The organism is Pseudonocardia autotrophica, from assembly GCF_003945385.1.
Classification (GTDB): domain Bacteria; phylum Actinomycetota; class Actinomycetes; order Mycobacteriales; family Pseudonocardiaceae; genus Pseudonocardia; species Pseudonocardia autotrophica.
Genome location: NZ_AP018921.1, coordinates 57,672 through 286,575 on the forward strand (window position 1 = coordinate 57,672; position 228,904 = coordinate 286,575).

At 70.7% G+C, this 228,904-nt stretch carries 223 protein-coding genes, 1 other RNA gene, 9 pseudogenes and 1 other annotated feature (2 of these 234 only partly in view); of the genes and pseudogenes, 115 read left to right on the plus strand and 118 right to left on the minus strand.

Features of this window, described 5'->3' with window-relative positions:
* Positions 1-140, minus strand: the 5' end (the start) of a protein-coding gene (locus Pdca_RS37340) for a hypothetical protein (RefSeq protein ID WP_232021795.1). 289 nt of this gene lie to the left of the window's left edge; 140 of the gene's 429 nt are visible here — the first part of the coding sequence; it begins with the start codon at positions 138-140; the stop codon falls past the left edge of the window.
* A gap of 42 nt (positions 141-182) precedes the next feature.
* Between Pdca_RS37340 and Pdca_RS37345 the strand changes: the two genes are divergently transcribed.
* The 11 genes from Pdca_RS37345 to Pdca_RS34090 all read left to right on the plus strand — a co-directional run bounded on the left by Pdca_RS37345 (position 183) and on the right by Pdca_RS34090 (position 10,510).
* Positions 183-821: a hypothetical protein gene (locus Pdca_RS37345; protein WP_174824418.1), complete on the plus strand. Its 639-nt coding sequence runs from the start codon at positions 183-185 to the stop codon at positions 819-821.
* Complete coding sequence (locus tag Pdca_RS34045) at positions 818-1,744, plus strand: complex I subunit 1 family protein (protein ID WP_085916728.1); 927 nt, start codon at positions 818-820, stop codon at positions 1,742-1,744. The genes Pdca_RS37345 and Pdca_RS34045 overlap by 4 nt, the downstream gene beginning before the upstream one ends.
* Positions 1,745-2,305 (plus strand): NADH-quinone oxidoreductase subunit J, encoded by a 561-nt coding sequence (locus tag Pdca_RS34050; protein ID WP_085916727.1) that lies wholly within the window; start codon positions 1,745-1,747, stop codon positions 2,303-2,305.
* On the plus strand, positions 2,302-2,607 hold the full coding sequence (gene nuoK, locus Pdca_RS34055) for an NADH-quinone oxidoreductase subunit NuoK (RefSeq protein ID WP_085916726.1): 306 nt from the start codon (positions 2,302-2,304) through the stop codon (positions 2,605-2,607). The genes Pdca_RS34050 and nuoK overlap by 4 nt, the downstream gene beginning before the upstream one ends.
* Positions 2,608-2,610: 3 nt before the next feature.
* The gene (locus Pdca_RS34060) at positions 2,611-4,413 is read left to right on the plus strand and encodes a proton-conducting transporter transmembrane domain-containing protein (protein WP_085916725.1); all 1,803 of its coding nucleotides are present in this window, start codon (positions 2,611-2,613) and stop codon (positions 4,411-4,413) included.
* A gap of 7 nt (positions 4,414-4,420) precedes the next feature.
* On the plus strand, positions 4,421-5,926 hold the full coding sequence (locus tag Pdca_RS34065; RefSeq protein WP_085916724.1) for a complex I subunit 4 family protein: 1,506 nt from the start codon (positions 4,421-4,423) through the stop codon (positions 5,924-5,926).
* Between the two features lie 4 nt (positions 5,927-5,930).
* A complete protein-coding gene (locus Pdca_RS34070) occupies positions 5,931-7,340 on the plus strand; it encodes an NADH-quinone oxidoreductase subunit N (RefSeq protein WP_085916723.1) in 1,410 nt (469 codons plus the stop codon).
* Positions 7,341-7,374: 34 nt separating this feature from the next.
* Positions 7,375-7,809 (plus strand): DUF6153 family protein, encoded by a 435-nt coding sequence (locus Pdca_RS34075; RefSeq protein ID WP_085916722.1) that lies wholly within the window; start codon positions 7,375-7,377, stop codon positions 7,807-7,809.
* 69 nt (positions 7,810-7,878) lie between these two features.
* The gene (locus tag Pdca_RS34080) at positions 7,879-8,517 is read left to right on the plus strand and encodes a DUF305 domain-containing protein (RefSeq protein WP_085916721.1); all 639 of its coding nucleotides are present in this window, start codon (positions 7,879-7,881) and stop codon (positions 8,515-8,517) included.
* A gap of 342 nt (positions 8,518-8,859) precedes the next feature.
* Positions 8,860-9,387 (plus strand): hypothetical protein, encoded by a 528-nt coding sequence (locus Pdca_RS34085; RefSeq protein WP_125911711.1) that lies wholly within the window; start codon positions 8,860-8,862, stop codon positions 9,385-9,387.
* Positions 9,388-9,838: 451 nt separating this feature from the next.
* Entirely contained in the window at positions 9,839-10,510 is a 672-nt protein-coding gene (locus Pdca_RS34090) for a hypothetical protein (protein WP_125911712.1), read from the plus strand.
* A gap of 1,107 nt (positions 10,511-11,617) precedes the next feature.
* Here Pdca_RS34090 and Pdca_RS34095 read toward each other — a convergent pair.
* Positions 11,618-12,391 carry a M23 family metallopeptidase gene (locus Pdca_RS34095; protein WP_085916729.1) on the minus strand — a complete coding sequence of 258 codons (774 nt, stop codon included), beginning with the start codon at positions 12,389-12,391 and terminating at the stop codon, positions 11,618-11,620.
* A gap of 1,860 nt (positions 12,392-14,251) precedes the next feature.
* Between Pdca_RS34095 and Pdca_RS34105 the strand changes: the two genes are divergently transcribed.
* The gene (locus Pdca_RS34105) at positions 14,252-15,223 is read left to right on the plus strand and encodes a metal ABC transporter solute-binding protein, Zn/Mn family (protein WP_166666060.1); all 972 of its coding nucleotides are present in this window, start codon (positions 14,252-14,254) and stop codon (positions 15,221-15,223) included.
* A 317-nt stretch (positions 15,224-15,540) separates the two neighbouring features.
* Positions 15,541-15,831, plus strand: a complete 291-nt coding sequence (locus Pdca_RS34110) for a DUF1490 family protein (protein WP_166666061.1) — start codon at positions 15,541-15,543, stop codon at positions 15,829-15,831.
* Here the strand turns inward: Pdca_RS34110 and Pdca_RS38135 are convergent.
* Entirely contained in the window at positions 15,813-15,995 is a 183-nt protein-coding gene (locus tag Pdca_RS38135) for a hypothetical protein (RefSeq protein WP_243734802.1), read from the minus strand. The two genes, Pdca_RS34110 and Pdca_RS38135, sit on opposite strands and share 19 nt — an antisense overlap.
* On the opposite strand from Pdca_RS38135, the gene Pdca_RS34115 reads away from it, so the two are divergent.
* A complete protein-coding gene (locus tag Pdca_RS34115; protein ID WP_279561777.1) occupies positions 15,990-18,077 on the plus strand; it encodes a heavy metal translocating P-type ATPase in 2,088 nt (695 codons plus the stop codon). The two genes, Pdca_RS38135 and Pdca_RS34115, sit on opposite strands and share 6 nt — an antisense overlap.
* Before the next feature lie 207 nt (positions 18,078-18,284).
* Here the strand turns inward: Pdca_RS34115 and ykgO are convergent, their stop codons facing one another.
* The gene (ykgO, locus tag Pdca_RS34120; RefSeq protein WP_085916765.1) at positions 18,285-18,407 is read right to left on the minus strand and encodes a type B 50S ribosomal protein L36; all 123 of its coding nucleotides are present in this window, start codon (positions 18,405-18,407) and stop codon (positions 18,285-18,287) included.
* On the minus strand, positions 18,404-18,898 hold the full coding sequence (locus Pdca_RS34125; protein WP_085916764.1) for a DUF305 domain-containing protein: 495 nt from the start codon (positions 18,896-18,898) through the stop codon (positions 18,404-18,406). The genes ykgO and Pdca_RS34125 overlap by 4 nt, the downstream gene beginning before the upstream one ends.
* Positions 18,899-19,059: 161 nt before the next feature.
* On the opposite strand from Pdca_RS34125, the gene Pdca_RS34130 reads away from it, so the two are divergent.
* From Pdca_RS34130 to Pdca_RS34140, 3 genes are all read left to right on the plus strand, one after another.
* On the plus strand, positions 19,060-19,302 hold the full coding sequence (locus Pdca_RS34130; protein WP_085916763.1) for a hypothetical protein: 243 nt from the start codon (positions 19,060-19,062) through the stop codon (positions 19,300-19,302).
* Between the two features lie 710 nt (positions 19,303-20,012).
* Entirely contained in the window at positions 20,013-20,255 is a 243-nt protein-coding gene (locus Pdca_RS34135; RefSeq protein WP_085916761.1) for a type II toxin-antitoxin system CcdA family antitoxin, read from the plus strand.
* Positions 20,256-20,275: 20 nt separating this feature from the next.
* Positions 20,276-20,740 (plus strand): type II toxin-antitoxin system VapC family toxin, encoded by a 465-nt coding sequence (locus Pdca_RS34140; RefSeq protein WP_408635079.1) that lies wholly within the window; start codon positions 20,276-20,278, stop codon positions 20,738-20,740.
* Between the two features lie 704 nt (positions 20,741-21,444).
* Here the strand turns inward: Pdca_RS34140 and Pdca_RS34145 are convergent.
* From Pdca_RS34145 to Pdca_RS34155, 3 genes are all read right to left on the minus strand, one after another.
* Complete coding sequence (locus Pdca_RS34145) at positions 21,445-22,110, minus strand: zf-HC2 domain-containing protein (RefSeq protein ID WP_232021796.1); 666 nt, start codon at positions 22,108-22,110, stop codon at positions 21,445-21,447.
* On the minus strand, positions 22,067-22,561 hold the full coding sequence (locus Pdca_RS37885) for a sigma factor-like helix-turn-helix DNA-binding protein (RefSeq protein ID WP_331852691.1): 495 nt from the start codon (positions 22,559-22,561) through the stop codon (positions 22,067-22,069). Before Pdca_RS37885 ends, Pdca_RS34145 begins: the two co-directional genes overlap by 44 nt.
* A 373-nt stretch (positions 22,562-22,934) precedes the next feature.
* Positions 22,935-23,453: a class I SAM-dependent methyltransferase gene (locus Pdca_RS34155; protein ID WP_158092381.1), complete on the minus strand. Its 519-nt coding sequence runs from the start codon at positions 23,451-23,453 to the stop codon at positions 22,935-22,937.
* Between the two features lie 1,371 nt (positions 23,454-24,824).
* On the opposite strand from Pdca_RS34155, the gene Pdca_RS34160 reads away from it, so the two are divergent.
* The 3 genes and pseudogenes from Pdca_RS34160 to Pdca_RS34170 form a co-directional block, all read left to right on the plus strand.
* A complete protein-coding gene (locus Pdca_RS34160; RefSeq protein ID WP_085916758.1) occupies positions 24,825-26,084 on the plus strand; it encodes an FAD-dependent monooxygenase in 1,260 nt (419 codons plus the stop codon).
* 198 nt (positions 26,085-26,282) lie between these two features.
* A protein-coding gene (locus Pdca_RS34165) for an IS3 family transposase (RefSeq protein ID WP_125911393.1) occupies positions 26,283-27,571 on the plus strand; the annotation gives its coding sequence in 2 pieces (ribosomal slippage) (positions 26,283-26,637 and positions 26,637-27,571; 1,290 coding nt in all).
* A gap of 101 nt (positions 27,572-27,672) precedes the next feature.
* Positions 27,673-27,824 (plus strand): annotated as a pseudogene (locus Pdca_RS34170) (transposase); the annotation flags it as partial.
* Between the two features lie 337 nt (positions 27,825-28,161).
* Here the strand turns inward: Pdca_RS34170 and Pdca_RS34175 are convergent.
* Positions 28,162-28,385, minus strand: a pseudogene (locus Pdca_RS34175) (IS1380 family transposase); the annotation flags it as partial.
* A gap of 422 nt (positions 28,386-28,807) precedes the next feature.
* Here Pdca_RS34175 and Pdca_RS34180 point away from each other — a divergent pair.
* Positions 28,808-30,181 carry an IS4 family transposase gene (locus Pdca_RS34180; RefSeq protein WP_085916751.1) on the plus strand — a complete coding sequence of 458 codons (1,374 nt, stop codon included), beginning with the start codon at positions 28,808-28,810 and terminating at the stop codon, positions 30,179-30,181.
* 321 nt (positions 30,182-30,502) lie between these two features.
* On the opposite strand, the gene Pdca_RS37890 is transcribed toward Pdca_RS34180, so the two are convergent.
* The 3 genes from Pdca_RS37890 to Pdca_RS34195 form a co-directional block, all read right to left on the minus strand.
* Positions 30,503-31,165: a histone-like nucleoid-structuring protein Lsr2 gene (locus Pdca_RS37890; protein ID WP_085916752.1), complete on the minus strand. Its 663-nt coding sequence runs from the start codon at positions 31,163-31,165 to the stop codon at positions 30,503-30,505.
* 481 nt (positions 31,166-31,646) lie between these two features.
* Complete coding sequence (locus Pdca_RS34190) at positions 31,647-32,600, minus strand: hypothetical protein (RefSeq protein WP_085916753.1); 954 nt, start codon at positions 32,598-32,600, stop codon at positions 31,647-31,649.
* A gap of 92 nt (positions 32,601-32,692) precedes the next feature.
* On the minus strand, positions 32,693-33,931 hold the full coding sequence (locus Pdca_RS34195) for a site-specific integrase (RefSeq protein WP_085916754.1): 1,239 nt from the start codon (positions 33,929-33,931) through the stop codon (positions 32,693-32,695).
* Between the two features lie 1,861 nt (positions 33,932-35,792).
* Between Pdca_RS34195 and Pdca_RS34200 the strand changes: the two genes are divergently transcribed.
* The 3 genes from Pdca_RS34200 to Pdca_RS34210 all read left to right on the plus strand — a co-directional run bounded on the left by Pdca_RS34200 (position 35,793) and on the right by Pdca_RS34210 (position 38,423).
* Positions 35,793-36,743, plus strand: a complete 951-nt coding sequence (locus tag Pdca_RS34200) for a ParA family protein (RefSeq protein ID WP_208115288.1) — start codon at positions 35,793-35,795, stop codon at positions 36,741-36,743.
* A 167-nt stretch (positions 36,744-36,910) separates the two neighbouring features.
* Entirely contained in the window at positions 36,911-37,369 is a 459-nt protein-coding gene (locus tag Pdca_RS34205) for a hypothetical protein (RefSeq protein ID WP_085916755.1), read from the plus strand.
* A gap of 586 nt (positions 37,370-37,955) precedes the next feature.
* Positions 37,956-38,423 (plus strand): site-specific integrase, encoded by a 468-nt coding sequence (locus tag Pdca_RS34210; RefSeq protein ID WP_085916756.1) that lies wholly within the window; start codon positions 37,956-37,958, stop codon positions 38,421-38,423.
* A gap of 389 nt (positions 38,424-38,812) precedes the next feature.
* Here the strand turns inward: Pdca_RS34210 and Pdca_RS34215 are convergent, their stop codons facing one another.
* From Pdca_RS34215 to Pdca_RS34240, 5 genes are all read right to left on the minus strand, one after another.
* Positions 38,813-40,000 (minus strand): IS701 family transposase, encoded by a 1,188-nt coding sequence (locus tag Pdca_RS34215; RefSeq protein ID WP_408635078.1) that lies wholly within the window; start codon positions 39,998-40,000, stop codon positions 38,813-38,815.
* A gap of 35 nt (positions 40,001-40,035) precedes the next feature.
* Complete coding sequence (locus Pdca_RS34220) at positions 40,036-41,142, minus strand: amidohydrolase family protein (protein WP_166666062.1); 1,107 nt, start codon at positions 41,140-41,142, stop codon at positions 40,036-40,038.
* Between the two features lie 18 nt (positions 41,143-41,160).
* Positions 41,161-42,294 carry a hypothetical protein gene (locus tag Pdca_RS34225; protein ID WP_085916418.1) on the minus strand — a complete coding sequence of 378 codons (1,134 nt, stop codon included), beginning with the start codon at positions 42,292-42,294 and terminating at the stop codon, positions 41,161-41,163.
* Between the two features lie 549 nt (positions 42,295-42,843).
* Positions 42,844-43,155 carry a hypothetical protein gene (locus Pdca_RS34235; RefSeq protein ID WP_125911717.1) on the minus strand — a complete coding sequence of 104 codons (312 nt, stop codon included), beginning with the start codon at positions 43,153-43,155 and terminating at the stop codon, positions 42,844-42,846.
* A gap of 496 nt (positions 43,156-43,651) precedes the next feature.
* Positions 43,652-44,089, minus strand: a complete 438-nt coding sequence (locus tag Pdca_RS34240) for a hypothetical protein (protein ID WP_085916416.1) — start codon at positions 44,087-44,089, stop codon at positions 43,652-43,654.
* A gap of 193 nt (positions 44,090-44,282) precedes the next feature.
* Here Pdca_RS34240 and Pdca_RS34245 point away from each other — a divergent pair, with 193 nt between their 5' ends.
* Positions 44,283-44,873 (plus strand): hypothetical protein, encoded by a 591-nt coding sequence (locus tag Pdca_RS34245; protein ID WP_125911718.1) that lies wholly within the window; start codon positions 44,283-44,285, stop codon positions 44,871-44,873.
* Here the strand turns inward: Pdca_RS34245 and Pdca_RS34250 are convergent.
* Complete coding sequence (locus Pdca_RS34250) at positions 44,870-45,415, minus strand: helix-turn-helix domain-containing protein (RefSeq protein ID WP_125911719.1); 546 nt, start codon at positions 45,413-45,415, stop codon at positions 44,870-44,872. The genes Pdca_RS34245 and Pdca_RS34250 overlap by 4 nt on opposite strands.
* A 780-nt stretch (positions 45,416-46,195) precedes the next feature.
* Between Pdca_RS34250 and Pdca_RS34255 the strand changes: the two genes are divergently transcribed.
* The 19 genes from Pdca_RS34255 to Pdca_RS34350 all read left to right on the plus strand — a co-directional run bounded on the left by Pdca_RS34255 (position 46,196) and on the right by Pdca_RS34350 (position 69,619).
* On the plus strand, positions 46,196-46,666 hold the full coding sequence (locus Pdca_RS34255; RefSeq protein ID WP_085916413.1) for a hypothetical protein: 471 nt from the start codon (positions 46,196-46,198) through the stop codon (positions 46,664-46,666).
* Between the two features lie 253 nt (positions 46,667-46,919).
* Positions 46,920-47,969, plus strand: coding sequence for a MinD/ParA family ATP-binding protein (locus Pdca_RS34260; protein ID WP_085916412.1), 1,050 nt, complete (start codon positions 46,920-46,922; stop codon positions 47,967-47,969).
* Positions 47,969-49,240 carry a glycoside hydrolase family 16 protein gene (locus Pdca_RS34265; RefSeq protein ID WP_125911720.1) on the plus strand — a complete coding sequence of 424 codons (1,272 nt, stop codon included), beginning with the start codon at positions 47,969-47,971 and terminating at the stop codon, positions 49,238-49,240. The genes Pdca_RS34260 and Pdca_RS34265 overlap by 1 nt, the downstream gene beginning before the upstream one ends.
* Positions 49,241-49,330: 90 nt before the next feature.
* On the plus strand, positions 49,331-51,715 hold the full coding sequence (locus tag Pdca_RS37700; RefSeq protein WP_269462877.1) for a transglycosylase family protein: 2,385 nt from the start codon (positions 49,331-49,333) through the stop codon (positions 51,713-51,715).
* A gap of 176 nt (positions 51,716-51,891) precedes the next feature.
* Positions 51,892-52,674 carry a trypsin-like serine peptidase gene (locus tag Pdca_RS34280; RefSeq protein ID WP_125911721.1) on the plus strand — a complete coding sequence of 261 codons (783 nt, stop codon included), beginning with the start codon at positions 51,892-51,894 and terminating at the stop codon, positions 52,672-52,674.
* Positions 52,674-53,702 carry a hypothetical protein gene (locus tag Pdca_RS34285; protein WP_085916408.1) on the plus strand — a complete coding sequence of 343 codons (1,029 nt, stop codon included), beginning with the start codon at positions 52,674-52,676 and terminating at the stop codon, positions 53,700-53,702. The genes Pdca_RS34280 and Pdca_RS34285 overlap by 1 nt, the downstream gene beginning before the upstream one ends.
* Positions 53,703-53,749: 47 nt before the next feature.
* Positions 53,750-54,073, plus strand: coding sequence for a hypothetical protein (locus Pdca_RS34290; RefSeq protein ID WP_085916407.1), 324 nt, complete (start codon positions 53,750-53,752; stop codon positions 54,071-54,073).
* Positions 54,073-54,921, plus strand: coding sequence for a hypothetical protein (locus tag Pdca_RS34295; protein ID WP_085916406.1), 849 nt, complete (start codon positions 54,073-54,075; stop codon positions 54,919-54,921). The genes Pdca_RS34290 and Pdca_RS34295 overlap by 1 nt, the downstream gene beginning before the upstream one ends.
* A complete protein-coding gene (locus tag Pdca_RS34300; protein ID WP_085916405.1) occupies positions 54,918-56,753 on the plus strand; it encodes a TrbL/VirB6 family protein in 1,836 nt (611 codons plus the stop codon). The genes Pdca_RS34295 and Pdca_RS34300 overlap by 4 nt, the downstream gene beginning before the upstream one ends.
* A 49-nt stretch (positions 56,754-56,802) precedes the next feature.
* A complete protein-coding gene (locus tag Pdca_RS34305) occupies positions 56,803-58,332 on the plus strand; it encodes an SCO6880 family protein (protein WP_085916404.1) in 1,530 nt (509 codons plus the stop codon).
* Positions 58,329-60,017, plus strand: coding sequence for an ATP-binding protein (locus Pdca_RS34310; protein WP_232021800.1), 1,689 nt, complete (start codon positions 58,329-58,331; stop codon positions 60,015-60,017). Before Pdca_RS34305 ends, Pdca_RS34310 begins: the two co-directional genes overlap by 4 nt.
* An 8-nt stretch (positions 60,018-60,025) precedes the next feature.
* Positions 60,026-61,162 carry a C40 family peptidase gene (locus Pdca_RS34315; protein WP_085916403.1) on the plus strand — a complete coding sequence of 379 codons (1,137 nt, stop codon included), beginning with the start codon at positions 60,026-60,028 and terminating at the stop codon, positions 61,160-61,162.
* Between the two features lie 58 nt (positions 61,163-61,220).
* Positions 61,221-61,970 carry a J domain-containing protein gene (locus tag Pdca_RS34320; protein WP_085916420.1) on the plus strand — a complete coding sequence of 250 codons (750 nt, stop codon included), beginning with the start codon at positions 61,221-61,223 and terminating at the stop codon, positions 61,968-61,970.
* Complete coding sequence (locus Pdca_RS34325) at positions 61,970-62,734, plus strand: hypothetical protein (protein ID WP_125911722.1); 765 nt, start codon at positions 61,970-61,972, stop codon at positions 62,732-62,734. Before Pdca_RS34320 ends, Pdca_RS34325 begins: the two co-directional genes overlap by 1 nt.
* Positions 62,735-62,785: 51 nt before the next feature.
* Positions 62,786-64,300 (plus strand): alkaline phosphatase PhoX, encoded by a 1,515-nt coding sequence (locus Pdca_RS34330; protein WP_456300195.1) that lies wholly within the window; start codon positions 62,786-62,788, stop codon positions 64,298-64,300.
* Positions 64,297-66,171, plus strand: a complete 1,875-nt coding sequence (locus Pdca_RS34335) for a type IV secretory system conjugative DNA transfer family protein (protein WP_085916400.1) — start codon at positions 64,297-64,299, stop codon at positions 66,169-66,171. The genes Pdca_RS34330 and Pdca_RS34335 overlap by 4 nt, the downstream gene beginning before the upstream one ends.
* Complete coding sequence (locus Pdca_RS34340) at positions 66,168-66,950, plus strand: apiosidase-like domain-containing protein (RefSeq protein WP_085916399.1); 783 nt, start codon at positions 66,168-66,170, stop codon at positions 66,948-66,950. Before Pdca_RS34335 ends, Pdca_RS34340 begins: the two co-directional genes overlap by 4 nt.
* A gap of 316 nt (positions 66,951-67,266) precedes the next feature.
* Positions 67,267-67,476, plus strand: coding sequence for a hypothetical protein (locus Pdca_RS34345; RefSeq protein ID WP_125911723.1), 210 nt, complete (start codon positions 67,267-67,269; stop codon positions 67,474-67,476).
* Between the two features lie 757 nt (positions 67,477-68,233).
* Positions 68,234-69,619 (plus strand): acyltransferase family protein, encoded by a 1,386-nt coding sequence (locus Pdca_RS34350; protein ID WP_085916397.1) that lies wholly within the window; start codon positions 68,234-68,236, stop codon positions 69,617-69,619.
* A gap of 405 nt (positions 69,620-70,024) precedes the next feature.
* On the opposite strand, the gene Pdca_RS34355 is transcribed toward Pdca_RS34350, so the two are convergent.
* Positions 70,025-71,128 (minus strand): methyltransferase C-terminal domain-containing protein, encoded by a 1,104-nt coding sequence (locus tag Pdca_RS34355; RefSeq protein WP_085916396.1) that lies wholly within the window; start codon positions 71,126-71,128, stop codon positions 70,025-70,027.
* A gap of 328 nt (positions 71,129-71,456) precedes the next feature.
* Here Pdca_RS34355 and Pdca_RS34360 point away from each other — a divergent pair, with 328 nt between their 5' ends.
* Positions 71,457-71,864 carry a hypothetical protein gene (locus Pdca_RS34360; protein ID WP_085916395.1) on the plus strand — a complete coding sequence of 136 codons (408 nt, stop codon included), beginning with the start codon at positions 71,457-71,459 and terminating at the stop codon, positions 71,862-71,864.
* 4 nt (positions 71,865-71,868) lie between these two features.
* Here Pdca_RS34360 and Pdca_RS34365 read toward each other — a convergent pair whose 3' ends face one another.
* Together Pdca_RS34365 and Pdca_RS34370 are read right to left on the minus strand one after the other, a co-directional pair.
* Complete coding sequence (locus Pdca_RS34365; protein WP_179956601.1) at positions 71,869-72,114, minus strand: hypothetical protein; 246 nt, start codon at positions 72,112-72,114, stop codon at positions 71,869-71,871.
* A 28-nt stretch (positions 72,115-72,142) separates the two neighbouring features.
* The gene (locus Pdca_RS34370) at positions 72,143-72,565 is read right to left on the minus strand and encodes a MerR family transcriptional regulator (protein WP_085916419.1); all 423 of its coding nucleotides are present in this window, start codon (positions 72,563-72,565) and stop codon (positions 72,143-72,145) included.
* Between the two features lie 271 nt (positions 72,566-72,836).
* Between Pdca_RS34370 and Pdca_RS34375 the strand changes: the two genes are divergently transcribed.
* Positions 72,837-73,412, plus strand: a complete 576-nt coding sequence (locus Pdca_RS34375) for a dTDP-4-dehydrorhamnose 3,5-epimerase family protein (RefSeq protein ID WP_085916394.1) — start codon at positions 72,837-72,839, stop codon at positions 73,410-73,412.
* 121 nt (positions 73,413-73,533) lie between these two features.
* Here the strand turns inward: Pdca_RS34375 and Pdca_RS34380 are convergent, their stop codons facing one another.
* On the minus strand, positions 73,534-75,021 hold the full coding sequence (locus Pdca_RS34380) for a SulP family inorganic anion transporter (RefSeq protein WP_085916393.1): 1,488 nt from the start codon (positions 75,019-75,021) through the stop codon (positions 73,534-73,536).
* A 236-nt stretch (positions 75,022-75,257) separates the two neighbouring features.
* The gene (locus Pdca_RS34385) at positions 75,258-76,514 is read right to left on the minus strand and encodes an IS256 family transposase (protein ID WP_125911373.1); all 1,257 of its coding nucleotides are present in this window, start codon (positions 76,512-76,514) and stop codon (positions 75,258-75,260) included.
* A 627-nt stretch (positions 76,515-77,141) separates the two neighbouring features.
* Between Pdca_RS34385 and Pdca_RS34390 the strand changes: the two genes are divergently transcribed.
* Entirely contained in the window at positions 77,142-78,116 is a 975-nt protein-coding gene (locus Pdca_RS34390; RefSeq protein ID WP_085915769.1) for an ADP-ribosylglycohydrolase family protein, read from the plus strand.
* A gap of 89 nt (positions 78,117-78,205) precedes the next feature.
* Here Pdca_RS34390 and Pdca_RS37380 read toward each other — a convergent pair whose 3' ends face one another.
* From Pdca_RS37380 to Pdca_RS34405, 3 genes are read right to left on the minus strand one after another with little or no spacing between them, the layout of a single operon-like run.
* On the minus strand, positions 78,206-78,604 hold the full coding sequence (locus Pdca_RS37380; RefSeq protein ID WP_085915770.1) for a DUF6262 family protein: 399 nt from the start codon (positions 78,602-78,604) through the stop codon (positions 78,206-78,208).
* A complete protein-coding gene (locus tag Pdca_RS34400; protein ID WP_208115289.1) occupies positions 78,591-80,900 on the minus strand; it encodes a tyrosine-type recombinase/integrase in 2,310 nt (769 codons plus the stop codon). The genes Pdca_RS37380 and Pdca_RS34400 overlap by 14 nt, the downstream gene beginning before the upstream one ends.
* A complete protein-coding gene (locus Pdca_RS34405) occupies positions 80,897-82,051 on the minus strand; it encodes a tyrosine-type recombinase/integrase (protein ID WP_085915772.1) in 1,155 nt (384 codons plus the stop codon). Before Pdca_RS34405 ends, Pdca_RS34400 begins: the two co-directional genes overlap by 4 nt.
* 88 nt (positions 82,052-82,139) lie before the next feature.
* Between Pdca_RS34405 and Pdca_RS34410 the strand changes: the two genes are divergently transcribed.
* The 5 genes from Pdca_RS34410 (at position 82,140) to Pdca_RS34430 (ending at position 86,731) form a co-directional block, all read left to right on the plus strand.
* On the plus strand, positions 82,140-82,835 hold the full coding sequence (locus Pdca_RS34410) for an apiosidase-like domain-containing protein (RefSeq protein ID WP_125911724.1): 696 nt from the start codon (positions 82,140-82,142) through the stop codon (positions 82,833-82,835).
* Positions 82,832-83,197 (plus strand): hypothetical protein, encoded by a 366-nt coding sequence (locus tag Pdca_RS34415; RefSeq protein WP_085915774.1) that lies wholly within the window; start codon positions 82,832-82,834, stop codon positions 83,195-83,197. Before Pdca_RS34410 ends, Pdca_RS34415 begins: the two co-directional genes overlap by 4 nt.
* Positions 83,198-83,255: 58 nt before the next feature.
* On the plus strand, positions 83,256-84,479 hold the full coding sequence (locus Pdca_RS34420; protein WP_232021801.1) for an alpha/beta hydrolase family protein: 1,224 nt from the start codon (positions 83,256-83,258) through the stop codon (positions 84,477-84,479).
* Positions 84,480-85,046: 567 nt separating this feature from the next.
* Positions 85,047-86,036 carry a ParA family protein gene (locus Pdca_RS34425; RefSeq protein WP_208115290.1) on the plus strand — a complete coding sequence of 330 codons (990 nt, stop codon included), beginning with the start codon at positions 85,047-85,049 and terminating at the stop codon, positions 86,034-86,036.
* A gap of 422 nt (positions 86,037-86,458) precedes the next feature.
* Positions 86,459-86,731: a hypothetical protein gene (locus Pdca_RS34430; RefSeq protein WP_125911725.1), complete on the plus strand. Its 273-nt coding sequence runs from the start codon at positions 86,459-86,461 to the stop codon at positions 86,729-86,731.
* A 233-nt stretch (positions 86,732-86,964) separates the two neighbouring features.
* Here Pdca_RS34430 and Pdca_RS34435 read toward each other — a convergent pair whose 3' ends face one another.
* Genes Pdca_RS34435 through Pdca_RS34445 form a run of 3 tightly spaced genes read right to left on the minus strand, consistent with a single transcriptional unit; the run spans position 86,965 to position 88,745 of the window.
* Positions 86,965-87,834: a helix-turn-helix domain-containing protein gene (locus tag Pdca_RS34435; RefSeq protein ID WP_085915776.1), complete on the minus strand. Its 870-nt coding sequence runs from the start codon at positions 87,832-87,834 to the stop codon at positions 86,965-86,967.
* 6 nt (positions 87,835-87,840) lie between these two features.
* Positions 87,841-88,425, minus strand: a complete 585-nt coding sequence (locus tag Pdca_RS34440) for a DUF6879 family protein (protein ID WP_125911726.1) — start codon at positions 88,423-88,425, stop codon at positions 87,841-87,843.
* A gap of 2 nt (positions 88,426-88,427) precedes the next feature.
* The gene (locus Pdca_RS34445) at positions 88,428-88,745 is read right to left on the minus strand and encodes a hypothetical protein (RefSeq protein WP_125911727.1); all 318 of its coding nucleotides are present in this window, start codon (positions 88,743-88,745) and stop codon (positions 88,428-88,430) included.
* Between the two features lie 488 nt (positions 88,746-89,233).
* Between Pdca_RS34445 and Pdca_RS34450 the strand changes: the two genes are divergently transcribed.
* The 10 genes from Pdca_RS34450 (at position 89,234) to Pdca_RS34490 (ending at position 99,399) form a co-directional block, all read left to right on the plus strand.
* A complete protein-coding gene (locus tag Pdca_RS34450; RefSeq protein ID WP_085915779.1) occupies positions 89,234-89,521 on the plus strand; it encodes a hypothetical protein in 288 nt (95 codons plus the stop codon).
* Positions 89,522-89,637: 116 nt separating this feature from the next.
* Positions 89,638-90,816 (plus strand): DUF2637 domain-containing protein, encoded by a 1,179-nt coding sequence (locus tag Pdca_RS34455; protein WP_158092307.1) that lies wholly within the window; start codon positions 89,638-89,640, stop codon positions 90,814-90,816.
* Entirely contained in the window at positions 90,813-92,780 is a 1,968-nt protein-coding gene (locus tag Pdca_RS34460) for a type IV secretory system conjugative DNA transfer family protein (RefSeq protein ID WP_085915781.1), read from the plus strand. Before Pdca_RS34455 ends, Pdca_RS34460 begins: the two co-directional genes overlap by 4 nt.
* Positions 92,781-92,943: 163 nt before the next feature.
* Positions 92,944-93,837, plus strand: a complete 894-nt coding sequence (locus Pdca_RS34465; RefSeq protein ID WP_125911728.1) for a hypothetical protein — start codon at positions 92,944-92,946, stop codon at positions 93,835-93,837.
* A gap of 152 nt (positions 93,838-93,989) precedes the next feature.
* A complete protein-coding gene (locus Pdca_RS35920; protein WP_143515961.1) occupies positions 93,990-94,268 on the plus strand; it encodes a hypothetical protein in 279 nt (92 codons plus the stop codon).
* Positions 94,252-94,524, plus strand: a complete 273-nt coding sequence (locus Pdca_RS38185) for an FDXHR family putative zinc-binding protein (protein ID WP_425048639.1) — start codon at positions 94,252-94,254, stop codon at positions 94,522-94,524. The genes Pdca_RS35920 and Pdca_RS38185 overlap by 17 nt, the downstream gene beginning before the upstream one ends.
* A gap of 44 nt (positions 94,525-94,568) precedes the next feature.
* On the plus strand, positions 94,569-94,763 hold the full coding sequence (locus Pdca_RS34475) for a hypothetical protein (RefSeq protein WP_085915784.1): 195 nt from the start codon (positions 94,569-94,571) through the stop codon (positions 94,761-94,763).
* Between the two features lie 448 nt (positions 94,764-95,211).
* Positions 95,212-96,132: an ATP-dependent DNA ligase gene (locus Pdca_RS34480; protein WP_085915786.1), complete on the plus strand. Its 921-nt coding sequence runs from the start codon at positions 95,212-95,214 to the stop codon at positions 96,130-96,132.
* A 40-nt stretch (positions 96,133-96,172) separates the two neighbouring features.
* Positions 96,173-97,789, plus strand: coding sequence for an ISL3 family transposase (locus Pdca_RS34485; protein WP_166666063.1), 1,617 nt, complete (start codon positions 96,173-96,175; stop codon positions 97,787-97,789).
* A gap of 818 nt (positions 97,790-98,607) precedes the next feature.
* Positions 98,608-99,399, plus strand: a complete 792-nt coding sequence (locus Pdca_RS34490; RefSeq protein ID WP_125911729.1) for a hypothetical protein — start codon at positions 98,608-98,610, stop codon at positions 99,397-99,399.
* A 52-nt stretch (positions 99,400-99,451) separates the two neighbouring features.
* On the opposite strand, the gene mobF is transcribed toward Pdca_RS34490, so the two are convergent.
* The gene (gene mobF / locus Pdca_RS34495) at positions 99,452-104,362 is read right to left on the minus strand and encodes a MobF family relaxase (RefSeq protein ID WP_125911730.1); all 4,911 of its coding nucleotides are present in this window, start codon (positions 104,360-104,362) and stop codon (positions 99,452-99,454) included.
* A 401-nt stretch (positions 104,363-104,763) separates the two neighbouring features.
* Here mobF and Pdca_RS34500 point away from each other — a divergent pair, with 401 nt between their 5' ends.
* Positions 104,764-105,282 (plus strand): translation initiation factor IF-2, encoded by a 519-nt coding sequence (locus tag Pdca_RS34500; RefSeq protein ID WP_085915789.1) that lies wholly within the window; start codon positions 104,764-104,766, stop codon positions 105,280-105,282.
* A 274-nt stretch (positions 105,283-105,556) separates the two neighbouring features.
* Here the strand turns inward: Pdca_RS34500 and Pdca_RS34505 are convergent, their stop codons facing one another.
* The 4 genes from Pdca_RS34505 to Pdca_RS34520 form a co-directional block, all read right to left on the minus strand.
* The gene (locus Pdca_RS34505) at positions 105,557-106,450 is read right to left on the minus strand and encodes a hypothetical protein (protein ID WP_085915790.1); all 894 of its coding nucleotides are present in this window, start codon (positions 106,448-106,450) and stop codon (positions 105,557-105,559) included.
* A gap of 512 nt (positions 106,451-106,962) precedes the next feature.
* Positions 106,963-107,283, minus strand: coding sequence for a hypothetical protein (locus Pdca_RS34510; protein WP_085915791.1), 321 nt, complete (start codon positions 107,281-107,283; stop codon positions 106,963-106,965).
* 142 nt (positions 107,284-107,425) lie between these two features.
* A complete protein-coding gene (locus Pdca_RS34515; protein WP_085915792.1) occupies positions 107,426-107,617 on the minus strand; it encodes a hypothetical protein in 192 nt (63 codons plus the stop codon).
* A gap of 608 nt (positions 107,618-108,225) precedes the next feature.
* The gene (locus Pdca_RS34520; protein ID WP_232021774.1) at positions 108,226-108,801 is read right to left on the minus strand and encodes a DNA-processing protein DprA; all 576 of its coding nucleotides are present in this window, start codon (positions 108,799-108,801) and stop codon (positions 108,226-108,228) included.
* A 130-nt stretch (positions 108,802-108,931) separates the two neighbouring features.
* Here Pdca_RS34520 and Pdca_RS34525 point away from each other — a divergent pair, with 130 nt between their 5' ends.
* The 7 genes from Pdca_RS34525 (at position 108,932) to Pdca_RS34555 (ending at position 117,305) form a co-directional block, all read left to right on the plus strand.
* Positions 108,932-110,077 (plus strand): tyrosine-type recombinase/integrase, encoded by a 1,146-nt coding sequence (locus Pdca_RS34525; protein WP_208115291.1) that lies wholly within the window; start codon positions 108,932-108,934, stop codon positions 110,075-110,077.
* Between the two features lie 149 nt (positions 110,078-110,226).
* Positions 110,227-111,270 (plus strand): tyrosine-type recombinase/integrase, encoded by a 1,044-nt coding sequence (locus Pdca_RS34530; RefSeq protein ID WP_085915821.1) that lies wholly within the window; start codon positions 110,227-110,229, stop codon positions 111,268-111,270.
* Positions 111,267-111,614, plus strand: a complete 348-nt coding sequence (locus tag Pdca_RS34535) for a helix-turn-helix domain-containing protein (RefSeq protein ID WP_085915794.1) — start codon at positions 111,267-111,269, stop codon at positions 111,612-111,614. The genes Pdca_RS34530 and Pdca_RS34535 overlap by 4 nt, the downstream gene beginning before the upstream one ends.
* Complete coding sequence (locus Pdca_RS34540; RefSeq protein ID WP_085915795.1) at positions 111,611-114,067, plus strand: hypothetical protein; 2,457 nt, start codon at positions 111,611-111,613, stop codon at positions 114,065-114,067. Before Pdca_RS34535 ends, Pdca_RS34540 begins: the two co-directional genes overlap by 4 nt.
* Before the next feature lie 91 nt (positions 114,068-114,158).
* The gene (locus Pdca_RS34545; RefSeq protein ID WP_243734809.1) at positions 114,159-114,512 is read left to right on the plus strand and encodes a helix-turn-helix domain-containing protein; all 354 of its coding nucleotides are present in this window, start codon (positions 114,159-114,161) and stop codon (positions 114,510-114,512) included.
* The gene (locus Pdca_RS34550; RefSeq protein WP_085915797.1) at positions 114,505-117,048 is read left to right on the plus strand and encodes a hypothetical protein; all 2,544 of its coding nucleotides are present in this window, start codon (positions 114,505-114,507) and stop codon (positions 117,046-117,048) included. The genes Pdca_RS34545 and Pdca_RS34550 overlap by 8 nt, the downstream gene beginning before the upstream one ends.
* 8 nt (positions 117,049-117,056) lie before the next feature.
* Positions 117,057-117,305, plus strand: a complete 249-nt coding sequence (locus Pdca_RS34555) for a hypothetical protein (protein ID WP_085915798.1) — start codon at positions 117,057-117,059, stop codon at positions 117,303-117,305.
* A 25-nt stretch (positions 117,306-117,330) separates the two neighbouring features.
* Here Pdca_RS34555 and Pdca_RS34560 read toward each other — a convergent pair whose 3' ends face one another.
* Entirely contained in the window at positions 117,331-117,750 is a 420-nt protein-coding gene (locus Pdca_RS34560; protein ID WP_085915799.1) for a DUF1761 domain-containing protein, read from the minus strand.
* Positions 117,751-117,798: 48 nt separating this feature from the next.
* On the opposite strand from Pdca_RS34560, the gene Pdca_RS34565 reads away from it, so the two are divergent.
* Complete coding sequence (locus tag Pdca_RS34565) at positions 117,799-118,473, plus strand: winged helix-turn-helix transcriptional regulator (protein WP_085915800.1); 675 nt, start codon at positions 117,799-117,801, stop codon at positions 118,471-118,473.
* Positions 118,474-118,572: 99 nt separating this feature from the next.
* Here the strand turns inward: Pdca_RS34565 and Pdca_RS34570 are convergent, their stop codons facing one another.
* The 19 genes and pseudogenes from Pdca_RS34570 to Pdca_RS34655 form a co-directional block, all read right to left on the minus strand.
* The gene (locus Pdca_RS34570; RefSeq protein ID WP_174824354.1) at positions 118,573-118,974 is read right to left on the minus strand and encodes a hypothetical protein; all 402 of its coding nucleotides are present in this window, start codon (positions 118,972-118,974) and stop codon (positions 118,573-118,575) included.
* A gap of 66 nt (positions 118,975-119,040) precedes the next feature.
* The gene (locus tag Pdca_RS34575) at positions 119,041-119,559 is read right to left on the minus strand and encodes a hypothetical protein (RefSeq protein WP_085915801.1); all 519 of its coding nucleotides are present in this window, start codon (positions 119,557-119,559) and stop codon (positions 119,041-119,043) included.
* A 122-nt stretch (positions 119,560-119,681) separates the two neighbouring features.
* Positions 119,682-120,038: a hypothetical protein gene (locus Pdca_RS34580; protein ID WP_085915802.1), complete on the minus strand. Its 357-nt coding sequence runs from the start codon at positions 120,036-120,038 to the stop codon at positions 119,682-119,684.
* 95 nt (positions 120,039-120,133) lie between these two features.
* On the minus strand, positions 120,134-120,376 hold the full coding sequence (locus Pdca_RS34585; protein ID WP_232021775.1) for a hypothetical protein: 243 nt from the start codon (positions 120,374-120,376) through the stop codon (positions 120,134-120,136).
* Between the two features lie 427 nt (positions 120,377-120,803).
* Complete coding sequence (locus Pdca_RS34590; protein ID WP_232021776.1) at positions 120,804-121,571, minus strand: hypothetical protein; 768 nt, start codon at positions 121,569-121,571, stop codon at positions 120,804-120,806.
* A gap of 249 nt (positions 121,572-121,820) precedes the next feature.
* Positions 121,821-122,036, minus strand: a complete 216-nt coding sequence (locus Pdca_RS34595) for a hypothetical protein (RefSeq protein ID WP_085915804.1) — start codon at positions 122,034-122,036, stop codon at positions 121,821-121,823.
* Positions 122,033-123,070, minus strand: coding sequence for a bifunctional DNA primase/polymerase (locus Pdca_RS34600; protein ID WP_232021777.1), 1,038 nt, complete (start codon positions 123,068-123,070; stop codon positions 122,033-122,035). The genes Pdca_RS34595 and Pdca_RS34600 overlap by 4 nt, the downstream gene beginning before the upstream one ends.
* 370 nt (positions 123,071-123,440) lie before the next feature.
* Positions 123,441-124,223: a hypothetical protein gene (locus Pdca_RS34605; RefSeq protein WP_085915806.1), complete on the minus strand. Its 783-nt coding sequence runs from the start codon at positions 124,221-124,223 to the stop codon at positions 123,441-123,443.
* A complete protein-coding gene (locus Pdca_RS34610; RefSeq protein ID WP_085915807.1) occupies positions 124,220-124,705 on the minus strand; it encodes a hypothetical protein in 486 nt (161 codons plus the stop codon). The genes Pdca_RS34605 and Pdca_RS34610 overlap by 4 nt, the downstream gene beginning before the upstream one ends.
* Positions 124,706-125,095: 390 nt before the next feature.
* On the minus strand, positions 125,096-125,707 hold the full coding sequence (locus Pdca_RS34615) for a hypothetical protein (RefSeq protein ID WP_085915808.1): 612 nt from the start codon (positions 125,705-125,707) through the stop codon (positions 125,096-125,098).
* 18 nt (positions 125,708-125,725) lie between these two features.
* Positions 125,726-125,793, minus strand: an RNA gene (locus Pdca_RS34620) — hammerhead ribozyme type II.
* A gap of 76 nt (positions 125,794-125,869) precedes the next feature.
* A pseudogene (locus Pdca_RS37385) lies at positions 125,870-125,986 on the minus strand (helix-turn-helix domain-containing protein); the annotation flags it as partial.
* A 42-nt stretch (positions 125,987-126,028) separates the two neighbouring features.
* Positions 126,029-126,250: pseudogene (locus tag Pdca_RS37390) on the minus strand (WhiB family transcriptional regulator); the annotation flags it as partial.
* Between the two features lie 118 nt (positions 126,251-126,368).
* Positions 126,369-126,782 carry a single-stranded DNA-binding protein gene (locus Pdca_RS34630; RefSeq protein ID WP_085915810.1) on the minus strand — a complete coding sequence of 138 codons (414 nt, stop codon included), beginning with the start codon at positions 126,780-126,782 and terminating at the stop codon, positions 126,369-126,371.
* Positions 126,783-127,137: 355 nt separating this feature from the next.
* Positions 127,138-127,752, minus strand: a complete 615-nt coding sequence (locus tag Pdca_RS34635) for a hypothetical protein (RefSeq protein WP_085915811.1) — start codon at positions 127,750-127,752, stop codon at positions 127,138-127,140.
* Positions 127,753-127,834: 82 nt separating this feature from the next.
* Positions 127,835-128,413 carry a hypothetical protein gene (locus tag Pdca_RS34640; protein ID WP_085915812.1) on the minus strand — a complete coding sequence of 193 codons (579 nt, stop codon included), beginning with the start codon at positions 128,411-128,413 and terminating at the stop codon, positions 127,835-127,837.
* Positions 128,414-128,437: 24 nt separating this feature from the next.
* On the minus strand, positions 128,438-128,872 hold the full coding sequence (locus Pdca_RS34645; protein ID WP_085915813.1) for a hypothetical protein: 435 nt from the start codon (positions 128,870-128,872) through the stop codon (positions 128,438-128,440).
* 251 nt (positions 128,873-129,123) lie between these two features.
* Positions 129,124-129,624, minus strand: coding sequence for a hypothetical protein (locus Pdca_RS34650; protein ID WP_085915814.1), 501 nt, complete (start codon positions 129,622-129,624; stop codon positions 129,124-129,126).
* 85 nt (positions 129,625-129,709) lie between these two features.
* Positions 129,710-131,398 (minus strand): ParB/RepB/Spo0J family partition protein, encoded by a 1,689-nt coding sequence (locus Pdca_RS34655; protein WP_085915815.1) that lies wholly within the window; start codon positions 131,396-131,398, stop codon positions 129,710-129,712.
* Between the two features lie 407 nt (positions 131,399-131,805).
* Here Pdca_RS34655 and Pdca_RS34660 point away from each other — a divergent pair, with 407 nt between their 5' ends.
* Complete coding sequence (locus Pdca_RS34660) at positions 131,806-133,146, plus strand: IS256 family transposase (RefSeq protein ID WP_373865525.1); 1,341 nt, start codon at positions 131,806-131,808, stop codon at positions 133,144-133,146.
* Positions 133,147-133,174: 28 nt separating this feature from the next.
* Here the strand turns inward: Pdca_RS34660 and Pdca_RS34665 are convergent.
* A protein-coding gene (locus Pdca_RS34665) for an IS3 family transposase (protein WP_232021778.1) occupies positions 133,175-134,409 on the minus strand; the annotation gives its coding sequence in 2 pieces (ribosomal slippage) (positions 133,175-134,130 and positions 134,130-134,409; 1,236 coding nt in all).
* Positions 134,018-134,131: a sequence feature (AL1L pseudoknot), on the minus strand. (Overlaps the previous gene by 114 nt.)
* 502 nt (positions 134,410-134,911) lie before the next feature.
* On the opposite strand from Pdca_RS34665, the gene Pdca_RS34670 reads away from it, so the two are divergent.
* The gene (locus tag Pdca_RS34670) at positions 134,912-135,550 is read left to right on the plus strand and encodes an SDR family NAD(P)-dependent oxidoreductase (RefSeq protein WP_125911732.1); all 639 of its coding nucleotides are present in this window, start codon (positions 134,912-134,914) and stop codon (positions 135,548-135,550) included.
* A gap of 62 nt (positions 135,551-135,612) precedes the next feature.
* Here the strand turns inward: Pdca_RS34670 and Pdca_RS34675 are convergent, their stop codons facing one another.
* The gene (locus Pdca_RS34675; protein WP_085916930.1) at positions 135,613-137,379 is read right to left on the minus strand and encodes an IS1634 family transposase; all 1,767 of its coding nucleotides are present in this window, start codon (positions 137,377-137,379) and stop codon (positions 135,613-135,615) included.
* Positions 137,380-137,535: 156 nt separating this feature from the next.
* Between Pdca_RS34675 and Pdca_RS34680 the strand changes: the two are divergent.
* A pseudogene (locus Pdca_RS34680) lies at positions 137,536-137,733 on the plus strand (SDR family oxidoreductase); the annotation flags it as partial.
* A gap of 401 nt (positions 137,734-138,134) precedes the next feature.
* On the opposite strand, the gene Pdca_RS34685 reads toward Pdca_RS34680, so the two are convergent.
* From Pdca_RS34685 to Pdca_RS34710, 6 genes are all read right to left on the minus strand, one after another.
* Entirely contained in the window at positions 138,135-138,869 is a 735-nt protein-coding gene (locus Pdca_RS34685; protein WP_208115292.1) for a GntR family transcriptional regulator, read from the minus strand.
* A 17-nt stretch (positions 138,870-138,886) separates the two neighbouring features.
* On the minus strand, positions 138,887-139,918 hold the full coding sequence (locus tag Pdca_RS34690) for a phosphonate dehydrogenase (RefSeq protein ID WP_165884059.1): 1,032 nt from the start codon (positions 139,916-139,918) through the stop codon (positions 138,887-138,889).
* A 26-nt stretch (positions 139,919-139,944) separates the two neighbouring features.
* Entirely contained in the window at positions 139,945-140,757 is an 813-nt protein-coding gene (gene phnE, locus Pdca_RS34695) for a phosphonate ABC transporter, permease protein PhnE (RefSeq protein ID WP_373865558.1), read from the minus strand.
* A 32-nt stretch (positions 140,758-140,789) separates the two neighbouring features.
* A complete protein-coding gene (gene phnD / locus Pdca_RS34700) occupies positions 140,790-141,686 on the minus strand; it encodes a phosphate/phosphite/phosphonate ABC transporter substrate-binding protein (RefSeq protein ID WP_085916887.1) in 897 nt (298 codons plus the stop codon).
* Positions 141,687-141,767: 81 nt separating this feature from the next.
* The gene (phnC, locus tag Pdca_RS34705; RefSeq protein ID WP_085916886.1) at positions 141,768-142,565 is read right to left on the minus strand and encodes a phosphonate ABC transporter ATP-binding protein; all 798 of its coding nucleotides are present in this window, start codon (positions 142,563-142,565) and stop codon (positions 141,768-141,770) included.
* 149 nt (positions 142,566-142,714) lie between these two features.
* Positions 142,715-143,923, minus strand: a complete 1,209-nt coding sequence (locus tag Pdca_RS34710) for an ISAs1 family transposase (protein ID WP_197719823.1) — start codon at positions 143,921-143,923, stop codon at positions 142,715-142,717.
* 183 nt (positions 143,924-144,106) lie between these two features.
* Between Pdca_RS34710 and Pdca_RS34715 the strand changes: the two genes are divergently transcribed.
* Positions 144,107-145,369, plus strand: coding sequence for an alpha-D-ribose 1-methylphosphonate 5-triphosphate diphosphatase (locus tag Pdca_RS34715; RefSeq protein ID WP_050992891.1), 1,263 nt, complete (start codon positions 144,107-144,109; stop codon positions 145,367-145,369).
* A gap of 134 nt (positions 145,370-145,503) precedes the next feature.
* Here the strand turns inward: Pdca_RS34715 and Pdca_RS34720 are convergent, their stop codons facing one another.
* The 6 genes and pseudogenes from Pdca_RS34720 to Pdca_RS34745 all read right to left on the minus strand — a co-directional run bounded on the left by Pdca_RS34720 (position 145,504) and on the right by Pdca_RS34745 (position 150,741).
* Positions 145,504-146,667: an MFS transporter gene (locus tag Pdca_RS34720; RefSeq protein WP_085916798.1), complete on the minus strand. Its 1,164-nt coding sequence runs from the start codon at positions 146,665-146,667 to the stop codon at positions 145,504-145,506.
* Between the two features lie 6 nt (positions 146,668-146,673).
* Positions 146,674-147,240 (minus strand): annotated as a pseudogene (locus Pdca_RS34725) (flavoprotein); the annotation flags it as partial.
* 291 nt (positions 147,241-147,531) lie between these two features.
* On the minus strand, positions 147,532-147,993 hold the full coding sequence (locus Pdca_RS34730) for a hypothetical protein (RefSeq protein WP_085916799.1): 462 nt from the start codon (positions 147,991-147,993) through the stop codon (positions 147,532-147,534).
* A complete protein-coding gene (locus Pdca_RS34735) occupies positions 147,990-148,757 on the minus strand; it encodes a hypothetical protein (protein ID WP_085916800.1) in 768 nt (255 codons plus the stop codon). The genes Pdca_RS34730 and Pdca_RS34735 overlap by 4 nt, the downstream gene beginning before the upstream one ends.
* 92 nt (positions 148,758-148,849) lie before the next feature.
* Positions 148,850-149,617 (minus strand): hypothetical protein, encoded by a 768-nt coding sequence (locus Pdca_RS34740; protein ID WP_085916801.1) that lies wholly within the window; start codon positions 149,615-149,617, stop codon positions 148,850-148,852.
* Positions 149,614-150,741 carry a hypothetical protein gene (locus tag Pdca_RS34745; RefSeq protein ID WP_085916802.1) on the minus strand — a complete coding sequence of 376 codons (1,128 nt, stop codon included), beginning with the start codon at positions 150,739-150,741 and terminating at the stop codon, positions 149,614-149,616. The genes Pdca_RS34740 and Pdca_RS34745 overlap by 4 nt, the downstream gene beginning before the upstream one ends.
* A gap of 486 nt (positions 150,742-151,227) precedes the next feature.
* On the opposite strand from Pdca_RS34745, the gene Pdca_RS34750 reads away from it, so the two are divergent.
* From Pdca_RS34750 to Pdca_RS34770, 6 genes are all read left to right on the plus strand, one after another.
* The gene (locus tag Pdca_RS34750) at positions 151,228-151,500 is read left to right on the plus strand and encodes a hypothetical protein (RefSeq protein WP_085916803.1); all 273 of its coding nucleotides are present in this window, start codon (positions 151,228-151,230) and stop codon (positions 151,498-151,500) included.
* A gap of 12 nt (positions 151,501-151,512) precedes the next feature.
* Entirely contained in the window at positions 151,513-151,806 is a 294-nt protein-coding gene (locus Pdca_RS34755; RefSeq protein WP_085916804.1) for a hypothetical protein, read from the plus strand.
* A 140-nt stretch (positions 151,807-151,946) separates the two neighbouring features.
* Positions 151,947-152,387 carry a hypothetical protein gene (locus Pdca_RS34760; protein ID WP_125911733.1) on the plus strand — a complete coding sequence of 147 codons (441 nt, stop codon included), beginning with the start codon at positions 151,947-151,949 and terminating at the stop codon, positions 152,385-152,387.
* A 41-nt stretch (positions 152,388-152,428) separates the two neighbouring features.
* The gene (locus Pdca_RS34765) at positions 152,429-153,685 is read left to right on the plus strand and encodes an IS256 family transposase (RefSeq protein WP_125911373.1); all 1,257 of its coding nucleotides are present in this window, start codon (positions 152,429-152,431) and stop codon (positions 153,683-153,685) included.
* 101 nt (positions 153,686-153,786) lie between these two features.
* Entirely contained in the window at positions 153,787-153,957 is a 171-nt protein-coding gene (locus Pdca_RS35925; RefSeq protein ID WP_166666058.1) for a hypothetical protein, read from the plus strand.
* Between the two features lie 148 nt (positions 153,958-154,105).
* A complete protein-coding gene (locus Pdca_RS34770; protein WP_125911734.1) occupies positions 154,106-154,357 on the plus strand; it encodes a hypothetical protein in 252 nt (83 codons plus the stop codon).
* Between the two features lie 77 nt (positions 154,358-154,434).
* On the opposite strand, the gene Pdca_RS34775 is transcribed toward Pdca_RS34770, so the two are convergent.
* Positions 154,435-155,723 (minus strand): IS3 family transposase gene (locus tag Pdca_RS34775; RefSeq protein WP_125911393.1). Its coding sequence is split into 2 segments (ribosomal slippage): positions 154,435-155,369 and positions 155,369-155,723, totalling 1,290 coding nucleotides; the frame shifts between segments, so codons are not numbered across the junction.
* Positions 155,724-156,008: 285 nt separating this feature from the next.
* Here Pdca_RS34775 and Pdca_RS34780 point away from each other — a divergent pair.
* The gene (locus Pdca_RS34780) at positions 156,009-157,370 is read left to right on the plus strand and encodes a TrkH family potassium uptake protein (RefSeq protein ID WP_232021779.1); all 1,362 of its coding nucleotides are present in this window, start codon (positions 156,009-156,011) and stop codon (positions 157,368-157,370) included.
* Positions 157,371-157,456: 86 nt separating this feature from the next.
* Positions 157,457-157,597 (plus strand): hypothetical protein, encoded by a 141-nt coding sequence (locus Pdca_RS35930; RefSeq protein WP_158092369.1) that lies wholly within the window; start codon positions 157,457-157,459, stop codon positions 157,595-157,597.
* Positions 157,598-158,014: 417 nt separating this feature from the next.
* Here the strand turns inward: Pdca_RS35930 and Pdca_RS34785 are convergent, their stop codons facing one another.
* The 3 genes from Pdca_RS34785 to Pdca_RS34795 form a co-directional block, all read right to left on the minus strand.
* Positions 158,015-158,359, minus strand: a complete 345-nt coding sequence (locus Pdca_RS34785; RefSeq protein ID WP_085916625.1) for a hypothetical protein — start codon at positions 158,357-158,359, stop codon at positions 158,015-158,017.
* A gap of 106 nt (positions 158,360-158,465) precedes the next feature.
* A complete protein-coding gene (locus Pdca_RS34790) occupies positions 158,466-158,870 on the minus strand; it encodes a hypothetical protein (RefSeq protein WP_232021780.1) in 405 nt (134 codons plus the stop codon).
* 4 nt (positions 158,871-158,874) lie between these two features.
* The gene (locus tag Pdca_RS34795; RefSeq protein WP_125911735.1) at positions 158,875-160,209 is read right to left on the minus strand and encodes a coiled-coil domain-containing protein; all 1,335 of its coding nucleotides are present in this window, start codon (positions 160,207-160,209) and stop codon (positions 158,875-158,877) included.
* Between the two features lie 203 nt (positions 160,210-160,412).
* On the opposite strand from Pdca_RS34795, the gene Pdca_RS34800 reads away from it, so the two are divergent.
* From Pdca_RS34800 to Pdca_RS34810, 4 genes are all read left to right on the plus strand, one after another.
* Positions 160,413-160,634, plus strand: a complete 222-nt coding sequence (locus Pdca_RS34800; protein WP_125911736.1) for a hypothetical protein — start codon at positions 160,413-160,415, stop codon at positions 160,632-160,634.
* Positions 160,635-160,768: 134 nt separating this feature from the next.
* Positions 160,769-160,918: a hypothetical protein gene (locus Pdca_RS35935; RefSeq protein WP_158092368.1), complete on the plus strand. Its 150-nt coding sequence runs from the start codon at positions 160,769-160,771 to the stop codon at positions 160,916-160,918.
* Positions 160,919-161,022: 104 nt separating this feature from the next.
* The gene (locus Pdca_RS34805) at positions 161,023-161,658 is read left to right on the plus strand and encodes a hypothetical protein (protein ID WP_125911737.1); all 636 of its coding nucleotides are present in this window, start codon (positions 161,023-161,025) and stop codon (positions 161,656-161,658) included.
* The gene (locus Pdca_RS34810; RefSeq protein WP_232021781.1) at positions 161,655-162,668 is read left to right on the plus strand and encodes a tyrosine-type recombinase/integrase; all 1,014 of its coding nucleotides are present in this window, start codon (positions 161,655-161,657) and stop codon (positions 162,666-162,668) included. The genes Pdca_RS34805 and Pdca_RS34810 overlap by 4 nt, the downstream gene beginning before the upstream one ends.
* Before the next feature lie 46 nt (positions 162,669-162,714).
* Here the strand turns inward: Pdca_RS34810 and Pdca_RS34815 are convergent, their stop codons facing one another.
* From Pdca_RS34815 to Pdca_RS34850, 8 genes and pseudogenes are all read right to left on the minus strand, one after another.
* Positions 162,715-162,915: a hypothetical protein gene (locus Pdca_RS34815; RefSeq protein ID WP_075315372.1), complete on the minus strand. Its 201-nt coding sequence runs from the start codon at positions 162,913-162,915 to the stop codon at positions 162,715-162,717.
* Between the two features lie 532 nt (positions 162,916-163,447).
* Positions 163,448-164,620: pseudogene (locus tag Pdca_RS34820) on the minus strand (MFS transporter); the annotation flags it as partial.
* A gap of 81 nt (positions 164,621-164,701) precedes the next feature.
* Positions 164,702-165,001 carry a hypothetical protein gene (locus Pdca_RS34825; protein WP_085916619.1) on the minus strand — a complete coding sequence of 100 codons (300 nt, stop codon included), beginning with the start codon at positions 164,999-165,001 and terminating at the stop codon, positions 164,702-164,704.
* Between the two features lie 26 nt (positions 165,002-165,027).
* Entirely contained in the window at positions 165,028-165,492 is a 465-nt protein-coding gene (locus Pdca_RS34830; protein ID WP_085916618.1) for a CBS domain-containing protein, read from the minus strand.
* A gap of 3 nt (positions 165,493-165,495) precedes the next feature.
* Positions 165,496-165,696 (minus strand): rhodanese-like domain-containing protein, encoded by a 201-nt coding sequence (locus Pdca_RS35940; RefSeq protein ID WP_158092367.1) that lies wholly within the window; start codon positions 165,694-165,696, stop codon positions 165,496-165,498.
* A 64-nt stretch (positions 165,697-165,760) separates the two neighbouring features.
* A complete protein-coding gene (locus tag Pdca_RS34840) occupies positions 165,761-166,111 on the minus strand; it encodes a DF family (seleno)protein (RefSeq protein ID WP_125911738.1) in 351 nt (116 codons plus the stop codon).
* Positions 166,108-166,806, minus strand: a complete 699-nt coding sequence (merB, locus tag Pdca_RS34845) for an alkylmercury lyase family protein (RefSeq protein ID WP_125911739.1) — start codon at positions 166,804-166,806, stop codon at positions 166,108-166,110. The genes Pdca_RS34840 and merB overlap by 4 nt, the downstream gene beginning before the upstream one ends.
* Positions 166,803-167,210, minus strand: coding sequence for a MerR family DNA-binding protein (locus Pdca_RS34850; RefSeq protein ID WP_085916615.1), 408 nt, complete (start codon positions 167,208-167,210; stop codon positions 166,803-166,805). The genes merB and Pdca_RS34850 overlap by 4 nt, the downstream gene beginning before the upstream one ends.
* A 438-nt stretch (positions 167,211-167,648) precedes the next feature.
* On the opposite strand from Pdca_RS34850, the gene Pdca_RS34855 reads away from it, so the two are divergent.
* The gene (locus Pdca_RS34855; RefSeq protein WP_085916614.1) at positions 167,649-168,506 is read left to right on the plus strand and encodes an IS5 family transposase; all 858 of its coding nucleotides are present in this window, start codon (positions 167,649-167,651) and stop codon (positions 168,504-168,506) included.
* Between the two features lie 35 nt (positions 168,507-168,541).
* On the opposite strand, the pseudogene Pdca_RS34860 reads toward Pdca_RS34855, so the two are convergent.
* A pseudogene (locus Pdca_RS34860) lies at positions 168,542-169,528 on the minus strand (IS3 family transposase); the annotation flags it as partial.
* Positions 169,529-169,574: 46 nt separating this feature from the next.
* Between Pdca_RS34860 and Pdca_RS34865 the strand changes: the two are divergent.
* Positions 169,575-170,741 (plus strand): IS30 family transposase, encoded by a 1,167-nt coding sequence (locus tag Pdca_RS34865; protein ID WP_408635076.1) that lies wholly within the window; start codon positions 169,575-169,577, stop codon positions 170,739-170,741.
* Here Pdca_RS34865 and Pdca_RS34870 read toward each other — a convergent pair.
* Positions 170,726-171,040, minus strand: a pseudogene (locus Pdca_RS34870) (transposase); the annotation flags it as partial. The gene Pdca_RS34865 and the pseudogene Pdca_RS34870 sit on opposite strands and share 16 nt — an antisense overlap.
* A 111-nt stretch (positions 171,041-171,151) precedes the next feature.
* On the opposite strand from Pdca_RS34870, the gene Pdca_RS34875 reads away from it, so the two are divergent.
* The 3 genes from Pdca_RS34875 to fdxA are packed head-to-tail and all read left to right on the plus strand — an operon-like array spanning position 171,152 to position 173,396.
* Positions 171,152-172,039, plus strand: coding sequence for a MerR family transcriptional regulator (locus Pdca_RS34875; RefSeq protein ID WP_085916611.1), 888 nt, complete (start codon positions 171,152-171,154; stop codon positions 172,037-172,039).
* Positions 172,036-173,079, plus strand: coding sequence for an arsenic resistance protein (locus Pdca_RS34880; protein ID WP_085916610.1), 1,044 nt, complete (start codon positions 172,036-172,038; stop codon positions 173,077-173,079). The genes Pdca_RS34875 and Pdca_RS34880 overlap by 4 nt, the downstream gene beginning before the upstream one ends.
* Positions 173,076-173,396 carry a ferredoxin gene (gene fdxA / locus Pdca_RS34885; RefSeq protein WP_085916609.1) on the plus strand — a complete coding sequence of 107 codons (321 nt, stop codon included), beginning with the start codon at positions 173,076-173,078 and terminating at the stop codon, positions 173,394-173,396. The genes Pdca_RS34880 and fdxA overlap by 4 nt, the downstream gene beginning before the upstream one ends.
* 18 nt (positions 173,397-173,414) lie before the next feature.
* Here the strand turns inward: fdxA and Pdca_RS34890 are convergent, their stop codons facing one another.
* From Pdca_RS34890 to Pdca_RS34910, 5 genes are all read right to left on the minus strand, one after another.
* On the minus strand, positions 173,415-174,524 hold the full coding sequence (locus tag Pdca_RS34890; RefSeq protein WP_085916608.1) for an ArsO family NAD(P)H-dependent flavin-containing monooxygenase: 1,110 nt from the start codon (positions 174,522-174,524) through the stop codon (positions 173,415-173,417).
* Positions 174,521-174,943, minus strand: coding sequence for an arsenate-mycothiol transferase ArsC (locus Pdca_RS34895; protein WP_085916607.1), 423 nt, complete (start codon positions 174,941-174,943; stop codon positions 174,521-174,523). The genes Pdca_RS34890 and Pdca_RS34895 overlap by 4 nt, the downstream gene beginning before the upstream one ends.
* Entirely contained in the window at positions 174,940-175,677 is a 738-nt protein-coding gene (locus tag Pdca_RS34900; protein ID WP_085916606.1) for an arsenate reductase/protein-tyrosine-phosphatase family protein, read from the minus strand. Before Pdca_RS34900 ends, Pdca_RS34895 begins: the two co-directional genes overlap by 4 nt.
* A 649-nt stretch (positions 175,678-176,326) precedes the next feature.
* Positions 176,327-177,487 (minus strand): ACR3 family arsenite efflux transporter, encoded by a 1,161-nt coding sequence (gene arsB / locus Pdca_RS34905; protein ID WP_125911740.1) that lies wholly within the window; start codon positions 177,485-177,487, stop codon positions 176,327-176,329.
* The gene (locus tag Pdca_RS34910) at positions 177,484-177,849 is read right to left on the minus strand and encodes an ArsR/SmtB family transcription factor (RefSeq protein ID WP_085915366.1); all 366 of its coding nucleotides are present in this window, start codon (positions 177,847-177,849) and stop codon (positions 177,484-177,486) included. The genes arsB and Pdca_RS34910 overlap by 4 nt, the downstream gene beginning before the upstream one ends.
* 95 nt (positions 177,850-177,944) lie before the next feature.
* Here Pdca_RS34910 and Pdca_RS34915 point away from each other — a divergent pair, with 95 nt between their 5' ends.
* From Pdca_RS34915 to Pdca_RS34945, 7 genes are all read left to right on the plus strand, one after another.
* Positions 177,945-178,196 (plus strand): hypothetical protein, encoded by a 252-nt coding sequence (locus tag Pdca_RS34915; RefSeq protein ID WP_085915367.1) that lies wholly within the window; start codon positions 177,945-177,947, stop codon positions 178,194-178,196.
* 178 nt (positions 178,197-178,374) lie between these two features.
* Entirely contained in the window at positions 178,375-179,331 is a 957-nt protein-coding gene (locus Pdca_RS34920; protein WP_085915368.1) for a PstS family phosphate ABC transporter substrate-binding protein, read from the plus strand.
* A gap of 4 nt (positions 179,332-179,335) precedes the next feature.
* The gene (pstC, locus tag Pdca_RS34925) at positions 179,336-180,295 is read left to right on the plus strand and encodes a phosphate ABC transporter permease subunit PstC (RefSeq protein WP_085915369.1); all 960 of its coding nucleotides are present in this window, start codon (positions 179,336-179,338) and stop codon (positions 180,293-180,295) included.
* Entirely contained in the window at positions 180,292-181,200 is a 909-nt protein-coding gene (gene pstA / locus Pdca_RS34930) for a phosphate ABC transporter permease PstA (RefSeq protein WP_408635077.1), read from the plus strand. Before pstC ends, pstA begins: the two co-directional genes overlap by 4 nt.
* Positions 181,201-181,220: 20 nt before the next feature.
* Positions 181,221-182,087, plus strand: a complete 867-nt coding sequence (pstB, locus tag Pdca_RS34935; protein WP_085915371.1) for a phosphate ABC transporter ATP-binding protein PstB — start codon at positions 181,221-181,223, stop codon at positions 182,085-182,087.
* Between the two features lie 10 nt (positions 182,088-182,097).
* On the plus strand, positions 182,098-182,871 hold the full coding sequence (locus Pdca_RS37705) for a winged helix-turn-helix transcriptional regulator (protein WP_085915372.1): 774 nt from the start codon (positions 182,098-182,100) through the stop codon (positions 182,869-182,871).
* A gap of 25 nt (positions 182,872-182,896) precedes the next feature.
* A complete protein-coding gene (locus Pdca_RS34945) occupies positions 182,897-183,358 on the plus strand; it encodes an ArsR/SmtB family transcription factor (protein WP_085915373.1) in 462 nt (153 codons plus the stop codon).
* A 131-nt stretch (positions 183,359-183,489) separates the two neighbouring features.
* On the opposite strand, the gene Pdca_RS34950 is transcribed toward Pdca_RS34945, so the two are convergent.
* A complete protein-coding gene (locus tag Pdca_RS34950) occupies positions 183,490-184,590 on the minus strand; it encodes a hypothetical protein (protein WP_085915374.1) in 1,101 nt (366 codons plus the stop codon).
* 450 nt (positions 184,591-185,040) lie between these two features.
* Positions 185,041-185,400: a hypothetical protein gene (locus tag Pdca_RS34955; protein ID WP_085915375.1), complete on the minus strand. Its 360-nt coding sequence runs from the start codon at positions 185,398-185,400 to the stop codon at positions 185,041-185,043.
* Positions 185,401-185,520: 120 nt separating this feature from the next.
* Between Pdca_RS34955 and Pdca_RS34960 the strand changes: the two genes are divergently transcribed.
* The gene (locus Pdca_RS34960) at positions 185,521-186,021 is read left to right on the plus strand and encodes a hypothetical protein (RefSeq protein WP_125911741.1); all 501 of its coding nucleotides are present in this window, start codon (positions 185,521-185,523) and stop codon (positions 186,019-186,021) included.
* Between the two features lie 492 nt (positions 186,022-186,513).
* Here the strand turns inward: Pdca_RS34960 and Pdca_RS34965 are convergent, their stop codons facing one another.
* Both Pdca_RS34965 and Pdca_RS37895 read right to left on the minus strand, forming a co-directional pair.
* Positions 186,514-187,764, minus strand: coding sequence for a hypothetical protein (locus Pdca_RS34965; RefSeq protein WP_085915377.1), 1,251 nt, complete (start codon positions 187,762-187,764; stop codon positions 186,514-186,516).
* 875 nt (positions 187,765-188,639) lie between these two features.
* Positions 188,640-189,329: a histone-like nucleoid-structuring protein Lsr2 gene (locus tag Pdca_RS37895; protein ID WP_331852690.1), complete on the minus strand. Its 690-nt coding sequence runs from the start codon at positions 189,327-189,329 to the stop codon at positions 188,640-188,642.
* Between the two features lie 861 nt (positions 189,330-190,190).
* Between Pdca_RS37895 and Pdca_RS34975 the strand changes: the two genes are divergently transcribed.
* On the plus strand, positions 190,191-190,430 hold the full coding sequence (locus Pdca_RS34975; RefSeq protein WP_085915378.1) for a hypothetical protein: 240 nt from the start codon (positions 190,191-190,193) through the stop codon (positions 190,428-190,430).
* A gap of 497 nt (positions 190,431-190,927) precedes the next feature.
* Here the strand turns inward: Pdca_RS34975 and Pdca_RS38140 are convergent, their stop codons facing one another.
* Positions 190,928-191,218: an IclR family transcriptional regulator gene (locus Pdca_RS38140; protein ID WP_174824348.1), complete on the minus strand. Its 291-nt coding sequence runs from the start codon at positions 191,216-191,218 to the stop codon at positions 190,928-190,930.
* 144 nt (positions 191,219-191,362) lie between these two features.
* A complete protein-coding gene (locus Pdca_RS34985) occupies positions 191,363-191,917 on the minus strand; it encodes a bifunctional nuclease family protein (RefSeq protein WP_085915379.1) in 555 nt (184 codons plus the stop codon).
* A gap of 363 nt (positions 191,918-192,280) precedes the next feature.
* On the opposite strand from Pdca_RS34985, the gene Pdca_RS34990 reads away from it, so the two are divergent.
* On the plus strand, positions 192,281-192,490 hold the full coding sequence (locus Pdca_RS34990; protein WP_125911742.1) for an SPW repeat protein: 210 nt from the start codon (positions 192,281-192,283) through the stop codon (positions 192,488-192,490).
* On the opposite strand, the gene Pdca_RS34995 is transcribed toward Pdca_RS34990, so the two are convergent.
* Positions 192,469-193,260, minus strand: coding sequence for a hypothetical protein (locus Pdca_RS34995; RefSeq protein WP_085915380.1), 792 nt, complete (start codon positions 193,258-193,260; stop codon positions 192,469-192,471). The two genes, Pdca_RS34990 and Pdca_RS34995, sit on opposite strands and share 22 nt — an antisense overlap.
* 612 nt (positions 193,261-193,872) lie before the next feature.
* Between Pdca_RS34995 and Pdca_RS35000 the strand changes: the two genes are divergently transcribed.
* Entirely contained in the window at positions 193,873-194,373 is a 501-nt protein-coding gene (locus Pdca_RS35000) for a hypothetical protein (RefSeq protein ID WP_174824349.1), read from the plus strand.
* On the opposite strand, the gene Pdca_RS35005 is transcribed toward Pdca_RS35000, so the two are convergent.
* The 9 genes from Pdca_RS35005 to Pdca_RS35045 all read right to left on the minus strand — a co-directional run bounded on the left by Pdca_RS35005 (position 194,357) and on the right by Pdca_RS35045 (position 201,928).
* Positions 194,357-194,893, minus strand: a complete 537-nt coding sequence (locus Pdca_RS35005; RefSeq protein WP_208115275.1) for a hypothetical protein — start codon at positions 194,891-194,893, stop codon at positions 194,357-194,359. The genes Pdca_RS35000 and Pdca_RS35005 overlap by 17 nt on opposite strands.
* A complete protein-coding gene (locus Pdca_RS35010) occupies positions 194,890-195,750 on the minus strand; it encodes a cytochrome c biogenesis CcdA family protein (RefSeq protein ID WP_085915381.1) in 861 nt (286 codons plus the stop codon). Before Pdca_RS35010 ends, Pdca_RS35005 begins: the two co-directional genes overlap by 4 nt.
* Positions 195,747-196,490, minus strand: coding sequence for a DsbA family protein (locus Pdca_RS35015; protein WP_232021782.1), 744 nt, complete (start codon positions 196,488-196,490; stop codon positions 195,747-195,749). Before Pdca_RS35015 ends, Pdca_RS35010 begins: the two co-directional genes overlap by 4 nt.
* Positions 196,491-196,595: 105 nt before the next feature.
* Positions 196,596-197,534 carry a M56 family metallopeptidase gene (locus tag Pdca_RS35020; protein WP_085915383.1) on the minus strand — a complete coding sequence of 313 codons (939 nt, stop codon included), beginning with the start codon at positions 197,532-197,534 and terminating at the stop codon, positions 196,596-196,598.
* Positions 197,531-197,887 (minus strand): BlaI/MecI/CopY family transcriptional regulator, encoded by a 357-nt coding sequence (locus tag Pdca_RS35025; RefSeq protein ID WP_085915384.1) that lies wholly within the window; start codon positions 197,885-197,887, stop codon positions 197,531-197,533. Before Pdca_RS35025 ends, Pdca_RS35020 begins: the two co-directional genes overlap by 4 nt.
* A 408-nt stretch (positions 197,888-198,295) precedes the next feature.
* Positions 198,296-198,721, minus strand: coding sequence for a methyltransferase family protein (locus Pdca_RS35030; protein WP_085915385.1), 426 nt, complete (start codon positions 198,719-198,721; stop codon positions 198,296-198,298).
* Positions 198,722-198,781: 60 nt separating this feature from the next.
* Entirely contained in the window at positions 198,782-199,333 is a 552-nt protein-coding gene (locus Pdca_RS35035; RefSeq protein WP_158092278.1) for a methyltransferase family protein, read from the minus strand.
* Positions 199,334-199,410: 77 nt separating this feature from the next.
* Entirely contained in the window at positions 199,411-201,525 is a 2,115-nt protein-coding gene (locus Pdca_RS35040; RefSeq protein ID WP_085915387.1) for a heavy metal translocating P-type ATPase, read from the minus strand.
* Positions 201,518-201,928 (minus strand): ArsR/SmtB family transcription factor, encoded by a 411-nt coding sequence (locus Pdca_RS35045; protein WP_085915388.1) that lies wholly within the window; start codon positions 201,926-201,928, stop codon positions 201,518-201,520. The genes Pdca_RS35040 and Pdca_RS35045 overlap by 8 nt, the downstream gene beginning before the upstream one ends.
* Before the next feature lie 796 nt (positions 201,929-202,724).
* Between Pdca_RS35045 and Pdca_RS35050 the strand changes: the two genes are divergently transcribed.
* Positions 202,725-203,426, plus strand: a complete 702-nt coding sequence (locus Pdca_RS35050; RefSeq protein ID WP_174824350.1) for a DsbA family protein — start codon at positions 202,725-202,727, stop codon at positions 203,424-203,426.
* A gap of 344 nt (positions 203,427-203,770) precedes the next feature.
* On the plus strand, positions 203,771-204,139 hold the full coding sequence (locus Pdca_RS35055) for a DUF6790 family protein (RefSeq protein WP_085915390.1): 369 nt from the start codon (positions 203,771-203,773) through the stop codon (positions 204,137-204,139).
* Here the strand turns inward: Pdca_RS35055 and nicT are convergent.
* Together nicT and Pdca_RS35065 are read right to left on the minus strand one after the other, a co-directional pair.
* Positions 204,095-205,309: a Nickel transporter NicT gene (gene nicT / locus Pdca_RS35060; protein ID WP_197720156.1), complete on the minus strand. Its 1,215-nt coding sequence runs from the start codon at positions 205,307-205,309 to the stop codon at positions 204,095-204,097. The genes Pdca_RS35055 and nicT overlap by 45 nt on opposite strands.
* A gap of 157 nt (positions 205,310-205,466) precedes the next feature.
* A complete protein-coding gene (locus Pdca_RS35065; RefSeq protein ID WP_232021784.1) occupies positions 205,467-205,769 on the minus strand; it encodes a DUF302 domain-containing protein in 303 nt (100 codons plus the stop codon).
* Positions 205,770-205,996: 227 nt separating this feature from the next.
* On the opposite strand from Pdca_RS35065, the gene Pdca_RS35070 reads away from it, so the two are divergent.
* The 7 genes from Pdca_RS35070 to Pdca_RS35105 all read left to right on the plus strand — a co-directional run bounded on the left by Pdca_RS35070 (position 205,997) and on the right by Pdca_RS35105 (position 211,532).
* Positions 205,997-206,263, plus strand: coding sequence for a metal-sensitive transcriptional regulator (locus tag Pdca_RS35070; protein WP_085915392.1), 267 nt, complete (start codon positions 205,997-205,999; stop codon positions 206,261-206,263).
* 128 nt (positions 206,264-206,391) lie between these two features.
* Positions 206,392-207,789: an MBL fold metallo-hydrolase gene (locus Pdca_RS35075; protein WP_085915414.1), complete on the plus strand. Its 1,398-nt coding sequence runs from the start codon at positions 206,392-206,394 to the stop codon at positions 207,787-207,789.
* 114 nt (positions 207,790-207,903) lie between these two features.
* Positions 207,904-208,551, plus strand: a complete 648-nt coding sequence (locus Pdca_RS35085) for a rhodanese-like domain-containing protein (protein ID WP_085915415.1) — start codon at positions 207,904-207,906, stop codon at positions 208,549-208,551.
* Positions 208,548-209,345, plus strand: a complete 798-nt coding sequence (locus Pdca_RS35090; protein ID WP_307724065.1) for a sulfite exporter TauE/SafE family protein — start codon at positions 208,548-208,550, stop codon at positions 209,343-209,345. The genes Pdca_RS35085 and Pdca_RS35090 overlap by 4 nt, the downstream gene beginning before the upstream one ends.
* Positions 209,346-209,378: 33 nt before the next feature.
* Complete coding sequence (locus Pdca_RS35095) at positions 209,379-209,693, plus strand: rhodanese-like domain-containing protein (RefSeq protein ID WP_085915393.1); 315 nt, start codon at positions 209,379-209,381, stop codon at positions 209,691-209,693.
* Between the two features lie 97 nt (positions 209,694-209,790).
* Positions 209,791-210,051, plus strand: coding sequence for an SHOCT domain-containing protein (locus Pdca_RS35100; RefSeq protein ID WP_307724066.1), 261 nt, complete (start codon positions 209,791-209,793; stop codon positions 210,049-210,051).
* Positions 210,052-210,239: 188 nt separating this feature from the next.
* Complete coding sequence (locus tag Pdca_RS35105) at positions 210,240-211,532, plus strand: multicopper oxidase family protein (protein ID WP_243734798.1); 1,293 nt, start codon at positions 210,240-210,242, stop codon at positions 211,530-211,532.
* Between the two features lie 484 nt (positions 211,533-212,016).
* On the opposite strand, the gene Pdca_RS37710 is transcribed toward Pdca_RS35105, so the two are convergent.
* From Pdca_RS37710 to Pdca_RS35160, 13 genes are all read right to left on the minus strand, one after another.
* Positions 212,017-212,142, minus strand: a complete 126-nt coding sequence (locus tag Pdca_RS37710; protein ID WP_269462876.1) for a hypothetical protein — start codon at positions 212,140-212,142, stop codon at positions 212,017-212,019.
* Positions 212,139-212,726: an SAM-dependent methyltransferase gene (locus Pdca_RS38145; RefSeq protein ID WP_373865524.1), complete on the minus strand. Its 588-nt coding sequence runs from the start codon at positions 212,724-212,726 to the stop codon at positions 212,139-212,141. The genes Pdca_RS37710 and Pdca_RS38145 overlap by 4 nt, the downstream gene beginning before the upstream one ends.
* Positions 212,612-213,922: a lipopolysaccharide biosynthesis protein gene (locus tag Pdca_RS35950; protein ID WP_158092280.1), complete on the minus strand. Its 1,311-nt coding sequence runs from the start codon at positions 213,920-213,922 to the stop codon at positions 212,612-212,614. Before Pdca_RS35950 ends, Pdca_RS38145 begins: the two co-directional genes overlap by 115 nt.
* Positions 213,923-214,371: 449 nt before the next feature.
* On the minus strand, positions 214,372-215,046 hold the full coding sequence (locus Pdca_RS35115) for a TlpA family protein disulfide reductase (protein WP_085915395.1): 675 nt from the start codon (positions 215,044-215,046) through the stop codon (positions 214,372-214,374).
* Between the two features lies 1 nt (position 215,047).
* Positions 215,048-215,524 (minus strand): TlpA family protein disulfide reductase, encoded by a 477-nt coding sequence (locus tag Pdca_RS35120; protein ID WP_158092281.1) that lies wholly within the window; start codon positions 215,522-215,524, stop codon positions 215,048-215,050.
* Positions 215,521-215,916 carry a hypothetical protein gene (locus tag Pdca_RS35125; RefSeq protein ID WP_125911743.1) on the minus strand — a complete coding sequence of 132 codons (396 nt, stop codon included), beginning with the start codon at positions 215,914-215,916 and terminating at the stop codon, positions 215,521-215,523. Before Pdca_RS35125 ends, Pdca_RS35120 begins: the two co-directional genes overlap by 4 nt.
* Before the next feature lie 261 nt (positions 215,917-216,177).
* A complete protein-coding gene (locus Pdca_RS35130) occupies positions 216,178-217,515 on the minus strand; it encodes a sensor histidine kinase (RefSeq protein WP_166666059.1) in 1,338 nt (445 codons plus the stop codon).
* On the minus strand, positions 217,512-218,258 hold the full coding sequence (locus Pdca_RS35135) for a response regulator transcription factor (RefSeq protein WP_232021785.1): 747 nt from the start codon (positions 218,256-218,258) through the stop codon (positions 217,512-217,514). The genes Pdca_RS35130 and Pdca_RS35135 overlap by 4 nt, the downstream gene beginning before the upstream one ends.
* Positions 218,243-219,838, minus strand: a complete 1,596-nt coding sequence (murJ, locus tag Pdca_RS35140; RefSeq protein WP_158092282.1) for a murein biosynthesis integral membrane protein MurJ — start codon at positions 219,836-219,838, stop codon at positions 218,243-218,245. The genes Pdca_RS35135 and murJ overlap by 16 nt, the downstream gene beginning before the upstream one ends.
* 29 nt (positions 219,839-219,867) lie before the next feature.
* The gene (locus tag Pdca_RS35145) at positions 219,868-220,881 is read right to left on the minus strand and encodes a hypothetical protein (protein ID WP_085915399.1); all 1,014 of its coding nucleotides are present in this window, start codon (positions 220,879-220,881) and stop codon (positions 219,868-219,870) included.
* On the minus strand, positions 220,878-221,645 hold the full coding sequence (locus Pdca_RS35150) for a GNAT family N-acetyltransferase (RefSeq protein WP_125911744.1): 768 nt from the start codon (positions 221,643-221,645) through the stop codon (positions 220,878-220,880). Before Pdca_RS35150 ends, Pdca_RS35145 begins: the two co-directional genes overlap by 4 nt.
* Before the next feature lie 94 nt (positions 221,646-221,739).
* Complete coding sequence (locus tag Pdca_RS35155) at positions 221,740-222,273, minus strand: hypothetical protein (RefSeq protein WP_085915401.1); 534 nt, start codon at positions 222,271-222,273, stop codon at positions 221,740-221,742.
* 662 nt (positions 222,274-222,935) lie between these two features.
* Positions 222,936-224,186 (minus strand): glycosyltransferase family 2 protein, encoded by a 1,251-nt coding sequence (locus Pdca_RS35160; RefSeq protein ID WP_232021786.1) that lies wholly within the window; start codon positions 224,184-224,186, stop codon positions 222,936-222,938.
* 87 nt (positions 224,187-224,273) lie between these two features.
* On the opposite strand from Pdca_RS35160, the gene Pdca_RS35165 reads away from it, so the two are divergent.
* From Pdca_RS35165 to Pdca_RS35175, 3 genes are all read left to right on the plus strand, one after another.
* Complete coding sequence (locus tag Pdca_RS35165; RefSeq protein WP_085915422.1) at positions 224,274-225,422, plus strand: NAD-dependent epimerase/dehydratase family protein; 1,149 nt, start codon at positions 224,274-224,276, stop codon at positions 225,420-225,422.
* A gap of 1,223 nt (positions 225,423-226,645) precedes the next feature.
* Complete coding sequence (locus tag Pdca_RS35170) at positions 226,646-227,749, plus strand: PLP-dependent cysteine synthase family protein (protein WP_232021787.1); 1,104 nt, start codon at positions 226,646-226,648, stop codon at positions 227,747-227,749.
* Positions 227,749-228,904 carry the 5' portion of an MDR family MFS transporter gene (locus Pdca_RS35175; protein WP_085915403.1) on the plus strand. Its footprint extends 308 nt past the window's final position, so only the first 1,156 of its 1,464 coding nucleotides appear in the window; the start codon lies at positions 227,749-227,751; its stop codon lies beyond the right edge, outside the window. The genes Pdca_RS35170 and Pdca_RS35175 overlap by 1 nt, the downstream gene beginning before the upstream one ends.

The following is a 228,904-nucleotide window of genomic DNA, read 5'->3' on the forward strand; positions in this document are numbered from 1 at the left end:
GTCACGAAGCCCACCTCGACGAGCACGCAGGCCATGCCGGCGACGGTGAGCCGCCCGACCAGGGCGGGGATACCGCTCATGGCCGGCACGAGCACCACGAACACGATCACGCCGAGCACGCGGACAGCGGCTCCGGCCACGAGCCCGCCTCGGGCCACGCCGGCGACCACCAGCATCACCACATGGACATGCCGCTGCCCGGGGGCCTGGCCATGGCCGACGTCGCGGAGGATCGTGACGGTCTGGCACTCGACGTGCTCCATCTGCCGCTCGGTCCGGTGCTCCCGGACTGGCCGGCCGGCCTGGTCGTCGACGTCGAGTTGCAGGGCGACGTGATCTCCTCGGCCGAGGCCCGCGTCCTCGACGCCGCCGAGCTGCGCCCCTCGGGGCCGGTCGCTGCGGCGGTACGTGACCTCGATGTGGTCGCCCGCGTCCTCGCCGTCGCCGGTTGGCCGGGCCCGGCCGCCCGGGCACGCGACCTCCGTGACCGTGCCCGGGCCGGTGAACCGGCCGACGGCCTCTCTGGGCTGCTGCGCCTGGTCCGGCGGTCTCGCGTACTGCGGCTGATGCTGCGCAGGGTGGAATCCGGTGACGGCGTGGACGTGGCCGAGCTGCTCGAGCGTCGGCTCGCCCGGATCGAGGCGCACGCCGCGGGACGGACGATCGGGGAGCCGGAGCGTCCGGTCCTCGCCGAGCTCAGCGGGCGTCTCGCGGGAGCGGAGTTCACCGCCGCCCGGCTGCTGGTCGCGGCACTCGATCCCGACGTCGACGGCGCAGCGACCCCCGCCGGCCTCCGCGACCGGGAGCCGGGCGAACGATGAGTGCCACGACCCTGCTGCTCCCGGCCCTGATGATCGCCGCCGTCTGGTTCCTCGCCGCACTCGACGGCGCCCTGGCGGGCCGGGCCGCCGGGCGACCCGTCGGGCCCGCCGCGGCCGCCGTCGAACCGGTCCGCGCCACGGCGCGGCTGCTGGTCGGCCAGCGCCGCAGCACGCTCGCCGCCGACGGGTTGCTGCGGTGGGCGGGGATCGCCTCGTTGAGCGTCGCCGCGGTGCTGGCGGCTGCGGTCGTCCCGCTCGGTGAGCGTCCGCTGGTCGACCTGTCGGTCGGTGTCGTCTGGTTCAACGCGATGGAGGTCGTCGCGTGGGCGGCGGTGTGGCTGGTCGGGTGGGGTCCCAACGGGGCGTTGTCGCTGGTCGGCGGGTACCGGTTCGTCGCCCAGGGGTTGTCCTACGAGCTCCCGCACATGTTCGCGATCATCACCGCGGCCCTGGCCGCGGGCAGCCTGCGGATCACCGACATCGTCGACGCCCAAGCCGGCCTGTGGTTCGTCGTCCTGATGCCGGCGGCGTTCGTCGCCTATCTGCTCAGTGCTGCGGCGATGGCGTTCTGGGGGCCGTTCGATGCCCCGGTCGCCCGCGACACCGCGGGGGGCGCGGGCTCGGAGCTCTCGGGTGTGGACCGGTTGCTGTTCGCCGGGGGGCGCCGGCTGCTGCTCGTGGCCGCGGCGTCGATGGCGGTCCCGCTGTTCCTCGGCGGCGGTCACGGGCCGTGGCTACCTGCGTGGGCGTGGGTGCTACTCAAGACCGCCGCGGTGCTGGTCGTACTGGTCTGGCTGCGCCACCAGCTCCCGACGATTCGGATGGACCGCTGGGCGGAGATCTCCTGGGTCGTGCTGGTGCCGCTGACGATCGTGCAGGCGCTGGTGGTCGCACTCGTCGTGCTGGCCCGGGGAGGGATGTAGATGGTTCTCGCCGTGTTCTGCGTGCTGAGCCTGCTGGCGCTCTCCTCCGGCGTGCTGGTGTTCGTCGTCGACTCGATGGCGCGCGCGACGTTCTGCCTGCTGGTGTCGTTCCTCGCGGTCGCCGCGATGGTGTTGATGACCGGGCTGGCCTACCTCGGCGTCGTCATCATCCTGATGATGATCATCGAGATGGTGATCATGGCGGTGTTCATGGTCATGTTCATGATGAACCCGGCCGGGTTGATGCCGATGTCGATGTTCCACAACACCCGCGGCGCGGCCGTCATCTCGGGCCTGGTGTTCACCGGGCTGGCCGCGGGGATCCTCGTCGTGGACTGGCCGCAGCGCCGAGGTGCGCCTGCGCCGGATCCGACCGTCGCGCTGGGCGAGGCCCTGATGGGCGGCCACATGCTGACGATGATGACCCTCGGCGTGACGCTGTTCGCCACCATCGTGGCCACCGTGGTCCTGTCCACCGGGCGTGGCCGCTACGACCGGCTCGGCGACGACCTCGACGCCGAGCGGGCCGACGACCCGACCGGTGGAGGTGTCGGCCGGTGATCCTCGAGGCGTTCCTGCTCGTGGCCGCCGCACTGTTCTGTATCGGGCTGTTCGGCGCGCTCACCCAGCAGTCGGTCGTGATGCTGATGATGGGCCTGGAGCTGATGATCAACGGGATCATCCTGGCCGCGGCCGCGTTCTGGTATTTCCTCGCCCCGGCCGCCTCTGATGGTCAGGTGATCGTGGTGGCGGTGGTGACCGCGATGGCGATCGAGATGGCGATGGGGTTCGCCGTGGTCACCGCCATCTACCGTGCCCAGCGGATCGACATGACCGACTCGGCCACCGAGCTGGAGGGCTGAGCGGTGCTGCTCGCGGTGCTCATCGGCCTCCCGGCCGTCGCCGGCGCGGTGCTGCTGCTGGGCCGCCCGGCCCGCGGCGCGACCGCGGCCGGTGTCGCCACGGCGGCCGCCACCCTGGCGCTCGCCGTGGCCGCCGCGGCGACGCGGCCCGCGTCCGAGGTGTCGTTGCTGGTCGGTATTCGGGCCGGGTTCGCTGTCGACGGGCTCTCGGCGGTACTGGTCGTCCTGGTCGCCGCGGTGCTGCTGGCCGCGCTGGTCGTCGCTGCTGCCGAGCCGGGCCTGCGGACCGGCCGGTTCCACGGCCTGATGCTGGTCTTCGCGGCCGCGATGCTGGTTACCGTCACCGCCACGACGCTGCCAGCGCTGCTGATGGCCTGGGAGGTGATGGGCGCGACGAGCTGGGCGCTGATTGGCTACCGGCTCGACGACCGGGTGGCCGCCCGCGCCGGCACGGTCGCGTTCCTGACCACACGGGCCGCCGACCTGGGCCTCTACGTCGCGGCCGGGGCGATGCTCGCCGGCGGCGCGGGCGCAATGGCGCTGACGGATCTGGCCGGGCTCGACGGCGTCTGGGGCGACGTCGCGGTCGCCGGTGTCGTCGTCGCCGCGCTGGGGAAATCCGCGCAGCTGCCGTTCAGTTTCTGGCTGTCCGGGGCGATGCACGGACCCAGCCCGACCTCCGCGCTGCTGCACTCCGCGACGATGGTCGCCGCCGGTGGCTACCTGCTGCTGCGGATCGCCCCATCCCTGGAAGCGGCCGGCTGGGCGGCCCCGCTCGTGGCGTGGATCGGGGTGGCGACCGCGCTGCTGCTCGGCCTGGTCGCCGCGGTCCAGGACGATCTCAAGCAGCTGCTCGCCGCGTCCACCTGCTCGCAGATCGGGTTCATCGTGCTGGCCGCCGGGACCGCCGCGACGCAGGCCGGGGCGCTGCAGACCGTGGCGCACGCCGCGGCGAAGAGCCTGCTGTTCCTGGTCGCCGGCCTGTGGCTGGCCACACTCGGCAGCCGTAGCCTGACCGGCGGGCTGCGCGGGGCCGCGCGGCGGCACCCGGTGGTCGGGGCCGCATTCACGGTCGGTGCGCTCGCGCTGGCCGGGCTGCCGCCGTTCGGGCTCTGGGTCGGCAAGGACGCCGTGCTGGCCGCCGCCCTGGGCTCCTCACCCGCGCTGTACCTGGTCGGACTGGTCGCCGGGTGGACCGCGGCGTTCTACAGCGGACGCGCGCTGTGGTTCGCCTGGCAACCCGCCGACCTCCCGGCCACCGGTGCTGCTCCGGTCCGGATACCGCTCCCGGCGGTGACCACGACGGTCGTGCTCGCCCTCGCCGCCGCGGGGGCCGGAATCCTGGCACTGGGCCCGGTGCGGCCGGACCCGGCTCCGCAGGTCTGGGAGCTCGTGCTGTCCGGCGTCCTGGCCGGTGCCGGCGTGCTGCTGGTGTGGCGGTTCGGCGAGCGCGTCCCGACGCCAGGCCTGCTGGACCGGTGGCTCGGCCTCGAGGCGTTCGCGCTCCGCTACGTCGTCGGCCCGGTCGTGACCTTGGGAGCAGCTCTGGCCGTGGTCGACGACCGCGTGCTCGCCCGTGTCCCGGCGGGCGCGGCGAGTGCCACCTCGCGGCTGGCCGCGGTCGTGGCCGGGCACGGTGAGCGCGGCGTCGACCGGGCCGTAGCCGGGCTCGCCGACGGCGCCCGCGCGCTCGGCCGGGCCGCCCGTCGTCCGCAGACCGGGCAGATCCACCAGTACTACGCGCAGGCCTCGGTCGGGTTCGCCCTGCTCGCGGCGCTGGCCGTCCTCGTGATCGTCGTGAGGTGACCCCGGAATGCTCTCGCTGATCGTCTTCCTGCCCGCGCTGGTCGCGGTCGCGCTGTGCGCGGTTCCGGCGCGGGCGGGCACGACGGTGTTCGCCAGTGCGTGGCTCGGGACCGGGCTGGTACAGCTCGGGCTGATCGCCGGGGTCTGGTCGGGCCTGCCCGCGTCGGGGTACGGCTTCGTCGAGCGCTACGCGTGGATCCCCAGCGCCGGGGTCTCGTATCACCTCGGCGTGGACGGGCTGTCGCTGCCGCTGCTCGCGCTGACCGCGATCGTGTTCACCGCGACCGCGGTCTACACGCTGCGCGGCACCGACCGGCCGAAGGGCTTCGTGCTCCTGTTCCTGGCGTTGCAGGCGGTCAGCGCGGGCCTGTTTGTCGCGCTCGACCTGATCCTGTTCTTCCTGTTCTTCGACCTGTCGATTGTGTTCATGTACTTCGTGATCGCCGGGTGGGGGACCGGCGCCCCGGCGCGGCGGGCGGCGCTGACGTTCTTCCTCTACACCTTCCTGGGCTCGCTCGCGCTGCTGCTCGGGTTCATCCTGCTCGCCCTGGCCGGGGCCCCGCCCACGTTCGACATCCCCGCGCTGGTCGAGCAGAACCCGCTCGCCGGCGGGGGCGGGTACGGGGCGCTGACCCTGCTGGCGATCGGGATCGGGCTGGCGGTCAAGACCCCGCTGTTCCCGTTCCACACCTGGCTGCCGCCTGCGCACACCGAGGCGCCCGCGGCCGGGTCGGCGATCCTGGCCGCGATCCTGCTCAAGATGGGCACCTACGGCTTCGTGCGCATCGCGATGCCGCTGCTGCCCGCGAGCTGGCGCCAGTTCGCCCTGGTCGCGGTGATCCTCGGTGTGATCTCGGTGCTCTGGGGCGCCCTGGTCGCACTCGCCCAGACCGACCTCAAGCGGATGATCGCCTACACCTCGATCAACCACATGGGCTACGTCCTGCTCGGCCTCGGCGCCGCCGGCCTGATCACCGCCGACGACGAGCAGGCCCGCCAGCTCGCCACCGCGGGAGCGACCTACCAGATGGTCAGCCACGGCCTGATCACCGCGGCGCTGTTCCTGCTGGCCGGGTCGCTGCACGAGCGCGGCCACACCTACGACATGACCGCCTACGGCGGGCTCGCGACCCGCACACCGCGCTTCGCCGGGCTGTTCGCCGTCGCCGCGTTCGCCTCACTCGGCCTGCCTGGATTCTCCGGGTTCATCGCCGAGTTCCAGATCTTCGCCGGAGCACTCGGCGCCGTCCCGGTCGCGACCGTCGTCGCGGTGACCGGCGTCCTGCTCACCGCCGCGTTGTTCCTGCTCGCCATGGGCCGGATGCTCTCCGGCGAGGTCCGTGTCCCGGACACCCCCGGCACACCGCGCCCGTTCCCCGACCTCGACGTCCGGGAGCTGCTGGCCATCGGCGCGCTACTGGTCCTGGCGACCGTGCTCGGGCTGCTGCCGCGGGTCCTGCTCGACGTGATCGAACCCGCCGCCCGCACCCTGGGCGAGCTGGTGACGCGGTGATCGCATGGACATGACGATCAATAGTGACCCGTCCGCCCTGATCCCGGAGATTGCGCTGCTGCTCGGCGCGGTCACCGGGCTGCTGCTCGGCGCCTGGACCCCACGCCGACGCCAGTGGACGATCCGGGTACTGGCCGCACTGGCCTGCACCGTCGGCCTGGCCGCGACCGCCGTCGCCGCGACCCGACCGGTGGACGTGGTGTTCGGGACCTACGTCCTCGACACCGCGACCCACGCCACCCGGGCGATCGTGCTCGTCGCGACGCTGCTGCTGCTCGCCCTGTGCGGCGACACCGTCGCCGGGCACCGCCGCGAGACCGAGTTCGTCGTCCTCGTCCAGCTCGGGGCGCTGGGCTCGATGCTGCTCGGCGGGGCAGCCGACCTGATCCTGCTGTTCGCGGCGTTCCTGCTCGCCAGCGTCCCGCTGTATGCCCTGGCCGGCTGGGCCAAGCAGGGCACCGCACCCGAAGCGGCGCTCAAGTACTACCTCGCCGGCGCGCTCGCCGGAGTCACCACCGTGGCCGGGGTGACCCTGCTGTTCGGCACGGCGGGAGCAACCGGCTACGACGCGGTTGCCGACGGGATCGCCTCCGGACCGGGCGGCGCCGCGGCGGTCGGACTGATCGCTGTGCTCGTGGGGCTGGCGTTCAAGGCCGGAGCGGTTCCCGCCCACTTCTGGGTGCCCGACGTCGCCGACGGCACACCGCCGGCGGTCGCCGCGGTGATCACCACGCTGCCGAAGATCGGCGCCCTGGTCGCCACCTACCGGCTGCTCGACACCGCGGTCCCGGCCGACGTCGTCGACTGGCCGTTGATCGTCGCGATCCTGGCTGCGGTGAGCATGACACTCGGCAACCTCGCCGCGTTCGCCCAGACCTCGGTGCTGCGGCTGCTCGGCTACTCGACCATCTCGCAGGTCGGCTACCTGCTCATGGCCCTCGCCGTCGCCGGGCGGGCCCCGCTGGCGCAGCCGGCGCTGCTGTTCTACCTCGCCGCTTACGCCATCACCAACATCGCCGCGTTCGCCGTCGTCGCCGCCACCGGACAGCGCACCCTCGCCGGCCACCGGGGACTGTTCCACCGGGATCCGCCACTCGCGATCGCGCTGGTGGTCGCCTTGCTGGGGTTGGTCGGGACTCCGCCGACCGCGGTGTTCCTCGGCAAGCTCGTCGTGTTCACCGCGACCGTGGACGGGGGCCTGGTCTGGCTGGTCGCGCTCGCCGTGGTCAACACCGTCGCGTCGCTGTTCTACTATCTGCGCTGGATCGCGCCCGCCTTCGGCGAACCGGGCCCCGACCACGAGCGGCCGGTGACCCGGGCTCGTGGCTGGGCGCGTGGAACCGCGCTCGGTGCCGCCGCGCTGTCGCTGCTGCTCGGCCTCGGTGGTGGGGTGGTGTTGAACACCGTTGGGTGAGCCCCCGAAGTCGACATGCTTCACCGTCGGTACCGTGGCCGGGGTGAGTAATCAACGGGTTGAGCTGCGGTTGCTGCTCATCGTGCCCGTGTTGCTCGCGCTGCTGGGCATGCACGCGTTCGTGGCCGCCCCGCCGGGCGAGACCGGGCACGCCGCGACCACGGCCGCCGTCCCGTCGGATGGTGCTGCCGGGATCCCTGCGATCTCCGACCTGACGTTACCCGGCAACGACCCGGCTGACGTGCCCGGCGACCATGGCGCCCGGTCGGATCCGGAGCACGCCTTGCACTTGTGCCTGGCCATCCTGACCTCCCTCGGTGTGTTCCTTCTCGCTGCCGGGCTCCGCCTCGGTGGCCCCTTGCTCGGTTCGCTGGTCGTGCCCGTCCGGAGCTCACTTCGACGGCGGTCTGTTGCCAGACCGCCACCTCTGTCTCGTCGTCTTGCCCAGCTGTGCGTGATGCGGAGCTGATCGACCCCCAGCGCGGAAGAGCGCTGGATTCCACCAGCTCACGACCGGTCACATGCAACGGAGTCCACCATGACGATCAAGAAGATGGCGCTCGCCACGACGGCGGTCACTGCGGCCCTCGCCCTGTCCGCGTGCGGCGGTGGGGAGGCCACCGGCTCGGCCGGCCAGGCACCGCCCGCGCCGACCTCGTCTGCGGCGGGCCAGCAGGTTTCGGCCGATCACAATGATGCCGACATCGCTTTCGCCCAGGGCATGATCCCTCATCACCGGCAGGCGGTCGACATGGCCAATCTGGCGGCCGACCGTGCCGAGAGCGACCAGGTCAAGCAGCTCGCTACCGCGATCCAGCAGGCGCAGGGTCCCGAGATCCAGCAGCTGCAGGGCTTCCTCGCCGCATGGGGCGCGCCCGAGTCCGGTGACATGCCGGGCATGGGCCAGGAGCACAACATGCCCGGGATGGAGCAGAACGGCATGTCCGGGATGTCGGGCATGATGAGTGATCAGCAGATGCAGCAGCTCGAGCAGGCATCCGGTGTCGAGTTCGACCGGATGTGGCTGCAGATGATGATCGCCCACCACGAGGGTGCCGTGCAGATGGCGCAGACGGAACTGCGCGACGGCCGCAACCCGGAGGCGAAGGCGCTCGCCCAGAAGATCATCGATGCCCAGCAGACCGAGATCACTCAGATGCAGGAGATGCTCGGCTAAAGGCATGACTCGGCGGTGGCGCGTCCGTCATTAGCGACGGCCGCCCACCGCCCGGAACAATGCGCACGTGTTGGGGTCGGCGTGGCTCGGTGCGTCGCCGTACGTTCTGTGGTTGCCCACTGGGGCCACTCAGCGGCGCGGGTCCTCGTCACCGCGCCGTAGCCGGAACGGCGCAGCCGGAACGCCACCTCAGGTTGTTCGCGTCGACTCCCAGCATGGTCTCTCAGCGCTGTCACAGGGCCCAGAGGGAGAGTGGTGGGCATGGCAGCGGTCGCGCAGTCCCGAACGAGGACCGCGTGCGTCGGCGGCGTACCGCAGTCACGAGGCGCCATGACCTGCGGTGTGATCGCCACGGTCGGGGCGGCACTGGTGGTTGATGTGCTCGCCGGCGAACACCCGATCCACACCCTTGCCCTCGTTGTACTGGTCGGGGCCGTCACCGGGCTGCGCCGGTGGATCGCGCCGCGATTCCGCGGTCTGTTGAGCCTTCTCAACGCGACCATCGTCGCCCAGCCCGCCCTGCATCTCACGGGCAAGTGGCTGGGGCGCTCGGCTGAAGGATCTGGGCTTGAGTGGCCGGCACCGGCTGGTGTCTGGCACGGCCTCGTTCCGGATGGGGTGACCGGCACCCAGCTCGCCGCCACTGTGCTGATCGTCGCGATGGTCCTGATCTGCGGCGCTGCCGCGGACCTCGTGGTCGGCTACTTGCGAGCGCGATTTCCCCGCCTGACCCAGCGCAGCCGATCGGTGCGACGCCCCGGCGTGCGCCTGCCCCGGGTGCGCCGACACGGATCGATGCTGCGTTGGTGCGGTTGGAGGTTGCAGTCAGCTCGTCGGGGCCCCCCGGGCGCTGGGGCTCCCGGCTGCTGAGTGCTCTCGCGACGCTCGGTCGCCACCCGGGGGCTCAGCGGCCGGACGGGCTCTGCACCGACTGCGCCTACGACACCGCCTCTGAGCAGCGACCACGTGGGAACCGGGTAGCGCCGCTCAGGACCTCGGCTCCCGGCAGGCATCATCCTTCGCCAGAGTCGAACGGGTCGCGGCCCACTCCCCGCAGAGGCACACCTCGACGCCATCGCTGACTGCCTCGCCCCTGCCCACCGCGCACACGTCGGTGTCGTCCGACCGACTCGCAATGGCTAGGCCGGACAGCCACGACCCCACCCGAGACCACGGGCCACGTCGCAACGGTCGCCGGTATCGGCAGCCACGAGGCCGTCGCCGGATCACCGTCTTCCCTCTCAACCTTCGCCCGCTGCTGGCCCCATCCTCCTCAGATCCGGCGGCCGCTCGCGGGTATCGACAACCAGGAGCAGCACTCATGCACGACGACTCTGGCCGCTTCCGCTGGATACGAGACACCGTGCTCTCGGCCCTGCGGAGCGATTCACTGCTGAACGGACAAGGTCGCCGGCAGGTTCTCAGCCGGGCAGGTCGCACATCGACGCCCCAGACGACGTCACTGCTGGTGACCTGGACCGGTGCTCCCGGCTTCAGTCCCGACATGCTTCTCGACCGGTTCCTCCTCAGCCTCCACGACACCGGCATGCCAACCGGCTCCCTCGGGTCCCGACATGTCCTCGACCACGCCACCGCCGTCCTCCGCGGCGCGCTCACCGCGGACAACGGCATCACCTTCTCCGTGGTTCGCACGGGCCGCTGGCTGGAGCAGTCCGCCGTCGTCGAGCACGGCCTCGAGCTCGTCGCGTTCGACGCTCGAGTGCCGCGCACGGAACTCGACGGCCGGCTGCCAGCCGAGAGAGGCGTCCCTGCCACGCCAGGCTCGACTGCCGGTACTGGACCCGAGCCGGCCCATCTCCGCTCGGCTGACCAGTCCGCACCGGTCAGGGACGAGGTCACGCCACGCGAGCCCGTTGCGCCGTCGGTGTCGAACAGCACAACTGGACGACCTGGGTCTGAGCATCGCGCGGCGCGGCTGCTGCGCCGGCGTACCGGCTCTACCAACGCACACCATCCGCGAGGTACATCGTGACCGAAACACCGCGCCTCCCGGCCCTGTGCGGAGACGCGCTCGGCCGATGGCGACGGGCTACGGCACGCACCCAGCAGCAACGATCGCGACTCCAGGTTCGCAGGCGCGCAGACGGCCGCATCGTGCGGCCCGTCCGATTCCGCGGCGACACGTACTACCAGGTTCTGCGCGGAGCCGATAAGTCTGGAGCCAACGGGTCTCGGCAGTACCCGTGATCGGACCACCGCACCGAGGAGGCAACGCAGGACAGCAACGCCCCTTAATCGTGCGAGCGCGGCACGACGGGGCTCGCATGCTCATAGGTGTCGCTGAATGCTCGCCGGGGACTCGTCGCGGCGGCACGTGTCGGCCGCCGTCGGCGCTGCACTCGCCCCCGGAAGTCGACCTGCTGCTTCGGACTGCGGGTCACACGCGCATCAGCGCGGGCGGGGGGTGGTCAGCTCGCCGGCGGAGCTGATCCCCCGGTGCGGACATTCGGTGAGCGCCACATCGACATACCGGCTGCCGCAGACTGGGCACGCAGACTACGGGCAGGCGCGGCAAGCACATGGTGATGCACGGTTGAGCTTGCCCGCTTTGCCGGAGTCTGGGGTTATCTGTGACCGTCGCGCGGGCCGCGATGATGACTACCCCGGTCACGAGCTTCACGTTCTGGGTTTCGACTTTCGTCGTGCTCCTGTCCGCAGGCGCGACAGGCGTGACAGGCGTGACGGGGTGCAGATGTGTGGGCTCGTCCCACTGGTCGGCAAGGCTGCACGCAAGTCGATGGCGCGAACGATCCGACAGCGGAATCGGGGTCGCAGGACCAATTTGGGCTTTCGGGGCCCGGCTACGGTGGTCGACCCCCGTCGTGCCAGGTTGGATCAACTACGACGGGCGCTTCTACAAGTCCGAGTTGATGAATTTCCTCGGACAGCAGATCAATCTATTCCTCGTGAAATAGATGGTGCCAAGAGTACAAACGGCTGCCGCGCCAAGTGGAAGCGCGTCGGAGGCTCGCCCAGGCTGCCTGCAGCCGACAGGCCGATCGCAAACACCTTCGAGTACGCCCACGCGAGCCATCTGTTTGCCATAGCTATTTAAGTTGAGAAGCTCCGGCGCGACACACTAGGTGAAGTCGATTCCCTGCCCGGCAAGCCATGGGGTCGGATTAATGTTGTCGCCACCCGGCTCGATGACCTCGAAATGTAGATGCGGACCGGTGGATTGACCGCGGTTGCCGACCTCGGCGATGACCTCGCCCGCCGATACTCGCTGCCCGACCTCAACCAACGTGCGGTCGATGTGTCCGTAGAGGGTGATGGTGCCGTCGGTGTGCCGCACCCGCACCCAGAGCCCGAATCCGCTCGCCGGCCCAGAGCTGATCACAGTCCCATCGAGCGGGACTCGGATCGGGGTGCCGATCGGTGCCGCGATGTCGAGGCCCTTATGCTGTGCATCCCAGCGCGGGCCGAAGCCGGAGCTGACACGTCCCACCATCATTTGCACGCTGCTGCCTGTGGCGGTGGCCGACCCCGTCGTCGTGTCAGCGTCCCCGCCCGTCCGGGCCGCCTCAAGTGCAGAACTCTCGGCGGCTCGTGCCTCCTGCGCGGCCCGGGCAGCCTGCTCGACGGCGCTGGTTGCCTGCACGGCGGCACGGGCGGCCTGCTCGGCAGGGGGCTGGTCGAGTCCGGCCGCCGCGACCAGATCGGCGGCGCTGACGACCTGCGGCTCGCGCAGCATCGGCGCCCTAGCTGGCACAGCCCCTGCGTCAATAAGGGCGGGATCCGGGACGGCCGCCTCCGGTGCGACCGCACCTCCGGTAGTGAACAGCTCGCCAACGCCGAGCAGGAGGACGTCGTCACCGTCGAGCACGGACGGCAGTGCCTCGGTCAGCACCATCTGAGCTGTGGCTGCGAGTGCGCTGCCGGCTACCGCGGCGGCCATGATTCGAACGGACAGAGCCGACACGCGCGGGGAGGAGTCGACCTGGGGGAGTGCGGCAAGCCGGTATGCGCCACCGGTTCCCGCAGCGGCCGACATGACCGATGGCGAGAACCCGAGGTGTGCGCGCCGGCTCACGGGGGAGCGGTGCCGTGCCACAACCTGTCCTTCCGATATTTCGAGCCCGGTGGACCACCCCCGTCGGACGGGGCGGGTCGCCGGAACGGGCCGTATCCGGCCCGTAACCGGGTCGTTATTGATCTCCCAGGACGCTAGTCTGGCTTCGCCTGCCTGCCCTCCCCATCACCAATGCCTGAGACCACCGGGCTCGAACGAGCGCCGAACGGTCAGCATCGGAGGCGACGCCCGATTACCGCTCATCGCGGGACCACGGCGCAAGTCCTTCCGTTGGCCGCCAACGTCACATTCCGCGAGAAGGGATCGAGATGGGGGCGAGCCACGGCGCAAGCACCCGGATCTGCCGCACCCGAGGACCGGGTGCCCAGCCTCGCCTAGAGCCACTATTCGCGTGATTCGCTGGTCCCTGGCAAGCTCATTTGAGGTTGACGCCTGAACTATTGGTCAAGCGCTCTGGCGGCGTCGCCTCCTTGTCGGGCTGGGGTTGATTGAGTCAGACGGCGCCGGGCTGGTCGCCGCGGGGTGCCACGAACGGATCGCTCGGGGCGGGCGGCGGCGTAGGCGTCGCTGAGGACGATGCCGCGGTGTACGGCGTGTCGGCCGGGCATGGGTGCGGCCGCCGCTTGATCCTCGGGTTCCCTCCACAGAGCTCAAAGGCGAAGCGATGGGCAGCGGTGATGAGCGTGTCGACTCGCGGCCGCTGGGTTGCGAGGTCGCACGAGTGCATCTTCACGTGCTGCACCGGAAGGGCAGCCCAAACCGGGCATATAGGGCGAAGGCCCGACGCGACGGGGTGCCGCTGGACGCGGTGACGGTGCAGGCGTTCGACACCTACGGTTTCGAGCGGATGCGGATCGGCGGCGACCGCGGACAGCGATCTCGTGTGCGTCAACCTGTTCCGCGGCCCGGTCGGCGCGCCCATGCGCCCGGCGGTCGGGGAGCTGCTGGCCGCGGCCTCGCGGCGGGCCGGGCTGGATCGGTTGGTTCGCCCGCGCCAGCTGCGGTACGCCTATGGCAGCGACCTCGTCGATGCCGGCAACGGCATCGATGTGGTCGCCGACCTGCTCGGGCACGCCTCGATCAGCTCGTCGCAGGCGCACGTGCATCCGCCCGTCCCGGCTGGGCGCCGCAGTGGACGCGGTGCCCAGCCCCCGCGAGCAGACGGCTCGAGCGCCCCGGTGAGCGCCTCGGCGACCGACGCACGCCGCCGACGGATCGTCGCCCCTGTCCGCAGGCGAGCGCGCCTCGCATGTGTCCGGCGACGTCGGGGTCCTCGACGGGCAGGCCGCTTGGCTGGCCACGCTGGTCGGCCCCGCGGTGAGTGCGGCTGGGATCCCGTCGGGCAGCTTCTGGCCCCACCCGCAGCTCGGGTGGACGCCGCTGGGCGGCTCAGCCCGGGCAGCGGCGAGCGCGGCGCGGTGCGTGGTGGCCGGCTGTTCGTGCTGCCTGCCCCGCGCAGCACCGACGTGGTCGGGATCTTCCGACTGACGACTCGATCATCTGCCTCGTCGGCGCGATGCTCGCTGAACAACACGACGTCTGGAGGGAGCGGGCACAGATCACATTGGCGACGGAATCTACACCTGTAGGATGAATCGACAATCGTTTTCGATAAATGTATGTCGATGTGTTGATGGGAGTTCATTCGTGTCCCGACACCGATTCCGTCCGGCCGCGCTCGTGGCCGGGGTAGCCGCGCTGCCCCTTGTGCTGTCTGCCTGTGGGGCCGGCCAGGGCGAGGCGCCCGCCGGCCCGGAGGCCGCTCAGGTTCGGATCGTCGTATCCACCGATGCCTGGGGCTCCGTAGCGCGAGCCGTCGGCGGCGACCACGTCCAGGTCGACTCGATCATCGAGGGGATGAACGCGGTTCCGCACGGCTACGAGGCGACCCCGCAGGACGCGACTACCGTCGGCGACGCCCAGCTGATTCTCATGAACGGTGGTGGGTACGACGGGTTCATGACCGGCCTGGTCGATGCCTCCGGCAGCCGGGCCCCGGTCGTCGACGCCGTCGAGGCCTCCGGGCTCGAGGGCGTGCCCGAAGCGGGCGACCGCGGCCACGAAGGCGAAAGCCCCGCAGAGCATGCGGCGCACGCCGGTGAGGAGGGCGCAGATCACGGCTCGTTCAACGAGCACGTCTGGTACGACCCGGCCACCGTGCAGAAGGTCGCGCAGCAGCTCGCTGACCGGCTCGCCGAGATCGACCCGCCCGCCGCCCAGACCTTCCGCGGCAACGCCCAGACCATCGGCAACGACATCGCGAATCTGACCAGTAAGGCCGCCGAGATCGGCCGGGCGCACCCGCGAGCCCGAGTGGCCGTCACCGAACCGGTGCCGAACTACCTGCTCGATGCAGCGGGAGTGCAGGATGTGACGCCGCCGGAGTTCTCGGCTGCGGTCGAGGAGGGCACCGATCCGCCGGCCGCTGTCGTCGCCCAGATGCTGGATCTGTTCCGCACCCAGCCCTCGGTCGACGCGCTGATCCTCAACACTCAGACGCAGTCCGCCACCACCGATCAGGTCCGCGCCGCCGCCGAGCAGGCAGGCGTCCCGGTGATCGAGATGTCGGAAACGCTGCCTGACGGCGCCGGCGACTATGTGCAGTGGATGAACGGCAACCTCGACGCGCTCGCCGAGGCACTCAACCGTTGACCGAGACCGGGGTGCGCCGCGACCGTAGATGTGGCAGGGCAGCCGATTCGCGCAGGGCGGGCCCTTCGAACGCAGCCACGCGGGAATGGAGGGGCAATCCGGCTCGGGCCAGAGCCAGCCGACCGGGTGTGGCGAAACGCGGGGGTTGCCGGAGACCGACTCCAAAAAGGGGCCGGACCCAGGTAGACCGGAACGTGCGCGCTGATGCTCAACCAGTTGCGGCAGTCGAGGTCAGCCGCGGCGTCCTCCGCGTAGCCTGGAACGGCTCGCGTACCTCAGGGCACGTCGACGCTGCAGGTGGGACTGAACGAGAGGCGGTGCTCGTGTTCGCAGCAGTGGCCGGGAAGGCCGCGAGCCTGGTGGCCAGCGGCTTGGCCGGGGCCGTGGCGTACGACGGCGTGAAGCGGGTGGTCCGCTCCGGTGCAGTTCGCGAGGCCGCGGTGACCGCGACGACGTGGGGCCTGCGCGGGGCTCGCGCCGCGGAGACCGGCGCCGAGAAGGCCCGTCTGACGACTGCGGACATCGTGAGCGAGGCCCGCGGCCGGATCGGCGAGCAGACCCCCGCACCGGGCGCCGGTGATGGGCACGGTCACGGCCACGAGCACTGAGGTCGAGCATCCTGAGTAGCGACATCGCGGGCCCGGATCTCACTGTCGTCAGCGACGCGGCCGGGCGTGTCCGTTTCGCCGTTCCCGCGCTCCGCGATCAGGTCGCGCTGGCCGTCGCCGTCGAGGACGTCGTCGACCACGTCGCCGGTGTCCGGCAGGTGCATGCCTACCCGCGCACCGGCAGCGTCGTCGTCTGGTACCGCGACGGATGCGACGGGATCGAGTTGCGCGAGGCGATCAGCAAGGGCCTCGGCGCCGATCCGGAGGCGACCGTGGCCCGCACCCCGCGTTCGGCCGATACCCAACACGGGGAGTTCGCCCGTCTCGTGGTGGGCGGGATCGCGCTGGCCGCGCTCGGGTTCCGCCGCTACGGCCTGCGCCGTCCGCCGGTGCTCGGGCCGACCAGCCGTACCGTCGCCGCCGGTGTCACGATCTTCACCGGGTACCCGTTCCTGCGTGGCGCGCTGCGCTCGCTGACCGGTGGACGCGGCGCCGGTACCGACGCGCTGGTCTCCGCCGCGACGGTGGCCAGCCTGGTGCTGCGGGAGAACGTCGTCGCACTCACCGTGTTGTGGTTGCTCAACATCGGCGAGTACCTGCAGGACCTGACGCTGCGCCGCTCCCGCCGGGCGATCTCCGATCTGCTGACCGGCGCCACGACTCGGACCTGGATTCGCCTGGCGGACGGCAGCGAGGTCGAGGTCGGCATCGACGACCTGGTGCTCGGCGACGAGGTCGTGGTGCACGAACGGATCGTGCTACCGGTCGACGGCGAGGTCGTCGGGGGCGAGGGCGTCGTCGACCAGGCGGCGATCACCGGTGAGCAGCTGCCGGTCTCGGTCGCGCCCGGCACGACCCTGCACGCCGGCTCGGTGCTGCTGCGCGGGCGGATCGTCGTCCGGGCGACCGCGGTCGGCCAGGACACCGCCATCGGTCGCATCCTCGAGCGGGTCGAGCAGGCCCAGGGCGACCGCGCGCCGATCCAGACCGTCGGGGAGAACTTCTCCCGCCGGTTCGTGCCGGCGTCGTTCCTCCTCGCCGGTCTCACCCTGCTGGCCACCCGGGACGTCCGCCGCGCGATGACGATGCTGCTCGTCGCCTGCCCGTGCGCTGTCGGCCTGTCGACACCGACCGCGATCAGCGCCGCGATCGGCAACGGCGCCCGCCGCGGCATTCTGATCAAGGGTGGCGCGCATCTGGAGGCCGCCGGACGGGTCGACGCGATCGTGTTCGACAAGACCGGCACACTGACCCAGGGGCGCCCGGTCGTCACGAACGTCATCGCGTTCCACGACGACTGGACACCCGAGCAGGTGCTGGCCTACTCGGCGTCGTCCGAGATCCACTCCCGACATCCGCTGGCGCAGGCGGTCATCCGCTCCACCGAGGAGCGGCGAATCGAGATCCCGCCGCACGAGCAGTGCGAGGTGCTGCTCGGCCAAGGCATGCGGGTGCAGGCCGATGGCCGCGTACTGCTCATCGGCTCCCGGGAGCTACTGCGCGCGCAAGGTGTGAAGGTCAGCCGCAGGGCCGCCGACTGGGTCCGCAAGCTGCAGCGAGCCAGCGAGACCCCGCTGCTGCTCGCGGTCGACGGCGAGCTCGTCGGTCTGGTGTCGCTGCGCGACACGATCCGCCCCGAGGTCGGCGACGTGCTGGTCAAGCTCCGTGCCGACGGTGTCCGGCGGATCGTCATGCTGACCGGCGACCACCCACGCACCGCACAGGCAGTGGCCGGACAGCTGGGCATCGACGAGTACCGCGCGCAGGTGATGCCCGAGGACAAGCAGGACGTCGTGCGGGCGCTGCAGGCCGAGGGCCACACGGTCGCCATGGTCGGCGACGGCACCAACGACGCCCCGGCACTCGCACTGGCCGACATCGGGATCGCCATGGGCGCCGCCGGGACCGACGTGGCGGTCGAGACCGCCGATGTCGCGCTGGCCGCCGACGACCTGAACGCCCTGCTCGACCTGCGTGACCTCGGCCGACGCTCGATCACCCTGATCCGGCAGAACTACGGCATGTCCATCGCCGTGAACGCCGCCGGGCTACTGGTCTCCGCCGTCGGAGCGATGTCGCCCGTGGTCGCGGCGATCCTGCACAACGCGTCCAGTGTCGCCGTGGTCGGGAACAGCTCACGACTGATCCGCTACCGGATCCCCACGAACATGTCGACATCACTCACCGAAGGACCCCTGCCCGGATCAGTGAGGGCCACCGTCAGGACGCCAGCGGATCGGGTGTGAGATGGACCCGCGCGAGCCTCTCGACCAGCTCCGGCAAGGCACCATCCGGCGCGCTACCTCGCCGCAGAGCCCGGTAGCTCTGCAGGACCGCGTCCGACACCGTCGCCCGCGTCACGCTGCAGCCGAACTCCGCGCACAGCCGTGTCGTGGCTTCATCACAGCAGGCCAAGCACTCGGTCGAGGTGGCTGCCGCGCGGCTCGACCTGGTCACCCCTGCCGGGCCTTGTTCCGCGGGTTCTTCTTGTTGATCACGTAGACCTTTCCGTGACGACGGATCACCTGTGCTCCCGGCTTGTTCTTCAGGGAACGAAGCGACGTGCGCACCTTCATGTGCATCTCCTCGAGGTGGCGGCCACACCGGACCGCGACAGCGTGTTCTCTCCACCGGTTCCCGGCCCCGAACTCGAGGTCCGGGGCGCGGGGGAGAGCAGTCCCTGCATGCCCTGTGCTTGCTCCAGCGACATCGCCGGGCCGGCGTTCCAGGCGGCCAGCCAGGATTGCATCTTCTCGATCTCCGGGCCCTGCTCGCGTTGGATCTTCTCGGTCATCCGGCGCACCTGCGGGTTGAGGTCCGGCTTGGCCAGCACGATCTCGGCCATGCGCAGCGCTTGCTGGTGGTGCGGAACCATCATCTTCACGAACTGCACATCAGCCTGGTTGTGCTCCGGACTCACCGCGGTGGCGGGCTGGGCGGGCGCACTGGCGGCCGACGGTGGTGGCGGGGTCTGCGGCGGTGCGGGCTGGCCCGGGGCGCAGGCCGTGATACCTGCTAACCCCAGGGCGAGGACGGACGCAGCCGCGGCACGACCAACGTGGATCATGGTTTCCCTCCTGCTCTCGATTGCTTTAAGCGAAAATGACCCCTACACCTATACCCCCTAAGGGTATTCTTGTCGAGTGGGGCAGTTCGCACCGGGCCGGGCGTGGGCGCTACGGCCATGTCCGCCAGCCCGATGCCGTCGCCGCCCGGCTGCTGGCTCGTGTGGTCACGGCGACCCCGACCTTGGACCGCGCCGGACAGCTCGCGTTCGGTGACCTCGACGGCACCGTCGGGCAGACCTTCGGTGGCGCCGAGCAGGGCGCCGGGCGTGACTACAGCGATGTGAAGGGCCTCAACGCGCTGATCGCGACCCGTGTCCGCGTCGGTGTCTCGTCGGTGATCGCCGCGATCGGGTTGCGGCAGCTGCTCGCCGACGCCCTGGCCACCGCGCATCACCTTCGTTGACCAGGACAGCTGCTGCTGCCTGTCCGGATCGCGCGGAGATGGCGCGCCAGCAGACCGCTGACCGGCCCAGGCAGCCCGGGGTACCGCGTGTGGGGCGGCGGGCGCGGTCGGAGGACGTTCGCCGGATCGAGGTGCGGCGAGGGGTCTCTCGTGCTGTGGTGGCCGGTTCAGGCCGGGTCCGGCGCGGTGGGGGGCGGGCGTGGTGGGGTCGCCGAGGCCGAGGGCGGTGATGGGACTATGGGCCCGGTGGCGGTCGGCTTCGGCGATGTAGGTGCGCATGACCGCGGCGGAGCGCCAGCGGCCGTGGCGCATGATGGCCAGTTCGTCGACTCCGGCGGCGTAGGCCTGGCGAAGCCGCGGCGCAGGCTATGCCCGGACCAGGTCCCGGGCAGGTCGGCGGCGGCGCGGGTTTTGATGACCTGAGCGTCATCAATGGAGCGGTCGGACAGTGCGGTGGCGCCGATCCGGTATCGGCGCACGCCGATCCTCGCCGACCAGCGCACGAGCAGCCGCAGCTACATCGGCGCCGCCACGATCAGGCCGCCACCGTGCCAATCACCACCGACCGAATTGTCTGATTTTGGCCTGCATGCTCGCTGACGCCGTCGTCGACACCGTCAGCGGCGGTCAACATCCATAGCGGGGCGGTCGTCAACCCGGAGCGCAGGGACGCCGGGTTCTCCTGCGCACCGGTTGTGTAGTGTGTGTGTATGGCTCGGTTGAATGTGTGGGTTCCGGACGAGTTGGCCGCTCGGGCACGGGCACAGTCGTTGAATGTGTCGGCGTTGACCCAGCAGGCCTTGGCCGCCGAGCTCGACCGGCAGGCCACCGACACGTGGCTGGCCGAGTTGCCGGCACCGCGGCGACCGGTCGCCCACGCGACGGTGGTGGCCGCGCTCGACGCCGCCCGCGCCGAGTTCGAGGCCGATCCCGAGCAGGGGGCTCGCGAGTGAGCGTGCCCGAGCAAGCGAGCCTGCCTGCGTCCGCGACAGGTCCGCCGGCGGGGTCGGCGGCGTCGCGGGGTCGGGCTGTCGCCGATCGGATGGTGGTGGTCGATGCTTCGGTGGTGGTGGATCTGCTGGCCGGTACCGAGCTGGCCGCCGCTGTCGCGCGGCGGCTGTCGGGCACCGTGCTACACGCCCCGGCGCACTGTGAGGCCGAAGTGCTCTCGGCGCTTGGCCGGCTCCAGCGCGCCGGTGAGCTGACCGTTGACGAGGTGGACGCGGCAGTGGCCGCGGTGGCCGCGATGCCGCTCACGCGCCACCCGTTGGCCGCCTTGCTGCCCGGGGCGTGGGCCCGGCGCGGGCGTCTGCGTCTGCTGGACGCACTCTATGTGGAGTTGGCCAGCCAACTCGACACAGTGGTCGTGACTACCGATCACCGCTTGGCCCGTGCCACCGACCGCGCTGAGGCCATCGTCGCCGCCGACGATCGCTGACACACACGGGATTAGAGCCGTGCATGAATCCTGGACTTCCGGTGGCTCAGATGGCGGTGGACCCGCAGCAATCACACCGCCGACCACAGGCAGGGGCCGGACGTGGCGAACGTTGTGAACAGGGATTACGTCGACCCGGTGGGTCCTGCAGGACGGGGTCGAGCCTCGGCGCTGGTGCCGTAGATGCGCACCCGGTGGCCGCTGCGGTGCACCGCAGACAGGCCGGGCGGCGCTTCGACGAGCACACGCACCCGAGTCCCGTCCCGCGAAATATCAGCTCGGCGGACCCAGGGCGGCTTCGCCGATGATCTGGATTGGGTGGCCGGTTGCCGCCCCGGGCCCGTACTACTCGCCGGCGACGCCCGCCCACGTGCACTCACCCTCAGCCGTGCTGAGCCAAGGGCTCAACACCAGGCGCGCCGCCGACCTCGCTGGCCGGCTGGCCATGGGCCTGCACCATGCCGACGACCAGATCCATCGACGGCTACCAGCATGCACGACATCCGGTCGGGCGCCGCGTGCTGCGCGTCGTCGCGCCGACAGTTGATGGTGCAGCTCCATGCCGCTGATTTCACGATCCTTCAGCCGGCCGCGATGGCCACGACTGCCACGGCGGCGAGCAGCAGGCCGACCGGTTGCCCGCGGGGTCCACGCTCGCGCGGCGTGACGGTCCTGTCCCCGGGTGGCTCTGCGGCCGACCCGGCTCAGGCCGGCGTGAGATCCCCGCGGAGCACGGTCGACCCGGCCGTGTCCAGCACCTTGAACCCGGAGGCGTCCGGCCGGAGCACCGAGGAGTTGAGGTTGCAGACCATCGGGGCCGCACCGGTCCCGATGAACGCGCCCGCGTCGACCTCCCGGCCGTCGGTGGCCTCGACGACGACGCGGTAGGTCGCCCCGGGCCGGAACCCGTCGGCGTCCAGCACGATCTCCATCCCCCAGGTGTGCGGGATCGCGACCGCGCTCGCCCGGATTTCCGGGGCGCTCGCCTGCACGGCGACCGGCTCGCGGGGGATCCCGTCGTAGTCGCCCACCGCGTAGCCGGCCACGCCGCCGACCACGATCGCGACGGCCGCCGCGGCCGCGGCGACGCTCGTCGGGAGCCGTCGGCGCGGAGCCGGCCGGCGCTCCGCGCGCGCCGCCGCCACGATCCGCTCGCCCAGGTCGGCCGGTGGTACGGGTGTGCGGTCCAGGTGCTTGGGATCCACCCCGCCCAGCGCGGGCAGCACCGACGAGACTTTGGCCAGCTCGGCGCGGCAGGCCGCACAGCCGTCCAGGTGCGCCCGCACGGCGGCGGCCTCGCCGTCCGGCAGGCGCCCGATCGCGTAGTCACCGAGCGACTCCCGCATGGTCCGGTGCTCGTCCGGCGTCACGGTTGCACCCCATCTCGTCCATCGTCAGGCGCAGCGCCTTCAGCCCGCAGAAGACCCGGCTGCGGATCGTCCCGAGTGGCACGCCCGCCTCGGCCGCGATCTCGGCACGCGGGCGCTGCCGCAGGTAGGCCTCCACGATCGCCTGCCGATGCTCGGGCGGAGCCGGCGCAGTGCCTCCTCGACCAGCCAGGTGTCGATCACAGCGTCGTCGGCCGGACCGACCGCGTCCGGAGTGGACTCGGGATCGTCGGTGAGGGCACGCTGCCAGGGCCGTGCGGTGATGCGGCGGATCTCGTCGATCACCACGCTCCGCGATTCCGCGGCGACACGTCCTACCAGGTTCTGCGCGGAGCCGATAAGTCTGGAGCCAACGGGTCTCGGCAGTACCCGTGATCGGACCACCGCACCCTTGGCCGGCGGAGGATCGGGCTTCGACCCGCGCCGCGGGCACAGCATCAGCGACACCACGCCTGTTCAATACCCTGAGGGGGTATTATACTTTGGGGGTGTCCTGCCGTACGTCTTTGGAGATGTGACTGTGTCTCGATCAGCTGCCGGTCGGCGCCAGCACCCCACCGCAGGCCCGTGGGCTGCGGTGGTGACCGCCGTGGGTTCCGAGCAGGGGCGTGCCGTCCTGCGTTGCCTCCTCGGATGCACGAGTCGAGCTCTGCAGAATCGTGCGAGCGCGACACGAGAGGGCTCGCACGGCAATAGCTGTCGCTGAATGCTCGCCGGGACTCGTGGAGACGACACGTGTCGACCGGGCTGTCGGCGCTCCACCCGTCCCCGGAGGTCGACCTGCTGCTCTGGACGGCAGTCACAGATCAGCGCGGGCGGTGAGCGGTCAGCTCGACGGCGGGGCTGGTCCCCCGGCGTGGACATTCGGTGAGCGCCACATCGACAAACCCGGCTTCCGCAGACCGGACACGCAGGCTATGGGCAGGTTCGGCCAGCACATGGCGATGCACGGTAAGCACCAGCAACCCGCCCGGACGCAACACACGGAACAGCTCAGCGAACCCGAGCGACTGGTCCCAGAGCATGACGTTGTTGACCGAGATCGCCACATCCATCGACTGGTCCGCACAGCCGGTGCGCTCGGCCGTCCCGTCACCGATCTCGAGCGCGCCCATAGCGATCGGCCCCGCGCAGCGGCGGGTGGCCATCGCCCGCATCGTGGCTGACGGATCCACCCCCCGCACGAAACCGCTGGGGACGATCAGCCCTGCAGCCAGCGCCAGCCCGACCCCGGGCCCGCAACCCACCACGATGACTTGGTGATCGGGCCGCAGCTTCGCCCGGTCGACGGCCCATCGTTCCTGCCGACGGTTCCCCCAGGCCATCACCGCTCCACCGAGCCGCCCAGCCAGGCCACGGGGATGCCCGAAGGCCGCGTCGAGGGCTCGCCTCAGCCCGGTCGGACCAACGTCAGCGTGCGGTCGGTCAGCGTCAGCATCCATCAATGCAGCTCACCATCCCCGGCCGCCGATGCCGTCAGGGATCACCCTGACCGGAAATTCTGTCGGACACGGGCGCGCGGGATGACCGGCGCGGCTGGGCGTGATCGCGGCGTCGGGGGACGGGTTGCCTGGGCCACTGGAAGGCGTTCACCCAGTGAGTACGCCCAGGGCTTGCGACCTGCCCTGCGAGGCTGACCGCATCGTCCGTCCGCCTCCGGGGCGGCGTGGCGATGCTGTGGTTAGAGTCAGCAAGTCCGGAACGGGCCCAGGTCGAGAGGGAGGGACGGCGACGGTGCGTACCGCGATGCATCGCCCCGCAGCCCCGTTCGTCCTCCTGCTGATCGCCGTGTTCGTGCACACCGCGTTCGGACCCGTTCTGGCCTGCCACACCATCACTCCGGAGCAACCGGTTGCGAGCGTCGCCGCCGTCACGGCGCTGGTCCAGGAGACCGGGGGATGTCCCGGATGCCTGCCCGACGCGCCTCTCGACGCTGAGGGCAACGCCAGTGTTCCGGCAAACGGGGATACGCCAGGTTCGCCGGCCGTGACTGGTCTGTGCACCCCCGACCGTCCCTGCCATCACGCCCCGGCAGGACGAGACACTGCTGTCGACCCCGCGGTCCGCGGGGTCGATGCCCCACGTGACAGCGGCCCCGCTCTCCTCTCCACGTGCTTCAGGCCGGACCAGGTCGAGCAGCCGGTCCTGCCCGCCCCGGCATCGAACCCGGTGCCTCCGGCGGCGGTGCTGGCACCAGTCGCCGTGCTCTGCGTCGATCGGAACTGACCCGGCCCGGGCTCCAGATTCGATCGATCCCCGTCCGTGACCGGCTGACGAGGCTGGTTCGCAGGACATCACGTCCGGACTCATCTGCACCGGAATCCCGATTCGATGCGGCACCAGGCCGCCCAACCCGAAGGGCATCGCATGCCACGCGCCACCCCAAGCCCTCGCCCGACACACACGGCGCATGTCCAACACGACGTCGTCCCTGATCATCGTCAGCCTCTCGACGAGATCCCTGCTCTACAGCATGGCGGCGAGCAACCGGGCGGACTTGTTCTCTCGCTGCTCGACGCGCACCTAGCTGTGTCGGGCTGCCCGGGGATCGGACACCTCTCGAGCCCGTGTCACCGGGAGCGTCGGCCGATCGATCTCCATCGCCTTGAAAACCTGCCGACAATCGGCAAAATGTCCGGTCCGCCCCCTACCCGCGCGCCGAACTGTGGTCGGGACCGGCATGGAAGGCGCGCTCCGTGAAGATCGTGTGCATCGGTGGCGGTCCGGCAGGTCTGTACCTGGCCATCCTGGCCCGGTTGCGCTCGGACGGCCGGGACGAAGTCGTCGTCGCCGAGCGCAACCCGCCAGGGGAGGCTTCCGGGTTCGCCGTGACCCTCGGCGAGGACATCCTTGACGAGCTGTACCGCACCGACCCGGTGGGCGCGGACGGCGTCCGAGCCGCCGCGCACGTCTGGGGCGACCAGGTCGTCGAGGTCGCCGGCGAGACCGTGCACCTCGGCGGCCGCTACGGCTACTCGATCGGGCGCGCCCGGCTACTCGAGGCGCTCACCGTCCGGGCCCGGCAGGTGGGAGTCGACCTGCGGTTCGACACCGAGACCGCCCCCGACGGCGATCTCGCGGCCGATCCGCTGACCGCGGACGCCGACGTCGTCGTCGCAGCGGACGGGATCAACAGCGCCGTTCGCGACGCCCGCACCGCGGAGTTCGGCACCCGGCTCACCCACGGCACCAACCGCTACGCCTGGTTCGGCACATCGAAGACGTTCGAGGCGTTCACCTTCGCCTTCGAGCGCACCGAGGCCGGCTGGATCTGGTTCCACGCCTACCCCGCCGCGGACTGCGTCAGCACCTGCATCGTGGAGTGCACCCCGCAGACCTGGGCCGGTCTCGGCCTGGACCGGTTGTCCGCCGACGAGGGAATGCGGCTGCTGGAGACGATCTTCGCCCGGTCGCTGGAGGGACACTCGCTGATCGCCCCGCCCGGGACGGGCGCCTCGCCGTGGCTGGAGTTCCGCGAGATCCGCAACACCTCGTGGCGGTCCGGGAACGTCGTGCTGGCCGGCGACGCCGCGCACACCACACACTTCGCGATCGGCTCCGGCACGGTGCTCGCGGTGGCCGACGCGATCGTGCTGGCCGAGGAGCTCTATCCGGACGGCACGACCGGGAGGACGGCGGACGTCGATGCGGCGCTCGCCGGGTACGACGCCCGCCGGCGGACCGCGATGGCACCGACCCAGGACATGGCGCGGCGCAGCATGCGGTGGTTCGAGGAGGTGCCGCAGCGACTCGAGGGCGCCGACGCGATCGACTTCTCCTGGTCGCTCCTCGATCGCCGCGGTGACCAGGGCCCGCTGCACCGGCGGCTGCACGAGGCCACCCAGATCGAACCGGTGCGCCGAGTACGGCGCCGGCTGACCTCCGCCCGGCGAGTACACCGAGCACTACGGCGCGGCGAGATCGACCCGATCGGCGTCCTCACCGGTCGCCGCTGATCACCTCGTTACGGCTCGGTGGCCACCTCCGCTGTACGAACTGCCCGCACACCCCAGGCCGCCGCCCACCTGCGCTTGAAGTGCGGTTTGCCCCGTCTCAGTGAAAGTGGACATGGCGTTTGCTTGCAGGGGCCCTGACCCCGTTCCGTGGACACGCTGATCCCCGCACGGTCGGGGGAAGCGAGATGATGTCTGACCATGGCCCGCAAGAACTACTCCGACGAGTTCCGTCGGCAGGCCGTCGAGCTGTACGAGTCCACGCCCGGGGCGACGGTGAAGGGCATCGCCGCCGACCTGGGCGTCGAGCGGGCCACGCTGGCGTTGTGGCTGGACAACCTCGGGACCGGGACCCGCACCGCCCCCGACGGCACCCGCACCCGCAGCGCACGTTCGGTGCGTGCGCCACGCCAGAACGCCGGTGTCGTGCCCGTCGCGGATGAGACGCCCGAGCAGCGTCTGGCCCGCCTCGAAGCCGAGAACAAGGCACTGCGGGCGGAGAAGACCAAACTCGAGACCGAGCGGGAGATCCTTCGCCAGGCGGCCAAGTATTTCGCCGGGGCGACGAACTGGTGACCCGCTTCCAGTTCGTCGCCGACCACTCCGACACGACCTCCAGCCCCCGCCGGGGCTGGACGGTGAAGCGGCTGTGCGCACTACTCGACGTGCGACGTTCCTCGTTCTACGCCTGGCTCGCCGCCGCGCCCGCCCGCGCGAAGCGCACTGCCGCGGACACCGCCTTGGCCGAGCGGATCCGCGCCGTGCACGACGGAGACCGCACCTGCGGGCGGCCGCGGATCACCGCCGAAATCAACGACGGCGTCGAGCCGGCGCAGCGGGTGAACCACAAGCGGATCGGCCGGGTCATGCGCGAGCACGGCATCGCGGGTTACCGCCGCCGTCGCCGGGTGCGCACCACCATCCCCGAGCCCGCCCAGAGCCCGGTGCCCGACCTGCTCGGGCGCGACTTCACCGCGCCCGCCCCGAACATCGTCTATGTCGGCGACATCACCTACCTACCCCTGGCCGATGGCGGGAACCTCTACCTGGCCACCGTGATCGACTGCCACTCCCGGCGCCTGACCGGGTGGGCGCTCGCCGACCACATGCGCACCGACCTCGTCGCAGACGCCCTCCGAGCGGCGGCCGCGGACCGCGGCTCCCTCGCCGGGTCGATCTTCCACTCCGACCACGGCTCGGTCTACACCAGCCGCGCCTACGCCAACCTCTGCGACCGACTCGACGTCCAGCAGTCGATGGGTGCGGTCGGGTCCAGCGCCGACAACGCCCTCGCCGAGTCGTTCAACGCCACCCTGAAGCGGGAAGTGTTGCAGGACAACGCGTTCTGGCCCGATCAGGCCACCTGCCGTCGGCAACTGTTCCGATGGTTGACCCGCTACAACACCCGACGCCGCCACTCCTACTGCCGCTACCAGACCCCGAACACCTACGAGGCAGACTTCGCAGCTACCGTTCCGGACGCCGCGTAATCCACCCCGTGTCCACTATCCGGGGTCAAGGCCCCAGCCCGTTTCAGGTCCGCATGACCGCGCGTAGGACGGCGAGACGCTCGTCAGGCCGCACGGTGGCGAGAGTCTTCCCCGACCGCGACTCGCTCATCCGGCTCGTCGGGATGTCCTCGCCGAGCAGCACGACGAGTGGACCGATGGCCGCCGCTGCCTCGGGCTCGACGTCCTGAGTCGAGCCCGCGCCGCCACCGACCCTCACCCCGGACACCGGTGAGGAGGCCGAACCCGCGCCGACGATCTCGGCGCTGAGCACCTGAACCAGCAAGATCACGCGTCAGCCGTCACACACCACGTCACGGGACTTGACCCCGACCGTCGCCGGCCGGCAGAAGCATCGGTTCACGCGATGCCTGTGCTCTGTTCGGCGACCTGATCAGTCTGAGCACTTCACCCCGCGGGTGATCACCCAGAACGTTTGCTCGCGGAGGACCGGACCGAGCGCTGCGGCCCCGGCGCGTCTGTCCCGCCGGAAAGCAGCGGAGGCGACGTGATCACATGAGGGCGTGGTCGGGGGGCACCCACAGCCTCGCGGGGAGCGGCCTCTCAAGTAGATCGGTGCGGCCCCGGCGCAGCCGGGCGTGCAGCACGTCCCGGTCCCGGCCATCACGGCGAGCAGGGGGTGGTAGCCGCGGCGTCCGGTGCGCATCACCTGCCGAGCCCCGGACTTGTCGAGGCCGTAGGTCCCGACCAGAGTCGCGTCGATGTCGACCACCACCGCAGCGTCGCCGGGCGGGGTCGTGTCGAGTGCGCCCAGCCCGGCGGCGCGGGCCAGGAGCACCGCGGCAGCACGCGCAGAGCCAGGTCTCGGACGCGGCGCTCCACTCGGCGCTGGCCGGTGAGCACCGACGAGATCTTGATGTGCAGACACGCACGCGTCGACCGGCCGGACCTGCACCTCGAATTATCACCAGCCAGACTGGCGTCATTTGGTCGGCGGGCCGGGAATTCGCACCTCGCCTGCGCGCCGCTGTCAGGGGGCCGAACCGGTAGCGCTGCGGCCGGCGTCGACCAGCGAACCAGGGTCTGTCAGTACATCTAGTCCCAAGACCGTTCAGTTAGCGGTAGCCGCGCTGGTGCAAGGACCGGGGCTGGCGGTGTGTCGTGAGGAAGTGGGAGCGGAGCTCTGTGAGGAGATAGGGGCGTCCGCCAAGACATCCCCGCCCCTCACGAGGAGCTCCGCTGAGCACGGATTCTGTCATCAATCGTGTCGTCACCGCCGCTGGTGACCGGTTTGCCGCCGGGCATGTCGGTGAGCTGACCCGGATCGTGCCGTTCGAGATGGTCGACGCCGCGCTGGCCGAGACCGGTACGACGCAACGCCGGGTCCGGGCCCTGCCCTCACGGGTGGTGGTGTATCTGCTGCTCGCGGCCGCGTTGTTCGCCGATCTGGGCTATCCGCAGGTGTGGACCCACATGATCGCTGGACTGGATCTGGACCCCGGCGATGCGGGTGCGGGCCGGGTCCGGGTTCCCTCGGCGTCGGCGTTGTGTCAGGCACGCCGGCGGATCGGTGCCGCGCCGCTGCGCGCGCTGTTCGACCTGCTCCGCGGCCCGGCCGGCGGACCGCGGACCCGCGGACTGTGGTGGCGGGGGCTGTTGATCTGCGCGATCGACGGTACCCAGATGTGCGTGCCCGACAGCCCGGCCAACCTCGCCGTGTACCGGCGCGGCGGCGGTCATCACGGCGGCACCGGGTATCCGATGCTGCGCCTGGTCGCGTTGGTGTGTTGCGGGACCCGGACCGTCATCGAGGCCGCGTTCGGTTCCGATCGGCGCAGCGAGACCGCCATGACCACCGGTCCGAGCGGGCTGACCGCGGCGATGCGGCCCGGGATGATCGTGCTCGCCGATCGCCACTACGGCTACGCCCCGACGATCACCGCGCTCGCCGCGACCGGCGCGGACCTGCTGATCCGGGTCCGCAACAACCACCGCTACCGGGTCGAGCAGTACCTGCCCGACGGATCGTTCCTCTCGCAGATCGGGTCGCTACCGGTCCGTGTCGTGCGGGTGAATGTCACGATCCGCACCACGGCCGGTCGGCGGTGCGAGACCTATCAGCTGGTGACCACGGTCCGTGATCCGAGCTGCTCGGTACTCGAGCTGGCCCGGCTCTACCACCAGCGGTGGGAGATCGAGACCAGCTATTTCGAGCTGAAGTCGACCATCCTGCGCGGGCGGGTCCTGCGCGCCCGCACCCCGCAAGGCATCGACCAAGAAGTCTACGCCCTGCTGGTCACCTACCAGGCCCTGCGGATCGCGATCGCCGACGCCCTGGCCGAGCGCCCCGACCTCGACCCGGACCGGGCCAGCTTCACGATCGCGTTGACCACCGCCCGCGCCCAGCTCACCGCCGCCGCGGGCGTACTGGCCAACCCGGTCGACCTCATCGGCGTGATCGGACGACGAGTCCTCGACGCCCTCTTACCCGCTCGACGAGCCCGAACCAGTCCACGCGTGGTCAAGCGAGCGATCTCCAACTACACCGTCAAGACCAGCCAGAACCGAGTCCGGGGACCCAGCCGCACATACACCGTCGAGATCAACACACTCGCGGCCGACGATGCTTGACCACCGCACACCGGCCCTAACTGAACGGTCTTGCATCTAGTCCACGTCACCGCGAACGCCACGATCGAACTGCTCGCAGCCTTTCTTCTTGCCTGACAACCACACCAGGAGCCGAGGGTCAACGATACGGGCGGTGCCCATTTCGGCTCCGCCTTCGCCGGTACCGCTGTGTCGCCCAGGCTGTCCCGCCGCGGCCAGCACGATCCGCAATCGTGCTGGCCAATGCATTCGCCATCGTCAACCGTCGAGTCCACCCCGTCAACCGGCGGCCGATCCCAATTCGTCGCTCCAGGGCAGCAGCACGGATGACGTAGATGTTGCTCAGGCTGTGGCGGTGCCGGAGCCGACGCGCTTCGCCCAGGCGCGATAGTTCGAGATGAGGTCGTGCTTCAGCTGACCGCGGGGCTTCACCTCGATTCCTTGCTCCTGCGCCCAGGAACGGATCTGTTCACGGTCGGTTTTGGTCAGCCCATCCCGGCCGACGGCCGGCACGGATGTGTCAGCTCCGGCCCCGACCGCGGCCGGTGTCGCCGCACCGTCGTCGGTTTCCGGCTGGCGCGCCACGCTCTGGCGCTGGTCAGCCGGTCCGGCTGTGGCAGGGTTCGCGGTGGCTGCTGGTGGTTCTGCCTCGCGGGCGGGCAGCGCATCGGGATTGTCGGCGTGGAAAGCGGCGCTGATGCGCGCGGGGATCCGGCCCCGGTGGGGCACCGCGTACCCGTGGGCACGCGCCCACGTGCGGATTGCTTGATTCTGGGCGCGGCGGGCACTGGCGGCTGCAGAGCTTGTGGCTGGCTGGGCACCGCGTGGCCCTGGCTGCGGCCGGGCCACATCACCGAAGGCAGCGAGCGCGTCCCGTAGTGCGGCTGCGTGAGGTGCACTGAGGTCGATCTCGTAGGCTTTCCGGTCCAGCGAGAACCGCACGGTCTCCGCAGCCGGCGAACCATCGAGATCATCTATGAGCTTCACCTGCGTGACGCGCGTCATGTGGCCGCCCCCATTCCTGAGTCATTTCCTGCCTCGGTGTCGCAGGACGGTGCTGAATGTGACACGTCGGCGAGTGCGACCTTGCCGACGATACCGGCTGGCTGGGTCCCCAGGTCGTGGCCGCTGACGTTTCGGGACGCGAGGCATCGACGGCTGGTGCACACCGCGGGGCGCTCGGTGAAACGTCCGTTTACGCATGCTTGCAGCTGCGAAAAGGGTCCGGTTGTTCCGGGTTCGAGCCGGAGACGACGACCTCGACCAGCTGAGCAGCGCGGCTCGGAAGGGGTGGCGGGGTCGGTGTGGTCTGGTCCGCGCCGCTGCCCCGCCACGGCACGCGGACACCATCATTCGCCGGACGCCCCGAGGCGTCCCTCAGGGTCCGCGACGTGCGTAGGGGCCGGTGGGGCTGGAGATTCCGTCGATGCCGATGTGGCATCTACCGCTCACCGTCTCGTGGGCGTCGCCCGCGTGGCGGGCGAGCTCAGATGTGTCCCTCGATGAGGGCGGTGATCCGGGCGTTGAGCGCATCGGCGTCGTCGGCGACTCCGTCGAGGAGGGTGAGGACCTCGTCGAGGCTCTGCGGCGCCGGGGGTGTTGTCGTCTCGGGGGTGGGCGAGGCGTTGGCTTCCCGGTCCCCGCGGGACGGGGTGCCCGGCGCGGTGACGCTGCTGGTGGCTCGGTGGGCGGCGAGGGCGAGTCGGGTGCGGATGGTGCGGGTGGTGATGGGGCGGTAGTCGTCGTGCCAGCCGTGCTGGTCGATGGCGGGCAGGAGGATCGCGGCGCGCTGCCAGCGCTGTGGGGTGCGGGGGTGGTGCTGGTGGTGGCTGTGGCGGGTGGGGGTGTGGGCTGCGGTGAGGTCCATGCGGGCCGAGCCGCGGCCCAGGCCGTCGAGGACGCCGAGGGTGTCGAGCCAGCGCACCACCGCGCAGGCCGGGCACGCGCGCGGGTCGGGATCTGTGGGCATGTCCTGGTCGGCGACCGAGACCTGATCGTCGGGGTTCTCGCCGCCGGAGCCGGCGACGGTGACCGCGTCCGGGAGCAGGGCTCGGGCGTCGCGGTGGGAGAGGTCGAGGCCGATGGTGGCCACGATGAGGAAGGCGTCGCGGCGGCCGTGCAGGCCGTGGGGCCAGCCGCGGGTGGGGCAGGCGGCGAGCAGCGGGCCCGCCGCGGTCCAGCGCTGCTGGGCCGGTCGCGGGGGCGGGGGTGCGGCGGGGCCGTGGTCCGGGCGGGACAGTAGGTAGCCGGCGCGGCGGTGGGCGGCGGCGATCGCCCGCACCCGGCGGGCCAGGGTGGCCGGTCGGGCCGGTAGTGCGGTGAAGAACCCGGTCAGGGTGTCCACGGTGGTCGGCAACACGGGCTGGCCGGTGGCGGTGGTGTAGTCGCAGAACAGCGCCCACTCCCGCGCATAGCTCGGCCCGGCCGCATCCCGCAGCATCGCCGCCCGATTCTCCGGCGTGGCGGGTTCGGAGGTGGCAGCAGTGGCCCGGCCGACTGTGGCACCGGATGCATCATTTCCTACTTGACTGGTCATAGGCCGAGTTGGGTGACGGCGTTACCGAGCAGGGGGGCGTGGTCGCGGTCGTAGGTCTCGACCATGGCGTCGCTGGAGTGGCGGGTCTGGCGGCGCACGGCGCGGTGATCGGCCCCGGCCCGCCGCGCGGTGGTGACGAACCCGGCCCGTAGCGAGTGGAACCCCACCGGGCCGGGCAGCCGGGCGGTGTGTGCGCGGCGGCGGATCATCGCGTGTAGGGCGTCGCCGGTGATCGCGGTGTCGGTCAGGGTGCCGCCGCGGCGGACCGCGCGCAGCAGTGGCGCCTCGTCCGTGAGTGTCGGTACCGGTGCCGGACCGGGTGCGCGCCCCGGGCCGGTGGGGGCGTCGTCGGGCCCGGTGGCCGGGTCGGGGTGCGGGTAGAGGTGATCCTGCTCGGCCCAGACCGGAGTGGACAGGACCGCCCGCATCAGCGCGGCCCGGCCCCGGGGTGCGGCCTCGAGGAGCCGCAGCCAGCGCAGCACCGCGCACGGCGGGCACGTCCCCGCACAGGTCCCGTAGGGCAGGACCACGGTGGCGCCGTGGGCGTCCTGGTCAGTCTTCGATGACCGGATCCGCACGTGCAGCCCGTCGGCGGGGTGAAAGTGCAGGTCCCCGACGGTCAGGGCGGCGAGCTCGCCGCGGCGCAGCGCCCCGGCGAACCCGGCCAGGAGCACGACGCTGTCGCGGGCGGCGGTGATCCCGCCCGGCCACGTCCCGTACTCCATTCCCGACAGCAGGGTGCGGAGGTCGTCGAGGAGCAGCGGGCGCATCTGGTGCGTGGCGTGTGCGCGGGCCCGCTTGATCCCAGTGAGCACCGCACCGACGGCCGGATCCCGGGTCGGGGACGGGTGGCCGGCGTCGCGGTGCACGGCGGCAATCGCGGCCAGGCGCCGCGCCATCGTCGCCGGGGAGAACACTGCCGCCCCGTCGGCGGTGCGGGTGGCCTCCAGGTCGGCGAGGTAGAGCCGCACCGTGTTCACCTCGGCCGGCAAGGCTTCGAGCGCGGCGGTGGTGCACCACCCGGTGAAGTGCGCCCAGTCGGCGGCGTAGGCGCGGTGCGTGCGTGGTGCGCGGGACGCGGTGGCGTGGGCGTCTGCCCGAGCGGCCAGAGCTTCCAAGGAGGCCGCCCGCTGCGCCGCGACACGCCGCTCCCCCGCCGGATCGCAGGGCCTGTCGATGGCCGCAGAGCCCGGTACCGGCTCCTTCTCGTCGTCCGCGGCGGCGCCAGAGCCCATCGGTGCCCCTTTCGTCGGCTGGGAGTGCGGGCGAGTGCCCGGTGACTCGTCAGCTAACCGGAGATTATCAGCGGTCTCAGCCGATAGGGCGGAAGTGACCATGTGTCGGCTCTGCAGCCCCAGATATGGCGCCCCTCGTGTGCTCGACGCCGAACCAAAAGAGTTCCTGACCTGCGATTATAGTCAGTTGACGCTGACCCGCGCCGCTGACATGCGGGCACTGTCAGGATCAGTGCGGTCGCCACCCCACCGATCCACTCAAAGGCTGAACTCGCGAGGACGCAGCCCTGGCCGACCCGTTCAGTACCGAGCAGGCGACGGTTGGCGCGCGGCAGTGCACCACCCGCGTCGAGGAGTTCGCGGCCATCGAGCAGGGGCCATCAGCGCGTACCCGTCACGGGCCCGGGAGTCGACCAACTCCTCACGGGCGCAGCGCTACCGGCGCATCGCCCGCCTCCGCAGCAAGAAGAAGGGCGATCGTCGCGGTCGGCCGCTCCGCCCTCGTTGCCGTGTGGCACCTGCTCTCCGACCCCGAGACCCGGTTCGTCGATCTCGGCCGGCCCGGTCGTCCCAGTCGATCTGGGGCTTACCGAGCGCGGCGTAGTCGTCCCCGCTGCACAGTGCCGCCCGCAACAGCTCACACAGATCGGCGTCGGCAAGCAGCCCGCGCACCGCCGAGCGGATCAACGTCACGGTGTCCATCATGCCCACCGCGTCATACAGCGGGATCGAGTCCAGCACCCGGCGCCGGCCCAGCCCCGCCTCGCCCGCCGCCTGCAGTCCGACCTCGAAGAGATCCGGTCCGAGCGAGGCGACCGCGCCAGCCGGGCACGCATGTCCACCAACACCGTGCGCGCGAAGCCGTCCCAGCTACCGCAGTAACCGCCATCCCCGGCCACGTAACGCCACCGCGCTCGAAGGCGTACCGCGACCGTGAGGCTCTCGGGCGTCCCGTCGAGCGTCGACCGCCTCCCCGGCCCGAGAGCCTGTCGAGGCGCTGCAGCACACCACATCACCGTGGCCACCACGGACGGCGGCACCGAGCACCGCCCCGATCGGGGTGAACCAGGAACTGGACGCAGCTGCCGCCCGTCGGGCGGTGTCGACGAGCCTTGGCCTCTGCATCTGCCGACTCCGAGGCCTCGGGTACCGAGGTCAAAATCCTGGGCCTATCGAGACACCCACCGAGCTCCACGCCTCGTCAGTAGTCCTCCAGACTAGACGAACGCTGCAGGTCAAAGCGCTATAAGCGATAGTGCAACCGATAGCAAGGATGCATGTTTTCAGAAACGCCTTTGTGATCCCGGGTATCAGCGTTTGCCTAATCGCTAAGGCTACAGCAACGATGCCTACTGCTCGGGTCGCAGGTTCATCAGTGCTCGTCGATGCACGCCTGGAAGCAAGTCCGCTACCCCGCCAGCGGGTGCGAGCCAGCAGGCGCCATCACGTCTGCGCGTCCACAAGCCCCACTACGCACACGATTGCAGGCATGGCGGCCCCACGGGGCGCCTGTCTGCCCTGCCGCCCGGACGTCTAGGTCTACGCAGGGCTGCGGCACGTCCCGTAAGTGCGTTGACCCGCTACCCCGCAGGTCTGGAGGAGTGCGTCTAGCCGTGTGTTCGAATCTCTACCGCAGGGCGCGCGTGTCGCTGCTTGCCACATCGCTACATTGCTCCCGAGAATGACCATCCGCGGCGGTGCTAGGTAGCCTCGGGCGGGTAAGCAACTCTCATCGCAACCCTGCTTGAAGGAAGCAAGGGGGCCACGTCCGGGAGAGGCGCCGCACGGGAGACCATCCCTGCGAGGGGGACAAGAGGCAGAAGAAGGATGGATGCGGTCAGTGGTTAGCTCGGGAGAGTCGATGGCAAAGCACGCTGAGGAAGTGGATCGGACAGTCGCGCTGGCCAGGACCATCGCCCTCGTCAACGACAAGGGAGGAGTCGGCAAGACGACCCTTGCCGTCAACCTCGCCGGGCAGTTGGCTGGTGCCGGTTTCGCCTGTCTCCTCGTTGACCTCAACCGACAGGCCAACGTCGCCCGCGACCTCGGCTACCGCGACACAGCCAGCGACGACCACGGCCGCAACCTCTTCGACGCGATCACCGGACGCGGCCAGCTCGAACCTGTGCCGGGTGTTCGGCCTGGTCTCGATGTTGCTCCAGGTGGCATCGAGCTCGATGATCTCGTCTCGCACATGGTGGGGCGGATGAGTCGAGAAGGCTTGGACGCCAACCTCGCCTTGGGCAATGCGTTGTCGCCGCTCGCCCCCAACTACGACTTCGTCGTCATCGACTCCCCACCCGAGGCCACGTTCCTTGTCGACCTGTGCCTGTACGCGGCGCGCTGGATCCTTATCCCGACCCGCAGTGACGGCGCCGGACTGGACGGCATGGCGAACGTGGCCAAGCGGTTTGCGGTAGCCAAGCAGTACAACCCCGGGCTAAGCCTGCTCGGGGCGGTGTTGTTCGGCACCGGTGTTCGGTCGACGAGCATCCATGACGAGGTCCGCGACGAGATCGCACAGGCCTTCGGCGGTCAGTCCCCGTTGTTCTCTGCCTTCATTAGATTCAGTGAGAAGACCGCGCAAGACGGCCGCCGTATGGGCCGGCTCGCACACGAGCTGGAGGAAGACCTGGCCGCGCAACCGGCATGGTGGAAGGCGCTTCGCGAGGGCAAGCGCCAAGGTCCTCGGATCTCAGCAACGGCGGCTTCGGTCGCAGGCGACTACCGTGACCTGGCCTTGGAGGTGCTGTCTGTTCTTCGCGAGGCCGAAGAACACCAGTCCGCCTCGCTGGAGGGGGCGCAGCAGTGAGTCAGAACAACTTGGCCGACGTCTTCGGCACGTCCGCACGGGACCTTGTCCGTCCGGGCGGCCAGCGGCCGGGGCGACAGGGCCAACGATCGGCGCCTGCCGGAGCTGCGGACGGGCAGCGCGACTCGGCCCCTCCGGCGCCATCGACGGAACCGGTCGACCCGCCGGTGGCGCCTACGGAGAAGCCGGTCACGAAGGCAGACCCCGTAGTTGAGCAGGACTGGAGCGAGCAGGAGCCAGCTCCCGCGACCTCGCAGTCGATCGTGTATCTGGCCCCGGGCCTGCGAGACACGCTCGATGCTGCACGCAAGCGGGACCGACGCACGAACTCCGATCTGGTCTTCGACGCGATCGACCGGGCCCAGCATCAGCTCCCGGAACTGGTGACTCGCCAGCAGCGCCAGGAGCGCCCTCCGAACAGCCTGTTCTCGGCGCGTCCGAGTCGTACACGTCAGCGAGCGACCTCGCCGTCGGAACGCACGGTGCCGTTCACTTTCCGGGCGACGGCGGACGAGTTGACCGTTATCGACCGGCTGGTCGAGGAAACCGGCGCCAGTTCGCGTAGTTCCCTGATCTCTGCCGCCCTCCATGCCACGTTCGCTCGAGGATCGCGCCGAAAGCGCTGATGGAGTGTCCCGGCACAGCTCGAATCCTCTGCCCAGAAGGGGTCACAGGTAGGTCCGCGGAATCCCGCCGTCGACAGCTGTCTCAACGCGCGAAGGGCTGCCGGAGGCGCATGGGTCAGGGCCGGTACGCGAGCAGTTCCTCCAGGCGGCCATCGTCGTCGATGGCCCATGTGGTGAGCCGGGGGTCGATCGAGTCGAACACAGCGCGTAAGTCGGTCAGCCGCGCGTCCAGGTCTTGGCCGAGTAGGGGTTCGTGGTGGGCGATGCGGTTGCGCAGTAGGTGCAGCCTGATGACCGGGCGTTCGATGCGTGATCGCGCTGCCCGCGGTGCCTATGCGCATGACCTTGCCGGGTGCGGTTCATAGCGGTCGGGCGGTGGTGAACAGGGCGTCGTAGAGGTTGGCGCCGCGCCGCGAACAGTCGGCCGAGCTCTCGTCGCGACAGTGACGGCTCAGTTGGCACGTCCGGCAGTCTCCACCTCGGCCAGATCCGACATGACCGCCTCCAGTGATCGCGCCGACCGCTGCGCAAGCGCTGCAGGCGTTCCAGCTCGGCGACACCGGTCCGGATGTGCCGCGCGAGTGAGGTGCTCGAACTCGCGGACCTCGGCGGTAGCCGGGTCGAAGTGCATGATCACGGCTTCGGCGTGAGCGGAGTTGGCGGCGACAAGCCCGAACTGGTCGGCCTCCCCCGTGCCGAGCGCCCCGAGCACTGCCCGCTCACCGCGCTGGACACCTGGCTCGAGCTGTCCGGGATCACCACCGGCCCGGTGCTACGCAAGGTCTCCACCGGCAACCGCGTCCTGGACAAGCCCTTGCACCCCGAGTCGATCAACAACCTCGTCCATGCGGCTGCCACCCGCGCCGGGCTGCCCGGCGGCCCCTACAGCGCCCACTCCCTGCGCGCCGGGTTCGTCACCTACGCCCACCTGCGTGGTGCAAGCGACCGTGCCATTGCCCACCAGACCCGCCACCGGTCCATCGACACCATCACCACCTATATCCGCGTCGACGACGTCTTTACGGATAACGCCGTTCTGCACCTTGGACGGTGACAACGTCACGGAGACACCACAGCTCTCCCCGCACATGAAGAGCTCACGCTGATGAAGCGGTGACGAGAGAGGTCCGCTGCGATACCCGCCCTATACGAGATCGTCCTGCGAATACGCGGCGCCTTTGACGATGACCTGATACGGGCGATGTAGCGCATCGAGGTCATCAAGCGGGTTCCCGGCCACCACGAGCAAGTCGGCTGCTAGTACTGCAACGGCGTTTTTTCAGGGTGGTGGGCGTTGGCCGCGGCGGCGGTAGTGGCAGGTCCGGGCCTGGTGCTGGCGTCGTCGGCGCCAGGTGGACCAGGCGAGTGTGCTGGCCAGGCAGGCGGCTGGGGTGAGGATGAGGGTAGCGAGCAGACGCCGTATCTCGTTGCCGCTCAGCGGGATCAGCCCGGTCCGCTCGGCTGGAGATCCCCCTTTTCGGCCTCCTGTGCGCGGGTGACGGACAGGTAGGCGGCAGCGAGCATCGACAGCGTGATGTGGGCGTACCAGGCCCGGTAGGAACGGACTTGGTAGTGGTCGAGGCCGGCTTCGTTCTTGGAGGTCTGGAAGCACTCCTCGATCGCCCAGCGTGCCCCGGCGACGCGGACCAGCTCGCGCAGCGGCGTGGCCGCGGGAGCGGCGCAGCGGTAGAACGCCAGCTCCCGGGTGGTCTTGCCCTGCCCGGGTTCGGTCTGGCGGCGCACGAGCAGCCAGTGCCCCCACCCGTGGGGCAGGCCGGCCGGGTCGAGGGCGACGGTGGTCCAGTCATAGATCCGCTCTCCGTGCGCACCCGCGCCGACCTGGCGCCGTTCCCACCCGCTGCGGCCGGTGTCGGGGTCGCGGGCGCCGGCGATCGTGGCGAGGACCTTGGCCTGGCGGCGATGCCCGTCCGGGCTGGTCAGGACGTCGTCGTTGCGAGTGGCCAGCACGAACGGAATCTCCCGGTCGGCCAGCCAGGTGCGGAAGGTCGGATTCTGTCCGTAGACCTCGTCGGCGGTCACCCACGAGCGGGGTGTGAGGGCCCCGCAGGCGTGGGCGCGGGCGAGCATCGCCAGCCCGAGCTGGGGCTTCGTGGCGAACCCGACCTCATCGGGCACGTCAGCTCTGGCGCAGCGGTCCCGGTCCTCGGTCCACGAGGTCGGCAGGTAGAGCTCGCGGTCGATCAACGCCCGCCCCTTCGAGCTGGCATAGGCCAGGAACACCCCGAGCTGACAGTTGTCGACCTTGCCGCCGGTACCGGTGTACTGGCGTTGCACTCCCGCCGAACGCAGGCCCTTCTTGATGAACCCGGTCTCGTCGACCACGAACACCCCACTCACGGGGTCGCCGAGGGCGTCGAGGACGTAGTCGCGCACATCGTCACGCACCCCGTCGACGTCCCAGTCAGCAGTGCGCAGCATCCGCTGCGTCCCGTCCGGCGAGACCGCCCCCGCATACTCGGCCAGAGTCCACCCGTTCTTGCGCTCCAACCCGGCCAGCAGGCCGCGCACATACGCCCCGGCCCGCGCGCGGGGCTCACGACGGAAGAACCGCGGCCCGATCGACGCGATGACCTGGTCCAACGCCGCTACCCATCCAGCAAGATCCACCACCCGGCGATCATCACCGCCGAACCCGGATCAGCCTCTCACGACACGCCGAAACGCCGTTGCAGTACTAGGCCTGCGCAGAGCTCTCCTGTCTCATGGCTGAGCCCCAGACTCCGCGCAGCCCCTCTCGTGGCCATGTCGATGACCTTACCGCGGGTAAAGCCCAGCTCCTCGTAGAGCTCCATACTCAGTTTGAGCTGATCGAACTCTGTGCCAGGGACACCGGAGTCCGTCCCAATAAGGATCTCCACGTCGCGCTCAGCCATCCAAGTTAGTTGACTGCCATACTTATAGTCGGGCGTCGTGACATATTTTGCGATGTCTCGCCAGACGGCCGGAGTGGTGTCGCCAGCAGCTGTGCCTTGCTGGGCCATCTGTCGGACCGCCTCCTCATTCTGATCTCGCTTGCCTGGCCCTGACCGCCATCCGCAGTGCTCGATCGTAGAAACACCCGTTTCGATACACCGCACGATCGGCTCGCTTCCGTGCGCATGCGCGGCAACCTGCAGTCCGTATTGAGCGGCGTGTTCGACCGCGACTCGGAGAAGCTCTGTCGAGTACTGCGCATCGAAGGGCGTCGGCCCCTCCGAGGTCACATACCCCCCACCCGCCATGATCTTGATCAGGTCAACGTCTTCGACGGCGCCATCGATTGCCGACCGAATCTCCGCGGCTGTGTCAGCAACTCCGCCGAGGTACCAGCAGTGTCCGCCCGTGATGGTGAGCGGAACACCCGCAGACAGCACACGCGGCCGCACGCTGTCCGGGGCGGTCGTCGAGTCGCGGAACCTCGCGACATAGCCACCGGAGTCACCGAGGTCCCGAACAGTCGTACAACCCGCTCTCAAACAGCTACGTGCGTTGGTCCGGATCAGAGCTAGCACCTCGTCTGGTGCGCCGGAGCACAGGGTGGCGAAGGAGGACTTGCTGCAGTCACCACCAAGATGCACATGGCTGTTGATCAGTCCCGGCATGATGCTGTATCCAGCGAAACGCGAGACCGAGGCTCCGGGGTCGGCCTCAACAAGCTCACTGCCCCTTCCTATGGCCTCGATTCGGCCGTGCGCGACACGCACTGCATCGTGCCCGGGGGGCAGCTCTTCTCCGGCCGAGATGAGCCGGTCCGCTACGTAGATTTCTGCCATCGCAGGGCTCATCTCCAATTAGCCAACATTACTGTTAGGTGCCTTCGACATCATCTGCGGGACCCGATGCTTGCGCAGCCATCCCGATATTTCCATGAGAGGCCGGGTCTGCCCGGTGCTGGCACGTTCCGGTAGATCTCCCGGCATTTGCCGAAGTCCATCGACGGCAACCGCCACAGCTGGTCGTTGGTCGCTGCTGTAGCCGGCGAAGACGTTGTACATCCGCGCGTACCCATCGCTGCAACGCTGCTCGCGCAGCTCGCAGGACAGTCGAGAGGGCCAGCTCGGCAGCCACGACGGTGCAGCTGGGCTGGTTCGACCGTCGCCGTCCGGCGAGGCCGGCCGAACCAGCTCGGGATAAACAGAGCGAATAACCGAGTCCAGCGAGCGGAGCCGGACGTAGGCGTGCGTCTGACTCGCTCGGTGCATGACTCGCCGGAGATCGGCGACAGCGGCCGGGTAGAAGACCGCCAGGAGCATCGACAGCACGGAGATGCGGATCAGAACCAAACCGCCGATCCACATGTTGATCGAGACCGGCGATGATCCGAACAGGACCTGCGCATAGTACGAGATTCGAGCACTGAACAGCATAAGATAGATGCCGCAGCCGATGGTGAGAGACACGGCCACGACCAAGAAGTCCCATGCCCGCTCTCGGTACAGCGGGACGCTATCGCGGCTGGACCAGACAATCTGCGTGATGCAGGCGTACACAAGATAGGCACTTGCAGTCAGAAAGAAAACCAGCACCGCGGGATGTTGGATGTCGCGACTGGTGAACTGCAGGTTGAACGGCGGGTCCACGAAGAGTGGCGCAACAAGAATTACAGCAACTGTGACCGCGAGCGCCGCCACTTCGCCGTATCGACGGTGACGCGGGCGATACCTCGCGATATTTCGAAGGTAGAATAGCTGCATCGACGCGAAGGCCCCTACGATGACGAGATTCCGCACGATGCCGGCAGAGTGGGACCCGAGCACGGCGTCGACCCAGCCGGAGACGTCTCGTCGGTTCAGCAGTACCATCAGCCCGAGGCCCGCGCTGAACAGAACCGAAGCCCACGGGTCCGCCGACGCGGGAGATCGGATCGCGTGAACTAGTCTCCACACGAATACGACGCCGCACGCGATACCCAGGAAGAATGACATTCTAAGTCACACACCCCGTCCGCCGAAGGCGCGGCCCAGCGCCTCGCCTGTACGGCCCAGATTGCCCCAGTTCGCTCGGATAGGCAGCCTGGACCAGCTAGATAGAATTGCGCCCAGTGTTTCGGCTTCCCACTCGGGTCGATCATCGTAGAGAGAGCCGCCCGGGCCCTCACCGCTACCGATCAGGAGAGAGCCGCACATCAAGGGGGCTCCGTCTTTCCCGGGCTGGAGATGGCCCAGCACAATATGGGCAATCTCGTGATAGATTGTGTAGTTTTGCCGCTCGACTGAAAGATCAGTCAGATATGTGATGTGGTACCTGTCGGGGTACGGGATGACGCAGCCGAATGAGCGAATCTCCGGCAGGCTTCGTCCTACTAACTCGATTGGGTGACCGAGCTGCTCTGACAACCGCCGGCATAGCTCAGCGGGGGGTGGGGTTCGACGGTATCCTAGGTCGCGGAGCAACCCTCTGGCCTGGCTACGGAGCTGGCGCTCGGTCATCGAGGTCCCCACCGTCCCTTCGCAGTCCCCGTCGCTTGCGTGACCTTACCGGTTCGGGTCGATTTCCTGAACACGAGGGGCGACGCCGCTCGTCACATCCACCAACAGTTCCAGGGCCTTAACTCGGTCGAATCCTCGCATGTAGGCCCGACACATACGAAACGCGGACACACCCATCTTGTCGAGTTGTGCCAGGAGCAGCTGTGTTTCAGTTTCATGGCGTGGCCGCGTCAGATCGACATACTCGTCAGATCCACCGACGTGTCGCAGCACCGTGCCGAGTTCACTGATGGATAGTGCGCTGGCGTCGACTGTGTACTCAAGCAGAGATGAGAGGATTCGCTCAGCGTCGTTCATTGCTACGCCGCTCTGCATTACAGTGCGGAGCTGGTCCCCGAGAGGCCACCAAAAGGGCGGCTGCTCAGTCCCGGACGGCACGCGAACCAGGGCGAAGAGCCGATGTAATCGGATCGCCATGCTGTCTGATTCGTCGCGCGACACTTGCGCTGATGGATTCATTCGTGACCCGCCCCCCGGCCAGAAGCGCCCGACGGCGCACCACCCTCACGATCGGCGAGACCTCCGCCACCGCCGCCCGTGGATCGACCCCCCAGAGCCCACCGCGCTGGATGTACCGGGGAGTCGCCCCGCTGAAGATCGGATGTGTCGGACATCACAATCACAGCAGCCCCTTCCTCAGTGTCACTGCGCAACCGCACCTGCAATTGCGCTGACGCTGCGTCACCCCGACGGTCCACCTCAGCGTAGTTGATACACCCGCAAACCCACCGCTGTTTGCGTCAGCGAATCTGGTAGTTCCGTCCGGCCGGAGCTGCTGGGCGGGCGGTCGACATCACTCGTCGCGCTCCGGAGCCGAGCGCTCCCGCAGCATGTCGGTCAGGAGGCGGTTCATGGCGATCCGCTGGGAGGGTGCGAGTCCGGCCACGCGCGTGGCTACGTCGTGGACCTCGGCGTCACGCATCGCCTGTCGGAGTTCCAGCTCGGCGATGACTTCCTCCTCGGCTCGCGGATCGCCGGTCAAGAAGCCCACGTTGACCTTGAAGAACCGGGCGAGGCCCTGGAAGACCCGCAGCGTCGGGTTGTCCTTGATCCCGCGGCGTAGCTCGGACAAGTGCGAGGCGGAGATGTCGGTGCCTTGCTCGCGCATGGTCGCCACGACGTGCTTGCCGGTGTACTCGTCACCGTCGTCGTCTACGACGGTCGCGAACAGGTAGTTGATTCGATCCGCCAGCGAATTGAACCGCTGCTCCGCCCCGTCGGATGCTGTCATCCCCCGACTCGCCCCCTTACTCAGATCAGCTAGTGCCGGCCTCGTCGCCGTACTCACAGTGTGTAGCCAGCACGACGGTACCTTCGTGGCTACCTCGATGTCAGAGGCAGTCTGGCGGATCACTTCACCGATGTGTACCTTCCGGCCCAGCGAGATTCGCTCAGATGGATCGCGGAGTGAGGTGGCAGTCAGCATGACGACCGATCACATGCTCGGCGCCGAGCCGTACTCGACCAGTCAGGAGCGGACGGTGGCACGGCTCGTCGGCCAGGGAGGCCAGCGGCGACAAGGCGAGATGACGGCGCTGATCGAGCAGCTCCCTGGTCTGCGCGCGCAGCCTGAGCGCGCCGACGTGCCCGAACCGGCCCAGGCGGGGCAGGGATCTGCCACAGGGGAGGTGGACATGGGTGAGCCCGTGCGACGGCCGGCCGGCCGGGACGCAACGGAGAAGGCGGCGGTCGATCCAGTGCGCCTGCTGATCCATCGCGAGCAGATCCGCCATAACGCCGAGCTCGCCCAGACCCACGAGCAGGTCACCGCCCTGCTCGCCTCCCCGACGGCGTCGCTGTTGACCGCGCTCGACTCTGATCTCGCCGCCGTCGCGACGGCGGCGATCGAGGCCATGGCCGTGCTCCGCCAGCACCAGGCCCCCGAGCGGATCCCGGATCAGGACGAGGTCAGTGGCGCGGTCGGCGACTACCTGGCGACCGTGGCTCGGCTGTGTCGCTCCACTCTGGCCATCCATCTGACCCTGGAGGCGCAGGTGCGCTCGGATACGTCCTAGCCCCGGCGAGGCCGATGTCCCGAGCTGTGCATCCTGTGCAGGTCCTCCACGATGCGCCCGACCGAGTCCTTGGTCTCCTCAGGCAGCTCACCGAGCAGCTCGACGAGGTCTTCGAGGTTCGCCCGTCGGACCACGGTCAGGATGTGGCGGTCGGCGTCGTCGGTCTCGCTGAACTCGTCGGCGAACAGGTAGCCGACCGGCACCCGGAAGAAACGCGCGATCCCCTCCAGCGCGGCTTTGGTCGGATTGTCCCGCCGTCCGTGCCGGAGGTGGTTGAAGTACTGCGCCGACAGGCTCGGCCCACCGACCGCGCGGATCCCGCCGACGACCTCCTCGTCGGTGTAGGGGCCTCGCTCCGGGGGATGCACGGTCGCGACGAGGCGATTGAGCCGATCCCCGAGCGTCCGCGTGACACCACTGGATCCCGGCACGCGCCTCCTCCTCCCAGACCGACGACGACCGCGACGGTCGCTCTCCTGCTGACGCAACGGGGCGACGGTAGCGGGGGCAACCAGTAGGAGAAAGTCGAGGTCGCGGTTCATACCGCCCTCCCCCTCCCGCCACCGCGCCAGCCCCGGACCGCGACACCGATGTGACGGCGCTCGACCTGGTCAGAGCTCATTGACACCAGAAAATCACGACAGGATAGTTGCGTTTGTTCACTCCTACTAGGAGTGCAGTTGCGGCGCTAGCACTACTACGAGAAGGGAGGATGCGGTGCGCAACCGGATGACGGCTGCACCGCAGACCGCCCTCGATCGAGGGGCGGGCCGGTAGCAATGCCCAAGGCCAAGACGAGACAGGCGCCCCGCTGGCGCACGGCCCCCGGGCTGGAGCAGGGCCCGACGTCGACGAGCACCGAGGTGCCCGCTGCCCCCCTGGACTCGGCGGTCCGGCCCCGAGCCACCCGTGCCGATGTCGACCGCGCTCCCTCGACCCCGGCAACCTGCCCTCCGCGTCGTGGCACCGCCTTCCCAACGACGACCGTCGTCGCCTCGATCGCAGCCGACGAGCCCCCCGCGGCGTCGAGCTCCCCGCGCAACATCGATGCCGGACCTGCGAGCTCGAGCGTCTCGACCCGCGACGAAGTCGGCGACCAGGCCGGGCGGCGTCGTTCCACCCCGCCGGCCACCCCCGCAGAGCCCCCGGCGTCGGAGGCCGCCCCTGTCCTAGCCGCTCCTCAGATCCGGCTGGACGCTGAGCTACCGCAGCAACCCCGAGCCGATCACCAGTCAGGTGCTGATCGCCGCTCCGGTCCCCCACGAACGGCGCTGGCCCGGTACGGGCCCCTTGAGCAGACCTTCACGCGCTCGGTCCGCTCGTTGGAGCCGATCTCCGACCACGAGGCAGCGGCGTTCGCCGGCCGCTTCGCCGCCGACTTCCAGTCTTTCGACGAGGACAACCCCACCCGTCGGGCAGAGGTACTGCGATCCCTGCTCGCCGATCCCCAGGCCTGCACCTGGGGATGGTCGGGCGCGGGCAGGCAGCGAGCCGACTCACCGTTGCCGGGCCGGATCTACCGGTCCAGCGAAACGGTCGTGTTCGTCGAGGTCGTCGTCCGCGCGACGACCTACGCGCGCGCCTGCCCGCCGCCCGAGCCGCCGGAACCCCGCGGGGCGGCCGAGAGCGAGCCGGCCGGGGCTGTCGGGCCGTCCTGTGCGCCGTCCGAGTCCGACCCCGGCTGGGTCGCCGTCGAGGCGAACTGGCTGCGCATGACCGTGCCGATCACCCGAGACCCCGACGACGGCCGCCTGGTCGTCGACCCGCACCTGGTCTCCGACCAGTCCTCCTGACCCCCACCAGAGGAAGCCGCTCATGTCGACCAATCACGTCAGGCCCGACGAGTCGAAGCCGTCCTGGCTCACCGACACCAGCACCGCCTGGGCCGCCGGCCCTATCCCCTCATCCGGCCATGGCGAATCCGTCGGCCCGAGCCGCGCGCCGGTCGAGCAGCACTCCACCGGACCCGCGCCGGCGGCAGCACCGGATCCGGCCCCCCGCGGGCCCTCGCCTACGCCGAGCACCACAGCTCCCCCGACTCCGGCCGTGCAGCCCACCACCGCGCCGGTCACCGAACCGGCGGCCGCGGCGCCGCAGGAGTCCAGGCCGCCGTGGGACGACGAGAGCAGCGCGGTGTTCTCCAACGCCGTGCGAGTCCGCAAGTCGCCGCCGAAGCAGGGCTGGCGGGCCGCGGTCTACGCCCTGTCCGGCGGCCGCTGGAACCCCGGGCTCTCCGATGCCGAGGAGCGGCTGCGCGAGCAGCTGGGCAAGATCCGCACCCCGCTGCCCGGCCCGCACAGCGTGGTCGTGTCCAGCATCAAGGGCGGCGTCGGCAAGACCACCGTCACCGCCCTGCTCGGTCTGGCGCTGGCCGAGTACCGCGGCGACCGCGTAATCGCTATGGATGCCAACCCCGATGCCGGGACCCTCGGCGACCGGCTGGTCGGCGAACAGCAGGCCTCGAAGACCACCGTGCGCGACCTGCTCGACAACCTCGACCAGATCCGCTCGTCGACCCAGCTCTCGGGCTACACCCACCTCGCCGGACGCCTGCAGGTCCTTACCAGCGAGCAGGAACCCGAGCTGTCGGAGATGTTCTCCGCAGACGACTACGAAGCCGTCCTGCGCACCCTGAGCCGCTACTACGAAGCATTGCTAACTGACAGCGGGACTGGTGTCGTGCATTCGGCGATGCAGGGCAGCCTGCGCCACGCCGACTCCCTGGTCATCGTCGGCGCCCCCACCCAGGACGGCGCCTCGCGCGCCTCGCGCACCCTGCAGTGGCTGGCCACCCACGAAGACGAGCACGGCCGATTTCCCTACCGCCAGCTCGCCCAGGACGCCGTCGTTGTGCTCTCGTGTGACCGGTCCTCGCCCTATGTCGACGAGTCGGTCATCCGCGAGCACTTCCGCGCCCGCTGCCGTGCGGTGGTCGAGCTGCCCGCCGACCCGCATCTGTCCACCGGCGGGATCGTCGATCTCGACGCGCTGTCCCCGGCGGCGCGTGATGCCGCGCTGAACCTGGCCGCGACCGTGGCCGACGGTTTTCAGGGTCGGCGGACCATGGGGTTGGCTGCGCACGGGTTCCGCGGCTGATGAGTTCGAACCTGCTGGTCGGTGCCGCGTTGGCGCTGACGACCTCGCTGGCCGCGTCCGGGCTGAGCCCTGCCGCCGCGCCGCAGGACGAGGTCGACTGCGGTTTCCGGATCACCGTGGTGCACGTGCTCGCCGAGCTGTCCGGTGACACGTCTCCTGAGGCGGAGAAGCTGCGCCAGGACCTGATCGACATCGGCGCCGACCAGCCCGGGTTCGTTCCCGACGAGTGCTACAGCGGCGGTGCGAGCACCGGTGACAGCGGATCCGGCAGCGACACCGGCTCGGGCTCGCGCTCAGGTAACGACTCCGGGTCCGGCACGGGCTCCGGACCCGGCAACGGCGGCGGGTCCGGATCCGGCAACGACTCCGGTGGCGGTGCTGGGACCGGTGCAGGTTCGGGCGCAGGCGGGTCCGGGAGCAAATGCACGACCACCGCGGCGGACAAGCTCGGTTGGGGATCGCCGAAGGTCGAGGACGACTTCGAGGGCACCGAGGTGTCCGGGGACTGGAACATGTACGACGGCCCCGGCCACGCCGGCAACGGCGTCCGCACCCCGGACGCGATCAGCGTCACCGACGGGATCCTGACCATCACCGGCTCGGAGAACGGCGACGCCGGCGGCATGGCCTGGTCGGCCAACTCCCAGCAGTTCGGCCGCTGGGAGGGCTGTGCCCAGTCCCCACCCGGCGCGGCGGACCTGCACACGTTGTTTCTGCTGTGGCCGACCGCTGAGGACTGGCCCGAGGGTGGCGAGGTCGACTTCATGGAGATCTCCGACCCCTCCCGTCAGGAGGTCGGCGGGTTCCTGCACTACGGCGCGGACAACTCCCAGACCGAGGGCACCACCCAGGTCGATGCCACCGAGTGGAACGCCTTCGCCGTGGAGTGGACCCCGGAGAAGGTCACCTACCTGGTCAACGGCGAGCCGTGGTTCGAAGACACCGATCCCTCGCACAACCCGCCCGGGCCGATGCACCTGACCATCCAGCTCGACAACTTCGGCGGTGACCTCGCCGGAGGCGCGGAGATGCACGTCGACTGGGTCCGCCAGTACGACGCCGAGGGCGGCGAGACCAGCGGTGGAGTGGGCGCCGGCGCGGACGTCTCGGCCGGGCAGGACGGCGTCGACGCCGGGGCCGACGTCTCGACCGGCGGCTCTGGGGAGTCCGGATCGGACTCCAGCAGCTCCGAATCCGGCGCTTCCGGTGGCGGCCAGGACGGCCGCAGTCAGAACAGCGGCGGCGATGACGGTGGCGGCTCGGATGAGTGAGCCGCGTTCACGCCCCCTTCCTCTCCCGGTGTCCGGTCGCTGCGACCGGCTCGTGCGACAGCCCCCGATCACACGACGAAGGACCTGACCATGCGATTCCCGCGCAAACCCCGCCCCGCCTGGGCCGACCACGTCCCGCAGTCCTCACGCGGCCCGGTCGCCCGCCGCTCCGCGGTCGCGGTCCTGACCGCGGGCGCCCTGCTCGGCGGAACGGCGTTCACCCTGTCCCCGCTCCCGGCGCAGCTCGGACTGGTCGCCGAATCCTGCAACCAGGGCAAGGCCGTCCGGCAGCTCGCCGCGGCCCGCGAGACCCGCACCCAGACCCGCGCCCTGCTCACCGACCTCACCGTCTCCACCGACCCCGGCGCACAAGCCCTGGCTCGCGAGATCGCCGGACTCGGATTCACCCCCGCCACTCAACCCGCCGGATGGCGGCAGAAGGCCGTCGACACCTCCGATCAGCTCAACCAGCTCGCCAGCACCGACCCGCAGATCCGGGCAGTCGCCGCGCGCCTGGCCAAGGCCGGGCTCGGCCCGACCCCGGCCGACCTGCTCCCCAAAGAACCCCCACCGGCCGATCCAGGCCCGCTCGGGGGGATCGGGCAGTCCCTCGGCGGCGCCGCGGACACGGCGGTGGGTGCGGTGGAGTCCGCGGGGGATGCGGTCGCCGACGCCGCCGCACCGCCACCCTCGGCGGACAGTTCGTCGTCCGGGCGTCCGGCCGCGTCGAACCCGAAACGTCAAGCCGAACCCGCCCTGCCGACGACGTGCATGGACCAGGCCGAGGCCACCGCAGCACCCGCTGCGCAGAGCCCGGCCGCGTCTCCGGCACCGCGCCGGCCTGCCCCGGCTCCGGCCGCAGCTCCCGCAGCGCCTGCGGCACCAGCGGCACCGGCGCAGGACAGCGACGAGCCCGACGAGCCCGAGGCTGCCGAGCAGCCGGAGGACTCGACCAGCGGCGAGCCGCCCTCGGATGAGACAGATGAGCCCACCGACTCCGGATCGAGCCCGTCCGAGGACAGCGACGGCACCGGGACAGGCAGCGGCGACACCACCGAATCGTCCGGTGGTACCAGCGGCGAAGAGCCAGGCTCGTCCGGCAGCCGCCCGTCCGAAGACAGTTCCGATAACAGCAGCTCCAGTTCGGGCTCGGCTGATGCCGGGACGGGCTCGGATGAGTCGTCGAGCTCGGGCGGCCCAGGCAGCGGGTCGGACGAGGATCTGGAGAAAGCGCAGGCAGCGATCGAGATGGTCGGCGAGCTGATGCAGGCCCTCGGCGCCAGCCCCGACGCCGGCGCGGGTGATCTGAAGAGCTCGGTGCTGCAGGTGCTCGACCGCGAGCAGCTGGAGAAACTCGGCGCCGACTCCGCCGACCTGACCAAGCTCGACGAACTCCGCTCCACCGACACCGGTAGCTCCAGCACCGACACATCTGACCGCAGCTCGTCGTCGAGCAGCGACAGCAGCTCCTCCGGCAGCGACACCTCGGAGTCGGGCTCCTCGGGCTCCGACGACTCGACCTCGGCCGAACAGCCCAGCTCCGGTGGTTCCTCCGACACCAGCACGTCGAGCACCGGCTCGGACTCGGCGGGTTTCGAGCCCGGTAGCCCGATCAGCCGCGGTGGTGGTGACACCAGCGGTGGCTCCGACAGATCGGGCACGGACAGATCGGGCACGGACAGATCGGGCACTGGTTCCAGTTCGGGCGGTACGGGCTCGGGCGCCGAGCAGGCCAGCGGCGGTGCAGGTTCCTCGTCGGATGCCGCGCAGCCCGCGGCCAACATCGACTCCACAGTCCAAAAGCTGACCGAACAGGCCGAAGAGGCCGCCGACACGGACCCGGTCGCAGAGCAGCTGCTCGAGAAACTCAACGACGCCGACCTCGGCAGCACCGGTGACCAGCAGGACTCCCCCAGTACCAGCAACTCCAGCACCACCGACAGCTCTGACACCACCGACAGCTCGGCCGATCCCGACAGCTCGGAGTCGACCGACAACTCCAGCACAGCCGGCGACTCGGACAGCACAGGTGGGCAGCCGGACTCGGGCAGCACCGACGCCGGCCAGGGCAGCTCCGGAACCGATGACGAGCAGTCGTCGGGCCAGGGCGGTGGTGGTGAGCAGCCCGAGGCTCAGGACTCACCGGCGCCCGCGGGAGGCGATGATGAGGGAGAGCAGCCGCGTGATCCCGAGGGCACCCAAGGCGGTCCGGCGGTCGCACCTACCGGCGGGACCGACACCGCCACGTGGGACAAGCTCGCCGAGTGCGAGTCCGGTGGCGACTGGACGACCAACACCGGCAACGGCTACCAGGGTGGGCTGCAGTTCTCGCCCGCCGCCTGGCAGGCCTTCGGCGGCCAGGGTGACGCCCACCAGGCCAGCCGCGAGGAGCAGATCGCGGTCGCGGAGAAGGTGCAGGCCGAGCAGGGATGGAACGCCTGGCCCTCGTGTTCCCGCAAGGTCGGGCTGCAGTAGCCGCCATGACTATCCGCAGGTGGAGCACGGTGTCAGTGGCCGCGGTCGTGTCCGTGGCCCTGGCTGCCGTGCTGTGGTCCTCCGGCGCCCCGCAAGGGGGTCGGGTGGTGGGGCTCGGGTCGGTCATGCCGTGGGGGTCGGCCGACCCGAGGTCCCCACTCCAGGAGTCGCCCCCGGTGCGCGGGCAGGCCGGACCGATCGTCGGCGGCCTCTCCGCATCCTCGGTCGGGGTCCTGGTCGTCGACGGCGGCCGCCACCAGTGCTCGGCCACCGTCGTCGCATCCAAGTCCCGACGTCTGCTCGCTACTGCGGCGCACTGTGTGTGGCTCGACGGCGGCTGGCGCATCGACGGTGCGACTTTCATCCCCGGATACGCCGCGGGCGAGGAGCCGCACGGCCGCTGGGCCGTGGACACCGCCTACGTGCCCCCGGCCTGGCAGGACGCCAACAGCCCGATCGAGGACGTCGCCGCCGCCACCGACTTCGCGTTCGTGTCCCTGCTGCCCCGGGACGGGGTGCTGCCCGAGCAGACCCTCGGCGCCCAGGGCATCCGCTGGTCGACGCCCGACACCGTGCAGGTCGCCACACTCGGCTACCCCTCGCTCGGCTCTTACGACGGGCAGTCGCTGCGCGGCTGCACCGGGCAGGCCGCGGTCGAGCCGTTCGCGCGCGCCACCGCCCCGGCCCCGGGCGAGGTCCTCGCTCTGGACTGCGACATGACCGAGGGCGCCTCCGGCGGGCCGTGGCTGGCCGGCCCGGATGCCGCTTCGGGCCGCGGTCAGGTCGTCGGGGTGGTCTCCGGTGGCGACGACACCGCCCTGGTCTCACCCCGGTTCGGGCCAATGGCGCGCGGTGTCTATGACGCCGCCGACTCGGCCTCGCAGATCTCCAGCCCACCCGCTCCGGCCCCGGCCGATCCGAAGTCTGCCCAGATCGCCCCACGAGGAGGCAGAAACTGATGACTACCGCCGAACAGCAGGACCGTGCCGGGCCGCTCCATAGGCCGCGCACGCCGTTCGAGCTCAACCACCGGCTCGGTTCCGCGGCGCGCCTGCGCGCTCCTCATCTGGGCCCGGTCGACAACGAGGCCATCGTCAATGCCACCTCCGCGGCCGCGGCCGCGGGCGGTCCCGGCCCGGAGCCGGCCGACACCGCCGCCGAGCTCGGTGCAGCCACCGAGGCCGCCCAGGGCCGGGCCCGCACCGAGTTTCCCGACACCCGCCCGGTGTCCTGGGCCGCGTTCGGGGCGCTGGTCCCGGTTCTGGCCGGATCCGCCGGCGCCGGGGCCTCGTGTGTCGCGGCGGCGATCACCGACGCCCTGCAGCTCGATCAGCGGTGCGCGCTGCTCGTCGACGCCGACGACCCCGCCCGCTCCGGCCTCGCGTGCGCGTCTTCGCAGGAAGGCCCCTGGCTCCGGCCAGTGAACGAGCACGTGTCGGTCCGCTACAGCTGGCGCGCCGACGCGCTGGTGGCGCGCCTGGAGACCCAGCTGCCGGCGATCACTCCGGGGATGGTGCCGATCCCGCCGGACTGGCTGCCGGATCCGGCACCGGACCCGCTGCACACCACTGTGGTCGATCTCGGGCACGGCGGCTGGCGCGCAGCCGCGACCCCCGTCTACGGGGCCGGGGGCTGGCTGCGCCGGGGGCTGCCGTCCCAGCGCCCGATCCTGGTCGTGCGCGCGACCCGGCCGTCGCTGCGTCAGGCCGAGCAGCTCCTGGCCCGCCTGGAGCCGTGGGTGCAGCGCGGGGTGGCGACCCCGGTCTATCAGCTGGTGATCAACGGAGCCCGCAAGTGGCCCGCCGGCGTCGCCGGCGCCGCCGGACCGCGGGTCGCCGCGCTGATCGATGAGGCGTTGTTCGTCCCCCACGAACGCAGCTGGGAGATCGCCGGAGTCACCGACGATCCCAGCCCCGACCGCGCCGTCGACGCGCTGCGGCCGCTGCTCGCCTCATGGGGCCTGGTCACGTCCCCACGACGTCGCTGACCACCCCGTCACCTGCCGAACCCCACTCGCCCGCGGAGGCACCGCTGATGTCCATCCCCCACCTGCTCGCCGACACGCTGCTCACCCAGATTCACCTGCTGCCCGCTCAGGACATCCCGAACCCGGGAGCCGAGGCCCCGCCCGGGGCGCCCGCGATCGAGCGTGTCGTCGGCTACCTGCGCTGGATCGCCGGGGTCTGCATCCTCGGGCTGTTCTTCGGCGGGATCGTCGCCGCGACCGCGGGCCGGCTGTGGGATCACCACGGCTCCGGACGTCTCGGTGCGCGGCTGATCGTCGGCAGCCTTGCCCTGGCCCTGTTGTTCGGCCTCGGCTACACCCTGGTCAGCCAGTTCGCGGCGACCGCGGCCTGATGGCGCGCTCGATGAACACCGACCGGGCTCCGGCAGGCGGCGGCCGCGACGGGCGACGTCGCGCACTGCTGATCATCACTGGGGCGGTAGTACTGGTGCTGGCGCTGCTGGTCGGTGTGGTCGTGTCACTGACCAGCATGTTCGGCGAGGACGAGCCCAGTTCCACCTATCAGAGCCCGCCGGCCCCGACCGGCCCTGGGGCCGGCGGCAGTACCGGCGGTGGGAGCGGCCCGGAGGCTGAGGCTGCCCTGGCGCGTGCGCCCATGCTCGATGTCCCTGACCAGGCCGCGTTGCCGCATACCTTGTCGATGCGCAGCGCGGGCCCTCCGATCACGCTGCCCGCCCCCCAACAGGTGAGCGGGGTGCTGGTGCCCACTGGGTTCCCGGACACCGAGCAGGGCGCGATCGCTCAGGTGGTCGAGCTGACCCGGGTCGGGTTCACCGGCGCCGATCCGCAGGTCTGGGCACAGGCCTACGACTCGATGGCCGAGCCGGGTGCCGCGCCCACCGCCCAGACCCCGGCCTCGCAGGACCTGGTTGCCTTCCGGCGGGCGGCGAACATGCCCAGGACCGGCGCGACCCGGGCGAGGATCACCTGGGATCCCACCTCGGCGCTGGTCAAGGGCAGCACCGACGACGGCAGCTACGTCGTGGCGTGTGTGCTCGGCGAGCTGGTCACCGACTACAAGGGCCGCGTGGCCACCGGCGGGTTGGGCAACTGCCTGCCGATGCGCCGCGTCGGCGATCAATGGCTGGTCGCGTCGGGGCCGCGCGCATGGGTCGCCCCGGCTACCTGGCCGGGCAGCGACGAAGCCGTCGCAGTCGGCTACCGGGACATCCTCCGATGACCGGCCTCATCACGACCATCTGGGACCTGCCTGCTCAGGACCCCGCCCCGCCTGGCGGGGATGGAGGCGGTGGAGATGGCGGTGGCGGTGGCGGCCTGGTCGGCGACGTCGCCGGATCCATCGCGGAGTCGGCGTTCAGCTCCGCGATGCAAGCGGTGTGGGATTCAGCGATCTGGCTGCTCAAGGGCGGCTTCGATCTCGCCGACAGGGTCTCGCAGGTCACGCCGGGCGACCTGACCGGCAACGACGCCGACAACCCGGACGCCATCCCCGGCGCCCCGGCGCCACCGGCACCGCCGGAGGGGGCGCAGAGCGCGGTGGATCTGGGTTCGTTGTGGTCGACGATGATCTGGCTGGCCGCGCTCATCGCGCTGGGCCTGTTCTTCTACCAGCTGGCCACCGTCGCGGTGCGCGGCGGAGGGGGCATGTTCCGCGCGGTCACCGGCCCGGCCCAGTTCGGCATCGCCCTGGCGGTGACCACCGGCGCGGTCGCGGCCCTGCTTACCGGCGCCGACGGGCTGACCACGCTGTTCTTGAGCAACCTGGGCGAGCAGGGCAGCTTCACCGCGATCCTGGACAACCCCGCGGTCGCCGACCGCTTCGGCGACAACCCGGACCTCGGCGAGGATGTCGAGGAGGGTGTCCGGTCGATGATCCTGGGGATCGCCGCCCTGTTCGGGGTCATCCCGGCCGCGCTCGGCTTCGCCCTGGCGATGATCTTCCGCGCCGCGGCGATCATGGTGCTGATCGCGACCATCCCGATCGCGGCAGCCTGCCTGATCTCCGACTCCACGGCGTCGATGTTCTGGCGGGTCGTGCGCTGGCTGCTGGCGGCGGTGCTGCTCAAGCCCGCGCTCGCGCTGGTTGTGGTGATCGGGGTGAACATCATGTCCCGCACCGACGGTGTGGCCGGGCTGCTGGCCGGCACGGCGGTGCTGCTGATCAGCCTGTTCTGCCCGATGGTGCTCTACCGGCTGTTGGCTTTCGTCGACCCGGGCACCGGTGCTGGGATGGCCGTGCGCTCCGGCGGCGGGTCTCGCAGTGGCGGTGAGCCGGGTGGGGACAACGGCACCAGCGAGATGATCAATAACGCGCGGGCGACGCAGAAGGCCTACGACATCGGCAGCGCCGGCTCCGGCGGCGGTAGCGCCGCTGGGGGCGAGCTCGGCGGCAGCACCGCCGCGACCGGCGCAGCCTCCGGCGGCGCGGGCGCTGGTGGTGCCGCGGCTGGCGGCTCCGCTGGTGGTGCCGCTGGTGGCGGTGCGGCAGGTGGCGGTGCGGCTGCGGGCGGTGCAGCGGCCGGCGCCGGGGTCGCTGGTGGCGCCGTCGCCGCGGCGGCGGTCGGGGGCTATCTGGCCACCAAGGCGGCCGGACAGGCCGCGGGCGGGTACGCCTCGTCGCAGATGGCCCAGACCGGTATCGGGCACCCCGGCCCGGCACCCGCGTCCGGGGCCGGCAGCGGGCAGATCAGCTCGGCCGCCGGCGGCGCCTACGGCGGGGCGACCGCGACCTCGGACTGGTCCGGGCAGCCCCCCACCAGCGACAGCGGGCCCGTCGAGCCAGGCGACACCGCGAGCGGCGGCGGGTCCGGGCCCGAACCACCACCGGACCCCGGACCTCCCGAGGCCGGCCATCCGGATCCCGGAGCGGGCACCGACCCCGGGCCGGAAACCCGCCCTCCTGAGCCCCCTCCGGCGAACGCCGGCACGGACGGGGCCTCCACCACGCCGGCCCCCGACACCCCGAATACGCCGTCACCTGGTCCGGCGCCCGAGCCCGAGCCCGAGCGTCCGGCCCATCCCGACACCGACCGAGAGGACGGCCGCCGATGACCAGCACCGTCGTCGTCGGCACGACGACTACCACGAGCGGTGACACCCGATGACCACCAGCCAGTCCCCCGGCCCGCGGGTGTATCGGGGGCTCAACCACACCGAAGGCATCGGCTGGATCGCCGGGATGACCCCGGTCCAGGCGTTCCTGCTGATCGGGGTCTGCGCCCCGGCGCTGATCGCGATGTCGCGCAACCAGTGGTCGGCGGCGCTGTCCTGGGCGGTGTTCGCCGCGATCGTCGCCGTGCTGATCCTCGTCCCGATCCACGGCCGCCCGGCGTTTAGGTGGCTGGCCGACCTGGTCATGTTCCAGACAGGAGTCCTCATGCGCTGGTCCCCCTGGCAGTCCCGCGCCGCCGCAGGCCTGGCCGGCGACCGCACCGAACCCGACCTGCCCGGCGTCCTGGCCCGCCTGGAGTTCCCCGACGGCCCGGAGTTCCACGGCTCCCGGATCTGCCTGATCCACGACACCACCGAAGGACGGTGGGGTGCCACGGCGAAGCTGACCCACTCCGGGGTCGGGATGCTCTCCGACGACGAGTGCGAGCGCCTCGCCTCCCGCCTCGGCTCGATGCTGGTCGGCCTCGGCCACCGCGAGGTCGTCGACCGAGTCTCGCTGCTGGTGCGCACCGTGCCCGACGACGGCACCGAGTACGCCGTCTGGCGCGACCGCCACCAACGCCCCGACGCACCCGCCCTGGCCCGCCAGGTCACCGCCGAGATCGACCGCGACGTCGCCTCGGTCAGCGTGCGCACGGAGCTGTTCGTGACCGTGTCCGGCACCGAGGAGGCGCTGCGGCGCCCGGCCAAGGCCGCCGGCGGTGGCATCGCCGGACGGGCCTACGCGCTGTACCGGCTCCTCGAGGGCGTCGCCGACGGCCTGCGGGGGCTCGGTGTCCAGTCGGTGACCTGGCTGTCCTCGACCGGGGTGGCCGAGGCGGTCAAGACCGGGTTCAACCCCGCCGCCGCGGCCGGGCTGTCGTTCCGGCACCTGACCAGCCCGGACCCCGACGGCGCCGTCGGGCTCCCGATCTCCCAGGCCGGGCCCGCGCTGGCCCCGACCCCGGCCGCGCGCGCGTATCACCACGACGGCTACTCCTCGGTCGCCTACGCCGTGCAGCCCCCCGAGTCGGGCACGATCTTCGGGTCGCTGGGCCCGCTGCTGGCCGTGCGGACCGCCGGCGAGCGACGCACCCTGCAGATCCACTACGAGATCCTCTCCGCCGCCGCCGGCGCCCGGGTGGTCAAGTCCGATCGGTTCCGCAACAACGTCCTGGTCGACGCGAAGGCCCAGCGCGGGTTCAACACCACCGCGGTGGACTCGCGCCGCCAGCGCGGCGCCCGCGACCAGGAGGCAGCCGTCGCCGCCGGTCACGCCGTCGTGCGGTTCACCGTCGCCTCGTCGATCACCGTCCCGGCCGACTGGAACGTCGAGGACCACGCCGCCCGGCTGGAGAACGACGCCTCGGGCCGGTTCCACCTGCTGCGCCTCGAGCTCGCGCAGGACTCCGCATTCGTCGCCGCCGCCCTGCCGGTCGGGATCGGGCTGCCCCGGGAGAAGAGGGCCTTCGACTCATGAGCATCTTCGGCAAGCGCCGCCGCCGCGTCGTACCGCGCAACACCGGCGAGCTACTCAGCCAGTTCACCGATCTCGACGGCATCCCCACCAGCACACCCGTCCCCGACCACGACGTCGACGACGTCGATCCGGAGACCGGTCGGCGCCGTCGCCGGCAGCGGGTCAACCAGGCCACCGCGCCCCGGCAGGGCCCGCGCGAGCCCGGACGTGGGTGGGCCGCGGTGGACGCGGCCCGCCGGGCCCCGGTCTACAAGGCCACCACCGCCGAGGTGGGCGGGCTGTTCCCGCTGCTCGCGGCCAACGGTGTCCCGGCGATCGGGGCCCGCCTCGGGTATGACACCCAGTCCGGAGGCGCCTTCTACGTCCACCCCACCGAGTGGGTCCTGCGCGGGATGGTCACCAACCCCAACCTCGTGGTGTTCGGCGAACCCGGCCGCGGCAAATCCTCCACGGTCGTGGCGCTGATGCTGCGGATGATGCTGTTTGGGGTCCGCTCCCTGATCTCCGGCGACGTGAAGGGCGAGTACACGCCGCTGCTGCGCTCGCTCGGGATCACCCCGATCGCGCTCGGGCGCGGGAGCCCACACCGCCTCAACGCCCTCGACCTCGGCCCGCTGCGGGGCCGCTGGCACACCTGGAACGCCGAGCGCCAGAACGAGGAGCTCACGGGGATCCTGGCCCGCTGGACCCGGCTGCTCACCGCCCTGGCCGAGGCCCAGGGCTACGAGCCCACTGTGACCGACGAGCTGGTCATCTCCACCGTCCTGCGGCGGCTGGTGGGCGCCGCCGACGGCTACTCCGAGCTGCGCCCGATCACGATCCCGCAAGTCGTGGGCCAGCTCGCCGACCCCCAGGACGACCTGTGGCAGGCCACTCGTTTCGCCTCGCACCGCCAGTTCGTCGATCACACCCGTCAGATCACCGACGCCCTGTCCAACCTGGTCGTCGGCCCACTGGCCGGGCTGTTCGACGAGCCGACCAACTTCGACCTCGACTGGGACGCGCCCGTGCAGTCGATGGACCTGTCAATGCTGCGCTCGCGTGGGGATCAGGCGATCGCGGTCGCCCTGACCTGCCTCGGCTCCTGGTCGTCGATGATCACCGACCTCCAGGATGACGGCGACGTGCGGATCGTCGTGCGCGACGAGGTCTGGCGCCAGATGCGCCTCGGGCTGCGTGCGGTCCAGGCCGTCGACTCCGACCTGCGGCTCTCGCGTGCCGAACGCAAGATCCAGCTCCTGGTCATGCACAAACCCTCCGACCTGCTCTCCGTCGGCGCGGCCGGCTCGCAAGAGGTCTCGATCGCCAAGGACCTCCTGGCCCTGTGCAGCTCCCGGATCCTGCTCGGCCAGTCCACCCGGGTCGGCGACGAGCTCGCCGAGGAACTCGGCCTGTCCGACCGCGAACAGGCCGTGATCACCGGGTGGGCGATGGAGGGCCCCGGCCGGGCGCTGTGGAAGATGGAGAACTCGCCCGGCATGAAGATCCAGACCGTGCTCTCGGCGACCGAGAAGTCGATCTTCGACACCAACGCCGGCCTCCGCGAGAAAGTTCTGGAGTTCAGTAATCCTGACGGTCCCGGCGCCGGCCGCAGGCTGCACGCGGTTCCGACCTCGGCCCTGCCCCCATCCGACGATGCCGCCCAGGACTCGGGGCGACGCAACGGCGTGGCTACGCACCGGTGACCTGAGTCGTGGACCAGAAGAAGGGCACCGTCGTGTTCGCCGTAGCGGCGGTGGTGATGACGTTCCTGGTCGCGGTGACCAGCATGGGCATCGCGATGTTCACCGCCGTCACCGGCGGGGTCCTGCCCGGCGGTGGCTGCGGCGGTGACGGCGGGATCGGCGGCGGATCGCAGTCGATCGGTGGAACCGACTGGAACGCCGAGCAGACCGAGAACGCCGCCACCATCGTCAACCGCGTCGTGCAGCGCAGCCTGCCCCGCCGGGCCGCGGTCATCGCCATCTCCACCACGATCGTCGAATCGCAGCTGGTCAACGTCGGTCACGGCGACCGCGACTCCCTCGGCCTCTACCAGCAGCGCCCCTCCCAGGGCTGGGGCTCACCAGCCCAGATTCTCAACCCCGTCGCGGCCACCGACACCTTCCTCGACCGGCTCGTTGAGCTGCCGGGTTGGGCCAGCATGGCACCCGGCCAGGCCGCCCAAGCCGTGCAGCGCTCCGCGTTTCCCGATCGCTACGCCCCCCAGGAAGAACCCGCCGCAGCGCTGGTCGACCAGTTCTGGGTCGGCCCGGACAACCCCGTTCCGGGCCCCACCGGCGCCCCGAACGTCCAGCTCGCCTCCTCGGTGTATGCCTGCCCCGATCAGGGCGGCGCCGGGGTCCCGCTGGCCCCGTCGAACATCGACCCCAAGCAGCTGCCGCCGGGATTCACTCCGCCCGCCGACCCGGCACAGCGGGCCGCGGTCACCTACGCCCTGGCCCAGCTCGGGAAGCCGTATGTCTGGGGTGCGAAGGGCCCGGACGGGTTCGACTGCTCCGGGCTCATGCTCGCCGCCTGGGCCTCAGCAGGTGTCCCGATCCCAGCCGGGACGGTGAATCAGAAGAACGCCGGCACCCCGGCCAGCCCGGCGAACATCGCCCCGGGCGATCTGGTGTTCATTCCGGGATCGCTCGGCTCCCCGAGCAACCCGCGCCACGTCGGCATGTACGTCGGCCAAGGCCTGGTCGTCAACGCCTACGACAGCAGCACCGGTGTGGTGCTGCAGCCGCTCTCGGACTGGGCCGACGAGATCACCCATGTCCGCCATATCGCCGGCCCCGCCGGCCAGCCCGCTCCGGACGCCGCCCTGGCCGAGGCCGCCCCATGACCGGCCACGACCACCGCACGCAACCGAGTTTGTCGGCGGGAGGTGCTCACCGGTGACCATGCCCGACTGCGGGCGTGACCTCTACGCCGACCTCGGTGTCGACGCCGACGCCACCCCCGAGCAGGTGCGTCGGGCCTACCGCGGGTTGGCCCGCCGGCTACACCCCGATCTCAACCCCGCACCCGACGCGAGCGCCCGGTTCACCCGGGTGGCGGCGGCGTATGCGGTGCTGGTCGACCCCGCGCGTCGCGCCGCCTACGACCACGCCCGCACCGCGCCCACCGACCCGGCCACCGCCACCGCGCCCGCCGCCGTGCGGGTCTACGACGATTACGCCCCGGCCGGGGCGCCGGGCGCCTTCGACGACTACGCCCCCGTCAGCGACTACACCGCTCCCGCCGCACCGGCCCCAGCACCCTCTTCTCCGCCGCGGCGGGCTACAGCGCCGCGGCCCGGCACGCCATCGCCGCCGTCGTGGGCGACCAGCCGATATGTCCCGCCCACGCGTGCGCCGTTCCCGCCCGGGTGGCCGACCGGGCGGATCGACCACGGCCGCCTCGGTGGGCGGCTGCTGCTGAAGGTGTGGCGTCTCGCGCCGCTGCCGGCCAACCGGGGCGGTCTCGTGGCGACGGTGCTGGCCACCGTCGCCGTCGCCTACATCGCCGCCGCCTCGCGGGCGGCGATGCCGCTGGAGGCCACCGTGATCGGCGCGCTGTCGACCATCGCGCTGGCCTGCTGGAGCGTGCGCGCCCTGGTCTGGACCGTACTGCGCGCCCGTGCCCGCCGTGCTGTGAAGGAGAAACACTGATGGGAATCCTCGCCCGCCGCACTCCCCACCCACCTGGCCCTGCTGCCGCCGCCGCACCGCCAGCCGCAGCGGCGGTCACTGCGCCGCGGCTCAACTGGCAACACGACCGGCCGTTCGGATGGAACGCGGTGCCCGAGCAGGCCCGCCACGCCCTTGCCGCGGCCGGGTGGGCCACCACCGACCCGCTGGCCGCGTCGTCGTACACGCCGACCACCCGGCGAGATGCGGGCGGGCGCTACTGGCGCGACACCGACGCCTGGTGGATCGACCAGGCCACGCTGCTCATCGTCCGCGCCCGCGAAGCGCTCACCCACCTCGGTACCGGATCCGGGGGCCGCCCCCGGCTGCGCCGGGCCCACGGAGGGGGCGGCACGGTGCAGGTCACCACGCACCAGCTCACCGGACCGGTCCCGACCGGGCAGCGCTGGAGCCGCCCCCCGCAGACCAGCGACCCCGCAGGCGACCGCACCGACGCGGTGCGCTTCACCGATACCTCGATCGAGCTCCTGCCCCGCGCGGTGCAGGACGAGCTCGGCCGCCCCACCGGCCAAGGCGCGCTGCGTCACTACCCGCCACACGGCGGCTATCGCGACCAGGTATCTGCCTACCGACGCATCTGCGCCACCGAACTGCTGGTGGTCTGCGCGGTGCGTGAGGGCGGGGCCTACCCGGATCCGGACAGCGCGATCGACGCCGCCGACTGGCACATCACCACCTACCGCCCGCAGGTCGGGACGCCGGCGGAGTCGGTGCTGACCATGTGATCCCGAGCCGCCACCGGTCACATACGCGAGCGTTCCCGGGAGGGGATATCTGTGGGCATGAACCGTCGGATGCTGTTGCGCCGGTCCGGCCAGCTCGGGCTGGGTGTGAGCCTGTTCGGGTCGGTGCAAGCACTGCTGTGCGCTCCGGCCGCCGCCGCACCGGCTGCGGTGGATGTCACCGGGTATGGGCCGCTGATCGACGACCCGGCCGGGAGGCTCGCCCTGCCCGAGGGTTTTTCCTACCGCGTGGTGACCGAAGCGGGGCAGACCCGTACCTACGAGGGCGAGCCGAGTCCCGGGGTCCACGACGGCGCCGCGGCGTTCGCCGCCGACGACGGCAACGTGCTGATCGTGCTCAACCACGAGGTACGCGGCGGACCGGACGACGACGGAGCGGTCCCGCACGAGAACGGACTCGTCTACCGCGACGACGCCGGTGGTGGCTGCACCATCATCAAGACCACTGCCGGGGGCGAGTTGCTGTGGGAGACCGTCGGGATCGCCGGGACGTCCACGAACTGCGCCGGCGGGGTCACGCCGTGGGATACCTGGCTGACCTGCGAAGAGACCGAGGACGACGGCCACGGGTGGGTGTTCGAGGTCGATCCGCACGACTTGGACGCCAACCGGGACCCGGAACCGATCACCACACTGGGCCGGTTCCGTCACGAAGCGCTCTGTGTGGATCCCGACAGCCTGGCCATCTATCTCACCGAGGACGCCGAAGGACCGAACGGCACCGTGTATCGCTGGCGGCCACCGTCGGGGTTCCGCGGCCGCAGCGGCGAGCTGAAGCAGCTCGGCACCGCCGACGGTGAGTTCGCGGCGCTGTCGTGCACCGACGGCGATGGGGCGGTGGTCGACGACCTCGCCCGGGCCGACGCGATCGACACCGTCTACACAGTCGAGTGGGTTTCGGTCGAGGACCGGGCCGCCGAGAACGGCTCTCTGCGCTCGGCTGAGGGCATCACCCGCGCGGCGAAACTCGAGGGTGCCTGGTGGGCCGACGACGGCGCCTACGTGGTCTCGAGCTACGCCGAGGACCACCGCGGGCAGGTCTGGTTCTACGATCCGGCCGAGTCCACGTTGCGGTTGACCACCGTCTTCGCGACCGAGGCCGACGGGGAGACCGTCGAGGCCCCGGACAACATCGTCGCGGCCGGCTACGGGGGCCTGATCGTGGCCACCGACGGGGATGGCGACAACCACCTGGCCGGCATCACCCCAGACGGCGACGTCTATCCGATCGCACGCAGCCAGATGGGCTCCGAGTTCACCGGCCCGGCCTTTTCTCCGGACGGGGCCGTGTTGTTCGCCGGCATCCAGAAACCCGGGGTGCTGTTCGCCATCACCGGCCCCTGGCAGCAGCGCAGCCCGCCATCGGGAACCGGCTCCAGCAGCCCCGGTAGCACCAACCGCTCAGGCACATCGGGCAGCTCCGAGGGCTCGGGCAGCAATACCGACAGCACCGGGCGCCGGGGGCCGTCGCGGGCCCGGGACCAGCGCCGCTGGCGGAGGGCCGAAACAACATCGACACCGCCGCGCACCTCGAGGAGCAGCCGATGACCCGCCCCCAAACCACCCGTCCCGGCGCCGAGGATCTGGCGCTACCGCTGACAGCCCTGGGCCTGGTAGTGGGCGTGGTCATAGTGCTCCAGGCCGCCGTGGTCCTCACCGGGCTGGTCACTACCGGCGCGGCCACGGTGCTCGGGATTGATGACGCCGTGGTGCTTGCCCGCTCGTGGTTCGGAGCGCCGCTCCCGCCGGGCTCGGTGGCCGCGCACCTGACCGACCACGCGAGGGTTTTCGTGGGTTGCCTGATCGCGGTCGTGATGGTGCTGCTCGCCGCCGCGGCGTTGGCCGGGCGGTGGTGGTGGCGCCGTCGGCGGCCGGCCCCGGCCGGGCACGCCACCCGGGCACAGTTGCAGCGGGAGTTGTCTCTGGAAGCGGTGCGGCGCAGCGCGGAGCGGACCCGCCCGGGTCTGAGTTCGGCCGAGCGGCGCAGCGCGGTCGGCACCGAAGTCGGGATCCCGTTCTACCGGTATCGCGACACGGCGTTGTACGCGTCGTTTTCGAACCTGACCGGCACCCTGGCCCCGACTCAGTCGGGGAAATCGCGCATGGATCTGGTGCACAAGGTCCTCGGCGCCCCCGGCGCACTGTTGTGTTCGACCACGAAACTCGACCTGGTCGAGTTCGCGGCATTGGCCCGCTCGCGGCGCGCCACAGCCGGGCCAGTGGTGGTCTATGACGCCACCGGCCGGTTGTCGTGGCCGTCACCGCTGCGCTGGTCACTGATCGAAGGCTGCGAGGACCAGCAGGAAGCCAACCGGCGCGCATTCACCCTGGTCGAGGCCGCCGCTGTACGGGTCGAGGCCGGCGGAGGTGGCGGCGCGGGAAACGACCGGGTGTTCCGCGAACGCGCCGTGGTGGTGCTGACCGCCTATCTCGTGGCCGCCGCGGTGTCCGGGTCGGGCATCGACGCCATCCGCGCCTGGTCCACCGAGCCCCCCGAACCGGGCACCGGACCGCGCCAGCCCGCCGACAGCCTGCCGGTGAAGCTGCTCACCGACGCCGGGCGAAGTGAGCTCGCCGCGAACCTGGCCGCGGAGATGGCCCTCGACCCGCGTACGGCCTCGGCGGTGTGGATGTCGGTGCGCCGCGTGGTCGGAGCCTGGACCGACCCACGGCTACGCGAGATGCTCGACCCGCCGCGCGGCCGCGGGCTGGACGTGCGCCGGTTCATCGGCCAGGGCGGGACGCTGTTCCTCATCGCCGACCAGCAGCAGGCCGCCGAAGCCGTCCCGGTACTCACCGCGCTGGCCGAGCACTGGATGCGCACCGCTCAGCAGATGGCGCTGGACTACCCGGCACGCCGGGTCGACCCGCCGGTGACCGTCGTGTTCGACGAGCTCGCCAACGGCACCCCCGTCCCCGGGTTGGCCCAGGTGGTCAGCGACGCTGCTGGCCGCGGCGTGGTCATCCACTGGGCCGCCCAGTCGCTGGCCCAGCTCGAGCGGATCTTCGGCCCCGTCGGATACCGCGAGGTCCTCGACAACACCACTAGCTTGAGCGTGTGGGGCGGGATCAAGGATGACCGCACCCTGCAGTGGATCTCCGAGCTGTGCGCGACCCACGAGCGGCTACGCCGCCAGGTCCAAACCGAGGGGCTGTTGTCCCGCGACCGCTACAGCATCGGCACCGAGACCAGCCCGGTGATGCGGGTCGGAGACATCCGCAAACTCGCCCCCGGCAAGGTTCTGGTCCTGCACCGCGGCCTGCCTTGCTTCATCGCCGACGTCCTCGACGTGTCCCGCCGACCGGACAACGCCGAGATCACCCACGACGTAGACGTTATCCGTGAACAGCAGGCGATCCCCATCGACGATCGCGGCTACCGGACCGGGACCCACGGCGGCCCGACCATGGGCCGATGAGCAACAACGACCCACCCACCGCCAGCCGGGCAGATGACCCTGGCCCGGCCCGGCCCCGGTCTGCGAACGCGCGCCGGTGGCCGCGCCGGGCCGCGGTGGCGGTCGGTGCGGTGGTGGCGCTCGGGATCAGCGTGTTCGCCCCTGCCAACGGGCGGGCGGTGCTGCGGACTGCCGACGAGGCCAGCTCCACCGCCGATCCACCGTATTTGCAGGTCGACGACCGGTTCCTGGCCGCCGGTGGGGAGCCGTTCTTCTGGATGGCCGATACCGCGTGGGCGATGCTGGGCAAGCTGGGCACCGACGAGATCACCGAGTACCTCGACATCCGCGCCGAGCAAGGGTTCAACGTCGTCCAGACGGTCGCGATGTTCCCGCAGGCCGGCGCCGAGTCGCCGGGCGACACGGTGGAAGCCGCGGCGGACAACGACGAGTTCTGGGACCGGGTCGAGTTCGCGATCGACGCGGCCGCCGCGCGCGGGATGTATCTGGCGATCCACCCGGTCTGGGGAGACAAGCAAACCGGCTCCGTCATCGACGAATCGAGCGCGCGGGGCTACGGCGAGTTCCTGGGCGAGCGCTTCGGCGCCTACGACAACGTCACCTGGACGCTCGGCGGGGACCACCCGGCCGACGGCGAAGAGCAGCTCTGGACCGAGCTGGCCGAAGGGCTCGACGCCACCGGCGGCACGCAGGTCAAGACCTACCACCCGCGTGGCGATCAATCGTCTGCGACCTGGTTCGCTCAGGCCGAGTTTATCTCAATCGTGAGGTTCAGGTAGCGCACTGACCTGCGCTTTTCCGCTATAGACATGTCCATTACGCGAAGCAGTGTGAGTCGTAAGGACGGCACGGGTTCAGCTGTTCATCCGTGGAGCGCCCACCGAGCCGCGCCTCGTCGACCGGGGCGACGATCGTCCCCGGACCTGGCGCGTCCTGCCGCTGCGGGACGACCACTGCGGCGTTGAGCGCATCCACCGTGTGTGTCCGGAGAGGTCGGCGTGGTCGGCGTGGTCGGCTCGCTGCCTGGAGATGGCTCGGGGCTGACCGAGCCCGCCTGGCACTGCTCACCGTTGCATGGGCGGTACGCTGATCCGCATGGCCGGTCCCGACCTATCTCGCCGCGTCGAGCGAGCCGAGGAAGACGTCACCGCGATCTCGGACACCGTGCTCGAGATCAAGGAGACCGTGGATCGACACACCGAGACCTTGGAAGCACACGGCCGCGAGCTCGCTGCTATCAGGGAGACCCAGTCGCAGCACGGCGAGGTGCTCGCCGAGATTCTGCGCCGCCTCGACGCTCGCTGACCAGATCTCCCTACAGCCGGGCCCGGTATGTCCAATCCCGGGGCGACATCAACGAGCACGCAAGCGGCAGCCCGTCCCGTACGTGACCTTTGCGACCTTGGAGCAGGGTGTCGCGTGTTCGTAGCAACCGTCAGCCGGTCGGCCGAGTTCGACGTCGACGTCGAACTCGATCGCGCAGGAGAAGGTGCTGCTCTCGCCTCGAGCGGGCCACGACTAGCCTTGCCCGGTCTGCTCCGGTTCCGCGCCTATCTCGATCGTGGCCGTCGCCTAATGCGCCCAGGACCTGCGTACTTTCGCTCGGGCTTGCTTGTGACGCGGCGCGCTCGGGCAGGATGCGTGGGACCACATCAAGTCGGTGACGTAGCCGGCGGGGCTTCTTCGACCGGCTACCCGCGGCGGCGGGGTCATTCCCAGCCGAGCGTGGTCGAGCTTTGTTCAGCTCGCGGTGGCCTTCCTGGCCGAGTGGAGTCCGTGTCCCGCTCCATGCGAACCTCCGCCAACTGAGCGGCTCTGCCGAGGACGTCGGTCTTCCACCGTTGACCCTGAGCCACCCCGGCGCTGAATCTGCAAGCGTGTGAGAGTTTGCTGAGAGACACGGGGCGTGCAGTGACGGCCTGTCCGTAGCCATACCGCGGTTGACCTGGTGTTATAGGTAAGCGTTACATCGTTCAGCCTACGCCATACTCTGCTCTGACGTAACGGTAGTGTTCATCCGCGGCGCGGCCTTGATCACGGGCCGCGTTCGGAGGGGGAGTTCGTGAGCACACTGGCAGGCGACTTCGACTCGCGGCGTAACGCGTTCGATGTCCTGCGCTTGATCTTCGCCGTGACCGTGGCGGTGATCCACGGCATGGATATTCACACCGGCAGTCAGCCCTTCTGGGGAAGCACCTCGGTAGGTGATCTTGCGCTGGACGGCTTCTTCATCCTCAGCGGCTTCCTGGTGACTCGCAGCTACCTGCGGCTCGATTCCCCGCTGCGGTACGCCTGGCACCGGTTCCTGAGGATCATGCCGGGCTTCTGGATCTGCCTGCTCGTGGTCGCGTTCGTCGCGGCTCCGACCGCGGCCGTGCTGCAGGGCATGCCGGCGGCAACGGCGTTCACCGAGGCCTCGTCGGCACTGCGGTTCGTGCTGGTCAACTCGGGACTGCTGATGCTGCAGTACGAGATCGGCGGCATCCTCGACCCGGGCGTGGCCGACGGCAGTTTCAACGGTGCGCTGTGGACCCTGTTCTTCGAGGCAGCGTGTTACGCGCTGGTACTCGGGCTGGGGGTTCTCGGCCTGCTCCGGCACCACCGGTGGACCGTCCTGGCCGTGGCCGGTGTCTTCGCGGTGGTGACGGTGCTGCAGGAGGCCGGCGTCGAGACGATGGTCAACGACCGCGTGCTGCGTCTCGGTTTCGTATTCGTACTGGGCATGGTGGCCTACCGATTCAGTGATCAGATCCCGACCCGGGGCGCTCTCGTGCTCGTGGCGGTCGCGGTGTTCGGCGTCAGCCTGTTCCTGTTCCAGGACTACCGCGTCCTCGGCGCGGCGCCGTTGACCTATGTCTTCTTCTGGCTGGGGACCCGGCGTCGGCTGTCCTGGTCGATGCGCCACGACGTGTCCTACGGGATGTACATCTACCACTGGCCGGTACAGCAGGTTCTGAACCTGACAGCGCTCTCCGCGGTTCCGACGGCGTTGTTCGTCGGAACCGGACTCCTCACGACGCTGCCGCTCGCGGTGGCGTCCTGGTTCCTGATCGAACGTCGGGCGATGCGGTGGAAGAACGTGACACCACGGCTCGGGCGACGGCCGGCACACGGACACGACGACGCCGCCGCCGACGGTCCGTCCGACGCCGCAACGGAGGTGATGTCGGTACCGCAGCCCGGCCAAGGACCTGGCCCGGTCGCCGCTACCGATCGATCGCCGGCCGAGGTCACCGACAGTCTCCCTACGGAGCGGCTGCACGTGTCCGGCAGCCCGGACGACACCGTGCCCATCCGGATCGCAGACGGCGGGGCCCGTGTCCCGCCACCGAGCGGGCAGCGATCGGCACGAGCTGGGAACGGTGAGCTGATCGACGCCGCCAGTGAGCTGGATGTGAGTAGTCGTCGCGACGGCGCAGCGACGCCGCCCCGCCTCAGGGCACGGTGACAGGCAGATTCCTCCTCGGCGGTCTGCGCCAGGGCGCCGGCTCCCGGATCGGCTGCACTGCCAGCAGTACGGCGACGCTGGCACAGGCGCACCGTGACGACGCTGCTGATCGCGAACGCGGTGGAAAGCTGGCGCCGAGCCCGCAGGGCCGTCGAACGGGCCGGCACGGTGTCCGCGCGATGCTGCGGGTGAGCACGAGCGGCCAGGGGCGATGCCCGCACCTTCACCCTCAGCCCCCGCCGCAACCCTGCCCACGCGACGCGAGTGGGCGGAGCACCGACGCCATGCCCCGACTCACGTCCGACCTCCAGCCGCTCCCACGTGCGCCCAGCCTGAACCACACCTGCCACTCCATAACCTCGAGCTCATGGTCAACCACCGCCGAAGTCCGGCCGGGGATGTAGGTCAGACAGGAAGCCACTGCCCACCGCAGCTCTCGATCTCGGGTAGTACGCGGCGGAGCTCGTCGAGCAGGTCCGGCACGAACAGCAGAACCGTGTCCGGGCGGCGACGTGTCAACTCCTCCGGCGTGACCACGGGGATGTCGGTGCCTGGCATCCGGCAGTTCTGTTTCGCGGGCGAGGCGTCGGCGACGACCGGGAGCAGGTCGGCGTCGATGCCGGCGAGCACGAGCAACGGCACGGCCCGCGACGCCGCCCCGTAGCCGAGGACGATCTCGCCGCGGGCGCGAGCCTGGCGCAGCGTGTCGACCAGTGCCTCGGCCCCGGAGTGCACGTCCTCCTGCAGGGCGTGCACCCGCGCGGGGTCGCGGACACCGATGAGTCGCTCGTAGCGACACAGCTTCTCCACGCTGCCGTGGTGGTCCGCACCGGCGCGTGAGGCGACCAGGGTGACCGTCCCGCCGTAGAGGGAGAAGTCGCGCGCGGCCACGGCCGAGAGCCCCACCCGGGCCAGCATCTCGACCATGGCGGGCGTCGAGTAGTAGGCGAGGTGGCCGAGCCGGACCGCGTTCCACTGGCGCAGTCGCAGGATCGCGGCCAGGGAGTGGAACTGCACCACCAGCCGCCCACCCGGTCGCAACCGTGCCGCACGCGCGCGCAGCGCGGCCTGCTGGTCGGCGGCGTGCATCATGCCGAAACAGCCGTCGACGACCAGATCGGCGGCCTCACCAGTGCCAGCGATTCGGCCGACGAGCCCGGCCTCACGTAGCTGCGGCAGCCAACTTCCCCCGTGAGGGCTGTCGTACTCGGCGACGATGCCCCCGGTCGGGATCAGGTTTGGTCCGGCGAGCCAGCCGGCCGATTCACGCCGCTGCGTGCGCAGCGCCTCGGGTTCGAGACCGGCGACCTCTTCCGGGACGTCGTCATGGTCGGTCAGCTGTGCGAGTCCACACGCCTGGCACAGCCACAACCGCACAGGGAAGGTCGGGTCCGGGCCGGGGTCGGTCCGGGCGGGGAAGAGTTCGCACGACGGCTGCTGGCCGAGATCGACGACGACATCACCCTGCTCCGCCCCGCAGAAGCAGCATCTGATTACCTCAGCCGTCACCCGCCGAACTCTACCGTCCGGTGAGAGTCGCCCGAGATAACCGAGTGAAGGTCGTCAGTGGGGCCAGCATCGACGACGGCGGGCACCGGCGCGTTCCGCCCCGCCGGGTGAACAGGGCGTGGCGTGCGGAGATCAAGCCGCGCCTCGGCGCTGGTCGTGGCCTCCGGTCTCGACTCGGTCGGGCGTCGACGTGCCTCCGGGCTACCAGACTGGTTCGGCGTATCAACTGATGCGGCATCCGGCGAGTCTCGCGTGGACCGTACCCAGAACTGTGGATCTCTCCCGGTCCGGCGCGGGCACGGGGGGTTGCGGACCGGATGCTGTGCCCGTGCCCCGCAACCGCTCCGTCGCCCCACGACCGCTCGCCACGACGCGTGGCGGTCTCGCGACGACCGCACTGGTGCTCGGCGCGCTGGGCGCCGTGTGCGTCGCGGCCGCGATCGGCCTCTCCGTCGTCACACCGCTCCCGCTGGGCGGCCTGGCGCTCGCCTCCGGCGGCGTGGTCCTCACACTGGCGGGGCTGCTGCTCGGCACGATCGACGCGACCCGGGGGCCGGTGCGCGGGAACCGCAGGGCGGTCCTCGCGGCCGGGGTGTCGGTCGCCGGTCTGGCCGGCGGACTGATCTGGCTGGCCGCGTTCGTGATCACCGCGGTGGCCGGGCCCGCCCCGACCACCACGGTCCAGCCGCAGACCGGCACCGAGACCTGCGCGCCGTCGAGCTGCGCGGCCGACTGACCGGTCAGGAGACCGACGACCCCGCGGGCATCGCCTCGAACCGCAGGTCCGGGAACTTCTTGCAGATGATGTCCATCCGCCACTTGTTGCTGAGCAGCGCCAGGTACTCGCCGTCGGAGTCGCGGCGAAGCACCTCGCACTCGGACTGCGACGACAGTGCCTCGACCGCGGCCTGTTCGGTCAGCCGGGCGGTCCGGTAGAGCAGGTCGGCGTTCGGTGCCGCCCGCGGCATACGCCGGACGATTTCCATGGGCCGGTACGGCCGCAGACGATGCAGCTCAGGGGGTCTGTGAGGCGTTGTACGACCGGGTGGATGTGTCGAGGTTCTTCAGGTCACGTGACAACGACTCGAGGCTGTCGACCTGGTGGCGCAGGGCATCGAGCCGACTGTCCGTGGCCGCCCGGAACATCGCCAGACGACCGAGCAGATCCTCGAGCCGCTCCGAGCTGAGCTCCTCCTGCTGCGCCAGCCCGTCCACGGTCGCCAACAGCTCCTTGATCTGGTCGAGGCTGAAGTCGAGCGGCTTGAGCCGCTTGATGAACGCCAGCCGTTCGACATCGGTTTCGGTGTAGAGCCGAAATCCGCCCGCTGAACGTGCCGACGGGGTCACCAACCCCACTTCGTCCCAGTGGCGGATGGTGCGCAGCGACAAACCGATGCGCGTCGATACCTGACCGATCTGCATCAGCTCCTCGCCCATCGACATGCCCCACCTTTCGTCACCGCCCGACACGGGCGCTGTCGGTCGAGGATAGTCAGCGACGCGAACGACAGGTGCACGACGCACCCATCGCTGCGCACCACCACCCAGCAACCCTGACGTGAGGGCAATTAGACACTCCGTTGGAAGCTCGGCTCAAGTGCACGTACGCCCCCAGTAGGCCAGCACGATGCGCATGAACTCGGCGCTAACACTCCTGTTACGTTAGGGTAGATTTCTGCGTGGTTGTCACCCTTCCCGATGAGGTCTGATGCACGTTCGTTCCACGCCGCTGCCGGGGGTGCTGCTGTTCGCGCCGTCGCCGCACCGTGACGAGCGCGGGTTCTTCAGCCGTACCGCCGAGGCGCGCACACTGACCGAGGCCGGGATCGATCCGGCCGGGTTCGTGCAGGACTCCCAGTCCCGCAGTCGACAGGGTGTGGTGCGCGGCCTGCACGGGCGTACCGGGGCCGGTGAGGCCAAGCTGGTGCGCTGCTCGCACGGGGCCCTGTTCGACGTCGTCGTGGATGCGCGTCCGGACTCACCGACCTTCGGGCAGTCGGCGACGTTCCGGCTCGACGACGACAACCTGGCCTCGCTGTATCTGCCGCGCGGGGTACTGCACGGGTTCCAGGCGCTGACCGAGACCGCTGACATCTGCTATCGCATCGACGCCGAGCACGACCCCGGTGAGGACATCGCGGTCCGCTACGACGACCCCGAGCTGGCGATTCCCTGGCCGGTCCCGGTGTCGTTGGTCAGCGACCGGGACGCGACGGCGGCCTCATGGCGGGAAGCTGTGCCGTACTTCCGTCGCCACGGCCGCGGCTTCAGCCGGGCGAGATGAGCCGGTCCGGGCGACGTCCCCGGGGCTCCAGCCCTCCGGGGGGTCGCCGGATCGCACGCGACGGCGCCCGCCTACCCCCCTTGCGGCGGGCGCCGTCGTCGTGACCGTGACCGATGGTCAGTCAGTGGCCGCCGGCGAGGTGGCCGGCGAGTCGCTGGTGTCGGGTGCTGCTGTCGTGGTTCATGCCGGTCACAGTCACCTCGATGCCGCGTGCGGCGTACTTGGTCGTGATCGCGTCCAGGGAGGCAACGGTGGAGGCGTCCCAGATGTGGGCGGCGGACAGGTCAATGACCACGTGTTGCGGGTCGTTCGCGTAGTCGAAGGAGAACACGAGGTCGTTGCTGCTGGCGAAGAACAGCTGACCGCTGACCCGGTAGACCTTGCTGGTGCCGTCCGGATCGAGCACCGAGCTGACCTCGACCAGATGCGCGACCCGGTGCGCGAACAGCACCATCGCCACCAGCACTCCGACCCCGACGCCGTAGGCCAGGTTGTGCGTGCCGACGGTGACGGCGACGGTCGAGACCATCACCGTCGTCTCGCTCTTGGGCATCCGGCGCAGGACCGAGGGCTGCACGCTGTGCCAGTCGAACGTCGAGACCGCCACCATGATCATCACGGCGACCAGGGCCGCCATCGGGATCAACGCGACGACCTCGCCCAGGGCCACCACCAGGATCAGCAGGAACACCCCGGCCAGGAACGTCGAGACCCGGGTGCGGGCACCGGACTTCACGTTGATCATCGTCTGGCCGATCATGGCGCAGCCGCCCATGCCGCCGAAGAACCCGGTGACGACGTTGGCGACGCCCTGGCCCCACGACTCGCGGGTCTTGTCGGAGTGGGTATCGGTGATCCCGTCGACGAGCTTGGCGGTCATCAGCGACTCGATGAGGCCCACGAGCGCGATCGCGAGCGCGGACGGGGCGATGATCAACAGCGTCTCGACGGTGAACGGCACCAGGGGTATGCCGAGCACGGGCAGGGTGTCGGGCAGCTCGCCCTGATCCCCCACGGTCGGGACCGTCACCGCGGCGAACACGGTGAAGCAGGTCAGCAGCACGATCGCGACCAGCGGCGCCGGAACGGCCTTCGTCAGCCGCGGCAGGCCGACCATCACGGCGAGCCCGACCGCGGTGAGGGCATAGACCGGCCACGGGACGTCGATCAGGTGCGGCAGCTGAGAGGTGAAGATCAGGATCGCCAGCGCGTTGACGAAACCGACCATGACGCTGCGCGGCAGGAACCGCATCAGCCGGGCGAAACCGGTCACCGCGAGCAGCACCTGGAGCACCCCGCCCAGGACGACGGCCGCGAGCAGGTACTCCACGCCGTACTCACGCGAGAGCGGGGCGACCACCAGTGCGATGGCACCGGTTGCTGCGGTGATCATTGCCGGCCGGCCGCCGCAGAAGGCGATCACGACCGCCATCGTGAACGACGCATAGAGCCCGACCTTCGGGTCGACCCCGGCGATGATCGAGAAGGCGATCGCCTCGGGGATCAGCGCCAGCGCGACCACGAGGCCGGCGAGCGCCTCGGTGCGCAGCACGCGCGGACCGGGGATGCGGATCTCGGACAGGAACCGGGGAAAGGCAGGACGCGACATCGCCACTTTCTGTGGGGAGCGAAGGGGAGCGGCCACGACGCTGGGGCCACGAGATCAGGCAAGACTCTACTGTCACGTGACAGGAGAGTCATGGCCGGTGTGACCATGCCGACTCCCTCGCTCTCCGGCGCGCCGGCCATAGCTGAAGAGCCACGTGACTCCAGCACTGCCCCGACCTGACCGGTCAAGTCCGCTGGCGTGGTGTGTGACGACTACCGCGTGATCTTCTAGTTCTGTCAGGCGCTGAGCGCCGGGATCGTGTCTGTTGAGGTCACCTCCTCGCTGCTGGAGCCGGTGCCGGGGACTGCGGTGACGCGGGAGCGGGCGAGGACCTCGAGGCCGAGGTAGCGGCGTCCCTCGGCCCATTCGTCGTGTTGCTCGGCCAGCACGGCGCCGACGAGACGGATCAGCGAGTTGCGGTCCGGGAAGATGCCGACGACGTCGGTGCGACGCCGGATCTCGCGGTTGAGTCGCTCGGAGGGGTTGTTCGACCAGATCTGTCGCCAGACCTCTTTCGGGAAGCTGGTGAAGGCCAGGACGTCGGCGCGGGCGGTGTCGAGGTGCTCGGACACCGTCGGGAGTTTCTCCGCCACGCCGTCGAGGACCCGGTCGAACTGGGCGTGAACGCTGGTGGCGTCGGGCTGGTCGTAGACCGAGTGCAGCAGCGCCCGCACCCACGGCCAGCTGGACTTGGGGGTAGCGGCCATCAGGTTCGCCGCGTAGTGCGTCCTGCAGCGCTGCCAGGCAGCGCCGGGCAGGGTGGCGCCGATCGCGTGGACGAGCCCGGCATGAGCGTCGCTGGTGACCAGCCGGACCCCGGACAGGCCGCGGGCGGTCAGGTCTCGGAAGAACCCGAGCCAGCCGGCTCCGTCCTCGGCGGAGGTGACCTGCAGGCCGAGGATCTCCCGGTGCCCGTCAGCGTTGACGCCGGTGGCCAGCAGAGCGTGCACGTTGACCACCCGCCCGCCCTCACGCACCTTCAAGACCAGGGCGTCGGCGGCGATGAAGGTGTACGGGCCCTGGTCGAGCGGGCGGGTCCGGAACTGCTCGACCTGGCCGTCGAGGTCTCGGGCCATCTCCGAGACTTGCGACTTCGACAGTCTGGTGATCCCGAGGGACTCGACGAGCTTCTCCATCCGCCGCGTCGACACCCCGAGCAGATAGCAGGTCGCGACCACCGTCGTGAGTGCCCGCTCCGCCCGGCGGCGACGTTCCAGCAACCAGTCGGGGAAGTAGGAACCGTTGCGCAGCTTCGGGATCGCTACGTCGATGGTGCCCGCGCGGGTGTCGAAGTCACGGTGTCGGTAGCCGTTGCGGATGTTCGTGCGGGCCTCGCTGCGCTCGCCCCACGCTGCCCCGCACACTGCGTCGGCATCGGCGGACATGAGTGTGTTGATGAACGTGGTGAGCATCTGGCGCAGCAGATCGGGACTCGCCTGGGACAGCTGCTCGTGCAGGAACTCGGAGGGGTCGATACTGGAGGGTGCGGTCATCGCGTGGAACTCCTGAAGCACTGTGGAAGGTCTCCAGAAGATCACGCGGTGGCCGCCCCACACCTCGACGCCACGGCCCTGACCAGGACCGGGTCGCACACCACCTTGGTGGACGCCACTACCTGACCGTTTTCTGCAGCGAGGTTGAGCCCGATCGCCGCCGCGTCGGCGCGTGGTCGCACCAGGCGGGCGAACGGCTGCTACGGGTACACGCTCCTCGTACGGCCAGCGCGGACGATGCCGATAACTCTCACGTCCGGATAAGGTTGGCTGTGCCAGTCCCCCGGCGATGCCGCCCCGGGCCCCGGAGCCGTCTCGCCGGACGCCTCGCCACGACACCGCCCAACGAAGGAGACGGATTGTGGACCACGCGCCTTCCGCGGCGTCCCGGACCCGAACGGGTCTCGGCCCGGATGATCTGCTGATCTTCGCCGAACCGTCGGTGCCGGGTGCGAGGTGCGCGCAGCCATCGATCGACTCGATCGTCCACTACGCCCCAGTTTCTCGCCGAGCCCTGCTTACCGCACGAGCGACCGCCGGCCCGGCCGCAGCGTTGCCGATCGCCGAGCGGCGCGCTCTTAGGTCGTAGCCGTCTGTTCACCATCGCCCCTCCCGCAGAGGAGCTCCATGACGAATGACGAGTTCCAGGCTCGAGTCGAACGGTTCTGGCAGGACAAGGCCCGCGGACTGTTGCTGGGCCAGGCATGCGCCGACGGCCTGGCCGTCTCGTTCGGACGCGCAGTCGCTCGCGCACCGGTCAACTTCGACGACCACATCGCCGGTGACCAACCTCTCCGCCACACCGCAGCGACCGAACTCGCCCTCGGCGTCGCGGAATGCCTGAGCAACCATCAGACCATCCGCCACGTCGACGGCGCGCTCCTCCAGACCTACCTGGCTCACACCTGGTGGGCCGACAAGCAGCGCTGCGGCTACGGGCTCGACGACACGCGACTGTTCACGGCAGTCCTGGATAAGCGCGACCGCCCTGAGGCCGCCGTACCACGCGAGGGAGCCCATCCAGCAGTCCCCGTCGCACCGCTCGCGCTCACCACTCTGAGCGGGCCGGATCTACTGTCGGCAGCGCGCATGTGCGCGGGGCAGCTGACCCAGGACCCCCTCGCCCATGCCGCCGCAGCGATGTTCGCTTCAGCTGTGGCGACCAGCCTCGCCGGTGGCCCAGCCCACACCGCTCCCCGGCTGCTGGTGAGCCGTTTGCGCGGCGCATCCGGTCCGCACGGAGTTCCTGCAGTCACGACGCTGCAGCAACTCGCCGCCGAGAATCCGAGCCCCTCGGAAGCAGGGCGAGAGCTGCTCGCCGAGACGCTGGGGGCCACGGGCCCAGTGGCCGCAGCGGTGTATGCGTTCCTGCGCCACCCCGACCACCCCCGCGAGGCCATCCGCTACGCCGTGCACCTCCACGGCTCGACTCCGACCATCGCAGCGATGACCGGAGCGCTCGCCGGTGCTCGGCACGGCGTGCGAGCACTACCCACGAACTGGCGAAAGCGCCTCGCGCGAGCAGACAGCATCGAGGCGCTCGCCGATCGCCTCGCCCAGCGGCACAGCGGTCTGCAGTCCACCCTGGTCCGCCAGCGCTGAAGTGGCCCGCATCCCAGCTTGCAGCTCCGTCTGCATCGATGAACCGTGTCCAGCCCGTTACTCCAACGAGACGGTCGACTGGCCGCGGCTCATCTCGGATCTTCTGGGTTGGCGATACGGAGGCGGCGGATCTCACCATGTGCAGCCTCGAGACGATGGGTGAGGTCGCGAACCTCGGCTCGGAGCTGGGTATTGCGGTGCGTGAGTGCCTCGACCCGGGTCTGAAGCGAGTCGATAGTGGCCGGCTGCGGCCCAGTTCGGACCGGGGAGGGACACCGTTGCTGCAGATGCCCGATGGCCGTAACGAGGTCGGTCTGGGTGTAGAGCCAGGAACGGGAGACCCCGGCAGTGCGGGCGATCTCCACCATGGTCGGGCGGGTGCCGGCGCGCGCGACCGCGGCGATGGCCTGTTCGGCCCGATCGCGAGCTTCGGCGGCGCGCCTACGGGAGGCCTCGACGAGGTAGCGGGTGTTGTTAGCCGGCGGCATTGTTCTCCCGTCGTCCCCCGACCACGATCTCGCTGTCAGTGGCGTGTTCGAGGACGGTGATGAGCTTGTCGAGCTTCGCGGTCGTGCGGCGGTTCTTCTCCGCGACCCGTGCCAGGCCGGCCTGCTCGGCGTCGGCGATCTGCTGTCGGGAGTCGTCACGCTGGCGGCGATGCTGGGCGAGGAACTCCGGGGTGGTGATGAAGAACCGACAGTCCAGACACGGATTGGCGTACTCGCAGTCGGTCTGTACCGGGGCGCCGCAATAGCCGTTCGGGAGGGTGACCTTGGCTCTGACCAGACTCAGCCGCATCCAATCGGCGTCCGCGAGCGGGTGCTCGGGGGCGACTGTGACCGGGTCGCCCTCGGCGTTGACCTTCATCGCCGTCTCCCAGTGCCGTCGGCGGGTCGCGTTGGTCAGGCGCGCGTAGCGGGCCGTCATCGCCGGGGACATGTGGTCGAGCAGGTCTTGAACCACCGACTGCGGGACATCCCGGTTGATCAACCGGGTCGCCACGGTATGGCGGAACTGGTGCGCGGTGACGTGCGCTGGGGCGCCGTGCTCGTCGACCAGCTCGATCGCGCGCAGCCAGGCGTCGAGGTGACGGCGCCAGGTGGAGGCGTGCAGCGGCTTGTTGCCGTCCAGATTGGTCTGATAGCGGGTGAACAGGTAGCGGCAGCCCTGCGGCCACCGCTGCTGCTGCGCGCGCTGCTGAACGGTGATGTGGTCGGCGAGCTCGGTACTGATCGGGAAGAACGCGACCCTTCCGTGGATCTTGTGGTTGATCCAGGCCAGGTAGGGGGCGTCGTGGTGGTCGCGGACCACACAGTCCAGCGGGAGCTTGCAGGCATCGCCCAGCCGCAGCCCGCACTGGATGAGGATCATCAACAGGAGCCGACCGTCGTCGGTGGGGAACCGTGCCAGGTTCACGGGATCCTCGAGCTGACGCATCAGGTGCTCGGACAACGCCCGCGGCCGCGGGGGCGGGAGCCGGGGCATATCGCCCTCGTAGACGGCGGCGCTGTGTGGAATCTGGGGGCACCAGTCGTGGCGGGCGACGTCACGCAGGAACACCCCGATCTGGTTGATCCGCTTGGCGCGGCTGGTCGGGTTCGAGAGGGCGATCGCCAACGCCGCGAACCAGGACTCCAACACGATGCGCGTCAGGTGCTCCGGACCGGCTCCTGCCCCCGCGGTGCGGCACAGATGCTCTCCCAGCAACGTGCAGGCCCGCAGAGTAGTCGCCACGCTCTGGCCTGTGTTACCGCGCGAGAGCCGCCAGCGGGCCCACTGTTTGGCGAGTTCACGCAGCCAGCCGGGTTCGATTCGGGAGAAGTCGAGGCGCCGCTGGGAGCCGGCGAGGTCGAGCGCGCGCAGGTCCCAGACTGCGCGCGGGTACTGCTGCTGCCATGGATCGACTCCGGCCAGGTTCCGCAGCGCAGCGCAGGTGTCGAGGATGAATGACTGGTAGGCGCTGCCGACCGAGTTCGGGCACAGTGTGTAGGCATGCCACCGCTCGTCCTCCCAGTCCAGCAAGCTGGCGACCCCGGCCTCGCGGATCAGTCTGACCGCGGTGGTCACACGGATCATCCGGGTGAGACGACTGGCGGCGTCGTGGCGGCACTGCAGCCCGTACTGGACCTCCAGTCGCAGCCGCGGCTCCAGGCCGCGTAGATCGACCCGTGGGTCCAAGCTGTGGGCCAGCTGGTCGAACCACGCGTGCGGCTCCGGGCGTCCGGCTGCGATCCAGCGCCGCCGATGCGCTGCGCAGAACCCCGTGGTCGGCTCGGACCAGCGGGGGCAGGCAGGAAACCGGCAACCGGATTCGTTGACCGGGGACGGTGCGGGCTGCTCGGTGCACCAATGGTCCCAGTCCGGGCGGCCCGCACGGTCCCATGCGCAGACGTGCCGCACACAGAGACGGCTGCGGCGGTGCGCGCGATTGCAGCCGCCCACCGCGCAGGCGGGCACCTCGGGCACCTCGGCACGCAGGCGTTGCTCGGCAAGTCCGAGCCACCCCGGCAGGTCGGGGCGGCCCGCCTGTTTCCACCAGGCGTGGTGTCGTTCGCACAGGCCGATCCGGGTCCGGCGGATCGCGGCCGGGCAGGACGGCAGTGCGCACGTGGCGGTGAAGAACACCGCGCTGTCCGGGTCTGGGATGAAGATGTCGTGGCGGAACTCGGGGCGCACCGCGCTCAGGAGCCGCTCCAGCAGGTGCCCGGCCCCAAACCGAGCTGCGTCGACCCCGCCGGCTCTGATGCCTCCGGCTGCAGTCCCGCCGGACAGGGTGTTGCTCACTCCTTGCTCCCCGGTCCTACCCATGCCTCGGCGGCGTCCTGTGGGGTGGTGACCGCGGCTGCGCTGGGCTCCAGCGCACCTGCCGCGACCAGGAGCGCGCGGTGGTCCTCGACGCGCAGGTGAGAGTAGATGGCGGTGGTGGTCTGGACGTCGGCGTGCCCGAGCAGATCAGTGACGACGTGTGCCTGGACCCCGCGGCGCAGCAGGGTGGTGGCGTAGGTGTGCCGGGCCACGTGCGGGGTGAAGAAGTCCACCCCGGTCCGGGCCCGCAACTGCCGCACCAGCCGGTAGACATTCGCCGCCGTCATCGGCGCGCCGACCACGGGCGCGAACAAGTTGACGAAGACGTAGTCGCAGTCCCGCGGCCCGTACTCCAACTCCATGTAGTCGGCGTAGAGGTCGAACAGCGAGATCGGCACCGGCACCCGACGCCGCTTGAGGCCCTTGACCCGGGCATGGTTGACGTTGTCCTCGCGCGGCACGACCTCGACGTCGCCGGTGCGCAGGTGCAGATCGGCGTGCCGCAGCCCGAGCGCTTCGCCCAGGCGCAGCCCCGAGTCCACCAGCAGCCGGATCAAGAACCGATCCCGGGCCCAGTCACACGCCTGCACCAGCGCGTTGACCTGCAGTTCGGTCAACGTCTTCGGGGGCTTGTGCGGCACGTGCACCCGCAGCGGGCTGTACCCCTGCTCACCGCGTCGACCGTGATGAAGGTGGGCCAGCATCGGGACCTGCGGCCCAAGCCCGCGCCCGCCGATCTGCTCGCCCAACAGCGGCGCGACCGCTTGATCCCGGCGGGCGTGGAACCGGTAGAACGCCGCGACGGAGGCACGTTTGCGCTGCAGCGTCGCCGGGGCCAATGCCGCCGGGACGCCCGGCAGCACGAACACATCCTCCTGACGGGCCTGGCGGGGCCGGCGCAGCCAGTCGAAGAACTGCGCCAGCTGCTCCAGGCTCACCCGCGCGAACTCCAGGCCGCGCTGATCGAGCCACTCGAAATAGTCCCGCAGGTCATGGGCATAGCCGGCGATCGTGTTCGGCGACAACCGCCGCACCAAGGTCGCGTGGGCCAGGAAGTCCTCGACCGGGCCCACCGGGAGCCCGTCGAGGTCGACGACGGTGTACGAGCGCGCGCACTCCCCCGACGCCATTCGCTGCACCCGCAACCCCACCACCCACTCCCCCACGACATGGACACGGCTGCCGTGGGGTGTCCGTGTAGCACGAGCTGCTCTCCCGTTGCTCGCGAGTTGGACGTCGTGGACAGGTTGCGAGTGGATCAAGATTGCCGACTGGCTGGACTTCCACATGATCCAGGGCGGGCACTGCCTGCGCTACGACGTGCGCGCCGAGCTGGTGGACACCACCTACGACACCGACCCGGCCAAGCCGTTCCTCGACGGCGAACCGATCTATGAGGAGCACCCGTACTGCTGGGAGCCCGAGCAAGGTTTCTCCACTGCGCAGGACGTGCGCCGGGATGCCTACTGGTCGGTGCTGGGCGGGGCGGCCGGGCACACCTACGGCCACCACAGCGTGTGGCAGTTCAACGACGGCGGCGACGGGGAGCTCGGCGCCCGCGGTAACTGGGTCGAGGCCCTGGAGTTCCCGGGTGCCGGGCAGATGCGGCACCTGCGCGAGCTGATGGAATCGCTGCCGTTCACCCGAGGCCAGCCCAACCCCTCGGTGCTGGGCTCCGCCGCCGGCTCGGGCGCCGAGCGCATCGTCGCCAACACCGCCTCGGACGGCTCCTACCTGCTCGTCTACACCCCCGCCGGGCAGGGCTTCTCGGTCGACACCAGCGTCGTGAGCGGCGACCCGACCGCGTACTGGTTCGACCCGCGCTCCGGTGCCTTCGACGAGGTCGACGTCACCGAGGACTACACCCCACCGACCGACGAAGACTGGCTACTACTTGTGGAGGACGCCTCATGACCGGACACGACCAGCACGACGACGCGACCCCGCCCTACGGCTACGGCGCCGGTGGGCGCCCGTTGGGCAACGACCGCGACCGCCACGCCGAGCTGCTGCGCGAGCTGCTGCGCGCCCAGGACTGTCCCGAGTTCGACGACGACCGCGACGGGTTCGTCGTCGAGGCCCCCGACGACGGGCCGATGCTGCTCGTCTACACCGGTGACACCGCTGCCGATCGCGCCGCCGCTGATGCGCGCTATCGCGAGTTGCTCGAGCGCGCCGGCTACCGGATCGAGCCCGACGCGACCGGCGAGGGCGACGGCTGGAAAGTCTGGCCGGGCACACAGCCCGACGCCGGTGACACCGCCGGCGCTGGCTGAGGAAGCCCGGTCGATGCCACGTCAGGGCCGCACGTGGGCACGCCGCGCCGTGACCCTTATGACGGTCGCAGCGCTGGTGGTTGTCACGGTCGTGTCGACCACCTCCGGCCCCGAGCTCCTCCAGCGGGCCGGGGCGGAGGGGGTTGCGCCGGCCGGATCCGTCACGGCGCTGGACACCGACGCGGACGACGACGCCACGGTGGCCCTCGACGGCACCGAGGTGCCCGATCCGCTGGTGCTCGACAACGGCGACGTCGTCGACAGCGTCGACACCTGGGAAAACGAGCGCCGCCCCGAGCTGCTGGCGGCCTTCGAGGACCACGTCTACGGCCAGACCCTGCCCACCCCGGACGACATCACCTTCGACGAGGGCGGCAGCGGCGCCGCCAAGACGATCACGATCACCGTGGCCGGCCCGGAAGGCGAGGCGAGCTTCGACCTGCGCCTGTTCGTGCCCGACACCGGCACGCCGAAGGGCACGTTCCTGCTGATCGACCACCGCGGCTCGGTCGGCGATGACCCTAGCTCGTCGGGCTACGCCCCGGTCGACCAGATCCTGCAGGAGGGCTATGCGTTCGCCGCGCTCGACGCGGGCCAGGTCGCCCCGGATGACCCGGGTAGCTACCGCTCCGGGGTCATCGACGCCTTTTACCCGGCCGAGCAAGAGCTGCCCGCCGCCGCCGGCCGCACGATCAGCGCCTGGGCCTGGGGCGCGAGCCGGGCGATGGACTACCTCGAGACCGACCCCGACATCGACCCCGACAGGGTCGCGGTCATCGGCCACTCCCGCGGCGGCAAGGCCGCGCTGTGGGCCGGAGCCCGAGACACCCGCTTCCCAGTAGTTATCTCCAACAACTCCGGGTCCACCGGCGCCAAGCTCGCCCGCCGCGACGAGGCCGGCGAGTCGATCGCCGCCGTCAACGATCAGTTCCCGCACTGGTTCCCCGAGACCTACCAGGACTACGCCGGCAACGCCGACTCCCTGCCCGTGGACCAGCACCAGCTGCTGGCGCTGGTCGCGCCCGGCCGGGTCGTTGTCGCCAGCGCAACCGACGACGCCAACGCCGACCCCCAGGGCGAGTTCCTGTCCTACCTCGGCGCCGCACCGGTCTACGAGCTGTACGACCTCGGCGACACCGGACTGCCGTCGCAGAGCTGGCCCCTGGGCGAGAACGAAGCCTTCCGAGGCTCCGGGATGAGTTACCACCTGCGCTCCGGCGAGCACGGCCTGACCGACGCAGACTGGCAAACCTACCTTCAAGGCGAGCTATTTTCGCGATGACGGCGCCCCCAGCAAGGTAGGGCAGCAGTCCGCTCCCCGTAGCTGCGGGCCTGGGTGTCACAGCGGACCGCCGTACGCGTCGAGGCCGGGAATTTCTTCATCTACCCTGTTCGCAGCCGCATACAGCTGCTCATATGAGGACACATACCCGGGGTCGCTACCGGATACAGGCACGCCGTCATGCCCGTCCCCGCCTGAACACGGCGACGATGAGCCACAAACTGCAGCATCAGCGCATCACCATGAGCAGCAGCATGATCCGAACGATGCTCGTACATCTGTAGCAACGCTTGAGCTATACGCTCCGTGCACGGCGGGTCCATCAGATGGGGACAGACAGGCTGGTTCATGGCGAGGCGAACAGCCGGCATCCGCGGATACGACAGACAGCTACACAGCTGTAGCTAGTGGCGATGCCATGCCTGTGGCCAGCGATACATCCAGCAGCGTGTCGTCAGACGGATGTGTGTCGTTATCCCACTGAGAGCCCGCGGCGAGAGACACTGCACGAGTCCACGACGGTCTCACCGACGCTGATCCGCCACGGAACAACTATGGAGGCCCCACATGAGCACGGCGGAACGCCCACAGATGAGCCAGTTGATGGCTGACCAACAGCCCTCTGAGAACGAGGACCTGCGCCGGACCGTGCTTGTGGCTAACCGCAAGGGTGGGGTGGGGAAGACCTCGATCGTGACCACTGTGGCTAGCATGATCGCCCGCCCGGACCGCAAAGTCCTCGTGATCGACTCGGACTCGCAGGGCAACGCGACGAAGTCAGACCTGGGCGTCTCAGGTGACGAGGGCCGTAGCTTTATGAACGCGCTGCAGTACGGCGACCGGATGGAGGTCTTGCCCGATGTTCGGCCCGGTCTGGACCTAGTGGCGGGCGGAGCGCACCTGGCCTCCGTCGGTGCCATCATCGCCTCCGCCGGGCAGTCTGGTGCCGACATCAACGGTAACCTGCGTCGAGCTCTCGCATCGGTGTGCCGCGAGGGGAACTACACCCTGGTTCTGATCGACACCGGGCCAGGTGACGTCCCGCTGCTCGACGCATTTCTGCAGTCGGTGCGCTACCTGCTGATACCTACCAAGGAAGACGACGCGGGGCTAGACGGTGTCGAGCAACTCGCCGCACGGTTCATGGTCGCCCGCCGCAATGGGGCCCTGGTCCGTCTGCTTGGCGTCGTGTTGTTCGATGCCAACCCCCGTGCCACAGCCCGCAACGGCGAGGTACTTAGCGACATCGATACCATGCTTGGCGGTTCAGGGACGTCCGCCTTTCAGTCGATGGTCCGCAACGACAAGGCTGCGGCGAAAGATCTGCGCGCTGCACACATGACGATCACCGAGCTGGTCTCCGCGAGCCAAGAGCAGCAGCGGACCCGACTGACTAAGCTGCGGAGCAACAAACGCCTCCGCCGCGACCCAGCCGAGGAGGCCGAGCTGCGGCTCTATAGTCGTGACCCGAGTGCTCTGGCGACCGACTACCAAGCGTTGACCCGTGAGATCCTCGAGCGAGTGGCGGCCGCCGAGCAGGTAGGAGTAGAGCGGTGAATGGGCCGGCGTCCCCCCGCCGGAAGGCTGTTTTCGACCCCATGGCACTCGACGACCTCGATGCAACGCTTGCTCCACCTGAGCCCGCGCCAACGCCAACTAACAGCCGATCAGAGGGTGACCAGGCTACTGAGGTCGACACCCCGGAGCCCGCGAGTACCGGCCCGGCGCCGGTGAATCCTCCCTCCGATGCGGGGCCGGCGGGTGCGGGAGCCTCGGCGGGCATCGGCTCGGTGCGCGGGACGCCCAGTAGGCGGTCACGCCCATCAGCGGCCAGCGGAGCCCGCGCCACTCCCACCCTGAGGCAACAGCGCTCGGCCCGCGGCCGGATTCCGACAGCCGTGCGCCTACCCGCGGATCTCTATCGTCAGGTGAACGACGTACTACTCTCGGGGTCCGAACGCCCGTCTTATGGCCAGCTCGTGATGTGGACCGTGGAAGATCACTACACCGCGGTTTCCACCCAGGTAGAGGCCACCCTGCCGAGCCCGACCGATCGCGTCCCTCGCGGCCGTAAGCTCGCGCAGGATCGGACTCCAGTCACCCTGCAGCTGCTCAACTCCGAGCGCGAGTACCTCGATGACCTGGCTGCCGGGGTAGCTCAGCGCTACGAAGACGCTCGTGTTACCCGAACTGATGTCGCTATCGCCGCATTGACCGTCGCGTTGCAGGTTCGTACTGGCTCCGCGCTCTGATCATGGTGAGGAGCGAAGTTTGAACCGTCGCGGCTGGCGTGACGGGCCCAACGTGCTCCTGTCACGCCCGCCCCGGGCGCGCAGCAGCCAGCACAGACATGCCTCTGCGCGAGCCGAAATTCGGCTGCGATGATCACTCTCCGCCGGCCGCCTCGACGGGGGGGCGCCCCGGGGGTCACGGCAGGGTCGACGTCGTCCTGATCGCGGTCGGGCCCGTCGCGCCGCGACTGCCATCAGGCGATCCCTCGGTAGTACTCGGCGAGTTCGGTCAGGATGACGAGCACATCGTCTCCGGTGAGGGCTACAGCCTGCAGTCTGTCGAACCGCTCGATGTACCGAGCTACCTGCTCCGGCTTGTCCAACTCGGCTGACCCGCCAACCTGGGCAAGCACGACCGGTCCGTCCTCGTCGTGGATGTGGAATCCGGGGCCGGGTTCCATCCCGACCGGAGTGCGCGCGGTGATGAGCCGAAGGTCGACGTTCGGGAGGGCCGCCACTGCGGCGAGGTGCTCGACCTGGGCGGCCATCACCTCGGCGGACCCCATCACCCACCGCAGCCCGCCCTCGGTCATCACGCCCTCGTACTGGCGGTCCGCGTTCGCCGGGAGTTGGGCCGCTCGGCGCATCCGGTCACGCACCTTGGGATGGTCGACATCAACGCCGAATATGGCGGCCATCACCTCGGGGGTCTGGGCCCAGCCAAAGGGGAGGCCGTTCGTGAACGACCGCAGCCGCTTCGTCTTTTCCTCGCGCCTGCGGATGCGTCGCTGCACGGACAGGACGTTGGTCGCTCGGGTGACGACGATCCGCTCGTCCTTCCGGGCCTCCCAGAAGTCGGTGACGACCTCGGTGAGCTCCGTCGCGACATCCGCGGCCAGGCCATACAGGGCGGCCAGCTCGGCGACCTGGTCGACGCCGTGCTCGGGGTCGATGCGGGGCATGCCTTCTCCGCGTTCAATGCGTGAGAGCCCGTTCTGCGAGAGCGACGTCGCGCGCTCGACCTGAGGTTGCGACAGGCCCGCGCTGGTCCTGGCGTTACGGAGCAGCGGCCCGACGTGATCGGGGGGCCGCTGCTCGCGCTCGCTCAGGTCGCCACTGGTCATGTACGGCTATGTCACCTTTCGCCGGGCCGCGATCTCTGGGTGCCGCTCCCACCACTGCAGGAACGGCTCGGCCTCGCGGAACGTGTGTCGGGCCTCGCGGCGGCATACACGGAGCAGCTCGGGCGCCTCTTGGGCGCCCTGGAACTTCCCGTCGTTCGCGTAGTGCATCCGCAGGACCGTCGAGTCGTTCACCAGCCAGTAGTCGAACCCGAGCAGGCTCGGCACGTCGTGCTCGCCGCGATGCAGGACGCGGATGTCTTCCCCGCACGGCACGTTTAGCCGGTACGCCCAGTCGCATTCGAACCGCTCGTAGTCGCTGAGCATGGCCGACAGGATCCGGACACGACGCTGGTACAGGCCGTCGTCGCGACGTTGTTCGAGTCGGGCCATGAATGGGCGCTTCCGCTCCCAGTCCGGCTCGGCCTCGCCCTCGAGGTAGCGACCGAAGTCGCCGCCATCGGATGCGACCGCGTACGCGGGCAGCAGTTCCATCCGGAATACGCCGGCCCCCGGTACCGGCCGGCCGCCTCGGTCGTACAGGCGGTCGGCGATGGCCGCGGTGAGCGTGGCACCTTTCAGCAGCTCCGACACGGTCACACCTCCAACAGCTCGACGGCAGGCACGGACATCGCGAATTCGTCGACACCGACCTGGCGCGCGAGCATCGCAGCCTCGGCGGCGTCCGCGACGGCAGCCCCCGTGACGAACACAGTGCCGCGGTGGCCGGGCAGGAGTCGCAGCCACGGATACGGGTCTCGATCAGCGCGGGCCTCCGGGAAGAGACCGGCCGGGACGGCCCCGACGAGCGTGCCTTCAGGTGAGTCGACGAGCAGCTCGGCACGCAGGCTGCGGTCGGCGATGCGCTCGGCGACGACGAACAAACGGTCAGGTCGTGACGTCATCCGGTGCACTCCAGGACACTCCTCTCCTTCTCCGCAGGGTCCGCCTCGCACGCTGATCACCGTCATCGGGGTCCCCTCCCGGTCGGGCCTGTAACTCGCCGCACAGTGTGCTCTCGCCTGCAGATTCAAGTCAACCAGCGACCGCGTGGTTGACTAACCAGCGGGTCCGTGGTTAGCTGCATTGGCGGCTGTCACCGGAGGCCATGCGGGTCCCCTTCGCAGGACTCCCTGGTGGCTCGGCCGGAGGAAGCCGAGTGCTGCGCAAGAGAAGGCCCCGGCAGGTGCGGACACACCTGCCGGGGCCGGAGTGGATCGCACGACCAGGGTTTCGAGGACCAGGAGGTACGACCCATGACGAGTCTGCCGCAAGTGAGGCAGGAGCGACCGAGCGGGGCGCGTCCGCGGCGCCGCGGACGGTTGTCGTGAGGCGGCCGCGGCCGCGGCGGGCGACGGCGGAGTTGCGTCGTCGCGCGTGGGTGGCGGGGTCGACGGCGCCGATGACTGATCGGGCCGGCCGGGAGCACGACGTCAGTGGTGACGAGATCAGTGCCGGGCGCGTGGCGGGTGTCTATCGCAGCGTGTGCGGGGCGCTGATCGCCCCGGCCGCGCTGGCGGCGTCGGCGGGGGTGCCGTGCCCGGAGTGTGTGCTGGAGCTGGACCCGGTCCCGGAGACCGCGGCCGGTGACCCGCACGTGCAGCGTCGCGCGGTGTCGGCGTGGCTGCGGCGCCTGCCGGGGCGCATCGGCGGGGCGACGGCGCTGACGGCGGTTGGGGGGCTGGGATGAGCCCGGCCGAGCGAGGGGAGCCCACCGCGCCGCAGGCCGGTGCGCCCGCCGATAGGCGGGCGTCGCGGATTCTGGCCACGGCTGAGGCCGACCGGATCCGGGCCCACACCGAGCAGGTGCGTACCGACACCGCCGAGCGGTGGCGACACCAGCATGCCGAGGCGCGGGAGCAGCGCGCGAGCGCGCGCCGCGCGGCGCGGGCTCGGGCATGGGCGCGCCGCTGGTCGGGGGTGCGGGCCGCGGCGAGTGTGGCTGTTCGCTCGGCCCCGGCGCTGGCGGGCGTGGCGGCGTGTGTCGCGCCGACCGCGATCGCCACGCGGGGTCAGTACGAGTTCGGGGCCGAGGTGATGCGACTCGGCGCGATGGCGGTTCTGGTCCCGGTGATGCTGGAGGGCGCGGCGTGGATGCTGGCCTGGCAGCGGTATCAGGCGGTCGCCGCGGGTGATCCGGCGACCCGGCTGACCGCCGGGGTGTGGGCCCTGGCCGGTGCTGCGGCGGGCCTGAACTTCTGGCACGGCGCGACCGGTCTGAGTGGCTCGGTACAGGTCGGGGTCACCTACGGCGTCGCGAGCGTGGTCGGGTTCGGCTTGGTCGAGTTGCTGGCCCGCCACCGCGCGGGGGGCTCGCCGCGGGCGCGGGAGCGCCGTGCCCGCCGCCGGCTGGCTCTGGCCCGCGCGGTGCGGTTCCCGCGGGTGTCCTGGGCGGCCTGGTCAATGCGGGTCGCCCACGGCTCAGCCACTGCCCCGGAGCAGGTCTGGCGCCAGGTGTGGGAGTCGTCGACCAGCGCCGCCGCGGTCGATCCGGGGGCGGTGCCGCCGGAGCGGAAGGCCGCCGCGGCCGCGGTAGTCCCGCCGCCGCTCGCACCGGCAGACGAGCCCAGCGAGCGGTCTGAGCGTCCCGAGGGAAACGACACCTGCTCGGTCACCGCCCATGGTGATCAGCTGCCCGCGGCGGTGGCACCGTCCCACTCCGGCGGCGGGGTAGGGGAGCGGGCCGACCGCGCCGATCTCCGCCGCCGCGCCGCTGATGCCCGGGTGCAGGACCTGGCCGAGCTGTTGTGCTCCGGGGCCGCGGTGACCGGCGAGCAGGCCGGGGTGATCTTCGGGGTGTCGGAGCGCACCGGACGTCGCCTGGTAGCCGAGGCGAAAACAACCTGTGACCAGCCTCCAGCCGCGGCGCCCGGCGCAGCAGGCGGCGACGACACCCACGCCGCGGCCGTTCCGGGAGCGGGGGAGCAGCACCGGTTGTTGCAGTTTCCGGGCGCGGAATCCCCGCACGCGGGGAGGAGCGCATGAGTACCCCGACGCTGCACCCTGTGGCCGAACCGGACCCGGAACCCAGCTCGCCGCCGGAAGGCCGGGATGGTCGGGCTCGGCGGGCCCGTGCCGGTGTGGAGCGCGGACTGTCGGCGGTGTGGTGGCGTGCGGTGTGGCCGGTGGCCACGTCGGTGGCCGCCTCCCCGGGGTGGGCCCGCGCGGCGGCGCTGGCCGCGGGGCTGGTGTGTCGCTGGCAGGTCCAGCTGGCCGCGGCCGCGGCGATGGTGCTGGGAATGGCGATGTGCTGGGCCGCGCCGTCCGCGGCTGACGCTGGCACCACCGCGCTGCTGCTGGCGGCGGTGTGGTGGCTGGGCGCGCTGCTGGTCACCGCCGGGGTGGCGATGATGTCAGTGCCGGTGGCGCGGGCGGCCTACGCGCACACGATCCGGGGTCGGGTGCGGTCCCGCTACGGCCTGGATGGGTGGGCGTCGTGGTGGGATCTGCACCGATATGTGTCCGCGGCCGCGGTCCGTCAGATCGCGGTCGGTACCCGCCCCAGCCTGGCCGACCAAGTCCGCGACGGCGATGGCAGCGACGGTCGGGTTCATCCCGGGCGGGTGGCGCGGCTGCCGGTCGGTGAGTGCGGCACCTGGCTGGGCCGGTCGGTGGTCGGCCCTGTCCTGGGGACCGAGTGTTACGCGGCTAAGCGGGACGTGGTGGGGCTGTTGGCGCCCCCGCAGACCGGCAAGACCGCGACCCTGGGCCATCACGTGCTCGACCACCGTGGCCCGGCCCTGGTGACCTCGACCAAGACCGACCTGTTCGAGCTGTGCGCGGGCACCCGCGCTGAACAGGGCCCGGTGTGGCTGTTCAACCCGGAGAACCTCGGCGAGTGGGGTTCGACGATGTCCTGGTCACCGGTGACCGGCTGTACTGATGCCCAGATCGCCCAGCAGCGGGCCGGCTACCTGGTCGGTGCCACCGCCGGTGACCCCGACAAGGGTGAGGACCAATGGGACGAGTGGGCCACCGCGGTGCTGCGTGCGCTGCTGCTGGCCGCGGCGATCTCGGGCCGCGAGATGGACACCGTGGCCCGATGGGTGCTGCGCCCGAGCCGGGACCCGGCCGAGGGCGGGGCGGGCGAGGCCCTGGAGATTCTGCGCAACGCCCCGCCCGGACTAGTGCCGCCCAGGGCGGTGGACTCGTTGTGGCAGGTGCTGGCCAGTCGGGCCCACAAGACCACCGAGTCGATCTTTTTGACGTTGTCGCGGTCGGTGCAGTTCATGACCGACCCCACCGTGGCCGCGCTGGCCCTGCCCCGCCCCGGGTTGCCCGAGTTCGACATCGACGCCTTCCTGACCAGTAACGCCACGGTGTTCCTGGTCGGATCCGACCGCGCGCATGGATCGGTCGCGCCACTGGTGGCGGCGTTTACCGGGTATGTGTTCGAGTCGGCCAAGACCGCGGCCGCCCGCCGCGAGAAGGGCCGATTGGACCCGCCGTTGGGGCTGTTCCTCGACGAGGTCGCCCTGATCAGCCCGGTGGCGCTGGACCGGTGGATCCCCGACTCCGGCGGGCGCGGGATCCACCTGGTGTGGGCGGTTCAGTCCCCCTCGCAGCTAGTGGCGCGCTGGGGCCAGGCGGGTTCAGCCACGATCTGGAATTCCACCAACGCCAAGCTCGTCTTCGGCGGGTTCACCCTCGACGAGGACCTGGACCCGATCTCGACGCTGTGCGGATTCCGGCACGAGACCGTCCGCGACCCGGACGGGCGCGAACGCTACGAACGCGTCCGGACCTGCCCCGCGGATCGGCTGCGCGTGCTGCCCGAATGGCATGCCGTGCTGATCCACCGCGCCACCCCGGCCACGATCGTGCGTACCACTCCGGTGTGGACACGTAAGGACCTGCGCCCACCCCCGCCGGTGGCCGCGGCGGCGGTAGCGCCCCCGACCGAGCAGCCCCGTGCGCCGTTACCCGACGACGAGGCGACGGCCGCCTGACCACCCGGCAGCCCTGCCCGGCCCCGGGCCCCGCCCCGAGTGGATCCTGAACCTGCCGGGTGTCTGCTCAAGGTCGGTCGCCGGGGCTACCGCCACCGATCGGGCAGCACAATGGTCCGTTCCCGAGCCGGGGCGGAGGAGCAGAAGGTTGGAGGACTACGACGTGACCAGTGACGGGCCGGCGGGCCCCCCGGAGCCGAACTCAAGCTCGGGGCGGGCCCGCCCCAGCGAGACTGCCCGCTGGGCGGCCGTCGGCGACGAACTACGCGCGCTGCGCCGCAACGGCGACGACATCGCGGGCCGGGTCCGCGAACTCACTGATGAACTATCCCGGCTGTTGCCCCGCGTGGACGAGCTCGACACCGGCCTGGCCGAGCTGTCCGGCATGGTCGCCGCGGCCGGGCGGGGCGGGGACGGCGCCGACCCCGCGCAGGTGCCCGGTCGCGACCTCACCCCGGCCATCGGGTGGTCCGAACTCGCACCGCAGGCCAGGCAGGCCGCGTGGGATGCACTCGGCGACTGGGTCGCCGACGTGCTCAACCACGAGTACCGGCTCTCCCGCGCCGAGCTGCCTGACTGCTGGGCGCTGCATCCTCGCGCGGTCCGGGAACTGGCCTGGCTGCGCACCCTGCACCGCGATTGCGCCGCCGCCGACACCCGCCCCGACCAGGTCGCCGAATGGCACACCCGCTGGCTCCCCGCCGCGATCACGAACGTGGCCGCGGCCATCGACCCCCGCGAATGCGTCCCGGGCCGCCACCGACTCACCGAAGACGAACAACGCGCCCACGAAACCGCAATCGACGCCGCCGCCCGGAACGGTGACCCGCCCCCGGCCCTGACCACCGAAACCGGACCAGACCGACCCCGCTACCGGCCCGAGTGCTTTCCCCCTCGCCGCAGCAGCGACCACAGCTACGCGACCACGTCGCAGCGCCCCCGCGCCCTGGATGCCGCGACTCCGGCACCGGCCTCGATCCGCGATGACTGGTGGGAGTTGTTCCTCGACGCCCGCCTGGCCGATCTCGGCCAGCACCAGGGCCACCCGCCCACATGAGCAAGGGGGGCGCGCACGGCGCTGCTGACTCGTCAGCACCCCGCAGTGCTTCGGCTCTTGTCCGCGGGTTGGCGCGACGGGCCAGCAAGCTACGCAGAGTCGCGTTACGCGACGTCGCCCGCACCGAGGCCCTCGAGGGCGAGCTGACCCTGGTGCGCGAGCAGCTGGAGCAGGCCACCGATGCAGTACGAGGCCTGGCCCGCCGCGCTACCGGCTATCGCGCCCAACTGCGCACGCTCGGCATCGAGCCTGTCGTCGAGGACCTGTCCCGGTGCGCGTTCTACCGCAACGAACCAGGCGGCTGCCGGGCCGGCTGCACCATCGACCCGCGGTGCCTGGTCGACGAGCCCGACACCGGGTGGCCCCTGGCCCACCGACTGGGCTCGGCCGGGCCGTCTAGAGAAGGGGACTGCGATGACCGCGGCCGGTGACGCCCGCCGCGACCGCCCAGCCCGCCGGGGCGAGACAGAGGTGCTCACCCTGCGTCTCACGTGTTGCGAGCGCACCTGGGTCGGCCCCGACCGGGCTCACTGCTGCCGACGACACCGCGGGTGCGGACACGTCTTCGACGACCCGGACCTGTGGGACGATCACCGCCGGGCCGGGCGCTGCCTCGACCCTCTCGCGCTCGGCCTGATGCAGACCGCCACGGGAGTCTGGATCCGCGCACTGGACAACCCCCACTGACACAACCACCAGAACGCCCGCTGCCGATCGGGCAGACTGGCCGAATGACCGCTGAGAACCCGACCGAGGACCCCGAACTGACCCCGACCGTGCGGACCCGAGCACGCAACATCGGCATCCCGGAAGAGCGGCTCTTGGCCCACATCGAGCGCGGCACGCTCGTCCTCGACGGCGAACCCGTCACCGACCTCGACACGCCAGCTCCTCCCGGAACGCGGATCCAAGTCGCTGGGCAGTAGCTCGCGCGCCATAGTCGCGGCGTCCCGAGAACTCCTAGAAGCCATCACCTCGAGAGGGGCGGACCCACCGCTCCGGACTTCTCCGAGGCGTCATCGAGCAACTCCCCACCGCGGCCGTCACCGCCCGCCTCGCCTGCGCCGGAAGATCACTGAGGTCGAACGCGCACGCCTCGAGCAACGCCGCGATGACGTACCCCTCGTCCGGCCCGCGCATCCCGGCGTAACCGCCCCTGATTGACCCGGTGTCGCAGCACCTGCGCCGCCTCGTGGCAGCGGCCTTGTTCTCGTGCATCAGCCGCGCCCGGCGCTGGGAAGGAGACTCGTTCGGCACGAACGGGAGTCTCGACAAACGCTCGAACGACGCGGGCGTGGCGGGGGTCCGGACGAGCAGGTCGGCACGCTCAGCTCGATGACTGTGTCCGCTGCGTAGGCACCTATCGTCCTCGGTGTGGACGTGCAGTTTCCGGTGGCGCCGATGATCGCTCGTCCCGTCGCCGAGCTGCCCCGGCGCGGCCGACATTCCTACGAGATCAAATGGGACGGGTGGCGTTGTGTAGCGGTTCGCGGGTGCAGCTGCAGTCGCGCGCGCCAGCAGCGCAGTCTCACTGCCCGCTTCCCCGGCGTCGTCGACGCCGTCGCCGGCCAGTTGCCGCCCGGCACGGTCGTGGACGGCGAGCTAGTCGCGATGCGCCACGGCCGCGTCGACTTCACCGCGCTGGGCTCCCCCGACGCCCCGCACTGGCTGGTCGCGTTCGATGTCCTGGCCCAGGACGGTCAGGACGTACGCCCGGAGCCGTACTGGTCAAGGCGAGACAGGCTCGCCCAACTCGTCGGCGACGCCGCAACCGGAGTCGTTCTGGCGCCGGCCGTCGATGACGTCGACGCCGCCCAGGCCTGGCTCGACCGCCACGCCGAGCTCGGCGTCGAGGGGGTCATGTCGAAGAAACTAAACGGGGGCTATCGGCCACATCGGCTCCGCTGGGTCAAGACACGAGCCACCTACACCGGTGAAGCTGTCATCGGCGGAGTGATCGGACCGATCGACCAGCCCCGGGCCCTGATTCTGGGCCGGTTCGACCGACGCGGGCGGCTCCGCATCGTGGGCCGTACCCACCGGCTGCACCGGGCGGCCTCGGCCGAACTCGGCGCGCTGCTCACGCCCCCACAGGGCGTGCATCCGTGGCCGACCGTCATCCCCGGCGGTCGTCTCGGTCTGGCCGGCGCAACCGACGACGTCGCGCACACACCGGTCCAACCCAGCCTCGTCGTAGAGCTCGACATCGACGCCGCGGTGGTTATGTCAACCCAAGTTGGATCTGGCCCACATTGCGTGATTGTCACTGCCCCGGCGTGTCACGCGAGCGGGTGACACCGCCTGATGATCATGCATCGGGTGCGAATCTGAGTGGTTGTCGGCGTTGGTCCCGCAGCTGGCCAGCGTGGTCGTCGAGCGGGTCGAGCGGCTGGCGGGCGGGGTGCGGATCACCGCAACCAACGGCGGGGAACAGGGACGCTGCCCCAGGTGCGGGACGGCATCCACGCGGGTGCACAGTCGCTACCAGCGGCAGATCGCCGACACGCCGATCAGCGGCACCCCGGTGGTGATCGAGCTCGGGGTACGGCGGTTCTTCTGTGATCAACCAGGGTGCCCGAAGCGAACCTTTGCCGAGCAGATCCCGGAGCTGACCTCGCGGTATGCCCGTCGCACCCCCGGATTCGCGCGGATGCTTGCGCAGGTGGGGTTGGCGCTGGCCGGGCGCGCCGGGGCCCGGCTGGGCGCGCATCTAGGCATGACGACCAGCCGCAGCACCCTGTTGCGGCTGGTGGCGCGGTTGCCGGACCCACCGGCGGGCGAGGTGGCGGTGCTCGGTGTCGATGACTTCGCGTTCCGGCGCGGGCACGTATACGGCACGGTGCTGATCGATGTGGACACCCACCGCCCGGTGGATCTGCTGCCCGACCGGGAGGCCGACACGTTCGCCGACTGGCTGCGCGAGCACCCCGGCGTGCAGGTGGTCTGCCGCGACCGGGCCGGCGCCTACGCCGAGGGCGCCCGGGTCGGGGCCCCGGAGGCGGTGCAGGTGGCGGACCGGTGGCACTTGTGGCACAACCTCGCCGAGTACGTGGAGCGCACCACCGCGCGGCACCGCGGCTGCTGGTCGCCCCACCCAGCCGAGTCGCACGAGCCGAGGCCACCGGACGGTCCGGCCGACCGCGAGGTCGGGCTCTCACCGCAGCTGTTCGCCGAGCAGGCCGCCCTGGCGCGTCGCGAGGACACCGCCCTGGCCCGCCGGACCCGGGACCGCTACGCCGCGGTGCAGGCCCTGCGCGAGCAGGGCAAGGGCATCAAGACCATCATGCGCGAGCTCGGGCTGGCCAAGGAGACGGTGCGCCGCTTCGCCCGCGCCGCGGGCGTGGAGGAACTGCTGGCCACCGCCCGCGACGGGCGAGCCAGCGTGCTCGATGAGTTCAAGCCCTACCTGAACCACCGGTTCAACGCCGGGCACACCAACGGCAGCCAGCTGTTCGCCGAGATCCGCGAGCAGGGCTACCGCGGCAGCCTGGGCACCGTGCTGGGCTACCTGCGCCCGTTCCGCGCCCACGCCGCCGCTCCGCCCGCGGTGCCGCCGCCCCCGACGGTCCGGGCGGTGACCGGCACACTCCTGCGCCATCCCGACACCCTGGACGCAAACGACCAGCTCACGATCAAGGAGGTGCGGGCGCGTTGCCCGCACCTGGACGCCGTCGCCGACCACGTCAGCGCGTTCGCCGAGATGATGACCGGCCGCCACGGCGAGCGCCTGGACACCTGGATCGCCCAGGTCGAGGCCGACGACCTGCCCGACCTGCACCGTTTCACCAACGGCCTGCGCCGCGACCACGACGCCGTGCTCAACGGCCTGAGCATGCCGCACAGCTCCGGCGCCGTGGAAGGCACGGTGAACCGCATCAAGATGATCAAACGTCAGATGTATGGCAGGGCCGGCTTCGATCTGCTCCGCAAACGAGTCCTACTCGCAGTCTGATCTTCGCCCCGGCGACCGAGCCGGAACGATCACGCAATGTGGGCCAGATCCAACTAACGCTGTCATGGCCACCGCGGCCGAGCACGGCCGCATGCGGCACGGCGCCCGCTACCGGCGCCTTCGCGCAGACCTGTATCCGACAGATCTGGCCACCGGCTCGTAGCGGTGTCGCGGCCGCGGTGGCGGCGGGCCATGTCCCGCTACGAGTCGACAGGGTGCGGGGTATACGCGCCCTGAGCCAGCCCCCAGAGCGGTCAGCTGTTGAGCCAGGCATCCCAGCGGCGAGCGTGATCTTCGTGGGAGCTGGGTCGTCAGCCAGTACTCGGGCGAGCCAGGCACCGCGGTCGTCGCGCAGAGCCCTCGCCGTCTGCTCGTGGTAGTGGATCTCAGACCGGGAGGCGTCTGCCCTCGCCTCCCGGTCGACGATCATGTCGATCAGCTCCCAGGGCCGGTTTGCCAGCGGGTGCCGGGCGAGCGCGGGCCACGAGATCCCCCGATCGACGACGGCGTTGACCGGGGTGTTGAGTGAGCGGATCAGCTGGTGGTGGCCACGTTCAAGCCGTCGCTGACCGGGACCAGGCGAGTACTCGGCCGCGGCCCGGTTGCTTGGCATGACCACCGTGTTGACCACCCGGTGATGGTGCCGCGACGAGCGGGTCAACCAGGCACGACGCCGTCGTCGCGATGTGTCGCGCGGTTGGCCGGCGTCGCGTCTGCCGTGGCCGCTGGTTGTCGGCTGCCGGCCCTACACTGTCCGGGACGCTCCGGCGACTGAGCTGGGGGAGCGGTGACACGGTGACGGGCGCTGCTGAGGCGGGGTGGGTGTGATGGCGACGTTAGGCCGCTACGGCGATACCCATGTCGAGCCGGTGGCGTTGTTCGATGTCACCGACCGCGATGCCGCGCCGCCGCCGGGTTCGATGGATGTGCAGTTCCGGGTGCCGGTGTCGTTGTCGGTGCTGCTGGATGGGATGGCCGAGGCCGGGCTGGATGACGAGGTCGCGGCGTGGGGGCAGGCCTACAGCGAGCTGGTGTCGGGGTTGTTGACCCAGGTCCAGCACGCGGGCGGCTACGCGCTGGCCGCCCCCGAGCGATCCGACACGGCCACGCCGGCACGGCTGGAGGTGGCCGGCATCATCGAGGCTGTGGTGCCCGGGTTCGAGCAGGCCCGCTGGCACTGTCACGTCTACATCGGCCCGACCGCGACCGTACTGGCGACCGGCGACCGGCGACCGGTCGCCCGCGAGCGTTCGTGGCGCGGTATCCGCTCGGTGGCTTACCCCTGGTATGCGGACCGCTTGGAGGAGTTGGCTGAGCGTCGGCTGGAAGTGGAGTGGGGCGAGCCGCGCCCCGGCGCCGAGCGGGAGATCGTGCGCCCGCCGTGGCACGAGTATGTGGGCGGCAATGACCGGGGCGTGTGCCCGGGGCCGTGGCCGCTCGACGACCTGCGCCTGACCGACGAGCTGGCCCTGCAAATGGCCGCCGACACCGAAAAGCAGCTCGCCCGGGAGCGGGCTGCGGGGATCACGGCCGAGCCCGACTGGCGCGCGATTCGGGTCGCTGAGGGCTGGGCCGGTTACGAAACCGCCCCACCGGCTGCCCGCCAGTAACCACCACTCCCGGGCACCGGCGTCGGACTTGCGGCGCCGGTGGGTATCGGGTTCACCAGTCGTCGAGTTCGTAGCCCTGTTCGGAGTCGAGTTCGTAGCCGTGCTCGTATTCGGCGGCGGGCGCGGTGCCGCGGTCGAGGGTGGCCTCGTTCCGTTCGGCCTCGAGCTGGTGCTGGTCGAGTTCGGCGCGGCGTTCGGCGGCCGCCTGACCGCGGTGCTGGGGGGTGTGCTCGGCGTCGTGGTGGCCGGTGCGTAGGGCCTGGTGGTAGGCGCGGTGGCGGTCGCTGTTGTGGACCGCGTCGCGCAGCGCGTGGGTGGCCGCGCGCTCGGCGGCCCGCTCGTCGGGCTTCGGCTCGTGGTCGGCCTCCGGGGCTGCTTCCGTCCCCGCGCCCCGGCCGTCGTCGTCGCCGGTGTCGACCTCGGCTTCGCTACTGGGCCCGATCTCGGGGTCGTTGCCGGGTTCGTCGCCGGCGCCCGGCTCGGCGTGCACCGCGGGTTCCTCACCCGGCCCGGTTGCGGCCGCCGGTTCGGTGTCGAGCACCGGCCCGGCCACGACCTCGCGTTCGGCGCTGGTGTGCTCCGGTGCCGGGTCAACCACGTGGGTGCTGGTCTCGCGGTCCGGCATGTCGGCCTCAGCGGGTGCAGGGGTGGCCTCGGCCGCAGGCTCGGCGGCGGGCTCGGCGGTTCCGGGCTCGGTGCCGGGTCCGGTGGTGTGGAGCAGGGCGAGTTGTTCAGCACCTGGGTGCGGTTCGGTGTGGCGGTGGGCCGGGAGTTTGCGGCGGGCGAGTTCGACCGCGGCGGCGTGGTCGGCCTCGCGCAGGTCGGCGGTCTGTTCCCACCAGTGTTGCCGGTCGGCGTGCGCGGTCTCCAGGCTGGCGGCGTCGGCCTGGTACTGCTCGGCCAACGCGTGGTAGCGGGCGGCGGCCTCGGCCCGCTCGGTGTGTTCGGGGGTGTCGGCCGGGTGGGTGGCGGCTTCGGCGGCGGCGAGCACGGCGTCGTCGCGGATCTCGGCGGCGAGCCGGTGGGTGGCGGCAAGTTCCTCGGCCACGGAGCGGGGCCCGTGTTCCTCGGCGTGGTACAGCGCCAGCGACCAGGCTTCGCGGGCCTGATACAGCTCGGCGGCGCTGCGGTGGCGCAACGCAGCAGTGGTGGGGTCGTCGTCGAGCCGTTCGACCGCGGCCATCCAGAACGCGCGGGCGAACTGCTGGGCCTCCGGCGGGGCCTCGCCCAGCGAGAGCTGCGCCTCGGGGATGCCGCGGTACTCGCGGTAGCCGGCGACCAGCCCGGCGCGCTGTTCCCACGCCTGCCGCCCGGCCGGGTCCTGCTCGGCGTCCGGCACGGCCGGCAGCCGCTGCTGGGCCCACTCGGGCGGGTCCGCTGCGGCCTGCGCCCCGAGTTCGGCTTCGCGGGCCGCGGCCCGCTCGGTGAGCGCGTCGAGGTAACCACGCACCGGCCCATCGGGCACAGTCTCGCTGATCGCGGCCCACTCCATGCCCGCCGCGCGCTCGGACTGGTCGTGTTCGGGGGCTCGCGCCGCGGCCCGGGCCCCGACCCGCCAGTGCAGCACCTCGGAGACCGCGCGGGCGGAGTCGAGCTCACGCATCTGCACGGCTTCGGTGAGCAACGCGCGCGGGTCGTGCCCGTCGAGCTCGGCGGCGTAGACGGCGGCGAGCATCCGCCCGTAGGCACCCTCCTCGCGCACCCCAGCCGCGGCATCCGCGCCGAGCTGTTCGGCCAGCAGCTCGTCGACGACGCCCGCGTTGTGCTCGTGCGCGTACTCCGACGACACCTGATTGATCAACGCGCCGAGCATGCCCATCGAGGTCTGTTCGGCCGCAGCGGCTTCCTGGGTGGCCAGCGCGGCCTGGTCGATACCGCTACGGCTGATGATGTCGGCCAGCCGCTGCACCGGGGTGTCCTCGACCCGCTGCGGGGTGTGTGCATCGGGCGCCTGCTCGGTGACCAGATACAGCAGGTTCTGCCTCGTGCCGCGGGTCAGGGCGGTGTAGACCTGCTCACGAGTCGCATCCCGCCCGGCCAGGGCTCGCCCGTTGCCGTGCACGGTCACACCTTCGGCGGCGTGCCCGGTCACCGCATACGCCAACCCCACATGCTTACGGACATAGGACTCGGGTAGGTGCGCGACGGCGCCGTGCTCGTCGCGGCCCAGCAGCTGCCCGTCCCGGTCCCGGCCGAGCACGGTGTAGACCTCCTTGTTCGTGACCGGGCGCAGCACCCCGTCCGGGCCCGGGTCGACCCGCAGCCCCCGGGCGTTGCGCCCGGCCAGGATCCGGTCCCCGACGCCGATCTCGGTGCGGTCGGGTAGCCGGAACAGCACCTGCGACTCGACCCGGCCGAGCTCGACGAGCTCGTCGTGAATCTGCTTGGATAGCTCCGCGGCTAGCCGGTTGGAGTCGACCACCAGCAACGCCTCGGTGCCCGAGACGAGGTCGGCGACATGCCCACGCACGGTGTGGGTCTTCATTTCCTCCAGGGTGCCGGTGCGCACTCGCCCGTGGTCGACATACGCACTCGCCGCGACCGGGTCCCCGGTGCGCAGCTGCAGCGACGCCTCGGCCTCCCACGCTTGGTCGAAGCGGTGCACGGTGTCGAGTTCGAGTGCCCCGGGCTGGTCGGCGAGGTGGGCGAACATGCCCCCGGCCCCGACTCCTTGCAGCTGGTGATGGTCGCCGGTGTAGAGCACCTTTGCCCCGGCGGTCTCGGCGATCGCGGCGATGGCGTGCATGTCGGTGGTGGTGCTCATGCTGGCCTCATCGAGCACCACGAGGTCTCGCGTCCCGAGCTGGTCCAGGGCTGCTCCGGTGCTCGGGTCGGGCTCGAACCGGCCCCGGAATCGGGTCGTGTTGAGCGCTTCGAGTCCGAGCCCGGCCAGGTTGCGGGCGGCGATCTCGGCGGTGGCCACCCCGACCACTCGGCCGCCGATCGTGTCGGCCCACTCACGGGCCAGCGCCCCGACGGTGTGCGACTTACCCGTCCCGGCCGGCCCGACCAGCACATCGGCCCGACGCCCAGAGGTGAGCACCCCGGTCACCACCGCGGCCTGATCCGGCGACAGACCGCGCCGGTCAAGCCGCCCGGCCACGGCGGCCAGCTCGGCGTCATCGAGCCGTGGCGCGCCGGGAGTCTGCACCCCGGCCAGCAGCCGCTGCTCGATGCTGATGTGGGCGGTGGTGGCGTAGCGCTCGTCGCTGTGCGGCCGGAACTTCGACCGACCGTCACTGGCCCGGCGCAGCTCGTCCGGTACCGGCACCGGGTCCCCGGCCGAGACCTGCACGATGCCGTACTGGCCGGGCTGGGCCAGCACCGCGTCGGTCACGGTTTTGAGGAACGCGGGCCGGGCCGCGGCGGCCACACCGACCGCGCTGGCCGCGTCGCCTAGCTGGTGGTCGATCGCCCGGGCGAGGTTGGCCGTGGTCCAGGTCGGATAGGCCGCTTGCACGTCCCCGATCCCCGCGGTGATGGCCGCGGCCACCCGCCCGGCCACGGTCCCCGCCTCGGCCATCGAGCGGTCGTGGCCACCGGCCACCGGCCGACCGGCCACCCCGGCCGTCTGGCCGGTCACGCCCGACTCGTCCACGGCCACCGCGGCCGCGATCTCGGCCAACACCTCCAGCGCGGCCTGGCGGCCATCGGTGGCCAACACCCGCCCGTGCTCCTGTCCGGCCACGGCGCCGACCGCCTGTCCGGCCACCGGGCCGGGATGGTTGGGGTGGACACCGGCCAGCGCGGCGGCCGCGGCCGCCGCGTCGACCGCATCCAGGGCGGCCTCGAGCCGCTGCCCCCGCCCGGCCGCCCGGCCGACCCACTGACCGGCCCACGCCTTGACCGCCGCCGGACCGGCCAGCCCCGTCTTCGGCGACCGCGTGTCCTTGACCGCCTGCTGCGCCAACGCCCGCCGCGCGACCGCCCCGGGCTCGCGCCCGTGCCGGGCCACATACCCTTCGACCAGTTCGGCCACCCGTGGCCGGACATGCTCGGCGGTACGGGTCGAGGCCTCATCAAGCAGCTCCGCCTCGACCCCGACGATCTCGCGGGCTTTCCCGTCCGCCCGCAGCCCCCACACCACATCGAGACGCTCGGTCAGCAGCTGCTGATAAGCCCGCGTGTAGTCCGCAGTGAGCTGGTTGGTGATGGTCTTGAACCCGTACCCGTCGATCGCATAGATCGCCCCGTTCGCAGCCGCAGCCCGGGCCAGCACCGCTGCGTGCGCATGCAGCTGCGGCTCCCCATCCCGGTTGGTGTGGTGCTCGAACACCGCCACCGACAACCCGCCGGCCTGCTCATACGTGCCGACACTGCGCCCACCCGGACCCTTGCCCTCATGCCGCCCGGTCCGCACATACGCCAGGTCCGACTCCGCGGCCTCGACCGCGATCCGGATCGCGTCGAAATGCGCCGCCCGTACCGCCTCCGCGCCCCGCTCGTCCCCCGCCGCCAGCAGCGCCGTGTAGTACACCGACACGCTCTTGACCGGGCTGAACGTCACGTCGTACCAGGCGTGCGTGGTCCGGGCCCGCTTGGTCGCCGACCACTCGATCTGATCACGGCGCTCCCGGGTCGCCTCCGGCTCCGCCTTGAGCGCATCGGCCACGATCTGCGCCGCCGTGCGGTACTTACGCGGCGCCGACCCCAGATACACCGGCGTCTTCTCGGTCGACCCTTCGACCTCGTGTTCGGGGTAGCGCAGCTGCCCGAAAATCGCCCGCACATCCACCGACTCCGCGGTGTCCCCGGCCTGCATCGACAGCCCCAGACTGGCCATCCCGGACCCCAGCCAAGTGCCCTGCGGCTCACCGTGTTCCAGGCCCTGTTCGAGGTAGGCGGCCGCGCCGTGCCGCTCCAGACCGGCGCTCTCGACGCCCTGCTCGGGCGTCGAATCGCAGCCGTGGAGCAGGTACTCGACAGACCCCGGCCCCATCGCGGTGACCCGGACAACGCCCACGATCACGACGCTACCCGAGGCGACCACCAGCCGGCAAGATCATTTGATGATAACGTGTGAGGCGTTGGAGAAGTCAGTAGCAGCTCAAGACAAGAAAAGCAGTAACCACCAAACGGTTGGTAGAAACAAGAGGAAGGGAGAACGGATAGCTGCAGTGACGATCGATGGAGGCAAGGCCTAGTTGGAAGCAGGTAGGAAGTCGTGCAAGGAAGAGATCGGGAGTGAGCATGGACAGCGCGGGCTGCCCGAGAGTGAGCTCCGGGCGCCACTGTGTGGTGGCGCTGGGCAGCCGGTGAGGGTCACCATCTGGTGACCTGACAGGGGCGGCGCCAGGCCATAGCGTGGGTGCCGAACAGTCGGGCCGGGAGGCACCGACCGGACAATCTCGGGGGTGGCTCACGGTGGCGGGGAAGAGCAGGACCAAGAACGACCGGCAGATCCGGGATCGGGTGGCCGAGCTGGCGGCGGCCCGGGATCGGCTCGACGTCGAGGAGGCCGAGCGCCGCCGGCGCGAGGACGAGGCGTTCGAGCGCTACGCCCGCGCGGACGCCGACGCCGTCCAGGTCGCCGCGGAGCGCGACCGGGCGCTCGCCGACCTCGAGGTACAGGCGCAGCGCGTGCGCGACGACGCCGACACCCGGCTCGGCGAGATCGAGCAGCGGCAGCGCGAGATCCTCGCCGAGCTCCACGGCGCCGGCCGTAAGGCCGACGACTTGGCCACGATGTTCGGGCTCGCCGTCAAGCGCGTCCGAACTCTGCTGCGGCAGGCGCGGCCCCCGGCCGGGCCTGCCGCCCCGGCGGCCACGCCGCCGCCGGCGGCCGCCACGCCGCAGGCGGCGGCCGCCACCGATCCGGCCGCTTCGACGATCGAAGCCGCGGCGGCCACTCCGACGGATCCGGCAGAGCAGGCGAGTGCCTGACCCGGTGGCCGCGGCACTCGTGTCGGCCACCGGGGTGGCCGCGCGGAAGGACTGTGCCGCCGCAAGGCGGGTCCGCCGAACGCTCGGCCCGGCGCGGTCCTTGAGCGCCTCCCGCGCCGGCCCGGCCGGCGGACATCCGCACCGGTGCACGCGCCGGCCGCACGGGCGGGGGCTGGTGGCCTGCTCGGCCGGCGTGCCGGGCTCGGGTCAGGTGCGGTGGGCACACAGAGAAGGGGCCCCGCCGGTGGCGGGGCCCCTTCGGGTGCTGAGTGGGTCAGGCGGGCTGGCGGGCGTGCCAGTCGGACACGGTGAACCGGTCACCGGTGAGCAGGCAGCGCCAGTCACGGTTGAGCCGCGCGTTCCGCTCGTCGGCGGTGGCGGACGTGGCGGCGATGTACTCGCAGCGGGCAATCAGCACCTCGGCGCGGGTCGCGGTCGCGGGCAGGATCGCCACCCCGGCGGTACCGCTGTCCCGGCAGTCCTCGCACAACCCGTCGTCGTGGCTGCGCTGCTGGTCGCGGGTCGACCGCTCGACCCCGCATGCGGCGGCCACGCAGGGCAGGCCGCGCATCGGGGCGACCGCGCGGCGGCAGTCGTCGCACACCCCGTCCTCGCGCGTCGCCCGGTCCCTGACGCACGCCGTGCACGGACGCCCCTCCGGCTCCGCGCCGTGGCGGCTCGCGTCCCGAACGTCCGCGGTCGCGTGGTCGTCGCGCTCGGCAAAGTAGCGGCGCGTGGCGGTGTCGTTGTCGGTGGCGCGCTGGCTGCGCTGCTGCTGCGGGGTCCCCTGGCTGGTGACCACGGCGCCCGGGCGACGGCGGGCGTACTCGCGTCGCTCCGCGCGGGTCGACTGGGCCATCCGCTCGGCCTGCTTGGCGGCCTCGGCGCGGCGCTCGGCGTGCGGGGCGCACGCCTCCACCAGAGCGCGGCCGTCCTCGTCGGTGACCTTCCACAGGTGCCGAAGCCGCGGAACCGCTACCGCCGGGTGCTTCTCCAGGGCGGTCAGGATCTCGCCCAGCAGCGCGCGGGTCATCACGTCCGCCGCGTCGGCGAGCCGCGCGGTACGGCGTCGCGCCTCGCGCGTCGCGCCCCGCTCGATCAGCTCGGCCACCTGGCCCATCTCCTCGGCAGCGTCGAGCTTTGTGGTCTCGGCGGTCTGGGTGTTCATCGTGACTGCACTCCTTCGCTGGCCGGTGCTCGGTAGCGGGTGGGCTTGTCGGCCCGTGATGGGTAGCGGGCGCCTGCCCCGCTGCCGCTTCGCGGCGGTTGCACGGCCTCCGAGGCTCGACGTCAAGGGCAGCCCGAAGGGCTGTCGCCGAAGGCGACGCGGAGCGCCAGCGGAGCGCCCTTGATGTTGAGTGAGGCCGTGCTTAGCTTTAGGGCCGACAGGCCCATCCGCCCCGCCGCCAGGCGGGTCCATCGGGGTTCTCGGCCCGCCGCGGCCTTGAGCGGCCCCACTCCGCCGCGGGTCGCCCGCGCCGGCCGAGATGCGCCCTGGGTCTGGCGCGCGGCCCGGTAGGGCCGATGGCCGCGCCCGGCGCGGCCGCTCTCCTCCCAGCCGGCCCGATGGCGGACCCACACGGCTACCGGCGGGTCGCTCCCCGCATCGCCGACCCGCCAGCGATCCCGACCGGGTCTGCATCGCTGGCGGGTAGCCACCGCCGCGCGGGGCAGCGGCGCCTACGGCGCCGGCTCGGTGCCCTCCGCGCCGGGGTGTTCGGGCATCTCGACGATCTCGTCGCGGCGGGAGTCCCAGGCGGTGCAGTGCACCCGTGACCGCCCCGCTCGCGGCCCGGTGAGGTCGACCTCGACCAGGACGTACTCCGAGAACGGGATCACCGCCCAGGCCGCCTCCCCGGTCAGGACCTCCTCGACCCGGTACTGGCAGTCCAGGTACCCGTTGCGGTAGATCCCCCCGACCCGCCGCGGGCCGATCGCGACCCGCGTCGCCTGGTCCAGCCCGCCGAGCGGGTCCTTGCTGTTCGCTGCTGATGCCATCATGGCTTCTCCCACCGATCGTGAGTGGCGCGGTGGCCGCGCGCCCTCGGCGTGCGGCGCGGCCCGGCAGGGCCGATCGCCGCGCTCTGCGCGGCGCTGCGCCACACAAGTGGCCCCGCCGGTGGCGGGGCCCTTGGGGCTGCCGTCAGAAGGCCGGCTCCTCGTCGCCGTAGCTGGCCTCCGCCGGCTCCAGCCCGCCGAGGAGCTCGTCGTCGGCGAGATCGGCGAGGATCTCGGCCTCGCGCCGGGTCAGAGCCGGAACGTCAGTCCCGGCGTAGACGTGGTGCCCCAGGACGGGGCAGAACTCGAGGGCGCTGGAAGTGGTGACCGTGCTCATCTGGGCCTCCGGTGGTCGGTGCGGCTGGAACGCGGCGCAGCCTCAGCACACCCGTGTCGGGGTCCCGAAGGGACGTCGGGGAGCCGGTGCTGGCCCGTGCGGGTGAGACCGCCTCCCGGCCCCGACGAACCCGCCCCCGCCCGCCGGTTGCGGTCCCCGCTCCTGGCCAGCGGCCAGCGCGGGCGACCACAGGACCGAGCCGGACACCGCCGCGCAGCCGGCTACGGGGAAACCGCCGCCGTACCCGGGTGATGTCCACGGGGCGGTATCACCCGCACGGGTCGGCGGCGGCTCATCGGCGCTTGCCCCGGCACGGGTGTGCTGACCTTCGGGCGATCCAGCCGTGCCGACCACCGGAGGCCCCGCCCGCACCGCTACCGCCGCCACCCCCGGTGCCCACCGGCACCGAACCGGCGACCACTCGACACCCGCCGGCACCGGGCTGGCGACCACCGCCACCCGACCGGCACCGCGCTGGTGACCTTCCGGTGCCCGCCGGCACCGGTGTGCGCGCCCGGCGCCGACAGGCGGCCTGCAGCACGTACTCTGCCCGGCCGGCCCGTCGACGACGCTGCTGTGCACGCGACCGATCACGGCGTGAGCGGGGTTCAGGCCCCGGCGATTGCCGTGGTCTCGACGGCTGGTGCGAGTGCCTCGAGCACATCGGCGGCGCTGGTGACCAGCGTCGCGCCGTGGCGGATCAGCCGGTGCGGGCCGACCGACAGGACCGAACTCGTCGGGCCGGGCACCGCCAGGACCGGGAGACCGAGCCCGTCCGCGGCCGCGGCGACGTGCAGCGCGCCGGAGCGTGCTGCGGCCTCGACGACCACGGTGGCATCCCCGAGCGCGGCCAGCAGCCGGTGCCGGGCCAGCGCGCGGTGCCGACCCGGTGTCGTGCCGGGCGCCACCGCGGACACCAGCAGCCCGGTCTCGGCGATCCGGGCGAGCAGGTTCTCGTGCGCGGCCGGGTAGGCCCGGTCGATACCGCAGCCCAGCACCGCCACCGTCGGCGTGTGCGCGGCCAGGGCGCCGCGCACCGCGGCGGCTTCGATGCCGAACCCGCCACCGGCGATGACCGTGCGGCCGGCAGCGGCGAGCTCGCCGGCGAGGTCGGCGGCTACCTGGGCGCCGTAGCTGGAGGCGGCGCGGGACCCGGCCAGCGTGATTTCTCCGCTGAGTTGCATCAGATGCGGGACTGGCCCACAACGTCGGCGTCGGAGTTCCCGGACGTCTTGCCTCAGGACCGCAGGTGGCGCTCGGAGCATGATCGTACACAGCTACGATCTCGCGTCAGATGAAGGATCGGCGCGTTTGATGACTGGGGCGGTGCGGGTGCGGAAGGGTGTGGCGCACGGGACGTCGTCGCTGTATCTGGCCTCAGGAGTGGTGTTCCTCCACGAGGAGGAGACCGTGTGGGAGGCGATGCTCGAGGGCTGGACGATGCAGCAGATCGGCGGCCGGAACTCACTGAAGTCCTCGGTGGACCAGCTGGTCGCGGCGGTGCGGGCGTATCAGCGGTTCAGCGGTGAGTGGCCGTGGCAGTGGAGCGCCACCTCGTTCGACGAGTGGATGGCGCATCTGGTCGGGGTACGGCATCTGGCGGTCTCGTCGCTTCGGAAGTACCAGCAGGCGGTGCGCAACTTCTGCGAGTTCCTCTGCTCGCCGCACTACGGGTGGGCGTCGGAGTGTGAGCAGCGGTTCGGCACACATCCGGTCCAGGTCTGCCACGAGTACAACTCCGTGCGGCACCTGCAGGCCTACGAAGGGGACCCGGCTCGTCGTCCGCTGACCCGAGATGAGCTCCAGCGGCTGCTCGACCACGCCGACGATCAGGTGGACGTCCGGTTGGAGTCGGGCCGCAAGGGAGCGTTGCCGGCCTACCGGGACGCGACGTTGCTCAAGGTCGTCTACGCCTGGGGACTGCGGGCACGGGAAGCGACGATGCTGGACGTGACCGACTTCTACCGCAACGCCCACGCTCCCGAGTTCCGGGAGTACGGCGTGCTGCAGGTGCGGTGGGGGAAGGCGTCGCGGGGCGGGGCTCCGAAGCGCCGGGCGGTGGTGTCGCTGTTCGACTGGGCGGTGGACGCCGTCGAGGACTACGTCGAGAACGTGTGGCCACTGATGCGCTCGACACGGACGAACGCGTTGTGGTTGTCCGAACGGGGAGCACGCCTGCGACCTCGGGAGCTCTCGGATCGGTTCAAGCAGTATCGCGACGTGCTGGGCCTGGACCCGGTGCTGTCCCCGCACGCGCTGCGCCACAGCTACGTGACCCACCTGATCGAGAACGGCTACGACGCGAGATTCGTCCAGGAGCAGGTCGGGCACGTCTATCAGTCCACGACGGCGATCTACACCAACCCTCGGGAATTGCATCAGACGAGCGAGAATCTGCAGGTCGCCTGGCCAGCATGGCTCGGCAATGGAGATCCTCGTACCTGGCAGGCCTGCGCCTGACCTGGCGATTTGATCAAGCGGTCCCGTCTGCTGCATGATCCGCCCACTGTTCGAAGGCGTTGGGGGCGGGGTTGCGGCGGGTTGATCTGGCGGGAGCGGCGCATCTGGAGCTCGTCGACGGTGTGGTGGCGCTGCACCCGGAGGACGCGATGTTCGAGGCGATGCTGCGCGGCTGGCGCGCGCAGCAGGCCGCCCGCGGTTTGCGCGAGGATGCGGTCGGGGCGCGGGAGCGACTGATGCGCCGGTTCGGCGAATTCACCAACGAGTACCCGTGGAACTGGGAACCGTCGCATGTGGACGAGTGGTCGCTGTCGCTGACGGCCGAGCAGCACCTGGCGCCGTCCACGATCCGCACCTACCAGTGCAGCCTGCGCTTGTTCAACGACTACTTGTGTGACAGCCGCTATGGGTGGGTGGCCGCGTGTCGGCGGGAATTCGGGCCGCAGACGCACCCGGTCCCGATCGTGCACGAGTGGAACACCATTCCCCACCTCAACGACTACGAAGGCGACCCTGAGGCGCGCCCGTTCACGCGGGAGGAACTACAGCGCTTCCTCGACTACGCCGACGAACAGGTCGAGCGCGCGGTGCGGGCCAAACGGAAGGGCGCGTTGGCCGCCTACCGCGATGCCACGCTGTTCAAGGTGCTCTACGGGTGGGGGCTGCGCCGCACAGAGGCATCCAAACTGGATGTTGTGGACTTCGGTCGGAACCCGGCCGCACCGGAGTTCGGCCGGTTCGGCACGCTCAACGTCCGCTACGGCAAGGCCAAGCGGGGTCAGCCACCGCGACGTCGCAACGTCGCCTCCGTGATGGGATGGGCGGTCGACGCCGTGGCAGACTATGTGGAGAACATTCGTCCGCGATTCGACTGTGCCGAGCATGCGGCATTATGGGTGACCGAACGAGGGGGTCGGATCAAACCCGCGGAGATCAACGCCCGGTTCGTCGCCTACCGTGACGCTCTCAAGTTGCCGAGAGCGTTGGTGCCCCATTCGATGCGGCATTCCTACGTCTCGCACCTGACCGAGGACGGAGTGGATCGTCGGTTTATTCAATGCCAGGTCGGGCACGAGGTGGATAGCTCGACGGCCGTTTACACGCATGTGAGCAGCGATTTCATGAACACCGCGCTCCGCAGAGCCCTCGCCCCCGCGCTCGGGCACGGGCCGGCGGGCCAGGAGGGGCGATGATGACCAAGCTCGACTACCGGTGGCACCTGCGTCAGGTCATGGCCGCGCGCGGCATGTTCGCCACCACCGACCTGATCGAGCCGCTCGCCGAGCGCGGCATCCGGCTGTCGTCGAGCCAGGTCTACCGGCTGGTGGTGGAGCGCCCCGAGCGACTGAGCCTGAAAGTGCTGATGGCGCTGCTCGACATCCTCGACACCACGATGGACGAGCTGATCGAACCCGTCGCCGCCGAACCGGCGAAGCAGACCAGAGCAGCAGGCAGTAGCGGCGCTGGGGCCGGCGGGGCTGCCGGGGTCGGGGGCCTGCGGCCGAAACGTGCGCAAGTTACCCGGATCGACTCATGACCGTCCCGCCCAGAGCACCGGAGGCGCCAGAGGCGCTGCTCGACCCGATCGGCACCGTCGTGGCGGTGGTGACCTCGATCGACCCCTGCCTCGACCACGACGACGTTCACCGTGTCGTCGAGCGGGTCGGTGGTGGGCGCGCCAAGCGCCGTCGCCTGGCCACGACCTTGGCCCGGGACGCGTCGGTGATGACCAGTGGACGCTCACCGGCTCCTCGGGTCGTCGGGGACCTCCTACTTGCGCTCCGCGCCGCCGGGGCGAGCAGGATCTCGCCGCCGTGGTGCACCAGCTGCGGGCGGGAGCTGTCGGCGATGCAGCTGCGCGGCCAAGACTGGTACTGCTCGCCCTGCTACACACGCCCGCAGCCCTGCGCAGCGTGCGGAGAACAACGACAAGTCACCTTCCGCGACCGACACGGGCGGCCACGATGCTCCCAGTGCCCCGACCACGACGCCCGCGACCCGCGCCAGGTTCTGGTCGGGCTCATCACCGCGATCGATCCCGGGCTCAGCGCCGACGCGGTGACCACCGCGATCACCGACACGGTCAGCAAGCCCGCGCACGCCCAGAAGCTGGCGTGGGCCCTCGAGGACGCGCCCGAGCTGCTCACCGGGGACGGGGCGAAGGCCCCCTTCCCCATGGTGCTGCGGCTGATCGACGCTCTCGGTGATGCCGGCGCGACCCGCATCCAGCCGCCGGCCTGCCCACGCTGCCGACGGGTGATCGCCTTGAGCAAGCGACGCGACGGGCTGCGGATCTGCCGCAACTGCTGCGCCCGCGCCAACGCCGTGGCCTGCTCCGGCTGCGGAACGGTCCGGGAACCGGCGGCCCGGGACGTTCACGGGAACCCGTTGTGTCCGAACTGCCTGGTCGCTGCCCCGCTCAACCTGGAGGAGTGCGTCCGCTGCGGGCGCCGCCAGCGGGTCAACACCCGTGTCGCGGACGGGCCGATCTGCGCGGCCTGCATCCCGCGCACGACCGCGACCTGCAGTATGTGTGCGCGAACCGCGCCCTGCATGATCTCCAAGACCACCGGGCAACCGTGGTGTCGCGCATGCGCCCGCGCCTGGGTGCAATGCTCGCGCTGCCGGCGCTGGGATGCGATCCGCGCCGGCACCCGCGAGGCACCACTCTGCGCCGGGTGCGCGGTCCCGGACCCGAACTTCTGGACCACCTGCCCGAGCTGCGGAACCGGCGGACGGCTCATCGCCGGCCTCTGCCGCCACTGCCGGCTGCACCGCCAGCTCGGTGAGCTGCTCGCCGACACCACCGGGCAGATCCGCCCCGAGCTACAGGCCCTGCACGACAGCCTGGCCACCGCCGAGCGGCCCGACACGATCTCGAAGTGGCTGCAGCAGTCCACGGTCAGATCGGTACTTCGCGATCTCGCCGCCGGCCATCGCCCGCTCACTCACTCCGCCCTGGACGATCTCCCGCCCGGCAAGTCGATGGACCACCTACGCAGCGTCCTGGTGGCCACCGCGGTCCTGCCCACCCGCGACGAGCAGCTGTCCCGGCTCCAGCGATGGGTCAACCAGACCCTCCACGAAGACGCCGACCCGCAGGACCGCGAGGTGCTGCGCCGCTACGCGGTCTGGCACGAGCTGCGGCGGATCCGGCAACGCAACCGCAGCGCCGAGGCCACCTACGGCCAGCTCGACATGGTCCGCCAGCGGCTGCGCGGCGCCATCAACCTGCTCGCCTGGCTACGCCCCCGCGGGCTCACCCTGGACACCTGCCGCCAACCCGACCTCGAGGCCTGGCTGACCAGCGACGACGCCAGCCACCGGGCCGAGGTCGGTCACTTCGTGCGCTGGGCGATCTCGCAACGCATCAATCCGAACCTGCAGTTCGCGGCCACCCGATGGACCGGTCCGGCTCGGCCACTGGACCAGGAACAGCGCTGGCACCAGGCCAAACGCCTGCTGCACGACGACACCCTCGACACCGACGACCGTGTCGCCGGCCTGCTGGTTCTGCTCTACGCCCAGCGACCCGCGACGATCAGCCGGCTCACCCTCGACGACATCGACGCAGACGCCGCCACGGTCGAGCTCCGCCTCGGCTCCGTGCCCGTTGAGCTGCCCGAACCCCTGGCGGCCCTCGTCCGGGACCTGGCCGCCACCCGACACGGCCACGCCGTCACCGGTCACCACTCGACCGCACGATGGCTGTTCCCCGGTGGACAACCCGGCCGCCCGGTCAGCGCCGACAGACTCGGCGAACGGCTCCGCCTACTCGGGATCCGACCGGGCCAGGCCCGCTCGACCGCCCTGTTCCAGCTCGCCACCGAAATCCCCGCCGCCGTCCTGGCCCGCATGCTCGGCATCCACATCAAGGTCGCCGTCCAATGGCAACACGTCTCCGCAGGCGACTGGACCAACTACGCCGCCGACGTCAGCCGCCGCACGAACGAGGCCCAGGAGAGGCATTCGGACAGTTCTGATATCTGACTGTGCCGTTAGCGGTCAGCAGCGAGTTCGCGAACGCGATGATGCGCCAGGCGGTAGACCATGCGCTCGCGGATCAGAGGGGGAAGTCGTGATGAAGGTGATCGGCTACCAGTGGCGGCTGCGCGAGGTGATGGCCGCGCACGGGATGTTCAGCACGACCAAGCTGGCCCCGCTGCTGGCCGAGCGGGGCATCAACCTGTCGACCAGCCAGGTCTATCGACTCGCGGCCGAGAAGCCCGAGCGGCTGAACATGCACGTGCTGGTCGCGTTGATGGACATCTTCGACTGCTCGGCCGACGAGCTGATCAGCCGAGTCGAGCTCGGCACGGCGGCCGCCACCGGGACCGACGACGAGTCGCACGAGCAGGCTGCAGGCGCCCAGGTCCTGCGCGACAAGCAGTTGCGGCCACGACGAGCCAGGATCGTTCCGCGCGGCGATGCGTGAGCAGACGCTCGAGGAGATCAGCCAGATCATCTCCACCGCAGAACCCGCCGTTGCCCTCGCAACGATCCGCGAGGTCGTCGGCGCGGCCCTGCCGAAGCACCCGCCGGCCAAGCGACTGCTCGCGCTGCTGCGCACGGAACCAGACCTGCTGACCTCAGCGAGCTCGGCGATGCCCCGCGCGCTCGACCGCCTCGTCGGCGCGCTGCTCGACCACGGTGCCGAGTACCTGCAGCGACCGCAGTGCGGGCACTGCGGCGCGACCCGCCCCCTGTCGAGCCGCGACGGAACCTCGCGCATCTGCTATTCCTGCGCGGCCCGGGCCGCCCGGGCCGACCGGGCCGACCAGCAGCCGGTGGCCTGCCACGACTGCGGCCGGCACGCCCCGGCGAAGGCAACGGTCCTGGACAGGCCCTACTGCAGGGGCTGCTGGGCCCGCACGACGGCCAGCGCCCTCGACCGCATCGCCGCGGTGACGCGACGCCATCTGGCCGAGGCAGGCGACCTCGCCGGCACCAACGGCTCGAAGAACGACCCCGAGGCCGTGATCGCCGACGCCGTCGTGGCCGGCGTTGGCGGTTCGCCCAAGCGGGCGCGGCTGGCGCTGGAGCTCGAGCAGCTCGGCGCGATCTGGTTCGCCGATCCCGCACAGGGCAACAAGCTGTTCGGGGTCCTCTACGACGCCCTGCACGAGGCGGGGCTGCCGTTGCCGAGGCGACGCTGCGGCCGGTGCGGCCGGGAAGCAGCTCTGCCCGGGATCATCGACGGCCGGCGCTGCTGCCGGCGCTGCCAGCGCCACGGCTTGCGCACGGTCTGCGACGGCTGCGGCGAGTTGGCCAGCCTCGAGCGCCGCGAGCCGGACGGGACCCGCTACTGCCAGCGCTGCACGAACACGTTCCCGGACGAGTCCGCGATCTGCATCGTCTGCGGGATCCACCGGTTGATCAGCCACCGGGCAGCGACCGGCCCGGTCTGCGGAAGCTGCCGCGGCCGTGAACTGGTCGCCACCTGCACCCGCTGCGGGCGATCCGGGCCCTGCCGCTTCGCCGGCACCGCGCACGCCGTCTGCGAACCCTGCGCCGTCACGAGGGAAGCCTGTCACCACTGCGGGCGCGTCCGGACGGTGCACTCCCGCACGAGCGAGGGTCGCGCCGTGTGTCCCGGCTGCGCCCCACCGGTGATCGAGACCTGCACCGGTTGCGGCCGCGCCCGCCGCGTCGCCGGCCGCGGGAACGCAGCGGCCTACTGCACCTCCTGCTACAGCAAGAACCCGGTGTCGTTCCGAGACTGCCGCCGCTGCGGCCGGCACGCCTACCTGACCGCCGAGCGGCTCTGCGACCGCTGCGACGCCCACGACAAGATCACCACACTGCTGCCCGACACCCTGATCGCCACCCGCCCGCCGCTGCGCAACCTGCGCGACACCTGCCTGGCCGCCGACCCCGCCACCGTCCGGGGAGTCTTCCGCCGCAAGCGCTCCACGACGATCCTGCGAACCCTGCTGGCCGCACCCGACGCGATCGATCACGCGGCACTCGACGCACTGGACACGCCGCAGGCCACCCGCGCGGTCCGGTCACTGCTCGTCGAACACGGAGTCCTCCCTGCCCGCGACGAGCACCTCGCCCGGCTCGAGACCTGGGTCGAGCACGCCTGCGCGCGGATCTCCGACCCGACCGAACGACGGGCATTCGTGTCCTTCGCACGGTGGCGACACCTGCGGCATCTCCGCAACCGCGAGACACCAACCAGCTACGGCCAGGCCGCCAGCCGGCGCCGCGAACTCCAGCTGATCATCGACCTACTGCTCTGGGCCCGGCAGAACGCGACGTCGTTGTCCACACTCACCCAGGACGACCTCGACCGCTGGCGCGCCGGCGGAGCGACGGACCGTTACCAGGTCAAGGCGTTCCTGCGCTGGACGAACCGCAACGGCTACAGCAGACGCTTCGAGCTCACCCACGTCTGGAACTCCAGCGTCACCGCGGCCGGCGTCGGCGAGGACAAGCGCTGGCAGCTGCTACGCCATGTCCTCGACACCGACCGGGCCACCGCGAGCACCCGGTTCGCCGCCGCGCTGCTTCTGCTCTACGGCGTCCGACTACACCGCATCGCCACGATCACCGTCACCGACGTGACCCGCGGCGATGGCCTGGTCCACGTCACGCTCGGCTCCGAGCCGCTGGCGCTGCCCGACCAGCTCGACCCACTGGCCGCCGCCGCGCTGGACGACCGCGGCGCAGCACGGCTGTTCCACACCGCGCAAGACACGCATTGGCTGTTCCCCGGCACCAACGCCGGCCAGCCCATCTCGGCCGACACCCTCACCGACCGGGTCGCCACACTCGGGATCTCGGCCATCAACGCGCGCCGGACCGCACTCGCGTCCCTGGCCATGCAACTACCACCAGTGATCATCGCCCGCCTGACCGGGCTGGACGTCGCCACCGCGAGCCGGTGGGCCGATGCCGTGTCCGCCAGCAATGCGAGATACGCCGCGGTCGCAGCGAACAGATCCCCTGGGCCGCACCAAGATTGAGGGGCCCTATGGCCGACCACGAGCGCACCGCCGACACGATCCGCATCGATGCCGGTGACGCCGCCGAACTCCTCGAGGTTCTCGGCTTCATCAGCGACTGGCTCGACGGACCCGACGCCACGCAGCTCGACCAGTCGCTGACGCGCTTCGTCGGCCATCCGGCGGCCTACAGCCGCGATGCCCTACAGGCTGACCTCGACCGCCTCGCGTTCCTGCTCGGCGACGACAGCGACCGCCTCTTCGGCACCAGCGAATAGCACGGAGGTCTGACTGCGCGCGCTGCTACTGCAGCAACCCGATCGGGACCGCCATGCCCAGAAACAGCACGAGCTGATAGGCGCTGTTGATCATAGTGAGTCGACCAGGCTTCTGCTCAAAGCCGTTGTGCTGCACCAGGGTGGACAGCGAGAAGCCGAGCCACGCCACGAGTCCAACCGCCAGGGCGACCCAGAAGGAGTCGGTTCCGAAGAAGCCGGACGCGATGGAGCTGGCGGCTGCGAGAGCCAGTGCGGTGACGACGATCGACGCCACCAGGACCACGAACGGACCCTTGCCACGTCTCGCAGAGTCCTCCTTGCTCACCCCGGTCAGCTTCCGCCAGACGCCACCGGCCAGCCCCCAGTCGCTATACCAGACCCAGGCGATCGCCATTCCGACCACGATCGCGGCCACGACGGCCAGCCAGCTGGCGCTCAGCTCCACGGAATCTCCTCTGCTCGACCCTACGAGAACTTGATATAATCAAGCGTGATGGAAAACGTCAACCAGAAGGCCAAGGGTCCGCGCACCTACGGGCAGTTCTGCGCCCTCGCGCGCTCTCTGGACATCGTCGGCGACCGGTGGACGCTGCTCATCGTGCGCGAGCTACTGCCGGGTCCGATGCGCTACACAGAGCTGAAGATCTCGCTCAAGGGCATCGCGACGAACCTCCTGTCCGAGCGGCTGAAGACCATGGAGGCGAACGGAATCGTCGAGCGACGTCTCGAGGACGCGGGCGTCGTCTACGCCCTCACGCCGCGGGGAGCGGGACTGCGAGAGCCGATGGAGGCGCTCGGCCGGTGGGGCGCGCCGCTACTGGCGACCGGCCAGGGCGACGACGCCTTTCAGCCACGCTGGCTGACCCTGGCGCTGCCTGCCCTCCTCCGCGGCGCGACCGCCTCTCCTCCCGTCGAGCTCGGCATCGAGACGGACGGCTTCCTCATGGCTTTGAGGGTCGACGAAAACGGTCCGAGTGCATTCGTGCCCGATCGCGATCCGGCCTCAGTATTCACTGCCGCTCCCGACGTGGTCGTCGCTCTAGCGGCTGGAGCGATCAGCATCGAGCAGGCCGTCGCCTCGGGAGAGTTCCGGGGCGACTCGAACGTCCTCCGAGCCGCGTTCGTCCCTGTTCATGCGAACGTGACTCCGCTGACCAACGGCGACTGACGACCACGGAGAAGCGCAGGCTGCCGCGGGTGCAAGCATCCTTGCCCTCGGCTGGTGTGGTCACCGGGGGCTCTACTCCGCGCATCGCTACACCGCCGCTCACCCATACGGCGCCGCGGAGAGGATCTCCAGCGCGGCGTGGCCGCGCACCCACAACCCGACGGCCCCGGCCCCGCCCGCGCGGGTGGGCCACCAGGGGTCCTCGGGGATCAGCAGCCGGGCCCCGCACCGGGTGGCGGCCTCACCGTCGACAGCCGCCGCGGCGGCCGCGGCCCGCACCCGCGCCAGGGGCAGATGCGCGGCCAGGGCCTCGGGCACCTCGCCGCGGTCCAGCTGCTCGGCCGCGGCGAGCGCCCCCGCCCGGGCGATGAACTGCTCCAGGCCAGGGGCCGCGGGCTGGTCGACCAGCCGCATCAGGAACGCGCGCGCCGCGCGCAGCTCGGCCAGCGGGTCCGGGCCTGAGGTCGGGGCGGGAATCGACGGGCGAGTGGGAGTGAACATCAGGGCACCTCGCAGGACTGCAGGGGATGGGTGGAATGGGGCGTGCAGCCGGTTTCGCTGATCTGGTCAGCGTTCGGGCTCGAGGTCGAGGTCGTGCGCGGCTTCGCGCGCGGCCCGCTCGCGCAGGGCGAGGCTGGTGTGTAGGTGCTGTTCGTCGTCGGCGAGCTGGCGGCGGGGATCGCCGCCGGCGTCGTCCAGCTCGCCTGCGGCCTCGCGCTGTTCGGCTTCGGCGAGGGCCTGCTCGGCGTGGTGCACGGCCACGTTGGCGTGGCAGATCGCGTTCAACACCGGCAGCGACCGGTCGCCATGGTGGTCGCGGGCGTCGCGGGCGGCCATCAGGTCGTGCTGGGCGTCGTCGAGTGCGGCCGCGGCGCGGCCGACGGCCGGGGCGCGGAACGATCCGTCGGGCATCAGGCCCAGGTCGCGCACGGCGTTGGCCTCGTACCATTCGCCGGGCAGGATGTCGCCGTAGTAGTAGCCCGACCCGGGCGAGGTCTCCTCGCGGTCGGTGATGCCGAGTTCGAGCATGCGGGCGTCGATCTTCTCGTCGAGGTGGTCCCACCCGGCTGCGCTGGTGTCGATCATCGGAGTGGCTCCTGTTCGTCGTGAGGGCCGCGCGCCACCGCGCGCGGGCAGTCACGGCCCCCGGTGTGGGGCCGGGCCGTGGAGGAACTGGGGCACGCGCTGGGGTTGGTCGCCGTGTGTGGTCAGGGTTCGGGCTCGAGGTCGGCCGCGGCCTCAAGCTCGGTCAACTCGCCCCGGTCCAGCTCCCGGGCCGCGCTCCACTTCTCGACCGTGGCGAGGGCCTGCTCGACCGTGGCGAGGTCCCGCTCGGCGTCGGCGAGGGCCTGCTCGGCGCGGTGCACGTCCACCGCGGCGTGGCAGACCGCGTCCAGCGCGGGCAACGACCGGTCACCTCCCTGGTCGCGGGCGGTGCGGGTCGCCGCCAGCTCGTCGCGGGCGGCGTCGAGCTCGGCGGTCCTGCGGGCGAGCATCGCCGGTGCGCGGACTGATTCGCCGAGCAGGCCGAGTTCTTCCCACGTGTAGGGGCGGTTGATGTCCATCGGTGGACTCCTGTTCGTCGTGAGGGCCGCGCACCACCGCGCGGGAGCCGCCGGCCCGGCCCCGGTGTGGGGCCGGGCCGTGCGGTGGCGGGTGGTCAGGCTTCGGGCTCGTCCTGCTCGGGCTCGGCCTCGGTGATGGTGATGTTGTGCGCGGTCGGGATCAGCAGGGCGCTGGTGATCCGGTGCTCGCCGGCGCAGTCCGGGCACGGCACGACCTCACCGGCCTCGTGCGCGCCGGGGACGATGCCCCCGCCGTCGGTGCAGCCGTCGGCGAACTCGACCAGGGTGTGGTCGTCACTGAGCAGCAAACCGTTCTCGATGCGGAACTTCTCGGCCATCTCGGATACCTCCGTGTGCTCGGTCGGTGCGGCTGGAACGCGGCGCAGCCTCAGCACGCCCGGGCCGGGGTCCCGGTAGGGACGGCGGGGATCCGGTGCTGGCCCGACCGGTGTGAGACCGCCCGGCGTGCCCACGACGCACCCGCCCCACCCGCCCGGGTGCACACGCGGCCACGGCCGGCACCGGAGGTCAGGTGGGGCCCACGCCGACGGGGCGCGGCCGCGTCTGGTCGGGGACCCGGCGTACCGGCACCGGCCGCCCACCGGAACCGATCGGCGGTCTCACCCGGTCGGGTCGGCGGCGGATCATCGGCGCTACGCCCCGGCCCGGGTGTGCTGACCTTCGGGCGGTCCAGTCGCACCGACCGAGCACACCCCAGGGGGCCCACCCGGACCCGAACTCGCCGGATGCGGGTGGCTGGTCAGATCAGAACGGGGCGCGGCCCCCGGCCCGCCAGACCGCGGCCGCATCGAGCAGCTCCGCGGCCATCGAGTCACCCCAGCCCTGCACCACCCGCAGCGCGAACACCGCCTCCTGCTGATCCCGCACGCCGCCGCGGCCGCCGAGGAACTCGAGCAGCTCACAGACGTCGCCGTGGTCGGCCTCGGCCGCGGTAGCGACGGTCACCGGTCCGCGGCGCAGGCCGCGGCGCAGCCGCCGGGCCTCCCGGGTGGCCTCTACCGCCGACCGCGCCGCCTCACGGCCCCTGCGCCCGCTCGACGGGTCGAGCAGCCGGCTGGCCCAGTGCCGCCAGATCCGGGTCGTCGAGGGAACGTCGCCGAGCAGCGCTGCCGCCTGGTACACCGCCGGCTCGCCGTCGGCCGGGTGGTCGAGGCCGGGGTGGGGGTCGAGGACGTCCTGGCCGGGGCAGAACGGCTCCCGGCAGGGCTCGCCGTGCTCGGCGCCGCACTCGCGGCAGCCCGCGGGCAGCGGCGCCCTGCCGAGCACCACCACCGTCGCGTTCTCCGGGTCGTCGGGGTCGAGCCGCCCGTAGCGGCCGCACTGACCGCAGGTCACGCTCTGGTGCTCGCTCCAGTCGGGATCGGCCATGATCCGGCCCGCACGATCGGCCGGGTGCAGGACAGCAGACCGGGTCGAGCAGGGGCACCGGTGCACGGTGACCCGGTCCGGGATGAACTCGCCCAGCGCTGCGGGGTCTTGCGCGGGTTCGGTGGTGGGGTCGTGAACGGTCATGTGCTGCCTCCAGGTCGTGGCGGTGGGTGACAGCACCTGCTCTGGGCACGACCGGGTGGGCCCGGGCGGGGGTTCGCGCTGGCCCATCCGGTGTGGGATCACCACTGACCACCCGCCGGCGGTGCCCCGCCGGCGCGGTGATCCCGCCCGGATGGCGTCAGCACGCGGTTCATCGCCTCCGGGGCCCTCCCGGGCGTGCAGGGTGCGGCGATCACCCCCCCGCCACGGCCTCGAGGCGCACCCCGCCGGCTACGTGGTGGTCTCGCCGTTCTCGGGATCGCGGTCGCCGCGCTCGGCGGGGTGGGGGAGGTACTCGATCCGGTCCGCGCGCCCGTGCGGGTTCTCGGTGATCCAGTTGGCGGTCGCGTTGTCGACGGCCTCGGCGGCGGTGCGGCCGCGGACCTGGTCGTCGTGGGTGCGGCCGTCGGGCCAGTGCACCCGCACCCGGTGCCAGCACCCGGTCACGACGCCTCCCCACCCTCGACACCGTCGCCGGCCTCGTCGGCGGGGGGCGTGTGGCGGCGGTCGATACGCCTCGGAGCTCGAGCGCCGTACGCCATCCCCCGGGCGACGGTCCGTTCTGCTTCGACCTGGGTGAACTCGTCGACGCCGATGTGGACCGCGGCGGCGTCGAGCAGCAGGGCGTGGGCGTTGTCGGCGTCGAGTTCCCCGCCACCGACCAGCCGGCCCAGGGTGCGGGCCGCGGTGAGCAGGGTGATCTGGCGCTGGCCCTTCGGCGCCTGTTCGACAGCGGCGGTCTCGCCGGCGAGGATCGCGGCGACGTAGGCATTCGCCCGCCGGGTCGGCAGGACAAGGGGCTCACCCCGGCGCGGCTCCGGCGGCGGGGGAGGGGTCAGCAGGGTGGCCAGCCAGTCGGGCAGCTCGGCGATCCGGCCGTGCTCGGCCACCAGGTAGGCCCCTTCCGGGCGGACACTTCCGGCCCCGACCGCGAACCCGCCGGCGGCCCTGGTATCGACGAGAGGTCCGAGGCTGTGCCCGTGCCCGCCGTGGGTGTTGCGCAGCTCCAGGCCCTCGGGCATCCGGTAATAGAGATGTTCCCCATCGGTCGGGGTGCGCGTCGAGTAGGTGTCGGGCAACGTCTGGCCGTGCCGGGCGGTCAGCTGATCGAGCACCTCGCGGCCAGTGGTCGCCCCGCCCCAGTCAGCGAGGGGTTCGGTGCTGGTGTCGAGGTCGATGACCACGATCCCCGACGGGCCGCAGGCGATCCCGACGTTAAACCGAGCCGATGCGTCGCCGGACCACCAGCGACAGATCTGGGCACGGTCGCGGGTGGCGCGCTGCTCCCATCCCTGATGCCCCTCGGCGCAGATCCCGCGTCGCCGGCAGCGCTCGGCGCTGTGCCGGGGCACGGCCGGGAGCTTGCCCCCGGGCTGGACCGGGAACACGAAGAGCCCGGCGGCGGCCGCGTCGAGCGCGACCCGGCGCAGCCGCACCACCTCCGGATCCTGCCGTCGTGTGCGGCGTCGCGGGCGTGGCATGCGGTGGTCTCCCTCCCGACTCCGAGGAGCAGCATCGCACCGACCGGTCCGGGTGCGGGACATATCAGTGCTGGTCTGGGTGGTCATCAGTGCTGGTCTCCGTTCGTGAGGGCCGCGGGCTGCGCAGCGGGGAAGGTGGGGTGGTGTCGGGCCGCCCGGTGGGGCAGGCCGTATGCGCCTGCCCCTTGGGGCGTGCCGCAGGGTGTGCCGAGGCTCGCGGGTCCAGGGCAGCCCGCCAGGGCTGTCGCGACAGCGACGCGACAGGCGCCCTGGACGCGGGAGAAGCACGCCCGCACCCTCGGCCCGACACCGTCGAGCCAGAGGCAGCGCGGCGTAGCCGCTCCCTCAGCGCGGTGGTAGTTGCTGCAGCTCAGTTGCGGTGGAAGGGGTGCAGGCGGTCCACGTCGAAGGAATCCGACACAGGCTCGGCGGTCGGGGCGGTGTCGTCTCCTGCGGGACCAGCAGCCGCGCGGGCGTCGCCCTCGGTGCAGTGGTGGACCAAGCCCAGATCGTCGTCCTCGACCAAGTGGCCGTCCCGGGCTGCGGCCCAGCACTCCCGGTCGAGCTGCCGGATGGGACGGGGGTCGGTGCCGTCCTCGGCGGCGGCCCGCTGGGCGGCCTGGGCGGCGGCGAACGAACCGGGGTAATGCGGCTGCTCCCACCCGTCGTTGCCGTCGACAATCCAGCACGGGCCGGTGATTCGGGCGACCCACGACGCCGGTGCGTCGCCTCCTGCCCGATCAGCAGCCGCGCCCTCTGCGATCTTCGCCAGGATCTCCGGGACACCCCACGTCGCGTTGACCCCGGGACGGGGCAGCCCGAGCGCCATGCCGATCTCCACCAGCGCGGCGCCCATCCGCTCGTTCGCGTCGAGGAAGTGCTCCTGCATCTCGTCGGGTTCGGCTGCAGGTCGGCCGGCGGACAGCACGGCCTCAGCAGCGGCGGGGGACAAGCACACCGGGCTGTCCTGAGCCATCTGTGCGTCGAGGAGGCGTGTCACCGCTTCTGCCACCTCGACCGCCGCGTCGTCGCGGGCGTGGTAGAGCCGATCCGGAGGGCAGCCCGCCTCGAACTCGGGGTGGGCGACCAGCGCAGCGCGCGCGGTCGCATACTGCGTGACCAGCCCGGTGAGGTGAGTCAGATCGCTGCTCACGACGCCACCGCCGTCAACTCGTCCTCGGCCGCGCTCCAGGACCGCACCGGTGGATCCGGCCGGCCCAGCACCACCGCCAGGGCGGCCGGGTCGACCGTGCCGGCGGCGAGCCGGTCGAGCGTGGTCGTGGTGGCCGGGAAGGTCTCGCGCAGCGCGTACTCGTCGGCGGGCAGCGCATCGTGCAGCGCCTGGCGCAGGACCTCGACGATCGAGCCCTCTCCGGCCAGCATCAGCGCATAGTCGCGCAGCGCGGCCGTGGACAAGCCCCAGTGGGTGTCGTCCTCCTCGTTGTCGGCGGCCGCGTGCCCACGCAGCCACACCGCGGCCTCGTCGATGTGTCCACCTGCGGCGATGGCTGCGGCGAGCGCATCAGCTTCCATGCACGCCATCGTCGGACCGGCCTCGCCGGCGGTCCAGCCGTTACCGAACACCCACGCCAGGTGCGCGATCACGACCTGATCGGTGCTGCTCTGCTGGTTCATGGCAATTCCCTTTCGCATTGGACGGCTCAACGGGTTGCCCCGCACGCGGGGCGGCACGGTCGGCGGCGTTCAGCAGGTGGCCAGGCCGGCCGCGGCCAGGTCGTAGGCGCTCAAGGCAGCCGATGCGTTCACCGTTCGCGGCGGTGACCACGTATCCATCGGCGACCGGGGCGATGCCGAAGGGCTGCGCGCGTTGCCGGGCGCGGTGGCAGCCGTCCGGGCACACGCCCTCGATGAGGGCCAGGCGGGGTATCGGTGAGGCGGACCGGGGCCCGTCGCAGCGCACCCTGCTCTGCGGCGGTGAGCCGGGCGGTGCGGGCGGTGACCAGCAGGTCGACCCGCGATCAGCGCGCGGGTGGGAGCGGCGCCGGTTGAGGGTGGCGACCACGCTCACGAGGCCACCGCCCGATCGGTGAGGTCGTCGAGGGCACAGCGCCAGGTGTCGGGCCGGGCGGCCGCGGCGTAGGCGTGCAGCGTCTGCTCGTCGACCGGTTCCGGGTCGAGCACCTCGACGCTGCCGGCCGGCAGGAACCGCAGCCCGTCCTCGCCGGCGGGCTGAATCCCGACACGCTCACCGGTGCCGCGGGCGTAGCGGTCCGGGCCGATCCACCGGACCTCACCGGTGACCCCGATGTTCTTGCCGCGCCGGGTCAACGACCGCACCCGGCGACCCACCCGGGGTGCGCGGGAGCGCGCCCGCGCGCGCTCGATCAGCTGCGGCGCCAGCTGACGCCGGTACCAGGCCAGAGCGGCCTCGCGGACCTGCGGCGTCGCGTCGACCGACGCAGCGTTGTGGTAGGTCCAGCCCCGCGTACTGGCGTACTCGCGGGTGGTGACCTGCTCGCCGTCCCAGACCACGGCGATGAAGTCACTGTCGTCATAGCCGTTGCGCTCGTAGGTCTCGAGCACCGCCCCCACATGGGAGCTCTGGGGGTCCCCGCAGCCGCGGCCACTGTTCTTGATCTCTGTGGTGCAGGCGGGCCCGCACACGGTGATGGACATCCGATACCTCCCGTGGGATGTGATCTGCCTCGTCAGCGCTGGGGAGATCAGCCCCGGCGGACGCCGCCGGCGGCGGCGTTTCGGCTCAGATGTCGTCGGGCGCGCACGAGCCCCGGCAGGGGGCTCGGGGCGCAGCGCCACGTCCGGTGTCGCCACCGGCGCTCAGGCGCTGGCGGCGGCGAGCCAGCGCTGCAGCGTGCGCGGACTGACGCCGTACTGCTCGGCCACAACGACGCGCTGAGTGCCCTGGCGGACACACGCCACCGCGGCGGCCCGCCGCGCCTGCTGCGGGCTACGCTGCGCAGCAGGCCGGCACGGGGTGCGGGGCCGCGACCGGCGGCGCTCGTCGTCGGTCGTTGCGCCCCACACCCCGACCTCGCCGGACCGAACCGCCCAGTCGAGGCAGGCCGCGGTCACCGGGCAGCGCCGGCACACGGCCTTGGCCTGCTCCACCTGGCGGGCCGCAGGGCGGCCGGTACCGACAGGAAAGAACAGCTCGGGGTTCTCTGCTCTGCAGGGCAGAGCGTGGTCCAGGAAATCCATCACTACTCACCTCGCATGCGGGCTGCGACTGGACCGGCCCCGGGGCAGGGCCGGTGTGGAGACCGGGCGGGGCGCCGCCGCTGTCGGTGGGGCGCCCCGCCCGGTAGCCGCCCGGGGGTCAGGCGACCGGCTCGGGGGCGGTGGTCGACCCGGTGTGCTCGCGCCGGGGCTGGCGCGTGACGGTGATCGCCGCCTTGCGGGTGTCGGCCGTGACGATCTTGGCCTGCACCTCGGTGCGCGCGATCTCGCGTGACTGGCCGTCGTCGTCGGTCACGGTGAACGAGTTGTCGGCCAGCTGGCCGATCACGACGACCGGGTCACCGGAGCCCAGGTTGCTGGCGTTCTCGGCGACGGGACCGAACGCGACCACGTTGAGCCAGAGGGTCCGGCCGTCGCGCCACTCACCGGACTCGCGGTCCTGGTAGCGCTTGTTGATCGCGAGGGAGAACTGCAGCCGCGCCCGCCCGGTGTGCTCGTGGAACTCGAAGGTGGGCTGCTTGCCGATGTTGCCGATGTAGGTCTGGTCGTTCATGGGGTGCCTCCCTGAAGGCGTGTCGGGCTGGTTGGTGACGCGGCCCTGCCTCAGCGCGCCGTGGTGGGGCCCGTCAGGGGCGGCGAGGGTTCGGCCTGGCCCGAGCGGGTGGGATCGGCCGCCAGGCCGACGAGCAACGCGAGCTCGTCTCACCCGCTCGGCGTCGGCGCCGGTTCATCGCCGCGACCCCCACCGCGGTGTGCTGACCTTCGGGCGTCTCCACACCGAGCCCCGACACGTATTCAGGGAGGCACCCGGTGGCGAGCCCCAAACACCAATGACTCCGATGTCCGATGACGTCCGGCCGGAAGCCGGGACCGGCGGGGGAGCCGACCGTGCCGCCTCGCGGCGCCCGCTACCGGGGGTGCCGTACCCCGGCCAGCACGGTTCGGCCCTGGGTGATCGCGTCGTCGACGCCGTAGATGCCCCAGCAGGCCTCGACCTCGGCCCAGGTCCCGCCGCCGCAGGCGCCTGCCGGCCCGGCCGGGCACGGTGCCCACTGTTCGGCGATGTAGCCCACGACCTGCCCGCTCGCCCACTGGTCATAGACCTCGACCTCCCCGCGCAGACAGGCGCGGGCCTGCTCGTCACCCGGGTAGCGACCACCGCAGGCGGTGCGCAGCTCGTCGCGCAGCAGGTAGGCCAGCCCGGCCTGTCCGGAGTCCCACGGGTCGGCGAAGCACCCGACCCGTGCCCCGGCGTGCAGCGCGAGGTCGCCGTGGGCGTAGCCCCAGACCGGCACGACGACGGCGTCGTGGAACACCGTCGGGTAGCGGGCGGCCAGCCCCCCGCCGCCGCGTTCGCACAGCTCCCGCAGCCGGCCGGTGTGGTCCTCCCACGGCAGTGAGTGCCGGGCGAGGTCGAGTATCAGGTGCGCGACGGTGTCCCAGTCGCGCGGCGACTGCGGCGCGTCGTCGGGCAGCACCCGGACCCGCCCACCGGGTACCTCGACAATCTCGATCTCTTCCATGGCTGATGTCCCTTCACAGACGACGACGGGGCGCCCTCCGCGTGTGCGGTGGGCGCCCCCGTCGGGAGTGCAGTGGTGGTGGTCAGTGCCAGATGACGTCGCGGGCCTGGTCGCGGGCGAACAGGGCGACCTCGCGCAGAACGATCAGCCGGTCCTGCAGGTAGCCCGCCTGCCGGCCGAAGTCCACGACCGTGCCGGCCACGCCCCGGTCCTGGACCGGTACGCCGGCATCAGCAGGAGCCAGGGCCAGCGCCAGCTCGACGCGGCCGAGCATCTGCTCGGCCGTGAGCTCCCCGACCAGGGGCGTGTCGGCGTCCGGGGGCGGTGCGGTCGCACCGCCGGGTGGGGGCTCGTGGACGTCGGCTGCGCCGAGCTCGGCGACCAGCCCGAGCGCGCGCAACAGCAGCATCGCGTTGCGGTTGCTGACGTTCAGGCTGGGGTCGGTGTCGGTGCTGTAGTGCACGACCACGAACGGGCGGTAGGCGTGCTCGCCGCAGTCGGGGTCGGTGCAGTACCGGTCATGGTCGGTCAGCCCGGCGACGGCGGCGTCGTAGTCGGCGAAGTAGCGCCGGTCGGTCGGCGGATACGCCGGGCACTCGAGGCTCGCGCCCAGCTCAACCGGGCCGCCGGCGGGCGGGGCAGGGCAGAAGGTGACAGACATGGCGGGCACTCCCAGACGAGAGGGTCAGTAGTCGCTGGACAGGGCCGCGTACTGGGCGGCGGTTTCGAACCGGTCGTGCAGCGGGATCGCCGACCCGCCGCAGCCCAGGTGCGCCGACAGCGCGCGGAACCGGGAGTCGCTGCTGTAGACGAACGCCCCGGAGGCCATCGGCCCGACCCGGTCGGTGCGGGCGAGGTCGGGCACGGCGATGCCGTACATTCCGGCCCGCTCGATCAGCCGCACCGCCGGCGCCTGCTCGTCGGGCTCGAGCACGGCCGCGGCGTAGTAGTCGACGAGGTCCCCGACCAGGGTCACGCGGGTGACCCGCCCGGAGATCCCGCCGTTCGAGCAGTCGGGCAGGTCCGCCGCGCGCAGGATGCTGACCCGCAGGCCCCGCCGGGCGTCCTGCGTGCCGGTGTTCGGCGTCAGGGCGTTCGTGGTCCGGGTGTTCGTGGTCATCTGGCCTCTCCTGTGGTGTCGGGCTGGTGGGTGACGCGGCCCTGCCTCAGCACGCCGCGGTGGGGCCCGACCAGGGGCGGCGGGGGTTCGTGCTGGCCCGAGCGGGTGGGAACCGCGCCAGCGGTCCGAGCCCCGGGCGAGGCTCGTCCCACCCGCTCGGTGTCGGCGCCGGTTCATCGCCGCGGACCCCACCGCGGTGTGCTGACCTTCGGGCGTCACCCACCGAGCCCCGACACCCCGAGAGGGTGTGTTCACCCGGCGCGGGCGATGGCCAGCAGCGTGTCCGGGGCGGTGAACCAGGCGCGCACGACATCGCTGGCGTCGTGCTTGTCGAAGCGGGCGGCGAGGCGTTCGAGACCGCCGGGCATGCGCACGTCGATCTCGGCGACCAGGTCGGTGATCGGGTAGTCGAACCCGGCACCGCCGTAGAGCTCGGCGTACTCGGCCAGCGCGAGCTGTTGGAACAGCTCGTGGTCGGCGAGCCCGCGCACCCCCTGCTCGATGCCGGCGTCGGGTGTGGGCAGCTGATAGATGAGGGCGTCGTTGAGCGCGACCTGCATCGGTGGGTTGTCCGGGAACTCGGCGGCCAGATCCGTGGTGTCGATGCTGATCCGCAGCAGCGGGCCGGGCTGCCAGTACGCGCTGACCAGAACGTCGCCGACGCGCAGCGCGGGGCGCTGGTCGTCGGTGGTCTGCGGCAGGAACTGGGCATCGCGGTTGAGCTGGTCGTGGACGTGCTCCGTCTGGGGCATCTCGATCTCCTTCGTGAAGGGTGCGCAGACACGCCCGGGCGGGACGGCTGTGCCGCCCCTGCCCGGGTGTGTGGTGGGTGCTGGGTCAGTCGGACTCGTCGTCCGGGAGGTCACCGGGCTCGGCGCTGTCGAGCTCGGCGGCGGTGTCCGGCTCGCAGTCGGGGGCGGGCCCCGCGGCTGCGTCCTCCTCCTCGTCCGCGTCGCCGCCGTCGGCGTTGTCGCCCGGGGCGAGGGTGGCGGTGTGGTCGGCGTTCGGGTCGAGGGCGAGCTGTTCGACCTCGCAGAGCGTGTAACCCCAGTCGCGCAGCTGGGACAGGTAGCGCTGCGTGGCGGGGTCGGCGTTGCGCCAGTTGCCCTGGTGAGTGCCGGCCTCGTAGGCGCCCAGCACGAACGCCAGCGACAGCATCGTGGCCCGGGCGGTACTGGTGGCCCGGGCGGCCTCGGCGAGCGGGTTGACCCGCCCGCTGTAGTAGCCGCCGCCGTCCGGGGCGGCGAGCCCGAGCAGCTCACAGGCCAGCGAGTTGCCCGACTCCATCGCCTTGCGCAGGGCGTGGGCGCCCTGGCCGAGCTCGGCGGCGACATAGACTGCCGCGCCCTTCGGCGCGGACTTCTTGGCCAGCAGCTCGGCCAGCCACTCCCGGCGCACGGTCTCCGCGGAGGCCCAGGCCTTGTTGTTGGCGATCACCCGCCGCCGCTCGATGCGCGCCGCTTCCTTGTCCCGGGCTTCGCGTGCCGCGCGCTCCTCGTCGCTCTCACTCGCACTGCCACCGGCGGCTCCCGTGCGGGTGCGCATGCTCTCGCGCAGCGGGGCGTGCCCGTGCGCGGTCGGGTCCAGGCACAGCCAGTTGACCCGGGCCTGGTGGCCCTCGCCGTAGCGGCGGAAGGTCACGATCTCGGCGGCGTGGCCGGGGCAGTCCTGGTGGGTGTCCTCCTCGATGCCGGTCCCTTCCGGGTCGTCGGCGCTGGGTCGCAGCCAGGCCAGCCCGGTCGCGGCGGCGTAGCGGTCGTCGTCGCGGTCGATGACGGTCACCCCGGCCTGGGTCAGCTCGGCGACCGCGGCCGCATGCACCTGCTGCGCGGCGCGCTCGTCACGCAGCCGCTGCGCGACGTGGCCGAACTGGCCCGGCTCCCGCACCGCGACGGTGGTGAGGGTCTTGACCGCCTCGTCGTCGTCCTCGAACTCGGCGATCATCGACATCTGCACCAGGTCCAACTCGTAGCGGGACCCGATCGCAACCGCCCGCGTGCTCTGCGCGGCCTGGGTGGTCGCCCGGACCCGATCGGCCTTGGTGCGCACCACTTTCGCGATGTCGGCCGGCTTGAACCCCAGCCCGAGCAGCTGCTGGTGCGCCGCGACTTCCTCGGCATCAGCGATCCCACGCCGATGCTGATTCTCGACCAGTTGTTCGACTATCCGTTCGGCCTGCCCGGCCCGGTAGTCCTCGCTGCCGGTGTCGACGTCGTCGCCGTCCTCGGAGGCCGGTTCGGGGGAGATGATGACCGGCACCTGGGACAGACCGACCCGGACCGCGGCCAAGGTACGGCGCTGACCGGTGCGCACGATCAGGGTGCCGTCGCTGGCGCGGCGGCGCACGGTGATCGGTTCCTGTACCCCGCGGTCGCGGATCGAGGCGCAGAAGTGCGGGTCGAGGTTCGCGTCGAGGCGGGTGTTGACCTCCAGCTCCAGGGTGTTCGGGTCGACCAGCGCGAGGCGGCCGAACGCCGCCGCGTCCAGCACAGCCGTCTCGGGGGTAGGGGTCGGTTCTACGGTCATCAGACCTCCCACAGGGGAAAGCGGCCCGCCCCGGGGCACGCGTGCCCTGGGGCGGTGCGCCCCGCGAAGCCCGGGGGCGCACCACGTGGCTCGGGCAGCGCCGGGGGCCGGGCCGGCGGGGGTTCTGCCGTGGTCACCCCGGTGTGGACCCGCCCGGCCGTGCCCTGCCCACCTGCTGTGTGTCGTGGGGCGGGTTCACCCGGGGGGATCGCGCGGCAGGTTCATCGCCGGTTTCGGTCCCGGAGCTGCCAGCGTGTGTCCGTCCCCTGGCCGGGGGGCGGACACAGCCGCTGAGCCGACCCTCACTGCACCTGTGTCAAGCCCCGAGTTTTGTAGAGGGATTTCTATCTGGGAATTGATGCCAACGCTCGAGCAGGCTGGGGCGTGTCATGGCAGGTGTGTAAGCCATGGGTGGGCCAAGATCGACCGCAGTGATCAACACAGCGGTCGGGAAGGACACCCACGTGAGCGAGAACCAGCCCGACCCTGACGGCGAGACTGCAGCGGCTCGCCGGCTCGCCGAGGCCCTCGACCCGTCGGCGATCGACGCGCTGTTGGCCGACGCGAAGGCCGCCGGCACTCCGATCGACGGCGTCGACGGACTGCTCAACCAGATGACCAAGGCCGTGCTCGAACGGTCGCTGCAGACCGAGATGACCCATCACCTCGGCTACGACCGCGACGACCCCGCCGGCCACGGCACGGGTAATTCCCGTAATGGCAGCTCGACCAAGAAGGTGGCGACCACGAACGGGTCGGTGACGATCAGCGTGCCGCGCGACCGCAATGGCGAGTTCGAGCCGCAGATCGTGCCGAAACGTGCCCGTCGGATCGGCCAGATCGATGAGCTCGTGCTCTCCTGTTATGCCCGCGGAATGTCGACCCGCGACATCGAAGCGCATCTGCAGGAAGTGTACGGAGTGGAGGCGTCGCGGGAACTGATCTCGAATATCACCGATGTCGTGACCGACGAGATCGAAATCTGGCGGAATCGGCCGGTCGACGAAGTTTATCCGATCGTCTATATCGACGGTATCCGTATCAAGGTCCGGGACAAGGCCGCGGTCACGATCAAGAGTGCGCACCTGGTCATCGGTGTCGACGTGGAAGGCCGCAAGCACGCGCTGGGCTGCTGGATCGCCGAGACCGAGGGCGCGAAGTTCTGGCACTCGGTGCTCACGCAGCTGCGCAACCGCGGGCTGCGCGACATTCTGATCGCTTGCTGCGACGGCCTGAGCGGTCTTCCTGAGGCCATCACCAGCGTGTTCCCCGACACCGTGGTGCAGACGTGTGTGGTGCACGTGATCAGAAACGCGATGCGGTTCGTGTCCTATCAGGACCGGAAGAAGATCGTGAAGTCGATGCGCACGATCTACACCGCGCCGACCGTCGAGGCGGCCGAGCTCGCACTGAAGGATCTGGACTCCGAGTGGGGACGCCAGTACCCGGGCGTGATCGACGTCTGGCGCCGCGCATGGAACGACTTCATCCCGTTCCTCGACTACCCACCGGAACTGCGGCGCATCGTTTACACCACCAACGCCATCGAATCCATCAACTACCAGCTCCGGAAAATCACCAAGACCCGCGGGCACTTTCCCTCCGACGAGGCAGCGATGAAGCTACTCTACCTCGGACTCCGGAACATCTCGAGCAGAAGGGGAGGTGAATCCGGAACTGGAACACACGGCTGGAAAACGGCTCTGAACACGCTGGTCGTCCTCTTCCCCGGACGACTTCCTCTGTGATACATTAACGGCATCAGCCACCCGTGGCTTACACGGGAATCGTGACAGGCTCAATTGATGCCAACGCTCGAGCAGGCTGCTCCGCGTGGACTGCTTCGAACTCGACGGGAGGAACGTGCCCGATCTCGCCATGAAGACGGCGATGGTTGTACCAATCGACCCACTCCGCGATCGCGACCTCGACATGCGACACATCCCGCCACGGCCCGCGATTGCGGACCAACTCAGCCTTGAACAATGAGTTCAAGGCCTCCGCCATCGCGTTGTCATACGAGTCACCACGTGACCCGACCGACGCGACAGCATCCTCCACCGCGAGTCGCTCCGCGTAACGCACGGCACGATACTGAACTCCGCGGTCGCTGTGATGGACCAGACCAGACAGATCAGCACCATCACGCCGACGCGTCCAGATCCCCATCTCCAACGCATCGATCGCCAGCGCCGTGTACAGCCTCGTGGACACCTGCCAGCCCACGATCCGACGAGAGAACACATCCAGGACGAACGCGACGTACACCCATCCGGCGAACGTCCGCACATACGTAATGTCCGCGACCCACAACTGGTTGACCGCCTCTGCCGTGAAGTCACGATTGACGAGATCCGCAGGTCTGCTCGTCTCCGGTGCCGGTTTCGTCGTCCGGGGCCCCTTCGCTCGGCTCACGCCGCGGAGTCCTGCCTTTCGCATCAGCCGCTCGACGGTGCACCGGGCCACCTCGTGGCCCTGCCTGCGCAGCTCGGCATGGACCTTTCGCGCCCCGTAGACGCCGTAGTTCTCCTCATGCACCTGTGTGATCTCCTGCGTCAGCTCCTCGTCCCGCTGCTGCCTGGCTGAAGGCTTGCGGGTGCGGTGGGCGTAGTAGCTGCTCGGGGCGATCTGCAAGATCCTGCAGATCGGCTCGACCCCGTGCTCATCCCGGTGCGCGTCGATGAACGCGCACATCACCGCGAGGGGCGGTCGAGCTCCGCCGCGAAGAAAGCCGATGCCTGCCGCAGGATCGTATTCGCCCGCCGCAGCTCGCGGACCTCCCTCTCGAGTTCGGCCATCCGGGCTGCGTCGTCCGACGTGGTTCCCGGTCTGAGTCCTTCATCGATCTCAGCCTTCTTCACCCACGTCCGCAGCGCTTCAGGGTGGACACCGAGTTGCTCCCCGATCCGACGGAACGCGCCGGCTCGAGTCGCCGGGTCCTGTCGCGCATCAATCGCCATCCTTGTCGCTCGCTCGCGTAGCTCGTCAGGGTACTTCCGTGGTGCGACCATGCCGCCCATCCTTCCGGGTTAACGATGTCTCCATCAAACCCGGGGCGATTCAGCCCCAACCCTGGCAGTGACCTCCGCCGACGACCCGTACGCCACGCTCGAAGCAGTCGACCGCGCGTTGTCTTATAGCCCTCGGATTCGCCCGTACGTGTGGGAGTTGCGCCCCGAGGACCTCGGGGTTCACGAGATCGGCCACTTCGGCTTGTTCCACAGCCGTTTCCGCAGCAGTTTCTGGCCAGCCACGGTCGACTGGTTGTGCCACGGGACCCTTCCGGGCAATGGGCGCGAAGAGCCGGTGCCCGCAGGTCCTTGGCCATGACTCTCGATGGTTCCTTGGATTACATACGCGTCGTGAGCCGGTCGATCGGACCGGTGAGCCCCTATCCGAGATGGGATACTCGCGACGTGCCCCTCGACTGCCCCGTCGCCATAGCTCGGCGGACTTGAGCAGCAAAGCCCCGGTCCCTGAACCCGTTTCGCACTGAGAGAAAGAAGTCGTTCCATGAGCCTCCATCCCGGCGGCGCGAATCGCCCGGTGGCAATTGTGACAGGCGGTACGCGCGGCATCGGACGCAGCATCGTCGAGGTGCTCTGTCGCGACGGATTCGCAGTCGTGTTCACCCATTCGAACTCCGATGCAGACGCCAGAGACGCCGAGAAGTGGGGCCGTCTGCGGGGCTACTCGCTGCGCGCTGTGCGTCTCGATGTCACCGACGACCACGCGCCGCAGACACTACTCGATCGTGCCGAGAGCTTCGGACAGGTCGCTGCCCTCGTCAACAACGCCGGAATCACCGGCTCAATAGGTGCTTTCACCGACCTGACCGACGAGGACTTGCGACGGGTCATGGAAGTGAACCTGGTCGCTCCTACTCGCCTGTGTCGGGAGATCATCCGCCGCTGGACGAGCGACGAGTCAATAGGGCCATCAGCGTCCGGCCGCAGCATCGCGAACATCTCCTCGATCGCGGCTCGCACGGGCTCTCCCGGAGAGTATGTCGCCTACGCCGCAGCGAAAGCCGGTGTCGAAGCCTTGACCACTGGGTTGGCCCGGGAATTTGGTCCGGTCGGTATTCGCGTCAACGCAGTATCCCGGGTTCCGCAGCTGGTGTTGAGCCTGGACACGGAATCTAGGGTGTGACCTGCGGGAACGCGAGAAGCCGCCCGGACAGGCGTGTGTCCAGGCGGTGGTGTTCGTGCTGGTCAGGACGTTGCAGGCGGGCCGAGTTCGATGATCTTCTTCGGTGCGTTGACGACGAGCTTGCCCAGGATGTCGCGCTGGGTGGTGGTGAGCTCGGTGCGTTGCCGGAAGGTGCCGGCGGGGCCTTCGAAGGTGCCGACGTGGAGTTCTTGCAGGTCGTCGCGGACCTGGTTCCAGGTGCGCCCGGTGGTGGTCTCGACGATCCGGACCAGCAGCAGCGCGAGCCAGCAGAGGATGACGTGGGCGCGGATCCGGTCCTCGAGTCGGTGATAGACCGGGCGCAACTCGAGGGTGGTCTTCATGTCTCGCCAGCCGCGTTCGACCTGCAGGAGCTGCTTGTAGCCCAGCGCGATGTCCTCGGCCGAGATGGTGGGGTCCGAGCAGCGCAGCAGGTACTTCCCGTCCAGGTGTGTCTCGCTGGTGACCTTCTTCTTGTCGACGCGGAGCAGCCCGCCGGGTGTGGTGCGCAGGTACCGGTTCAGCCCGGGCATGGTGGAGATCCGTCCCCGCAGCTCGGCCCGTTTCTCGGCGGTCAGCCGGTCGCTGGCGGCGATCAGCGCGGCCAGCTTGCCGGTCATGACCTCGCGCAGCGCGGCGTCACGCTCGGCCTGTTCGGGGTTGAAGCAGAGCACGAACCGCTCATCGTCGGCGATCCGTACCTCTTTGACCTGCAGGTTGTCCCGAACATGCTGGTAGCGGCCCGGTCGGGACAGCGCCGCGGTGGCCTCCGCGGAGCCGGAACGCAGCTTCTCGCCGATGATGTAGTGCCCGCCGCCGCGGCGCAGCTCCCGGCGGTTCTGGGCGGAAGAAAAGCCGCGGTCGGCGACCCACATGACCCGGGCCAGGGTCCAGTCCCGCATGTCGGCGCGGGCCTGGCGGATCAGGGCGGAGTCGGTGGTGTTGCCCGGCCAGCACCACACCCGGACCGGGATCCCGGCCCTGGTGACGGCCATGCCGATCACGACCTGGGGCAGGTCGTCGCGGGAGTCCTTCGACTTGCCGTAGGTCCGGAACCCCACCGGGTCGCCTGCGGTGTCCCCACCGGCCGTGCCGGTGCCGTCGTCGCCGACCGGGCCGCTGGCCGGGTCGCCGGCCAGGTCGGGGACCGGGCGGCCGTGGGCGTCCCGGGCGACTGGGTCGTCGGGGCCTTCGGTCTCGAAATAGGTGGAGGTGGTGTCGAAGAACAGCAGGTCAACCTCGTGATCGAGCAGCGTGGCGACCTGCCAGAACACCTCCCGCTCCAGATCCGGTGCGATCTCGAGCAGCCAGTCCATCGCCCGGTAGCAGGCATCGTCGCTGGTCTCGGGCAGGCCGTCGATGTGGCAGCGCCGGTTGATCCACCCGGCGGCGGCCAGCTTCGAGCCCGGTTCCAGTGCCCGGTTCGCGACCAGCGCGAACAGCACCCGCTCGGTGCGCGGGTCACGCTTGCACCCGTCCAGCAGCCGTGCCATGACGGTGTCGATCCCGAGCCGGCGCCACAGCGCATCGAGTACCAGCGTGCCGCCGACCGGGCGCGACGAGGTGAACGCCAGATCCCCCGGATCGGCACCGGACGATGTCCGCAGGGCGGTGGCCGGATCGAGTAGCCGGGAGAGCGACGCGACCAGGCGCTTGATGGCGTCGCGGTCGAGCTGGTCCTCGCGGCCGAAGCTGTGCAGCACCTTCGGCCGGGACGTCTTCGTGGCCGGGTCCCACTCGTTGTGCGTCAACTGCAGGTACCGCACGGCTGCGCCGTCCTTGTTTCGCCGTGTCGCCACCCGTACGTGCACGTGTCCAGACGATACACGAATACCAGCAGTTCAACGATTCGAACATCTATCGAACGTGTGTCCAGGACTTCTGCCGGTATCAGGCCTACTACGACACACTGACCTGGGACGATACCGCACCGTGTGTCCAGATCGGGCCATCAGCTGCGGAACGCGGGAGTATCGCCCGGCACCACCGACACCACCATCCACGCCCGCGCGGGAGAGCCGGGGCGAGCTCAGAGAGTCGGGGCATCGGTTCCGCTTGGCCGCCCTGGGAATCCGGTTGAGATCGCCGAAGCCGTCACATGGCTGCTCTCACCCCGTGCCTCCTATGTCACCGGTGCAGTGCTGAACGTCTCGGGGGGACTATGAATCACTAGACTGGGAAAGCCCGCGGAATTGCTCACTCCTGCATCGGTCCGGGCCGGCTGCCCGGGTCCGACTCCATCCAGAGAGACGTGATCTCCGCAACAGGAGTGAGGTGCAGCTGCGCACCTGGATCGAGGCCGTGGTCGCCGAACCGCAGGACCATGAGGGCATCGGGCTCCTGCAGGCGGGCACCCTGCTGCTCGCAATCGTGCAAAAGTGCGAGTCAAAGGGAGCCTCGGGCTGCGATCCTGGTACGGGGCATTCGTGTGGAGAAAGCGTAGTCCAGGTTCTGACCCTGCAGCCCTCGGGTTGTCGACTCGACTAACGCCATCTTTGGAGCTGGCCTGCAGGGCGCGCTGACGGTGGGTCAGGGTTCGCCTGCGGAAAGGCCTACGCTGGCGGACTCATGTGTCGAAGTCGATCTCGATGCGGAATACGTCGGCCCTCAGCCACGAAACCGTGAGCTCCACCGGCTGGTGGTCTCGTGCTGCGGCATCTGTCCGTGAGCGGATCGAGATGACCGGCGGTCGGCCGCTCAGCCCGAGGTGCTCGGCGACCTCGGGCGGTGCGGGATCGATGGCCACGCCGAACCATCCGCGAACCGGTCGGAGCCCGTAGTGATCATCCAGGGTCTCGTACAGCGAGGCGAACGGGTCGAGAACCTGGGGCAGGTCCGGCACCAGCTGCGTGTCGAAGAAGGACTCGGCGAAGCCGACCAGCTCGTTGTCGATGTACCGGTCACGCGAGAGCGCCAGCACCTGCCGCCTCGGTCCCATCCTCATTCGCCGGCGCACCTCGGGCGACGGAGTCTCGAGTCGCCATTCTGTGGTCCGGACGTCAGGTGTGAGTCCCGCATTGCGGACGCTCTGGCTCCATGACGGCGGATGGCAGCGGCTGATCGTGTAGTCGACCCGACGGGAGACGTACGTGCCGCTGCCCTGCCGTCGCCGCACCAGGTAGCGCCTCTCCAATTCCGCCAACGCCGCCCGCGCGGTCAGTCGGCTGACACCGAGCTGACCGGCGAGCGCGTCTTCCGACGGAAGCCGGGTACCGACCGGGTGATCTGCGATCTGCTCGGCGAGAGCGTCTGCCGCGGCCAAATACACCGGGACCCGAGGTGAGGGCTGCTTCGACGTCACGTGGTTGATGGAACTGATCATATCGCAGGCGTCGGAACGGGAGATGCGGTGCGCTGGGGACGGTTGACAGCGCCGTCGGGCACCTCGCCGGCAAGCGCCTGCAGGATAGCCTTGGCAGCATGTTCCTCAATCGCGAGCCTCGCGGAGGCCACAGCGGACCCGAGGTGCGGAGTAAAGAGAGTGCGGTCCTGCATCGCCCGGAGCTCCTCTGGCACGTCCCGAGGTCGGTCCGGGCGCGAGAGGTCCTCGAACTCGAACACGTCCGAGGCGAATCCGCCGAGGTGTCCGCGACGTAGCAGCTCAGCCACGGCGACCTCGTCCACTACGGAGCCGCGACCGACGTTGACGAGCAGTGACCCCGGACGCATGGATTCCAGTCGGGGCCGGTCGAGCAGGTGCAGGGTGTTCACATCTAGCGGTGCGCAGACCACTACTGCATCGGTGCGCGCCAGCAGCTCCGACAGCTCCACACGCTCCATCTGCAGATCTTCCTCACCGGACACCGGCGAGGGATCGCAGTAGAGCAGATTCGCCTCGAACCCGCTGAGCAGTCGCGCCACTGCCCGGCCGAGCCTTCCCGCGCCCACGAGGCCGATTGTCGAGCCCACGAGCGTGCTTCCATAGAGCGTCGGTCGCCATCCTGCGAGGCGGGCCCGCACCGCGCGGTCTCCTACCGCGATGTTGCGCGCGAGTCCGATGAGCAGACCGACGGCGAGCTCAGCCGTGGGTTCGGTGAGGAGGTCCTCTACCCGCGTCAGCCAGATCCCGCGCTCGGTGCACGCGTCGGCATCGATGTTGTCGTGGCCCTTGAGAGCGCCGGCGACCACCTGCAGGCGCGGACAGGCGTCGAGGAACTCCGCGGTGATTCGATCCGGCATGAACGCCATGAGGGCGTCCGCGTCCGCTGCCCTTCGTCGCAGCTCCGAGGCGGGCAGGCTGCTGTCGCTCTGGTTCGCGATCACCTCGCAGGTGTCAGTGAGCATCTGAAGGATCAGGGGATGCACCCGGTGGGTGAGGACCACCACCGGGCGGTGGCGGGTCTCCGTCATATGCGCATCCATCGGATGTTTGTCTGTCATTGGAACCTCTTCCGCAACGCTCCGCCGAGGGCGTCGACCAGGGTGACTGTGGCTAGGATGACGAGCAGGATTGCGGCGACCTCGTCGTACTGGAGGGTGCGGAGGGCAGCGATCAGTTCGAAACCGATACCGCCGGCTCCGACGACGCCCACGACCACCGAGGCCCGGAAGTTGAACTCCCAGCGGTAAACGGTCGTGTCAGCCATTTGCGGCAGAACCTGCGGCAGGATGCCGTGCAGGATCACCTGCGCCGGGCCGGCACCAGTCGCGCGGGCGGCCTCGACAGGCGCGTGATCGGCATGCTCGATCGCCTCGGCGAAGAACTTGCCCACCATCCCCGCGGAGTGGATCCCCAGCGCCAGCGCTCCGGGCAGAGCGCCGAAACCGACGGCCGCCACGAAGACGATGGCCAGGATCAGCTCCGGCACGGAGCGCAGCACGTTGAGGATGAGCCGGGCGACCCAGTAGACAGCCGGATGCGGCGCGGTGTTGCGCGCACCGCACAATGCCAGCGGAACGGAGAGCAGCACCGCCAGTGCGGTGGCCGCGATGCTCATCGTCATCGAGTCCCACAGCGGGCCCCACCAGCTGTTGAGGTTGGTGAAGTCCGGGACCCACATCTCGCTCAGCAGGTCGGCGATGTCCGTCAGTCCGGTGATCATGCGGGCGCCGTCGAGCATCCCGACGACCCACGAGCTCACCAGCACGGTGACGAGGACGAGTCCGGTGACAGCGACCGAGCGCCTCCAGCCGGACCGTGCCTTGTCGGAGATCCGCAGGTAGTCCTGCTCTCGCCGCTCGTCCACCAGGCCGACGGTGCTCGCGCTTTCCGTGCTGGTGCTCACTGGTAGTCCTCAAGGTCGATGTCGAGCAGAGGTGCGAGCTCGCGCACCGCGTCATAGTCCGCGTCGGTGACCTCTTCGAACCCGGCGGCGTCGAACGGTTCGAGCACCGCCGGGTCCTCGAGGTCCAGGAACGTTCTCCGCAGCTTCTCCTTCAGGTCTTCGGGGAGGTCTGACTGCATGGTCCACGGATAGTTGGCGTAAGGCTCGGACTCCTGGACCTTGACGACCGTCGTGGGGTCGATGAGTCCCTCTTCGGCCATGCGCTCATAGATGGGCAGGCTCATGCCCCCCGCATCCGCATTGCCGTTCTGGACCGCCAGGGCCACCGCATCGTGAGAGCCGACGTGCTGCTCTTCATATTCGCCGTGGTCAACTCGCAGGTCCGCGCCTTCGGCGAGCATGGCCTTGGGGATCAGATGGCTCGACGTGCTCGCCTGGTCGCCCCACGCGACAGTCTTGCCGGCGACATCGTCGAGGGATTCGATTCCGGACTCGCTGTTGGCGATGAAGACCGACTGGTAGGTGGGGTCCTCGCCCTCGACTTCCTGCAGTGCGGCGAAGGGTTCAATGTCGGCCTTCTCCTGCGCGAGGACGTATGACAGCGGGCCGAAGTAGCCGAGTTCGAGGCGGCCGCGGGCCATCGCCTCGATCATCGAGGAGTAGTCGGTCGTCACCACGAGCTCGACCTCCAGCCCCAGCTGCTCCTCGAGGTGACTCTTGAGTGGTTCATTGTTCTTGATGATCTCCGAGGCATTCTCATCGGGAAGCAGCGCAACCCGAAGGGTTTCGGGGGCGGCGCTTGCCTCGGAGGCGGCAGTGCAGCCGGAGAGGAGAAGGGCAGAAGCCGTCAGGGCTGCTGTTGCGGCTGCGGTGAGGCGGGGGCGTCCAAGCACGGTGATTCACTCCTGTTTCAGTTGATCGAGGGCGATCGGGTGGGTCGATTTTCAGGTGACGGGTGGGTGCGGAGACTGGGGTCAGGGAGGCTCGATCACGAGTCGGTCGTCGACGGGAAGGGAGGCATCCTGAGCCTGCGGCTCGTCGCGTGCGTCTTCGTAGATCACGCGGAGGTCATCGTCGTCGACTTCGTCTGCGGGACCGTCGTAAACGATCCGGCCATGGGCGAGGCCGACGATGCGGTCGGCGTGCTCGAGCGCGAGGTCGACCTGATGAAGGCTGGCGACGAGAGTGATGCCGCTCTCCTGGCAGACGCGGCGCAGCAGCTCCATGACGCGACGTGCGGTAGCGGGATCGAGGCTGGCCACGGGTTCATCGGCAAGGATCAGATCCGGTTGCTGGGCGAGTGCGCGGGCGATCCCCACACGCTGCTGCATGCCGCCGCTGAGGTTGTCGACTCGGGTGAGGGCCTTGTCCAGCAGTCCGACACGGTCGAGCGCCTCCAGGGCGATGCGCTCGTCGGCGCGGCCGAACGGCAGGAGGCTGCGCCAGAAGCTGTAATATCCGACCCGGCCGAGCAGCACATTCCGCAGCGCTGTGTAACGCGGGATGAGCTGGTGGTGCTGGAACACCATCCCGGTGCGCCGGCGATGCCGTCGAAGGTCGCCGCGCGTTTCGAGCGACGGCACGCCGTCCGCTCGCACGCCTCCCGTGCTCGGCTTCACGAGCAAATTCATGCACCGCAGCAGCGTGGACTTGCCAGCTCCCGACGGGCCGAGGAGCACGGTCACTCTCCCGGCCTCGATCGAGAGGTCCGTGGGTCCCAAAGCCTGCACGCCGCCCTTATAGGTCTTACTGACGTCGACGAGTTCGATCATGTCAAGTCCTCTATATGACTCCTGGTTGCCTCCGCAAAGGTATAGAGGATTTGCGAACTCCAAGGGGGGTGCTGGACAACGGTGTGTGAATCAAGGACGAACAGGGCATTCTTGTGGGCAGCCGTTCATGAGGCAGGGGGTCGGCAAAGTCAGATGATCTTGAGGAGCTGGAGGGGCCGCAGTGCGTCGCGGCTGTGATGTCGTAGTGCGGCGGCGATGTTGGTGGCGCCGGCCAGACGGTGCAGGCTGATCGCCAGGTTCCGTAGCGCAGCCATGACCTGCGGTGCGGCACCGGTGCGCACGGTGGAGAGATCTTCAGCGAAGGTCACGTCGCGGACCCAGTGCAGCCCGTTCTCGATCTGCCAGTGTCCGCGGATCCAGCCGGTGAGCTCCTCGGGACGGGCCTGGTGCGGACCGAGGTCGGTGATCGCATAGACGGTCTCGGTGCGCCAGCGTGCCCTCCGGCCTGATCGGGTGTTGGCCGGGCGGGTCTTGCGGATGAGCTGCACGGCTTGACGGGCGTGCGGGAACTCGATCCCGGCCGCGATGGTGACGACCCTGAGCGTGCGGATCTCCCGGCGTCCGTGCGCGGTCTCGACGCTGCGGTGGTCGGGCTCGACGCCGCGCCACGGGAGCCCGGCGAGCTGGCGGCGTAGCCGGGGCTGGTTGCCCTTGACCGTGAGCACCCAGTGCGCTCCACGGCCGGCGAGGTACTCGACGTGCTCGCGCTGGGTGTGCAGCGCGTCCGCGGTGATCACCACCCCGGCCAGGTCCAGGCCGTGCAGGGTGTCGAGCAGCGGGGCGAACGCGGTGATCTCGCTGCCCTTGCCCGCGACTGCGTTCGCCTGGCGCTGACCGAGCACGACCCGGGTCTGCTGGTCGATCACCGCGAACAGATGACGAGCCGGACCGGCGGGGCCTCGTGAGCCGCGCACGGTCTTGCCGTCCACCGCCAGCACCCGGCGCCGCCCGACCGGCTCGGTCGCCGCGCACAGGCGCTGCACGAACGCGCCGATCGCGGCGTCGAACCGGTCGGCGTCAACCTGGCCCAGGATCCGGCGAATCGTCGACTCCGACGGGCATCGGACGTCGGTCCCGAGCACGGCAGCCACCTCGACCGGCAGGTCGGCGACCCACTCGGCAACCGCGACGAACGAGCGCGCCCCGGCCGCGACCGCGCACACCGCGGCCGTGAGCACCACGACCAGCCCATGTCGAACCCCCCGACGCCGGCGCGGGTCAACCACCCCGGCCAGGGCATCGGTCAGTCTCGGAGCCAGCGCGACCGGATCGGGTAGCTCCACCCCGCCCACCTGATCGGCGACGGCAGCGATCGACAATGATGCAGGCGCGGGCACGGCTCTCTTCCGATGATCAAGGCTGGCGTGAGAACCGCCATGATCACCACCAGGGTCGTGCCCGCACCCCTACCTCGACCGCGTGTCGTCGCAGCTCAGCACCCACTCACCGCGACTTTGCCGACCCCCTGGTTCATGAGGCGTCCACATGAGGGTCAAGACCGGATGGAAGGCTGTCTGGCCATGACATCCTTCACCTCGGACCGCCCAGTCTCCGATCTCGTGATCGGCCACGCCACAGCAGTGCTGCCCAACGGGGTGATCGACGACGCCCGGGTGGTCGTCCGCAGCGGTCGAATCGCTCACGTCGGGCCGCATCCACGCGGCACTGCCTGTGACCTGGATGCTCGCGGCGCACACGTGCTGCCCGGGCTCGTCGACGTCCACAGCGATGTGCTGTCGCGAGATATCCGTCCACGGCCCGGTGTCGTTCTCGATCCCTCCTTCGCGGTTGCGTCTGCGGGTGCCCGGCTTCGTGCGGCAGGCATCACTACCGCGTTCCACGGCCTGGCCTTCCAGGAACGGTCGATCGTGGGAAGACCGATCGATTCTCCCGCAGCGTCCGAACTCTCGGGAGCACTCCGTCGCACTGACGACACTCAAGTCGATCATCAGGTTCTGCACCGGCTCGATGTGCGCTGCGAATACGGACTTGCGCTGCTCACGAAGGAGTTGGAGTCATCGGAATCGGCACCTCAGGACGAGATGTGTGCACTGCATCCACAGGGGCCGAACGATGGTGATTCGTGTCTTCCGGGTGGACGAGTGCCCGTCGTGTCGCACGAAGACCACACGCCGGGGCAGGGACAGTTCGCCGACCCAGCGAAAATGCAGAAGTGGCTGGTTGACAGCGATCGAATGAGTGACGACGACGCTGCTGATCATGTGGAATGGTGGCGCAGCAGTCGTGACGAGCGCCTTGCTGTGCGTGACCGTACTCTGTCGTGGTTGGAGGGCTTGGTCCGGGCAGGTTCCATTCGACTTTTCGCCCACGACCTCGCGACACCGGAGGAGGTGTCGGCGGCTGCCGACCGTGGCTGTAGTGTGGCGGAGTTCCCGACAACAGTCGCGGCTGCCCGTGCGGCCCGGGATCACGGGATGCTCATCGTCGCGGGGGCACCGAACATCGTCCGGGGAAGATCTCACACCGGCAACGTACCGGCATCCGAGCTCGCATCTGCGGGCCTGATCGACGCGTTGGCTAGCGACTACATCCCCACATCGATGCTTCCGGGCGCACTGCGACTAGTGCGTGATGGAATTGCAACGCTTCCCCAGGCGGTGCGGCTCGTGACTTCCGGTGCAGCCGCCTGTGTGGGTCTTGACGACCGTGGCTCTCTGACCGAAGGACATCGAGCCGACCTGATCCTCGCCGACCTCACCAAGAGGTGGCCCTCCACTCTCTCCCTCACAAGAGGAGTTCTTATTGGTGGGCGACCAAGATGAGAGGATCAGCTGATCTCTGAGGTGGAGCAAGCTCACCCGCAGGGAAAGAGTGGGGGAGGTGTCAGTTTCAGAAGTCGCCTGCACGAATGTCAGAGGTCCTCTTCACACGCCTCGTGATCGGGCGGGAGCAGCGCTCATGTTCGGCATGTGAGGACAGCTGCACCGGTGAGAAGAAGGGCCATGACTGCAGCCATCATCGGGTAGCCGTTCAGCAGACCGGCGACAGCTGGGCCAGCCACTGGCGCGAAGGCTCCGACGAATGTCATCGGTGCGGTGAAGACACCGTTGATCGTCCCGAAGTTCTGCGTCCCCCACCGATCCGACACCGCTGTCGCCTGGAGAAGCGTGTGGCATCCGCGCACTGCGCCTGCCAGCACCGCGACGGCGATCAGCAGCCAGACCGGTCCTGGTAGCAGTGCCAGTGCCCAGAGCCCGGCCGCACCGGCGCCGAAGATTACGCCCGTTCGCGTCTTCGCACTGGTCACTCGCGCGAACTGCGGATATCCGACCCGTCCGACGACCTGACCCGCACCGATGAGCCCCAGTGCCAGTGCGGCGGTGCCGTAAGACATGCCGCGTTCCAGGAACATCGGAATGATGTTGATGGTGACTGCGAAGAGGGTGAAGGTCGCGATCGCCATCGTGATCTGCAGGGTGATGAACTGCCGCGACCTCGTCACCGTGCGGATCGCAGCGGTCGGATTCCCCTCCGGGCGCGATGCGAGAGTGGCGGTCCACCGGCCGTTGAGGAAGAGCGCGTGCAGAGGCACCGTGGTCACGGCCAGGATGCCAGCTATCAGCAGATAGCTGACTCGCCAGCCGAACTGGTCGACGAGATACGCGACCAGCGGCGCGAACACCGTCGAGGCCAGCCCGCCGACCAGCGTCAGCGTCGTCAGCGGGCCGACCCGGCGCGTTCCGTACCAGCGGGTGATGACCGCGAAGGCCGGCGGATAGAGTACTGCGGCCTGGGCGAAGCCGGCCACGACCCACGCGAGGAAAAACATCAGCAGATTCGGCGACCATGCGACCAGCAGCATCGCGCCGACTCCGACGACGGAGCCCGTCGTCATGACAGCGCGTGGGCTGTGACTGTCCAGGAGTCGACCCACCCGGATCCCCGCCAGGGCGGACACGATCAGCCCCGCAGACAGTGCTGCGGTGATGACGGTATGGCTCCAGCCGGTCTCTTGCGAGATCGGAGCGACGGCCACCGGGAGGGAGTAGTAAAGCAGTCCCCAGCTGACGATCTGTGCAGCACACAGTGCGGGGAGACCGCCGCGAGGACGATCGGTCATGACAGGTCAGCAGCAGGTGGGTGATGTCGGCGCGGGTGTCCCGGCCGTCACCAGCTGGGGCTCTGTCGGAGCGTCACAGGATGCACTGAGGTCGGCGCTGCACACGCCTGTCTCGGGAAGGTCGAGGTGCACAGCGTCTGCAGCCTCGCGGTCGCCTGCCAGTGCCGCTGCGATGGAGCGAACCTGTTCATATCCGGTGGCCATGAGGAAAGTCGGTGCCCGGCCGTAGCTCTTCATCCCCACGATGTAGAAGCCCGGTTCGGGGTGGGACAGGGCCTTCTCACCGTGCGGTTCGACGCTGCCGCAGGAATGGAACTCCGGGTCAATGAGAGGTCCCAGCTGTCGGGGGGCATCGACGGCGGGATCCAGTTCGAGGCGCAGCTCGCTCAGGATCGATAGGTCAGGACGGAAGCCGGTAGCGGGCACGAGCACGTCCACGGTCAAGTCGTCGGATCCGGTAGCGCCTGTCGCCAGGACACGGAGCCGGTCATTGGCGACGTCGAATCCTGAGATCATGAAGGAGGTGTGATAGTTCTGCGGTGGATTGTGGATGAGGGTGCGGGTTCTGCTGCCTGGCGGTCGCGTGGTCGTGACCGTGCGGGCAGACCGGCTGGTGGGTGTGTGGGCACTGGTGTGCCGGCACCGCATCCACCGCGGTGGCGGCCGCGACCTCGGCCAGAGCCCTGGTCAGGGCGGGCAGCAGCCGAGGATGCACCCTGAGCTGCACCCGCGCATACAGCGGCCAGCGCCCACCGCCGAGCCGCACTGCCTGTTCGGCCGGGCCGGTGACCTCGTGCCCGAGCCGGACGTCGCTGATCCGGACCTGCTCGACCGCGCCCCGGTAGGGGTGCTCGGTGGACAGGGTCAGCGCGGGCAGATGCGGCGAGCCGGAGCGCTCGACGGTGCCGGGCAGCGCAGCGAGGTGCTGCTCGGCCTCGTCGAGGACAGCGCTCTCGGCCGCGGCGAGGGCGTCGGCGGCGGCCCGCCGCGTGCGGCGGGCCGCACGGCCCGGTAGGCCCGCAGCAGTCGCCGGGACACATCAGCGGCGATGTGCTCGGCCGGGCGGGCCGGGGACACCGTGATCGTCGCGCCCAGCTCGGGCATCGGCACGTCGCGGGCGTCGTCGGGGTCGCCGCAGCCCACGATCACCCGCCCGGCCTGCGGACCGTAGCCGCGCATGTGCAGCTCCAGTCGGTCCCCGCCCGCGCTGACCAGCCCCACCCGCCCCTGGGGCTCGGTGACCCGCCAGGTCTGCTCGTCGAGGGTGCTCAGCGCGGCCGCGAGGCGCGCGCCGATCTCACCGACGCTGCACTCGGGGCGGTTCACGTGTTCACCGCCCCGGCCGCCGGGGACAGCAGGCCGCTGCGGCGCAGGTCGGCGGCCATCTCGGCGGCCAGGTCGTCGACGGTGAGCACGCCGAGCTGGTGGTCGAGTATCCGGTCCCGGGCCGGTTCGAGGGCCTGGTCCAGAGCCTGGGCGAGGTAGGCCGCGATCATCGGCACCGCCGGGTCCTCACCATCGGGTGCCGGGCCGGGGTCGACGTGGGCGGCGAGCTCGTCGAGCGGGGCGTGCCCGTCGTCGTCGAGCTCGACGTCGGTCAGCCCGATCGCGGCGAACGCCTCGTCGAGATGATCGACCAGGTCACCGCCGCAGACGCCGCCGGCGTCGGCTTCGCGCAGCTGGGTCCAGGCCACGAACAGCCCCAGGATCCACCGATCCGCCGGCACCTGCGTGCTCATCGCCCACGGGCTGTGCCCGCCAGCGGGGGCCAGCGCGAGCAGGGTGTCGTACTGGCGGGGGCTGGCCGGCGCCGTGGCGGAGCTCTGGTGGCGCCCCAGCACAGGCAGCAGCCCCTCGGGGGCGGTGGTGTCGGTGCACCCGGCCTCGGTCAGCTCGCCGTGCCGGTTCCACGCGCTGTAGGCCCAGCCGATGCGCTGTCGGTCCTGCTCGTGCGGGGCGAACCACACCTGCCCGCCCAGCCGGGTGGTGAACAAGAACGAGGCCTCCCCCGGCGCGGGGGGCTGGGTGATCCGGTCCGGGTCGAGGCCGCGGACGGAGAAGATGCGGCGAATGTCAGCCAGGGTCGTCATCGACAGGGGTCCAATCTCTGCAAGCGATGCGAGGAGACAGCGGCGCCCCGAGCCCGGTGGTCCGGGCTCGAGGCACCGCACTACGTGCGACGTCAGGTCGCGGCTGGAGCCGGCTGGGGCGCGGGGCGGTAGAGCTGCGCGACGTGTGTGGCGTGCCCGGCGCGCTGCCATGGCGGCCCGGAGATCGCGGTGGGCATGAGCTGCCATCCGGCCTGGGCCAGCGCGGCCGCCGCGGTGCGGGCGGCCGGTTCGCTGATGTGTCCGAGCGCCGGCCCGGGTGGGGCGTGCACGATCTGTGTCCCTGCGACCGGATCGTCGATGTAGATCAGCCCACTCGGGCGGTCCCACTCGGCCTCGACCGGCGCACAGACCGGCACGAACCCGGCGGCCGGTGGCCCGGCCGCAAGCTCGCGGTGGCGAGCGACGATCCGGTTCTGCCAGGTCAGCCCGGTGACGGCGGCGAGGGCGGACGGGTCGGCCTGCAGGACCTCGGGGCCGGGGAGTGCGGCGGCCGGGACGTAGATCTCGCCGGAGCTGTCGCACTCGCCGGTCCACACGCCCAGGTCCGGGGCATACAGCGCCGCGGCACCGAGACAGCCCTCGTGTGGGTCGTCCCAGGCCAGCCAGGTCGCGCCCGGCGCGACGGCGCGCAGCACCGCCGGCAGGTGCTCGTCGGCCACCGCCCCGTATCCACCCTGGGTGCTGGTGTAGGTGGCGCCGAGATAGATCCCGGCCCGCGCCGCGGGCGGGTCGTCGTCGACACACGCCAGCTTGAGCTCGTCGAACACCACGCTCAGCGGGGTCGCCTCGCCGGCCGGGAGGTCGACCACGGTCACCGCGAACTCCACGACGGCGCTCACGCCGCCACCACCGGCGCCGGGGTGTGGTCCTCGGGTTGCGGGTCGCGTGTGCCGTCGAACGGCGCGATCGGGGCGAGCTCGTCGACGATGTCACGCGCCACCCGCAGGACGGTGGCCGCGGCGGCCCGCACGATGTCGATGTCGCCGTCGGCCCAGCCCATCACGTAGGCGTCGGTGTAGGGCTCGGAGTCCAGACCGAACGCGGCGCACACGATGTGGGCCACCGACTCGGCCTCGGTCTCGGCGCGGCCGCGGTGCTGTACCGGCGCCACGAAGCTGACCTGGTCGAGGTGCCCGCACCGGATGTGGGCGAGCTCGTGGATGGCGGTCTTGATCCGCTGGGCGTGGCTGACGTCGTTGCGCACCCGCACCAGCCGGGTCCCCGCACCGGCCACGGTCACCCCGTTGGCCGTGCCCAGGTAGTCGCTGCCGGGTTCGGCGAGGGCGTAGTCGTAGCCCTCGGCGCGGATCATGGCGACCACGTCGTCGTAGATCCCGGTCGGGTCGTCACCATCGAGCAGGACCGCCTGCTTGCCGCCGTGCAGCTTCACCTGGCGCCGCACCTGCACGGTGGGGACCTCGTAGTTGTCGGCCCACGGCACGATCGGCGCGGTCTGGGACAGCTCGAAGGTCCGCTCGAACTTCCAACCCACGACCACCACCGGCAGCCGGTTCTGCGCGTCGCGCACGATCTTGCGACCAGTGCGCTGCTCGTAGTCGGTGACCTCGTCCTCGCGCAGCCGCCGCTTGACCGGCGCCCAGATCTTGAACCCGGTCTCGCCGGCCATCACGGTGCGCTTGTGCTTGCGCCAGCCCGAGCTTCCGTCGTGGGCGCCGAAGGCCATGAACATCCGCGGCTCGATGCCACGCTCGGCAGCCTGGGTCATGAGCAGGATCTGGTTGCCCAGCGAGTAGCGCGCGCCCCACTCGGCGACGGTCTCGAGGAACTCCAGCCACTCGACCGGGTCGGCGGCCAGGCGCTCGAGGCGGGCCATCATGTCCTCGTGCGCGGCCGCCATCGCCTCACGACGTGCCTGCAGCTGCTCCTCGGTCGGCGCCGGCCGCGCGCGCTTCCGGGTCTTCGCCGCCGCGCGGGTGCGAGTGCGGGTGGTGGTCTGTCCCATGAGGGGCTCCGATCAGACGAATCAACCGCTCCCACCGGCCCCTGGGGAAGCAGGGCCGGTGGGAGCCCCACCGCGGTCGCGGTGGGACGTGACTCGCCCGCAGACCGGCGGGCGGCGCGGCGGGGCCGCGCGCTCACCCGACCGGCGTGACACCACCCCGCCCGCCCGAGGCGAGCAGACGTCGTGAAGCCGGTGGTGTCACCCGCGTCGGGTGCGGCAGGCGCGGCATCGTCGGGAAAGCCGCCCGACGGGCTGCAGAGTCACCACGGCCCACCCCGCCCGGCGCGCGGGGCCTGCACCGGTCTGCCTGGCATCTCAGGCGACCAGCCCACGACCGGGGCAGGGCTTTGTAGTGTGCTCTGGACGTAGCCGCCTCCGAGGTCCGGCTTGTGAGCCGGGCGCCTCAGCAACGACGTCGATTGACCATCGCGCTTCCGCAGCGGCCCCGCTATGCTGGAATGCAATGCGTTGCAATACGCTACGTGTGTGGCATGGCGGGAGATCCGATGGACCGAGGACAGCGAAACCCACATCGCTCGGCATGACGTCACACCAGACGAGGTTGAGCAGGTCGTCAACACCCGGCCCCGCCTGGTCGAACCCGGGCCCGGCGATATCGAAGAGGTCTACGGCCGCACCGACGCCGGCCGCTACCTCGTGGTGATCCTCAGCGAAGCCGAAGACGGCCGCGACTTCGTCGTCACCGCCCGCGACCTGACCGACAGCGAACGCCGGTCCTTCCTCCGGCGCACCACCTAGGAGGTCCCCGCCATGAAGCCCGACGAGCTCGAACGGCTCCGCCAGCACTATGACCACACCGACCTCAGCGGCAGCATCGACCGCGCCCGGCTCGACACCGATGTCGACCCGAATCCCATGGTCACCACCTCGTTGCGGCTGCCCAAGGACGTTCTGGACTGGGTGCGCGAGCAGGCCGATGCCCAGCACGCCAAGCCCACCGCGCTGATCCGGCAGTGGATCGAGGAACGCCGCAGCCAGACCCGTGATCTCGAAGCCCGTCTGTCCCGCCTTGAGCAGGCCGTGTTCGACCAAGCCGCGCACTGAGGGCGGCGCCGGTGGTTGGGAGACTGACGCGTACGGAGGGGGGGTCGCGACCGCTTCTGGCCTCATCCGCCGATCGAGTTCCATTCTTCGGGCTGGCCGGCTGGGACGGGCCGATCTGGGTCGAGTTCTTCGAGGGGCCGGTGGGCAAGCCGGTCGAGACACTGTGGCTCGGGCATCGGGTCCCTGATGGTCGGGCGCATCTGTCGGTGGGCTCGTGTGGGGTGCCGCTGTCCGGACCGGCTTCCGGGGAGGATCTTGCCTTTGGTGCGCTTTTCTCGTTGTCGGAGCGGATGCGTCCTGATCGCACCGCGGTCACGTTCCCGGCGGGGTTCAACACCGTCCAGCTCGATCACGTCCAGGCCACGGCCGAGCAGTGGCGAGCGTGGCCGCGCACGTCGTGCCAGGTCGATGGCGACACGCATACGTTGGCGTACTGGCGCTACGCGTGGGGGTGGGCCGGGTTCCTGGTCGCTGCCGGGGGCCGGCGGCATGAAGCTCGTCGAGTGGCGTCCACCAAGGTGGTGTGCGACCCGGTCCTGGTCAGGGCCGTGGCGTCGAGGTGTGGGGCGGCCACCGCGTGATCTTCTGGAGACCTTCCACAGTGCTTCAGGAGTTCCACGCGATGACCGCACCCTCCAGTATCGACCCCTCCGAGTTCCTGCACGAGCAGCTGTCCCAGGCGAGTCCCGATCTGCTGCGCCAGATGCTCACCACGTTCATCAACACACTCATGTCCGCCGATGCCGACGCAGTGTGCGGGGCAGCGTGGGGCGAGCGCAGCGAGGCCCGCACGAACATCCGCAACGGCTACCGACACCGTGACTTCGACACCCGCGCGGGCACCATCGACGTAGCGATCCCGAAGCTGCGCAACGGTTCCTACTTCCCCGACTGGTTGCTGGAACGTCGCCGCCGGGCGGAGCGGGCACTCACGACGGTGGTCGCGACCTGCTATCTGCTCGGGGTGTCGACGCGGCGGATGGAGAAGCTCGTCGAGTCCCTCGGGATCACCAGACTGTCGAAGTCGCAAGTCTCGGAGATGGCCCGAGACCTCGACGGCCAGGTCGAGCAGTTCCGGACCCGCCCGCTCGACCAGGGCCCGTACACCTTCATCGCCGCCGACGCCCTGGTCTTGAAGGTGCGTGAGGGCGGGCGGGTGGTCAACGTGCACGCTCTGCTGGCCACCGGCGTCAACGCTGACGGGCACCGGGAGATCCTCGGCCTGCAGGTCACCTCCGCCGAGGACGGAGCCGGCTGGCTCGGGTTCTTCCGAGACCTGACCGCCCGCGGCCTGTCCGGGGTCCGGCTGGTCACCAGCGACGCTCATGCCGGGCTCGTCCACGCGATCGGCGCCACCCTGCCCGGCGCTGCCTGGCAGCGCTGCAGGACGCACTACGCGGCGAACCTGATGGCCGCTACCCCCAAGTCCAGCTGGCCGTGGGTGCGGGCGCTGCTGCACTCGGTCTACGACCAGCCCGACGCCACCAGCGTTCACGCCCAGTTCGACCGGGTCCTCGACGGCGTGGCGGAGAAACTCCCGACGGTGTCCGAGCACCTCGACACCGCCCGCGCCGACGTCCTGGCCTTCACCAGCTTCCCGAAAGAGGTCTGGCGACAGATCTGGTCGAACAACCCCTCCGAGCGACTCAACCGCGAGATCCGGCGTCGCACCGACGTCGTCGGCATCTTCCCGGACCGCAACTCGCTGATCCGTCTCGTCGGCGCCGTGCTGGCCGAGCAACACGACGAATGGGCCGAGGGACGCCGCTACCTCGGCCTCGAGGTCCTCGCCCGCTCCCGCGTCACCGCAGTCCCCGGCACCGGCTCCAGCAGCGAGGAGGTGACCTCAACAGACACGATCCCGGCGCTCAGCGCCTGACAGAACTAGAAGATCACGCGGTAGTCGTCACACACCACGCCAGCGGACTTGACCGCTCGTCGGAGTCGGGACCGGACCAGCGAACGTCTGCCTCGCAGACCGTGCAGACGCCGTCGCAGTACGGGTTCGATCCCACAACGCCCCTGTTCGGCAGCGATCTCTACGACCGCACCGACCTGCCGGCGGAGGCACAGCTCCCGCTGCCCTGGTCGAACACGATGCACGACGACCACCGCGCGTTGATCGAGCAGCACGGCCTCGGCGACGAGTAGAGGAGTCAGGAGGCGCCGCCTGAAGCTGTGCAGGTCATCAGGGGACACGAGTAGACCACTGGATGTGCGCTCGGTGCCAGCTAGCGTTGCCGGAGGTATCGGAGCTGGTCACCGGTCTGTGTCGGGGTGTCCTGGCAGGCTTTCGGACGTGACCGATAAGGACTCCCACCGCCAGTACGGCCCTGGCAGCCTCGTTGCGATCTCGTCGGCGCCCATGGACGGATGGGTCGCGAAATTCGTCACCGATTACGGCCGTGAGCAGCACTACTCGCAGGTTGCAGCGTGGATGATTCGCGAAGACGAGAACGGGCGGACCGCCGTCGCTGGTATCGCCCCGTGGGGGAGCGGATGCTGGAGTGCCGGGCCGGAGCATGGTGTCGCTTACCTCACTTTGCGTTGACCAAACACAAGGCGACGGTGTCCGCCATCTCCTCGGGACGGCCGGGCCTTGACCCCGGATAGTGGACACGGGGTGGATTACGCGGCGTCCGGAACGGTAGCTGCGAAGTCTGCCTCGTAGGTGTTCGGGGTCTGGTAGCGGCAGTAGGAGTGGCGGCGTCGGGTGTTGTAGCGGGTCAACCATCGGAACAGTTGCCGACGGCAGGTGGCCTGATCGGGCCAGAACGCGTTGTCCTGCAACACTTCCCGCTTCAGGGTGGCGTTGAACGACTCGGCGAGGGCGTTGTCGGCGCTGGACCCGACCGCACCCATCGACTGCTGGACGTCGAGTCGGTCGCAGAGGTTGGCGTAGGCGCGGCTGGTGTAGACCGAGCCGTGGTCGGAGTGGAAGATCGACCCGGCGAGGGAGCCGCGGTCCGCGGCCGCCGCTCGGAGGGCGTCTGCGACGAGGTCGGTGCGCATGTGGTCGGCGAGCGCCCACCCGGTCAGGCGCCGGGAGTGGCAGTCGATCACGGTGGCCAGGTAGAGGTTCCCGCCATCGGCCAGGGGTAGGTAGGTGATGTCGCCGACATAGACGATGTTCGGGGCGGGCGCGGTGAAGTCGCGCCCGAGCAGGTCGGGCACCGGGCTCTGGGCGGGCTCGGGGATGGTGGTGCGCACCCGGCGACGGCGGCGGTAACCCGCGATGCCGTGCTCGCGCATGACCCGGCCGATCCGCTTGTGGTTCACCCGCTGCGCCGGCTCGACGCCGTCGTTGATTTCGGCGGTGATCCGCGGCCGCCCGCAGGTGCGGTCTCCGTCGTGCACGGCGCGGATCCGCTCGGCCAAGGCGGTGTCCGCGGCAGTGCGCTTCGCGCGGGCGGGCGCGGCGGCGAGCCAGGCGTAGAACGAGGAACGTCGCACGTCGAGTAGTGCGCACAGCCGCTTCACCGTCCAGCCCCGGCGGGGGCTGGAGGTCGTGTCGGAGTGGTCGGCGACGAACTGGAAGCGGGTCACCAGTTCGTCGCCCCGGCGAAATACTTGGCCGCCTGGCGAAGGATCTCCCGCTCGGTCTCGAGTTTGGTCTTCTCCGCCCGCAGTGCCTTGTTCTCGGCTTCGAGGCGGGCCAGACGCTGCTCGGGCGTCTCATCCGCGACGGGCACGACACCGGCGTTCTGGCGTGGCGCACGCACCGAACGTGCGCTGCGGGTGCGGGTGCCGTCGGGGGCGGTGCGGGTCCCGGTCCCGAGGTTGTCCAGCCACAACGCCAGCGTGGCCCGCTCGACGCCCAGGTCGGCGGCGATGCCCTTCACCGTCGCCCCGGGCGTGGACTCGTACAGCTCGACGGCCTGCCGACGGAACTCGTCGGAGTAGTTCTTGCGGGCCATGGTCAGACATCATCTCGCTTCCCCCGACCGTGCGGGGATCAGCGTGTCCACGGAACGGGGTCAGGGCCCGTACCGCCGTTCCGGGCCAACGATGACTCCATTCCACCCACGAGGTCTCGGTGCGACGAGCCCCTCACACGGCCGCGTCCGAACACAGTGTGACCTAACGAGGCGATCATGGTCGACGCGGGAACGGCCATAGGACGCAGGCGACACAGCCAGCATTACGCTGCGCCTGCCCACGAGGACACACCGAGCAGACGGAGCTGCGACAGTGATGACGAGGTGACCACCGCCCGCCGACATCTGCGTCCGTCGACGGCGCGACCGGCGCGTGCGGTGCTGCTGGCGTTCGGTCTGGCCGCCGTGCTCGGCACGGTTCTGCTGATGCTGCCGGTAGCCACCGACCACGGCGAGGCCACCAACTTCGTCAGCGCACTGTTCACCGCCACCTCCGCGGTGAGCATCACCGGCCTCGCCGTGGTCGACACCGGAACCCACTGGTCGATGTTCGGAACGCTGGTCATCCTCGGCCTGATCCAGGCTGGCGGGCTCGGTGTCATGACCTTGGCGTCGCTGCTGGGGCTGCTGGTGTCGCGACGGTTCGGGCTGCAGATGCAGCTCTCTGCTCAGCGTGAGACCAAGAGCGTCGCCCTCGGCGACGTACGCTCCGTGGTGCTCGGGGTCCTCAAGCTCAGTCTCATGTTCGAGACCGTGATCTCGCTGATGCTGACCCTCCGTCTGCTGCTCGGCTACGACTACTCGTTCACAGCGGCCCTGCAGTCAGGGATCTTTCACGGGATCTCCTCGTTCAACAACGCCGGGTTCTCCCTCTACGACGACAGCATGTCCCGGTTCGTCGCGGATCCGTGGATCTCGCTGACGGTGTCGTTCTCGGTGATCGCCGGCGGCCTCGGGTTCCCGGTGTGGTTCGAACTCGGTCGCAGGCTTCGGCGCGGTGGCAGACGGAGACGGTGGACAATCCATACCAAAATCACGGTGTTGACGACCGGTGTTCTCGTGCTGGCCGGCTTCGTGGCGATCACGGCCAGCGAGTGGAACAACGAGGCCACCTTCGGCGCCCTCGGCGTTCCGACGAAGTTCCTCGCCGGGTTCTTCGCTGCGGTGATGCCCCGCTCGGGCGGGTTGAACTCCGTCGATATCGGCGAGATGAACTCGGTCAGTCTACTGGTGCAGGACGTACTGATGTTCATCGGCGGTGGCAGTGGTGGTACGGCGGGCGGCATCAAGGTCACCACGTTCGCGCTGCTGGCCTTCGTCATCGCGACCGAACTCCGGGGCGAGCCGAGTGTGCATGTCATGGGGCGCAAACTGCCCGCCGCCGTGCAGCGCCAGGCGTTGACCATCGCGCTGCTCAGCGTGGCGCTGGTTGTGCTAACCACCACCACGATGTTGGCGATGACCAACTTCGGCTTGGACGCGGTCCTGTTCGAGTCGATCTCCGCGGCCGCCACCGTCGGGTTGTCGACCGGGATCACTCCACACCTTCCGCCCGCGGCGCACGTGCTGATGTCGGCGCTGATGTTCATCGGCCGCCTCGGGCCGATCACACTGGGCGCAGCCCTGGCCCTGCGCGACCGTCCTCGACGCTACGAACGACCGGAGGAACGACCCATCGTGGGATGACCCGAACAGACGGTCAAACGGCCGGTCACACGTAGGCAACATGGCGCGTGTCACCGGGACACGGGGGAACTCCGGCGGAGCGCTCCGTGGCCTGTGTGCTCAGGCAGGTCGAGGCCGGTGACGTCCCGGCGCTGCTGGCCACCGCGGCCCGGCTGCTGGAGGCAGGCGAAGGCGAGGCCGTATGCGGTGACGCGCGCCGAGAGAGCCGGGACAGGTGCCGCGAGTAGACCGCAGTGAAGATCAACCCGTGGGTGACGCGCCGGTTCCCCCGGAGTGGTCCCATGATCGTGGGCACCGCTGGCACCGGCTTGAACGAACGGGAACGCCGTCCACCCCGGCGGCGCACCCGCGCCGCGGGAGGAACCGCCGGGAACCACACCTGGCACCTGCCGCCGGAGCCGGGAGCGGCCACCACGGCCGGCCCAGATCCAGCGTCGTGACGAACGACCGCCTGCGACCCCCGGGCGGGTGGCGCACGCCACGGTCGCCGTAACCGCAGCTCACCGTGCGTCGTTACCCCCCTGAAGGTGTGACCCGATCGAGGGTGGCGGTGGCGTGGCTCGCTGCTGGTGGCTCGACCCGCCATCCCGGTCCGAACCCGTCGTTGCCGACCGGACACCCGCGCGTGGCCACCGCCCGCGCCGTCAGAACGGTCCGCCGGCCGGGGCCGGCGTGGGCACCGGCAGCGCGGGACGAGGGTGTCGTAGCCGGCCCAGCGCAGGGCGTGCGTGCTCACCCCCGACGGCGTAGTGCCGGCGCCGCGGCCGGGCGGCGCGGGTGAGGCCGTCGGCGTGAGCCAGTTCGGTGATCACGGCCAGGACAGTGACCGGGCGGGCACAGCCGTGCCCGGTCAGCGGGCCCGAGCCCCCGGCGATCAGCCAGTCCAGGGCCGCGGTCCCGCCCGAGCAGCCGGCGACGGGCACCCCGCCGATCGCCCACCGCGCCCCGCCGCACCGGACCGAGCCGTGACCCGGGTCGCCCAGGCCCATGCAGACTTCACCGCGCTCCAGGCGAACACCTGACACGGTTGGAGCTGCCCCGAGTTACCGCTGGTCAGCCATATCCGCCCGATCTTCGGCGAGTCCGCGACCCCGTTCAGGCCTGAGTCGCCGGGGGAGTGGAGGGTAGGAGGGCGTCGACGGCGGCGCGGCGGTGTTGGTAGTCGGCCAGGGCGTCGGTGAGCTCGGCGGCGGAGGTGTCGTCGTCGGCGGTGAGCACGCATTGCAGGACGGCGCCGGTGGTGGCTTCGGCGTCCAGGGCGGCGGCGAGCGCGGGGTGGGCGGCCTGGCGGAGTGCGGTGGTGATGGCCTGGAGCCGGGCCTGGGCGGTGGCCAGTGGTCCGGGGTGTTCGGCGGCGAGCGCGGCCCGGTGGGTGGCCTGGGTGGCGCGGTGGGCGTGGGCGAGTTGGAGCGCTCGGGCCTGCTGCTGCGCGGTCGGCCGGTGCTCGCCGCCAGGCGTCCGGGCCGGTGGGATGGTGGTGGTCGGGGTGGTGGTGACCATGGCGCTACTCCTGCGGCTGCTCGGGTGCGTCGGTGCCCGCCGGTGACCGGCTGGTACGGCCGGGCCGGCGCCGGGGTCCGGGCGGGGAGGCCTCGCCTCGCGCTGCCGCATCGGGCGCGGTGGCGCGTGGGGTGCGGAGTTCGGCCAGTTGCTGGTCGTGGCGGGCGGCCTGGTCGTTGAGGCGCTGCTGGGCGTGGGCGCGTTCGGTGGCGATGTCGTGCTCGAGCTGGCGGGTTAGAGCTTCGTGTTGGGCCTCGGCGACGGCCTGGGCGGTGCGGGCCTCGCCGGCGTCCCGGGCGGCCTGGTCGGCGCGGTCGCGGGCCTGGTCGCGTTCGGCGCGCAGGTCCTGGGCCGCCGCGGTGGCGGTGTCGCGGTCGTGTGCGGCGGTCTCGGCTCGGCGCTGCTGCTGGTCGGCCTCCTCCCGGGCGGCGGCGAGGTCGGTGCGGGTCTGGTCGCGCTCGGCGGTGACCTGCTCGTGCGCGGCGCGCAGCCGCTCCAACTCGGCGCGGGCCTGCTCGAGGTGCTCGGCCAGCCGGGCCCGGGCGGTCTCGGTGTCGTCGCGGGTGTGCTCGGCCTCGGCCAGCCGGGTGCGGGCCGCCTCGAGCTGCTGCTGGAGCTGGTCGCGGTCGGCGTGGGCCTGGTCGCGCTGCCGGCGGGCCTCGTCACGCTCGGCCTGGGCCTGGTCGCGCTCGGCGCCGGCGTCGTCGGCCTCGGCCAGTGCGGTCTCGGCGGCGGCTTCGGCGTCGGCTTGAGCCCTAGCGGCGGTGGTGGCCGCGGTCTCGGCGGCTCGGGCGCGGGTGGCGGCGTCGTCGCGGGCGGCCTCGGCGGCGTCGATGCGGGTGCGGGCGTCGCGGTGCGCGGCACTGATTTCGGCGGCGGCGGCGTCGGGGTCGGCGGCGGTGGCCAGCTGCCGCTCGAGGCGGGCGGCGAAGTCGGCGGCCCAGGCCTGGTGGGCGGCGAGCTGGTCGCGCAGCTCGCCGCCGAGGGCCTCGATCGAGGCGCGGGCGTAGGACACCGGCCGCACCGGGGCCGGCTCGGAGTCGGGGCGCGAGCCGGGAGCGGGCAGGGTCAACTTGCCCTCCCGGACGCGCAGCGCGGTGTAGCGGGTGTGCGGGACCCCGTCCACGGTCAGCCCGCAGTACTTGGGCTTGCGCCCGCCGGTGCCGGCGTACTGCTCGATCACGTTCGGGCAGCCGCCCGGGATCCCGGGCATCAGGCAGGCGATCCGCTCCAGCCCGGCCCCATTGACAGCAGCCCCACCGACCGCAGCAGGCCCGCCGCCGATGTCGCCGTTTCCGGCATCGTCGCGGTGGTCGCGGAGCTGGTCGCTGTCGGGCACGCCGCGCACGCTAGCGCCTACGTTGCGTTCCGTCAATAGTAACGTTTGATTGCGTTATTGCATAACGCTACGCAATAAGTACAGGATAATGCCCCTTATCCCGTCATCGTGACCGATGACGGATCGCACGTACTGGTGAGGGGTCGCACGTACCGATGAGGGGTCGCCTGTACTAATGAGGGCTCATCAGCTACGATGGAGCCATGAGCATTACGCGCCCAGCTCCGCTCTCGCCCGGTGCCACCGTGACCGTCCGGTGGGCAGCCGCGGACCGCGACGGGGTGCGCGGCGAACTGCTCGGGTTCGGCGAGGCACCGTCCCCGCACGTGCTGATTCTGCTTGACGGGGGTGAGGAGGTGGCCGTGTTCACCGGACCCGGCGTCGAGCTCTACGCATCCGCCCTGACGTCGGGAGGCCCGCGGTGACCGGTGAGCGCGCCCGACCCCCGGCTGCGCATCTGCGCCTGGTCGGCGCGACGGAGGACCGAGCAGACGCCACCGGCCGGCCGCGCCCGTCGACTGAACCCCACCGCCCGAGCACCCCGGGGACCTCGGCCGCGGTGACGCTGAGCGCGGCCGAAGCGGCCATCGGCCTCGGTATCACCGAGGACCAGGTGCTGAGCCGCCAACGCCGCGGCGCGCTCCCCGACCCGATCACGGCGGCCGATCTGGCCGAGCACGGCGGCTCGGACCTCGGGGGCCGGACATGACCATCTGACCTGTCCTTGTTCTTCACCTCGAACCGCTGCCCGACGACAGGACCGTGATGCACCCCGAATCCGCGGCCCCCGCCCCGGGCCCCTCGTCGAGCCCGGTGACCACGACGACGGCGATGACCCGGCTGGGCTGCAACCGCGATCAGGTGGTGCGCCTGGTCGCGACCGGGCTACTGCCCGAGCTCGGCCGCCGCGGCCGTACCCGGCTGCTCGACCCCACCGCGCTCGCCGCGCTCGCCCACCGCCCCGTACTCCCCGACGCCGGCGCCGACCAGCCCGCGGCAGCGACCTACGCCCTGGCCCTGCACCTGGGCCCGCGCACGGCCGAGGAGCGCCCGGACCTCTACTACCGCGACACCCACGGCTACTACGCCGACCAGAACACCCCGGACAACGCCTGGACCGGGTGGTGGAACACCGGCGAGCAGATCGCCCGCGACGCCGTCGCGCACACCCTGCCGGTGCTGCCGGCGGTCAGCGGGTTCGTCGTCGACGTCCGCGTGATCACCAGGTTCGACGTGCACCCGCTCTATCCCGGCCTGATCCGCTTCGACCTCGCCGCAGCCTCGGAACCAGTCCGGGCGCGCTTGACCGGCACCCGATTCCGCCCGGGCGCCGGAACACCCTGGCAGCGGCTCCGCCAACCCCAGGCCCGCCGCGAACTCGCGGCCAGCGACACCCCGACCGGCGCCACCGCACCCGCGCCGGCGACCGAGGACCGGGGACCGTGGTGACAGACCAACCGGCAGACCGGCCGGCGCACCTGCCCCACCCGGCGGGGCCGCCGGAGGCCCTCCCGGCCGTTCCGGCCGGGGACCCGCGGGAGGATCCGGCCTGGCGGCTGGCCACGGCGTTCGTGCTCTCGCGGCGCTCGGCCCACACCCGGCGCGCCTACGCCCGCGACATCCGCGACTTCTACACCTGGTGCGCCCAGGCCGGGCTGGATCCGCTACGGCTGCGGCGGGTACACATCGACGCCTACGCCCACGAGCTCGCCCAGCCGGGGCCCCGCACCGGCCGCCCGGCCGCCGAGTCGACGATCGCGCGCAAGCTCTCCACGCTGGCCGGGTTGTATGCCTACGCCGTCGGCGAGGACGTCCTGGACCGGTCCCCGATGACCGGGGTGATCCGCCCCCGGACCACGCAGGACTCGGTGTCCACCGGGCTCGACCGCGACGAGGTCGCGGCGCTGCTGTCCGCCGCGGCCGCCGACGGGACCCGAGCCCACGCCCTGATCAGCCTGCTGGTCCACAACGGGCTGCGCATCGACGAGGCACTGTCCCGCGACGTCGAACACCTGCAGACCGAACGCGGCCACCAGGTCCTGCGGCTGCGCCGCAAGGGCGGCCACACCGCGACCGCGCCGCTGGCCCCACCCGTGGTCCACGCCCTAACCGTCTACCTGGCCGGGCGCACCAGCGGCCCGCTGTTCAGCACCCGCACCGGGCGCAGGGTCGACGAACCCGCCGCCTGGCGGCTCATCCGGCGCCTGGCCCGCCGCGCCGGGCTGCCGCAGGCCGACCGGATCAACCCACACAGCCTGCGCCACACCTTCGTCACCGCCGCCCTCGACGCCGGAGTGTCCCTGCGCGATGTCCAAGATGGAGCCGGTCACCGCGATCCGAGAACGACACGCCGGTACGACTCCTCGCGGCACAACCTGGACCGGCACCCCAGCTACGCCGTATCCACCTTCTACGCCGCCGGCCGGTCCACCGAGACGACCGGGCGCCGGGACAGCTGACCGCCGGCTGCGAACCTGCCGGGGGCGGCTGCCTCGCCCCCTATGGTCAGCCGTCTTCGTGCTCGTCTGGCTCGAGCGTGATCCCGGCCTGATCGAGCAGCGCCTGTACCGCGCGTTTAAGCCACCGCACGTCCTCGCGGGTCTCGATCACCGTGGTCACGATCGCGGTGACATCCTCCTCGGTCCGCTGCGCGCGGGACTCAAGTCCGCGCACTCTGGCTTCGAGGTCGGCGAAGGTGGTGGCCACGACGGCGATCCTCTCACCCCGGTCCCGGCGGTGGCGACGGCGGTGCGGCCAGATCGAGGTAGTCGGGTTCGGGCGGGGCTAGCCGCGGTGCGAGGCGGACCCCCTCGCCCCCGACCGCTACCTGCTGCGGCACTGCACCGCGCTCGCAACCTGCTCCATCGGCGCCGCGAGGGTGGTGGTAGATGGTGGGGCCGGGTGACGCTCGATCCGCATGCCCCGAGCCGTATCGCGAACCCCGAGGACGTGACGTAGCCGCGGCCACGGGTTCCGTTACACCTGCCGACCAGGGGAGAACGGAGGCAGTCCGCGAGGTGTCTCGCGAACGATCGTTCGCGGACGATGTGATCCCGTGGTGGCTGCCAGACAGCCCCTCCCGACCGCAGGCCGGAACCGCGTAGCGGGTACCTCGGATGGTCCGGCAGGGAGGACCTGTGCCGTGAGGAGATCACCGCCTGGACCGCACACGAGGGATGGCCACGGCCTATGTGCCGCTGGTCGAGTTGGCTCCAGTGCGCATCGCCGTCCAGCCGATGACGGCCGCGAGCAAGAGCAGCGCGCCGCCGAGGTAGTAGACGGCCTGGATGCCGATCGCGACGGCGAGCAGGCCGCCGACCAGCAGCGATACCAGACGGCCGAGCTGCCAGAACACGTCAAAGCTGGCGAAAATGCGCCCGCGCAGGTGCTCGGGGGTGTGCGCCTGGAGCAGCGAGTTGAAGGTGACCGCACCGCTGGAGGTGCCCAGGCCGTAGACCGCGAGGGCAACCAGGGCCACCGGCAGCGTGGCGAAGGTGGCGAGCACGACGTCGACCACGCCACGGACGACGTACGGGCCGAACACGAACGCGGGCCGCCGAGGATTGCTCACCAGTCGGGTCAGCACCAGCGGACCGAGCTCGGCGCCGACGCCGATCGCGCCGAGCAGGAACCCGTAGCCGGAGGGCGGTAGCTCGAAGTGCTCGCGGGCCAGTACGACCAGCAGCGCGGACGTCGCGCCGGCCGACAACGCGGCGAGGAGCTGCCCGGCCCCGAGCGCGCGCAGCAAGCGATCCGTTCCCAGGACTCGCAGCCCGGCGATGGCGTCGGCGAAGAAGCCGCGGCGTTCCGTCGAGCGCACGGCGGCCGGCACCCGCAGGCCGGCCAGCAGGACCGCGCTGAGCACGAAGCTCGCCGCGTTGATGCCGAACGCAGCGCCGGCGCCCAGGGCGGCGTACAGCACGCCAGCGAGCGGGGCGAGCGCGATCTGACTGAGCACCGCGGCCGTCCACACGCCGCTGTTCGCCGCGACGAGCTCGTCGTCGCGGACCAGGGCCGGCAGTACGCTGTTCGCCGCCGGGTTGAAGAACACTGCGCCGAGCGACAGCCCGAACGCGATCACATAGACCGCCGCCACATTGTCGCCGAGCACGATCAGCGCGACGGCGAGCACAGCCCGCCACAGGTCCGCAGCAACCATCACCGCCACCCGCGGCAGCCGGTCGACGATCGTCCCGGCGAGTGGGGCGAGCAGCAGTACCGGCAGGATCTCGGCGAACACCACCGCGCTGACACCCAGGGCCGAGCCGGTCAGGTCGAACACCAGTAGCGCGAGCGCAACCGTCGCGAACACGTCGCCGCACTGCGACACCGTCCGGGCCGACCACAGGCGCCGGTATCGACGCTGCGCGAAGACCGTGCGCAGACCGATCCGGGGTGCAGGATCGCTCATCGAAACCTCAACGAATCCTCGTCACCGCGCTTGTGGTGCGCGGACGGCAGGGTGCGAGTCAGGGCCGTGTAGGCAAAGGCACTACGGCAGCCAGCGATCGACTCGGCGCAGGAACATGCCGAGCGCACCGCGCTCGTGCCAGCCGCGAGCGATCACTGCGCTGCGGATGGTGTCGAGGCCGCTGCGCAAGTGGCCAGGGAGCGAGGGGTGCTGCTCGTGGCGGCGGACCGCGGCTCGCCGCTTGGCCCACACCGCGCAGTCCCGGCAGATCCCGACCTCGGGATGCGCGCCGAGACGGACCAGCTCTGCCTCCTCGAACTCGCCGCCGCAGCACCAGCACGCCGGCGAGGATGCGCGCTCTGGTCCCGCTCCTGCGGTCATCGGTACTCCCCAAGATCGGCCGTGGTCTACATCAGGTCGTCGGCATGGACCGTGCCGAGGAGCCGGCCATCCGGGTCGGTCACGATCGCGTAGGCATGGCCCTTGTCGACGAGGTGCGCCCGCACCGCGTCCACGGGCTCGTGCGGGCGAAGCGTGGACGGTCCGGCTTCCATCACTTCTGCCGTCACGGCGTTGGCGTCGGCATGGTCGAGGTGGGTGCCGCGGAGTCGGCCGAGCAGGACGCGGTCGGCGGTGGTGACCAGCGCGAAGCTGTGCGGCGACGCCGCCACGCAGGCGCGCACATCCGCGATCGGCTCGTCGGGAGCGGCGGTGACGACCTCGTCGCGTAGATGCCTGCCGATGAGCGGGGCGCCGGCGTCGGTGCCCTCGACGGGCAGGTTGCGGGCGAGCCAGTCGACCTTGCCCGGCATGTAGTCGTAGACCTGGCTGAACCCGAGGGTGTCGAGCCGGCACGCGGCTCGTGGGCTCATGTCTCAAAGGCCGTCCCAGCAGTAGACGACGACGGGGCAGCCGCGGTCGAGGTCTGTGGTGGTGGCGGCGTCGAGCGTCTTGAGCGGGATGTTGACCGCGCCGGGCAGGTGCATCTCGGCGTACTCCTCGACCGGGAGCACCTCGACCAGCTGCGTCCCCTGGTCGAGCAGTCGGCGCAGCTCCGGATAGCCGATCGTGGTCACCGCGAGCCACCCGACGCCGCCGCGGCCAGGTCCTCTGCGGCCTCCGCGGCTGTCGTCCTCAGCATCAACACGTCCCTTCTGGTGCTCGTTCGTTGTCAGCCACCGCTCCCATCGACCGGAGCAGCGCCAGCACCCAATCATCCGGCGGCATGCCGCTGACCCCACTCGGGCCGCGGTAGAGACGGCAGCTCAGTCCGTAGTCCCGCCGGGCGTCCGCGCCGGGGTCCACATCGCGGCGGTCGACACGGACCGTCGGCGAGCCGAGGAACCGCTCGCGCTGCGCCTCCTCCGCGTCGGCGACCATTCGCACCCGGACCGGGTCGGACACGCCGGCCTCGGCGACGAGCCGTCGCAAACGCGGCAGATACTCCTCGGCGTGCGGGCACCCCTCGGTGTGCAGCATTTCCACGATCATGCGCGAACCTCCGTCCGTGGCGAGACGTCCAGCCCACGCTCGCCGGCCAGCAGCGGCCCGAACGACCACTCGGCGATCTCGACAGCCCGGGCTTGGTCGAGCACAAGCCCGGTCAGCTCCGGGTGGGACCGCAGGTACGCCTCGGCCCGCTCCCGCTTCCAGTGGAACGCGATCGCCGGGCACAGGCAGTCGGCGGCCGGACCGCACCCGCGGGTCTGCGCCAGCAGGATGACTGTCTGCTCCGGCGACCAGTACCAGGTCCCGCCGCGGCGTTCGACGCGGACCGGCCGCCCGTCACCCGGATCCGCCGACTCAATGACGCCGTCCCGGCCGGTCATCAGCGGTATGCCCAGCGCGTCGAGCGCGCACATCGCGTGCACCGGCGCCCCGCCAGCGAGGCGCACCACGTGTCCCGTCGGAACCCCGGAGAACGGGTAAGCCACAGCGACACATCCGTCGTCCAGGTGCACCAGATCCACCTCATCGAGCCGGCTGAACGCCTCCGCCAGGTCGCCGCCCTCCGGGTGCACGAGGTCGTCGCGGTGCGGTGCCTGCCCGGTCGCCAGGAACGCGCGCAGCACCGTGCGGTGCACCTGCCGGGTCGTCGTGGTCAAGCCCGCCTGCCGGGCGGCGACTCCGCCCCGCCCGGTCTCGCACAACGACGTGACCCGCAGCGGCCCCTCGGCGCTGTTCACGGTCGTTCCTCCTCCGCGCTGCCGATCTCGATGAGGATCGGGCATTCCCGCCGGTCCCGCGGCTGCTCGCAGGTCTGCACCAGCCGGGCCAGCCCCGACCGCATCGCCCGCAGGTCCGCGATCCGGGCATCCAGGTCCCTGATCTTCGCTGTCGCCAGCTCGCGGGCGGCGTCGCAGCTCTGCGGGCCGCCATCGGCCAGATGCAACAACGACTCCACGTCGTCGAGGGTGAAGCCGAGATCCTGAGCCCGCTTGATGAACCGCACCAGCCGCACCGCCTGCGGGCCGTACGCCCGGTAGCCCGACGCCGAGCGCTCCGGCTCCGGCAACAACCCCCGGCGCTCGTAGTACCGCAGCGTCTGCGGGTTCACCCGCGCCCGCGCGGCCACCTCGCTCGTCCGCATGCGTCCAGGATGAACCCTGTACCGCGGTACCAGGTCAAGCCGACCGCCGCCGCATCGGCCGGGGGCCCCTCAGCCGACGGTTGGGGTGGGGATGACGACACCGACGGTGCCGTCGACGCCGTCCGCGAATCACTGGTCATCGGCGTCCTATAACGCCACATACCGCTGAAGAAGCAACGCCGCCAAGCGCTCGCGGCCACACTCATGGCGCGTGGTTGACCGGCGGGAATGCCGGTAGGGGTTCCTCAACCGGACACCGCGGAGGCGCCAAGCGGGAGACCATTCCCAGCGCTCGTGCGACGTTGCGAGCGCTTTGGGGCTGTGCTCCCGGCCTTAGAGCGTCCGGCAAATGAGGTCGCCGCGTGTCGTTGCAGGTAGAGGCACGGACCCAGAAGTGATCATGGGATTGCTGAAGTCCTGTGATCGCCTGGAGGGTCCGTGCCTCTGTTGCCAGCATCCCTGATCGAGCCGCTGTGGGTCGAGTTCGCTGACCTGATCGGGTCCGAACGACGGCCCGAGTTCTCCCCGACCCATCCGTGGGGCTGTCATCGTCGCCGGATCCCGGACCGGGTCGTGTTCGAACACGTGCTCGCCGCGCTGGTGCACGGCAGCGGCTACGAACGCCTCGCCTCACCGGGCTGCTCGGACCGCACCATCCGCCGCCGCCTTGACGACTGGGCCCGGGCCGGCGTCGGTCGAGAAACGCTGCGCCAGGCCCTGGCCGGCTACGACCAGATGATCGGACTCGACCTCGATGACCTGTCCGTGGACGGGTCGATCACCAAGTCCCCGTGCGGCGGTGAGGTATCCGGGCGCAGCCCGGTTGACCGGGGCAAACAGGGCACCAAACGCTCGGTGGCCGGCGCCGGGAACGGGATCCCGCTGCACCTGGTCGCCGCCCGCGCCAATGATCACGACTCGCCGTTGCTCGAACCCACCCTGGCCGGGGTTTGCGACATGATCGGTCCGTTGCCCGATCTGCCGGGCATGCATCTGGACCGGGGCTACGACTCGGCCAAGACTCGCGACCTGCTCGAGGTCCTCGGCTATGACGCCCACATCGCGCTCAAGGGCGAACCCGCCCCGATCCAGGCTGGGCGGCGGTGGCCGGTCGAGCGCTTGCACGCGTGGATGAACGGGTTCGGCAAGCTGCGCCGGTTCACCGACAAGCGCCGCGACATCGCCGAGTTCTACCTCAACCTCGCCGCCGCGTTGACCGTGATCCGCCGCCTGATCAACCGCGCACGCGTGCTCTACCGCTGGCCCACCCGGCCGACCACCCGCCGACTCCGCTGAACATCATTTTGAACCGCCCCGGCGTGTCCGGAGGCTCATGGGGTTGTGTGGCCGGCCTCGGTGAGGGCGGCGTGTTGACGGTAGTGGGCCGCTTCGAGTTCGGCGGGTGGGATGTCGCCGCAGGCCTCGAACAGCCGGCGGTGGTTGAACCAGTCGACCCATTCCAGGGTGGCGATCTCGACCTGCTCGACGGTCCGCCACGGCCCCCGCGGTTTGATCAGCTCGGTCTTGAACAGCCCGATCACCGACTCGGCCAGGGCGTTGTCATAGGCGTCGCCGACCGATCCGACCGACGGGTCGATGCCGGCGGCGGCGAGGCGCTCGGTGTAGGCGATCGAGGTGTATTGCGACCCGGCGTCGTGATGACAGATCAACCCGGACAGGTCCTCGACGCCTTCGCGTTGACGGGTCCACACGGCCTGCTCCAGCGCGTCGAGCACCAGCTCGGTGCGCATCGTCGTGGCGGCGCGCCAGCCCAGGATGCGGCGGGCGTAGGCGTCGAGGACGAAGGCCACGTAGACCATCCCCGCCCAGGTCGGGACATAGGTGAAGTCCGCGACCCAGGTGCGGTTCGGGGCCGGCGGGTCGAACCGTCGCTCCACCAGGTCCGCCGGGCGCGGCGCGGCCGCGTCCGCGACGGTGGTGCGGACCCGGCGACCACGACGGGCACCGACCAGGCCCAGCTCGCCCATCAGCCGCTCCACCGTGCAACGGGCCACCGCGATGCCTTCGCGGTTGAGCGCGAGCCACACCTTCCGGGCGCCGTAGACGCCGTAGTTCTGGGCGTGCACCCGGGCGATGTCGACCTTGAGCTGATCATCACGCAGCGCCCGCTTGCACGGCTGCGCCTTCGCGGCGCGAGCGGCGTAGTAGGTCGATGGGGCGATCGGGCAGCCGTGCTCGGAGAGCACTCTGCAGATCGGCTCGACTCCCCACCGCAACCCGCCCGCGTCCTGCTCGGCGTGGGCGGCGATGAACCTCACGAGCGTGTCGAGGGCCGGTCGAGCTCGGCCGCGAAGAAAGCCGACTTGGACTCAACCGGTCAGCGCAACACCGTGATAAATGATCATGGTGGAGGTGGTGGCGGTGGCGAAGTTGGGTCGTCCGGGGATGTCGGACGAGGACAGGCAGCAGCTGTGGGACCGCTGGGCGCGTGGGGAGTCGATCTCCCAGATCGCGCGGGCCATCCTGCGCCCGCCCGGTTCGGTGTTCACCGTGCTGAAGGGCACCGGCGGGTATGTGCCTGCGCCGCGGCGGCGCCGTGAGGGTTCGCTGACCCTCGCTGAGCGGGAGGAGATCTCTCGTGGCCTGGCGCGTGAGGAGTCGATGCGCACGATCGCCGCCCGCCTCGGCCGCTCCCCGTCGACGATCAGCCGTGAGATCGGCCGGAACAAGGGGCCGCGCAAGTACCGGGCCGTGGACGCGGAGGACCAGGCCTGGCGGCGGGCCCGGCGCCCGAAGCTGTGCCTTCTGGCGCGCAACGAGCGGCTGCGCCGCTTCGTGTCGGGCAAGCTCGGGGTGGACTGGTCCCCGGAGCAGATCGCCGGGTACCTGCGCAAGCACCACGAGCCGGGATCGGGGATGCGGGTGTCACACGAGACGATCTACAAGTCGCTGTTCGTGCAGGCCCGCGGCGTGCTGGCCAAGAACCTGCAACGCCACCTGCGGTCGGGGCGGCCGATCCGGCGCAACGTGCACAACACCGTGACCGGGCAGTGGCGCTCCCAGATCACCGACGCGGTCTCCATCCGTCACCGGCCCGCCGAGGTCGCCGACCGAGCCGTGCCCGGGCACTGGGAGGGCGACCTGCTCATTGGTCGTGGGCAGACTCAGATCGCCACCGTGGTCGAGCGCTCCACTCGGTTCACGGTGCTCGTCGCACTGTCCGGCAAGGACATGCGCTCGGTGACCCATGGCCTGTCGACGGTGATGACACGGCTGCCCGCGCAGGTGCTCAAGTCCCTGACCTGGGACCGCGGGATGGAGCTGGCCGGGCACAAGACCGTCAGCGCGAACACCGGCCTGCAGGTCTACTTCGCCGACCCCGCAAGCCCCTGGCAGCGCGGCACGAACGAGAACACCAATCGCCTTCTGCGCCAGTACTTCCCGAAGGGCACGCGCATCGACTTCTCTCAGGACGACCTCGACCAGGTCGCCCATCAGCTGAACACGAGGCCGCGCAAGACCCTCGACTTCGACACCCCGGCCGATAGAATCGCGGCACTGTTGCGCTGACCGGTTGAGTCCAAGGACGCCGCTTTCAGGATCTCATTCGCCCGGCGCAGCTCGGCCACCTCACGCTTGAGCCGCTTGATCTCCGCGGACTCCTCCGTGCTCCCGCCCGGTCGCTGGCCCTGGTCGATCTCGGCCTGGCGGACCCACTTGCGCACCGTCTCCGCCGTCCCAACGCCGAGTTTCTGCGCGACCGCGCCGATCGCGGCCCACTGCGAGTCGTAGTTCGGGGTCACCTCGGCAACCATCCGGACCGCCCGCTCACGAAGCTCCCGCGGGTAGGGCTGGGCGCGATAGGTCATGACTCCATCTCCTCAGAAGATCGAGTCTCCCGACACACCGGGGCGGTTCATTTGCCGGACGCTCTTAACCCTTGACCTTCGAGTCGGGTAGCGGGTTTAGCGTTCGGGATCGTGGACGGGCTGAAGGTTTCCCAGTTGGCCGAGCACGCCGGGGTGCCGGCGACGACGTTGCGGTACTACGAGCAGCAGGGGCTGCTCACGCCGCGGCGCTCGGCGTCGGGGTATCGACTTTTCGACGACGAGGCCCTCGATCAACTGCGGTTCATCGCCACGGCCAAGGGCTTGGGGCTCTCCCTCGACGACATCCGGATTCTGCTGCGTCCGTGGCAGCGCGAGGGCTGCCGGGAGGTGCAGCGGACGCTGGCGCCGATGCTCGCCCGGCGCTGCGCCGAGGCCCGCGAGCAGATCACCGCGCTGCAGGAGTTCACCGCCCGCCTCGACGACGCCCGCCGCGTACTCGACGGGATCGACCGCGAGGGCCCCTGCGACGCCTCCTGCACCTTCCTGACCCGCGCGCAGGACACCGCCCCGGGCCACTCCGCCACCGCCGGACCGCCCCGACCGATCCCCGGCCCGCGAGCGGCTGCGGGACCGATCCCGTCGCCCGCGCCGGCGGCGCTCGAGGTCCCCGACAGCGCCGGGGCGGCGTGTTCGTTGCCGGCGCCGAGCTGGCGGGGCCGGTGGGCCCGCTGGTCGCGGTTGCTCGTGCACGCCACGAGCCGTGAGCGCCTGGCCGACCGGGTACAGGTCGGCTTCGACCCGGCGGTGCTCGAGGACGGCGGCGCAGGTGAGCTGGCCGCGCTGGTCCGCGCCGAGCAAGACTGCTGCCCGAGCCTGGCCATGTCTCTGACCATCGGACCCGGAGTCGTCGTCGAGGTACGCGTACCCGACGACGAGGCCGCCGAGGTCGCCACAAGCCTGTTCGGGCCTGTCCCCGTCAGCCAGGGGCCGGCGACCGCGGCGACGGTTGCCACGATGACGGGTGGGGGCCGCTCGTGAGCGTCGAGACCGTCGTGGCGTGGTGGGAACGACACCAGATCCCGATCTACCTCACCGGGCTGGCTGTCGGTGCAGTGATCGGGGTGCTGCTCCCCGAGTCGACCGCGGCCGCGGTCGAGGTTGCGATCTACCCCGTGCTCGGACTGCTGCTCTACGCCACGTTCCTGCAGGTCCCGTTCGCCCAGATCACCCGCTCGCTGCGCGACGGGCGCTTCGTCACCGCGGCGCTGGTCCTCAACTTCGTACTCGTCCCGGTGCTGGTGGCCGCCGCGATCCTGCCGCTGGGGCTCGAGCGGGCGGTGCTGTTCGGGGTGCTGCTGGTGTTGCTGACCCCGTGCATCGACTACGTCATCGTGTTCTGCGGTCTGGCCGGCGGCGACGAACGCCGACTGCTGGCGATCTCCCCGCTGCTCATGCTCGCCCAGATCGTCGTGCTGCCCCTGTTTGTGCTCGTCGCCGTGGGCCCGGACCTGGTAGGTGCGATCGAGCCCGGCCCGTTCTTGGACGCCTTCGGGCTGCTCATCGCCGCCCCATTGGTACTGGCCTGGGTCACCGGGCGGCTGCGCGGACGCTTCCGCGCCGTCGCCGTGACCGAGCGGGCCGCGACCGCGGCCATGGTGCCGTTGATGACCCTGACCCTCGCTGTCGTGGTCACCAGCCAGGTTCCCACCCTGTCCGGGCAACTCGGCGCGATCGTGCCGGTGCTGCCGATCTACGTCGGATTCCTGGTGGTCATGGCCGCCGTGGGGATCGCGACCGCCCGCGCGTTCCGCTTCGACGTGCCCGCGACACGGGCGTTGGTGTTCAGCGGCGCCACGCGGAACTCGCTGGTGGTGCTACCCCTCGCGCTCGCTCTCCCACCGATGTTCGCGGTCACCCCGGCGGTCGTGATCGCCCAAACCCTGGTCGAGCTGATCGGTATGGTCGTATTCGTCCGTTTTCTGCCCCGCCTGATCCCCCAGCGGGCCCCCGCACCCACAGCACCGTCAGGGCAGGCCACTACGACACGCCGCACCGACGACCGCGAGGAGTCGCCGTGACCTATGTGATCGCCGAACCGTGCGTCGACGTGATGGACAAGTCCTGCATCGAGGAATGCCCCGTCGACTGCATCTACGAGGGCGCGCGGATGCTCTACATCCACCCTGACGAGTGCGTCGACTGCGGTGCCTGCGAGCCGGTCTGCCCCGTCGAAGCCATCTACTACGAGGACGACCTCCCCGAGCAGTGGAGCACCTACACCCAGATCAACGCCGAGTTCTTCGACTCCTACGGCAGCCCCGGCGGCGCCGCACGCCTCGGCCCAACCAGCAACGATCACCCGATCATCGCGCCCCTCCCCGTCGAACCCCGCTGAAGCACTGTCGCTCGACGGTCAGAGGCGAGCATGATTCGGCTCGGGTCTACGAGCGGGTCGTCCGATGATCTGTTCTACGCACGTGCGGGCCGTTCGCCCCGCGCCGATCAGGGTTGCGGCGGCGGCGCCGGTCCAGTCGCCGTAGCCGAGTAGGTGCAGTCGGGGTTCGTCGATGCTGCGGGTGCCGTCGGTGCGCGGGTGCCCGTGCGTGTCGGTGCTGAGGCCGAGCGGGGCGAGGTGGGCGAGGGCTGGGCGGAAGCCGGTGCACCAGATGATGGCGTCGAGGTCGGTGGTGGAGCCGTCGTCGCGGGCGACGCCGGTCGAGGTCAGCCGGTCGAACATGGGCTCGGCCCGCAGCACCCCGCGGTCCCGGGCGGCCTTGACGCTGGGGATCATGACGATGTCGCCGAGCGCGGCGACACCACCGGTGTCCGGGCGTCCCTCGCGCTGGGCGAGTTCGCGTTGGGTGGCGACGTCGAACAGGACCCGGCCGTCGACATCGTCGGGCAGGAATCGCGGTGGGGCCAGGGTGAACCAGTGCGTCGTCGCAACGGTGGAGACCTCGGCGAGGATCTGCGCCGCGGAGTTCGCACCACCGACCACACCGACGCGCTGACCACGGAACGGGTCGGGCCGGTGGTAGTTGACGGTGTGGATCTGGCGGCCGGTGAACTCCGCGCGGCCGGGTAGATCTGGGACGTGCGGGCAGCGCCAGGTACCGGTGGCGCTGATGACCGCCCGGGCGCGCCAGCTGCCCTGTGCGGTGCTGACGGCCAGGTGGTCCGGGTAGGCCTGTACGGCGGTGACGTCGACGGGGCGGCGGACGTCGAGTGCGTAACGCCGCTCGTAGTCGTCGAGGTAGGTGCGGACGTGGCCGGCGGTCGGGAAGGGCTCTGCGGGCTGGTCGGGCATCCACCACCCGGGCAGAGGGCTGTAGCGCGCGGGGGAGAACAGGCGCAGCGAGTCCCAGCCGTGTCGCCAGGCGCCGCCGGGCCCGGTCTGGGCATCGAGGATGACGAACGGGACCTGCGCTCGGCGCAGGTAGTAGCCCGCGGCGAGGCCGGCCTGGCCACCGCCGATCACGACCACGGGCAGGTCGCGATCGGCGGTGTCAGGGGTACGGGTCACGGGTTCGGGCTCGGCCCGGTCAATTCGGCGAGCAGGTCGTCGACCCGAGCGGCGATGTCGTCACGGATCAGGCGCATGCGGTCGAGTCCCTCGATCCCGCGGGCGGAGGGCTCGTCGGTGTCCCACGTACGGACCTCGGTGTCACCGGCGTCGACCCGCGCGTCCCGGCCAAGAGTGACCACGAGGTCGACGCGCCGGAGCAGCTCGGGGTCGATCGACGTCGGGGACTCGCCGCTGATGTCCGCGCCGGATTCGGCCAGCGCCTGCGCGGACAGGGCGTTGATCATCTCCCCCGGGTTGGTGCCGGCGGAGTGGACCTCGACCCGGTCGCCGGCGGCCTGGCGCATCAGCCCGGCGGCCATCTGGGACTTGCCGCCGTTACGGACGCAGACGAACAGCACCGCAGGCGTGTCGGTCACGACGTCGCCGCTTCGGTCGGGGTACCGGTCAGCTCGGCGAGCAGGTGGCGTACCCGGGCGTCGATGTCGTCGCGGATGGGGCGGATCTGCTCCGCGGCTTTGCCGGCGGGATCGGTCAGCTCCCAGTCGAGGTAGCGCTTGCCGGGGAACACCGGGCAGGCGTCACCACAGCCCATAGTGATCACGACGTCGGCCGCTTCGACCGCCTCGGTAGTCAGGCGCTTGGGGAACTCGGTGTCCAGGCTCAGGCCGAACTCGGCCATGACGTCGCGGACGGCAGGGTTGATGCTGTCGGCCGGGGCGGATCCGGCCGAGGTGACCCGGACGGCGCCGGCCGCGTGGTGGGCCAGCAGGGCGGCGGCCATCTGGCTGCGCCCGGCGTTGTGCACGCAGACGAACAGGACTTCGGGAACCGCAGCTGCGGTGGTCACGGTGGCTCCTTGGGATCGGGCTACTGCCGCGAGCCGCTCGCGGGCGTGGCGGGCGGCGAGCACGGGCAGGTGGGCGGTGATGCGGGCGGTCAGCGCCAGCTCGGTGAACACGTCCACGACCACGGCCTCGATCGTCTCGGGGCCGAAGATGCCGTGGAATCTGCGGCGCAGCTCGTCGACGGTCTGGTGAAGCCGGGCGTGGGGGCTGGTGAGGGCGAAGTGTTCGAGGTTGCGACCGCCCGCCGGGCGCCGTCGCGCGATGGCGACGACGACCGGCGTGGCGTCGGGCGAGAAGGCGTCCATGGCATGGTCCGCTACTGGCCGGCCGAGCGGGTGCTCATCGGGTCTCGCCCGCGCGAGGCAGGGTGTGTCGGTGGTGGCGAACAGGCACCGGCGCAGCCACAGCGACACCTCCACCAAGCCGACGAGCATGGACGCTTCGATCAGCGGCCCGGCGACCCCGACCAGGGCGGGGGCCGGGGCGGGGGCCGGGGCCGGGGCCGGTGGGAACGCCGAACGCGATCGCTACAGCGGTCATCAGGGCTCCTTGAGCATGAGCAGCGGCGGTGCGCGTTGGCACCGGTTCGAACAGTGGGGCGTCGCGATGGCAGATCACGCGCCGCGCACGCCGTCTTGCGGTGTTGGGTGTCGGCGTGGGGTGCCTACGACGGATCGGGACTCGAGCCGGTTCCCCGCAGGCAGCCCAGATCTGCGCCGGGGGCGACGCGTGAGCCGACGGCCGCCGCGGCGGCAGTCTGGTTGTTGGTGCGCGTGCCGCAGAACTCGCAGCGCAGGACCCGGCTCGCTGCACGGGCGGGCCCGGCCATCCCGGGTGGATGGCAGGCTCGGTGGTTCACCCAGGTGTGCTCAAGGCAGATAGCCGCGCCACAGCCCTGGCACACCGCGACCGCGGGTCGCGCCTGCTGGCACCGGGTGGCGCAGTCCAGGCAGTTCATGACCGGGCGTCCCGTGTGGGCTGGGGGTTTGCCTGCTCGGTCTGCGTGGTCGGTGTGGTCGTCGGTGCGAACAGGCGCCGGCGCAGCCACAGCGACACATACACCAGCGCGACGAGCACCGGCACCTCGATCAGTGGCCCGACGACCCCGGCCAGCGCCTGGCCGGAGGTGACGCCGAACGTGCCGATGGCCACGGCGATGGCGAGCTCGAAGTTGTTGCCGGCGGCGGTGAACGCCAGGGTGGTGGTGCGTTCGTAGCCCATCCCGACCGCCCGGCCGAGGGCGTAGGAGCCGGCCCACATCAGGGCGAAGTAGGCGAGCAGCGGTAGCGCGATCCGGGCGACGTCGAGCGGCTGGGAGGTGATGGCCTCGCCCTGCAGCGCGAACAGCAGCACGATGGTGAACAGCAGCCCGTAGAGCGCGAACGGCCCGATCCGCGGGAGGAACGTCTCCTCGTACCAGGCTCGGCCCTTGGCCTTCTCGCCGAACCGGCGCGTGAGGTATCCGGCGAGCAGCGGGATCCCGAGGAACACCAGCACCGATTTCACGATGTCCCAGGTGGAGAACGACACGTCGGTGACGGGCAGGCCGAGCCAGCCGGGCAGCACGACCAGGTAGAACCAGCCGAGCACACCGAACATGACGACCTGGAACACCGAGTTCAGCGCGACGAGCACGGCGGCGGCCTCGCGGTCCCCGCAGGCCAGGTCGTTCCAGATGATGACCATGGCGATGCAGCGGGCGAGCCCGACGATGATCAGCCCGGTGCGGTACTCGGGCAGGTCGGGCAGCATCAGCCAGGCCAGGGCGAACATCAGTGCCGGGCCGAGGACCCAGTTGAGCACCAGCGAGGTGATCAGGAGCTTGCGGTCGCCGGTGACGGTGTCGAGGCGGTCGTAGCGGACCTTCGCCAGCACCGGGTACATCATGATCAGCAGGCCGAGGGCGATCGGCAGCGAGATGCCGTCGATCGCCAGGGCGTCCAGGGCGGGGGCGAGCCCGGGGACCAGGCGGCCGAGCAGGAGCCCGGCGACCATGGCGACGATGATCCAGACCGCCAGGAAGCGGTCGAGGGTGGACAGGCGGGCGACGACGCCGGCCTCGGTCGGGTCGGTGGCCGCCTGCTGGGCGGCGCCGGTGGTGTTCTCCGTGCTCATGATGCGACGGTCTCCGCGGTGGTCGGGATCAGCAGGTCGGCCAGTGAGGCGAGTCGCTGTGGGACGACGCGGTAGTGGATCCAGGTGCCGCGGCGTTCACCGGTGATCAGCTCGGCCTCGCGCAGCACCTTGAGGTGGTGCGAGATCGTCGGGCCGGACAGGTCGAAGACCTCGGTCAGGTCGCACACGCAGGCCTCGCCGCCGGCGTGGGAGGCGATCAGGGACAACAGGCGCAGCCGGACGGGGTCTCCGAGGGCCTTGAACACGCGGGAGATCTCGCTCGCGTGCTCCGGGGAGATCGGTTGGCCGACCAGCGGCGACCAGCACGACGACGCCACGCCCGGCGGCTCCTTGTTAGACATGCTTCTATATTGACGTCCGTCGAAGCAGAGTGCAACCTCGCAGGATCACTGGATCGAGCTTTGTCGATTCTATCGGCAACGACTGGAGTGATCCCATGCACGACCCCGGCGAGGTCGGTGACAGCACCGCGATGTCACGACGGCGCGGCCACCCCCGCCGCGACCGGCCACCGACGCCGGTCAGGGACCCGGTCTCGCGCGTTCTCGGTCAGGCGATTGTCGCGGTCGCGCTCGCCCTGGCCCTGTGGGGTCTCCTGACCGGCGACGCCGATCTCGCAGCAGGTGGCGTGACGACGTTCGCCTGCCTGCCCGCAGCAGGGCTGGCCAAGGTCGCCCGCGCCCGGTGAGCGCACCGCTCGGAGCCACCTAGATCGAATGTTGTGGATCCAGGAGTGAGAAGTCAGGCCACGTTCACTCGGCATTCATATCGGCATTGTTCGATCCAAGCGTCTTCGGCGGACGCTCACAGCTACGGGCGCCGTCTCGACCTCGACGAGAGAGGCCAAGTCCGTGAGTGTTCGACACATGCGCAGGGCATCGGCTGCCCTGGTCGCCGTCGCTGCCAGCGTGACGCTGGTGGCGTGTGGCGGCGGTGCGCAGCAGCAGGACGGGCCGGGGGGTGAGCAGGTCTCCGGGCCGGTGCTGATCGACGGGTCCTCGACGGTGGAGCCGCTGTCGTCCGCGGCTGCGGAGCTCTACCAGGGGGAGAACCCCGAGGTGAACGTCACCGTCGGTACCTCGGGGACCGGTGGTGGCTTCCAGAAGTTCTGCAACGGCGAGACCGACATCTCCAACGCCTCGCGCCCGATCTCCGACACCGAGCGTCAGCAGTGCGAGGCGAACGGGATCGCCTTCCAGGAGCTGCAGGTGGCCAACGACGCGCTGACCGTCGTGGTCAACCCGGCCAACACCTGGGCCAACTGCCTGAGCGTGGAGCAGCTGCGCGCGATGTGGGCGCCCGACTCGCAGGTCAAGAACTGGAACCAGGTCGACCCGTCGTTCCCGGCCGAGCCACTGCAGTTGTTCGGGGCCGGCGCGGACTCGGGCACCTTCGACTACTTCACCGACGAGATCGTCGGTGAGGAGGGGGCATCGCGCACCGACTACAGCCCCTCGGAGAACGACAACGTCACCGTCCAGGGCGTCACCGGCTCCCCCGGCGCGCTGGGCTACTTCGGGTTCTCCTACTTCGAGGAGAACCAGCAGCAGCTCAAGGCACTGCAGGTCGACGGCGGCAACGGCTGCGTGGCCCCGTCCGCACAGACGGTCCAGGACGCCTCCTACACCCCGCTGGGCCGGCCGCTGTTCATCTACGCCTCCGACGCCGGGCTCGCCAAGCCGCAGGTCGTGTCGTTCCTGGAGTTCTACCTGCAGCGCAACGACGAGATCGTGCAGGCTGCGCAGTTCGTGCCGATGACCGACCAGCAGAAGCAGGACTCCACCGCCAAGCTGGACCAGCTCCGCCAGCAGGCCGGAGGCTGAGCCGATGGCGGTGACCACCGCCGGCCGCCCGCGCTCGAGCGCGGGCGGCTCCGGCCGTGACCTGACCCCCCGCTCACCCCGGGTCGGCGAGAAGATCATCGAGAGCCTGCTGGCCGCCGCGGCCGGCCTGTCGGTGCTGGTGACGGTGGGCATCATCGTCGCCCTCGTCGTCCCGCTGTTCACCTTCTTCGCCCACGTCAGCCCGATCGAGTTCCTCACCGGCACCACCTGGACCGCCTCGTTCGGCGACAAGTACTCCTGGGACAAGGACTGGGGCGTGCTGCCCCTGGTCTCGGCGACGTTCATGGCCACCGGCATCGCCCTGGCCGTGGCGATCCCGGTCGGGCTGGGCATCGCGATGTTCCTGTCCGAGTACGCCACCACCCGGGCCCGCAAGGTCATCAAGCCGGTACTGGAGCTGCTGGCGGGCATCCCGACGGTGGTCTACGGGTTCCTCGCCCTGACCGCGCTCACCCCGATCCTGCAGCCACTGCTGGGGATCCCGAACATCTACAACCTGCTCGTCGCCGGGATCGTCATGGGATTCATGATCGTCCCGACGGTCGCGTCACTGTCCGAGGACGCGATGTCGGCAGTACCCCAAGCGCTGCGCTCGGGCTCGTATGCCCTCGGCGCCAACCGGCGGATGACCACCCTGCAGGTGGTTTTCCCGGCGGCGCTGTCCGGGATCATCGCCGCGATCGTGCTGGGGCTGTCCCGGGCGGTCGGCGAGACGATGATCCTCGCCGTCGCCGGCGGCAACCTGGCCCGCCTGACCGCTGATCCCCGCGACGAGGCCCAGACGATGACCGCGTTCATCGCCCAGATCGCCAGCGGCGACGCCCCCCAAGGCAGCCCCGTCTACTACTCGCTGTTCGCCGTGGGAGCGCTGCTGTTCGTGATCACCCTGACGATCAACCTGATCAGCATCCGGCTGGTCCGCCGCTTCCGGCAGGTGTATTGATGACTGCTACCGACACCGCCCGCACCACGCCCGCTCGTGCGCTGACCCCGGACCGGCGGCGCCGCGATGTGGCCTCCACAGTGTTCGTCTGCGTGCTGTGGGCGTGCCTGCTGGTGGCCGCGCTGTTCCTGTTCTACGTGCTGATCACCATCGTGGTCTCCGGGGTGAGCAGGCTGGACGCGAACCTGATCACCCAGGCGCCCTCGACGATCCGCCCGGCGACCGCCGGCGTGCAGCCGGCCATCGTCGGCACGCTCCTCGTCGTCGGGGTCACCGCGCTGATCGCGCTGCCGCTGGGCATCGCCGCGGCGATCTACCTCGAGGAGTACGCCGACCCCCGGCGCTGGTTCAACCGGGCGATCGAGCTCAACGTGCAGAACCTGGCCGCCGTCCCGTCGATCATCTTCGGGATCCTGGTGCTGGCCTTCGTGGTACGGGCACCGCTGAACTTCGGCGCCGTCGCCCTGTCCGGCTCGATCGCCCTGGCCCTGCTCATCCTGCCGGTGGTGATCATCGCGACCCGCGAGTCGTTGCGCGCGGTCCCGCGCGAGATCCGTGACGGCTCACTGGCCGTCGGGGCGACCCGCTGGCAAACGGTGTGGCGCCAGCTGCTGCCCGCCGCGGTGCCCGGGATCGCGACCGGCTCCATCCTGGCGCTGTCGCGGGCCGTCGGAGAAGCCGCACCGCTGATCCTGGTCGGCGCGACCACGTTCATCACCTTCACCCCCGACGGGTTGTTCTCCCGCTACACCGTCATGCCCGTCCAGATCTTCAACTTCGCCCTCCAGTCCCGCGAAGCGTTCATCCCCCTGACCTACGCCGCGATCCTGCTGCTGATCGTCATCCTGCTGGCGCTCAACGGCACCGCGATCGTGCTGCGCAACCGGTTCGCACGTCGATGGTGAACCCCGGAAAGGACCAGCACATGAGCCCCACCTCCCCACCCGGGACCGCCCAGGACACCGCCGGTATCCACCTCGCGGTCGGTGACCGAGCGCCCGAACAGCCACGTTCGGCCGGGGCCGCGATGGCGACGGAGAACCTGCACGTCTACTACGGCGACTTCCTCGCCGTCCGCGATGTCGATCTGCAGTTCGACGACCGCCGGATCACCGCGCTGATCGGGCCGTCGGGCTGCGGGAAGTCCACCGTGCTGCGCTGCCTGAACCGGATGAACGACCTGGTCCCCGGCGCCCGGGTCGAAGGGCGCGTGACCTACCACGGCACCGACATCTACGGGCCCGGCGTCGACGAGATCGAGGTCCGCCGCCGGATCGGCATGGTCTTCCAGAAGCCGAACCCGTTCCCCAAGTCGATCTATGACAACGTCGCCTACGGACCCCGCGTCACCGGCGCCAAAGACCACCTCGACGACACCGTCGAGCAAGCCCTGCGCGGCGCCGCGCTGTGGGACGAGGTCAAGGACAAGCTCAAGCAGAACGCCTACGGCCTCTCCGGTGGACAGCAACAGCGTCTGTGTATCGCCCGGGCCATCGCGACCCGGCCGGACGTGCTGCTGATGGACGAGCCCTGCTCGGCGCTCGACCCGATCGCGACATCCAAGATCGAAGACCTGATGGGCGAGCTCGTGCAGGACTTCACCATCGTGATCGTCACCCACAACATGCAGCAGGCGGCCCGCGTCTCGCACAGCACGGCGTTCTTCACCGCCCAACCCGACGAGCACGGCGACCGCGTCGGCACTCTGGTCGAGTTCGACCGAACCCTGAAGATCTTCGAGGACCCGGCCGACAAGCGCACGGAGGACTACATCTCGGGCAAGTTCGGCTGAGGAAGCCGCGATGATGACCGAGACCTGGGAGACCGACGGCCGTTCTCCCGTGCAGATCCGCCGCCGAGCCTGCCTGGCCGACGCCGGCGGGCGCACAGGGCCGGCGGCGGTGCTGCTCGTCGCCGACGAACACACCGCCGAGCAGGTCGCGCGGGCCCTGACCGGCCAACCCGTCGACCTGCACCCGGTGCACGACACGGCCGCAGCGCTGCTGGTGGCCGGGCGCACCTGCCCGGATGCGGTCGTGCTCGCCCCGGCCGGGGGGCGGTTGAGCCCGGCGGACTTCCTCGACGTGCTGCACACGCTCGACCCCGGGGTGCGAGTGATCGTCGGAGTCGGTCGCGACGACGGCGAGCTGGCGGCGCAGGCCGCCGCCCGGGGCGCCACCGTCACCGCCCGCCCCTTCGAACCGAGCGCCTTGCTCGCCCTGCTCAGCGCCGCCCTCGGCGCGCCACGGTCCCTCGCGGCCCGTCCGCTGCCGATCCAGCTGGGCCGGCTGCGCATCGACAACGTCGCCCCACGGATGTGGCTCGACGACACACCGATCCGGCTGCCGCTGCGCGAACACCTGGTGCTGCGCTACCTCGCCGCGCGTCCCGACGCCGTGGTCAGCCGCCGCGAACTCGTCACCGCCATCTGGGGCGACCAGACATCCGGCTCGGACAACTCCCTGAGCGTGCACATCACGCGCCTGCGCCGCCGGCTCGCCGCCGCCGGAGCCGACGTCCGCATCGAGGCGGTACGCGGACTCGGCTATCAGCTGACCATCTCGCCGAACTCCTGAGCATCACCCAGTATCCTCGACCGCGATGGGAGAACAGCTCAGCTCGCACGTCGCCGATCTCGTCGAGGATCAACCGCTCGACGGCGTCGAGACCGTGGCCGGTGCCGCCGCCGAGCTGTTCAAGGCACTCGCCGACCCGCTACGGCTCCAGCTGGTCGGCCTGGCCCGCCAGGCCCCCGACGCCGAGCTCTGCTTCTGCGACCTCATCGAAGCCTTCCCCCAGCCGCAATCGACCTTGAGCCACCACCTGAGCGTGCTGGTCAAAGCCGGGGTCATGTCGAGGGAACGACGCGGCACATGGAGCTGGTACCGGCTCGAACCCGACCTGGTCGACCAGATCAACGACGCGCTCAGCCTCGACGGGATGCTGCACCAACTCCTGCGGCTCGAGCACGCCGACAACCCGAAACTCATCAGCCGCGACGGCGATCTCCTCTCGCGCTGCGAGCCTCCGGAATCCGCCGAGGACGACACCGAGCGCGCCTGACCCCCCGCGACATCACCCGCGGCGCGCCCGTGCGGTAACGACCGCGTCCGCTGAGGTCCGGTTCGGTTGGACCCACAGCCGGACCGGACCGCCACAGCATCCCGGCCTGCCCGGCCGCGTCGTCGTGGTCATCATTTGATCCGGGGTCGGCGCAGTCTGCGCGGCAGCACGGCCGCTGCAGGGCGGTGGCCCTGCTGGGTGCCGCGGGCTTCGCGCAGCTGCTGCAGGTGCTCGCTGAGCGCCTCTTGTGCGGCGCGTCGGGCGCCGCGGCCGGCGGGACGGTCGAGCAGTGCAACCTCGACCTTAGTTGCAGGCTTCGCGCCGGTGCCGGCGCGCATGCGGCCGATCTGTACGGCCCGGATCTCGCCGAGGCGGCCGTGCCAGGGCCGCAGCCGGGCGCCGATGATCCGCAGGGGGTCGCGGGCGCCGGAGCTGAGGTCGCCGCGCCGGTGGTCGGGTCGGTCGGGGTGGTATTCGAGGGCGTGGAGCAGCCCGGCGACGGTGGCGCCGGCGTCCCACCAGGGTTTGAGCAGGGCCCGGGCTCGCCAGATCTCGATCTTGCCGCTTTTTCGGCCTCCTAGGCCGAGATGTGAGAGCAGGGTGAGGGTTGCTGCGTTTCTGGCTCCGGGGGTGTCGGGGACGTCGTAGGGGTGCCACTCGGGCTGGGAGGTGAGGTGAGTCCGTCGGCCGCCCGTCAAGGGCTTAGTACTCACTGGAGTAGTGGGGAGGTCGCCACTTTCTTCCACAGGGGACTGACCTGCGGATGCGATGCCCGGCTCCTCGTCGTGCTGCGCGCCGTCGAGGCGGGGGAGCGGGGTGTGGGTCACGAGGGCGTAGGTGGGAGTGCGGCCGGTGTCGGTGCCGAGGAACTCGGCGCTAGCACCAGCCTCGACGACGACGAGTAGGCCGATCTCGCGGGCCCAGGCCAGGACACGGGACACGGTGCGTGCGGCGCGGGCTCCGGCCGCTGCGAGGTGTCGGGCGGTCAGGCCGGTGATCAGGCCGGTCTCCCAGTCCATGTGGCAGACCAGGCGGCGCAGGATGGCTGACCAGCTGCGGCGCTTGTCGACGCGCCAGTCCTCGTCGTCGACCAGTCGCGCGAGGTGCTCGAGGGCTTCGGGCTGGGAGGTCAGCACCCGGTAGGAGTGGTCGATGAAGTTCCGCCAACCCGGGTGCGGGGTGAAGCCTCGGTCGTGGCGGGCGCGGGCGCGGGCGATCCCGCGGGCGCGCACCCGCGCACTCGGTGGCAGCGCTCGGCTCGCCCGCCCGGGACCGCTGGTGTGGCACGCGGCGCGGCCTCGGGGTGTGCGCCGCGGCGCAGTCCTGCCGCGGATCCCGAAGGAGTCCGCTTGAGGCTGCTCATCGAGGGGGAGCTGGTGAAGCAGGCAAAGCTGAGAGGGGCCGGAGGCCAGAGTGAACGCGCCGTGCTCGTAGCAGAGCGTGCAGAACCCGGTGCCCGCCGCCGGCGAGCGCCCCGGATCTGGGCACGACGAACTCACCCCGTGTCTGTGGTGGTTGGCTCCCGGCCCAGGATGTATCCTGGACACGCGAAAGCGCCCCTTCTTGGACGGTTGGGGATGGGCCCCGGTTCGCCGGGGCTACGGCGTCACCTCGGGTGTAGGACCGAGCGACGCGAGAACGAACGAAGGCGGCCCCCTGGCCGGGGGGCCGTCTCGTTCTCTTTATGAGGCCTTGGTCAGACGCTGCTCCAGGTGGTCGTACTGCGCTGGGATCTGGCCCAGCAACTCATTGCGGTGACGAAGGCCGAGCTTGACCAGGGCTCCGGCCACGAGGGAAATGCTTCGGTCTCGTTCACTCGCGATCGAGCGCAGCAACGTGTTGTCGCTGAGGGGGATCCGGGCTGTGAAGTCGGTCGACTCCGTGGCCGCGACCCGACGGGGCAGATCGTCGGGAAGCTCGGCGGCATGCTGTAGGCCGACGTTGATCAGCTTCGCGGCGGTCTCGGAGACGTACCAGCCGCGCGCGGCGGCCAGGGCCTTGAGCGCGCGGTCGTCAGCCAGCAGGACCCGTGGAAGAACCACTGCGCGCGGGCCCTTCGATGGGCGCCCCGTTGGTCTTCTAGCCATGCAGGCATCCTTCCCTACTTTCTGAAACGAGGCGGCGCGACACGCCCCAGCTTTCAGAAACTTCTGCGTCCGGTGGTGCCCCCGGCTGAGGAGGACGTCGCCGAGCTGCGTCGAGCGTGGACCGCGGCCGGGCGGCAGGCTGCCTACTCGACGGCGGTCGCCGTGCAGGTCGCGTTCGGTCGGCTTCGTGAAGGGCGCGGAGGGCTTACGGCCCCGGACAGCTTCGACGTGACCCGGCGGCAGCTCGTTGCGGGCCGCCCCGGCTCGTGGGAGGCCTCCCGGCTGTTCGAGCTGCAGCTGTGGGCGAACCGGGACAAGGTGCGCCGCTACGACGCCGCGACCGCGGACGACATCGCCGCGGTCCTGGTGCGGTGGGTGTCCAACCCGGACCGCTACACCGAGGTCGCCGAGACCCTGGCCGGGCTGTTCGGCGACTTCGCCGACGAGCACGGCGGCTGGCCGGCGGTGGCTGACCAGTGGCTCCAGCGCGGTGCGCTGGACCGTGACGGTGTGCTCCTGGCCTACGGCCTGCTGTACGCCACCGGCGAGGAGTTCGATCCCGCCATGCTTGGCTGAGCTGGTACGCCGAGCGCGCCGGCCCCCGCCCCCTGCCGGGACCCGCTGACGATGACCGAGCTGGCGGACGGAGTCGTCGGCAGCCGCCGCGGTCTGACCCACCAGGCCGAGCTGCTGGCGAAGGCCGGGCCTCGTCACCCGCGGTCCCAGCCCCGCGACGACCAGCGCGCCACGCTCGTCACGATCACCGACGCGGGTCTCGCCCTGGCCGCCAGGGTCATGCCCGGTCACGTCGAGGTCGCGCGCGAGCTGCTGTTCGCCCCGGCGGCCTCAGCTTCTACGACGAGGACCCGCCGCACCATCGACGGCCAGTACCAGCACGCGATCATCATGCTCCGCGACCCCGACAGCGCCGAGCTCCAGCAGCTCTACGGCCGGCTCAGCCGCCTCCAGCAGGAAGGCGTGCGCCAGCCGATGATCACACTGGCCCGCGACAACGACCCCCGCGTTCGTCGAGCCACCGCACCACCACGACGAGCGCAACGACTGAACTCAGTCCTCGTGCGCTGCTCGAGGGTCGAGTATGTCGCGCAGGGCGGGAATGCCACGCAGCAGGACCGACTCGACGTGGTAGTAATCGAGGTCGCTGTCCTCTCCGACCAGGGCCTCAACCCAATCGGGCAGCTCGAATGACTCCAGCACGTGCCAGGGACTGCGGTGGCCGGCCCGTTCGGTGTGCTGGGTGAGCAGCGCGACGGTGTAGGCGACGACGGCGGGCCAGATCCGCTCGATCACCTCCTGCGGTGTCGACTCCGGGCCGATGTCCTCGGCGTCGAGCAGATCCACATCGAGTTCGGCCGCGGCAGCGTGGATGACAGCCCGCAGGTCGGGGTGTGCCTGGTCGAGGGCGGCGATGATGTGGCTCAAGGCCGCTCCGCACCCCAGCCGGGCAAGCGCGGCCGGGCGGCGGGGTGGGGCATGGAGCCAGACCCAGGTCCGTCCCGGATCACCCCATTCGGCGCCCGGCGGGCTGACGATCCCGGACGCCCGCCAGGCGTCGCAGAGCTGGTGGGGCAGCTCTGGGCCGGCCAGGCAGGACACCAGGGCCTGTGGACCAGCCCATCCCGCCGGCAGCACGAGGCTGCGGTCGCCGCCGTGGGTGAGGCTGTAGGCCAGCTGGGCTGGGTGAGGATCGACGAGGTCACCGTCGAAAGCGCAGCACGGACAGACCGCGACCCTGCTCTCGGTCGGTTCGAACAGCCCAGCAGCGGGGTAGTGGTCCCCGCAGATCCCGCACGCGGTGTCGTTCGCGGTAGCGGCGAGGTCGCGCTGGCGGGCCGCGGCAACGACCTGGTCGATCTCGGCGACGAGCTCGGTCACCGACCGCCCGGTCGGGGCGATCTCGTGGGCATCGACGCCGACCACCCGCCCCAGGTCCTCGCAGTAGTCGACGACGAGCGGAGCCCACACCACGACCCGCAACGGTGCACGACGGTCGAACACCGCGCCGTCGTCGGGGTGTTCGTCTCCGGTCCACCCCGCAGCGCCCGTCCTGCCCACGTCGACCGTGGCCGGGCCGGCGTAGGTGCGTAGTGCGTTGCCCAGAGGGTGGTGTTCGAGCTCCACCGGCCAACCGGCCGTGTGCAGCTCGCGGGCCAGCTCGTCACGCAGCCGTCGGGCCGAGACCGCCCCGTCCCCGGGCTCTGTCCCGCGGGCGTAGGTCGTGGCGGCGTCGAGGAAGCTGCGCCCCGTCGCCGCCGCGTGCGCGCGGATGTCCTTCTTACGTCGGTGATCACGGGTCATGCCGTCCTCCTCGTGCGACGCGCTCCACGCCGGGCCGCCGGGGTTCCGGGCATACCTCACCACGTCGGTGCGATCAGCAGACCTTGACCGTGGATAACGCTTCCGGCGACGGCGTGGACGTCGATCCCGGCACGGCGCGGGCCAGCACCGCATGGCCCAGGGCGGACTGTAGCGCCCGGCCTGCGCGCCAGCGGGGTAGCGCCGCGCCCAGCGCTGACGTCGCTGACAACGCTGGTGCTCATCCTCTCCCGGAGCGCGACGACGGCGAGGGACGTGGGCACCTGTGACCGGTCAATGAGCACCAACCCGCGCCACTGCACTGTGCCGCTGCACGCGACGCGTTCACCACCGATGCCCACGCTGGCGGCTGGAGCCCACGTTCTGAGGTCACTGTCCGCACCGAGCCGGCCACCGACGCACTCGCTCAACACAGGGCCGGGAGAAGCGCGGCGCAGACGACCCTCGCGCAACGGCTCGACCCGCGGCTGCGCGCTGATCAGCTGCTCAGCCCTGACCCGGGGTTCTGCTCCTGGCCCGGCCCGGGGACACCGCCGCCGCGACCGGTGTGCCGGTGGTTGTGGCGGGCCCCAAGGCAGGTCCCGCTTGGCGCGTATCCCCGGACAACCACGGCTTCGAACGCGACATCCGCATGATCACGCTGCGGCAGAAAGTATCCGGCTCCTACGCATCCGCTCTTCGGGGCCGACAGTTCTGCGCGGTCCGCAGTTGCCTGTCCACCACGGCTAAGCACGCCGCAACGTCTTCGCCGTCGTCATCCTCGCCGCATCCTCGCCGCGGGCCGACCCTGGCTGTCTTTCCGCCTGTAAGCCAAGCCGCTACAACCTGACCAGTTACTTGCCAGTATCGTTGTGCGGTCAGCCGCTGAACTGCACTGCTGCACCGGGCTGCGGCGGGCAGGAGTTGGTCGCGGACTGGTAGGCAGAGATGACCTCGGCGGGGATACGACCGCGCTCGGACACGGTGTAGCCGTTCTGCCGAGCCCACGCCCGCACGGCCTGGTTGTGCTGGCGCGCTGCCGTGCCGCTCGGGCCGCTGTCAGTGCTCCTGCGGGCGGCGCGGCCCGTACGGGGGCCGGAGGCGGGCGAGACGCTCCGGGCGGCCGCGACGAAGGGCGCCAACGCTTTCCGCAGCGCGGTCGCGTTGCCGGTCGAGAGATCGATCTCGAGCTGCTTCCCGTCGAACGTGAAGGGAATCGTTTCGTCGGCCTTGCCTCCAGTGAGGTCGTCGGTGAGGCGGACGGTCTGAATCTGCGCCACTGTGTCTCTTTCGCCGGGTGTGGGGGAGGGTACCGAGAGTACTGACTGCGCCCGGTCCGGACCGTCGCCGCGATCGGTCTCCCTGACCTCGGTGAAGGTGCGGGTGATGGCGCGAGCGACTGGACTTCCGGCGTGGTAGGCGAGAAAGACAGCGGCCGCTCGCAGCGCGTCCATAGCTTCATGTTCACGAGCTGCCCACTCGGTGGATTCGGCGGATTGCGCGGCGCGAACGGCGGCGCGGAAGCAACGGGACAGGGCGAATCCAGCGGTAATGACCGTATCGGACATTGGCGCTCCCTCACATACGGCGACGGACACCCACACTCTGCCGCAGTACCCCGACAATTGTGGAGGAAACGACGGCGCAGATGCGGATTCGCGGGAAGCGCGACATCGAGCCGACCCCACCCACGTGCAGACAGGGCAGGGCCGGGTAGGTCGCGCTGAGCAGCGGCGTGTCCGGTTGCTGGACGTGAGATCTGACCGCGTTGCCGGACACAGCGTTGACCGGGCCGCGAGCGCCACCTGATCCGGGCGCACCCCGGTCGCGGCGTGCAGGGTCCGGGAGAAGCGCGGAGGAGAAGACCCTCGCGCAACGGCTCTACCCGCGGCTGCGCTGATCAGCTGCTCACCACCTCTGACAGCTTCTGCTCCTGGCCGGCCTGGGACACCGCCGCCGCGCCCGGTGTGCCGGTGGCTGTGGCGGGCTCCAACTCAGCTCACGCTGCTCATCGTGCGGGTTCTGCCCGACGGGCCCTTCCGCACCGCGCTGATCCCCACCATCCGCGGGCGCCGACCTGCGTGCCTCAACCCGGGACCCCCTGGCCGTGATACGGGTACCGGCTCGCGCCGTGGCGGGGCCGCAGCCATGAGCTGCCCGAGACTCTGCATCGGCCGATCCGGTGGCGCGACGCCGGCGAGCTGCTCAGCTCGCAGAAGCTCTCGGCGAACCGAGCACACCTGACGTTCCCGCTCGTCCGGTCGCCAGTGCCGAAACCCGAGCTGAGGCTCGCGCAGTGTTCGCCCGCCGTCGGAGCCGGGGAGCGTTCAGGTGAACACACGCCAGACGTGGGAGAGAGGTCGCGGTGTGCAGGCTCGGCGTGCCCGCTCTGGGAGAGTCGGTGCCGACCAGGAAGATGCTGCACCCTGATGAGCTGGTGCGCGTACCTCGACGAGTCGGAGCCTGACCGCAGGTACGGCCCTGGAACGTATGTGCTCGCGGCAGCGCTCATCGAACGTGAGGACGAAGAGGAAGCACGGGCGGCAGTCGCCGCGTTGCGGCTGAGAGGGCAGCGCAAGCTCCACTGGCACGACGAGGACCGCTCACGGCGCAAGCTGCTCACCGAGGCCATCGCCGCCGCGCGGCGGTCGGGGCGTCGTGGACGGTGATCGGTGCGGCGGCCGGGCTCGCCCGGCGGTCGGCGTATCAGCGGTGGAGCCCGAACAGTGACCGGGCTGCCAAGACCAGGAGTGTTCCGTGACCGAGCCGCTGCATCCCGAACTCGCCGCCGCCGAGCTCGCCCCGCGGGACGCGGTGACGATCAGTTACCGGGCTGCGGCGCAGGTCCTCAACGGCGCCACCCACGCCGCCCGCGACGGCTACCAGCCGCGTCCGGTCGATGAGGACCAGCTCGGCGACCGGGTAGCCGCGCCCTGTACGACACCAGCGACACCCCGCTCATCGCCACGGCCGTCCTCCGCGACGCCATCGCGGTCGAGGACCCGGTCGTGGCCGATCGCCTCCACAACGTGGTGACCGCGCTGAGCGGCGCCAGCACCGCCCCGCACGGGGTGCGTCAGCACCTGGACGGGCCCGGCGCTCCCGACCTGGGAGGCGACGAGTAGCGCAGTAGCGCGCGGGTTCACCGCCACACCAGCCGACTCCTTCACCGCGATCGGCCGGTCAGCGGCCGCGCTCGGGCACAGTCCACGCCCCGGTCGAGCAGGGTCAGAGCCAGGTCACAGCGCGGAGACCGCAAGTACTCCGGGGGCGAACCGATGACCACGACAGTCCAGATCGGGTGGGCGTGGGTGGTGATCTCGAGCCGCTCGGCGACCCGGCCGGCCAGCGGGATCAGCGCGAACCCGAGCCGGTAGGTGCCGCGGTCGCCGACCTGCTCGACCAGCCCGTGCTCGGCCAGCACACCGAGCAGCCGCAACGCGGTCGAGTGGTGCATCCGACCGCCGTGGCCAGCTCGCCACCCCCGGCCTCGCCGCGGTCGGCGATCAACTCCAGGATCGTGATCGCACGGTCCACCGACTGCACCCCGGACACTGTCGGTACCGCCTTTCTGACGCGGACCCGCGCCCGAGGGTCCCGCCTATCGGTCCGGGTCGGGGTCGAAGTCGTCGGGGTCGACGGCGTCGAGGAAGTCACGGAACTTCTGGATCCGGGCGTGGGTATCGGGCTCGACCGGAGTCGAGTCCGCCACCGCGGCGGGTGCGGTGTCCGGGCCGCTGGGCCGGCCGAAGGTGATCGTCATGCCCGGTTTGGTCGCGGCGACGTCGAGGACTGTCTCGTGGGCCAGGATCGGGGCGTCGGTGAGCAGCGCGAGGGTCACGGCGTCGCTGGGGCGGGCCGAGATCCGCACGTCGTTGTCGAGGATGAGTTCAGCGAGGTAGGTGTGGTGATGCAGCGCGGTGATGGCCACGCGGGCCAGCCGCCGGCCGCTGCCGGCCAGCACGGCGAGGATCAGTTCATGGGTGCCCGGGCGTGACCGGGACACGTGCCGCTGGGCCGCGGTGAGTTCGAACGCTTCGGGCTCGGCGATCCAGATCTGCAGGAGCCGGCTGGGCCCTTGGGATTCGACCAGCATCAGCAGGGGCCTTTGCCGGTCGGCGTCGACCCCGATTCCGACTACTCGCATTTCGATCATCGCGTCTCCACCCCGCCGGTGTCATCGGATGCCGGCCCCCATCGGTCCGCCGTCCACCCTCTTGCCTGGGTCGTAGGGATGCTCCTCCTGATTTCACAGGGTTGCCACCCATCGCCGGGACACATGTCGAGCCGCCGGTTCCTCGTGGTGGCGTGCGCCGCGGAGGGGAGCACGCGGGTCGAGCTGCGGAATTCACCTCTGTCCCGTGGGGTGTGCGCGGGTCAACGATGCTGGTGAGGCGGACGGCGGTCTTCTCCTGGAGGTGAGCAGCATGTCCACTCCGCGGAACCCACCCATGGCCGAACACCCCCGATCTCGCCGAGGTGCAGCGGGGCCATGAGCTGCAAGAGGTTCGGATGCGCTATGAGCGCGCGGCCGAGGCGGCTACCGGGCAGCTGCTCGAGGGGGGTGATCCTGCTCGCCGGGCTCTACCTCGCGTTGTCCGGGCCGATCGTCGGATTCACCGGGCCGCTGCAGACCCACAACCTGGTCGTCGACTCGGGCCGGCCCAAACGTCGGCCGGTCACCGGTCACCGGTCACCGGTCACCGGTCACCGGTCGAGTTCCCAGTAGCTGTCCGGGTTCGGGTCGCTGAGGACCCCGATGGCGTCGGTTGTGTCGCGGACCGCGGCGTAGCGGGCCTCGGCGAGTTCGGCGGCCTGGGGCCCGCCGACGACCTCGGCGGTGTAGCCCTGTTCGGGCCAGGTCGCCACAAGCGTCTGGCCGAGCAGCGCCGGCACCCGCACCGAGGACTGCCGAGTCCACCGAAACGCCTCCGGGGCCAACGGATCGGCGCCCACGACGGAGTCCTGCTCGTGGATGGGGATCTCCAGGGCGAGGTCGGGGTGGTGGCGTGGTCGGTGGAATTCCCACTCGTTGGTGGTCGGGTGCTGCCCGGGCAGCACGTACCAGGTGACGCCGTCGGGCCCGACCTCAGTCACCGTCGGCGGCGTCTGGTTACGAGCCCGGCGCGCGCGGCGTCGCTGGCGCCACTGCCACACGCGAGACCGCCGGAGCCGGGTGTCGAACCCGACCTCGCGGATGACCATGGGCGCCGCCGACCACTCAGCAGGCCACGGCGCCGGGTGCGGGAACAGCAGCGCCACCCGCATCAGTTCTCCGGCCGGGAAGAAGCGCGCTTGGGCTGTGGCGGCGGCCTGGGCGATGGAGTGGGCGATCGAGCGTCCACGGTGGTCACCGAACTGGGCCAGCAACGCCACCGGCTCGGCTCCCGGCAGGGTCCCCGTCGTCGCCGTTGTCGGAGCTGTGTCGGCGGCCAGCTCGGGGGTGTAGATGCGGGCGTGCAGCACCGACTCCTGGCCGAGGCGCCCGTAACCGAGCACGGCTTCGTGCTGCAGCGTCCACGTGTACGGGCTTCGGGCCGGCCGACAGCTGCGCGGGCCCGCCCAGCCGGGCTCGTCCTGTTTCGGTGTCGGCACCGGAGCCGGGCCGCCCGGCGTCGTGTAATGCGTTGCGATGATCGGTGCTCGCACCGCCGCCCCTTCCTCGGGCTGCGCCCGTCCGCCAGCCCGCGGGGGCCGCTGCCCTCACAGTCCGCATCTCGCCCGGCCCACACTCCGCCGACCGATTCGGGCCGGCCGTCATGGGGCGATCAATGAGTCCTACACCATCGCGAAGACCTGCGGCACATGCCGTTCGTTCGCGGTGCTTGGCCTCGACAGAGAGGCAGTCGAACTCTCCAGTCCCCGGCGCCGGCCGGGTGGCATCACACCCTCCCTCCCGGCTGTCGGCGATCATGAAATTCCCTAGCTGAGGGGGTGTCGCGATCACGTAATTCCCTACCTCGATCACGGAATTCCCCGCGGGGACGACGTACGCGGCCGTGCGGCGTGTCGTCGGGGGTCCGGTCCTCGCAGTGCCCAGCCTGCGCGTCGACGAAGCAGGTCGACCGCGTGGGGACACCGATGGCGAGGAGAAGTTTCACCGTGATCGACGTGACCGAGATCTTGGTCCATTGGTATGCGGGGCGGCCGAAGACCGAGGTGGCCGCCTCGCTGGGGGTGGACCCGAAGACGGTGCGCAAGTATGTGGCCCCGGCCGAGGCGGCCGGGTTCTGCCCGGGCGGTCCACCCGTGCGGTCTGGGGAGTGGGAGCGGCGGGTGCGGGAGTGGTTCCCGGAGCTGGTCGACGCCCGGTTGCGGCAGGTGTCGTGGCCGGCGATCGAGGCGCACCGCGACTACATCGTCGACCAGCTCGGCCGGCGGGTGACCGTGGCGACGGCCCACCAGCGGCTGCGCGACGAGCACGGGCTGGAGGCCTCGGTAGCCAGCGTGCGGCGCTGGGTGCGGGCCAACCTGCCCGAAGAAGCTCGCCGCGATCAGGTGCGGGTCGGCGAGCCCGAGGCCGGCGCCGCCGAGCAGCGCGCCGGCGAGCGCGAGGGCCACCACTCCTGGGCGTCGCCAGCGTGCTGGGATGCTTTCACGAGTCCTCCTTGAGCGGGTGTGGTTCTGTTGCGTCGAAGGCGCGCGGCGTGGCGGTGCGCCTGGTATCGGTGGATCCGCTGGCGCTGGGGGTGCTGGGTAAGGGGCAGGCGGTGGCGCCGCGCAGCCGGGCCCGTAGTGCGGCGGCGAGCCCGACCACGGCCAGTACGGCCAGGACTGGCTGCACGGGTTCGAACCAGGTGATGGCGCCGGTGTAGCCGAGGACGAGCAGCACGAGCTTGTTGCAGACCGGGCAGCCGACGGCCAGGAAGCCCAGCAGCGCCCCGGCGGACGCCCGGCGTCCGCCCGGCCCGTCGGGGGCGCGGACGTAGGTCGCCGCGACCAGGCCGGACAGCACCGCGACCAGCCCGAGTACCGGGTAGGCCCAGTCCGGCGTGGGAATCTCGCGCCAGAACCACGGGTTCGGCACGACGGCGGTCGGGACCGCGACGAGCACGACCGTGGCGAGGGTGGTCAGCGCCGCGACCGTCCAGTACCGCAGGGTCCAGGCCCGCACGGCGTCGAGGGCGGTCACCGGGCGTCCTCCGGCTCGCGCTCGCCGTCCGGGGTCCGGGTCCCACGGCGGCGCAGCAGCCGCACCGCCATCACCGCCAGGGCGAGCAGCACGATCCCCAGCAGGACCGCCGTATCAGACACCCCGCCGAACAGGTCGGTGATCGCGGTCTGCGCGTCTGCCTGCTGGTCGACCGTGGTTGGCGCGATGATCCCGGCGGTGCCGTCGGTGAGCAGGAACAGCAGCCCGATCCCGATGAACAATACCCCGGAGATCAGGCTGGTGGAGTGGGTGCGCAGCGGACCGAGGTGTACCTTGCGCCCGCGCAGCCACGGCGTGCGTGAGAGGCCGAGGCGGTCCCACAGCAGGGCGAGCACGAACAGCGGGGCGGCCATCCCGACCGCGTAGGCGCCCAGCAGCGCGGCGCCGTACCCGGGGTCTGAGCCGACTGCGGCGACGGTCAGGATGCTGCCCAGCAGCGGCCCCGAGCAGAACCCGGCCAGGCCGTAGACCGTGCCCAGGGCGTAGGTCGACACCGGTCCGGAGATCCGGATCCGCCCGGCGAGCCGGCCTGCGGTGGCGCTGCCGAACCCGATGCCCAGCACGCTGAGGACACCGAACCCGATCAGTAGCAGCCCGCCCGCGGTGGTCACGACACCGCGGTACTGGGTGATCATCGCGCCGACCAGCGCCACCCCGGCGCCGAGCGGCACCAGCACGGTCAGCAGTCCGGCGAGGAAGGTCAGCGTGCGCCCGACCAGGGTGCCGACCCGGTCGAAGGCGTAGGCGAAGAACGAGGGCAGCAGCAGCGCCGCGCACGGGCTGAGCAGCGACAGCAGCCCGCCGAGGAACGCGGTGAGCACACCCGCGCCGGTCACGGCGCGGTCTCCAGTGCCTGGTCGATCTGAGCGCGGAACGCCTCGACCGGCTGCGCACCCATGATCGGGTAGCCGTTCACGACGAACGCCGGGGTGCTCGGCACCCCGATCGCACTGCCCTCGGCCAGATCCCGTTCCACCGCCTGGGCCACCTCGGGTGAGTCCATGTCGGCCCGGAACCGCGCCATGTCGGCGATTCCGGCCTGCTCGGCGTAGGTGAGCAGCTTGTCCTCGGGCAGGTCGGGTTTGGTGCGCTCGGGAGTGTCGGCGTAGACGGCGCGGTTGTACTCCCAGAACTTGCCCTGCAGCGCCGCGGCCCGTCCGGCGTGCGCGGCGACGGTGGATTCCGGCCCGAAGATCGGGTAGTCGCGCCACTCCAACCGCAAACGACCATCGTTCACGTACTCGTCGATCAGCTGCTGCTCGGTCTCCCGGCTGAACTTCGCACAGAACGGGCACCGGTAGTCCGAAAAGATGGTCATGGTGACCGGTGCGTCAGTGCGGCCGAGCGCGAGCGGGTCGCCTTCCTGGCGACGAGCGAGGTCACCCAATGGCCCGATCGCGGCGGCCTCCCCCGCCGACGCCGACGGAGCCCCGGCGGCTTCCCCGTCCCGGCCCGAGCCGACCGCACCGGCGATCAGATACCCGACCAGACCAACGGCCACGACCGCCAAGGCGACGACGATCGCCACGTCCCGGCGCCGACCCCGCCGTTCGAGCGTTCCCGATGTGCGTCCCACCCCAACCCCTTCTACTAATATCATAGTAGTGATCTACGACGACGGTAGTAGACGGGCGTGAAGGGCCGGTCAACCGGGGGGCGGCGCCCGAGGGAAGCGTGTCGCTCAGGCCGACAGGCAGACCGCGAGCACCAGCATGGTTGCGCCGGTCGCGGGCAGCAGCGCGGGCACCAGCGCGATCGCACCGGTCATGGCTCGGGCGAGCACACCGTCGCAGCGCACCAGCGCCGGGCGCGGCGAGCTCAGCCAGGATTGGCGGGCCTGTGGGAACGCGTCGAAGCCGACGGTCCCGCGCGGGGCGCCCTGCCCGGCCGCGATCTCCTGCAGGGCCCGGGTCAGCGCCTCGGGACCGCACCGGCGCACCGCGGTCGCGTCGGCGGCGAGCTCGCACAGCACCCCCACCGCACCCGGTGCCTGCCGGCACAGCGGCACTCGCGGCAGTGCCGCCGCCGCGGCGCGGGCGAACGCGATGACCAGGTGATGGCGCCCGCGCACGTGCGCCCGCTCGTGGGCGATCACCGCCTCGACGGCACGAGGGTCGAGCCCGTGCAGACCTGTGGAGGCGACGACGATCCCGCGCCGGCCTCCGCCGATGGAGAACGCGACCGGCTCGGCGCACGGAATCCACCAGACCCCGTCACGGACCGCGGCGACCGCGCGCAGCGCCCCCACCCGCTCGATCCGGTGCCGACGCTCGGCCCGCAGCGAACCAGTGAACAACACCGCGACCCGGGACAGCAGCACCAGCAACGCGGTCCCCACGACCAGCCGGACCAGCAGCAACCACGGCAGGTCGGTGCCCTCAGACAGGGCACGCCAGCAGACCACCGCGATTCCGATCATGCCATCCGGCACCGAGGGGTCGGGCAGCACGAGCACCGCGGCAGCGGTGACCGCTGCTGCTGCGGCGGCGAGCAGCGTCACCACCCAGGCCGAGAGCGCGAGTGCCGGGTGCACCCCCGGCCTCCCGGCCGGGCGCAGATACGACGGTCCGGCCACCCCCAGGACGACGGCGGCGAACAGCAGCGCGACCGCGACCGTCACTCGCCGTCCCCCGACAGCGCGCGGCGCAGGAACTCGCTCTCGCGCTCGTCCATACCGCGGGCGAAGTGCACCAGCACACCCTCCGGGTCGCCGAGCGAATCGAGAACCTCCCGCAGCATCTCGGCGCCGGCCTCCTCCCGCGCCCGCGCCGGAATGTAGGCCCAGGCCCGGCCCACCCGCTCCCGGTGCACCCACCCCTTGCCGTGCAGGTTGTCCAGCACGGTCATCACGGTGGTGTAGGCCAGCGGCCGCTCCCCGGACAGCGCGCAGAGCACCTCCCGGACCGTCCGCGGGCCGTCCGCGTCCCACAGTGCGGCCATCACACGGCTTTGCAGCTCACCCAGACCCGCCACCGGAACCTCCCCACTGCAGGGTCAGGGTACGCACGGTCAACCAGGCCACCGCCCGACCGCCACGGCGCGGCCCCGCCGCAGTGCCGATCGTGCGACGACACCTCGGGCCACACACTGCCTGCGCTGTCGCCGACATCATGCTGCTTGAGCTTCCCGGTTTCCCGGAGTCTTTGATGACTGGTTCGATCTTGAGGAGCAGGAAGGAGGACTCTGTTGCCAGCGAGATCGACGTGACGCCCCTCCGGGCCGGCCGTGCCCGACGCCGTAGGTCGGCCCGTTATGCGCAAGCGGCCCTGCGTGCGCAGCCGTGGAGCGGGCGACGAGGCCGGCCTCCGGGACGTGGTGGACCGGTAGCCGGGCGTCGAGACGCCCGGCTACGGAAACGGTGGTCGCGGGCCGGGTCAGGCCCTAGCCCCGGGCTAGCCGCGGTTCCTCAACGCGAGGGACCATGATCGTGACGAAGAGCGCGAACACGACAAGCCAGGCCAGGAGGCTCAGGGACCGCGTTGCGATCGTCTCGCCGACGAGGATGGCTAGAACTGCACTGAACATCGGGTGGCGCACGTGTCGATAGGGCTCGTGCACTACCAGGGTGCGCGGTGGGTCCTGTGGCGACAATGTTCCCTCGCCCTCCTGGGCGAAGAGGCTGATCGTCCAGGCGAGCATCGCGACGCCGCCCGCGATCAGCAGGGCGCCGACCGTCAGGGCCAGGTAGCCGAGTCCCGGACCAAGATCGACCGGAGCGGGTCCCAAGATCGTTACGATCAACGCTGGAATGATGATCGTGACGGTTACCGGACCGAGCAGTATCGCCCGCAGGCGCTGTACCAGCATGGCGTTGACCTCCTGGCCGCATGTGCGGAGCCCAAGGGCGGGGCGCGAGGCCCCCGCCCGCTATGACCGAACGCCGATCCAACGCGGAACTCGGCCGCACAGGCGCCCGTAGGCCGTTCCGAACTGTCGCTGCAGGTGCCTTTCCTCGACCGCTGCCCAGGCGCGCACGACTACGGCCAGTTCGATGGCCAGCAGCGCGGCCCGTGGTGAGTCTCGGGCGGCGGCGAGCCCGGCGGTGGCGGCGACGAAGCCCGTGTACTGGGGGTTGCGGCTGTAGTTGTAGATCCCGCCGGTGATCAGCTCACCGGTCTCGCCGCCGTTGAGCTGCTGCGGGCTGGCGAACGGCGTCATGCAGGCTCCTGCGAGAGCCGTCCCGGCTGCGGCGACGGCGTAGCCGGCGACGCGCCGGCCGGTCGGCACGTCGCGGTGGCGGGCGAGGGAGTCGGTGAGCAGGACTCCGAACGTGGCGTAGGCAGCCCACATCATCATCTGGGTTCCCCGTCGCAGGGTTCCGTTGCGGTCCAGGTCATTGCGCATCCGGTGAAGGAGCGGGATTGTGGCGACCGTGAGGACGGTGTTGGCCAGGCGTGCTGCTCGGTCTGCCGTGGTCATGGGTGAGACCTCTGGTGTGCCTGTGTCTCTCGTGCGGCAGCGGGCGGTTCGGGGCTGCAGCATGCGCATCCGTCCGCTCAACCGCTCTGGTGCGGCGGTTGTGCCGGGGCGCCTCCCGGATCGGTGTCGAGCGGCGACGGTCCGGTTGCCACCTTGTGGGGTGTGGCCGGTCGGGGTGCCGGCGCGCAGCAAGGTTCGCCCGGTTCCGGCGCGGGCTCGATCGTGATGTGGTGTCGCCCCGAGGTGGCCGGGGCGGGAGTGAGGCCGGGCATTGTCCGTGTCCGCGCGGCGCGGACGGCGTTGAGGATGACCAGCACTTCGGCGGCCTCGTGGATCACGACGACGGTGGCCAGGCCCAGGACGCCGAATGCGGCGAGTGGGATCAGCGTGCCGATGATCAGCAGTGAGAAGCCGACGTTCTGCAGCATGATCGTGCGGGCGTTGCGGGCGTGGGCGAGGTTCTGCGGGAGGTGGCGCAGGTCTTCGCCCATCAGCGCGACGTCGGCGGTTTCGATGGCGATGTCAGTGCCCATGGCGCCCATGGCGATGCCGATATCGGCGGTGGCCAGGGCGGGGGCGTCGTTGACGCCGTCACCGACCATGGCGATCCGGCGGCCCCGGGCGATTTCGGGCAGCAGGCGGGCCTTGTCCTCGGGGCGCAGTTCGGCGTGCACGACGTCGATCCCGGCCTGCTCAGCGAGCGTCGCCGCGGTGCGGTGGTTGTCGCCGGTGAGCATGGCGACCTCGATCCCGAGCGCGCGCATGCGGCGGACGGCGTCGGCTGCTTCGGGGCGCAGCTCGTCGCGGACGGCGAGGGCGCCGAGCAGCGTGCCGCCGCGCTCGAGGAGTACGACCGTTGCCCCGTGGTCCTGCAGCCGCGCGACGTCGGCGGCCAACGGGCCGGCGTCGATCCAGCCGGGTTTGCCCAGCCGCAGCTCGACCCCGTCGCGGGCGCCGGTCAGGCCGTGTCCGGGCACGGCGGTGACGTCGTCGGCGGGCTCTACCGCGACCGACCACGGTGCCGCCTCGGCGGCGGTGAGGACTGCCCGGGCCAGTGGGTGCTCGCTCCGGGATTCCAGCGCAGCGGCGGTGGCCAGCACGTCGGCGTGGTCCTCGCCGGGTGCAGCGAGAACCTCGACCACCTCGGGCTCGTTGCGGGTCAGGGTGCCGGTCTTGTCCAGCGCGACAGCTCTGATCCGGCCGAGCTCCTCCAGCCCCGCACCACCCTTGACCAGCGCGCCGTGCCGGCTGGACGCGCCGATCGCGGCGACCACGGTGAGCGGTACCGAGATCGCCAGCGCGCACGGTGACGCGGCCACGAGCACGACGAGGGCTCGTTCGAGCCAGAGCATCGGATCGCCGAACAGCGCGCCCAGCCCGGCGATCAGCACGGCCAGGACCATGATCGCGGGAACCAGCGGGCGAGCGATCCGGTCGGCGAGGCACTGACCGGAGCCCTTGCGCTCCTGGGCCTGCTCGACGATGTGCACGATCCGCGCCAGCGAGCTGTCCGAGGCCGGGGCGCTGACCACGACCTCGATCGCGCCACCGCCGTTGATCGTCCCGGCGTAGAGGTCGTCGCCCGGGCCCGCCTCGACCGGGACCGACTCACCGGTGATCGCGGAGGTGTCCAGACTGGTCCGCCCGGTGCGGATGGTGCCGTCGGTCGCGGCTCGCTCACCGGGGCGCAGGATCAGGACGTCACCGACGACCAGGTCGTCAGGGGAGACGGTGACCTCGTCGCCGTCGCGCAGCACCGAGGCGGTCGGTGGGACCAGTCCGAGCAGGGCGCGTAGGCCGCGGCGGGTCCGGGTCACGGCATGGTGTTCGAGCCCTTCGGCGATGGAGAACAGGATCCCGAGCAGCGCGGCCTCGGCGATCTGTCCGAGTGCGACGGCGCCAATAACGGCGATCGTCATCAGGGTGCCGACACCGATCCGGCCGTGGCGCAGGTTGCGCAGCGCGTCGGGCACGAACGTCGACGCCGCGACCGCTGCGGCGGCCAGCTCGACACCGCCGATCAGCAGTGCCGGACCACCGGCGACGAGAGCGAGCACCCAGGCGGCGGCGAGTAGCACCGCAGCGACCGCGGCGAGCTGCAGCTCACGGACCTGCCAGATACGGCCAGGCCCCTCGTCGCCCCCCGCAGCGCTGTCGTTCGCGGATGCGGGCGCAGTGTCGGAATCAGACACGATCTGCTCCTTCCAACACCGCGTCGCCGCCGCCGTCGGTGCCGACCGCAGTGCCGTTGTCGACCCCGACCAGCACCGCCAGGACGGAGCGTCCCCGGTCGGAGAGCTGGTACATCACCATCCGGCCGTCCCGGCGCGAGGTGACGACCCCGGCCGTGCGCAGCTGGCGCAGATGGTGTGACGCCAGTGCCTGCGACGTTCCGACGATCCAGGCGGTGTCGCACACACACAGTTCGGCCCCCTCGAGCAGGGCGGCCGCGATCCGCAGCCGGGTGGCATCCCCGAGTCCGCGGGCCACACCGGCCGCCGGTTCGATACGAGTGGTGTTCGGCAGTGCGGCACGGATCCGTTCAGCGTGCGGAAGATCGAGACAGAGCAGGTCACACGCGTCATCCATGGCCATCCAAATATTCTAACGAACGTCGATATGTTTGGGGTAGTGCTGCCCGAAGGGCAGAGCATCGGAGGGCGGACGTACTCTACGAGCCGTCGAAGATGCAGGCCGGTGGCATGACGTCGGGTCCGTCACGACGGAGGAGCAGGCCCGTTGCCTTCTGAGGAGGGGTGGGTGAGCGTGCGTACTGCGATACGCGGTCCCGCAACCCCATTCGTCGTCCTGCTGCTGGCCGTGCTCGTGCACACCGCGTTCGGCCCCCTCCTGGCCTGCCACGACATGCCGCAGGAACGGTCGGTGGCGATGGTCGCCTCCGTCACGGTGGCTCCGGACCAGGAGCCCGCAGAGTGTCCCGGCTGCGGGCCCGATGAGTCTCCCGATGCGGAGAGCCTCACCAGGAGTCTCGCAGCCGAGGATCTGCTCTCACCGAATGAGGCAGATCCGTGTACCCCGGACCGGCCCTGTCACGGCCCGAGCGGATCGCACGCCGCCGAGGAGGCCGCGCTACGCGGACTCGACAACCCGCGTGACCCGGGCCCCGCGCTCGTCCCCGCGTGCCTGGGGCCGGCCCGGACGGAGCGGCCCGTCCTGCCCGCGCCGATGTCGAGCCCGGTTCCTCCGGCGGCGGTTCGCGCGCCCGTCGCCGTGCTCTGCGTCGATCGGAACTGATTCGCCGGCGCCGTGGTCGACTTCCCATCCGTGATCGGCCGCTGAGGCCGTCTTGCGGGATGGTCGCGTCCGGAACCACCGCAGCGGAATCCGATTCGCGACGCCAGGTCGCCTGGTCTGCCCGGAGGGCCCTTCCATGTCACGCGCTACGCGCAACCGCACATCGTCATCCCACACGCCGCGTCGTCTGTCCAACACGACGCTGTCCCTGCTCATCGCCGGCCTGTTCGTCCTCGTCGTGGCCGCGTTGCTTGGCCTCACACGCCTCGGCAGCGATACCCCGGACAACAGCTCCGAAGCCGCAGCGGTCGCGGTCCGGGACAACAGCCACCGGCTGTCGACCGCGCCCGGCGCCACGGTGAACTTCGTGGAGTTCCTCGACTTCGAATGCGAGGCCTGCGGCGCGGTGTATCCGGCGATCGAACAGCTCCGCCAGCAGTACGGCGACCGCGTCAACTTCGTCATCCGCTACTTCCCCGGGACCGGCCACTTCAACGCCGAGCGTGCTGCCCGCGCGGTGGAGGCGGCCGCCCAGCAGGGCCGGCTCGAGGGGATGTATCGGCTGATGTTCGAGACCCAGGAGGAGTGGGGCGAACAGCAGGTCCCGATGGACGATCGCTTCCGCGGATACGCCGAGCAGCTCGGCCTCGACCTGGCGCGCTACGACGCGACCTATAACGACCCTGCGACTCGCGAACGTGTCCTCGCCGACCGCGAGGATGGCTTGGCCCTCGGTGTGCGGGGCACGCCGACGTTCTTGGTCAACGGCGAGCAGCTCAACCCGAAGTCCTACGACGATCTGACCCGTGCGCTCGACGACGCACTGGCGAAGAGCTGATCAACGATGACCGACATTGTTGACAGGCACCGGTCCTCCCGTGCCGCTCGGGCCGGTCTGGGCATCGCACGCGGCCATGGGAGTCGCAGTGGGGATCCTGAGGATGCTGGCATCGGCGAGTGGGTTGTCCGCCATCGTGTGATGAGGGCTGCCTGAACCGCCCCGGTGTGTCCGGAGAGCCTGGGGCGTCGTTCGTAATACTGCGTCCGCGGCCCGCAACGGTGCTCTTGTGATCGGCCTGTCTGCCTGTCGTGGCTTTTCGTTGTCGCGTTCGTGCTGGCGATCCTGGGGGTGCCGGCGCTGGGCACCGACGCTGGAATCCCGTTCGACGAGTTGGCGCTGCGTTGGGTGTTGTTCTTCGGCGCCGGGCAGGCATCGTCGGCGGGGCGGTCGCGCAAACGATCTTCGCTCGCGCCACGGCGAAAGGCTTCGGCTGGCAGACCAACGGCTTCCAGCGCGAGGTCGGCTTCGCCAGCACCGCGATCGGCCTGGGCGGGATCTATGCCTCCACCCAGGACGCACCGGCGGCCTGGATCGTGGGCGCGCAGGCCGGCGGCCTGTTTCTGCTCCTTGCCGCGGTCAACCACATCGTGGAGATCGTGCGTGATCACAACTACGCGCCCGCTATCACGGTCATCCTGGTCAGTGACCTCGGCGTCCCGATCTCTCTACTGGTCCTGCTGATCAGCACAGGCAGCCTCACCGCGGCCTGAGAACGCTGTGGCCTGCTCGAGCTGGTGCTGGTCGACGGTGTGGTCATGGCCTGGGCTCTGGCTGCCCGGGCTGGTGGCGGTGCTATAGCGCTCCTCGATTCGGCCGAACTTCCAGATCGCCAACGCGACGAGCCAGGTGAGCACGAACAGGGCGACCACGGTGTAGCCGACGTAGTTCAGGTCGAGGGTGCCGATGGCGGCCAGCGGACCGGTGTCGATGTCGAGCTTCTCCACGAGCAGCCCGATCAGCACGATCACGCCGACGACCAGTGCGACGATGACGGAGAGCACGGTGACGGTCAGGTTGTAGAAGACCTTCCGGACGGGTTTGAGGAATGCCCAGCCGTAGGCGCGGGCCATGAAGATGCCGTCGGCGGTGTCGAACAGGCTCATTCCGGCGGCGAAGAGTAGCGGCAGGACGAGGATCGCGTACCAGGGCAGGGTGAGCGCGGAGCCGGCGGCGAGCACGAGCAGGGCGACCTGGGTGGCGGTGTCGAAGCCCAGTCCCATGAGTAGCCCGACCGGGTACATGTGCCAGGGTTTGCTCACCCGGCGCATCACCCGGCCGAGCAGGCGGGCCAGGAAGCCGCGGTTGTGCAGCTGGCGCTCCAGCTCGGCCTCGTCGAGCCCGCCGGCGCGCATCTGGCGGAACACCCGGGCGATGCCGATCACAGCGAACAGGTTCATCAGCCCGATCAGGATTAGGAACACCCCGGCCACGATGGTGCCGATCAGCCCGAGGATCTGCTGGAGCTGGGAGTTCTCGTCCTGAACCGGCCCGACGAGCACGCTGACCCCCAGCGCCAGCAGCAGCGACAGCCCGAACACCACGCTGGAGTGGCCCAGCGAGAACCAGAAGCCGGTGCTGAGGCCGGGCTTGCCTTCGCCGACCAGCTTGCGGGTGGTGTTGTCGATCGCGGCGATGTGGTCGGCGTCAAAGGCATGGCGCACCCCGAGCAGGAACGCGGTGAATCCCAGTCCGACCCCGAACACCCCGGTGCTACCCAGCGCCAGGTTCTGCGGGGCGATCACCAGGACCAGCACCGCCCAGCCCACCACGTTGAGCAGCACGACGAACCCGACCATGCCGAGGATGGATAACTTGTCGGCCCGGTCCCATCGGGCGGCGCCGCGTGTGGCCGCGGCCGGAGCCGAGATCACGTCGCTCATGCGGCAACTATCCGCCATCAACCGGTTGTTGCATAGAGACGGCGGTAAGCCCGTTGTGCTGTGAAGCGTCGCCGGGGCGCTCGCCCTGCGCATGTCGGGACCGCCCGGGTGTCGTGGGGGCGCTGCGTGCGGATCTACTCAGCGATGGCGGTCTTGGTCATGCGAGTGAGTCGAGGGCCGTGCGGAGTCGCCTGCCGGCGTCGGCGGCGGTGTCGGCGAGTTCGGCTTGGTCGCCGGCGGCGATGCCGAGCAGGGAGCCGAGATCGACGGCCTGGACAACGGTGCGGCCCTCGCCGCGGCGCACGGTGACATTGCAGGGCAACAGCAGGCCGACCTCCGGGCTGGCCGAGAGCGCAGCGTGGGCGAGGCTCGGGTTGCAGGCACCGAGGATGGTGTAGTCGTCGACGTGCCCGCCGAGGTTTGCGGCCAGGGTGGCCTTGATGTCGATGGTGGTCAGCACTCCGAATCCCTGCTCGGCGAGGGCGGCGGTGACGGTGTCGATGGCCTGTTGGTGGCCGAGGTCGACCTCGACGGTGTGGGCGATCTGCAGCGCTGCTGGTTCCTTTCGTCAGGGACCCGGCGCGGGTGGCCGGGGTCACGCCGCTCCTGGAATACCCCCCGGGGTACGGTCGTTGTGCGGACGGCGAGCCCGCGGACCCACCGTGGGTGCCCGGAACGGAGTCGGCGATGCAGGTTCAGGCCAATGAACTCAGTGATGTGGTGAGCCGGCTGCGCCGTGTGGAGGGTCAGATCAGCGGGATCATCCGCATGATCGAGGACGGGCGTGAGTGCAAGGACGTGGTCACCCAGCTCGCCGCCGCCGCCCGGGCGCTGGACAAGGCCGGCTTCAAGATCATCGCGACCGGTCTGCGGCACTGCATGACCGAGAACGACGAGGGGGAGCGCGCGGTCGACGTGGCCGAGATGGAGCGACTGTTCCTGTCCCTGGCCTGAGCGCGCCGATCCGTCCGCTCCCGAGGGATTAGCGTCGGGAACCGGCGGGCACGCCACCACGGACTGCTGACCCAGAACGACGACCGATCACGCGGTAGTGAATACCCTACCGGGTAGGGAATCTGATGATCGACATTCGAACGATTGCGACGTCCGGCCTCGGCGACCGCAGCTACCTGATCACCGACGGCGAGGTGGCGGTGGTGATCGACCCGCAGCGTGACATCGACCGGGTTGTGGACCTGGCCGCTGACCTCGGCGTGCGGGTCACCCACGTCGCCGAGACCCACATCCACAACGACTACGTCACCGGCGGGCTCGACCTCGCGCAGCGCACCGGCGCGGCGTATCTGGTCAACGCCGCGGACGAGGTCGGTTTCGATCGCACTCCGATCGCCGACGGCGACGAAGTCTCGACCGGATCGATGCGGCTGCGCGCAATCGCCACGCCGGGACATACCCACCATCACCTGTCCTACGCCGTGCTCGACACCACCGCGGACGCAGGCGGCGAGGTGGTGGCGGTGTTCACCGGCGGATCGATGCTCTACGGCACCACCGGACGCACCGACCTCGTCTCCCCCGAGGACACCGTCGAGCTGACCCACGCCCAGTTCCATTCGGTGCGCCGGCTGGTCGCCGAGCTGCCCGCCGCGGCCGCGGTCTACCCCACCCACGGATTCGGCAGCTTCTGCGCGAGCACCCCGGCCAGCGGCGCCGACGGCTCCACCGTCGGACAGGAGGCCACCACCAACCCGGCACTGACCCAGGACGAGCAGGACTACGTCGACGCGCTGATCGCCGGGCTGGGGGCGTTCCCGACCTACTACGCCCGCATGGGGCCGGCGAACACGGCCGGTCCCGCTCCGGTCGACCTGTCGGCCCCGGAACCGGTCGACCCCGCCGAGCTGCGACGCCGCCTCGAGGCCGGCCAGTGGGTGATCGACCTGCGTGAGCGCACCGCGTTCGCCGCCGGTCACCTGCCCGGCTCGCTGGGCTACGAACTCTCGACACCATTCGTCACCTACTTCGGCTGGACGTTCGACTTCGACGCCGAGCTGACCCTGATCGGCGACGACCCGCAGCAGGTCGCCGACGCCCAACGCGAACTGGTCCGGATCGGCATCGACCGCTTCGCCGGCGCCGCGACCGGCCCGATCGAGTCCCTCGACGCCGGGCAGGGCCTGCGTTCCTACCCGGTCTCGGACTTCGCCGCCCTCGCCGCGGCCCGCGCACAGCATGGCCGGAGCGGGCTGTTCATCGTTGATGCCCGCCGCGACGAGGAACGCGCCGCCGGCGGAGTGCAGGGATCAGTGCACATTCCGCTGCACGAGCTGGCGGCCCGCCGCGACGAGGTCCCCGACGGCCAGGTGTGGGTCTACTGCGGCTCGGGCTATCGCGCCTCGATCGCCGCATCGATGCTCGACCGCCCCGGCCGCGACCTGGTCCTGATCAACGACGACTGGCCCCGGGCCGCCGAAGCCGGGCTGCCCATCACTGACCGGTCCGCCACCAGCGGCCGCTGACCCCGGACCAGCCGCCGCGCCCGGGCGCCCCCCGTGCCGGAACTCACCGGCCAGCTGGCCGTCGCCGCCGACGGGGCGATTCGCCTCGACGCAGAACGAGAGGACACCTTGCCCATGACCACGACCTCCACACCCGAGACCTCCCCCCACGGGGACACCGTCGACGCCGACACCGTCATCGCCTGGCACCAGGCCGCCGGGCGCGAGGGGACCGGTACACCGGTGGTCGTCGACGTCCGCAGCGCGGCCGAATACGGGACCTCCCACATCCGCGGCTCCTACCACGTGCCGCTGGCCACGCTGGCCGAGCACACCCGTGATCTCGCCGCCCACATCGCGGGCCCGGTGGTGCTGGTGTGCCAGTCCGGGGTGCGCGCCGAGCAGGCCCGGCGCTACCTCGCCGCCGCGGGTCTGGAGCGCGCCCACGTCCTCGACGGCGGCTTGCCCGCCTACACCGTCGCCGGCGGTGACATCGTGCGCGGCCGCCAGGTCTGGGCGCTGGAGCGCCAGGTCCGGCTCGTCGCCGGAGCTCTCGTGCTCGCCGGGCTGACCGCGGGGCGGCTCGTCTCGCCGAAGGCTCGGCTGCTGGCCGGCGGGATCGGCGCCGGGCTCACCTTCTCCGCGCTGAGCAACACCTGCGCCATGGGCGCCGCCCTGGCCCGGCTCCCGGCCAACCGCGACGTCACCGAGCCCGAGATCGGCCAGACCCTCGCCGGGCTGCGAGCCCGGCGACACGAACGCCCGCAGGACACGCAGCGGTGATCGTTCTCGCGGCGGGGTTCGGGCTACTCATCGGCGCCCTGCTCGGCCTCGTGGGCGGCGGTGGCGGCATCCTCGCCGTGCCCGCCCTCGTCTACGGGCTCGGGCTCCCCCTGGCCGAGGCGGTCCCGGCATCGCTGGTGGTGATCGGGCTGGCCTCAACGGTCGCGGTCGCCCCGCGAGCCCGCCGCGAGGTCAACTGGCGCCTCGCCGCGATCATCGGCGCCGCGGGCATCCCCACTGCTGTTATCGGTGGGATCGTCCACCAGCAACTCGACGGCCGATGGCTGATGCTGGTCTTCGCCGCGCTCATGGTCGCCGCCGGGCTGCGGATGCTGCGCGACACCGACGAGGCCGGCGGGGTATGTGAGCTTCCCGGCGGCGGCGTCGCCTGGCGCCACTGCCTGCCCCGCGCCGTCGCGACCGGGCTGCTGGTCGGGTTCCTGACCGGATTGCTCGGCGTCGGTGGCGGTTTCCTGCTCGTGCCCGCCCTCGTCGTCGCCCTCGGTCTACGGACCCCGAGTGCGGTGGCCACCTCGCTGGTCGTCATCGTCATCAACTCGATCGCCGCGCTGCTGCCCTACCTCACCGCCGCCAGCGCGGCCGGTACCGCAGGCGGGCTGGACTGGACCATCATCGCCCCGTTCGCCGCCGCCGCGATCCTCGCCTCGCTCCCGGCCGGCCGCCTCGCCCGCCGGTTGCCGGCGAGGACGCTGAGCCGCGGGTTCGCCACGCTGGTCCTACTCGTCGCCGCCGGCGTGACCGCCCAGACCGTCGTCGCCCTCGCCACCACCTGACCTGCAGCGAAACGACACGAAGGAGCACACCGTATGACCGTCCGTGAGATCTCCGTCGACGACCTCGCCGCCGCCCGCGACACCGGCGAGGCGACCGTGATCGACGTCCGTAACCCCGACGAGTACGCCGGGGGCCACATCCCCGGCGCCCGCCTGATTCCGTTGCCCGAACTCGGTGACCGCCTCGCCGAGGTCCCCACCGACCGTCCGGTGCACCTGGTGTGCCAGTCCGGCGGTCGCAGCGCCCAAGGCGCCGAACTGCTCACCGCGGCCGGACTCGACGCGGTATCGGTCACCGGCGGCACCCAGGGCTGGATCGCCTCCGGGCACCCCACCACCACCGGATAGCGCGCCACCCCACCGGGTAGCCGAGCCGGATCACTGCACTGCACGAGAGCGACATCCGACGCCCCCTGCACCGAGGGGGGCGCCGGGCGAGGAGGTCATGACGATGATGGGTGGATCGATGATGGGCTGGGCCTGGGTATGGCCGGTCCTGGTGCTGATCGGGCTGATACTGCTGGGCTATGTCGTGTTCCGGCTCGCCCAGAGCCGCGCACGTGCCGGCGCGGCACCGGGCGAGGGAACCCGGTCGGCGGGACCGCCGCAGGCTCGCCCGTCGGCGCGACAGATCCTCGACGAGCGCTACGCCCGCGGCGAGATCGACGAGGACGAGTACCACCACCGCCGCGACGAGCTGGCATGAGCGCGGCGACCTCGATCAGCCGACGCCGCGCGCTGGGACTGGCAGGGCTCGGCGCCGCCGCCGTTGCGGCCGGTGCCACCGGCTGGCTCGGCGGATTCTCCGGTGCCGGGACCGGCCGGCTACGGCTCCCCGCCGGGGAACCGTTGCAGGACCCAGCCGTAGCGCCCAGCCGCAGCGGGCGACTCGCGGTGGAACTCACCGCCGCCCCGGGGGCGAGACTGGGCGGGCAGGACACCGCCGCGCTCGGCTACAACGGCTCCACGCCCGGCCCGACGCTGCGGGTCCGTCCCGGCGACGAACTCGCCGTGCGGCTGACCAACCGGCTCGACCAGCCCACCAACCTGCACACCCACGGCCTGCGGGTGTCCCCGCAGGCCAACAGCGACAACCCGTTTGTGCGGGTCGACCCCGGCACCTCGTTCGACTACCTGTACCGGATCCCGCCCGATCACCCCGCGGGGACGTTCTGGTATCACCCGCATCACCATGGCGTAGTCGCCGACCAGGTCTTCGCTGGCTTGGCAGGGGTCCTGCTGGTCGACCCGCATCCCGGGCCAGGCGCCCCAGAGCCGGCGGTCTCCACGGACCGGGTGCTGCTGATCACCGACACCACCCTCGACAGCGGCGGACAGATCGTGGACCCGACTGCCATGGACCGGGCCATGGGCCGCCAGGGCGAAATGGTGCTGGTTAACGGCCAGTACCAGCCCACCATCCCCGCCACCCCCGGCGCGACCCAACGCTGGCGGGTCATCAACGGCTGCGTGTCGCGGGCGCTGGCGATCGGCCTGCAAGACCACCAACTCGGGCTCATCGCCTACGACGGCACGTTCCTTCCCGCACCCGCAACCCGCGACCGGGTCGTGCTCGCGCCCGGAAACCGCGCCGACGTCGTTGTCCGTCCCGGCGCCGCCGGGCCCTACGCCCTGCGCACCGACCCGGTCGAGCGCGGCGGCATGGGCGGTATGATGGGCGGCGGCACCGCGACCAGCGGGCCCACGACTCTGGCCACCATGATCGCCGCCGGGACACCGGTCACCGCGCCCCCGCTGCCGGCGGCTCTCCCCGCTGAAACCCCCGCCGCCGGCGGCGCATCCGCTCAGCGGCAGATCACCTTCCAGATGGGCATGGGTGGCATGGCCGCCGCAAGCGGGATGTCGTTCACAGTCGACGGCCGCACCTTCGACCCGCAGCGAGACGACCAAACCGTCGAGCTCGGCGCCATCGAGGACTGGCTCGTCACGAACCCGAGCCCACTAGCGCACCCCTTCCACCTGCACGTATGGCCATTCACCGTGCTCGCCACCAGCGACGGCACCCCACCACTCGGGGTCCCCCAAGACGTCGTACTGGTCCCTGCACAAGGCTGGGCACGGATCCGGATCCCGTTCACCACCCACCCCGGCCGCAGCGTCTACCACTGCCACATCCTCGACCACGAAGACGCCGGCATGATGGCCACGATCAACGTCCGGGCTTGAGGAGCGCGGCGCACCAGTGTCATATCCAGCGGTCGGCGGCGGTGGCGGTACTGCGCCTGAGTCTGCGTCTCGTGATCGGTCGTTGCGGCACGGCGCCACCACTATCGCGCCCCGGCGCCCCAGCGCCGTCGGACCGCTGCCCACGCACGAACTCATCCCTCGAAACGATCAGTGCCGGCATGGGTCGCTTCTCGACACCTGTCGACCGGCGGCCCGTGAGCCCGCTGCGGTACGACGGTATAAGGACAGCGCTCCTGCACCACGAGGGTGGCGTGGATGCTCCGGTTGCGGCGAATTGGCGACCGGCAACTGCTGCCTCTCCCCGGAGCGCTCGGCCGCCGTGATGGTTCCTGGAGGGGTGAGAACAGGCCGTGTCTCGGTGGCGCCGCGTGCGCTGCCAGGGGTCAGGGATCGAGCCGTGTGCTTCGAGCGGTCACGGGCTGGCCCTGGGGCCAGCGACAGTGCGGTCGGTGGGGTCACCGCGTCATCGGTGCCGCCGGGGATGGGGTCCGTTGGTCGTGATGGGGGTGTCGTGAACAAGGTGGCCGGCGAAGCCGAGGGCTTCCTCGATCAGGGCCACCAGGTGGGTGCTGGTCAACCGGTAGATCATGCGTCGGTCCTCCCGGTGGGTGCGGACCAGGCCCACCATGCGGAGCCGAGCGGGGCCAGGTCGACCGGCGCGTCCCCGCGGTTGAACCGGGTCTGGGGCACGTCAATCTCCGAGATATCGACGGCCACCAACTCCTCACACAGTGCTGCCAGTGATTCGGTGAAGAGGCCTTCGGCGCACCCGACCTCAAGACCTCGAGTGACGTGTCGGTCGCCGAGTACTCGGATGATGTCGGCGTACTTCTGCTGCTCGTAGGCATTCGTTTGCTCGATCGTAGGGGTCGATGCCCGAGCTGAACAGGGACTGTTGCATCGACTTACTCCAGCTGGGTTGCCATAGCCACGACCATTCGGCAAACCGTGCGGTGAGCTCCGGCCGGCGTCGCAGCGTCGCAGCGGCGAGGCTGCGTAGCGGTGCAGTTGCCAGATCGGTGCTCCGGTTGATCGCGCGTCGGATGGCCTGACGTAGGTTAGGCATCGAGCTTTCCTTTCGGCACCTGCTGGGGTGCGATCGCGCGCACCCGGGCAGGTTGGGTGCTGAGCAGCGTCGCCGCGGCGACGATATGGACGCCGACGAAGACCCAAGCCGCACTGAGCGCGACATTTCCAGCGACGGTCGGTACGACCGCCAATGAGGCAAGGGTCGTCGCGGCCACAGCAATGTGTGGGCGGGCGAATCCTGTCGCATCCCCGATTGCCTGGCGGACGCCGAGGACATGGACGACGATCAACCGCGCCGCTGCACCGGCGAGCAGAATGCGCAGCGCGCTTGTTAGCTCGACGTACTGTGGCCCGAAGATTCCGAGCAAGGGGCCGGCGAACACGGCTCCGATAGCCAACGCAGGAAGAAAGAGCGCGAGAAGACGACGGAGGGCGCGACGTGCCTGCGTCACAATGCGGCCGGGATTTCTGGCAACGGTGCTCGAGAGCGAGCTGACGAAGTAGGTGGCCACGATGTCGATGACCGCGACGGCCTGCCAGACGATGAAGAACCGGCCGCCGACGTCCGGGCCGAACCGGAAGGTGATCAGTAGCGGGACTTGGTGGTAGAGCAACGCCAGGGCGAGCGAGCCGACCCAGGTGGGGCCGAGGAATCCCACGACCTCGCGGCGTGCGGGGAGGTTCGAGCTCTCTGCTGCGGCACGTCCGTGTCGTACCGTCACGACGACCGCGGCGATTCCGAACACGACAGCGCAGGCCACGATCGGACCCACCCAGGCCCACAGCAGGGCCGTAGCGTCGGCGCCGGCGCCAAGCAGCAGCAGGATGGTGATTCGGCTGCTTCCGAGCAGGAGGTTGCGCGCAACGGACCACCAGGGCTTGTCCACTGCAACCATGATGAAGTCGAGCAGATGCAGGGTACTCCAGCCGACGGCGGCCAGAACGAACACGGCCACGGCGGGCGCTCCACCACCGGCGGCCTGGCGGATCACCTCGGTGCCGGGCAACAGAAGGTAGAGCGGCGCCACAATGGCCGTTGCGATGGTTGCGCCCAGCAGGCTACGACCGACCAAGGCCGCAACGCGGCGCCCACCGGTCGGCACCCAGCGCATGAGCGCGACACCTAGATTGAATTCGGTCAAGCCCGCCACCAGCAGGAATCCTGAAACGAACGCCGAGACTTCTCCCACGGCGGTCGGCGAGACGAACCGGGCTGCGAGTACCCAGCTCAACATCCCCGCGCCAGCGCTAAGCGCCGCGCTGATCGACAGCGCCAGCCCATTGGTCCAGGAACGGTCTGGTCTGGAGGTGCCATCGGCATCCGACGCTAGTCGTGGCATCGGTGCACTCCGCCACACCTCGCCGGTCGACGGTGTCGCCGCTCGGCGAACCGATGTTCTCGGCCAACATGTGCGGCTCGGTCCGGCGCCCGGCTATCGGCCACGTACCTTCTGCGGACGGGATGAGGGAGCCTGCGTGTGGCTCTTCGGCGGAGCTGGACGGCAGTCACGTGTCTGCGTCGCTCACGTGCGAGAAGGCCTGCTGACGCCGGCCGTAGGCATCGGGCTTCAAAGGCCGACTGCGATGAGCGCGGATATAGCTGCGGCGCGCGGGCGCAGGGCCGTCATCGTCCGCGGGGTTGGTTGTGTACAAGATCCCTCCGCGTGATGGGAAACCAAATCGGCGATTGCGCGCGTGGTAGAACCGTGTTCCATTCGCCACGGTTGCTGCTGTCCGGTCGATGAACCACTCCGACGCGTCTGGTGACGATCCGTAATAATGCGGCCGCTTACGGCTCTGCCAGGTATCGCTGTACTGTCCGGGCCACTTCGCCGGGGTCGGTGAAGACCATCGGCGAGGCCACTCGGCGTATTGATCCGTCGGGTCGCAGGACGTAACTGGCTGGGATGGCATTGGGCACCTGGAGGGCCGCCCACAGCGTGCCGCGCGTGTCGACGACCGAGGGGTAGCGGGTGTCGAGATCGGCGAGCAGGCCCAGGGCCGAGGTGGCGTCGTCGCGTACATCGATGCCTACCACGGGCACCGCGTCGGGCAGCTCGGCGTAGGCGTTGAGCACCGGGATCTCCTCGCGGCAGGGCGTGCACCAGGACGCCCACACGTTGAGGAGCGCCGGTCGCCCCGCCAGCGCAGCGGCCAGGTCGACCGTGCCGGGAGCACCGAGACACGGGACCGTGATGCCGGCCAGCGGCCCCCCGGGCGGTGGCCCGACGCCCCCTGGCGTCGGACATGGCGCCAGGTCCGCGCGGGAGCGTAGCGGAGCCAGCTCGGCGTCGGGCGGCATCGCAATGAACGGCTTTTCGCCCGTCACCCGCCACGGCGACGTCTGCGGGTCGTCGGACGCGGAATCGTTGTCCTGCGGCCACAACGCCACGATCCCGACGATTGCCAGCACGACGACGACAATCGTCCACAGTAGCTCCGAGCGCGCGCCGGTCCGCAGCATCTCAGCTCCCGAAACCCAGTGGCGCCCCGGAAGGGGGCTGCACCGGCACCGCTGTCCGCTGCTGTGGGCGCTGGCCGGCGAGTACCGCACGGGCCGGCCGCGGGTAGGTCGTCGGTCCGGCAGTATTCGCGACGACGGTGCCGGCCGGATCGAGCACGAAGGTCTCCGGCACGCCGAAGATCCCGCTGTCGCGGGTGGCGCGCGGGCTGGGGACAGTCACATAGCGGTAGTCGTCCCCGCCGCGCCGCCTCGCATCCAGGAAGGCCACTACCGAGTCCGGGCCGTCCTGGTAGCCGATTCCGACGAGCATGACCCCGGCGTCGCGGTCCTGTTCGGCCACGGTGACCGACGCGGAGTGCTCCCCCTCCCGACAGGCGACGCACCACGAGGCCCAGAAGCTGACGGCGACGACACGACCGCCGCCGCCCAGCTCGCTGTGAGAAGGTGTGCCGTCTTTCTCGATGTCGAGCAGCGTCACCGTTGGTCCCGACCGGCCAGCACGGGCATGGCTCCGGCCTCGCACGGCGCGCCGCGTGCGAGCACGTGAAACGTGCTAGACCGGTGTCCCCCCGACCGGCGGACACGCATGATCGGTCGTCCCGCGCGCAGCGCGGCCAGCGCTTGCTCCACCCGGTCGAGTACGGCCGTCCTGGTCCGATCATCGGTGCCGACAGGTTCGATCGTCACCGTTCCGAGGAACTCGGACGCCGAGCCGTACCACTCGTCCGCCCAGCTCACGACGAGCCGCGGGTTGTGTCCGGTCCGCTCCTCGCCGATTGTCCGGTGGTCGAACCCGAGCATCGCCAGGATGGGGTCGTCGATGAGCGTGTCGATGATCTGCTGGTGCACGGTCTGGGGAGAAGTCGTCACTCCGCGTCTCCGGGTAGTTGTTCCGCAGCGGCTGCTCCGCCACCCTCGGCACCGGAGGCTAGGAGGCGTCGTGCAGAGGAAGTGCAACAGAAGTTAAGGCGACGGTAAAAATTGTCGGGTGGTCGCGAGTGAGTGCGCCGTACCCGGTTGTTCTCGGTAACGTCACGGTTCGATGGGCGATAGTTGTGCCATGAACCCGTCGCCGAGTCCCGCCCCAGACCGCGGCGGGTCCGGAGGATTAGGGAGCTGGCGTGCGCATCCTCAGTGGCCCGGTCGGCCGGTCGATCGCATTGCTGGCGGGGCTGAGGGGTCTTCCGAGCCCTCGGCAGAACCGGCCCTGGACCGGCTCGGTAGCAGCAGGGTCACCGGCGACGAGGTTGTGCCGACGGTGAGCCGCCCGCCCTCGCTCTCGGCGAGGCGGCGTGCCAGTGGCAGACCCATGCCGCGTCCGACGTCCCGATTCGTGAGGGCGGAGCTCGGGACCCCGGGGCCCTGGTCGCCGACGTCGATCGCGATCGCGTTCTCGCCGACCTCACGAGCGGAGATCGACACATCCCCGGCTCCGTGCAGGAGCGCGTTATCGAGCAAGACACCGAGGATCTGCCGGACGGCGGCAGACGAGGCGTCCGGCTCGGGCAGGGAGCCCGGTAGCAGGGAGGAGAACGAGCGGCCGTCCCGCGTCAGGCGCGGGCGCCACTCGTCGTCGAACTCGGAGAACAGGCGTGGGAGGTCGGCCGGCGCCGAGGTCGTCTGCCGTTCGCGCGCCAGGGCGAGGAGCTCGTCGATCGTCCGCTCGAGCCGGTCGATCGACCCCAGCCCGTACTCGATCTGCGGTCTCGTCATGGGCTCCGCCGCGTCGAGTGCGGACTCCAGTCGCAGCCGCAGACCCGTGAGCGGGGTTCGGAGTTGATGGGAGGCCTCCGCCGAGAACGCGCGTTCGCGGGCGAGGAGGTCGTCGAGCCGGCATGCGGTACGGCTCAGGGCTCCGCTCACCCGGTCGGTCTCCGCGATGCCGCTGCGCTTCGGGCGGATGCCGAAGTCCCCGTCGCCCAACCGGTCCGCGTCGTCGACCAGTCGGTCGAGAGGTCGGGACAGGCGCAGCGCCAGGCGGCGAGCGAGCAGCCATGTCGACACCAGCACGACCGCGGCCAGAGCCGCCATCCCCAGCCAGATCGGCATCACGGATGCGTAGACCTGTGACGAGGGCGCGGTGGCGCGGACAACACCGACGATGTCGTGTAGGCCGCTGACCGGGACGGCCACGACAAGGTCGTCGGCAGGCGGCAGCCCGGTGCGCCCACCGAGGACGTAGTCCACCGCGGCGTCACCCTCCGAGGGGCCTGCTCCGAGGAGCAGTGCGCCGTCGGCGTCGTAGAGCGCCACGGCAGCGTCACTGGGGCCGTCCGGAAGCGCGCGCGGCACGCGGTCATGGGCCATGTCGCTCTGCACGCTGCGCGCCGCGAACCCGGCCAGCCGCTGCAGGGACGAGTGTTCCTCGGAAACAGCGAACTCGGCCAGGCCGATGGCCAGAGGTATCCCGAACAGCGCGACGGCGAACGTCGCGGTGATCAGGGCCAGTCCCACGACCCGCGACCTCATCGATCCGTCCCTTCGCCGCCGTTCGGTGGCCACTCCAGGCGGTAGCCATGTCCCCGCAGGGTCGTGATGCGGGGTGCCCGGTGTGCGGAGAAGGACGCCAGGAGCCTGCGCAGATTGCCGACGTGGACGTCGAGTGTCTTGGTCGGGCCGATCCAGTGCTCGTCCCACACGTCCGACATGAGTTGGTCACGGCTCAGCGCCGTGCCGGGTTCCCTCGCCATGCGAGCGAGCAGGTCGAACTCCTTGTTCCGCAGCTCGACACCGGTGTGCCCGATCGACACGCGCCGACCGCTGAGGTCGATCCGCAGGTCACCGAGTTCGATGACCTGGGTCGTGCCCTTCGGTTCCGACCGGCGAAGGTGCGCGCGGACCCGGGCCAGGAGTTCTGCGAGACGGACGGGTTTGGTCAGGTAGTCGTCGGCGCCGGCTTCCAGACCGACGATCACGTCCATCTCCGCGGTTCGGGCGGTGAGGATGACGATGATCGCCTCGGGGAGGACCGTCCGCATCCGGCGGCACACCTCGGTCCCGTCGATATCGGGCAGGCCAAGGTCGAGCAGGATCAGGTCGAAGGGAACCTCGGCCACCGCCCTCAGCGCCGTCGCGCCGTCGGTGCGCCACACGGTGTCGAAGCCGTGGCTCCGCAGGTTGATCTGCAGGAGGTCTCCGATCGTATGGTCGTCCTCCACCACAAGCACCCGTACCGACACGGCATTGGCTCGCACGTTCACGGCGTTGTCCACGGACGGCCCTTCGATAGGTGACCTGCCGCGACGATGAAGACAGCGACGTAGACTCCGACGGCCCCGACGAGGACGAGCGCGGAATGCCACAGGTCGGTGGCCGGGCCGACGCCACTGACCGCGACAACGGCACCTGCCCCGAGCGCCGCGGTCGCCGCAGCGAGAGCCGGTCGGAGCAGCGCTCCGGCGGCTCCTCGGAGCGGTCGCCGTCCCGTGGTTCGCACGATGAGCCGGGCGGTGCAGACCAGCCCGACCGTGTAGGCGAGCGAGAAGGCCGCGCCCAGCCCCACCACGACGTACCCGGCGGGCAGCAGAAGCGATGCCAGCACGGCCAGCAGCGACTGGATCAGGGCGATCACGATCTGCACCATTGCCGGGCCCCGGGTGTTCTCCCACGCGTGCAGGGTCCGGACCAGTACGAACTGGAACGAGTAGATCACGACGGCCGGTGCGAAGGTCGCCAGCACCAGGCCCATGAACCACGTGTCGGGCCCCGGGTTGCCGGGGAACAGCAGTCGAGTGATCAGCGGCGCGGTGATCAGCAGTGCGCACGCCACGGGCAGGAGCAGCCGACCCGACCGCACCAGGGCCTCCGTTGCCGCACGGGCAACGCGGTCGACGTCGTGCTCGACGGCTGCGCGGGCCATGCGCGGGAAGGCTGCCGTGACGACGGAGACCGCGATGATCGCGTGCGGGACCAACATGATCATGTTAGCGTTGGTGTACTGCGCCAGGCCGGCCGCGTGGTCGGCGGTGTCTGCGGCCGCGCCGGCCGCATTCGCGACGATCGCGGTGATCGAGTACGCGATCTGGTTGGCGGCGACGAACAGGACGGTCCAGCCGGCGAGCCGCAGGGAACGGCCGATTCCCGCCGCCCGGAGGTCTCTGCGGGGCCGGACGCGAACACCTGCCGCGCGCAGCGCCGGCAGGAGGACCAGGACCTGGACCAGTACGCCGGCGGTGGCGCCGCCGGCGATGGCGAGGACCTCGCCGGGCGATACCGTCTCCGCGGCGTTCGCGTCCGGCCCAGTGGCGATCCCACCCAGGAACAGGAACGGGACCGCGGCGGCGATCCCGACGACGTTGTTCGCGACCGGGGCCCACATCATCGGCCCGGGCCGGTCCCGGGCCAGGAGCACCTGACTGAGCACCGCGAAGATCCCGTAAAGCGGAATCTGCGGCAGGCACCACGCCAGGAACGCGGCGAGGAGAGCGGTGTCCCGCGGCGGCCAGGCGCCGCCCGTGTAGAGACGGGCGATCCACGGGGCCAGCAGCACCCCGATGACCGTCGCAGGGAGCAGGACGAGCAGGGCAACGCTGAGAAGGCGGCCGGCGAACGCGTCACCCTCCTGCCGCCCGTTCGCGGCGGCCCGGATCAGCTGCGGGACGAACACGCTGCTGATCGCACCGCCGGCCAGCAGGGTGTAGACGATCGAGGGGAGCGTGTTGGCCAGGGTCAGCGCGTTGCCCACCACGTGGAGCCCGAAGGCCGCGGCCCAGACCGACGCACGGATGAAACCCAGGACCCGGGACAGGGCGGTGGCGACCGCGAGCCCCGACACCCGAGCCCCGCGGGTCACAGCCCCACCTGGCCTCGCGACGGAAGCCCTCACCGGGTCACCGCCCGGGCAGCCGGCTTACCCGGAGTGATCCCGACGTGCACGTGGTCGCGGTGGACCGCGTCGGTGAAGTACCCGGGCCCGGCGACACGGATCGGCCCGCCGACCTCGGTCGCCCCGGCCTCGCCGGCGGCCGTCATCACGGCCTCGAGGCGGCCGCCGTCGCGGAGCTCCTCGACCGGCACGCCGTCGATCGCCCTGATGTCGAACGCCCGACCGACCGCATGGTTGGACAACCGGCTGGTCGGATAGACCGTGCCGGGGTGACCGGTGGCCGCGACCTGCACGTCGATCCTGGCACGGGCTCCAAGCCGCTGCAGGACACCCAGGATCGGGTCGCCGACACGACGCTCGACGATGTCGGCCCGCACCGGCTCGGGCAGGACGAGGGCGGGGTCCCCGAGCACAGCGCGTCCGAGAGCGGTCGGCCCACCGGCGCGGGCCGGGGCGAGAGGCGGGCGAGGGGGAGCGACCGACGCCGTGACCTCCCACCGGCCCGCGAGCAGGACGAGCCGGACGTCGAGCACCAGCTGTCGCACACCGTCGTGCCCGGTGTCGCCCCAACTCTGCTCGGCGAGCACGATCACGCTCGCCGTGGTCGCGGTGAGGCCACCCTGTTGCGCGAACACGACCCGTGTCCGTGCGCGGGGGGTGGGGAGATCGACCAGTTGCGGTGCGACGGCGCCAAGGGCTGCGGGGTAGCCGGCCGCGACGACGCGCTCGCTGGCGGCGGTGGGCTCGATCTCCTCCCAGCTGCCGACCGCCTCGACGAAGGCGACGGCGGCCTCCTTCGACAGGTCCCCGCGACTGGTGCGCGGAGCCGTCGCCACGTCGTCGGGGACAGGTGCGCTGGTGACCGGTGCAGGCGTCGGTGCACCCGCATCGAGGCGTGGCGAGGCCGGCGCGGCGCCGGCACATCCGGCGGTGACGAGGACAAGCAGCACGAGCGCCGCGGCCGGGAGCAGCCGGTCGCGGCGCGTCGCGCTCCGTGCAGCGGAAGTCATGCACGATCCGTCGTGGCCAGACAACGCCCGAAGTGCGCGACCGGCACGCCGTCGCGGGTCCGGCTCCGGTGGAGCCAGGTCCAGCCGGTGTGTTCGTAGAACCGCACGGCGGAGTCCGGTTCCGTCGCGGTCACCAGCTCGACCCAGGAAACCCCGAGGCTCGTACAACGGTCGAGGTAGATCTCGACCAGCCCGACGCCGGCTCCACGGGTCCCCGGATCGACGGCGACGGCGGTCAGCTCACCGGTCGGTTCCTCGCGCTCGAGTGGTTGCGCGGTGGGCGTGCCCGAGCGTCCCCGCCAGAGGCGGGCGGCGTAGGTCGTCGCTCGACAGCGCAGGAACGTGGCGAGAAGCCGCGGGCGGGCCACGAGAGCGAAGAGGCCGTGTCGGATGAGTGCTCCCCGGTGGCGCCGCAGCAATTCGCGCCGGAACGCGCGGCGATCCGTGGTACCGACCAGGAACCCGACGACCGTTTCGGCGCTGGCGTCGTCGCTGCGCTTGATCGCAACGAGGCCGATGGCGTGGGGGCTGTCGAGGAAGGCGGCCTGCCAGCGTGCGACGAAACCCGTGCCGAGGCGCGGGAAGAAGCCGATCGGCAGGTGTGCGACATGCAGGCCGGCCATTGCGGACAGGTCGTAGGTCGTCGCGGTACGGACGAACACACGCGGACGGCGTCCGGCGGGCCGGGGAGGGCCGTTCGGTGCGGTGGGAACGGGAAGTGTCGCTGCGGATGCTCGATGCCGACACGTCGAGATGACGCCCATGACAGAACTCCAGGCGGGAAGCTCCGGAACACCGGAGACGGGGGTGATCGGGCCATGGGCCGCCCGAACACCCGTGCGAAATGTCTCGGCGAGGTCAGGCGGCCAGCGCCGACACCGGGGGGCCTCGTCGGGCGACGTCGCGGACGATCGACCACTGGGGCACGGGCAGCGCCGGTTCGTAGCCGACCAGGCGCGGCGAGCGGACCGGCCGCTTGGGCGTCGAGGCGATGCGCCGGATCAGCGCAACCAGCAAGGGACGCAGGGCAGCAACGAGGCTGCCGAGCTGCTGAACCTGGGTGACGGCGACGACGATCAGTGCCCCCAGGACGACGTGCACGACCGAAAGCGACATCTCCCCGGAGTGGTCCGTGACCGGCGGGACCAGCTTGGTCGAGGCGTGCAACGCCGGCTGCGCCACAACAGCGCCGTTGACCATGGCCAGCAGTCCCTCGTACCGACGTGCGGTGACCAGGCGCGCGAGCGCGACCGATGCCGCGACCACGCCGACCGTCGCAGCGTGCACGGGGTGTTCACCGGCCGCCAGGTCCATCCCGATCGCGAGGACGGCGGTCGCGAGGGCGGCCACGAGCAGCGCCCGCGTCGAGGAAGGACGTGCGTCCGCCAGCACGACACTCCTCCCCTCAACCGGACCGAGTGGCATCACTCGGACGTTTTTACGGTAGCGCAGGGCAGCAATTGATCCGGCGCAGGCACAGATCGGCGCTCGACTGTGCCGCTGGACGTACGACCTACCTCTTGTGGACGCGGTCCTCTTGTGGACGCGACCTGGCGATCCTGTGTCAGTCAATGGGTGGCTATGGCTTCTTGGTTCGGCACACGTCGCGTGCCGCCATCCGCTCGTAGTGTGACGGTCCGCAACCAACTGATCACTACAACATCAAGTAGGACGATGAACTAACGAATTGAGCCCGACGCGCAGGCCTGGTTTCAGGAGCTGCAGATCGGCGACAAGGTCCAGGCCACCACCGCCTCGGTCGAAACGGGGAACGGGACGGTCGTTCCATGCTGACTGAGGCGCCGCCGGCTCGTGCGCTGTGACGGGCCGGCGGGGCGAGGGTCTTCAGACGGGGACGGGGCACCACGCGCGTACCGGGCGACTTCACGCCGAGCCACTGGCGAGCTCAATCGGCGGGCGCGGCCGCCTGCACGATCGTGCGAGAGAACGGGGTGCACCGTCGACCTCACACGTCGCGACGCCGCCGTGGTCGGCCACGGTGTGCTCGACCATCACGGGGTGGTCATTCATGCCGCCGAGAACCCGGTGACGGGTCACTGGTCGCGGCTTTTCCACCCGGCCGTGCCACGCAGCACCACTCGCGCGCCGTCGAGTAGGACCGCGCCGAACAACGCCCAGATCAGCGGGGCCAGTGGCGCGAACGCGGTCCGGGTGCGCATCAGCCGCGCGGCGCGGTGGTGCGCCGCCGCAGCAGCGCCCCAGCCGAGCAGCCCGGTCGTGACCAGGCCGATAGCCCGGGCGCTTCGGCCGCGTCCGGATCGGCCCGGCGTCCGCGCCACCCGCCGGACCCGCAGCCCGCACACCACGGCCACCGGCCCGGCCAGCGACATCGCCGCGTGCGTCAGCCCGCCCCCGGCCAGCACGAGCACCGACCGTTCGGTTGCGGCCACCAGCGTCTTGCGGAACGACGCCCAGCCGGCGCCGAAAGGGTCCAGCCCGCTGGTGGTGACCAGGCCGTGGGCGTCGACCAGCCTGGTGCGGCCGCCGTCGTCGCGTACCCGGGTCGCCAGCAGCACGTCCTCGATCCGGCGATCCCGCAGCGCCGTCCAGCCACCGACCGCGTCGAACCGGTCGCGGCGCACCAGTAGGCACTGACCGATCGCCAACGCTCTCCGTGCCCGGCCCTTCGGGTCGGCGTGTTCGCCGATGAACACGATCCCGGTCGGCATCAGCAGCGACCACGCCGCCGACCCGCCCGGCGGCGGGGTGCCGGCCGCGGAGACCAGGTCCGCGTCGTGCTGCACCGCGGTGGCTCGCAGCCGGCCCAGCAGCTCGGGCGCGAGCTGCGTGTCGGCGTCGACGAACAGCAGCCACTCTGGTGGCGCGATCCCGGACCGGTCCCGTGCGACGCGGTCGGTATCCAACCCGATCTGCATCGCCGCGACCTTCCCGGACCAGCCGGCCGGGCGACCCTCGCCGCGCACGACCGTCACCCGTGGGTCGTCGTCTGCGTGCCGGGCCGCGATCTGCCCGGTGCCATCCGATGAGTCGTCGTCGACCACGACTATCCGCACGTCCGGCATGGTCTGCGCGCGCAGCGCATCGACGCAGGCCCCGATCCGGGGCGCCTCGTCCCGGGCCGGGACGACGATCGTCACCGAGCCGTCCTCGTCGCCCGGCGCCTCGGCGAGGGGTGTGATCCGGCGTACTCGCTCGACCGTGCGCGTGCCGCGCCACGCCGTCGCCAGCGAGGCCGCGATCAGGAGGAAATGTCCACACCCACCCAGCACGAGCGTGATCGTCGCGCACCACGGTTGGCGGGCGATGGACGGGCTGTTGGCCACGCCTGGGTGATGGTGGCGGTCCCGGGTCGGCCGAACACGGGTAGAAATTCGGACAAGGCGGACGACGTGATGAGGCGAGGGGTGTCGATGAAGGTTCTGGTCCTCGGCGGCGACGGCTACCTGGGGTGGCCAACAGCACTGCACCTGTCCGACTGCGGCCATGAGGTGGCGGTGCTGGACAACGGGGCACGCCGCGGCTACGACGACGAGCTCGGCGTCACGAGCCTGGTCCCGATCCGCAGGCTCGACGAGCGCGTCACCGCCTGGGAGGAGGTCTCGGGCGCCCAGTTGTCCGTCTATCACGGCGACCTGCTCGACGCGGAGTACGTGAGCGCCACCCTCGCCGAGTTCCGCCCCGACGCGGTCGTGCACTTCGCCGAGCAGCGCTCCGCGCCGTACTCGATGCTGGACCGCGCCCACGCCACCTACACCCAGCACAACAACGTCGTCGGCACCCTGAACCTGCTCTACGGGATCGCCGAGACCGACCCGGACATCCACCTGGTCAAGCTCGGGACGCTGGGTAAGTACGGCACCCCGAACATCGACATCGAGGAGGGGTGGCTGACCGTCGAGCACAACGGGCGCAGCGACCGGGTGCTGTTCCCGAAGCGGCCGGGCAGCTTCTATCACCTGTCCAAGGTCCACGACAGCCACAACATCGAGTTCGCCTGCCGCGCGTGGGACCTGCGGGCCACCGATCTCAACCAGGGCGTGGTCTACGGCCACCACACCGCGCAGACCGGCCGTGACGAGCGGCTGGCGACCCGCTTCGATTACGACGCGGTGTTCGGCACCGTGCTCAACCGGTTCATCGTCCAGGCCGTGCTCGGCGAACCGCTGACCGTCTACGGCTCCGGCGGTCAGACCCGCGGCGTGATCGACATCCGGGACACCGTCGAGTGCGTCCGGCTCGCCGTCGAGAACCCCGCGGCGCGCGGCGAGTTCCGGGTGTTCAACCAGCTCACCGAGTCGTTCTCGGTCGGCGAGCTGGCCAAACTCGTCGCCGATACACACCCCTGCACCGAGATCACGCACCTGGACAACCCACGGGTCGAAGCCGACCAGCACCACTACAACGTCGTCTCCACCGGCCTCGCCGAGCTGGGCCTGCGCCCGCACCTGCTCGCCGACACCCTGATCACCTCGATGTTCGAGCTGGTCGAGCGGCACGCCGGCCGAGTGAACCGCGCCGCGCTGCTGCCGGCCACGCAGTGGCGCCTGCCCGGACGATGACGTCGGGGCGACAGTGCCTGGGCCACAGAACACGCCGGTGAGGCTGTCGGCGATGCACGCACCCGTCGCCGGACCCGCCGTGATCGGGTCCACCACCGCTTCTCACGGACGCCACTGCAGCGACGAGAAATGAACGACAGGCGGTTACCCATCCTGGAGCGGACGTCCCGCGTTGGGGCACTCGCAGTCGAGACGATTGCCGTGCTGGTAGTCGCATCGGCCCGCCCGTGCTGCGGCGCGGTGGCGGAGGCGCCCACCCCAGTGGGCCGCGGATGCCGCCAGACCGGGCCCACCCAGCGGGTGCAGCGTGCACCATCAGGACGAAGCGATAACCATCGGCAGGTATACGCTAAGTGACGATCTTTCGTCGAAACGGGTACCTCATTCACGGGTGGGTGGTCTTCGTCATGAAGCGGCCGGGGTCAGCCATTCACCGTGGTCGTCGACCTGCTGGCGCCTACGCCTGAGACGCCGCACTCTCTAACCGCTCTGACCTGCAGTGTTGGTTGAGACATCGATGGTCGTGTCTATAGCCGCGCCCCGATAGGACGTCGTGCGCGAGTTGTGTGATGACGCACCAACGCTGGGATGCGCGGACGGGCCTGCCGATGACGCTGGTACGGTTCGGCTACTGTGAGCAACCTCGTCGGCGTGCTGGGGACACGGGTGCCAAGATCCGGTGCCCGCCGCGCCGTGGTACTCCTCGCCCTGTCGATGGTCTTGCTGATCTGTGGGCTGCACCTGCTCTTGCCGGTCCACGGCCCTGAGCTCGTCGCCGGAAAGTCCTCGACGCAGCTGACAGGGTCGCCGGCGGCCGCGGGCGTCGCGGCTGACCAGTCGGCCGACCACCGAGACCAGATCGGTGCCGAGCGCCCCGCCGCTCCGCATTCGCATCCTGATGCTCCTGTGTGTCATCAGGACGGAGCCCACGACGAGTCGACTCTCACGGCTCGCGCTGACCGTCCCGCCCCACCGGACGTCTTCGCCGGAGCGGGCGTCGAGATCCGCGTAGCGGCCGCGATGCGGGCACCGCCGCGGATACACCGCGCAGTCAAGACCACGCCCGCTCGAGCAGAAGGTGGGCGTCACCACTTAGTCCTGGCACAGATCTCGCGGACATAGAGGCCTCGGCGACCACGGATCCGATCCCGGTCGTCGCTTCTCGCGCCCCTACATCGCTCCCTGGCGGTGCGGCACATGCCCGCGCCCGAATGAGGTCTGTCATGTCCACTCCTTTCACGACTCTTCCCGCCGATGCCCCCGGCGTCGCTGCGCGACGTTGCTTCCAGTTGACCGACGTCGTCGGCTCCACACCGACGGTGTGGATCGACACACCCTTCAGCTCCGCCGGACGGGGGTTCTGGGCCAAGCTGGAAGGCACCAATCCCGGCGGGATCAAGGACCGCCCTGCCCTGCATATGGTCGAGCAGGCCCGGCAACGCGGTGATCTCGAGCCGGGCGGGCGGATCGTCGAGTCCACCAGCGGCACCCTCGGTCTCGGCCTCGCCCTGGCCGGGATCGCGTTCGGGCACCCCGTCACGCTGGTGTCCGACCCGGGGATGGAACCGCTGATGTATCGGCTCCTGTGTGCCTACGGTGCCGAGGTGGTGACCGTGCAGAGCCCGGCAGCGTGCGGTGGGTGGCAGCAGGCCCGCCGCGATCGCGTCGCCGAGGTGCTCGACCAGCATCCCGGCTCGTGGTGCCCGGACCAGTACAACAACCCCGACAACGTCAGCGCCTACGCCCCGCTCGCCGACGAACTGCACGCTCAGCTCGGAGACATCGATGTGCTCGTCTGCTCGGTCGGCACCGGAGGCCACTCGGCGGGCATCTCCCGCGCGCTACACCAGCATCTGCCCGACCTGGAGGTCGTCGGGGTCGACACGGTCGGGTCCACGATCTTCGGCCAGCCCGCGCGACCGCGCCTGATGCGGGGGCTCGGCTCGAGCATCCATCCCCGCAACGTCGACCACAGCATCTTTAGCGAGGTGCACTGGGTCGGCGCGGATGAGGCAGTCTCGGCGTGCCGTGCGATGGCCAGCGCCAGCTACTCCAGCGGAGGCTGGAGCGTCGGCGCCGTCGGCACGGTGGCCGGTTGGCTGGCCCGGACCCGGCCGGAGGGCACCCGGATCGCTGCGGTCTTCCCCGACGGCCCGCAGCGCTACTTCGACACCGTCTACAACGACGAGTTCTGCGCGGCGAAGGGGATCACCGTCGGTGCCCCTCCGCTGCACGACCCGGACGAGATCGACCGGCCCGACGCCGTCGAGGTCCACCGCTGGACCCGCTGTGCCACCGTGCTCCGGCCTACAGGACGCGAGAGCTGATGCGGGTACTCGACAGATACCGGTCGTTCGACCGGCCGGTCCAGCTGCTGCTGCTCAACCAGCTGACCATCAACCTCGGCTTCTACATGCTCATCCCGTACCTAGCCGACCACCTATCCCAGGGGCTCGGGCTCTCGGTGCTGATGGTCGGCTTGATCCTCGGGGTACGGAACTTCTCCCAGCAGGGCATGTTCCTGGTCGGGGGCAGCCTGGCCGACCGGTTCGGCTACAAGCCGATGATCGTGGCCGGCTGCGCCTTGCGCACCGGCGGATTCGCGCTGATCGGCCTGGTCGACAACGTCCCGGCCCTGGTTGTGGCCTCGGCCGCGACCGGATTCGCCGGGGCGCTGTTCAACCCGGCCGTGCGCGCCTACATCGCCCATGACACCGGTGAGCGACGCGTCGAGGCGTTCGCGCTGTTCAGCATCTTCTACCAGGCGGGCATCCTGATCGGCCCGATCGTCGGACTGGCACTGACCGGCATCGGCTTCGCCGTCACCTGCCTGGTCGCCGCCGCCGTGTTCGCCGTGCTCACGGTGCTGCAGATCCGAGCCCTGCCGGCCCGCCGCGGTGACGGCGGCGGCGACGCCGAGCGGCGCCCGGTCCTCGCGCAGTGGCGCGACGTCGCCACGACCCGGGGCTTCCTGCCCTTCTCGGTCGCGATGATCGGCACCTACGTCTTGTCCTATCAGGTGTATCTGGCGCTGCCGTTGCACGCCCGAACCCTGGCCGGCGACGGGAACCTGGGCACGGCGTTGGTGACAGCGTTGTACGTCGTGTCCGGCGGGGTCACCATCGCGGCCCAGATGAAGGTCACCGCCTGGTGTCGTGCGCGGTGGGGGCCGGCGGGCTCGCTGAGCCGGGGCCTCGTCATGCTCGGTGTCGCCTTCGTGCCGCTGCTCGCCGCCGACGGGTTGCTGGTCGCGCTGCCCGACGTCAGCGCGGTGATCGCGACGGTGCTGGGTGTGGCGGCGTTGCTGTCGACCGCGGCGCTGCTCGCGATCGGGACCGCCGTGGTCCTGCCGTTCGAGATGGACACCATCGTCGGGCTCGCTCGCAACCGGCTCGTCGCCACCCACTACGGCTTCTACAACACCGTGTGCGGGGTGGGGATCCTGCTCGGTAACGCGGGGACGGGCTGGGCGATCGACCTGG

Bases quoted from the DNA above. Each gene is read 5' to 3' on its own strand.
- Pdca_RS37345 (WP_174824418.1), top strand. From the start codon at position 183: ATGGACATGCCGCTGCCCGGGGGCCTGGCCATGGCCGACGTCGCGGAG.
- Pdca_RS34045 (WP_085916728.1), top strand. From the start codon at position 818: ATGAGTGCCACGACCCTGCTGCTCCCGGCCCTGATGATCGCCGCCGTC.
- Pdca_RS34050 (WP_085916727.1), top strand. From the start codon at position 1,745: ATGGTTCTCGCCGTGTTCTGCGTGCTGAGCCTGCTGGCGCTCTCCTCC.
- Pdca_RS34065 (WP_085916724.1), top strand. From the start codon at position 4,421: ATGCTCTCGCTGATCGTCTTCCTGCCCGCGCTGGTCGCGGTCGCGCTG.
- Pdca_RS34070 (WP_085916723.1), top strand. From the start codon at position 5,931: ATGGACATGACGATCAATAGTGACCCGTCCGCCCTGATCCCGGAGATT.
- Pdca_RS34080 (WP_085916721.1), top strand. From the start codon at position 7,879: ATGACGATCAAGAAGATGGCGCTCGCCACGACGGCGGTCACTGCGGCC.
- Pdca_RS34090 (WP_125911712.1), top strand. From the start codon at position 9,839: ATGCACGACGACTCTGGCCGCTTCCGCTGGATACGAGACACCGTGCTC.
- Pdca_RS34095 (WP_085916729.1), bottom strand. From the start codon at position 12,391: ATGGTGCTGACCGAGGCACTGCCGTCCGTGCTCGACGGTGACGACGTC.
- Pdca_RS38135 (WP_243734802.1), bottom strand. From the start codon at position 15,995: ATGCACCTGCCGGACACCGGCGACGTGGTCGACGACGTCCTCGACGGC.
- ykgO (WP_085916765.1), bottom strand. From the start codon at position 18,407: ATGAAGGTGCGCACGTCGCTTCGTTCCCTGAAGAACAAGCCGGGAGCA.
- Pdca_RS34125 (WP_085916764.1), bottom strand. From the start codon at position 18,898: ATGATCCACGTTGGTCGTGCCGCGGCTGCGTCCGTCCTCGCCCTGGGG.
- Pdca_RS34135 (WP_085916761.1), top strand. From the start codon at position 20,013: ATGGCTCGGTTGAATGTGTGGGTTCCGGACGAGTTGGCCGCTCGGGCA.
- Pdca_RS34155 (WP_158092381.1), bottom strand. From the start codon at position 23,453: ATGGCCTGGGGGAACCGTCGGCAGGAACGATGGGCCGTCGACCGGGCG.
- Pdca_RS37890 (WP_085916752.1), bottom strand. From the start codon at position 31,165: ATGACGCGCGTCACGCAGGTGAAGCTCATAGATGATCTCGATGGTTCG.
- Pdca_RS34190 (WP_085916753.1), bottom strand. From the start codon at position 32,600: ATGCTGCGGGATGCGGCCGGGCCGAGCTATGCGCGGGAGTGGGCGCTG.
- Pdca_RS34195 (WP_085916754.1), bottom strand. From the start codon at position 33,931: ATGGGCTCTGGCGCCGCCGCGGACGACGAGAAGGAGCCGGTACCGGGC.
- Pdca_RS34200 (WP_208115288.1), top strand. From the start codon at position 35,793: ATGGCAAAGCACGCTGAGGAAGTGGATCGGACAGTCGCGCTGGCCAGG.
- Pdca_RS34220 (WP_166666062.1), bottom strand. From the start codon at position 41,142: ATGGCAGAAATCTACGTAGCGGACCGGCTCATCTCGGCCGGAGAAGAG.
- Pdca_RS34225 (WP_085916418.1), bottom strand. From the start codon at position 42,294: ATGTCATTCTTCCTGGGTATCGCGTGCGGCGTCGTATTCGTGTGGAGA.
- Pdca_RS34235 (WP_125911717.1), bottom strand. From the start codon at position 43,155: ATGAACGACGCTGAGCGAATCCTCTCATCTCTGCTTGAGTACACAGTC.
- Pdca_RS34240 (WP_085916416.1), bottom strand. From the start codon at position 44,089: ATGACAGCATCCGACGGGGCGGAGCAGCGGTTCAATTCGCTGGCGGAT.
- Pdca_RS34245 (WP_125911718.1), top strand. From the start codon at position 44,283: ATGACGACCGATCACATGCTCGGCGCCGAGCCGTACTCGACCAGTCAG.
- Pdca_RS34250 (WP_125911719.1), bottom strand. From the start codon at position 45,415: ATGAACCGCGACCTCGACTTTCTCCTACTGGTTGCCCCCGCTACCGTC.
- Pdca_RS34265 (WP_125911720.1), top strand. From the start codon at position 47,969: ATGAGTTCGAACCTGCTGGTCGGTGCCGCGTTGGCGCTGACGACCTCG.
- Pdca_RS37700 (WP_269462877.1), top strand. From the start codon at position 49,331: ATGCGATTCCCGCGCAAACCCCGCCCCGCCTGGGCCGACCACGTCCCG.
- Pdca_RS34285 (WP_085916408.1), top strand. From the start codon at position 52,674: ATGACTACCGCCGAACAGCAGGACCGTGCCGGGCCGCTCCATAGGCCG.
- Pdca_RS34290 (WP_085916407.1), top strand. From the start codon at position 53,750: ATGTCCATCCCCCACCTGCTCGCCGACACGCTGCTCACCCAGATTCAC.
- Pdca_RS34295 (WP_085916406.1), top strand. From the start codon at position 54,073: ATGGCGCGCTCGATGAACACCGACCGGGCTCCGGCAGGCGGCGGCCGC.
- Pdca_RS34300 (WP_085916405.1), top strand. From the start codon at position 54,918: ATGACCGGCCTCATCACGACCATCTGGGACCTGCCTGCTCAGGACCCC.
- Pdca_RS34305 (WP_085916404.1), top strand. From the start codon at position 56,803: ATGACCACCAGCCAGTCCCCCGGCCCGCGGGTGTATCGGGGGCTCAAC.
- Pdca_RS34310 (WP_232021800.1), top strand. From the start codon at position 58,329: ATGAGCATCTTCGGCAAGCGCCGCCGCCGCGTCGTACCGCGCAACACC.
- Pdca_RS34320 (WP_085916420.1), top strand. From the start codon at position 61,221: ATGCCCGACTGCGGGCGTGACCTCTACGCCGACCTCGGTGTCGACGCC.
- Pdca_RS34325 (WP_125911722.1), top strand. From the start codon at position 61,970: ATGGGAATCCTCGCCCGCCGCACTCCCCACCCACCTGGCCCTGCTGCC.
- Pdca_RS34335 (WP_085916400.1), top strand. From the start codon at position 64,297: ATGACCCGCCCCCAAACCACCCGTCCCGGCGCCGAGGATCTGGCGCTA.
- Pdca_RS34340 (WP_085916399.1), top strand. From the start codon at position 66,168: ATGAGCAACAACGACCCACCCACCGCCAGCCGGGCAGATGACCCTGGC.
- Pdca_RS34345 (WP_125911723.1), top strand. From the start codon at position 67,267: ATGGCCGGTCCCGACCTATCTCGCCGCGTCGAGCGAGCCGAGGAAGAC.
- Pdca_RS34365 (WP_179956601.1), bottom strand. From the start codon at position 72,114: ATGGAAATCGTCCGGCGTATGCCGCGGGCGGCACCGAACGCCGACCTG.
- Pdca_RS34370 (WP_085916419.1), bottom strand. From the start codon at position 72,565: ATGGGCGAGGAGCTGATGCAGATCGGTCAGGTATCGACGCGCATCGGT.
- Pdca_RS34375 (WP_085916394.1), top strand. From the start codon at position 72,837: ATGCACGTTCGTTCCACGCCGCTGCCGGGGGTGCTGCTGTTCGCGCCG.
- Pdca_RS34380 (WP_085916393.1), bottom strand. From the start codon at position 75,021: ATGTCGCGTCCTGCCTTTCCCCGGTTCCTGTCCGAGATCCGCATCCCC.
- Pdca_RS34385 (WP_125911373.1), bottom strand. From the start codon at position 76,514: ATGACCGCACCCTCCAGTATCGACCCCTCCGAGTTCCTGCACGAGCAG.
- Pdca_RS34390 (WP_085915769.1), top strand. From the start codon at position 77,142: ATGACGAATGACGAGTTCCAGGCTCGAGTCGAACGGTTCTGGCAGGAC.
- Pdca_RS37380 (WP_085915770.1), bottom strand. From the start codon at position 78,604: ATGCCGCCGGCTAACAACACCCGCTACCTCGTCGAGGCCTCCCGTAGG.
- Pdca_RS34405 (WP_085915772.1), bottom strand. From the start codon at position 82,051: ATGGCGTCGGGGGAGTGCGCGCGCTCGTACACCGTCGTCGACCTCGAC.
- Pdca_RS34415 (WP_085915774.1), top strand. From the start codon at position 82,832: ATGACCGGACACGACCAGCACGACGACGCGACCCCGCCCTACGGCTAC.
- Pdca_RS34420 (WP_232021801.1), top strand. From the start codon at position 83,256: ATGACGGTCGCAGCGCTGGTGGTTGTCACGGTCGTGTCGACCACCTCC.
- Pdca_RS34425 (WP_208115290.1), top strand. From the start codon at position 85,047: ATGAGCACGGCGGAACGCCCACAGATGAGCCAGTTGATGGCTGACCAA.
- Pdca_RS34435 (WP_085915776.1), bottom strand. From the start codon at position 87,834: ATGACCAGTGGCGACCTGAGCGAGCGCGAGCAGCGGCCCCCCGATCAC.
- Pdca_RS34450 (WP_085915779.1), top strand. From the start codon at position 89,234: ATGACTGATCGGGCCGGCCGGGAGCACGACGTCAGTGGTGACGAGATC.
- Pdca_RS34460 (WP_085915781.1), top strand. From the start codon at position 90,813: ATGAGTACCCCGACGCTGCACCCTGTGGCCGAACCGGACCCGGAACCC.
- Pdca_RS38185 (WP_425048639.1), top strand. From the start codon at position 94,252: ATGACCGCGGCCGGTGACGCCCGCCGCGACCGCCCAGCCCGCCGGGGC.
- Pdca_RS34475 (WP_085915784.1), top strand. From the start codon at position 94,569: ATGACCGCTGAGAACCCGACCGAGGACCCCGAACTGACCCCGACCGTG.
- Pdca_RS34505 (WP_085915790.1), bottom strand. From the start codon at position 106,450: ATGAACACCCAGACCGCCGAGACCACAAAGCTCGACGCTGCCGAGGAG.
- Pdca_RS34510 (WP_085915791.1), bottom strand. From the start codon at position 107,283: ATGATGGCATCAGCAGCGAACAGCAAGGACCCGCTCGGCGGGCTGGAC.
- Pdca_RS34515 (WP_085915792.1), bottom strand. From the start codon at position 107,617: ATGAGCACGGTCACCACTTCCAGCGCCCTCGAGTTCTGCCCCGTCCTG.
- Pdca_RS34520 (WP_232021774.1), bottom strand. From the start codon at position 108,801: ATGCAACTCAGCGGAGAAATCACGCTGGCCGGGTCCCGCGCCGCCTCC.
- Pdca_RS34525 (WP_208115291.1), top strand. From the start codon at position 108,932: ATGACTGGGGCGGTGCGGGTGCGGAAGGGTGTGGCGCACGGGACGTCG.
- Pdca_RS34530 (WP_085915821.1), top strand. From the start codon at position 110,227: ATGTTCGAGGCGATGCTGCGCGGCTGGCGCGCGCAGCAGGCCGCCCGC.
- Pdca_RS34535 (WP_085915794.1), top strand. From the start codon at position 111,267: ATGATGACCAAGCTCGACTACCGGTGGCACCTGCGTCAGGTCATGGCC.
- Pdca_RS34540 (WP_085915795.1), top strand. From the start codon at position 111,611: ATGACCGTCCCGCCCAGAGCACCGGAGGCGCCAGAGGCGCTGCTCGAC.
- Pdca_RS34545 (WP_243734809.1), top strand. From the start codon at position 114,159: ATGAAGGTGATCGGCTACCAGTGGCGGCTGCGCGAGGTGATGGCCGCG.
- Pdca_RS34550 (WP_085915797.1), top strand. From the start codon at position 114,505: ATGCGTGAGCAGACGCTCGAGGAGATCAGCCAGATCATCTCCACCGCA.
- Pdca_RS34555 (WP_085915798.1), top strand. From the start codon at position 117,057: ATGGCCGACCACGAGCGCACCGCCGACACGATCCGCATCGATGCCGGT.
- Pdca_RS34565 (WP_085915800.1), top strand. From the start codon at position 117,799: ATGGAAAACGTCAACCAGAAGGCCAAGGGTCCGCGCACCTACGGGCAG.
- Pdca_RS34570 (WP_174824354.1), bottom strand. From the start codon at position 118,974: ATGTTCACTCCCACTCGCCCGTCGATTCCCGCCCCGACCTCAGGCCCG.
- Pdca_RS34575 (WP_085915801.1), bottom strand. From the start codon at position 119,559: ATGATCGACACCAGCGCAGCCGGGTGGGACCACCTCGACGAGAAGATC.
- Pdca_RS34580 (WP_085915802.1), bottom strand. From the start codon at position 120,038: ATGGACATCAACCGCCCCTACACGTGGGAAGAACTCGGCCTGCTCGGC.
- Pdca_RS34585 (WP_232021775.1), bottom strand. From the start codon at position 120,376: ATGGCCGAGAAGTTCCGCATCGAGAACGGTTTGCTGCTCAGTGACGAC.
- Pdca_RS34590 (WP_232021776.1), bottom strand. From the start codon at position 121,571: ATGACCGTTCACGACCCCACCACCGAACCCGCGCAAGACCCCGCAGCG.
- Pdca_RS34600 (WP_232021777.1), bottom strand. From the start codon at position 123,070: ATGCCACGCCCGCGACGCCGCACACGACGGCAGGATCCGGAGGTGGTG.
- Pdca_RS34610 (WP_085915807.1), bottom strand. From the start codon at position 124,705: ATGAACCAGCAGAGCAGCACCGATCAGGTCGTGATCGCGCACCTGGCG.
- Pdca_RS34615 (WP_085915808.1), bottom strand. From the start codon at position 125,707: ATGTCCATCACCGTGTGCGGGCCCGCCTGCACCACAGAGATCAAGAAC.
- Pdca_RS34630 (WP_085915810.1), bottom strand. From the start codon at position 126,782: ATGAACGACCAGACCTACATCGGCAACATCGGCAAGCAGCCCACCTTC.
- Pdca_RS34635 (WP_085915811.1), bottom strand. From the start codon at position 127,752: ATGGAAGAGATCGAGATTGTCGAGGTACCCGGTGGGCGGGTCCGGGTG.
- Pdca_RS34640 (WP_085915812.1), bottom strand. From the start codon at position 128,413: ATGTCTGTCACCTTCTGCCCTGCCCCGCCCGCCGGCGGCCCGGTTGAG.
- Pdca_RS34645 (WP_085915813.1), bottom strand. From the start codon at position 128,872: ATGACCACGAACACCCGGACCACGAACGCCCTGACGCCGAACACCGGC.
- Pdca_RS34650 (WP_085915814.1), bottom strand. From the start codon at position 129,624: ATGCCCCAGACGGAGCACGTCCACGACCAGCTCAACCGCGATGCCCAG.
- Pdca_RS34655 (WP_085915815.1), bottom strand. From the start codon at position 131,398: ATGACCGTAGAACCGACCCCTACCCCCGAGACGGCTGTGCTGGACGCG.
- Pdca_RS34660 (WP_373865525.1), top strand. From the start codon at position 131,806: ATGGGTGGGCCAAGATCGACCGCAGTGATCAACACAGCGGTCGGGAAG.
- Pdca_RS34670 (WP_125911732.1), top strand. From the start codon at position 134,912: ATGAGCCTCCATCCCGGCGGCGCGAATCGCCCGGTGGCAATTGTGACA.
- Pdca_RS34690 (WP_165884059.1), bottom strand. From the start codon at position 139,918: ATGACGGAGACCCGCCACCGCCCGGTGGTGGTCCTCACCCACCGGGTG.
- phnC (WP_085916886.1), bottom strand. From the start codon at position 142,565: ATGATCGAACTCGTCGACGTCAGTAAGACCTATAAGGGCGGCGTGCAG.
- Pdca_RS34715 (WP_050992891.1), top strand. From the start codon at position 144,107: ATGACATCCTTCACCTCGGACCGCCCAGTCTCCGATCTCGTGATCGGC.
- Pdca_RS34720 (WP_085916798.1), bottom strand. From the start codon at position 146,667: ATGACCGATCGTCCTCGCGGCGGTCTCCCCGCACTGTGTGCTGCACAG.
- Pdca_RS34735 (WP_085916800.1), bottom strand. From the start codon at position 148,757: ATGACGACCCTGGCTGACATTCGCCGCATCTTCTCCGTCCGCGGCCTC.
- Pdca_RS34745 (WP_085916802.1), bottom strand. From the start codon at position 150,741: ATGGGACAGACCACCACCCGCACTCGCACCCGCGCGGCGGCGAAGACC.
- Pdca_RS34755 (WP_085916804.1), top strand. From the start codon at position 151,513: ATGAAGCCCGACGAGCTCGAACGGCTCCGCCAGCACTATGACCACACC.
- Pdca_RS34765 (WP_125911373.1), top strand. From the start codon at position 152,429: ATGACCGCACCCTCCAGTATCGACCCCTCCGAGTTCCTGCACGAGCAG.
- Pdca_RS34785 (WP_085916625.1), bottom strand. From the start codon at position 158,359: ATGGGCCTGGGCGACCCGGGTCACGGCTCGGTCCGGTGCGGCGGGGCG.
- Pdca_RS34790 (WP_232021780.1), bottom strand. From the start codon at position 158,870: ATGGTCACCACCACCCCGACCACCACCATCCCACCGGCCCGGACGCCT.
- Pdca_RS34800 (WP_125911736.1), top strand. From the start codon at position 160,413: ATGAGCATTACGCGCCCAGCTCCGCTCTCGCCCGGTGCCACCGTGACC.
- Pdca_RS34825 (WP_085916619.1), bottom strand. From the start codon at position 165,001: ATGACCGCAGGAGCGGGACCAGAGCGCGCATCCTCGCCGGCGTGCTGG.
- Pdca_RS34830 (WP_085916618.1), bottom strand. From the start codon at position 165,492: ATGAGCCCACGAGCCGCGTGCCGGCTCGACACCCTCGGGTTCAGCCAG.
- Pdca_RS34840 (WP_125911738.1), bottom strand. From the start codon at position 166,111: ATGATCGTGGAAATGCTGCACACCGAGGGGTGCCCGCACGCCGAGGAG.
- Pdca_RS34850 (WP_085916615.1), bottom strand. From the start codon at position 167,210: ATGCGGACGAGCGAGGTGGCCGCGCGGGCGCGGGTGAACCCGCAGACG.
- Pdca_RS34865 (WP_408635076.1), top strand. From the start codon at position 169,575: ATGGTGGAGGTGGTGGCGGTGGCGAAGTTGGGTCGTCCGGGGATGTCG.
- Pdca_RS34900 (WP_085916606.1), bottom strand. From the start codon at position 175,677: ATGGACGCCTTCTCGCCCGACGCCACGCCGGTCGTCGTCGCCATCGCG.
- arsB (WP_125911740.1), bottom strand. From the start codon at position 177,487: ATGAGCACGGAGAACACCACCGGCGCCGCCCAGCAGGCGGCCACCGAC.
- Pdca_RS34910 (WP_085915366.1), bottom strand. From the start codon at position 177,849: ATGTCTAACAAGGAGCCGCCGGGCGTGGCGTCGTCGTGCTGGTCGCCG.
- Pdca_RS34915 (WP_085915367.1), top strand. From the start codon at position 177,945: ATGCACGACCCCGGCGAGGTCGGTGACAGCACCGCGATGTCACGACGG.
- Pdca_RS34920 (WP_085915368.1), top strand. From the start codon at position 178,375: ATGCGCAGGGCATCGGCTGCCCTGGTCGCCGTCGCTGCCAGCGTGACG.
- pstC (WP_085915369.1), top strand. From the start codon at position 179,336: ATGGCGGTGACCACCGCCGGCCGCCCGCGCTCGAGCGCGGGCGGCTCC.
- pstB (WP_085915371.1), top strand. From the start codon at position 181,221: ATGAGCCCCACCTCCCCACCCGGGACCGCCCAGGACACCGCCGGTATC.
- Pdca_RS37705 (WP_085915372.1), top strand. From the start codon at position 182,098: ATGATGACCGAGACCTGGGAGACCGACGGCCGTTCTCCCGTGCAGATC.
- Pdca_RS34945 (WP_085915373.1), top strand. From the start codon at position 182,897: ATGGGAGAACAGCTCAGCTCGCACGTCGCCGATCTCGTCGAGGATCAA.
- Pdca_RS34965 (WP_085915377.1), bottom strand. From the start codon at position 187,764: ATGACCCGTGATCACCGACGTAAGAAGGACATCCGCGCGCACGCGGCG.
- Pdca_RS37895 (WP_331852690.1), bottom strand. From the start codon at position 189,329: ATGTCCGATACGGTCATTACCGCTGGATTCGCCCTGTCCCGTTGCTTC.
- Pdca_RS34975 (WP_085915378.1), top strand. From the start codon at position 190,191: ATGAGCTGGTGCGCGTACCTCGACGAGTCGGAGCCTGACCGCAGGTAC.
- Pdca_RS38140 (WP_174824348.1), bottom strand. From the start codon at position 191,218: ATGCACCACTCGACCGCGTTGCGGCTGCTCGGTGTGCTGGCCGAGCAC.
- Pdca_RS34985 (WP_085915379.1), bottom strand. From the start codon at position 191,917: ATGATCGAAATGCGAGTAGTCGGAATCGGGGTCGACGCCGACCGGCAA.
- Pdca_RS34990 (WP_125911742.1), top strand. From the start codon at position 192,281: ATGAGCGCGCGGCCGAGGCGGCTACCGGGCAGCTGCTCGAGGGGGGTG.
- Pdca_RS35030 (WP_085915385.1), bottom strand. From the start codon at position 198,721: ATGCTGGTACAGCGCCTGCGGGCGATACTGCTCGGTCCGGTAACCGTC.
- Pdca_RS35035 (WP_158092278.1), bottom strand. From the start codon at position 199,333: ATGACCACGGCAGACCGAGCAGCACGCCTGGCCAACACCGTCCTCACG.
- Pdca_RS35045 (WP_085915388.1), bottom strand. From the start codon at position 201,928: ATGGCCATGGATGACGCGTGTGACCTGCTCTGTCTCGATCTTCCGCAC.
- Pdca_RS35050 (WP_174824350.1), top strand. From the start codon at position 202,725: ATGTCACGCGCTACGCGCAACCGCACATCGTCATCCCACACGCCGCGT.
- nicT (WP_197720156.1), bottom strand. From the start codon at position 205,309: ATGAGCGACGTGATCTCGGCTCCGGCCGCGGCCACACGCGGCGCCGCC.
- Pdca_RS35070 (WP_085915392.1), top strand. From the start codon at position 205,997: ATGCAGGTTCAGGCCAATGAACTCAGTGATGTGGTGAGCCGGCTGCGC.
- Pdca_RS35085 (WP_085915415.1), top strand. From the start codon at position 207,904: ATGACCACGACCTCCACACCCGAGACCTCCCCCCACGGGGACACCGTC.
- Pdca_RS35095 (WP_085915393.1), top strand. From the start codon at position 209,379: ATGACCGTCCGTGAGATCTCCGTCGACGACCTCGCCGCCGCCCGCGAC.
- Pdca_RS35100 (WP_307724066.1), top strand. From the start codon at position 209,791: ATGACGATGATGGGTGGATCGATGATGGGCTGGGCCTGGGTATGGCCG.
- Pdca_RS37710 (WP_269462876.1), bottom strand. From the start codon at position 212,142: ATGATCTACCGGTTGACCAGCACCCACCTGGTGGCCCTGATCGAGGAA.
- Pdca_RS35950 (WP_158092280.1), bottom strand. From the start codon at position 213,922: ATGCCACGACTAGCGTCGGATGCCGATGGCACCTCCAGACCAGACCGT.
- Pdca_RS35115 (WP_085915395.1), bottom strand. From the start codon at position 215,046: ATGCTGCGGACCGGCGCGCGCTCGGAGCTACTGTGGACGATTGTCGTC.
- Pdca_RS35130 (WP_166666059.1), bottom strand. From the start codon at position 217,515: ATGAGGTCGCGGGTCGTGGGACTGGCCCTGATCACCGCGACGTTCGCC.
- Pdca_RS35145 (WP_085915399.1), bottom strand. From the start codon at position 220,881: ATGACTTCCGCTGCACGGAGCGCGACGCGCCGCGACCGGCTGCTCCCG.
- Pdca_RS35150 (WP_125911744.1), bottom strand. From the start codon at position 221,645: ATGGGCGTCATCTCGACGTGTCGGCATCGAGCATCCGCAGCGACACTT.
- Pdca_RS35165 (WP_085915422.1), top strand. From the start codon at position 224,274: ATGAAGGTTCTGGTCCTCGGCGGCGACGGCTACCTGGGGTGGCCAACA.
- Pdca_RS35170 (WP_232021787.1), top strand. From the start codon at position 226,646: ATGTCCACTCCTTTCACGACTCTTCCCGCCGATGCCCCCGGCGTCGCT.